We start from the raw sequence: 228137 nt of genomic DNA on the forward strand, positions 1-228137 counted from the left end.
CAACTGGGCCACTCGCAGTGCCTTGGAAGCCAGGTCAATACCCAACACGTCCGCGCCTTTGCGGGCCATGGAGTCGGCCAAAATACCGCCGCCACAGCCAACATCCAGTACGCGCTTGCCTGACAGGCTGCACTGCGTATTGATCCAGTCGAGCCGCAAAGGATTAATCTGGTGCAAGGGGCGAAATTCACTTTCAGGATCCCACCAGCGATGGGCTAATTCCGAAAACTTGGCCAGTTCGGCCGGATCTGCATTGACGATTTCACTCATGCACTGATTCTCCACGACGAAAGGCAATGGGCAAAAAACCCCAGACGCAAAAAAGCCCCGATAACGGGGCTTTTTTGGGAAGCAATCCGAGGATTACTTGGAAGCGCGGGTACCGACCACTTCGATTTCCACGCGACGGTTCTTCGCACGGCCTTCGGCAGTCTTGTTGTCAGCCACGGGTTGCTTTTCGCCCTTGCCTTCGGTGTAGACGCGGTTCTTTTCGATGCCCTTGGACACCAAGTAAGCCTTCACGGCTTCGGAACGACGCACCGACAGCTTCTGGTTGTAAGCATCGGAGCCCACGGAGTCGGTATGACCCACGGCAATGATCACTTCCAGGTTGATGCCCTTGACCTTGGAGACCAGGTCATCCAGCTTGGCCTTGCCTTCTGGCTTCAGCACCGACTTGTCGAAGTCGAAGAATGCGTCAGCAGCGTAGGTCACCTTGGTAGCCACAGCAGGCGCTGGAGCCGGTGCGGGTGCTGGCTTGGCAGCAGGAGCTGGGGTAGCAGCAGGAGCGGCAGCAGCAGGAGCTGGAGCGGCGATAGCGCCATCGCAGCCAGGAGCAGCCGTTGCAGGCGTCCAGTTGGCATCGCGCCAGCAGTATTCGTTGGTGCCGTTCTTCCAGACGATGCCAGAAGCGTTTCTCCAGTTGTCAACGGTTTGTGCGCCAGCGGCGGTTGCGAGCGCTGCAGAGGCAAACAACATCGCCACTTTGTTCAGTTTCTTCATGGTTCTCCTCTTGGGGAAAAAGCCGCAGCCGCGCTGCGAATCAGGACGCTTGGAGTGACCATCACCCAAAGCGTTCAAACGATTGTGCCATACGTAACAGGGCAAAAGCGGGGGCACCCGCCTGGGGCCCGTAGGACAAAACCGGAATTGCTTCGATATGTTGCGTGGTCGCTACACGGTCTTACCTCTAAAATGGTTCTCCTTCGCCGCCACCGCAGTCCCCAATGACCCAGTTTGCCAAAGAAACCCTGCCGATCAGCCTCGAAGAAGAGATGCGGCGCAGTTACCTTGATTACGCGATGAGCGTGATCGTGGGCCGGGCCCTGCCCGACGCGCGCGACGGCTTGAAGCCAGTGCACCGCCGCGTGCTTTTTGCGATGCACGAGCTCAACAACGATTGGAACCGGCCTTATAAAAAGTCGGCCCGTATCGTAGGCGACGTGATTGGTAAATACCACCCGCACGGTGATTCCGCTGTATACGACACCATCGTGCGGATGGCACAGGATTTTTCGCTGCGCCATATGCTGGTGGACGGCCAAGGAAATTTCGGATCGGTGGATGGCGATAACGCCGCAGCGATGCGGTATACCGAAATCCGCCTGGCCAAAATCGCGCATGAAATGCTGGGCGATATCGATAAGGAAACCGTCGATTTCGGCCCCAACTACGACGGCAGCGAAAAGGAACCGCTGGTATTGCCCAGCAAGCTCCCGAATCTGCTGGTCAACGGTTCGGCCGGTATTGCCGTGGGCATGGCCACCAATATCCCGCCCCACAACCTCAATGAAGTGGTCGATGGCTGCCTGCACATGCTGCGCAACCCCGATGCCACAGTTGATGAGCTGATGGAGATCATTCCCGCGCCCGACTTCCCCACGGCCGGCATCATCTATGGCATCAACGGCGTCAAAGACGGTTACCGCACGGGGCGCGGGCGTGTGATCATGCGCGCCAAGTGCCATTTTGAGGACATCGACCGGGGCCAGCGCCAGGCCATCATCGTCGATGAGCTGCCCTACCAGGTCAACAAAAAGACGCTGCAGGAGCGCATGGCCGAGCTGGTGCACGAGAAGAAGATCGAAGGCATCAGCCACATCCAGGACGAGTCTGACAAGTCCGGCATGCGCCTGGTGATCGAGCTCAAGCGCGGCGAAGTGCCCGAGGTAGTGCTCAACAACCTGTACAAACAGACGCAGCTGCAGGACACGTTCGGCATGAACATGGTGGCGTTGATCGACGGCCAGCCCCGCCTGTGCAACCTGCGCGACCTGATCAGCGTCTTTTTGCAGCACCGCCGTGAAGTGGTCACCCGCCGCACAGTGTTCGAGCTGCGCAAGGCGCGCGACCGTGGCCACGTGCTCGAAGGCCTGGCCGTGGCGCTGGCCAACATCGACGACTTCATCGCCATCATCCGCAACGCCCCCACCCCGCCGGTGGCCAAGGCCGAGCTGATGGCCCGCCCCTGGGACAGCAAGCTGGTGCGCGAGATGCTCACCCGCACGCGTGCCGACGGTGGCGTGATCAATGCTGACGACTATCGCCCCGACGGCCTCGAAAAAGAATTCGGCATGGGCCAGGACGGCCTGTACCGCCTGTCGGAAACGCAGGCCCAGGAAATCCTGCAGATGCGACTGCAGCGCCTGACTGGCCTGGAGCAGGACAAGATCGTCGCCGAGTACAAGGAGGTCATGGCGGTCATCGAAGACCTGCTGGACATCCTGGCCAAGCCCGAGCGCGTCTCCACCATCATTGGCGACGAACTCACCTCCATCAAGACCGAGTTCGGCCAGCACAAGCTGGGAGCTCGCCGCAGCATCGTCGAGTACAGCGCGCAGGACCTCTCCACCGAGGACCTGATCACCCCCACCGACATGGTGGTCACACTCAGCCACACCGGCTACATCAAGAGCCAGCCCCTGTCCGAATACCGCGCCCAGAAGCGCGGCGGACGCGGCAAGCAGGCCACGGCGACCAAGGAAGACGACTGGATCGACCAGCTCTTCATCGCCAACACGCACGACTACATCCTGTGCTTCTCCAACCGCGGCCGCCTGTACTGGCTCAAGGTCTGGGAAGTGCCCGCCGGCTCGCGCGGATCGCGTGGCCGCCCCATCGTGAACATGTTCCCGCTGCAAGACGGCGAAAAAATCAACGTCGTGCTGCCACTGACCGGCGACATGCGCACTTTCCCGGCCGACCGCTATGTGTTCATGGGCACCAGCATGGGTACCGTGAAGAAAACGGCGCTGGATGAATTCAGCAACCCGCGCAAGGGCGGCATCATCGCCGTCAACCTGGATGACGGCGACTACCTGATCGGCGCAGCCCTCACCGATGGCAAACACGACGTGATGCTGTTCAGTGATGGCGGCAAGGCCGTGCGTTTCGACGAAAACGACGTGCGCCCACTGGGCCGTGCGGCACGTGGCGTGCGCGGCATGATGCTGGAAGACGGCCAGAGCGTGATCGCCATGCTGGTCGCCGAAGACGAAACGCAGAGTGTGCTCACCGCCACCGAAAACGGCTATGGCAAGCGCACCAGCATCACTGAATACACCCGCCACGGCCGGGGCACCAAGGGCATGATCGCCATCCAGCAAAGCGAGCGCAATGGCAAGGTGGTGGCCGCCACGCTGGTGCATGCTGACGACGAGATCATGCTGATCACCGACAAGGGCGTGCTGGTGCGCACCCGCGTCTCCGAGATCCGCGAACTGGGCCGCGCCACGCAGGGTGTCACGCTGATCGCATTGGACGAAGGCTCCAAGCTCAGCGGGCTGCAACGTATTGTTGAAAACGATGCCAATGTGGCTGAGGGCGAAATCGAAGGCAACGCCAACGACGGAAACCCGCCAGCCGCCGAAACCCCGGAACCACCAGACGCTTGAGTCAGACCAGCGGGTGCAGCCCCGACGGCGCAGCACCCACTGCGCTATTAAAACTGAAGCTGCTAGCGCTTATCTGATAAGCGCTAGCAGCCTTTTTGACCTAAAAAATGAAACGCCCATATAACTTCTCGGCCGGCCCGGCCGCCATACCCACCGAAGTCCTGGAGCAGGCCGCCGCCGAGATGCTGGACTGGCATGGCAGCGGCATGGGCGTGATGGAAATGAGCCATCGGGGCAAAGAGTTCCTGTCGATCTACGAACAGGCGGAAGCCGATCTGCGCGAGCTTCTGGCCGTGCCAGCCAACTTCAAGATCTTGTTCATGCAAGGCGGTGGCCTGGCCGAGAACGCGATCGTCCCGCTCAATCTCTCACGGGCCGGTGTGGTTGATTTTGTGGTGACTGGCAGTTGGAGCCAAAAGTCGCAGAAGGAAGCGCGCAAATACGCATCCGAAGTGAACATCGTGGCCTCCTCCGAAGACACCGGCTTCACCACCGTGCCCGACCCGGCCTCCTGGACGGTGAGCCGGGGTGCGAGCTATTTGCACATCTGCAGCAACGAAACCATCAATGGCACCGAGTTCCACGAGCTGCCCGACCTGAAGGCCCTGGGCAGCGATGCACCACTGATCATTGACTTCTCTTCCCATGTCGCATCGCGGCCGGTAGACTGGTCACGCGTCGGACTGGCCTTTGGCGGTGCGCAGAAGAACCTCGGGCCTGCAGGCCTCACGCTGGTGATCGTGCGCGAGGACCTGCTGGGCCACGCCCTGCCCGCCTGCCCCAGCGCGTTTGACTACCGCGTGGTGGCAGAAAACCAATCCATGTTCAACACCCCCCCACCTGGGGCATCTACGTTGCAGGCCTCACCTTCCAGTGGCTCAAGCGCCAGACCGAAGGGGCCTTGAGCGGTGTGGCAGCCATGGAGCAGCGCAACATGGCCAAGGCGGATCTTCTCTACAAAGCCATCGACAGCTCGCAGTTGTATGTAAACAAGGTGGCGGCCAACTGCCGCTCGCGCATGAACGTTCCGTTCTTCCTGCGCGACGAAAGCCGCAACGAAGCCTTCCTGGTCGGCGCCAAGGAGCGCGGCCTGCTGCAGCTCAAGGGCCACAAGTCCGTGGGCGGCATGCGCGCCAGTATCTACAACGCCATGCCCCTGGCGGGCGTGCAAGCGCTGGTGGACTACATGCGAGAATTTGAACAAAAACACGCCTGAGCGGACTACGGCCCACCCACGTTTTCGCGACAGCGCACCGAAATTTCCCCATCCATGAACACTCCGCAAGCCTCACCCGACCTCGCCAGCCTGCGCGTGCAGATCGACAGCATCGACCAGCAACTGCTCACGCTGCTGAACCAACGGGCGCTCGTGGCCGAACAGGTGGGTGAAGTCAAGAAGCGCGAAGGCACGCCCTTTTTCCGACCCGACCGTGTAGCCCAGGTCATCGACAAGATCACCAACGCCAACCCTGGGCCGCTCAAGGGTGCGCACGTCGCTGCCATCTGGCGCGAGATCATGTCCGCCTGCCTTGCGCTCGAATCGCCCCAGCGTGTGGCCGTGCTCGGCCCCGAGGGCACGTTCTGCGAGCAGGCAGCGATCGAGTTCTTTGGCGGCGCGGCCGACCTGATGTACTGCGCCAACTTCGACGAAGTGTTCCACGCCACAGCCGCTGGCAGCGCGCAGTACGGCGTGGTGGGCGTGGAGAACTCTACCGAAGGCGTGGTCACCCGCTCGCTCGACCTCTTCCTGCACACCCCCACCCACGTGGTGGGCGAAGTCAGCCTGCTCGTGCGCCACAACCTGCTGCGCACCAGCAACTCACTGGATGGCATTGAGGTGGTGCTGGCCCATCCGCAAGCGCTGGCCCAATGCCAGGCTTGGCTGTCCAAGCACCTGCCGCATGCCGAGCGCCGCCCGGTGTCCAGCAATGCCGAAGGCGCGCGCCTGGCCACCACCAACCCTGCCTGGGCGGCCCTCTCCAGCGAACGCGCAGCCACTCAGTTCGGCTTGCACATCGTCTCCCACGCCATTCAGGACGACGCCTACAACCGCACCCGCTTCGCCATCATCTGCCTGCCGCACACGCTGCAGACGCCACCGCCCTCGGGCAAGGACTGCACCAGCCTTGTGGTGTCGGTGCCCAACCGCCCTGGCGCCGTGCACGACCTGCTGGTGCCACTCAAGACGCACGGTGTGTCCATGACGCGCTTCGAATCGCGCCCCGCCCGCACCGGCCAGTGGGAGTATTACTTCTACATCGATCTCGACGGCCATCCTGCCCAGCCCCATGTGGCCAGGGCGCTGGAAGAACTGCGCAGCCTGTGCGCGTTCTACAAGGTCCTGGGCACCTACCCTGTCTCGTCATAAGGAGCCGTCGCCATGTTCGAACAACTGGGACTGATCGGCTGCGGGCTCATGGGAGGCTCATTCGCCCTGGCCATGAAGAAGGCCGGCCTGGTCAAACGCGTGGTGGGTTACAGCAAATCACCCTCCACCACCGACCGCGCCCGCCAGCTGGGTGTGATCGATGTCGAGGCGCCGTCCGCCTTGCTGGCCGTTGCTGGCGCTGACATTGTGCTGGTGGCCGTGCCTGTGGCCGCCACCGAAGCCACGCTCAAGGCCATCAAGCACCTGGTCACCCCCCAGATGCTGATCATGGACGTGGGCTCCACCAAGGCCGATGTGGTGCAGGCCGCACGCCGCGCCTTGCGCGACCAAGTGGGCTCGTTTGTGCCTGCACATCCCATCACCGGGCGAGAAGTGTCCGGCGTGGAACACGCCGAGGCCGATCTCTACAGCGGGCGCCAGGTGATCCTCACGCCCACCGAACGCACCTTCACCGCGCAGCTGCAAAAAGCCCAGGACATCTGGACGGCGCTGGGCAGCCGTGTGACCAGCATGTCGCCCGAGTCGCACGATGCGGCGTTTGCAGCTGTCAGTCACCTGCCCCATGTGCTCGCCTTTGCGATGATGAACAGCATCACGGGCCAGGACACCGGAGACGATTTTCTGTCGCTGGCGGGCCCGGGGTTCCGGGACTTCACGCGCATCGCGGCCAGCGACCCCAAAGTGTGGCGCGACATCCTGCTGTCCAACCGCGACGAGCTGATCGCCCAGTCCAAACTGTTCCAGCAGGCACTGCACACCATCGAGCAGGCCATGCAAAAGGGCGATGCCCAGGCGCTGGAAGACATGCTGACGCTGGCCAGCGAGACCCGGGCGCATTGGCGCATGGGTGCGAAGAGAAAATAACCCCCTGAGTCGCCTGTGGCGCCTTCCCCCAAGGGGGACGCACCCAGTGGCCTGGCAAAGCCAGTTCCACGGGTGCACTGGGATGGGCCTGCGCCAGTAATGACGGGCGCTTGGACCAATGGACGAAAGATACCGATGTACAGCACCGCATTTATTGACCTGCCCCCCTTGCAAGCCGCTGCAGGTGAAGTCCACCTGCCGGGCTCCAAGAGCATCTCCAACCGGGTGCTGCTGCTGGCGGCGCTGAGCAATGGCACCACCACCGTGCACGACCTGCTGGCGTCCGACGACACCCGCGTCATGCTCGATGGGCTGCGCCAGATTGGCTGCACCGTGGACGAGGCGGGCAGCACCGTGCACATCACGGGCCTGGGTGGCCGCGCCCCCCAATCACCCGCCAAGCTCTTCATGGGCAATGCTGGCACCGCCATGCGCCCGCTGACGGCCGCACTGGCTTTGCTGGGCGGTGAATTCGAGCTGTCGGGCGTCCCGCGCATGCACGAGCGCCCTATTGGCGACCTGGTGGATGCACTGCGCCAGCTGGGCTGCCAGATCGACTACCTGGGGAACGACGGCTACCCGCCGCTGCGCATCGCCCACGCCAATGGCGTCCCTGCGCTGGCACTGGCTGCGCCCATCCGCGTGCGCGGCGATGTGTCCAGCCAGTTCCTGACCGCTCTGCTCATGGCATTGCCACTGGCGGCTGGCACCCAAAACATCGTGATCGATGTGGTGGGGGAATTGATCTCCAAGCCCTACATCGCCATCACCCTCCAGCTTCTGGCGCGCTTCGGCATCGTGGTCGAGCACCAGAACTGGCAGCGGTTCACGATTGCGGCGGGCAGTCGCTACCAGTCGCCCGGCACCATCCACGTCGAGGCCGACGCATCATCTGCTAGCTATTTCATAGCACTTGGCGCAATCACATCCAGCGCCAGCGGCCAAAAAGGCATCAAGATTCAAGGCGTGGGCCTCGATTCGATCCAGGGCGACATCCGCTTTGTCGATGCCGCCCGCGCCATGGGGGCCGTGGTCACCGGTGGCCCCAACTGGCTGCACATCCAGCGGGGGGAACCGGGCCAGGGCTGGCCGCTCAAGGGCATCGACCTCGACTGCAACCACATCCCCGACGCAGCCATGACGCTGGCCGTGATGGCGCTGTATGCCGAGGGCACCACCACGCTGCGCAACATCGCCAGCTGGCGCGTGAAGGAAACCGACCGTATCGCCGCCATGGCCAACGAACTGCGCAAGCTCGGAGCCACGGTGGAAGAAGGGGCGGACTTCATCCGCGTCACGCCACCTGCCCAAGTCCAAGACTGGAAAGCAGCCAGCATTCACACCTACGACGACCACCGCGTGGCCATGTGTTTCTCGCTGGCGGCGTTCAACCCGGCGGGCCTGCCCGTGCGCATTGAAGACCCCAAATGCGTGGCGAAGACCTTCCCGGATTACTTTGAAGCCCTGTTCTCGGTGGCAAGCACTGCCACTGGCCAAATCCCGGTGATCTGCATCGACGGCCCCACCGCCTCAGGCAAGGGCACCGTGGCGGCGGCGGTCGCGCAGCGCCTGGGCTACCGGTTCCTGGACTCGGGGGCGATGTACCGCATCACCGCCCTCGCCGCCCTGCGCGCTGGCCTGGCCATCAACCCCGAGCACGAAGCCCGCATTGCCGCCTTGGCGCAGACGCTGCCCGTGCGTTTCGAAGGGGGCCGGGTGTGGCTGGGCAGCGACGATGTAACGGAAGCCATCCGCACCGAGGAGGCCGGCATGAACGCATCCCGCGTCTCTGCCCTGCCCGCCGTGCGGGGGGCGCTCGTGGATCTGCAACACAGTTTCCAGCGTCTGCCGGGGCTGGTGGCCGACGGCCGGGACATGGGCACGGTGATCTTCCCGGACGCCCCTTTGAAGGTCTATTTGACGGCCAGCGCCGCCTGCCGCGCCGAGCGCCGTTATAAACAGTTGATTTCAAAGGGTTTTTCGGCTAGTATCGCAGACCTCCGCGCAGATCTGGAAGCGCGCGACGCCCGGGACAGCACCCGCAGCGTTGCACCTCTCAAGCCCGCGCAGGACGCTCTGGTCCTGGACAACTCCGATTTGACGATTGAACAAGCCGTTGAAAAGGTGCTGGCCTGGTGGCAAGAGCGTCAACCTTTCGCAGGGTCTGCGCAGGGTTGAAACGTGTGGCGCCTTTTTTAGAACGGGCTCCACAGGCAATGCTGAAAGGCCTTGCCACAGGCCCACGCAACTCCTCTCGCGCGCCAGCGCACAGGTTGTGTGGATCGATAACCTAACCCGCGGTTCTACCGCAAAAAACCACCGCAAGCAGCTATAAAAACAGTAGCAATGGTGCTACTGGAATCCTGTTTGTGGCAAGGAAACACATGTCCGAATCTTTTGCCGCCCTTTTTGAAGAATCTTTGCAGCGCACGGAAATGCGCCCAGGCGAAGTCATCACCGCTGAAGTCGTGCGCGTTGAGCACAACTTCGTGGTCGTGAACGCTGGCCTCAAGTCCGAAGCCTACGTACCGCTGGAAGAGTTCAAGAACGACAAGGGCGAAGTCGAAGTCCAAGTGGGTGACTTCGTGTCGGTGGCCATTGGCTCCATCGAAAACGGCTACGGCGACACCATCCTGTCGCGCGACACGGCCAAGCGCCTGGCTTCGTGGATGAGCCTGGAAAAGGCCCTCGAATCCGGCGAATTCGTCACTGGCACGACCAGCGGCAAGGTCAAGGGCGGTCTGACCGTTCTGGTCAACGGCATCCGCGCATTCCTGCCCGGTTCGCTGATCGATACCCGTCCGATCAAGGATCTGACGCCGTACGAAAACAAGACCATGGAATTCAAGGTCATCAAGCTGGACCGCAAGCGCAACAACGTGGTGCTGAGCCGCCGCGCTGTGGTGGAAGCCTCCATGGGCGAAGAGCGCGCCAAGCTGATGGAAACCCTGAAGGAAGGCTCCATCGTTCAAGGCGTGGTCAAGAACATCACCGAATACGGTGCGTTCGTGGACCTGGGCGGCATCGACGGCCTGCTGCACATCACCGACATGGCATGGCGCCGCGTGCGTCACCCCTCCGAAGTGGTGACCGCTGGCCAGGAAATCACGGCCAAGATCCTGAAGTTCGACACCGAAAAGAACCGTGTCTCGCTGGGTCTGAAGCAAATGGGCGACGACCCATGGATGGGCGTGAACCGCCGCTACCCCCAAGGCACCCGCCTGTTCGGCAAGATCACGAACATTGCCGACTACGGCGCGTTCGTCGAACTCGAACCCGGCATCGAAGGCCTGGTGCACGTGTCTGAAATGGACTGGACCAACAAGAACATCGCTCCCGCCAAGCTGGTTTCGCTGGGCGACGAAGTCGAAGTCATGGTCCTCGAAATCGACGAAGACAAGCGCCGCATCAGCCTGGGCATGAAGCAGTGCAAGGCCAACCCATGGCAAGAATTCGCACAGGACACGAAGCGCGGCGACCGCGTGAAGGGTCCTATCAAGTCGATCACCGACTTCGGCGTGTTCGTGGGCCTGGCTGCCGGCATCGACGGCCTGGTTCACCTGTCTGACCTGTCGTGGAACGAAGCTGGCGAAGCCGCAGTTCGTAACTACAAGAAGGGCCAGGAAGTGGAAGCCATCGTGCTGGCCGTGGACGTGGACCGCGAACGCATCTCGCTGGGCATCAAGCAGCTCGACGGCGACCCATTCACGACCTTCGTGACGGTGAACGACAAGGGCCAGACGGTGACCGGCAAGGTCAAGACCGTGGACGCCCGTGGCGCTGAAATCGACCTCGGCGAAGACATCGTGGGTTACCTGCGCGCTTCGGAAATCTCCCGCGACCGCGTGGAAGATGCCCGCAACGTGCTCAAGGAAGGCGACGAAGTCACGGCCGTGGTGGTCAATGTGGATCGCAAGACCCGCAACATTCAGCTGTCGATCAAGCAAAAGGACATGGCTGACGAACAAGGCGCCATGGCCAACCTGAGCCAGCAATCGAGCCGCGAAAGCGCCGGTACGACCAGCCTGGGCGCCCTGCTGCGCGCCAAGCTGGACAACTCGGAAAAGTAAAGCGCTGACCCGTTGAGGAGCCTCAGCGCACATTGCGCGGTAAGCTCCTTGTACGGTCAGACAGCGGGCGCCTCGGCGCCCGCTCTTTTTTCAGCAAAGACCTGCCCACCCGCAGCCTGCCCATGCCCCAAGATTCCATGACCCGCTCAGACCTCGTTGAAGAACTGGCCGCGCGCTTTGGTCAGCTCACCCATCGCGATGCCGAATACGCCGTCAAGACCATCCTGGACGCCGTGGGCGAGGCCCTGGTGCGTGGGCACCGCATCGAGATCCGGGGCTTTGGCAGCTTCTCGGTCAACCACCGCCCACCCCGCATGGGACGTAATCCGCGCAGCGGCGAGGCCGTGGCCATCCCCGAAAAACGGGTGCCCCATTTCAAGCCTGGCAAGGCCCTGCGTGAAGCCGTGGACAAGCGCACCGCCGAGATGGAAGAAAACTCCGGGGCCGCCAGCAGCACAACCATTCAAAAATAATAGCTGCTCGCGCTTTACAGATAAGCGCTAGAGGCCTATTTGACTTGAATTCTTATCCTGCAAGGGCCATGCGGCCCAGCAGGCACAAGCTCTTAGAATCGCCCCACCACTGGGGAGACCGATGAAATACCTCCTGTGGCTGCTCAAGGCAGCCATTTTTTTTACGCTGTTTGCCTTCGCGCTGAACAACCAGCAGGACGCCACCGTGCACTTCTTCTTTGGCACGCAATGGCGCGCGCCGTTGGTGCTGGTGGTGTTGACCGCATTTTCAGCGGGCCTGGCCGTGGGAGTGCTGGGCATGGTGCCGCGCTGGTGGAGGCACCGCACCGCAGCGCGACGCGCCCATGCAGCGGTGGCAGCGCCAACGCCCGTGGCATCCTCCGCAGCAGCGGGCTCCATGCCCCCCGCCCCGCCACCACCGCCCGACCTGCCTTCCGCCCATGGAATTTGACCTGACCTGGATCCTGCTGGGTCTGCCCGTGGCCTTTGTGCTGGGCTGGCTGGCTTCGCGTTTTGACCTGCGCCAACTGCGTGCAGAAAACCGCCGCGCGCCCAAGGCCTACTTCAAGGGCCTGAACTTCCTGCTCAACGAACAGCAGGACCAGGCCATCGACGCCTTCATCGAGGCCGTGCAGAACGACCCCGACACCTCCGAGCTGCACTTCGCCCTTGGCAATCTGTTTCGCCGCCGGGGCGAATACGACCGCGCCGTGCGTGTGCATGAGCATCTGCTCTCTCGCGGCGACCTCTCCCGCACCGACCGCGAACGTGCCCAGCATGCGCTGGCCCTCGACTTCCTGAAGGCCGGGCTGCTCGACCGCGCCGAAGACGCGCTGCAGCGGCTGGAAGGCACCCCGTTCGAGGCCCAGGCGCGCCTGGCGCTGCTCGCCATTTACGAACGCTCGCGCGACTGGCCCCACGCCGCCAGCATTGCCCGCAAGATGCACGCCGCCGACCAGGGCGACTTCAGCACGCGGCAGGCGCACTACCTGTGCGAGCAGGCCTTGGCGCTGATCGCGCAGGGCGACCTGCCCGGCGCCCAGGCCCTGCTGGACCAAGCCGTGGCTGCCGCCCCCGAGGCAGCGCGCGCACGCATCGAACTGGCGCGCCTGCAACGCCTGATGGGCCAGCCGGCCGCCGTGCTGTCCACCCTCAAGACGCTGGGCGAGCGCAACCCCGCTGCTCTGCCCCTGGCCGCCCCGCTGATGGTCGAAGCCGCTACAGCCACTGGCCGCACGCCCGAAGTCCACGCCCTGCTGCACGCCCACTATGCGCAAGCGCCTTCGCTCGACGTGCTGGAAAGCATCGTGGCGATGGAAGCTGCCGACGAAGCCACCCGCTCGTCTGCCCGCCAGCGCTATGTGGAGCACCTGGACAAGGAACGCTCTCTGGTCGCCGCCGCCAAATGGCTGGCCACCGAAAAGCTGGAACACGAAGAATTCCACCCCCAGGTTCAACGTGCGCTGGACCATGCCGTCAAACCCCTCACCCGCTATCGCTGCGCGGCCTGCGGTTTTGAAGCGCGCCAGCATTTCTGGCAATGCCCCGGCTGCCAGACCTGGGACAGCTACCCGGCGCGCCGGGTCGAAGAACTCTAAGAGCCTTCATCCTCAACACCCTAAGCTCCTCGCCATGCTGAAAAAACTGCTAACCCTGCTGGTTGCCACCCTGCTCGCTACCGCCGCCTGGGCCGCCGTGGACGTGAACACCGCTACCGAGGCTGAACTCGACGGCATCAAGGGCATCGGCCCCGGCTTGTCGGGGCGCATCCTGCAAGAGCGGCGGAACGCTGCCTTCAAAGACTGGGCCGACTTCATCGGCCGTGTGGGCGGCGTGGGTAACAAGAGTGCCGTCAACTTCTCCAAAGAGGGCCTGACCGTCAACGGCAAGAAGTACAGCGCGGCGGCAGCCGCCAAGGCAGAAGCCAAAAACAACAAGAAGCACAGCAGCCCCCACGCAGCAGATCGCAAAGCCCGTGGCGGCGCTGACAAGGACGCCGCAACGGCAACCACGCCAGCCACAACACCTGCAACAGTAACTGCGGCACCGACGGCGGCAGCGCCCGCCCCCGCAACAGGCGCTAGCAAAAACTAAGCACGCTTCACAAGCAGCAAGCCCGCTCCAGCGGGCTTGTTTTTTTGCGGAGTCGCGTGCGCAACGGCAAGGGCTGGACAGGGTTTTTAGGAGCTACCCCTAAAATCATCTGCGCATGCCCCTGATCACGCTCATCCTTCTCCCCTTCATCGGCAGCCTGCTGGCAGCGGTTCTGCCGTCCAACGCCCGCAATACCGAGTCCACCCTGGCGGGCCTTATCGCCGTGTTCTGCTCAGCCCAGGCGGCGCTGTACTTCCCCGAGATTGCAGACGGCGGCGTGATCCGGCAAGAGCTGACCTGGCTGCCCGCGCTGGGTCTGAACCTCGTCATCCGCATGGATGGCTTTGCGTGGATGTTCTGCATGCTGGTGTTGGGTGTAGGCAGTCTGGTGGTGCTGTACGCGCGCTACTACATGTCCCCCGCCGACCCGGTGCCGCGCTTCTTCTCATTCTTCCTGGCTTTCATGGGCGCGATGGCGGGCGTAGTGCTGTCGGGCAACATCATCCAGATCGCGTTCTTCTGGGAGCTGACCAGCCTGTTTTCCTTCCTGCTGATCGGCTACTGGCACCACCGCAAGGATGCCCGGCGTGGCGCACGCATGGCGCTGACGGTGACCGGCACGGGGGGGCTGGCCATGCTGGCGGGCATGCTGGTGCTGGGCCACATCGTGGGCAGCTACGACCTGGACCATGTGCTGGTTGCGGCCCAGCTCATCCAGAACCATCCGCTCTACACCACTGCACTTGTCCTGATTCTGCTGGGCGCGCTCACCAAGAGCGCGCAGTTCCCGTTCCACTTCTGGCTGCCCAACGCCATGGCTGCGCCCACGCCCGTGTCGGCGTACCTGCACTCGGCCACCATGGTCAAGGCCGGTGTGTTTTTGCTGGCACGCCTGTGGCCGGCGCTGGCGGGCACCGAGCAGTGGTTCTGGCTGGTGGGCGGCGCGGGCCTGGCCACGCTGCTGGTGGGTGGCTATGCGGCCATGTTTCAGAACGACCTCAAGGGGCTGCTGGCGTACTCGACCATCTCGCACCTGGGTCTCATCACCCTGCTGCTGGGCCTGAACAGCCCGCTGGCCGCCGTGGCGGCCGTGTTCCACATCATGAACCACGCCACCTTCAAGGCCTCGCTGTTCATGGCAGTGGGCATCGTGGACCATGAAAGCGGCACGCGCGACATACGGCGCCTGTCGGGCCTGCGCAGGATGATGCCCATCACCGCCACCCTGGCCATGGTGGCCAGCGCTGCGATGGCGGGCGTGCCGCTGCTCAACGGCTTCCTGTCCAAGGAAATGTTCTTTGCCGAGACGGTGTACGTGAACACCACGCCGATGCTCGAATGGCTGCTGCCCGTCGCCGCCACAGTGGCCGGCATGTTCAGCGTGGCGTACTCGCTGCGCTTCACGGTGGATGTGTTCTTTGGCCCGCCCGCTACCGACCTGCCGCGCCCGCCCCATGAGCCGCCGCACTGGATGCGCGTTCCTGTCGAACTGCTGGTGCTGGCCTGCCTGGTGGTGGGCACGTTGCCCGCCTGGTCTGTGGGGGCCTACCTGGCCGCCGCCGCACGGCCCGTGGTGGGCGGCGAGCTGCCCACGTACAGCCTGGCGGTGTGGCATGGCTTTAATACCCCGTTTGTAATGAGCCTGGTGGCATTGGGCGGTGGCATTGCGCTGTATGCGCTGCTGCGGCGTCAGCGCGCGCGCGGCATGCTGGATGCACCGCCCCTCATGCACCACCTGAGCGGCCAGCGCATGTTTGAGCACCTGCTGGCCGCCCTCACGCTGGCGGGCCGCAACGGCCGCCGCCTGCTGGGCACCAGCCGCCTGCAGTGGCAGATGCTGTGGCTGGCCGCAGCGGCCCTGGTGGCGGGTACCCTGCCCCTGTGGGCGCGGGGACTGCCAATTGGCGACCGCGTGCAGTTGCCGCTATCGCCCACGTTTGCGCTGCTGTGGCTGCTGGGCGCCGTGTGCGCCGTGGCGGCGGCGTGGCAGGCCAAGTACCACCGGCTGGCCGCCCTCACGCTGCTGGGCGGCTCGGGCCTGTGTGTGTGCCTGACCTTTTTGTGGTTCTCGGCGCCCGACCTCGCGCTCACACAGATCGTGGTGGAGATCGTGACCACCATCCTCATCCTGCTGGGCCTGCGCTGGCTGCCCCGCCGCGACGAAAGCCTGCGCGTGCCCACCCTGGCCGAAGAGCGCCGGACCCAGCTGCGCCGCTACCGGGACCTGGCACTGGCGTTGAGCGCGGGCGCAGGCATGGCGCTGTTGTCGTTCGCGATGATGAGCCGCCCTTTCCCCGACAGCACCTCCACCTTCTTCCTGGAGCGCGCCCTTACCGACGGGGGCGGCACCAACGTGGTCAACGTCATGCTGGTGGACTTCCGGGGCTTTGACACCTTTGGCGAGATCGTGGTACTGGGCATTGTGGCGCTCACGGTGTATGCGCTGCTGCGGCGCTTCCGCCCTGCGCGCGAGGTGATGGACCTGCCGCCCCAGCAGCGCGCACTGCCCGCCGATGTGGACACCGACCTCTCCAACCCGCGCCAGACTGCCGACACCGCCGTGGGCTACCTCATGGTGCCCGCCGTGCTGGTACGCTTGCTGCTGCCGTTTGCCACGCTGGTGTCCATGTACCTTTTCATGCGTGGGCACAACGAGCCCGGCGGCGGCTTTGTGGCCGGGCTGGTGTTCTCGGTGGCGCTGCTGCTGCAGTACATCGTCTCGGGCACCTCGTGGGTCGAGGCCCACCTGCCGCTGTACCCGCGCCGCTGGATCGGCGTGGGCCTGCTGGTGGCATTAGCCACGGGCCTGGGCGCCTGGGCCTGGGGCTACCCCTTCCTCACCAGCCACACAGCGCACTTTGCGCTGCCGGTGGTGGGCGAGATCCATGTGGCCAGCGCGCTGTTCTTCGACATTGGCGTGTTCACCCTGGTGGTGGGCTCCACCATGCTCATCCTCACCGGCATTGCCCACCAGTCGGTGCGCAGCCACCGCTACAACAATGCGCGCGCCGACGACGAGGCGGCAGAACAAGCCGCTGCTGCCACAGCGCCCACCACCCGGGGAGAAACTGCATGGAACTGATACTGGCCCTGGCCATTGGCGTGCTCACCGGCTCGGGCGTATGGCTGCTGCTGCGGCCCCGCACCTTCCAGGTCATCATGGGCCTGTCGCTGCTGTCGTATGCCGTCAACCTCTTCATCTTCAGCATGGGCCGCCTGGGCCTGGCGATTGACAAGGAGCCCGTGCTGCAACCCGGCCTGCCGCAGGACCTGGCCCACTATGCCGACCCCATGCCCCAGGCGCTCACACTCACGGCCATCGTGATCGGCTTTGCCATGACGGCGCTGTTCCTGGTGGTGCTGCTGGCATCGCGTGGCATGGCGGGCACCGACCATGTGGACGGCACCAAGGGTAAAGACGTGCAGGAAATGCCATGACTAGAGAACACCCCCCTGAGCGGCTTCGCCGCTTCCCCCCGCTCTCGCAGCGCTGCGCACTGCGGGCAGGGGGACGCAGCCCTCGATGCGGGGCGGCCCTTTCTCGGCTGCCCTGGCCTGGGGCGTGCCAGTTTCATGCGCAGCGTCTTGGACCAATCACATGACACTCATGCACATGCTGCTTGAGCGGCTGATGCCACACCTGATCCTTGCGCCCATTGCACTGCCCCTGCTCACGGCCGGGCTCATGCTGCTGCTGCGCGAGGAACGACAGCGCACCAAGGTCACACTCAACATCACATCGACCCTGGTCGGCCTGGTGGTGGCTGTGTTGCTGCTGGTGCAGGCCAAGGAGCCCAGCGTGCAAACCAGCCTGGGCGTGTACCTGCCGGGCAACTGGCCGGCGCCGTTCGGCATCGTGCTGGTCATCGACCGCCTGTCGGCCATGATGCTGGTGCTGACCAGCACAGTGGCGCTCGCCACGGTGCTGTTCTCGGCCGCGCGCTGGCACCGGGCGGGTGTGCACTTTCACCCGCTGTTCCAGTTCCAGCTCATGGGGCTGGCAGGCGCGTTCCTCACGGCCGACCTGTTCAACCTGTTTGTGTTCTTCGAGATCATGCTGGCGGCATCCTACGGGCTGCTGCTGCACGGCTCGGGCCGCCCGCGCGTGTCGGCGGGGCTGCACTACATCGCCATCAACCTCGCCGCATCTTCGCTGTTCCTCATCGGGGTGTCGATGCTGTACGGCATCACCGGCACGCTCAACATGGCCGACCTGGCCCGGAGCATTGCGGGTGTGGCCGTGGCAGACCGGGGGCTGCTGCATGCGGCCGCTGCGATTCTGGCGGTCGCGTTCCTCATCAAGGCCGCCGTGTGGCCGCTCAACTTCTGGCTGGTGCCTGCCTACAGCGCGGCCACTGCGCCCGTGGGTGCGCTTTTCGCGCTCATGACCAAGGTGGGCGTGTACAGCGTACTGCGGCTGTGGACGCTGCTCTTTGGCGCCGAGGCCGGTGAATCCGCCCAGTTTGGCAGCCAGTGGCTGATTGGCGGCGGCCTGCTCACCATGGCCTTTGGCGCCATCGGCATGCTGGGCTCGCAGCGCCTGGGGCACCTGGCAGGCTTCAGCGCCGTCCTGTCGTCGGGCACGCTGCTGGCTGCCGTAGGCTTCGGCCAGAACCTGCTCACAGGCGGGCTGCTGTACTACCTGCTCAGCTCCACACTGGCGGTGAGCGCCCTCTTCCTGCTGACCGACCTGATCGACCGCTGGCGCAACGACGGCTCCAACCTCGCCCCCTACGAGCAGACGGACGATGCGCCGTTTCTGTCGGCCGACCTGGTGCCCACCGAAGGCATGAACCTCGACGACAAGGAGGAGGCGCTCATCGGCGAGGTGATCCCTGCGGCCGCTGCCTTCCTGGGCCTGGCCTTCATCGCCTGCACGCTGGTCATTGCGGGCCTGCCACCGCTGCCAGGGTTTGTGGGCAAGTTCGCCATGGTGCATGCGCTGCTCAACCCGCTGGGGCTGGGCGCATCCAGCGGGTTCCCGCTGGGCGCGGCGGGCTGGACGCTGGTGGCCCTGCTGGTGACCTCGGGCCTGCTGGCGCTGGTGGCCTTGACCCGTGCAGGCATCCGCCATTTCTGGGCCGCACATGATCGGTCGGCCCCCAAGCTGCTGGTACTGGAAGGCTTGCCGATTGCCCTGCTGCTGGGTGCCTGCGCGGCGCTGGCCTGGCAGGCCGGCGCCGTGATGCGCTACACCCAGGCAACTGCCGACGCATTGCACGCGCCCGCTGGCTACATGCGCGCGGTGATGACCGCTGAGCCCGTGCCCAACCCGCCCCAGCCTGCCACCACACCGGGGGGCAACCTGCCATGAAGCCAGAGCCCCTTCCCACATCCACATCGCCCCGGCCCTTCAAGCGGCTGGTGCCCGCGCCCCTGCTGTCGCTGGCGCTGCTGGGCCTGTGGCTGCTGCTCAACCGCAGCCTGAGTGCTGGGCATTTTGTGCTGGGCAGCGTGCTGGCGCTGGCGATTCCGCTGCTCACGGCCGGGCTGCGCCCGCTGCCGGTGCGCGTGCGCAAACCGGGCGCCGTGCTGCGCCTGGCCTTCACGGTGGTGGCTGACACCACCCGCTCTAACCTGGCCGTGGCGCGCCTGCTGCTGGCGCCGGGCCGCAGGCGCCACCCTGCCGGGTTTGTGCACATCCCGCTCGACGTGCGCGACCCCAACGCGCTGGCCGTGCTGGCGATGATCGTCTGCATCACCCCCGGTACTGCCTGGGCCGAGCTGTCGCTGGACCGCAGCGTGCTGCTGCTGCATGTGCTGGAGTTGGACGACGCGGCCACCGTGATCGCCGACGTGAAGCGGCGCTACGAGGCCCCTTTGATGGAGATTTTTGAATGACCCCGATACTGGATTGGGCCCTCCCCATCGCCCTGTTCATGCTGGCCCTGGCTATGGGCTGCGCGCTGATCCGCCTGCTCAAGGGCCCCTCCGCACAAGACCGGGTGCTGGCGCTCGACTGCATGTACCTGAGCGGCATGCTGGTGATGCTGGTGCTGGGCCTGCTGTATGGCAGCAAGAACTACTTCGAAGCTGCGCTGCTGCTGGCGCTGTTCAGCTTTGTGGGCAGCATGGCCATGGCCAAGTTTCTGCTGCGTGGCGAGGTGATCGAATGACCGAAGCCGCTACCACTGCCGCCGCCGTGCTGCCGCTCTGGCTTGAAATCATCGTGGCCTTGCTGGTGCTGGCGGGCGCGGGGCTGGCGCTGCTGGGCTCCACCGGCCTGCTGCGCCTGCCCACGTTCTTCGAGCGTGTGCACGCCCCTGCCATCATCGCCACGCTGGGCTGCTGGCTGATCATGCATGGCACGGTGCTGTACTTCTCGGTGGCCGACCGCAGCCTGGCGCTGCATGCGCTGTTGATCGCCGTGTTCGTGGCGATCACGGTGCCGATCATGTCGATCTTCTTGATGCGCGCGGCGCTGTTCCGCGCGCGGCAGATGGGGCTGAATGTGCCGCCGAGCCTGAGCCAGCCCAAGGCGCCATCCGAAACCGAAGACTCCTGAATTAATAGCTGCCAGCGATTTATGGATAAGCGCTAGCGGCCATTTTCATCCCTATTTTCGACCTGAAGACCCGAATCCGCCGCCGCCCGGTGTGTGGATTTCGAACACATCGCCCGGCTGCATCTCGGCCTGGCCAATGTGGTCCAGCAACTCCACGCGGCCATCGCTGCGCACCACCTTGTTGATGCCCACGGCACCCGGGTGGCCGCCTGCCATACCAAACGCGCCATGGTGGCGGCCGTTGGACAAGATGCTGGCCGTCATCGGCTCCAGAAAACGCACACGGCGCACGCCGCCGTCGCCACCTTTCCACTGCCCGGCGCCGCCCGATCCCCTGCGGATCTCGTAGCCCTCCAGCCGCACCGGAAAGCGGAACTCCAGCACCTCAGGGTCCGTCAGGCGCGAGTTGGTCATGTGGCACTGCACGACGCTGGTGCCGGCAAAGCCGCCAGTGAGCTGCCCGTTGGCATCCCACACGCCGCCCGCGCCGCTGCCCCCCGAGATGGTCTCGTAGTACTGGTAGCGCGTGCTGCCAAACGTGAAGTTGTTCATCGTGCACTGTCCCGCCGCCATCAGGCCCAAGGCGCCATACAGCGCGTTGGTGATGCAGGTGGAGGTCTCCACATTGCCCGCCACCACCGAGGCTGGGGGGTTGGGGTTGAGCATGCTGCCCGGCGGAATGATCACGTTGAGCGGCTTGAGGCACCCAGCATTCAGCGGAATGTCGTCATCCACCAGCGTGCGGAACACATACAGCACCGCCGCCATGCACACCGCCGTAGGCGCGTTGAAGTTGTTCGTCTGCTGCGCGCTGGTGCCGGTGAAATCGATGGTGGCGCTGCGGCTCGCTGCATCCACTTTCACCGCCACGCTGATCTGTGCGCCGTTGTCCAGCGGCAGCGTGAACGCACCGTCCTTGAGCCGTGTGATGACGCGGCGCACGGACTCTTCGGCGTTGTCCTGCACATGGCGCATGTAGGCTAACACCACGTCCAGGCCAAACTCGGCCACCATGCGGCGCAGCTCCTGCTGGCCTTTTTCGTTGGCGGCGATCTGCGCGCGCAGGTCGGCCATGTTCTGCTGCGGGTTGCGGGATGGATATTCGCCGCTTTCCAGCAGCGCAATCATCTCCGCCTCGCGCAGCACGCCGCGCTCCACCAGCTTCACGTTGTTGATCTGCACGCCCTCTTCTTCAATGCGCGTGGAGAACGGCGGCATGGAGCCCGGCGTAGTACCGCCCACATCGGCGTGGTGGCCCCGGCTGCCCACGTAGAACGTGGGCTCGGCCTCGTTGGCGATGTAGACCGGCGTGATGACCGTGATGTCCGGCAGGTGCGTGCCACCGTGGTACGGGTCGTTGAGCACGAACACATCGCCAGGCTGCATGCGGCCCGCGTTCTCGCGGATCACGGTCTTGATGCTCTCGCCCATGCTGCCCAGGTGCACGGGCATGTGGGGCGCGTTGGCGATCAGGTTGCCTGCGGTGTCAAACAGCGCGCAGCTGAAGTCCAGGCGCTCCTTGATGTTCACCGAGTACGCCGTGTTCTGCAGCTGCAGCCCCATCTGCTCGGCAATGTTCATGAACAGGTTGTTGAACACCTCCAGCAGCACCGGGTCCACCGTGGTGCCCACGGCATGCTGCACGGCGCGCGCCACGCGGCGGTTGAGCAGCAGGTGGTCCAGGTCGGTCAGCGCGGCCTCCCAGCCGGGCTCCACTATTGTTGTAGCGTTCTTCTCGGCAATGATGGCCGGGCCAGGAATCACATCGCCGGGGCGCAGGTCTTCGCGCACCACCAGGGCGGCGTCGTGCCATGCTGCAACGCCATCCACCCCGCCGGTGTACATGCGCACGGTGCTGCGGCGCGGCACCTCGCGCGCGGGCTGCAGCGTGTGGCGTGGCTCCACGGGCGCGTCGCCGGGCACCACGGCCTCGACGGACACGGCCTCCACCACCAGACCCTTGCCCTGCATGAGGAACGCAAAACGCTGGCGGTAGGCGTTCTCGAACGCGGCGGTGATTTCGGCCAGCGAGCCAAACGGCACGATGAGTGCGGAGTCGCTGCCCTCGTAGCGCACATGCACGCGGCGGTGCACCACCGCAGTGCCCGCGCCCACCTGCTGGCGCTCCAGCTCGGTGCGCGCGGTGGTGGCGAGTTGGTCCAGCGTGGCTTCGATGCCTGCGAACGCTTCGGGCGCAAGCTTGGTTTCCACCGCCTGTTCGCGAATCACATTCTGGTCGGCGAGGCCCATGCCATACGCGCTGAGCACCCCCGCCAACGGGTGCACAAACACGCGCGTCATGCCCAAAGCATCGGCCACCAAACACGCATGCTGCCCGCCCGCGCCGCCAAAGCACTGCAGCGTGTAGCGCGTCACGTCGTAGCCGCGCGCCACGCTGATCTTCTTGATGGCATTGGCCATCTGCTGCACGGCGATCTGAATGAAGCCATGGGCCACATCCTCGGCCTTGCGTCCGGTCTGTGTGGCGAGGCCTTCAAACTTCTGCGCCACCGCATCGCCATCCAGCGCCTCATTGGCCGCATGGCCAAACACCTTGGGGAAATGTGCGGGCTGGATCTTGCCCACCATCACGTTCGCATCCGTCACAGCCAGCGGGCCGCCGCGGCGGTAGCTGGCGGGGCCAGGGTTGGCACCCGCGCTTTCGGGGCCGACGCGGAAACGTGCGCCATCAAAACCGAGGATGGAACCGCCACCGGCCGCCACGGTGTGGATGCTCATCATGGGCGCGCGCATGCGCACGCCCGCCACCTGGGTCTCGAACTCGCGCTCGAACTCGCCCGCGTAGTGGCTCACATCGGTGCTGGTGCCGCCCATGTCAAAGCCGATGACCTTGTCGTGGCCTGCCAAACCGGCGGTCCGGGCCATGCCGACGATGCCGCCTGCGGGGCCCGACAGGATCGCGTCCTTACCCTGGAACACCTGCGCATCCGTCAGGCCGCCCGACGACTGCATGAAGAACAGCTTCACGCCTGGCATTTCGCTGGCCACCTGGTCCACATAGCGGCGCAGGATGGGCGACAGGTAGGCATCCACCACCGTGGTGTCGCCCCGGCTCACCAGCTTCATCATGGGGCTGGTGGCGTGCGATGCACTCACCTGCGTGAAGCCCGCTTCGCGCGCAATGCGGGCGGCGGCCTCTTCGTGTGCGGTGTAGCGATAACCGTGCATGAACACGATGGCCGCGCTGCGCAGGCCTGCGTCGTAGGCCGCCCACAGGCGTTCTTTCAGGTGGGCTTCGTCCAGCGGCTCAATCACCTCGCCCCGCGCGCCCACACGCTCCTGCGCTTCGATCACGCGCTCGTATAGCAGCTCGGGCAGCACGATGTGGCGGTCAAACAGACGCGGGCGGTTCTGGTAGGCGATGCGCAGCGCGTCCTTGAAGCCCTTGGTGGTGATGAGCAGCGTGGGCTCGCCCTTGCGCTCCAAGAGCGCGTTGGTGGCCACGGTGGTGCCCATCTTCACGCACTCCACCAGTGCGGGCGTTACGGGTTCGCCGGGCTTCAAACCGAGCAGGTGGCGGATGCCTGCGACAGCCGCGTCCTTGTACTGCTCGGGGTTCTCGGACAGCAGCTTGTGCGTGACCAGGGTGCCGTCCGGGCGCTTGCCCACCACGTCGGTGAAGGTGCCGCCCCGGTCGATCCAGAACTGCCAGCGGGACATGGGAGAAACTTGGTGGGACATGAATAACTATCTTTTTGATAGCTACCAGCGCTTATCAGATAAGCGCTAGAGCACGGTTTTATTCAAAATTCTGCGCCGATCAAAGGGATGCCGCCGAGCGCGCCGCCTGGTCGTACATGCCTGAGAGCACACGCAGCAACCGGGCCAGCTCGCCGATGTCGCGGTTCAGCGCGTCGTCGGCTTTCAGGGCGTCGATCAGGCAGCTCTCGCGGATCTCGCGGTAGCGCTGCACGTAGGCGCGGCCCACATCGGTGGCAGCGTAGGTCACTTCCTTGCCGTTCTTTTGCGAGGCCACGACGCCCAGGTTCTGCAGCTTTTTCAGCGCATAGTTCACCAAGTGCGTGTCCTCCACATTCATGATGAAGCAGATGTCGGCCAGGCGTTTGTCGCGCGCGCGGTGCGTGACATGGTGCAGAACCACCACGTCGAGCGGCGTCAGGTCCTTGAGCCCCGCCGCCGCCATGCAGTGCACCACCCAGCGGTGGAACGCATTGCCCGCCACGATGAGGCCGAACTCGAACTCGCTCATTTCTGCGCTCTGGGCCGACACCAGGTGTGCTGATGAAACGATGGGGCCGGAGTCGGTTTTGGCCTTGGGCTTGGCGTCAGATTTCATGGCGGGTTCGGGCCTGTGGGTTCTGTCATTGGCACGGGATATGCATGGGGCATTGTAGGCAAGTCGATGGTAATTTGTTGGCAATTTGTCAGCGTTTAGGCAAAACACCTATCGCAATCGGATCGGCTTCCGATACAGTGATTTGTTACATCCAATCTTGTACATACAACTCTGCGGAGCAATATCCATGAAGCGTCGAATCTTCCCCGTGACCGCACTTGCCCTGACCCTGGCGGCGGGCCTGTCTGCCACCTCGGCATTCGCCCAGACCAAGTGGGATCTGGCGGCCGCCTACCCAGCCACCAACTTCCACACCGAGAACATGGTGCAGTTGGCCGGCGATGTAGACAAGGCCACGGGCGGCAAGCTCAAGATCACGGTGCATGCCAACGCCGCGCTGTTCAAGGCCCCCGAAATCAAGCGCGCCGTGCAAGGTGGTCAGGCGCAGATGGGCGAGATCCTGCTGGCCAACTTCCAGAACGAATGGCAGCTGTTTGGTGTGGACGGCCTGCCCTTCCTGGCCGACAGCTACGACGCCTCCAAGAAGCTCTACGCTGCGCAAAAGCCCTTCCTCGAGAAGAAGCTGGCCGAACAAGGCATGGTGCTGCTGTATGCCGTGGCCTGGCCTCCGCAAGGCATCTACACCAAGAAGCCCCTGGCCTCGGCCGCCGACCTCAAGGGCATCAAGTGGCGCGCCTACAGCCCCGCCACCGCCCGCATTGCCGAGCTGGTGGGTGCACAGCCGGTGACAGTGCAGGCCGCAGAGTTCTCGCAGGCCCTCGCCACGGGCGTGGTCGAATCGACGATGACCTCGGGCGCCACCGGTGTGGACAGCAAGCTGTACGAGCACCTCAAGTTCTACTACGACACCCAGGCCTGGCTGCCCAAGAACGCCGTGCTGGTGAACAAGAAGGCCTTTGAAGCGCTGGACAAGCCCAGCCAGGACGCCCTGCTCAAGGCCGGTGCCGACGCCGAAGCACGCGGCTGGGCTGCCAGCGCCAAGGTCAACACCGACACCATCGCCAAGCTCAAGGCCAATGGCATGGCGGTAGAAGCGCCGCCCGCCGCACTGAAGGCCGACATGGCCAAGGTCGGCGACACCATGCTCAAGGAATGGCTGGACAAGGCCGGCCCCGAAGGCAAGGCGCTGATTGACGCCTACCGCAAGTAAGCTCGGGCATCCACGCAAATGCGTCGTCTGCTGGACTTTCTGTACGACAGCGCCGCCGCCCTGGCGGCGCTTTTCATGGTCGGCCTGCTGGGCATGGTGCTGCTGTCCATCGCCAGCCGGCAGTTCCACTTCCACGTGCCGGGCACGGATGCCTACGCAGGCTATCTGATGGCGGCTGCGGGTTTTCTGGCACTGGCCCACACCTTGAAGCGCGGCGAACACATCCGCGTCACGCTGCTGCTCAACTTTTTGAAGGGCGGCGCAAAGAAGGCCTTTGAGATCTGGGCCCTGGCCATTGCCACGCTTCTGGCCGTGCTGTTTGCGGTGTACAGCTGCAAGCTGGCCTGGCAGTCGCACGAGTTCCACGACATCTCCACAGGCAGCGATGCCACCCCCCTGTGGATTCCCCAGATCGCCATGGCCGTGGGCACGGTGATTCTGGCCATCGCCTTCATCGACGAGCTGGTGCTGGAGGTGATGAACAAACGCGCCGACGCCCATCCCGGCGAAGCCTTGCGCAATGAATAAGACAACCAGGCCCATCTACCATGAGTGATCTCGCCATTACCGGCCTGCTGGTCCTGTCGCTGTTCCTGATTCTGGGCAGCGGTGTCTGGATCGGGCTGACCCTCTCGGGCGTCGCCTGGATCGGCATGCAACTGTTCTCGTCGCGCCCAGCTGGCGATGCGATGGCGGTGACGATCTGGGGCAGCGCCTCCAGCTGGACCTTGACCGCCCTGCCCCTGTTCATCTGGATGGGGGAAATCCTGTTTCGAACGCGGCTGTCGCAAGACATGTTCAAGGGCCTCGCCCCCTGGGTACAGGCCCTGCCGGGCCGCCTGCTGCACACCAACGTGGTGGGCTGCACGATTTTTGCGGCCGTGTCGGGGTCGAGTGCAGCCACCTGCGCCACCATCGGCAAGATGACACTGCCCGAACTGACACGCCGGGGCTACCCTGAGCACATGGTGGTGGGCACCCTGGCCGGTGCCAGCACGCTGGGCCTCTTGATCCCGCCGTCGATCATCATGATCGTCTACGGCGTATCGGCCGAAGTGTCCATCTCGCAGCTGTTCATTGCGGGCGTGCTGCCGGGCATTCTGCTGGCCGCCCTGTTCTCAGGCTACATCATGGTCTGGGCGCTGCGGCACCCCGACCAGATTCCCGCCGCCGACGTGCGCCTGACCTTTGCGCAAAAGCTGGCCGAGTCGCGCAGCCTGATCCCGGTGGTGCTGCTGATTGCGGCGGTGCTGGGCAGCATCTACACCGGCTTTGCCACAGCCACCGAAGCCGCAGCCGTGGGTGTGGTCGGCTCACTGGTTCTCTCGGCCGTGCAGGGCTCGATGAGCTGGAGCACCTTCAAGGAATCGCTGATGGGCGCCACGCGCCTGTACTGCATGATTGCGCTGATCCTGGCCGGTGCCGCGTTTCTCACGCTATCGATGGGCTATATCGGTCTGCCGCGCCACCTGGCTGAATGGATTGCTTCGCTGGGGCTGAATCAGGGGCAGCTCCTCGTCGCGTTGGCCGTGTTCTTCATCATTCTGGGCTGCTTCCTGGACGGCATCTCCATGGTGGTGCTCACCATGGGCGTGCTCATGCCCACGGTGCAGGCTGCGGGCATCGACCCCATCTGGTTCGGCATCTTCATCGTGCTGGTGGTCGAGATGGCGCAGATCACACCGCCCGTGGGCTTCAACCTGTTCGTGCTACAAGGAATGACGGGCCGCCAGCTGCCCTGGATCGCCAAGGTGGCCCTGCCCATGTTCCTGCTGATGTGCGCGGCCGTGGCGCTGCTCTACATCTTCCCCGGCATCGTCACCTGGCTGCCGCAGCAGATGGCGGCACGCTGAGCCGCCGGCATGCGAAACGGGTGTGGTCCAGACCAGGGCCGCTCCGTTTTGCGCTTTGGGAGAAGGCGCGAAGCGACCCAGGGGGACTTCATTTGCTGTGACAATCCCCCCCATGCTCAATGTTCTGGCCATCTGCATCGGCGCCTGTGTGGGCGCACTGGCGCGCTGGCGCCTGGGCCTGTGGCTCAGCCCGGGCGGCTTGATTCCCTGGGGAACCCTGGCAGCCAACCTGGTGGGCGGTTATCTCATCGGCGTGTGTGTGGCTGTTTTTCACGCCCTGCCCCAGATCGATCCTGTCTGGCGGCTGGCCTTGGTCACGGGTTTTCTGGGCGCACTCACCACGTTCTCCAGCTTCTCGGCCGAGGTGGTTGAAATGTTGATGGTGCAACGCTACGCCATGGCCCTGGGCACTACAGCACTGCACCTGTTCGGGTCGCTATGCCTGACGGCGCTTGGCATACAAAGTGCTTCATATTTCATAGCAGCCCGCGCATTGTAGACTTGCCCACGGGCCCATTTTCTCTACACCTCATCCTCCATTGCATTACGCTGCCCAAGCCGGTGGCCGCAGCATTCGCCCCACCCCTTTTCCCCTACAGACCGACACGAAGAGTCTCTTATGGACGCCAACACCCAACTCAACGAACGCCGCCTGGCCGATGCCTGGGCGGAACTGCAGAACCACGCAGTCAACGGCAACCCCTTGCACGCAGACGCATATCGCCTCGCGTTTGCCGACCCGGAATTCCTGTTCCGCCGCGAGACACGCGGCATCCGCTTTCAGCTGGAAATGCTCAAGCCCGACCTGGGCCAGGCCGAGCAAGGCATCGAGAACACCGTGGTGGTCTACGGCAGCGCCCGGTTTGTGGCACCCGACGAGGCCGCAGCCCAGTTGGCCGAGGCCGAGGCCAGTGGCGACGAGGTGCGCCTGCAGCGTGCCCAGCAGGCTGTGCGCAACGCCCGCTACTACGACCTCGCCCGCCAGTTCGCCAAGGTGGTGGCGGAATACAGCGAGCACCAGCGCCCCGCAGACCGCATCTACATCTGCACGGGCGGCGGCCCCGGCATCATGGAGGCCGCCAACCGGGGTGCCCACGAAGCCGGTGCACTGAACGTGGGCCTGAATATCGCCCTGCCCCACGAGCAAAGCGGCAATCGCTTCATCTCGCCCTCGCTCTCCTTCAAGTTCCACTACTTCGCGCTGCGCAAGATGCACTTCATGATGCGCGCCAAGGCATTGGTGGCCTTCCCGGGGGGTTTTGGTACGCTGGACGAACTGTTTGAGGTGCTCACGCTGGTGCAGACCAAGAAGGCCAAGCCGGTGCCCATCGTGCTGTTTGGCACCGACTACTGGAGGCGGCTGATCAACTTCGAAGTGCTGGTGGAAGAAGGCACGATCTCCGCCCAAGACCTCAAGCTCTTTCACTACACCGACGACCCGCAAGAGGCGTGGGAGCTGATCAAGTCGTTCTACCAGCTGTAGGCATTTCTTCGCCTACTGGCTCGGCACGGCAAGCGGCACTCAGCCCGGCCCCTGCCCCGGCTGTTTTTTCTCGCCCCCGATGCGCCACGCCAGCCGGGCGCCGCCCAGGCCTGCGGCGCCCACCCCCCAGAACAGGCCGCTCACGCCAATCACCGCCCCGGCCGATCCGAACATCAACGGCATCAGCACGCTGGATGCGTTGATGGCCATGAGGCGCAGCCCCAGCGCTTCGCCCTGGCGATGTGAGGGCGTGATCTGGTGCAGCAGGCTCATCACCATGGGCTGCCCCGTGCCCAGCACCAGGCCCAGCAACACCGAGCACAGCCCCATGGCCCAGGCGCTTTGCAGCATGGGGTACACCGCAAACAACACGGCCGTCACCAGCATGGCGCCGGCCATTACGCCCCGCTCGCGCAAGTGCTTGGCCACAAAGGGCATAAGCAGGCGGATCACGGTGGCCGCAATCGCAAACGCCCCGAAGATGGTGCCAATGACCGCCGCCGACAAGCCGCGCTCATGCCCCAGCAGCGGCACCGCAAAGGCATGCACATCCCAGCACGACGAGATGAGCCAGTTCACGATGAGCAGGCGACGAAACGGCGGGTCGTTCAGCAGATCCCACGCGCGCTGTGGCGGGCCATCTTTGGCGGAGGCTGCGGCCGCAGCGGGCAGATCCTGCGTGCTGCGCACACACCACCAACTGACCAGGGGCAGCAACGCCAGCAACGCAAAGGCCGCGCGGTAGCCTTCCAGGCTGCCCGGGGTGGTACCCGCATGGTCGATGGCCAGCCCCGCCGCAAATGGGCCGATGAAGTTGGACACCGCCGGGCCTATCGACAGCCAGCTGAACACCTGCTTGAGTTCGGTGGCGTCATGCACGGCGCGGCCCGCGTGGCGCTGCACGGCAATGGTGGCGCCCCCTGCGCCCGCCCCTGTCATCAAGGCCGCAACGCACAAGACCGCATAGGTCGGAAACACCACCGCCAGCCCTGCGCCCATGCACGCCACAGCCACCGAATAAGCCATCGGGCGCTTGAGGCCGTGGCGGTCTGCAAACCGGCCCGCAGGAAGGGCCAGAAACACCTGGGTGAGCGCGAACAGCGCCACCAGAAACCCCACCGCCGCCACGCTGTAGCCCTCGCGCAGCGCGAGCAGGGGCGCGGCCAGCCGCATGCCAGCCATGCTGCCGTGCACACAGATCTGCGCGGCAATCAGCCGGGCCAGTGCCCAGTTCACAGCGGATCGTCCTCGGGGTCCAGCCCCGGCAACGGCACGGTGGTAGCCGCTGGCGCGGGCAGGTCCTGCACATCCCGCAGGCGCTTCTGGATGGCGCGGGTGCGCACGCCCACCTCGTCAAACTTCTTGGCGGCGGCGTCGATGGATTTTTTGGTGGCCTCCACCACATCGCCAAACTTGGCGAACTCGGTCTTGACCATGCCCAGAAGGCTCCACACTTCTGACGAGCGTTTTTCAATCGCCAGCGTCTTGAAACCCATCTGCAGGCTGTTGAGCATGGCGGCCAGATTGGCCGGGCCGGTGATCATCACGCGGCAGTCGTTCTGCACCGCTTCCACCAGACCGGGGCGGCGCATGACCTCGGCAAACAGGCCTTCGGTGGGCAGGTACAGCACGGCAAAGTCGGTGGTGTGCGGGGGCGAGACGTACTTCGCGAAGATCTTCTTGGCTTCGAGCTTGATCGAGGTCTCGAACGCATTGCCCGCAGACAAGATGGCCGCCTTGTCGGCCGCGTCCTGCGCATCCATCAGGCGCTGGTATTGCTCCACCGGGTATTTGGAGTCGATGGGCAGCCACACGGGGTGCTCGTCGCTCTTGCCCGGCAGGCGGATGGCAAACTCCACCAACTCATCGCTGCCTGGCACGGTCTTGACGTTGCGCGCGAACTGCTCGGGGGTAAGCACGTTGTCGATGATGGCGCCGAGCTGCATTTCGCCCCAGGTACCGCGCGACTTCACGTTGGTCATCACACGCTTCAAGTCGCCCACGCTGCCGGCCAAGGTCTGCATCTCGCCCAGGCCCTTGTGCACTTGTTCGAGCCGGTCGCTCACCAGCTTGAAGGATTCGCCCAGGCGCTGCTCCAGCGTGGCGTGCAGCTTTTCGTCCACCGTGCGGCGCATTTCCTCGAGCTTGGTGGCGTTGTCGGCCTGGATGGCGGCCAGGCGCTCGTTGAGCGCGGTGCGCAGTTGTTCGGCATTGTGCTGGCTGCCCTGCACCAGCCCGGTGAGCTGCTGCGACACCGCGTCTTGCAGCACCGCAAACTGGTTCTTGATCTGAAAGCTGTTGGCTTCGAGCTGGTCTTTGAGCGCTTGCGACATCACCACCAGCTGCGACTGGGTGTCGCTCTTGAGCGAATCGAGCGTGAGGCGCGTGGCTGCGTCCAGGGCCGTGAGGCGCTGCTCCAGCCGCGCCTCGAACACGCCAAAGGCGGCCAACAGCTCGGCACGGCCGTTGCGCGATTCGGCCACCGCCTGCGTCAAACGCTCATCGACCGCGTGGCGCAGCCCCTCCAGCGTGGTCTGCGTGGTTTGGGTGAAGCCGCGCAGTTGCTGGCCCATGCCATCCAGCGCGCCATCGTTCTTGGCCACGGCCAGCTGGGTGGCCTGGGTGGTGCGCTCCAGTGCCTGCAGGCGGGCCAGCCATTCGGGCGGCAAATCCACGCGGGGGCGACGCAGCGCCAGCAGCGCGAGCGCGATGAACACCAGGACCAGTGCGGCCAGCAGAACGAGGGTATCGGTAGTCAAGGAAGGATTACTATGGTTTCGATAGCTGCTAGCGCTTATCTATCAAGCGCTAGCGGCCAATTTCTCTTGATAAATCCGGCGTTACTGCGCCCGCAGGCCAGGCACGGGCTGGTTCACCGGAGTGAGGGGGGCACGCCCGCCCAAAAAGGCAATCAGGTTGTCCGCCGCCAGGTTGGCCATGGCGCGGCGCGTGGGCACCGTGGCGCTTGCGATGTGAGGCGTGAGCACCACGTTGGGCACGGTGAGCAGGTCGGGGTGCACGCTGGGCTCGCCTTCAAACACATCCAGACCCGCCGCGGCAATGCGGCCTTCGCGCAGCGCCACGGCCAGCGCCGCGTCGTCCACAATGCCGCCACGCGCAATGTTGATGAGGGTGGCCGTGGGCTTCATCAGCGCCAGTTCGGCCGCGCCAATGGTGTGGTGCGAGGCTGCGCTGTACGGCACCACCAGCACCACATGGTCGGCCGTGCGCAGCAAGTCTTCCTTGCCCACGTAGGTGGCCTTGCATTCGGCTTCCAGGTCAGCCGACAGGCGCGAGCGGTTGTGATAAACCACCTTCATGCCAAAGCCATGCGCGCCGCGCTTGGCAATGCCCTGCCCGATGCGACCCATGCCGATGATGCCCAGCGTGCTGCCGTGGATGTCGCTGCCCGCGAACATGTCGTAGCTCCACTTCGTCCACTTGCCAGCGCGCAGGTAATGCTCGCTCTCGGTCATGCGGCGCGCCGTGGCCATCAAGAGCGCAAAGCCGAAGTCGGCCGTGGTCTCGGTCAGCACGTCGGGGGTGTTGGTGCCCAACACGCCCGCCGCCGTCATCGCGTCCACATCAAAGTTGTTGTAGCCCACGGCCATGTTGGCGCAGATTTTGAGACGCGGCGCCGCAGCCAGTAACGCGGCATCCACGCGCTGGCTGCCAGTGGTCAGCACTCCGTCCTTGTCCGCCAAGCGCGCGGCCAACTCGGCCGGGGTCCAGATCACGTCGTCGGGGTTGTCCTCCACGTCGAAGTGCGCGCGCAGGCGGTCCACGATGTCGGGGAAGATCGCTCGCGCGACCAGGATGCGGGGTTTGCTCATGAATCTTCAGTCTCCAATGTATCGATACGGCTGCCGTACCTTGCAACTTGCGCGGCCCGCACCAGCGGCCACCGTGCAAGGGCAGCCCCGCCGCACTGGTGGCGTCCCCCTTCCCATCGCGCAGCGATGAGAGAAGGGGGAAGCGGCGCAGCCGCTCAGGGGGATGGTCACTACCTAAACCAGATGAAAGTCATCACGATGAACAGCGGCACCAGGATGCCCCCCGACCACAGCATGTAGCCAAAGAAGCTGGGCATCTTCACGCCCCGGTCTTCGGCGATGGCCTTGACCATGAGGTTGGGCGCGTTGCCGATGTAGGTGTTGGCCCCCATGAACACCGCCCCGGCCGAGATGGCAGCCAGCGTGGGGGCCAGTGTGGTCATGAGCGTGGCCGGGTCACCCCCCGCCGTGTTGAAGAACACGAGGTAGGTGGGGGCGTTGTCCAAGAAGGAGCTCAGGGCGCCCGTGGCCCAGAAATACATGGCGGGGTCGGGCGAACCATCTGCGCGGGTCACGGCCGACACAACGGCGCCAAACGGACCGTTGACGCCCGCCTTGAGCATGGCGATAACCGGGATGATGGTGAGAAAGATGCCCGCAAACAGCTTGGCCACCTCTTGCATCGGCCCCCAGCCGAACTGGTTGTCTTCATGCACCTTCTTGGGCGTGAGCCACAGGGATACAAAGGTGACGATGACCAAACCGACGTCGCGCACGATGCCAGGCAGGCCAACGTCGGTGCCCGCGATGTTGAACACCACCGACGACTTCCAGAAGCCGCTGACCAGCACCAGCGCCACCACCACGCCCAGCAGGGCAAAGTTGACCTTGCCATCAAAGCCGATGGCCCGGCTGTCGGGTGTGGGGTCGGCCGTGATCACTTCTTCGCTACGGCGGTAGTACCAGGAATCGAGCACAAAGAAGATGACCAGCAGCGCACCCACGAGGAAAAGCGTTTCCTGGAATATGTGGCTCACCGTCCAGAAGAAGTCCACGCCCTTCAGGAAGCCCAGGAACAGCGGCGGATCGCCCAGCGGCGTGAGCGAGCCCCCGGCGTTGGACACGATGAAGATGAAGAACACCACCACATGCGCCACATGCTTGCGGTTGTCGTTGGCGCGGATCAGGGGGCGGATCAGCAGCATGGACGCCCCGGTGGTGCCCATGAAGCTGGCCAGCACGGCGCCAATGGCCAGGATGGTGGTGTTGAGCCCCGGGCTGCCATGCAGGTTGCCGCGAATGAAAATCCCGCCCGCCACCGTGAACAGCGCAGTCAGCAGGATCACAAACGGGATGTACTCCGCCACCAGCGCATGCACCAGGCTCACGCCCGCCATGCCGGGGCCGAATGTGATGGCAAACGGCACCAGAAACGCCAGCCCCCAGGCTGCCGCCACCTTGCCAAAGTGGTGGTGCCAGAAGATCGGCGCCAGGAGCGGCATGAGGGCAATCGACAGCAGAATGCCCGCGAATGGAACGCCCCAGAGGACGGACAGCGTGCTGCCATCGATGTCGGCGGCCAGGGCCCAGCCGGGCAGTGCCGCCAAAAGACCGGCCACTGCCAGCCCGCGCGAGAGTTTCATGGGTTGTGTCTCCATCCAGTTATAAAAATCGGGTCGCCTCACGGCGGTTTGACGTACTTCACAGCACATCGCGGCACTTCACGGAACATCACGGAACCTGTGGGCGCTTCCGAGCGCCAGCGCGGCTACGCTGTCACAGGGATATCAAACACCTGCCGCAGGTAGGCGAGGTATTTCTCGTCATCACACATGCCCTTGCCCGGCGTGTCCGACAGCTTGGCCACAGGCTGGTCGTTGCAGCGCGTCATCTTGATGACCACCTGCAGCGGCTCGTGCGCTGGCGGGCTGCCCAGGTCATTGGTGAGATTGGTGCCAATTCCAAACGCCAGCTGGCAGCGGCCCCGGAACTGCTGGTACAGCTCGATGGTGCGCGGCACCGTGAGCGCATCGCTGAAGATCAGCGTCTTGGTCAGCGGGTCCACGCGGTTCTTGCGGTAGTGGTCCAAAAGGCGCTCGCCCCAGGCGAACGGGTCGCCGCTGTCATGCCGCGCGCCGTCAAACAGCTTGCAAAAGTAAAGGTCAAAGTCGCGCAGGAAGGCGCTCATACCGTAGACGTCCGACAGCGCAATGCCCAGGTCCCCCCGGTACTCCTTGGCCCACATTTCAAAGCCAAAGACCTGGCTGTCGCGCAGGCGCGGGCCCAGCGCCTGGCAGGCCTGCAGATATTCATGCGCCATGGTGCCCAAGGGCGTCACGCCCAGCTTCATGGCGTAAAGCACATTGCTGGTGCCCGCAAACTGGCCGGGGCCTGCCGGTGCGCCGGGACGGCGGTCGCCCGTGCCCAGGCGGGCCACCAGCACGCGCAGCACTTCTTCGTGCCAGGCGCGGCTAAAACGCCGGCGCGTGCCGTAGTCGGCAATCTTGAGGTCCGACAGGCCGTCACCCTGCAGCAGCGCAATCTTGGCATCCAGGCGGCGGCGGCCTTCCAGGAAGTCGGGCACTTTCTGCGTGTTGCGAAAGTAGACCTCATTGACAATGGCCAGCACCGGGATCTCGAACAGGATGGTGTGCAGCCACGGCCCCCGGATGGATATTTCGATCTCGCCGTTGTGCTGGGGCGTGACGGTGATGTATTTCTCGTTGAGCTTGAACAGCCCGAGAAAATCCACGAAGTCGCTCTTGATGAAACGCAGGGATCGCAGGTAGGCCAGTTCGGCATCCTGGAACTGCAGGCAACACAGCGACCGGATCTCGTCGCGGATTTCGTTGGCAAACGGTGCCAGTTGCACGCCGGGGTTGCGGCACTTGAATTTGTATTCGACCTGCGCCCCCGGAAACTGGTGCAGCACGACCTGCATCATGGTGAACTTGTACAGGTCGGTGTCGAGCAGGCTGGTGATGATCATGGACAGGGCAAGCCTCAGAAATCGCGAACACGTTCCCAAGGCCTCAGACCGGGCAACGAAGCCACAAAGTGTAGGCCATCGGGGACCCTGGTACCGCGCAAGGCCAGCGGCGTCAGCCAGGTTTCAGCCGCCGCACAGCGCCTGGCCTGGTTAAGTGCCCTGTGGTGCGCCAGCGCCTATCTGTGTTGCGTTACGCGCTATCAAAACCATACCAGGCAATTTGCACGCGGTCAGCCGGGCACCACCAGAGCCTGCAGCACGGTGCGCAGCGCCTCGGGCACGGGCACCGGCCGGCGGGTTTCGCGGTCCACATACACATGGATGAAATGGCCAGCGGCAGCGGTCAGCGGCTCGCCTTGGGCAAACAGGCCCACCTCATACCTGACGCTGGAGCCGCCCAGCCGTGCCACGCGGATGCCCGCCTCCACCGTTTGCGGAAACGCCAGCGGGGCAAAGTAGTTGCACTGGGTTTCGATCACCAGGCCAATGGTGCCGCCCGCATGGATATCGAGCACGCCTTGGTCGATCAGATGGGCATTGACCGCAGTGTCAAACCAGCTGTAGTACACGACGTTGTTCACATGGCCATACACGTCGTTGTCGGCCCAGCGTGTGGTGATGGAGCGAAAGGCCTGGTAGGCGCTGCGCGGCTGCGGGGACGGGCGGGCGGCCGGTGCGGACGCAGCGGCAGGGGTGGTGCTGGCGGCAGAAGTCATGGCCGCACATTCTGCCAGCGCTGGTGGTACTGCCAGGCCACGCGCCAGGTGTTGAGCTGGGCCAACACCGTGTCGTCCAGGTTGCGGCCGTAACCCCCGGCCATGGCAAAAACCAGGGGGATGCGCCGCTGCCACGCCCAGTCGAACACACGCCGGTCGCGCGCCTCCAGCCCGTCGTGCGTCACCGCCAGCCGCCCCAGGCGGTCACCTTCATGGGGGTCGGCACCTGCCAGATAGAAGATGAGCTGGGGCGCAAACCGCTGCTCCAGGGTATCGAGCGCCTGCTCCAGGGCCTGTAGATAGTCAGGGTCCGTGCAGCCATCGGGCAGCTCGACATCGAGGTCGCTGGGCTCCTTGCGAAACGGAAAGTTGCGAGCCCCGTGCAGCGACAGCGTGAACACGCTGTGGTCTCCCCGGAAGATGTGCGCCGTGCCGTTGCCCTGGTGCACATCCAGGTCAATAACCGCCACCTGGAGCGGCCGGGCGGTGCGCCCGCCGCCTCCCCGCGCCCATTCCACCTGCATCAACCGGGCGGCCACCGCCACGTCGTTGAACACACAAAACCCGCTGCCCTTGTCGGCATAGGCGTGGTGGGTGCCCCCCGCGAGGTTGCCCGCCACCCCTTCGTGCAGCGCCACGCGGCTTGCGGCCACGGTAGCGCCCACAGAGCGCCGCGCGCGCTCGGCCATGGCCTCGCTCCAGGGAAACCCAATCTCGCGCTGGGCCAGGGGCGGCAGCGTGCCGTCGGCAATCGCATCGATGTAGTCGGGCGCATGGGCCAGCGCCAATTCGCGGTCGGATGCGGGCAAGGCCACCTGGAGCGACACACCCGGCAGGTGTTGGGCAATCCGGTCGCGCAGCAGTCTGTACTTGGCCATGGGAAACCGATGGCCTTCGGGCAAGGGCAGCACAAAATGGTCTGCGTAATAGGCGTGCATGACGCGATTGTGGCGAAGGGCGGATTTCTGGGTGGCCGTCCCTAATTTGCTGCACCGCAACAAAAAACCCTTGCAATCGCGAACGAAGCCCCTAAAATTCAACCCATGCTGCACTGCAACATGACTTACCGAGTCAGGGCCAGCGCAGATGTCTGTGAACCACCAGGCCTTCAAGGCCCTCATTTTTAGGAGATATGACATGACGCTGACCGCTGAACAAATCCTGGCCTCGCACAAAGCCAACATCGAAACCCTGTTTGGTCTGACCACCAAGGCCTTCGAAGGCGTGGAAAAGCTGGTTGAACTGAACGTGACCGCTTCGCGCGCTGCCCTGTCGGAAGCCGCTACCCACACCCAGGCTGTCCTGGGCGTGAAGGACGCTCAAGAACTGCTGGCCCTGCAAGCCGGCCTGTTCCAGCCCCTGGCTGAAAAGACCGCCGCCTACAGCCGTCACCTGTATGACATCGCTTCGGGCACCGGCGCAGAATTCGGCAAGGCTTTTGAATCGCAAGCTGCTGATGCTCAGAAGAGCTTCACCAACCTGGTCGACAGCGCCGCCAAGAACGCACCTGCCGGCTCCGAAACCGCTGTGGCCGTGATGAAGAGCGCCGTCTCTGCCGCCAACAACGCTTTTGAATCCGTTCAAAAGGCCGTCAAGCAAGCGTCTGACGTGGCCGAAGCCAACTTCAACGCCGTGGCCAACACCGCTGCCAACGCCGCCAAGACTGCAGCTCCCCGCAAGCGCTAAGTCCAGTACTTGCGGTCTGGAGTGCAACCTCTAGGCCGCATTCAGGGAATACCCTGATAATTCAACCACGCGCTGCGGACACCCTCCGCAGTGCACCAGTTGTCTCCTTGGATCCTCTCGAAACCCCCGTTTCAGGGATCCTTTTAAAGCCCGGTTCATGACCGGGCTTTTTTTTGCCTGGACCTTCGCGCAGAGCACCGGAACTGGCTTTGCGCGGCTTCAGCGGCCGGTTCGGCGGGCGGCGGGGCCCCGTTGTGGCGGCCTTGTCGGAAATACCCGCCCCGTCCTCCCCGGCGGGCAGCCTCGCCTTTGCGCTGCATCAGACGCTCGCACCAAATTCCGGTCTCTCTTGGGCGTTTATTAAGAATAATTCGTGTTTGCTTTATCATTGGCGGAGTTACAACCCCGAAAGATGCATCCATGTCGAAGACTGTGAAAGCCTTGCTGAGTGCTTGTGCCCTGACCGCCGCTGCAGGCGTTGTCCATGCCCAGGAACAAGTCGTCAACCTCTACTCGGCCCGCCACTACTCCACCGACGAAGCGCTGTACAGCGGCTTCACCAAGGCCACTGGCATCAAGATCAACCGCGTGGATGCCGATGACGCCGGCATCCTGGCGCGCCTGAAGGCCGAGGGCGCTGCCTCGCCAGCGGACGTGATCCTGCTGGTGGACGCCGCACGTCTTTACAAGGGCGAAGTGGACGGTCTCTTCCAGCCCATCCAGTCCAAGGTGCTGAACGACGCCATCCCCGCCAACCTGCGCAGCAAGCCAGCCGCTGACGGCGGCATCGCCTGGTTCGGTCTTTCCACCCGCGCCCGCGTGATCGTCTACAACAAGGTCAAGATGCAAAAGGCGGACGTCGATACGTACGAAGAGCTGGGCGACCCCAAAAACAAGGGCAAGCTGTGCATCCGCTCCGGCTCGCACCCCTACAACCTGAGCCTTTTTGGCGCCGTGACAGAGCACATGGGCGAGCAGAAGGCCGAGGCCTGGCTCAAGGGCCTGGTGGCCAACCTGGCGCGCCCTCCCAAAGGTGGGGACACGGACCAGATCAAGGCAGTGGCTGCTGGCGAATGCGATATCGCCGTGACCAACAGCTACTACCTGGCCCGCATGATGCGTTCTACCAAGCCTGAAGATGTGGCTGTGGTGAACAAGGTGGGCGTGGTGTTCCCCAACCAGGAATCCTGGGGCACCCACCTGAACATCGCGGGCGGCGCTGTGGCCAAGCACTCCAAGAACCAGGCCAACGCGGTCAAGTTTCTGGAATATCTGGCCAGCCCGGAAGCACAGAACTACTTTGCCAATGGCAACAACGAGTGGCCCGCCGCAAAGGGTGTGACCCTGGACAACCCTGCCCTCAAGGCCATGACGGGTGGACAGCCTTTCAAGAGCGAGACCATTCCTATCAGCGCAGTGGGTGCCAACACCACGAAGGTGCAGCAGATGCTGGACCGCGTCGGCTTCCAGTAAGCCCGCCCGGCTCCTGACAAGCCCGGCCTGGCCGGGCTTTTTTTCGCCTGCAGAAAGTCGGCCTCGATGCGCCATAATTGACGTTTACGTTAACGTCACTTACAGGAGACAGCACATGGACATCAAGGGCAAGGTATTCATCGTCACCGGCGGCGCATCGGGCCTGGGTGAAGGTACGGCACGCATGCTGGCGGCCCAGGGCGGCACCGTGGTCATTGCCGACATGCAGGCCGAAAAAGGCGAAGCCGTGGCCAAGGAGATCGGCGGCGCCTTTGTGAAATGTGATGTCAGCAACGAGGCCGATGGCCAGGCGGTAGTGGCCAAGGCGGTTTCGCTGGGCAAGCTCATGGGCCTGGTCAACTGTGCTGGCATTGCCCCCGCAGAAAAAACAGTGGGCAAGAACGGCGCCCATGCCCTCGCGCTGTTCAGCAAGACCATCACGGTCAATCTGATCGGCAGCTTCAATATGATCCGCCTGGCCGCTGAAGCCATGAGCAAGAACGAACCCGAATCCACCGGCGAGCGCGGTGCGCTGATCTCGACGGCCAGCGTCGCGGCCTATGACGGCCAAATTGGCCAGGCAGCCTATGCCGCATCCAAGGGCGGCGTGGTCGGCATGACACTGCCGATCGCCCGCGACTTGGCGCGCAACGGCATCCGCAATATGACAATTGCCCCCGGCATCTTCGGCACACCGATGCTGTTTGGCATGCCGCAAGAAGTTCAGGACGCGCTGGCCGCTGGTGTGCCCTTCCCCAGCCGCCTGGGCACGCCGCAGGACTATGCCAAGCTGGTGCAGCACATCTTTGAGAACGACATGCTCAATGGCGAAGTGATTCGCCTCGACGGTGCCATCCGCTTGGCACCACGCTGAAACAATGGCCTGTGGCGCTGACAGCGTCACACCTTATTTGCTATTAAATATATAGCATACAAGACTTTCATATAAAGCGCTACGGGCCATTTTCTTCAAACTTCTACCTTTCGCACCTCCTGAGAAGGAGGTTGTCATTGCCAGGAAGGTAGACGGCTGTCATCAGCAGCCTGTTCACGGTTTCGCATGGTCATAAGCAGGCTCTCAGACCAGGGTGACGCGACGCTCTGTCATCCAGGCATCCAGTTGCGCCGCCGGAACCGGACGACTGAAGTAATACCCCTGGCCGGTATTGCAACCCAAAGAAAGCAAAGCTTCACACTGCGTGGCCGTCTCGACCCCTTCGGCGATGGACTCCAGGTCCAGGCTCTGTGCCAAGCCGATGATGGCGCGCACGATGTGTTGGGCGCTGCCCTCCTCGCCAAGATGGCGCACGAAGGACTGGTCAATCTTGAGCTTGTGAACCCGCAGGCGCTGGATGTAGCTGAACGACGAGTAGCCTGTGCCAAAGTCGTCAATGGACAGCTGCACCCCCAGGTCGAACAGCTGCTGGACAATGGCGATCACCTTTTCGGGGGCGTCCATGGCAATGCTCTCGGTCAGCTCCAGCTCCAACATCTGAGGCGACACCCCGCTGTCAGCCAGTGCCTGCTGCACCATCTCGACCAAACCGGGGTGGCGAAACTGAACCATCGACAGATTGACCGCCACCGTGAACCCGGTATGGCCCGCTTCGCACCACGCGCGTGCCTGTGCCAATGCCGTGCGCAATACCCATTCCCCAATGCCCAGAATCTGCCCACTGCTTTCCGCCACGGGGATGAACTCTGCGGGGCTGATCAAGCCGAGCTCCGGATGGGTCCAGCGCAGCAATGCCTCAACCCCGGTGAGCCTGCGGTCGCGCAAACGGATCTGGGGCTGGTAGTGCAACGCCAACTGGTTTTGCACCACCGCACTGCGCAACGCATTTTCTATCTGCAACACCCGCAATGAATGGGCTTGCATATCGGCAGAGAAAAACCGGTAGGTGTCACGCCCCGTCTCCTTGGCACGGAACATCGCCGCATCAGCACGCTGTGCCAGGGTTTCAAACTCACGGCCATCCTCTGGATACAAAGCAATGCCGATGGACGACGTCACCACCAGCTCATGGTGGCCCAACCTGCAGACCCGGCGCACCTCGGACTGCAGGCTCTCGGCCACATGGGCTGCATGTTGCGCATCCGCCAATGGCAGCACGATGATGAACTCGTCTCCCCCAGGGCGCGACACGGTATCTTCCTCGCGCAGCACCAACTGCAGCCGGTGTGCAATCTCCACCAGCAACTCATCGCCCACCTGGTGGCCCAGGGAGTCATTGACATTCTTAAAATGGTCCAGATCCAGGTACAGCAATGCAAGATGCCGTCCGCTGCGCTGGGTCAGCGCAAGCGCCTGGCTGAACCGCGACGCAAACATCGTACGGTTGGGCAAGCCCGTCAGCGCATCAAAGTTGACCAGCTTGCGGATACGCTCTTCATCGCGCTTGCGTTCGGTCACATCTTCTTGCACGGCCAGGTAGTGCGTGATCCGCCCTTGCTCATCGTGCAGCGGCGAAATGATGGCCGACTCATAGTACTCACGACCGTCCTTGCGGCGGTTGAGAAACTCGCCGCGCCAGGCACGTCCCGATGACAGATGCGCCCAAAGGTCGGCATAAACAGACAGCGGGGTTCCCCCCGCGCTGAGCAGGCGCGGGTTGCGCCCGACAACTTCGGCAAGGCTGTATCCGGTGGTGACGGAAAAAGCCGGGTTCACATATTCGATGTTGCCATCGGCTCCAGCGATGAAGATCGAATTGGGAGCCTGTTCTACGGCATGGCGCAGTTTGCGCAAGGTATCGAGCGTCTGCACCCGCTGCGTGATGTCACGGGACAACACCACAAAATGCGCCTCTGACGCCTCATCCATCACTTTGCGGGCCACGGAGAGTTCGAACCAGTGCTTGCCATCTGGCAGATCGAGTGTGTACTGGAAATCACGGGCAACCCCGTGCTCGGCAGCCGCGTCAATGGCACGCTGTGCCACCGCAGCAGCCTGCGGTGGAAGAATGTCGTGAATGGTGCGACCCAGAACCTTTTCGGCCGGCAACAGCAGCAACTCGGGCTGGCGCGTATGGATCTCGACATAACGACCACCGCGCGTCACCTCGAACATGAGATCGGGAACCGCGTCCAGCACCGCACGCAAGGCCTTGTCGGACTGCTTCAATGCGCGGTATGGCGCCTCAATAGTGCCCACAAAAATGGCCCGGTACAGATAGTAGTAACCCACCACCTTGTAGACATGGCCCAGCAGGTTGAAAGGGTCCGTGGCGGTAACGTAGAAAGTGAAAAAGAACTCGCTCAGGGCCATCACCCAGACCGCAGCGAAGAGGCGAGCCACATCAAACGATGTACGCTCTCTCGCCAGACGCAACAAGAGAGCCAGCGACGCGGCATACAAGGCAATCACGCCATATTCAGCCGCAATCTTGAACGGGGTAAGACCTGTTGATCCGTAGGTTTCGGGATACCAGTGCGGGTACCAGAAAACCAGCACGTGAACCGCTGCGACAACGCCCAGGACCAGCGCCAGCACGGCAAATCGCCCCGGCCCCGCAGGTGCCGAATCCCCAGGAGCATGCCAGTGCAGCCCCAGCGCCCACAGCAGGCTTACAGCCACCAGGTAACGCGCAGGCAGCCAGAAATTGATGCCCTTGGCCACCGAATTGGCCGTGACGTAATCGGGCATGCCGGCATACGACAGCATGTGCGAAAAATCCAGCAGGGCGACACCCAAAAAACCGCAGGCAAGAATGAAGACGTTCCGCTGAGGATTGATGCTGTGCGCCTTCCAGCCCACCGCAAAAACCAGTGCCGACACCACAATCGAGAGCGTTTCCAGCCCCTGGTGAAGTACCAGGAAATGCCGCACTCGTTCGGGAGTCGCCATCGAGAAATATGCCCAGGCGGCAACCGCAGCCCCGGTCAGCAGCCACAACACTGGCGCCACGCTTCTGAAGCTGGCGGTATGTTGGGAATGGATCTGCCACCGGGTTGGAGTCATGGGCGCCTTGTCTCTTTGATGTGCCCCACCCTCAGTGCGGCCATGCCGTTACACATTCTTGCACACCCCGTCTTCAGCCACAAACCAGGAACACAGGCGCAAAAAAAAACCGCTGCAGCCTTTCGACTGCAGCGGTTGATGACTGGCGGAGTGGACGGGACTCGAACCCGCGACCCCCGGCGTGACAGGCCGGTATTCTAACCAACTGAACTACCACTCCTGGCAGGCAGCTTTTGCTTGCATCTTTTCAACACAAGCCAAGCGCTACAACTTGGCGACCCCACGGGGATTCGAACCCCGGTACTCACCGTGAAAGGGTGATGTCCTAGGCCTCTAGACGATGGGGTCAAAACCTTGGAACTAACCGTTAACAAACTTTGGTGGAGGTAAACGGGATCGAACCGATGACCTCTTGCATGCCATGCAAGCGCTCTCCCAGCTGAGCTATACCCCCAAAATTTCTCTGGCCCAAGCCAAAGAAAAACCCTTGCATATCAAAGACCTGCAAGGGTTTTGACTGGCGGAGTGGACGGGACTCGAACCCGCGACCCCCGGCGTGACAGGCCGGTATTCTAACCAACTGAACTACCACTCCTGGCAGGCAGCTTTTGCTTGCATCTTTTCAACACAAGCCAAGCGCTACAACTTGGCGACCCTACGGGGATTCGAACCCCGGTACTCACCGTGAAAGGGTGATGTCCTAGGCCTCTAGACGATAGGGTCAAAACCTTGGAACTAACCGTTAACAAACTTTGGTGGAGGTAAACGGGATCGAACCGATGACCTCTTGCATGCCATGCAAGCGCTCTCCCAGCTGAGCTATACCCCCACTTAATGACTCGAAACACACCGTGTTTGTTGTCATCATCTGAGCCTTGAATTATAGACAGATTTTCAGCGGTTTCGCAAACGCGCTACAACTTTTTCACGACCGACCAATTCCAGCACGGCATCCACCGAGGGCGTGTGGGCCGTACCCACGGTCAGCACCCGTGCGGGCATGGCCAGCTGGGGCATCTTCAGGCCCTGGCTAGCCAGCACCTGCTTAAACGCAGCGCTGATGGAAGCCTTGTCCCATGCACAGGCCGACAGCGCATCGGCCAATGCATCCAGCGCGGGTGCAATGGCTTCGGTAACGTGCTGGCTGCGCTCCGCATCCACGGGCGTTACCTCACCGTAGAAGACATGCGCCCAATCGGCGAGCGCCACTGTGGTGTCGCAGCGATCCTTGAACAAGGCACAGATCCGCGCAAGCCGCCCATCTGCCAACGCTTCGGCAGATACCCCCCGCTGCTGCAGCTGAGGCGCCACCAGCGCGGCCAGTGCGTCATCGGCCATGGCCTTGAGGTGCTGGGCGTTCACCCAACGCAGCTTGGCTTCGTCGAACTGGGCCGCACTGCGACCCAGGTGGTCGAGGTTGAACCACTGCAGGAATTGCTCGCGGCTGAAGATCTCATCGTCGCCGTGGCTCCAGCCCAAGCGCGCCAGGTAGTTCACCATGGCATCTGGCAGATAGCCCTCATCGCGGTACTGCGTGACGGGCTTGGCACCGTTGCGCTTGCTCATCTTCTCGCCTTGCTCGTTGAGCACGGTGGGCAGGTGGGCATACACCGGCGGCTCCTTGCCCAGAGCGCGGAAGATATTGATCTGGCGCGGCGTGTTGTTCACGTGGTCGTCACCCCGGATCACGTGGGTGATGGCCATGTCGATATCGTCCACCACCACACAGAAGTTGTAGGTGGGTGTTCCGTCCGGGCGCGCAATCACAAGATCGTCGAGCTCGTCATTGCTGATCTCGATGCGGCCTTTGACCTTGTCGTCCCACGCCACCACACCGCCTTGCGGGTTCTTGAAACGCAGCACGGGCAATACCCCCTCGGGCACGGGCGGCAGGGTTTTTCCAGCCTCGGGGCGCCAGGTGCCGTCATAGCGGGGCTTTTCCTTGGCGGCCATCTGCTTCTCTCGCAAGGCATCCAGTTCGGCCACGCTCATGTAGCAGGGATACACATGGCCTGCGGCCTGCAGCTCTGCCAACACAGTCTTGTAGCGGTCCATGCGCTGCATTTGGTAGAACGGGCCTTCGTCGTGGTCCAGCCCGAGCCATGCCATGCCTTCGATGATCACGTCTACCGCCGCCTGGCTGGAACGCTCCAGGTCCGTGTCTTCAATGCGCAGGATGAAATCGCCGCCCGTAGCACGGGCAAACGCCCAGGGGTACAGCGCAGAGCGGATGTTGCCCAGGTGGATAAATCCCGTGGGAGACGGGGCAAAACGGGTGCGCACGCGGCCCGCGCCGGAAGCAGTGGTATCAGTCATGTCAATAAGTTCTGGCCCTCGCGGGGCCAGTTTCAAGATTCAATCAATCCAGAGAGCGGGGGCAAAGCTTGCTGCCAGGTCGCCATCCAGGACAAGGCGACCTGCAACGATCCTATGCCTAAACCTCTTGGGCATTCGGCAGCGCCAGGCGGGAGGTGTCTTCCTCTCCCTCCTCCACCCCCACCCGCCCCTCGTTCAGGCTGGCGATGCCCTCGGCGGTAATGTCTCCGGTCACATATACACCATCAAAGCAGGACGCATCAAACCCTACGATGGCGCTATTGAGGGCGCCCACCGCCTTTTTCATGCCGTCCACATCCTGATAAATCAGTGCGTCGCAGCCAATCGCCTGGCGAATCTCTTCCACGGTGCGGCCATGGGCCACCAGTTCGCTGCTGGTGGGCATGTCAATACCGTACACGTTGGGGTAACGCACAGGCGGTGCAGCGCTGGCAAGGTACACCTTGCGCGCGCCGGCGTCACGTGCCATCTGCACGATCTCGCGGCTGGTGGTGCCACGCACGATGGAATCGTCCACCAACAACACGTTGCGGCCCTTGAACTCGCTGCCGATCACATTGAGCTTCTGGCGCACCGACTTCTTGCGCACACCCTGCCCCGGCATGATGAAGGTCCGGCCCACATAGCGGTTCTTGACGAAGCCTTCGCGGTATGGGATGCCCAGCAGGTGAGCCAATTGCGTGGCACTGGGGCGGCTGGACTCGGGGATCGGGATGATCACGTCGATTTCGTTGGGTGGCACGGTAGACACCACGCGCTTGGCAAGGGCCTCGCCCAGGTTCAGACGCGCCTGGTACACCGAAATGCCGTCGAGCACCGAGTCCGGGCGCGCCAGGTACACGAATTCGAAGATGCAGGGGTTGAGCTGCGGGTTTTCGGCGCATTGGCGGGCATGCACCTGTCCGTCGAGCGTGATGAAGATCGCCTCGCCGGGGTCGATGTTGCGCTCGAACACATGCGATGTGCCCTCCAGGGCGACCGATTCGCTGCCCACCATCACAGTTCCATCCTGGCTGCGCCCCATGGCCAGCGGGCGAATGCCGTGCGGATCGCGGAAGGCCAGCAGGCCGTGGCCTGCAATCAGCGCGATCACAGCATAAGAGCCCTTGATGCGTTTGTGTACCGCACGTACCGCAGTGAAGACGTCTTCAGGCTGCAGCGGCACACCCCGGGTGGCGCGCTCCAGCTCGTGCGCGAACACATTCAGCAGAACTTCAGAATCGCTTTCCGTGTTCGTATGGCGGTGGTCCGTCAGGAACAGCTCGGTGCGAAGTTCGCGCGCATTGGTCAGGTTGCCGTTGTGCACCAGCACGATGCCGAACGGTGCATTGACATAAAACGGCTGCGCCTCTTCTTCGCTGTAGGCGTTGCCTGCGGTGGGGTAGCGCACCTGGCCCAGACCCACATTGCCAGGCAACGCGCGCATGTTGCGCGTGCGGAACACATCGCGCACCATGCCCTTGGCCTTGTGCATGAAAAACTTGCGGCCCTGCTGGGTCACGATGCCCGCTGCGTCCTGACCACGGTGCTGCAAGAGCAGCAAGGCGTCATAGATCAGCTGATTGACGGGCGCTGGACTGACGACGCCGACGATTCCACACATAGTTGTATTCCATCCGTTTGCGGGAACAGCCCCGCGGCAACCCAGCGGCAACGGCTTCTGGCCGCAACCGCATCGCTATCAGGAAGGCAGATGCCTTCCAAATTCTTCCGGCAGCGCCGGTTTCAAGCCCCGAAGCACTTCAGCCAGCACCGGGGCCCCTTGGGACTCCTGCCACCACAAGGCTTCGTGCAGGGGCGTGAGGCCCGCCACCACGGCCACCGCCAGCAGCAAAACCACCCCGCGCAACACCCCGAAGGCCGCCCCCAAAGTACGATCTGCAGGCCGCAGGCCGATGGCATCCACCAGCTTTTTTGCCAGCCATGTCAAAAAACCGCAGGCAAACACCGACGCAACAAACACCACCACAAACCCTGCGGCATAGCGCAATGCTTCGGCCGACTCGCCCATAGGCAACAACGCCGCCATGTCCTCGGCAAACCATTGCGCCACAAAAAAAGACACCACCCAGCCCACCAGAGACAGCACCTCGAACACCAGCCCGCGCCATGCCCCTATGAGCATCGATGCCAGCAGCACCGCCGCAAAAATCCAGTCCAGCGCAGCCATGGATGCAGAAACCCCTTGGCACTGGCCTACAGAGTCAGCACAGAGGCCGACAGATCCAGCGCCTTGATGCGCGCCGCAGCCTTGTCCGCCTCAGCCCGGTTGGTGAAAGGCCCCACACGAACCCGCGTGCGCTTGCCATCCTTGGTGTCCACCACCTGGGTATAGGTTTTCATGCCCGCACGCTCCACTTTGGTACGCGCTTCACGGGCTTTGTCTGCGTCCGCGAAAGCACCCACCTGCACAATGAACCGGGCTTCCTCGGCGGTGGCAGCTGCAGTCGCGGGCTCTGCCGACCGGCCTTCCAGCAGCGCACGCGCGCGGGCAGCCTCGTCCGGGCGCTGCACAGGCTTGGGCTCGCTGGGCACCGGCGGCTTGGGCTCTGGCTTCGGTTCGGGTTTTGCTTCCGGTTTGGCTGGCGCTGCAGGGGCGGGTTTGGAAGCCGCGGAACGCGATCCTTGCACCAGTTCCTCGCCATCCGCGAGGCCATTGCCCACCGCACTGTTGTTGCGCTGGGGCGTGGGGCGCGGTGCGGTGGCCACGTCCTGCGAAGACGGGGTCGAAGGCTTGGCAGCCGCCGGCGCCTCAGCAACCGGAGCGGGCACCACCAAAGGGGCCACCTTGTTGCGGTCGGGGATCTCGATGGGAATATCCACCGGAATCGGCCGGGGTTGGGTGTCAAACAGCATGGGGAAACCGATCACCCCAACCAGCACCAGCACTGCGGCGCCGATCAACCGATGGCGAGCACGCCGCCGCATCACCTCGATGCTCTCGGCCTGCGGGGTGCGCGGGCGCTTGGACGGCTTTTCGGCCTGAGCTTGTTCACCCTGACCGGGCCACCGAAACTTGAAAAATGCCATGGAGTAACGACTCGTTCGGACCTCAGAACCTGTCTATTGGCCCAGATGTTTGGCGTGCAGGCGAGGTGTTCCGTTGAACAGAACACCACCCACCGTGTAAAACGAGCCAAAGACCACGATTCTATCAGCGGGGTCTGCCGCAGCGACCGCCGCCTCCAGGGCCTCCATGGGGTCTGCGTGCAGACTGGAGGTCACATCGCGGCGCCCGCCCGCCACCATCTGCACGGCGTTCCACTTCTGCTGCAGGACGGCGGCAGTCTCGGCGCGTGGGGTCGGCAGGTTGGTGAAATACCAGCGATCCACCAGCGGGCCGACCTTGGCCAGCATAGGCCCCAGGTCCTTGTCGGCCATGGCGCCGAACACCGCATGCGTCGTGGGGAAAAACCCCATGGCATCCAGATTGGCAGTGAGTGCAGCCACTGAATGCGGGTTGTGCGCCACGTCGAGCACCAGCGTAGGCTGGCCTGGCACGATCTGGAACCGCCCCGGCAGCTCCACCAATGCCAGCCCGTTGCGCACCGCCTGGGCCGTGACGGGAATGCGCTCGCGCAGGGCCTCCAGCGCGGCCAGCACGCCCGAGGCATTGATCAGCTGGTTGGCGCCGCGCAGCGATGGATAGGCCAGCCCCGCATAACGGCGGCCCCGCCCTGCCCAGCTCCACTGCTGTTTGTCGCCCGAGAAATTGAAATCCTTGCCGAAGCGCCACAGGTCGGCACCGATTTCCAGCGCATGGTCGATGACACTCTGGGGAGCCATCGGATCGCCCACGATCACGGGGCGGCCCGTGCGCATGATGCCGGCCTTCTCCCGGCCGATGCTCTCGCGGTCTGGTCCCAGGAATTCAGTGTGGTCGATGTCGATGCTGGTGATGATGGCGCAGTCGGCATCAATGACGTTGGTGGCATCCAGGCGCCCGCCGAGCCCCACTTCGAGGATGGCCAAGTCCAGCCGCGCATGGCTCATGAGGCGCAGGATGGCCAGCGTCGTGAATTCGAAGTAGGTGAGGGAGATTTCATTGCCATTTTGGAACCTGGCGCTTTCCACAGCTTCGAAGTGTGCTATCAAATCAGAAGCATTGACAATTTCACCATGAACGCGGCAGCGCTCCTCGAAGTGCACCAGGTGGGGCGATGTGTACACGCCTGTGCGGTAGCCCGCCTGCTGCGCCACCGCCTCCAGCATGGCGCAGGTAGAGCCTTTTCCATTGGTGCCGGCCACGGTGATCACGGGGCAGTCAAACCGCAGCACCATGCGGCGTGCCACTTCACGGACACGGTCCAGGCCCATTTCGATGTTGCGGGGATGAAGCTGCTCGCAGTGGCGGAGCCAGCCTTCCAGAGTGTGGATTTTGGTATGCATACAGGGCGGGATTGTCGCCCAGCCACAAGTTCGAGGATGATGCGCGGCATGACAACCTCACTCATCACCGTTTACGGCATACCCAACTGCGACACCGTCAAGAAATCCCGCACCTGGTTGACTGAACACGGCGTGGACTACCAGTTTCACGACTTCAAGAAACAAGGGGTGCCCGCCCACCGCCTGCCCGACTGGATGGCGGCAGCAGGCTGGCAAAAACTGGTCAATCGGCAGGGGACCACATGGCGAAAGCTGGACGAGCAAACCCAGGCAGCCGTCACCAACGACGATACCGCCAGCGCCCTGATGCAGGCCCAACCTAGCGTCATCAAACGCCCGGTGGTGGAGTGGCAGCACGGTGGCCAGGTGCACATTTCCGTGGGTTTTGCTCCCGACCAATGGCAGATGTGGTTGGGACGGGCTGCAGGCACCTGAATCGGCACGTGAATCAATCGCCAGGACCGGAGAAATTGCACAAATCTTTACGCAGATTTACGGCGGGCAGGCCCTGAATTGACCGTGCGGGCCTAAACTTTTCTGCAGTCTGGTGCGTTATGTACCGACCCGAAAGGAGTTTCTCCATGAAAAAGATCGTCATTTTTTCCGCCATGGCAGCCATCGCCACCATGGCCAGTGCCCAGGAACAGGGCCGCGTGCTCTCGGCCACCCCCATCGTCCAGCAGGTCGCGACGCCGCAGCAGGTGTGTGGCAACGAGACCGTCTATAGCGGTAACCGCACCACCGGAGCAGGCGCCGTGATGGGCGCGATTGCGGGTGGCGCAGCCGGCAACGCCATTGGCAAAGGCAGTGGCCGCGCCGCCGCCACAGCCATTGGCCTGATCGGTGGCGCCGTGATCGGCAACCAGATCGAAGGTGGCCAGCCGCAGTACCAGAACGTACAGCGCTGCACGACCGAGACGTATTACGAGAATCGCACAGTGGGCTACGACGTGGTGTATGAATATGCAGGGCGCCAGTACACCACCCGCACCCAGAACGATCCAGGCCGCTGGATCCCGCTGAGCGTGCAGCCTGCAGGCCAGACCTATTCCACCCAGCCTGATCCTTACGCCTCACAAGGTGTGTACAGCCAGCCGGGCGTGGTGACCTCGACCTACCCTGCGCAACCGGTGTACCAGCAGCAGCCCACTTATGTGACGCCGCCCGTCACGGTGATCGAGTACGGCTACGACAGCCGTCCTTATTACCCGCACCACCGCAACCCCTACTGGCGCTAAGCCCGGGCATGCCAGCATCACCAAGAGCCCTTCGGGGCTCTTTTTTTGGCGCCCAACGGCTGATGGGAATTATTCAGAGGCCCGCTGCGGCTGCGCTCCCCGCACCCTGCCCTAAAATCCTGGGTTTCCCTCTACCTTATCCAGCGCACCCATGACCACCGAAAAAATTGACGGCGTGTCCGTCACCACCCAGGCCAATGTGTACTTTGACGGCAAGTGCGTGAGCCACGGCATCACCTTTGCCGACGGCACAAAGAAGTCGGTGGGCGTGGTGCTGCCCGCTACCCTCACCTTCAACACCGGCGCGCCCGAGATCATGGAATGCGTGGCGGGCTCCTGCGAATACAAGCTGGACGGCACCGACGCGTGGGTGAAGTCTGCGGCGGGCGACAAATTCAGCGTGCCCGGCAACTCGAAATTCGACATCCGCGTGACCGAGGCCTACCACTACATCTGCCATTTCGGCTGAGATGTTTCGGCTGAAATTTGATTGATTTTGGCCTCTAGCGCTTATCCATCAAGCGCAAGCAGCTATCATTTTTGAAGAAGCATTCCATGGCAACCATCCTCCAGAACCTCCCCCTCGGCCAAAAGGTCGGCATCGCATTTTCCGGCGGCCTGGACACCAGCGCAGCCCTGCACTGGATGAAGCTCAAGGGCGCCGTGCCCTACGCCTACACCGCCAACCTCGGCCAGCCCGACGAGCCCGACTACGAAGCCATTCCGCGCAAGGCCATGGAATACGGCGCAGAAAAAGCCCGCCTGGTGGACTGCCGCACGCAGCTCGCGCACGAAGGCATTGCCGCCCTGCAGGCCGGCGCCTTCCACATCAGCACCGGCGGCCTGACCTACTTCAACACCACGCCCCTGGGCCGCGCCGTGACCGGCACCATGCTGGTGGCGGCGATGAAGGAAGACGACGTCAACATCTGGGGCGACGGATCGACCTTCAAGGGCAACGACATCGAGCGCTTCTACCGCTACGGTCTGCTGACCAACCCATCCCTCAAGATCTACAAGCCCTGGCTGGACCAGCTGTTCATCGACGAACTGGGCGGCCGCGCCGAGATGTCCGCGTTCATGACGCAAGCCGGCTTTGGCTACAAGATGAGCGCCGAGAAGGCCTACAGCACCGACAGCAATATGCTGGGCGCAACGCACGAGGCCAAGGATCTGGAGTTTTTGAGCAGCGGCATCCGCATCGTGAACCCCATCATGGGCGTGGCGTTCTGGAAGGAAGAAGTCGCCGTCAAGGCCGAGGAAGTGTCGGTGCGCTTTGAAGAAGGCCAGCCTGTGGCGCTGAATGGCGTGGAATTCAATGACCCCGTGGAACTGATCCTGGAAGCCAACCGCATCGGCGGCCGCCATGGACTGGGCATGAGCGACCAGATCGAAAACCGCATCATCGAAGCCAAGAGCCGCGGCATCTACGAAGCCCCCGGCCTGGCATTGCTGCACATCGCCTACGAGCGCCTGGTGACGGGCATCCACAACGAAGACACGATCGAGCAGTACCGCATGAATGGCCTCAAGCTCGGCCGCCTGCTGTACCAGGGCCGCTGGTTTGACCCGCAGGCCATCATGCTGCGCGAAACCGCCCAGCGCTGGGTGGCCCGCGCCGTGACCGGCACCGTGACGCTGGAACTGCGCCGTGGCAACGACTATTCGCTGCTGAACACCGAATCGCCCAATCTCACGTACCACCCCGAGCGCCTGTCGATGGAGAAGGTTGAAGACGCACCGTTCTCGCCGCTGGACCGCATTGGCCAACTGACCATGCGCAACCTGGACATCGTGGACACCCGCGACAAGCTGGGTGTGTATTCGCGTGCCGGCCTGCTGTCGCTGGGTGGCAATGCGGCACTGGCGCAGCTGGAAAACGACCGCAAGTAAGCCTTTGACGCCAAAATACGGGTCAAAAGTGGCTCTAGCGCTTATCCCTCAAGCGCTAGCAGCTATACAAAAATGAGCAAAGCCACCGGAAACGGTGGCTTTTTCTTTGCGGGGAAGGTTGGCTGCTGGTCTAAACCACCACCGGCTCGGGCTCCAGCCGGATGCCAAAGCGCTCGTACACGCTGGTCTGGATGGCCTTGGCCAGGGTCATCACCTCGCCGCCCGTCACGCTGTCGGCGCCGTGCCCCCGGTTGACCAGCACCAGGGCCTGCTTTTCGTACACCCCCGCCTTGCCGATGGACTTGCCCTTCCAGCCGCAGGCATCAATCAGCCAGCCCGCCGCCAGCTTGATGCTGCCGTCGGGCATGGGGTAATGCACGATCTTGGGCTCGCGCGCGATGATGTCGGCGCACTGGTCGGGCGACACCGTGGGGTTCTTGAAGAAGCTGCCTGCGTTGCCCACCACGGCAGGGTCGGGCAGCTTGACGCGGCGAATGTCGCAGATCCAGTCAAAAATCTGCTGGGCACTGGGGTGCTCCACGCCCGCCTCGGCGCGGCGGCGCTCCAGATCGAGGTAGCCCAGCACGGGCTTCCAGGGCTTGGGCAGCCGAAACCGCACATGGGTGATGACCGCCCTGCCCGCCAGCCCCATGCCGCGGGGCAATCCGCAGCCGTCCAACGATTCAGAGGGCGCATGCTTGAAGACGGAATCGCGGTAGCCAAAGCCGCACTGCGCGGCATCCAGGCTGAACGACTGGCCGGTGGCCAGGTCGATGGCATCGAGCGACTCAAAACGGTCCTGGAGCTCCACGCCATAGGCGCCAATGTTCTGCACGGGCGAGGCGCCCACGGTGCCAGGGATCAGCGCCAGGTTCTCCAGCCCGGGGAACCCGCGCGCCAGCGTCCAGGCCACAGCATCGTGCCAGACCTCACCCGCACCCGCCTCCACGATCCAGGCCTTGGGGGTTTCCTCCACCAAGCGCAGCCCCTTGATTTCCATCTTGAGCACGATAGATTTCACATCACCGGTCAGGATGATGTTGCTGCCACCGCCCAACACAAACTTGGGTGCAGGGGCCAGGTCCGTATCGGCCAGAACTGCCTTCAGATCCGACACGGAGCGCACACGCACCAGGGTTTGGGCACGCGCAGCAATGCCAAAGGTGTTCCAGGGCTGCAAAGGGGCGTTTTTCTCGACTACCATTGGCCCGATTGTCGCACCCGCCCTTTCGGGCCCCTGCGATCTGTAGCTGTTTTCCCTGAGATTGAGAGCCATCCATGCCATCTTTTGACACCGTCTGTGAAGCCAACCTGGTTGAAGTGAAAAACGCCGTCGAGAACACCGCCAAGGAAATCGCCACCCGTTTCGACTTCAAGGGCACATCGGCCAGCATCGAGATCAAAGACAAGGACATCACGCTGATCGGTGACGCCGACTTTCAGCTCACCCAGATCGAGGATGTACTGCGCAACAAACTCACCAAGCGCAACGTGGACGTGCGTTTTCTGGACATGGGCGATGTGCAGAAGATAGGCGGCGACAAGGTCAAGCAGGTCATCAAGGTGCGCAACGGCATCGAGAGCGAGCTGGCCAAGAAGATCCAGAAGCTCATGAAGGAAAGCAAGCTCAAGGTGCAGGCAGCCATCCAGGAGGACAAGGTGCGCGTGACGGGTGCCAAGCGCGACGACCTGCAGGCGGCCATGGCGCTGATCCGCAAGGATGTAACGGACGTTCCCCTGTCGTTCGACAACTTCCGCGACTGAGATGGCGCACCCCCTGAGTCGCTTCGCGCCTTCCCCCTCCAGGGGGACGACGCCCTCGCTGCGGGGCGGCCCTTGCTTGGCTTCCCTCGCCTGGGCCGCGCCAGTTCCGAAGTACGGGGGAGGCGCACAGCGCCATCAACGAATGACGATCCACTCCTTTGCCCTGGCCGCGCTGGTTGCTCTGTGCTTGGCTCCGTCCTGGGCTCATGCGCAGGCGGTGGCGCTGGCGGGCATGCTGGGCAGCAAGGCCTTGCTGGTGGTGGATGCCAACCCACCCAAGGCGGTGGGTGCTGGGGATGAGTACCAGGGCGTCAAGGTCATTACCGTCACCAAAGAAGAAGCCACCATCGAAGTCAATGGCACGCGACGCGTGCTGCGGCTGGGCGAGGCCCCGGTGAGCGTTGGCGCCCGTGGCGGAAGCGGCAAGCGCGTCGTATTGATGGCCGACAGCCGTGGGCATTTCATCAACAGCGGCACCATCAACGGGCGTGTGATGCAGTACATGGTGGACACCGGTGCTTCCACCGTGGCCATCGGGCGGCAGGATGCTGAGCGCATGGGGCTCAACTACCAGAACGGCCAGCCCGTGCGCATGAACACGGCCAATGGTGTGGCGCAAGGGTGGCGCATGAAGCTGGACTCAGTGCGCATCGGCGATGTCGAGGTGTTCGGGGTCGAGGCCATCATCACCCCGCAGCCCATGCCCTATGTGCTGCTGGGCAACAGCTTTCTGACCGAGTTCCAGATGACACGCATCAACGACCAGATGGTGCTGGAAAAGCGCAACTGAGCCTGACCGCTGCACACACCACCATGTCTGCCCACCACTCCACCGGCACCCCACACCACGCCGAAGGCGAGTACGAGGACTTGCTGGGCCTGTGGTCAGACCTGGAATCAGCGCTGTCGGTGCTCCTGTCGCGACCTCTGCAGGTACAGGATTTTGCCGCCAAGGTGCGCCAGTTCGATAGCTGGATGCAGGACCTGGTGGCGCACGACATCGACGCAGCGCTGTACCTGATGTTCCAGCTGGCGTCCACATCCACCGTGGGCTATAGCGCCTCCCATGCGCTGGTGTGCGGCACCTTGTGCCACATCATGGCGCACGAACTGCAGCTGGCACCACGCGAGCGCGACAGCCTGGTGCGCGCGGCCCTCACCATGAACATTGGCATGACGGCTCTGCAGGATGAGCTGGCCGAACAGCGTGAACGCCCGACACCGGTCCAACAAGAGGCCATCAAGAGCCACCCGGAAGAAAGCATGATGCTGCTGGAGCGCCTGTTCATCAACGATGCGCTCTGGCTGGACGTGGTGGGACAACACCATGCCACCGTGGCGGACCGTGTGCCGCTGGCCAACCAGGACCCGGTGGACCGGCTCACACGTGTCCTGGGCACCATCGACCGCTATGCAGCCATGATCAGCCCACGCAAGTCCCGTGCAGGCCGCAGTGCCACCGACTCGGTACGCGCCATCGTCGGGCAGGAGATCGACCAGCGCGACGAGGTGAGCTACACCCTGGTGCGCTCCATCGGCCTGTGCCCGCCAGGGACTTTTGTGAAGCTCGACAACGGCGAGACCGCCATCGTGCTGCGCCGCAGCGAAAAAGCCAATCATCCGCTGGTCGCCAGCCTTCTGGACCGCACCGGCACCCACCACGCGCAGCCCAGCCTGTACCAGACGGCCACGGGAAAACCCCGCATCCAGTCCGCCCTGGCCCGATCGGCCGTGAGCCTGGAGCTCAACCACCGCACCATGGTGCGCCTGGGCCTCTATGCCGCCCAGCACAGCGCCGGGCTCCGGGGGCTGATTTCAGGGCCAGGTTCGCTGTAGAACCTGTCCGTACAAGAAGCTGAGCAGACGGCACGTGCACCGCAGTCAGCGCGGCGTGCCTTCCCCCTGCGTTTACTTTGGCGACTTGCCTGCACCCTCGGCGTTCGGCTTGGCCTTTTTGCTGCCCAGTCGCGACTCCTTGCCTTCGATCAGGCGCTGGATGTTCTCCTTGTGGCGCCAGGCCAGCAGCATGGCCATCACGATGATGGAGCCCGCAATCGTTCCCTCGGCATACCACACCACCCCATCCACCAGCAGGTAATACACCGGCGCAAAGGCGGCAGCCACCAGCGAGGCCAGGGACGAGTAGCGGAAGAAAAACGCGATGATGAGCCAGGTCGCAGCCGTGGCCAGCCCCAGCCAGACGCTGATGCCCAACAGCACGCCCAGCGCAGTGGCAACGCCCTTGCCACCTTCAAATCGGAAGAACACAGGCCACAGGTGGCCCAGAAAAGCCGCCAGCCCCACCATGGCGACCGTGCCGTCGTCCAGCCCATAGGGCTGACCAAACCACATCACCAACGCCACAGGCAGCCAGCCTTTCATGGCGTCCAACAGCAGTGTGACGATGGCTGCGGCCTTGGAGCCCGAGCGCAGCACGTTGGTGGCACCGGGGTTCTTGCTGCCATAGGTGCGCGGGTCGCTCAGCCCCATCACACGCGTCACGATGACGGCGAACGACAGCGAGCCCAGCAAGTAGGCGGCCACAGCGGCAAGGATGGGATACACGGCGGTCAAGGCAACTCCTCAAAAATCGGGGGACGGCGGACGGTCTGCCGTGGCGGCCTATTCTGCCAGCGCGCAGTGCACCGGTTTAGCACCCAGCAACTGCACACACACCTGCGGATCGATCTGCACCAGAAAGCCCCGGCGCCCGCCATTAATGGCAATGCGCGGCAGCGCGAGGATGGTTTCTTCGATGTACACCGGCATGGCCCGCCGCGTGCCAAAGGGCGACGTGCCACCCACCAGGTAGCCGCTGTGGCGGTTGGCGACCTCCGGCGCGCACGGCTCGACCGACTTGGCGCCGATCTGGCGCGCGAGGTTTTTGGTGGAGACCTTGCGATTGCCATGCATCAGCACCAGCAAGGGCTTGGCATCCTGGTCCTGCATGACCAGGGTCTTGACCACCGTGAAGGGGTCGAGGCCTAGCACCTCGGCGCTGTGCATGGCGCCGCCGTGCTCCAGGTATTCGTAGGGGTGCTCAGTGAATGCCACCTTGTTCGCCTTGAGCAACTGGGTGGCTTGGGTCTCGGAGACGTGTTCTTTCTTGGCCATGGTGCGATCCGGGTAGGGAACGAATGGTATCCAGTTGCGCGCCCCCACTGCGAACGGCAGGCAGCCCGAATCAAGGCACCTCGATCACCCGCGCTGCTGTCGTCTTGCGCCGCCCCACCTTGCGCTTGCCGTACTGCTCAATGGCAGCCACCAGCGCCTGCGTGAACTGCTGCACCAGCGCCGACGGCACTCGCCCCTCCACAGCCAGCACCTGCAGACGCCGCTGCTGCAGTTGCACCTCGTCAAACGGCCGGGCGGCCAGCAGGCCCGCCTCCACCCATCGCGCCGCCGTGAGGTAGCTGGCCAGCACCACGTCCTGCCCGCTCAGCAGCGGCAGCAGCGCCGATGAAAAATTGCTCTCCACCGCTGGCACATACCGCAGGCCCTGCACTGCACAGCTCAGGTCAAACAGCTGCCGCCCGGTCGTGTTGCCCGCACCCAGCAGCAGCGGATAGCGCACCACATCGGCCACGCTCACGCTGCGCTGGCGGGCCAGCGGGTGCTGCGCGGGCATGATGGCGTAGATCGGGGCAATGGCCGAATGCAGCACCTGCAAACCTTTCTCGGGCGCCACGCTGTACTTCAGCGCCAGATCAACGTCTCCGCGCTGCACCAGGGCCGACACTTCCTGCGGCACGTCCACCAGCAACTGCAGCTGCACCTGTGGGTGCGTCTGCCGGAACACCGACATCACCAGCGGCATGAAGCTCGCGGCAAAGCCTTCGGTGCAGGCCACCCGCACACGCAAAGCCTGCTGGGCCGACAGCCCTTGCAGTTGCTCGACCAATTCTGTGGCCTGCGCATCGTGTGCGGTGGCATGAGCCAGCAGCCGGGTGCCCGCTTCAGTCAGCGCCATGCCACGTGCTTGGCGTTCGAACAGCGTCACGCCCAGGCTGTCTTCCAGCTTGCCCAACTGGCGGCTCACCGCCGATGCGGCCACGTACAGGCGCTGCGCCGCCTGATTGACAGAGCCGGTGCGCGCCACCTCCAGAAAGTAACGCAAGGGCAGGCTGAGCAGTGAAATGGGCATCGTGTACCTACTAACCAAAAGGCAACGCTCAGTTGCCAAATCTCTATCCAGAGCAATGGTAAACCGGCTCCCATCTTGCATGGTTTAAGGCTCCAATTCACCCATGGCTGTGGGTATCAGCGCGATCGCCTTTGCGGCAGTGCTACCAACACCCCACGCATCAACCTCTGGAGCCTGCATGAATAGCCTTGTCCGAGTCTCTTTGCTGTCCGCCGTCCTGGCCACCTTCGCCAGCACCCTGTCCCTTGCCCAGACGGCTGCGCCCTCGGAGGCGTGGCCCCAGCGCACTGTGCGCCTGGTCGCGCCCTTCCCACCCGGGGGCGGCACCGATGCCGTAGCCCGTGCGCTGGGCCAAAAGCTGTCCACACGCCTGGGCAAGCCCGTGGTCATCGACAACAAGCCCGGCGCCTCCACCATCATTGGCACCGACAGCGTGGTCAAGGCCGAGCCCGACGGCTATACCCTGCTGGTGTCGGGCTCCACCAGCTACACCGTGAACGCTGCGCTGCGGCCCAAGCTGCCGTACGACCCGCTCAAGGACCTGGCGCCTGTGGCCATCGTTGCCCGCGCACCGCTGGTGATCGTGGTCAGCGCCAGTTCGCCCCACAAGGACTTCGCCGCCCTGCTGGCCGCCGCAAAGGCCGCGCCCAAAACTATCAACTACGCCACTTTCGGCTCCGGTTCGGCCCCCCACCTCGTCGGCGCACTGTTGGAGCAGGCCGCTGGCGTGCGCCTGCAGGACGTGCCCTACCGGGGCAGCGCGCAGGCCATGATGGGGTTGATCGGCGGTGAGATCCAGATGGCCATCGACACCGTGGCCAGTGCCGCACCGCATGTGCGCTCAGGCAAGCTGCGCGCACTGGCCATTGCAGGCAACGAGCGCGCCCGCGCCCTGCCCTCGATTCCTACTGTGCGGGAACTGAAGCTGCCAGACGCAGCCTTTGACGGCTGGTACGCCGTGGCAGCCCCGGCGCGCACGCCCGCGCCCATCGTGGACAAACTGGTGAAAGAAGTCGAGGCCGCCATGCGCGACGTCCAGCTGCAAGACCAGATTCGCGCCCAAGGCATGGAGCCCGTGTTCGTGGGCCCCAAGGCCATGCACGCCGCCATGGAAGACGAGATCGGGCGCTACCGCGCGCTGGCCCACCGTGCACAGATCGTGGTGGAGTGACCCCAGCAAGGAGAAAACGATGAACCGAGAGCAACTGATCAACAACGTCCACCACTACTTCGATGACGGCCGCTTTGCCGATGACCTGCGCCGACGCGTGGCCTGGCGCACCGAAAGCGATACCGGGCAAGTCCCCCCCACGCTGCGCACCTACCTGACCGACGAAATCGTGCCTTGGCTGGAGCCGCTGGGCTTTGACTGCCAGGTGCTCGACAACCCCGATCCCAAGGGTGGCCCGCTGTTGCTGGCCCGCAGGGTAGAAGACCCCGCCTTGCCCACCGTGATGACCTATGGCCACGGCGACGTGGTCAACGGCCAGGACAGCCAATGGCGCGAAGGTCTTTCGCCCTGGGAGCTGACCATTGAAGGTGACCGCTGGTATGGCCGTGGCACCGCCGACAACAAGGGCCAACACACCGTCAGCCTTGCCGCGCTGGCGCACACGCTGGAGGCACGCCAAGGCCGTCTGGGCTACAACGTGACACTGCTCATGGAGATGGGCGAAGAAGCCGGTTCACCCGGCCTGGCCGCATTCTGCGAACAGCACAGGGATGCGCTGAAAGCCGACCTCTTCGTGGCCAGCGACGGCCCCCGGGTGAACGCGGCGCGCCCCACGCTCTTTCTGGGTTCGCGCGGTGCCATCAACTTTTCGCTCGCGGTGCGCAGCCGCGACAAGGCCTACCACTCGGGCAACTGGGGCGGCGTGTTGGCCAACCCGGCCACCGTGCTCACGCACGCGCTGGCCACGTTGGTGGACGCCCAGGGCCGCATTCTGGTCGAGGGCTTGCTACCGCCTGCCGTGCCCGACAAGCTGCGCACGGCACTGAAAGACGTGGTGATCGGCGCAGGTGCCGATGACCCTGCGCTCACGCCCGGATGGGGCGAACCCGGCCTCACGCCCGCCGAACAACTGGTGGGCTGGAACACTCTGGAAGTGCTGGCTCTGGGTGCGGGCAACGCCCAGCGCCCGATCAATGCCATCCCTTCCCAAGCGGTGGCCCATTGCCAGCTGCGCTTTGTAGTGGGCACCGACTGGAAGAACGTGCAAGCCACGCTGCGCGCGCATTTGGACGCGCATGGTTTCAGCCAGGTGGAAATCACCATGGGCATGGTGTGCGGCGCCACCCGGCTCGACCTGCACAACCCCTGGGTGGACTGGACGCTGGCGTCGCTGCAAGCCAGCGCGGGGCAGCCTGCCACCTTGCTGCCCAACCTGGCGGGCTCTCTACCCAACGATATCTTTGCGGACCAGCTGGGCCTGCCCACCCTTTGGGTGCCCCACTCGTACCCGGCCTGCGCGCAACATGCGCCCAACGAGCATCTGCTGGCACCTGTGGCCCGCGAAGGGCTGGCCGTCATGGCTGGGCTGTTTTGGGACCTGGGCGAGGCGCCGGGCACACCCTGGAAGGAAGGACGTATCACCGCCGTTGCATAGACACCAGCCGTTCTGACCGACGTAAAAAAAGGGGCGATTCAGCCCCTTTTTGCTATCTGTGTACAGTGATCACAATGCCGGGTCGCGCAGCTCCCAGCGGATGGCGTCAATCTCCTTCAACACCTCTGGCGACAGCGTGGTTCCCCACGCATTCAGGTCTTCATCCAACTGCGCCACCGACGTCACGCCGATGATGGTGCTGGCCACCTGCCACTTGGTGTAGCAGAACGCCAGCGCCATTTGCGTAGGCGTCATGCCATTGGCACGGGCCAGGGCGTTGTAGCGGCGCGATGCCGTGAGCGCCTCGGTGCGGCCCCAGCGCTGCTTGCGCACGGATTCATACGTGGCAATGCGTGCGCCCTGGGGTGCGGATGGGCCGGTGATGCCGCTTTCGTCGTACTTGCCCGTCAGCAGGCCAAAACCCAGCGGTGAGTAGGCGAGCAGCGACACGTTCAGCCGGTGGCAGGTTTCGTCCAGGCCGTTTTCCCAGGTGCGGTTGATCAGGCAATACGGGTTTTGCACCGTAGCCACGCGCGGCAGGCCGTGCTGCTCGGCCAGGCGCACGAATTCATGCACGCCATAGGGCGTCTCGTTCGACAGGCCGATGTACCGCACCTTGCCCGCCTTCACCAGCCCCGACAAAGCTTCGAGCTGCTCGCGAATGGGGGTGGTGGAGGTTTCTTTGGAAGGGTCGTAGTAAAGGTTGCCAAAGGCGGGCACATGGCGCTCGGGCCAGTGGATCTGGTAGAGGTCGATCACATCGGTCTGCAGGCGGCGCAGGCTGCCCTCGCACGAAGCAACGATATCGGCCGCAGCCATGCCCTTGCCCTCGCGCACCCAGGGCATGCCGCGCGAAGGGCCCGCCACCTTGGTGGCCACCACCAGTTTCTGGCGCGCACCGGGGTTCTTGGCGAACCAGTTGCCGATGATGGTTTCGGTAGCGCCAAAGGTCTCAGCCTTGGCTGGCACCGAATACATCTCGGCCGTGTCGATGAAGTTCACCCCCCTTGCCAGCGAGCGGCTGAGGATGTCGTGGGAATCAGATTCGTTGACCTGTTCACCAAAGGTCATGGTGCCCAGGCAGATGGGGGTGACGTGCAGATCGCTCTGACCGAGTTGGATATTGTTCATGCGGACTCCGTTGGCAAGCCGCGCAGTTTACGGGTTGCCAGCAAAGTCTGCAGGCCTGGGCTTGCACACCCGCCTCACAGGGTTTGCTGCACGCGACATGCGGCAAACCCTGCGGTGTTTTTCTACCGTTCCATCAGCCCGTTCGACGGCAGCGTTTCATCCAGCAGTTTGCGCGCTGTCTCCACCCCTGCCACGGGCAGGCCGTTGGGATCGAGCAACCCCACCTGCACAAGCACACTGGCCTGGTCCCAGTAGATATGCTCGTGGTAGAGCTTGTCGCCGCGAAACTTGACCACCGCCAGCAGCGGTATTTCTACACGCCGCCCCGTGGGCGCGACGCCGGGCAGCATCCAGGGGATCTCGGTGGTATGGGTGAAACAAAACAGCATTTCATCCACCACCTGCGTGGCGCCCACCGTGCGCGAGATGGGGGTCAGACTGGTATCCGGTGGGTTGCTGTTGACAAAGTGACGGGTGTAGAAGTCGTGCAGATGCCGGTAGCCCACACCGCCCGTCATGGTGGGGATGTGGTTCACATAGGGCTCCGCCACCATGGTGGACATGGTGGCGTCCACATCGCGCGTGGCGAACTCATATTCGCAGTGTTTGTCCCACAGGGCCGAGAGGTCGTAGTGTGGCCCCATTGCGCGTCGCAAGGCAGCCACGCTGCGCTGGTGTGCCATCAGGGCCGACGGCTTGTGGAAGTGGTCGCCACCCACGCGTGCAAACGCATGGTCGGTGCCGGGGTAGATGTACAGCTCCACATTCTCGCGGCCAGAAAGGGCCTGCACGATGGCCTCGCGCGCGGGCGGAGGGCAAAAACCGTCAAGCTCAGCGATGTGCAGCACCAGGCGGCACTGGATATCAGCGGCTTCAGCCAGCGCAGCTTCTATGCCGACGCCGTAGTAGCCCACCGCCACGTCGGCATCGGTACGGCAGGCCGCCAGGTAGGCCAGCTTGCCGCCCAGGCAGAAGCCCAGCACACCCACCTTGCCGCCCTGCGTGCGGACCTCGGGGCGCGCACGCAGCGCCGAGATGGCTGTCTGCAGGTCCTGCAGGCCCTTGGCTTCGTCAAAGCCCTGGTAGAGCGCAAATGCGCGCGGCATATCCTTCGCTGCATCGAGTTCCACCGCCGGCTCCTGGCGCCAGAAAAGATCGGGTACCAGCACCACATACCCTTCCTCTGCGTAGTAGTCGGCGACGTCACGCATGGTGCCGTTCACTCCAAAAATTTCCTGTGCAAGCACCAGCCCTGGTCCGCCGCCACTGGCGGGTGTGGCGAGGTAAGCGCGAAAGCTGCCGCTGCCGTCTGCGGCTTCGAGGGTGATCCATTGTCCTGGCATGTTCGGGATCCTTGTAGAGGGTATTAGTGGTTTCAGGAGGGTTCAGGAAGCCGCAGCCCCCGAGGTGGCTTGGGGCGCTGCCACAGCCACGGTGGCATTCGCATGCCGCGCCAGCAGTTGCCGGGTGACCACCGCATAGTCCGACGGATCCACTGGCCCCAGCCACTGCTTGAAGCGGGTGAGCACACCAAGCGGCAGCCCCATGTCCTGCAGCAGTTCGTCAATGTTGTGCACCGAGAACGGGATGATGTTGGTGCCTTTGGAATGCTTGCCGTCGGTGCGCTCCTCCATCCACGCCAGGCGCCGGTCGATCTGCGCGTTCATCTGGTCCGGCCGCGGCAGCTGCAGCCCACCGCGCAGGTGGTTGGCCAGCCACAACGCACCGATCTCGCAGTTGAGCTGGCTGAAGAACGAGGAGTTGTAGCCGTTGAACGCAAGGCGCGGCATGCCCACAGGCAGGATGGACCGGTACAGCCGGAAGTTGCCGCGCGCATCGGTCACACGCTGCAGCACACTGATGTCGAAGAACGGCACCTGCTGGTGCCAGCCCGTGCCGCAGACCACGATGTCGGCAGGCACCGTTTCACCGTTGCTCAGCACGGCCTGTCCGGGCTTCAGGGTCTGGATGCTCACGCCTTTGCGCACGCCCAATTCGCCAGCGGCCACCTTCTCGTAGAAACCGTCGGTCACCAGGCTCACGGTGCTGCGGGCGATGGTTTCGAGAGGCGTGCCCGGGTGCAGGCCGATCTCGCGGAGCTTGAGTTGGCGCGTGACCACCGATTCCACGCTGCCCAGCATGGAGTTGCGCACCGGCAGGCCCGGGCCGTGCAGGAATTTCTCGAAACCCTTGGGCTCGATGTACTTGAACAGCGCCTCGCCCATGCGCGTGAGCAGCAGGAACTTGAAGTTCAGCACGTTCATGAACTTCTTCGGAATCTTCCAGATGAGGTGGCGCGCAAGTACCGTGGTGCTGGCACTGTCGGCCGCGATGGCATTGGCCACGTCGCACGACGACTTGCCGTAGCCCACCACCAGCACATGCTTGCCGCGCGCCTCGCCCGCATCGTTGAACTGGCTGGTATGGCACACACGCCCGCCTGCGGCCACGAAGGCATCCGCCCCCGGGTACTGCGGCACTGCAGGCTCGCTGAAGATGCCGTTGCACACCACCAGGTAATCAAAGCGATACACCTCGGCCGGCAAGGCGCCGCCCTGCCCCGTAGCTGCGCGGCGCGCCTGCACGGTCCACACACCGGCTTCTTCATCGAGCACCGCGCTCTCCACCGTGGTGGACATGCGCAGAAATGGCACCAGTCCGAAATGCTCGGCATATGACTGCAGGTAGGCCTGCACCTGCTGGCCCGAGGGCCACTCGGGGTAGCTGGCTGGCATCGGAAAGTCCGACAGCGCATAGGTGGTGCGCGGGTTCTGCGTGGTCAGGCCCGGGTAGCGGCGCGAGGCGGCCCACACGCCGCCTACGTCAGGCTCCTTCTCGAACACCGTCACCTCAAAGCCAAAGGCGCGCAGCACCTTGGCGGTGGAAAGGCCGGCGAAACCGGCACCGATGATGCCTACAGATCGGATGGTCATGGCTGCTCCTTCACGACATGAGTTTGGGGATGGCCGGCTCGTACGACTCGGGCCCCATGGCCGAGTAGCCGCCGTCGCAGGCATAGTCGGCGCCGGTCACGAAGCTGGCCAGGTCCGAGCACAGGAAGAGCACCACGTTGGCCACCTCGGCCGGGTCGCCCACGCGGCGCAGCAGGTGGAAGGGCGCGGCCACGCGGTCGGTTTTGGCGCGGTCACCACCGGTGAGCTGGTCCATGATGGCTGACCAGGTCCAGCCGGGTGAGACGCTGTTCACGCGCACACCCTCGCCCGCCAGGTCCATGGCCATGCTGCGCGTGAGCTGCACCATGGCCGCCTTGCCCACCGGGTACAGCCAGCGCCCGGTCTGCGCCACACCCGAGGAGATGCTGGTGAAGTTGACCACCGCCCCGCCGCCCGCGCGCTGGAAATGCGGGCGCACGGCCTTGAGCACCATCACCGCGCTGACCAGGTTGACGTTGAGCGAGGCCAGCCAGTCCGCGCGCGGCGAGGCGATGCCGTCGTCCAGATAGGAACATGCCAGGTTCACCAGGTAGTTCACCCCGCCATGGCGCGCAGCGGCCAGAGCCACGCAGGCGGCCACCTGGGTGTCATCGGTGATGTCGGTGCGGCTGAACAGCACCCCATCGCCCAACTCGTCCGCCAGATCCTGTCCGGCCTCGGCATTGATGTCGGCCACCACCACCCGCACCCCAGCCTGGTGCAGTGCACGCACCACCCCGGCACCGATGAGGGTGGCGCCCCCGGTCACGATCGCGCTCTTGCCGCGCATGCCTTCAAATCCCTGGACCATGCTGACTCCTGTGGCTAGTGCAATGACTGTTGCGGTGCAGCAGCGGTAACACGCCGTCACATCCGCCCCCATGCACCCGGTGCTAACGCTCTTGCGCAGCACCCGGGGCATGCACAAGAATAGAAAAGCAGCCCGCACATCCACATCCCGAAAGCGCAGGGCGTATCCCACAAACGCATGTTTTCGCGCCCCTGCCGTGGCGTGTTTCGTGCTTGCCCAAGAACCAACACCCCGTCGTCCAAACCGCATGTACACCGCCCAGCAGAACAGCACCGCGCACCCGCTACCGCTGGAGCGCTATCGCCTGTTCGACAGCCACGACCTGGACGAGGCGCGCGAGTTCGTGGGCCGCGTGTTCTGCCCGCATGACCTGGCCACACTGCGCCCGGGCGCGCAGCTTGACGCCTGCCACCACAGCGTGCCCCTGCACCGCGACGCAAGCCTGAACTACGTGCAGTACGGGCCGGCGGTGCACATTGAGCCTGGCCATTTGGGCGGCTTTTACCTGCTGCAGATTCCGCTGCGCGGTGGCGCCATGGTGCGGTGCGGCAGCCAGGCCGTGGAATCGCATGCGCTCATGGCCTCGCTGCCATCGCCCACTGAAGCGCTGTCGATGCGCTGGCATGACGACAGCCCACAATTCATCGTCAAGATAGACCGAGCGGCTATGCAATCACGCTTGTCTGCCCTGCTGCAGGCGCCCTTGCACCAGCCGCTGGTGTTTGACCTGGGGGTGGACCTGACCAACCCGGCGCTCTTGGGCATGACGAGTTTCATTGCCTACCTGCGCTCTGCGGTAGAAACCAATGCCATCCTGCTGGGACACCCGGTGCTGGCCGAGCAGGCCGAGAACCACCTGCTGACCAGCCTTCTGCTCAGCACGGCGCACAACTACTCAGCGGCACTGGCCTCGAGTGCATTCAGTCCTGGCGCAGCGCCCACGGTGCTGCCGCGCGTGGTCAAGCGTGCGCAGGAGTACATGCACAGCCAGTTGGAACAACCCATCACCCTGGCCGATGTGTGCGCGCATGTGGGCGTCAGCGCCCGCTCGCTGCAGCAGACCTTTGCGCAATGCACGGGTAAAAGCCCCATGGCATTCCTTCGGGATTTGCGGCTTGATGCCGCCCGCACGGCACTGCAAAGCAAGTTTGCAGAACGTGCACCGCAGGTGTCGGATATCGCCGCGCGCTATGGCTTCTTCCACCTCGGCCACTTTGCAGAAGGCTACCGCCGGCGCTTCGGCGAGACGCCCTCAGAGACACGCCAGCGCCTGGGCCCACCGCACTGATCCCCGCTCACCCCGGCTGTGCCACGAAGGCATCTGCAAAGAACAGGGTGGACTGCATACCGGCCAGGGCCATAAAGTCGCGCCGCGCGGCATTCACCATGGCGGGCGCACCGCAGGCATACACCTCATGCTGCGACAAATCTGGATGGTCCTGCAACACGGCCTGATGTACCCAGCCCCTCCGTCCCGTCCAACCATCGGCTTCGGGGGAGTCTGACAGCACCGGCACATAGGTCAGGCGTCCCTTCCAGGCCTGTTCCCATTCCTTGCAGAGGTCATGCAGATACAGGTCCTGCCGCGCGCGGCCGCCCCAGTACAGGGTGATTCGGCGTCCACTCCCCGCAGCAAGGAGCTGCTCCACCAATGCCTTGATAGGCGCAAAGCCTGTTCCGCTCGCCAGAAGAATGGCCGGGGCATCGGTGGCGGTGTGCATGCCGAAGGTACCAAACGGCCCCTCAATGCGCAGCACATCGCGCACCTTGAGTTTGCCGAACACCTGGTCCGTGAAAAGGCCGCCCGGCAGGTGGCGGATGTGCAGCTCCAGCAGGTCAACGCCCTCACGCGCCGGGGTGGCCAGCGAATAACTGCGACGCCGGTTGCCAGGCAGCAGCACATCCACATACTGGCCCGCCGCGTAGTGCAGGCGCTGGCCTGCGGGCGGTTGCAACTGCACGCGCACCACATCAGGTGCAAGACGCTCCATGGCCGCCACCCGCACCGGTAGCTTGCGCACATCGATACCCGGAATGTGGGGGATCTCGGCACACTCCAGCTGCAGGTCACCCGCTGCAGCCGAGCAGCACAAAAGGCGTTGGCCCTGGGCCAGGTCTTCAGCCGTCAGCGCGGAGGGTAAGGCCCCAGCAATATCCTGGACCGGCCCATGCAGCACCTGCGCCCTGCAGGCGCCGCAGCTGCCCGTTTTGCACTGGTGGGGCAAGCGGATGCCTGCGCGCGCTGCGGCGTCCAGCAGACTCTCGCCAACCTGCGCCACAAACACCTTGCCAGCCGGCAGCAGCGTGACGCGGTGCTCCTGCGCAGGTAGTTCAGCGCATGCCTGCTCAGATGGCGATTTCTGTTGATCCAAGTCCACATCAAAATCCTGCATGGTCACCCCTTCAACCCTTACACCGTGAGGTAACGCGCCCACAGGCTGCGGTCTGCATTGAGCGCGGCAGAGTCGCCCTGCCAAACGACCCGCCCACGCTCCAGGATCACATGGCGGTCTGCCAGGTCCACCAGCCGGTGTACGTATTTGTCCACCACCAAAATGGTTTGCCCTGCCGCCTTGAGCGTGGCCAGACAGCGCCAGATCTCCTCGCGGATCACCGGCGCCAAACCCTCGGTGGCTTCATCCAGGATGAGCAGACGCGGGTTGGTGGACAGCGCTCGGCCAATGGCCAGCATCTGCTGCTCGCCCCCCGACAGCTGGTTGCCCAGGTTGTTCTGCCGTTCCTTCAGACGAGGGAACAGGCCATAGATGCGGTCGATGTCCCAGGCGTCGCGCAGGCCATTGCGGTTGTCGGCAAACGCCACCAGGTGCTCGCGCACCGTGAGGTTGGGGAACACGCGGCGCCCCTCGGGCACGATGGCCAGGCCCAGACGGGCGATGGCATCGGTCTTGAGCCTGCTGGTCGCCTCCCCTGCAAAACGGATGCCACCGGCTGTAGGGCGCAGCGCACCGACCAGGGCCTTGATGGTGGTGCTTTTTCCCATGCCGTTGCGGCCGAGCAGCGAAACCACTTCGCCTGCCGCGATCTGAAGGTCAATACCAAACAACACCTGGCTCACGCCATAGCCGGCCTCCAGGGCCTGGCAACTCAACAGGGGCTCTGGCGCGCTCATGCGATGGTCTCCAGCGTTTCGGTGCCCAGGTACACAGCCTGCACCTCGGGATGGTTGCGGATCTCGTCGGGCTTGCCAGCGGTGAGCACACGGCCATACACCAGCACGGAGATGCGGTCGGCGAGGCGAAACACGGCCTCCATGTCATGCTCGATGAGCAGCACCGCCATGTCCTTGCGCAGAGCCTCGATGAGCTGCACCATCTGTTGCGACTCATCTGGCCCCATGCCCGCCATGGGCTCATCCAGCAGCAGCAGCTTGGGGCTCGCAGCCAGTGCCAGCGCCACATCCAGCGTGCGCTGTGCGCCATGCGGCAAGGCACCCGCCGTCTCGGCAAGGCTGTGCTGCAGCCCTACGCGCTCCGCCAGTTGGTCTGCCTTGGCGTACAGCTCAGCGGCTTGCGAACGTGGCTGCAGAAAACGAAAGCTGGAGCCACTGTGCGCCTGCACCGCCAGCAGCAGGTTGTCACGCACGGTCTGCGCAGGGAAGATGCGCGTCACCTGGAAGCAACGCGACAGCCCGTGGGCCACACGGCCGTGCATGGGCAGCGGAGTGATGTCCACGCCGTCGAGCAGCACACGCCCTGCATCGGGCTGCAGCAGGCCCGATATCTGGTTGACCAGCGTGGTCTTACCAGCGCCGTTGGGGCCAATCAGCGCATGGATCTCTCCCCGCTCCACCGACAGGCTCACATGGTCGGTGGCCAGCAGGCCGCCAAAGCGCTTGACCAGGCCTTCGACTTGAAACAGGCTCATCGGGCACTCCTTGCACGCCGGTCTGCCAGCGCCGCCAGGCCCTGGGGCGCATACAGAGCGGTGACGATCAACAGCGCCCCCAACGGCATGTGCCAGTAGTCGGTATTGAGCTTGAGCACCTCTTCGAGCGTGAGCCACCCCGCAGCTCCCACTGGCCCGCCCCAACGTCGGCCCAGGCCACCAATCACCACCATCACAATGAGCGTGGCCGATTGCGTCCAGTGCATCATCGACGGGCTCACAAAGCTGTTGCCAGTGGCCAGCAATGCACCAGCCAGTCCCGCCACCGCCCCCGCCTGCACAAATGCAACAAGCTGCAGCAGGTACACCGGGTAACCCAACGCCCGCATGCGCGTTTCGTTGTCGCGAATCCCCGTGAGCGCTGCACCAAAACGCGAGGCCGTAGCCCGGTCAAGCCACCACAGCACCAAAGCCACCAGCGCCAGCACCACCCAATACAGCGTGGACTCATCAGCGCTATTCAAGCCCCAGCCCAGCGCAGGCCGCGCCATCAGCGAGTAGCCGTCATCCCCTCCATAGCTGCGCAGCGACACGAATACGTAGTACAGCATTTGCGCGAACGCCAGCGTGATCATGATGAAGTAGACGCCCTTGGTGCGCAGCGATACCGCGCCGATCAACAGGGCTGTGAGCGCAGCAAAACCCACGGCCGCAGCCCACATCCCCCAGGCCGAGCCCCAGCCCGCATCGCTCAGCACTACCACCGCATAGGCCCCCACGCCCACGAAGCCTGCATGTCCCAACGCCACCATGCCGCCAAAGCCCATGATGAAATTGAGACTCGCGGCAGCCAGCGCCACCACCAGCACGCGGCGCACAAAGCCGATGTAAAAATCCAGCCCCAGCGCCACAGCGACCAAGGGGAACAGTGCCAGCGCACCCAGCAGAAAAAGAGGCACGATCGCACCGCGCCAACGCGGCGCCGCTCCGGGCTGCTGTACGGCAGGTGAAGAAGTCAGAGAAGCGGACATCTCAGCCCTTGGCAGAAAACAGCCCCGCAGGGCGAAAAGACAACACTGCGGCCATCAGCGCGTACATGGCCACTTCGGCGCACAGCGGCCCCAGGTCGGCAGCCACGGCGGGCGGCAAGGTGGCGCGCAGCAGCAGCGGCAGGAAGGCTCGGCCAATGGTGTCCACCAGGCCCACCAGCAGCGCGGCCACAAAGGCGCCCCGCACCGAGCCAATGCCGCCGATGACAATGACCACCAGCGCAGGAATCAAAATGGACTCACCCATGCCCACCTGCACGGCCATGATGGGTCCCATCAGCGCACCAGCCAGTGCGGCCAGTGCAGCACCCAGCAGAAAGATGCCACTGAACACGCGCTTGACGCGCACGCCCATCAGCTCGGCCATCCACCGGTCGGATGCCCCCGCCCGCACCAGCATGCCCACGCGGCTGTGGTTGACCAGCAGGTACAAAAGCCCTGCCACCAACACCCCTGCGCCCAGCACCACCAGGCGGTACGAGGGGTAAGGCAGCCCGGCAAACAGCTCCACCGGCCCCGCCAGGGCTGCGGGCGTGGGGGCCATGATGGGGGACGGGCCCCACACCATCTTTACGGCATCGTCGGCCACCAAAATCACACCGAACGTGGCCAGCACCTGGGCCAGGTGGTCACGCCCATACAGGCGGCGCATCAGCGTCACCTCCAGCAGCACCGCCACCAGCATCGTGGCCGCTATGGCCACCAGCACGGCGCCTGCCAGCGAGCCGCTTTGCACATGCACGGTGGCCGCCACATAGGCCCCCACCATGAACAGCGAGCCATGCGACAGGTTCATCACGTCCATGATGCCGAAGACCAGCGTGAGGCCCGCAGCGATGAGGAACAGCATGAGCCCATAGCCCGCGCCGTTGAGCAACTGCTCGAAGACAAGTATCGGATTCATGGTGCGCAAGGGCCTGTTCAAATGGGCTGCCAACGATCACTTCAGCGGGCACTGGCTGGCATAGGCATCGCCGTAGTTCTCCAGCACCGTCTTGATGGTCTTGTTGGTCACACGGCCTTCAGCGTTCTTGCCGATGGTGCGCAGGTAGAAGTTCTGAACCGGGAAGTGGTTGTTGGCGTATCGGAACGTGCCACGCACCGAGGGAAACTGCGCCTTGGCAAAGACCTTGATAAGAGCCTCCTTGTCGCTCACCTTGCCGCCCACGGCCTTCACAGCGGCGTCCATGGCGGCAATCACGTCATAAGCCTGGGCTGCGTAGATGGACGGATAGCGGCCGCCGTACTCCTTGCGGAAAGCCGACACAAAGGCCTTGTTGGGCGCGTTGTCCATGTCATGCGCCCAGTGTGTGGTGTTGAACAGGCCCAACATCGGTTCGCCCACCGCACCGATGATGTCTTCGTCGGCCGAAAAACCGCTGGTGACCAGCGTGATGTCCTTGGACAGGCCTGCGCCCACAAACTGCTTGATGAAGTTGATGCCCATGGCACCTGGCAAAAAGAAATACACCGCATCAGGCTTGGCCGCGCGCAGCTGGGCAAGCTCGGTGGCGTAGTCGATCTGCCCGACCTTGGTGTAGATCTCGTCGGCCACCTGGCCCTTGTACTTGCGCTTGAAGCCGGTGATGCCGTCCTTGCCCGCCGGGTAGTTGGGCGCCATCACCACCATGCGGCCAAATTTCTGATCGGCAGCAAACTGCCCAGCTGCCTCGTGGAACTGGTCATTCTGGTAGGCCGTGCCGAAGAAATACGCGTTGCACTGGGCGCCTGCGAGCTGGCTGGGACCGGCGTTGTTCGAGAGGTAAGGCACCTTGGCCGCGAACAGCGAAGGCGCCACCGCCAGCGCCACGTTCGACGCGATGGGGCCGGTGAAAAGGTCGATCTTCTCGCGCTGCACAAAGCGGTCCACCAGCTGCTTGGCCTGGTCGGGGCTGCCGGCCATGTCGGTTTGCACAAACTCGACCGGTTGGCCGCCCAGCTTGCCCCCGAGCTGCTTGATCGCCAGGGCAAAGCCGTCACGCGCCTCGGCACCGGGGCCTGCAAATGGGCCCGAGATATCAAGCGCCATGCCGACCTTGATGGGGCCGGACTGCGCAATCGCAGATACGCAGCTGCAGGCCGCCAGGGCCACCAGAGCCGTCAGGCGTGCCACAACGTGCACGCGAGAGGATGAGCGAAATGTGAGAGCCATCTTCAGTCCTTGTCTAACAACGTTCAAAAGAAAATCGGTGTGCACTACACGCCCACCTCGACCCGCCCCGCCACCACGCGCACCGGGAACGTGCGCACCGCTTCGGTGACCGGTGCCTTGCAGGGAGCGCCCGTGCGGATGTCAAAGGTGCCCTGATGCAAGGGGCATTCCACACAGCCGTCTTCCACGTAGCCATCGGACAACTTGGCGGCACCGTGGGTGCACAGGTCGTACAGGGCGTACAAGCCCTCTCCTTCGCGGAACACCGCCACGGGCAGTCCGCCCACCACCACGGGCCAGACGGCGCCGTCCGGGAAGTCATCGGGTTCGCCCACGTCGTGCCAGGCGGCGCAGGTGTGCCCGGTGGTTTCAATGTCTGTGGTTGTTTGCATGGTGGATCTCAGATGGGGGTGGCCAACAAGGTGGGTACGCGCAAGGTGTCGTACACCACCCGCTTGCTGCGGTAGCGCCACTCGCCTTCGTGTTGCACCACCTCGTCGAGGTAGGTGCCCGCCTGGTACACGCTGGAATCCCCGGCCTGGCCGGTGATCACCACGATGTAGCTCGACTGCGTGCGCACCACGCCGTCCTCCACACTGGTGATGACCAGGCCCGACGTGGCGTGGCGATAGGCATGGTCTTCAAAGATGTTGGCGTGGCGCAGGGAGAGCACACGGTCGCGCAACATGCCGGCGTTGCGGCAGTACACGATGGGTGCAGGAAAACCCGCATCGAAGTTCTCCTTGGGGATGATTTCGTAGCGGCAGTCCTCCACAAAAAAGCCAGGCCAGTCCTCCAGCCGGTTGGCGTCCAGCGCGCTCACATAGCGGTGCTGCAGCTCCAGCAGCTCGGTCCACAGTTGCAGTCGTTGTTGTTGTGTTGTCATCTCGGTGGTTCCTCAATAGCCCATCAGCTTCTGGTAGCCCACCCAAAAGCGGCGGATCAGGTTTTCGGTGATGACGGTGTCTTGCTGGTCTGGCGCCTCGCGCGCCATGGCGATGTAGGAGTGCTTGTCGCCATCGCGCACCGTGCCGCGCTGCACCAGCTCGGTGGCCTCGGTGTCTTCCATCGAGATGTAGCCCGCAGGCCCCACCAGGTTGGCCTGCAGCATGCGCAGCTCGCGCAGCTCGGGCGTGTCGTCCGCATAGCCGAAGAAATGGAACACCAGCTCGAAGTTGCCCGGCCCCTTGGGCAGCAGCTGGCGCGCCACCAGCGTGTTGTGAATCTGCTGCACCACCAGCTGCGGAAAGATCGGCTGGATGTGGTTGGTGGTCATCTCGTCAAACTCTTTGATCTGCCCAAGCAGGGCTGGCTCTTCGAGCGAAAAGCCTTCATCCATGGAGCGGATGTTCTGCGCGCTGTAGGCCGCAGCGGTGTCCGTCTCCACCTCGGGCTTGGTCACGGTGATGATGCTGTGCAGGCCGTGGTTCGCATCCGGGATGGAGCGCGCCTTCATTCCCACGCGGAAGATGTTGAAGGTGGTGTGAAACAGGTGCAGCAGGCTGGCGTGGTACGGGTCCTTCACGTTCTCGAAGTACAGCTTCCAGTTCGACTTGGAGTACTGGCGCGTGCAGCCCAGGTACTCGATGGGCTTATGGAAGATGCGGTCGATCCACGGGCGCATCTGCTCGCCCAGGTAATCGGGCAGCGGCGGCGTGTCGTCGCTGAAGGTGGCGAACAGCAGGCCCTTGTAGCTGTCCACGCGCAGCTTTTGCAGGCCGTGCTCTTCGGGCTTGAAGTCCTTGGGCATGCCCACCATGCCCTTTTGGCCCCGGCGAAACGGCACACCCTGCAGGTCGCCATTGGCCGCAAAGCTCCACTGGTGGTACACGCAGGTGTGGCTGGCGGCATTGCCGCGCTTTTCGCGGCATACCATGGCGCCACGGTGCGCGCAGCGGTTGACCCAGCACGAAAGGCCTTCAGGGGTGCGGGTGACCACCACGGGCGTATCGCCAATGAACGTGGATTTGAAGTCACCCACATTGGGGATCTCGGCCTCCAGGCCCAGAAAGCTCCACACGGGGCCACGGAAGATGCGCTCCTGCTCGCGGTCATAGACCTCTTGCGCGCTGAACACCCGGTACGGCACGTTGGAGCCATCAGGCTGCGGGAAAAACACCTGGCGCTGGGCCTTCAGCGAGGCGGGTGGTGCGACTTCAACAACCGGGATTTCAGACATGGGCAACACCTCTTGGATGGGGATACCTCCATGCTAAAAATCGAAGCACACTCGCGCTATCCAGTATCGGCACAGTGCGCGCAACGCCTGTCCGGTTCTTGCAAATCTGATGCGAGTTGTGCAACGCCGGAGCATGCGGCAGCCCCTGCGCCACGCAGGCGACTGCAGCAGTCGTGGTGGCCAGTGAAACTACGCGCCAGCCGTCTGGCTCGGCAGCTCGCCGAAGCGCTCGCGGTAGTAGCTCGAAAAGCGGCCCAAGTGGCCAAAGCCAAATTCCAGCGCGGTATCTGTCACGCAGTGGCCCGGCTGCTCCAGCAGCCGCGCACGCACGGCGTCCAGTCGGCGGTTGCGCAACAGCACCATGGGGGACTCGCCATGGTGGCGCTGGCACAGCATGTTCAGCCCGCGCACGCTCACGCCAGCGGCACGCGCCAGGTCTTCCAGCGCCACGGGGGCGCTGAGGCGGCTGCGCATGTAGTCATCCAGCCGCTCCAGGCGGCGCAGGTCGCCTGCGGCAGCGGCACTGGAAGGCAGTTCGATCTGTGGCACCGTAGGCTGCATAGGTACCGGCATGCCCTGCGCACACGATGCAAGGAACAGCGCCACGTTGCTCTCCATGTGATCCACCCAGCGCACCTGGGCGGCGCTCTCCACCGTCTGCTGGCTCACGTGCAGCAGGGACTGCATCAGAAAATGCCACTGCTGCCCCTGCACCGAGGACAGCGCAACGATGGGGTGCACAAAACGGGTGTCGTTCTGCAAAGATTCGGGTGCCCAGGCCCGCAACAACTGGCACGGCACCTTGAGGATGAGCTGGCGCGCGCCCTGCTGCCAGCGCATGTGCAGGTCGCGGCGCGGCGCGATGAGCGCAGCGGCCCCCGCAGGCAGGCGGATCGGTACACCATCCGACACCATCTCGGCCACGCCCGACAGCGACAGATGCACCAGGACGAAGTCATCGAAAGGGCGCGGGCGGATTTCCACCTCTGCACCGTATTGCAGCATGAACATCTGCAACTGGCGGATGCGCACCTTGGACAACGCAGTGTCCACCGCACCACTGCACCATTTCAGGCCGTGGTCCGAAAACTCGCGGGCCACCAGATCATGGGAATCCACCCGCGCGTCCGAGGTGAACACCGGCCGCCGCTGCAGGGCGGACAGGTCCAGAGACAAGGCAGACGGGGACGCCATCGGATAAGACCTCTTCGTGGGAATAGGCGCAGCACATTCGACGATGCGCTGCTTGATATGCGTCAAAACAGCAATTTCCATACCCAAGGGGTCTTATCCGTCTTTTGTCCGTTGCAGGCCCTTTGCCTGGAGGGGCACATCCCATCGCGCTCCCTGGCTTTCGCTGCCTGCGCAGCCCTCACTACCTTGAGCCACCTAGGCGACAGGCCCCGCCCCACGGCTGGCTGGCACCCGACGTAACATTGCCGCCACACCGGATGCGTGCTTTGCAACCACCTGCGCAGCCCCACCCCACACTGACCGCCCTGCCCCTCTCTCCATGTACCAAGCCCTCAAGCCCTCCCGCAGCAGCACGCTGCCATTGCGCCACCTTGATTACCACGTCCGCCACTGGGGCCCTGAGCAGAGCGATCTGCCCACGCTGGTGCTGGTGCACGGCTGGATGGACGTGAGCGCCTCCTACCAGTTCACGGTGGACGCGCTGCAGCAAGAGCGGCGCATCATCGCGCCCGACTGGCGCGGCTTCGGGCTCACGTCCAGCGCGCAGGCCGACCATTACTTTTTTGCCGACTACCTGGCCGACCTGGACCTGCTGCTGGACCACTACGCGCCCGGCGAGGCCATCGACCTCGTTGGCCACAGCATGGGCGGCAACGTGGCCATGATGTACGCCGGTGTGCGGCCCGAACGCGTGCGCAAGCTGGTCAACCTCGAAGGCTTCGGCTTGCCCGCCACGCGGCCCGCGCAGGCGCCCACGCGCTATGCGCAATGGATCGACGAAATCAAGCAGCTGCACCAGGGCAACAAGGACCTCAAGACCTACGACAGCGCCGATGGCGTGGCACGCCGCCTCATGAAGACCAACCCGCGACTGTCGGAAGACAAGGCGCAATGGCTGACCCAGCACTGGGCGCGACCCAACGCGCAGGGCCTGTGGGAGATCCTGGGCGACCCTGCGCACAAGATCACCAGCGCCCAGCTGTATCGCGTGGACGAAGCCCTGGCCATCTACGAGCGCATTACCGCCCCCGTGCTAGCCATAGAGGCCAGCGGCGACAGCCTGGGCCAGTGGTGGAACGGCCGGTACACGCTGGACGAATACCACCAGCGCCTGACCCATGTGCGCAACTGCCGCACCGCTGTCGTCGCAGACGCGGGCCACATGCTGCACCACGACCAGCCCGAGCAGGTGGCGCAGCTCATGGAGCAGTTCCTGAACGAAGCGTAGCCAGAATTTGAGCCCAATTGGCCACCAGCGCTTATCCAACAAGCGCTAGCAGCTATCATTTTTGAAATTTTGTCCCCACAGACTCTCCGTTTGGCAAGCCCTCTGTCAGTCCAGTTGCCCAGCCAGGGGGCATTGGGGGGGCCGTGGCCCATCCCATGAGAAAATCGCGGGTTATTCCACCGAACACTCAGGACAAGAATCATGGACGCAGAACGTATCAACCTTATCGGCACCACCCTCAGCGACCTGGCTCTGCGCACGCAAGAGTTACGGAGGTATCTTTGACTTCGATGCCAAATTTGAACGCCTGCGCACGGTAAACGCATCGCTGGAAGACCCTGCGGTCTGGAACGACCCCAAGAAGGCCCAGGAGCTGGGCAAGGAACAAAAGTCTCTCTCCAGTGTGGTCGTCACGCTCGACAAGCTCACGCGCGAGCTGGCCGACAACGCCGAGCTGTATGAGATGAGCAAGGAGGAAGGCGACGAGCCGGGCCTCATGACCATCGAGGCCGAAACCGCCAAGCTGCGCCCGCTGATCGAAGAGCTGGAGTTCCGCCGCATGTTCAGCAACGAGGCCGACCCGCTCAACTGCTTTGTGGACATCCAGGCCGGCGCCGGCGGCACCGAGGCATGCGACTGGGCGAGCATGCTGCTGCGCCAGTACCTCAAGTACGCCGAACGCAAGGGCTTCAAGACCACGGTCGAGGAAGAAACCCCGGGCGACGTGGCCGGCATCAAGAGCGCCACGATCAAAGTTGAGGGCGAATACGCCTATGGCCTGCTGCGCACCGAAACCGGCGTGCACCGCCTGGTGCGCAAGAGCCCCTTCGACTCGTCGGGCGGCCGCCACACCAGCTTTGCCAGTTTGTTCGTCTACCCCGAGATTGATGACTCGATCCAGATCGACATCAACCCGGCCGATGTGCGCACTGACACCTACCGCGCATCGGGCGCGGGCGGCCAGCACATCAACAAGACCGACTCGGCCGTGCGCCTGACGCACATTCCCACGGGGATCGTGGTGCAGTGCCAGGACGGCCGCAGCCAGCACGGCAACCGCGACATCGCCTGGCAACGCCTGCGTTCGCGCCTGTACGACCACGAGATGCGCAAGCGCCAGGAAGAGCAGCAAAAGCTGGAAGACACCAAGACCGATGTGGGCTGGGGCCACCAGATCCGCTCGTACGTGCTGGACAACAGCCGCATCAAGGACCTGCGCACCAACGTCGAAATCTCGGCCACGCAGAAGGTGCTCGATGGCGACCTGGACGCCTTCATCGAAGCTTCGTTGAAGCAAGGCGTCTAAGCGATGCGGATGCGCACCGACGCCATCATCTTCGACATGGACGGCACCATGATCGACTCCATGCCCTGGCACGCCCAGGCGTGGGTCGAGTTTGCACGCCGCCGTGGCATGGACATTGACGTGCCCGATCTCATGGCACGCACCACGGGCCGCAACGGCACCGAGTGCATCGTGGAGCTGCTGGGGCGCCCCGTATCGCAAGACGAGGCCGACGCGCTCACGCACGAAAAGGAAACCATCTACCGCGAACTGTTCGCCCCCCGCTTTTCCGAAGTGGCGGGTTTTCGCCAGTTCGCAACCCAGGTGCGCGCGCGCGGGCTCAAGGTGGCCGTGGGTACTGCGGGCGACATCGGCAATGTGGAATTCGCCCTGGGCCACCTGGGCCTGGAACCGGCCCCACAGGCCATCGTGCGCGGCGACGAGGGCCTGCCTGGCAAGCCCCAGCCCGCCATCTTTCTGGAGGCGGCACGCCGCATTGCGGCAGCCCCCGAGCACTGCATCGTTTTTGAAGACGCGCCTTTTGGCATTGAGGCCGCACGCCGCGCCGGCATGCGCGCCGTGGCCATCTGCAGCACCCACACGCCCGAACAACTGGCCGGGCCCCATGTGCTGGCTGCCGTGCGCGACTACACCGAACTCATGAACACCGACTTTCTGGAGAGCATCCATGTTGCAACTGCATAGCGCAGACGGAAGCGGAGACGGCGCAGGCCCGGCCGCCGCCATCCGCCGCGAGGACTACACGGCCCCCGCCTACTGGATCGACAGCGTCGAGCTGACCTTCGACCTGGACCCCAACAAGACCCGCGTGCTCAACCGCATGACGCTGCGCCGCAACCCCGATGTGGCTGCGCAGCCACTCAAGCTCGACGGCGATGACCTGAACCTGGCACGCGTGCTGGTCAACGGCCAGGGCACCTCGTTCAAGATGGAAGGCGCCCGCCTGGTGCTGGAGAATTTGCCTGAGGGCAGCGAGCCTTTTGCGCTGGAGATCTTCACTACCTGCTGCCCTGCCAAGAACACGCAGCTCATGGGCCTGTACGTGAGCCAGGGCACCTTCTTCACGCAGTGCGAGGCCGAGGGCTTTCGCCGCATCACCTACTTCCTGGACCGCCCGGACGTGATGGCCAGCTACACCGTCACGCTGCGCGCCGACAAGGCCCAGTACCCGGTGCTGCTGAGTAACGGCAATCTGGTGGACAGCGGCGAGCTGGAAGACGGCCGCCACTTTGCCAAGTGGGTGGACCCGCACAAGAAGCCCTGCTACCTGTTCGCCCTGGTGGCGGGCAAGCTGGTGGCGCGCGAGCAGAAGATCAAGAGCCGCTCGGGCGCCGACCACCTGCTGCAGGTCTACGTGCGCCCCGGCGATCTGGGCAAGACCGAACACGCCATGAACTCGCTGATGTACAGCGTGGCCTGGGACGAAGCCCGCTTCGGCCTGCCGCTGGACCTGGAACGCTTCATGATCGTTGCCACCAGCGACTTCAACATGGGCGCGATGGAGAACAAGGGCCTGAACATCTTCAACACGAAGTACGTTCTGGCGAGCGAATCAACTGCCACCGACACCGACTTCGCCAACATCGAAAGCGTGGTGGGCCACGAGTACTTCCACAACTGGACGGGCAACCGCGTCACCTGCCGCGACTGGTTCCAGCTGAGCCTGAAGGAAGGCCTCACGGTCTTCCGCGACCAGGAATTCAGCATGGACCTGGCGGGCAGCCCCTCTGCCCGTGCCGTCAAGCGCATCGAAGACGTGCGCGTGCTGCGCACCGCCCAGTTCCCCGAAGACGCGGGCCCCATGGCCCACCCGGTGCGGCCCGACAGCTACGTCGAGATCAACAACTTCTACACCGTCACCATCTACGAAAAGGGTGCGGAAGTGGTGCGCATGCAGCACAACCTGGTAGGCCGCGAAGGCTTTGCCAAGGGTATGAAGCTGTACTTCGAGCGCCACGACGGCCAGGCCGTGACCTGCGACGATTTTGTGCAGGCCATCGCCGATGCCAACCCAGGCAGCCCGCTCACGCAGCATCTGGCCCAGTTCAAGCGCTGGTACAGCCAGGCCGGCACGCCCCGCGTGCGCGCCACGGGCCGCTACGACGCGGCCACGCGCTGCTATGCGCTCACCCTGTCGCAAAGCTGTGCCCCTACGCCCGGCCAAAGCGAGAAGCAGCCTTTCGTCATCCCGGTCGAGCTGGGCCTGATCGATGCCACCACCGGTGCCGCCCTGCCCTTGCACCTCGCGGGTGACGGCGCTGCAGAAGGCGCAGCCCCCGCCACCTCGCGCGTGGTGGTGCTCACCGAGGCATCGCAGACCCTGACCTTCACCAACCTGGACGCCGAGCCGGTGCCGTCGCTGCTGCGCGGTTTCAGCGCCCCGGTGGTGCTGGACATCGACTACACCGATGCACAGTTGCTCACCCTGCTGGCGCACGACGCCGACGCCTTCAACCGCTGGGAAGCAGGGCAACGCCTTGCGCTTCGCACCGCTATCAATGCAATAGCTGATAGCGCAATGGGGACAAGCGCTAGCGGCCAATTTGACCATCAAATTCTTGCTGCGGAATTTGTGGATGCCATGCGCAGCGTGCTGCGCAACCCAGCGCTCGACGCGGCCTTCAAGGAGCTGGTGCTCACGCTGCCATCCGAAACCTACATTGCAGAGCAGCTTGCGGTGGTGGACCCACAGCGCGTCCATGCCGTGCGCGAAGCCATGCGCGAGCAGTTGGCCCTGTCGCTGCAGGCCGACTGGGAAGCGGCCTGGGAGCAGAACCAGGACACCGGTGGCTACAGCCCCGATCCTGTGTCCTCGGGCCGCCGCGCACTCAGCGGGCTGGCGCTGCACATGCTGTGCATCGCCGCGCAGAAGACGGGCGATGTGGTCTGGCCCGGCAAGGCGTACCAACGCTTCAAGGTGGCCACCAACATGACGGACCGCTTCAACGCCCTGACTGCCCTGGTGGCCAGCGGTAGCGAACTGGCCACACCCGCCCTCGCCCGCTTCCATACGCTGTTCAAGGACGAGCCCCTGGTCATCGACAAGTGGTTTGCGCTGCAGGCCGGTGCGCCCGACCGTGGCGGCAACGTGCTGCCCGCAGTGCGCCAGCTCATGGCGCATCCAGACTTCAGCCTGAAGAACCCCAACCGCGCACGCAGCGTGATCTTCAGCTACTGCAGTGCAAACCCCGGCGCCTTCCACCGGTCGGATGCCGCAGGCTACGTATTCTGGAGCGACCGTGTGATCGAGCTGGACGCCATCAACCCGCAGGTCGCTGCCCGCCTCGCGCGCGCGCTCGACCGCTGGAAGAAGCTGGCAGACCCCTGGCGCAGCGCCGCCCGCGAAGCCATTGCCCGCGTAGCCGCCAAGCCGGATCTGTCCAACGACGTGCGCGAGGTGGTGACCCGCGCACTCGCCGAATAAACCACGACCGAGAAGAGACCGACATGGCAAAAAGCATCAGCCTGACCCGCTACCTTGTTGAACAGCAACGGGTGGACGGACTCATCCCCTCGCAACTGCGCCTACTCCTGGAAGTGGTGGCACGCGCCTGTAAGAGCATCAGCCACGCCGTGAACAAAGGCGCGCTGGGCGGCGTGCTGGGCACGGCCAGCAGCGAAAACGTGCAGGGCGAGATCCAGAAAAAGCTCGACATCATCGCCAACGAGGTGCTGATCGAAGCCAACGAATGGGGCGGCCACCTGGCGGCCATGGCCTCGGAAGAAATGGACGGCATCTACCTGGTGCCCAACCGCTATCCGCAAGGTGAATACCTGCTGCTGTTCGATCCTCTCGATGGTTCGAGCAACATCGACGTGAACGTGAGCATCGGCACCATCTTCAGCGTGCTGAAAAAGCCCGACGACGACCGCGGCGTGGAGGCCGGCGACTTCCTGCAGCCCGGCACCGCGCAAGTGGCTGCGGGCTACTGCATCTACGGCCCGCAGACCACGCTGGTGCTCACCGTGGGCGACGGCGTGGCCATGTTCACGCTGGACCGCGAACAGGGCTCCTTCGTGCTAACCGAAGAGAACGTGCGCATTCCCGAAGACACCAAGGAATTCGCCATCAATATGAGCAACATGCGCCACTGGGACGAACCCGTGAAGCGCTACATCGACGAATGCCTGCAGGGCAAGGACGGCCCGCGCGGCAAGGACTTCAACATGCGCTGGATTGCCAGCATGGTGGCCGATGTGCACCGCATCCTGACCCGGGGTGGCGTCTTCATGTACCCCTGGGACAAGCGCGAGCCGAACAAGCCCGGCAAGCTGCGCCTGATGTATGAAGCCAACCCCATGGGCTGGCTGGTCGAGCAAGCTGGCGGCGCCGCTACCAATGGCAAGCAACGCATCCTCGACATCCAGCCCACCCAGCTCCATGAGCGTGTCAGCGTGATCCTCGGCTCAAAAAATGAGGTCGAGCGCGTGACCAGCTACCATTCCACGCTATAATTCGAGGCTAAGCCGGTGTAGCTCAGTCGGTAGAGCAGCTCATTCGTAATGAGAAGGTCGGGTGTTCGATTCATCTCTCCGGCACCAAATGAAAGCCCCTGATTCGCAAGAGTCAGGGGCTTTTTGCATGCGATTGCTGCGCAAATCCTTGTTGCACTCCATCCTGGCGTAAACGTTGTGACACCGGCCAACAACGCCACCGACAAGACCAGGCAGGCCTTACGACCATCCTGCGCCCAGCCAAGGTCAGGGCTTGGGATCCCTCTGCCCCTGTTGCGCGAATGCGAGGTCCGGCAGCGACAACGTGGCCTCGGCTACCTCCAGCAGGCGGCGGTTCTGGTCCATCGAGGTTTTTTGCAACACCCTGAAGGCGACCTCCTCGTTCATGCCAAGTCGGGCCATCAACACTCCTTTGGCGCGCTCTATGACCTTGCGCTCGTTGAGCGTGCGGCGCGCAGCATCCAGCGCCGCTTCCATGCTGGCCATGCGGGCCGTCTGGGTCTGCAGCAGCTCCATGAGAGATGCGGGTTCCCCCGCTTGGGCGCCACCCGGAGGTGCTGGCACCACAGTGGGCGCCAGTGCCATGTCAAAAAACCGATCCACGGCATGCGTACGCTGCGGCGGGTTGTCGCGCAGTCCGCGCAGCAGGCCTTTGGAGTCCTGAAGGTCTTGCTGAGCTTCGAGGATGCGCGCCTCGCAGTCCGCCCGCAAGCGTTTGACCAGATCGACCTGGAGGTGCCACAGCGCATTGATGCGCTCGGAACAAACATCGAACCAGATGTCACTGAGATCGCCGTCCAGCGCAGCGTCTGGCCGAGCCACACACAGCGTTCGGCGCAAGCGCTCCAACTTAGCCACACCGGGAGATAGCTGTTGTTGCTCCCATCGCACGCGCAGTTCTGGCTCGGCGAACTCGGCGAAGACACGCAGGCTACGCTCCTGCGCATCGATGAGGTGAATCACACGCTGCTGGTGCGCCTCGTTGCTACGGCCGGAGGCATACAGCAAGGCCCCTAAAGCCCGCTCCTGGCCCGCCTCCTCCTCCGCTTGCACGAGGTGCAGCAACGCCACCAGCAGGCGAGACACGCTGGGCAAACCCGCCGCATCGGCTACATGGAAAACCAACTCGATCAGCCCTGCAATGAGGTGGCTGTAAGCGGCGACAGAATCGTTGGCACTCATTGCCTGGCGTTCGATCTGGGTGCGCAGCGCTGGCAACGACTCCATTCCGAGCAGCGCCCATGCCATCAGCGACAGCGCCTTGGCAGTGGCGCCCTGTGCAGGCTCGATGTGCTGAGCAAACACTTCACGCAGCCGGGCCTCCAAGGGGCCCACCTCTTCGACGACCCGCAGGCGCATGTCGGCAAAACGCTGTGCCTTGGAGGCCAGGAAGGCCCCCGACGCGCCCCGCTCGCGCTGCAGGCCCTGGATCAGTTGCCCGATCACATCCACCAGTTCAGCCCGACTGGCCAGATGGCGCACAGCATCAATCTCCAGTTGCTTGGAACGCAGGACAAGGTTCGATACGGACAAGGGCGCCGCGAGGTCGGGCATGCAGGTTTCCTGGGTTGTTTAGGGCGCAGCCGGAGTGCCGCGACGTGGATGCGATTGTCTCAGGCTGCTGGCGCGCCGGCCACGCTGACACGACCAAGTACGGCACGCACGCTGTAGGTGCGAACCGAATGCTCCGGCATTTCCAGGCATTCGCCGGTCTGCAGGTCAAAGTGGTTCTTGTACAGCGGTGAAGCCACCACCACGCGGCCGCTCAGGCTGCCGATCAGCCCGCGCGACAGCACGCTGGCGCCCGACTTGGGATCCACGTTGTCAATGGCGAAGAACTGGTCGCTGCCAGTGCGAAAAACCGCCACGTGGAGATCGGCGACCAGGGCGCAGACGCCGGTGTTGGGGAGGATGTCATCCACCGCACAGATGTCGGTCCAGTCGAGGGAATCGGTGCTGTTCATGGGGAGTGCACTCATGGTCTATTCCTTTCAGGCCGCCTGGCGGATGGGGATCACTCTGGCCGACGCGGGGCCACGCTCATCGGCGCGCGCCGGGCGGATCTGGCCGCGCTCTTCGACGAAGAGCACGTTCTCATCGGCCTGGTCGCTGTTCACGAACGAGCGGAAGCGCTTGCGCGTCTCGGGGTCGGTCACGGCCGCCTTCCACTCGCACCGGTAGGTGTTCACCACGTTTTGCATCTGCGATTCAAGCTCGGCGCACAGGCCCAGGCTGTCTTTTTGCAGCACGTCCTTGAGGTAGTCGAGGCCCCCTTCGAGGTTTTCGCGCCAGGTGCTTGTGCGCTGCAACCGGTCTGCCGTGCGCACGTAGAACATCAGCACGCGGTCGATCATGCGCACCAGTTCTTCCTTCGTCAGGTCGGAGTCAAACAGCTCGGCGTGGCGTGGCTTCATGCCACCGTTGCCGCAGATGTAGAGATTCCAGCCCTTTTCAGTGGCAATGACGCCAATGTCCTTGCCCTGCGCCTCGGCGCATTCGCGCGTGCAGCCCGAGACGCCGAACTTGATCTTGTGCGGGGCACGCAGGCCCTTGTAGCGGTTCTCCAGCTCCACGGCCAGGCCCACGCTGTCCTGCACTCCGTAGCGGCACCACGTGGAGCCCACACAGCTCTTCACGGTGCGCAGCGACTTGCCGTAGGCGTGGCCGGATTCAAAACCGGCGGCGATCAGCTCTTCCCAGATCAACGGCAACTGTTCCACCCGCGCACCAAACATGTCCACGCGCGCACCGCCCGTGACCTTGGTGTACAGCCCATACTTCTTGGCCACCTGGCCCACGGCGATCAGGCCGTCGGGTGTGACTTCGCCACCGGGCATGCGTGGCACCACCGAGTAGGTGCCGTCCTTCTGGATGTTGCCCAGGAAATAGTCGTTGCTGTCCTGCAGGCCGGCCAGCTCCTTCTTGAGCACAAATTCGTTCCAGCACGAGGCGAACACACTGGCCGCCACGGGCTTGCAGATATCGCAGCCCATGCCTTTGCCATGCTTTGCCAGCAGGTCCTCGAAACTCTTGATCTGGCCCACACGCACCAGGTGGTAGATCTCCTGGCGCGAGTAAGCGAAGTGCTCGCAGATGTGGTTGTTCACGGCCATGCCACGGCGCGCCATTTCCGCCTTCATGACCTGGGTGACCAGGGGCACGCAGCCGCCGCAGGTGGCACCCGCCTTGGTGCAGGCCTTCATCTCGGCAATGCTGCACGCCCCATTGCCCACGGCCTCGCAAATGCCGCCCTTGGTGACGTTATTGCACGAGCAGATCTGCGCCGTGTCGGGCAGGGCCTCCACGCCCAGTCCGTGCTTGGCCTTGCCGTCGCTGGACGGAAAAATCAGGAACTCGGGGTCATCGGGGAGCGTGATGCCGTTCAGGGCCATCTGCAGCAACGTGCCGTATTCGGAGGCATCGCCGATCAGCACGGCGCCCAGCAGCTGCTTGCCATCCTCGCTGATGACGATCTTTTTGTAGACCTGGCGACGCTCGTCCACGTACTGGCAGGTGCGGCTGTGCGGCGTTTTCCCATGCGCGTCGCCAATGCTGGCTACGTCCACGCCCATGAGCTTGAGCTTGGTGCTCATGTCCGCACCGACGAAAGCCGCGTCGGTCTCACCCGCGATGTGGCGGGCGGCCACACGCGCCATGTCGTAGCCGGGCGCGACCAGGCCGAAGGTCTGCTCGTTCCACGAGGCGCATTCGCCGATGGCGTAGACATCGTGGTCGCTGGTACGGCAGGCACTGTCAATGGCCACGCCGCCGCGCGGGCCAATGGCCAGCAGGCTCTGGCGCGCCAGTTCGTCTCGTGGGCGGATGCCAGCGGAGAACACGATCATGTCGGTCTCCAGCCAGGTGCCGTCGGCAAACACCATGCGGTGCCGCGCGCGGGCGCCATCGGTGATCTCCTGCGTATTGCGGCCGGTGTGCACCTGCACGCCCAGTTCTTCGATCTTGGCGCGCAGCACGCGGCCACCGCCCTCATCCACCTGAACAGCCATGAGCCTGGGAGCGAACTCGACCACATGGGTTTCGAGGCCCATGTCGCGCAGCGCCTTGGCGCATTCCAGGCCCAGCAGCCCCCCGCCCACGACCACGCCGGTCTTCGATTTGGCACCCGAGGCCTGCATGGCCTCCAGGTCTTCGATGGTGCGGTAGACAAAGCAGTGATCGCGGTCGCGTCCGGACACCTGGGGCACGAAGGGATTGGAGCCGGTGGCCAACACCAGCTTGTCGTAGGTGAGCACTTCGCCATCCGCCGTGGTCACGGTGCGGATGCGACGGTCCACCGATGCAGCGCGCGCGGCCAGGCGCAACGTGAAGCCGGTGCGCTCGAAGAAGCCGGGTTCGACCAGCGAAAGTTCATCGGCCGAGGTGCCACTGAAGAAGGCCGACAGATGCACCCGGTCGTAGGCAGGGCGCGGCTCCTCGCACAGCACGGTGACTTCGACACCAGTCATGCCGGTTTCGGCCAGACTTTCGAGGAACTTGTGGCCGACCATGCCGTGGCCAATGAGAACGATTTTCATGCTTGCTCATCCTGCAAGAACCCGGGGAACCGTTTCGAGGGGTGCAGGCATGTGCCATGCCAGCGGCACAGCACACCCTCCGCGGAACCACGGGCGTGGGTTGGAACTACCAAGCGGGCGACTGCAAAAAAAGCCGCAACTCACTCGGGTGTTCCGCCATCATTAGCGGAGGGTATCGATCAGTCCGCAGGCAGCTTCACCAGCAGACACGGAAGGGGATAGCAATATTCATGCCGCACCATCCGAGGCCATGCCAAGCCCCTGTGGGCGGACCAGGTAGGGCTGACCGGATCGTTCTCTGGAGTACCGCCCGGTGGCGGAATGCATCAATGCAGTGCAGCACCTCACCAAATCAGGGCAATCACCCATACCGGTAGCGAGCTGCAAGGACTGGAGTCGCCAGGCTTTGGCAAAGGCTTGGGCGGTGGACACTTTGGAATCTTCCGATTCACCAAAGCATCTGCAGTGTCACCCTTGCAACCCACCTTGCCTTGCGGTCATCTTTTCATTTCCAAACAAAGCGAGCTCCGGCAGACTGGCACGGCAGGACGGAGGCGACTGGCAACCACCGAGCATCACGTTCATGAAGCACCGACAGCCCCAGCCCCCATCAATACCCATGACCCCACCAGCATGAGCACCAGTATGAACACCGACCGGAGAGTCAACACCGACAGACGCAACGGGCAGGACCGCCGACAAACAGAAAAAGGCCCTCCCAGCAACTACGAACGCAGGCGTGCCGTGGAGGCACGGCAACCGGAATTGACGGAGCTGCATCTGGACGAAGAAGAACTCAAAGCGCTGGGATTTATAAAAACCACATCCATGCCACAAAGCCCGACTTGATATCTGTGGTGCCCCACAAGCGCCTGAAGCCGGTTGCCCAAACCCACAGGGATACACCGTTGCCCCGCTTCAGGTCCGCCACTCAGCAGCGTCCTGTTTCAATCTCCGTGGAGCGCAAGCAGACGGTGCGCCACCATATCCAATGCAGGCCGGGTGTTGCCCTGCTTGTCCGTCCAGACTCTCGGTGTGATGCTGCCCGAAAGCGCGAGTGAATCCCCATCGCGCAGGTGATGAATGGCAGCGCAAACACCCGCCTCAAACGCAATCACATTCACAAAAAGCAACTCGCCATCCGCCGTGTTTGCACGCACCTTGGCCACAGTGAAAGGCTTTCCAGCCTTGTCGGTACGCTGCTCGGAATCACCGTAAAGCCTTCCGGCCACGAGTCCATCGATCATGAAAGTCCTCCGCCCCGGCGGGCCATCACCTGTTTTCGATCAGCACACAGCGCGCTCCCTGGCGGCAAGCCCGCGCAACAAGCCCTAAGAGTGCAGCGGTCAGGAGGCATGGTACAAATCATTCAGGGATACCTCTGAGCGCCCTCTCAAGCAAAAAAGCCCAGAACCTTTCGGTTCTGGGCTTTTGCTATCAATGGTCGGCGTGGCGGGATTCGAACTCGCGACCCCTTGCACCCCATGCAAGTGCGCTACCAGGCTGCGCTACACGCCGACAAGACTTAGATTATATGCACAAAAACCTCAGTTCAGAGAAAGCAGCGCACGAATCTCAAATAATTCTTTGCGCACCGCATTGGAGTCCAGGGTGAACCCCATCGCCTCGATGGAAAGGTCACGCGCGCTATCCACCAGCATGCTGGGCATCTGGGAATCCAGGCCATCACCATTCAATGCAGCGTCGGTTCCGGAATCATCGCGGGCCGGATGCGCAAGCTCCTGCAGACGATTGCGTGCACCACTGATCGTGAACCCCTGGTCGTACAGCAGATCGCGGATGCGGCGGATCATCAACACCTCATGGTGCTGGTAATAGCGCCGATTGCCGCGCCGCTTCATGGGACGCAACTGCGTGAACTCCTGCTCCCAATAGCGCAAAACATGGGGCTTGACGCCACACAACTCCGCGACCTCACCAATCGTGAAGTAGCGCTTGGCAGGGATGGAAGGAAGCGGGGTGCCCATGGGTTGTGGATTCAAACCGAACAGCCGACTAGCGTACTGCAGACGCGCACAGACCGCCAGCCATCGGCAACATTCTGGTCACAAAAAGCGCACAAATTCACGAGGCAGCGGCCGTCTGGATCTGCTCCTTGAGCTTGCTGCTGGCATGAAACGTCACGACCCGGCGTGCTTTGATCGGAATGGCCTCGCCCGTGCGTGGATTACGACCAGGTCGTGGAGCCTTGGTCCGAATCTGAAAGTTGCCGAAGCCCGACAACTTGACATCCTTGCCCTCCACAAGGCTCTGGGAGATCAGGTCAAAGAACGCATCGATCATGTCCTTGGACTCGCGCTTGTTCAGGCCAATTTGGTCGAACAGCAGATCGGCCAGCTGCGCCTTGGTCAGCGCTGGGGTCTCCAGGCTTTCGACTGCGAATTCGATCATGATTTATCACTCCCTTTGGACATCGTCACATCCGCAGCCGTGCGCCCGCACGCTGCGCCAGCTGTACGACCACGGCTTGCACCGCCGCCTCGATCTCGGCCTCTGTGAGCGTGGCCTCGTCACGCCCCAGAGTGAGACGCACAGCCAGGCTCTTCTCGCCGGGAGCCAGGCCACCTGCGGGGGTCTCTTCACCGGCACGCAGTGCCTTGGGCCGGTACACGTCAAACAGCACGGCAGACCGCAGCATGCCATCGGGAACGGCCTGCTCCACCGCACCCATGATGTCGGCGTGCGTCACGCGCTCGGCCACCACTACGGCCAGATCACGCTCAACAGCCTGATGCTTGGCCACTGGCTTGAACTGGGGCACTACGCGTTGCAGCAAGGCGTCGAGCTCCAGCTCGAACATCACAGGCGCCTGTGGCAAATCCCACGACTGGCGCCACTGAGGGTGCAACTCGCCCACAAAACCTATGGCACGCCCATTCACCAGCACGCGCGCACACCGGCCGGGGTGCATGGCAGGATGGGTCGCAGGTTCAAACATGGCCTCCACAGGCGCCAGGAGCGCCTCCACATCGCCCTTCACGTCAAAGAAGTCGATAGCCTGCTCTTTGCGGCCCCATTGCAAGGTGTCGTTCGGGCCATACGCCAGGCCTGACACTCGCATAGGCTGATGAAAGCCCTCCACGGTGGTGTCCGTGTTGCGCACACTCGCGTCGCGCAGGAACACGCGGCCCAGTTCGAATACCCGCACACGCTGTGCTTTGCGGTCCAGGTTGAACTTCAAAACTTGTAGCAGAGAACCCAGCAAGGTAGAGCGCATCACGCTCATCTGGCTTGCAATGGGGTTCAGCAGCTTGATGGGTTGTGTGTTGGCGGCCAGTTCGTGCTCCCAACGCTCTTCCACAAAACTGAAGTTGATCGTCTCCTGGTACCCCAGGCCTGCCAATGAACGGCGCACCGCAAACGGGCTGCGCGTGGCCTCGGCCGGCAACTTGGGCGTAATGGGCGCCAGCGGTGGGGTGGTAGGGAGGTTGTTGTAACCCACCATGCGCGCCACTTCTTCGATCAGGTCTTCCTCGATCGTGATGTCGAACCGGAACGACGGTGGCGTGACGGTGAGCGTACCCTCGCCCTGCACCACGGGCAGCCCCAGACGCTGCAATGCATCAGCGCATTGCGCCTGGGTGAGGGGCATACCGATGACCTTGGCCGCACGTGCGACACGCAGTGCGACCGGCCGGGGTACCGGCAGATTCACCGCCTGATCATCCATGGGGCCACATACCGTGTCAGGCGTACCGCAGATATCAATCACAAGCTGTGTGATGCGCTCGATGTGCTCCACCGTCAGGCTCGGGTCCACACCCCGCTCAAAGCGATGGCCTGCGTCGGTCGAGAAGTTGAAGCGGCGCGAGCGCCCTGCCACCGCCTTGGGCCACCAGAAGGCGGCCTCGATGTAAATGTGCTGGGTATCGTCGGACACTGCCGTGGCGTCGCCGCCCATGATGCCCGCCAGCGACTCGACTTGGCTGTCGTCGGCGATCACACCCACCTTGTCGTCCACGGTGATGGTGTTGCCGTTGAGCAGCTTGAGCTGTTCACCGGGCTTGCCCCAGCGCACATCCAGGCCGCCGTGGATCTTGTCCAGATCAAAAATGTGAGATGGGCGCCCCAGCTCAAACATCACATAGTTGGAGATATCCACCAACGGCGACACACCACGCTGGCCGCAACGGGCCAGGCGATCCAGCATCCATTGGGGCGTGGCAGCCCGCGTGTTCACGTTGCGCACGACGCGGCCGGAGAAGCGGCCGCACAGGTCAGGAGCGCTCACCTTGACCGGCAACCGGTCGGCAAGCTTGGTAGCAACGGCGGGGAACGAGGGTTGCTGCAGCGGCACCCCGGTCAGTGCGGACACTTCGCGCGCAATCCCATAGACGCTGAGGCAATGCGCCAGGTTGGGCGTGAGCTTGAGGGTGAACAGCGTGTCATCCAAGTTCAAGTGTTCACGGATGTCCTGGCCCACCGGCGCAGAAGCATCGAGTTCGAGCAAACCGCCATGGTCCTCGGACAGCTTGAGTTCGCGCGCCGAGCACAACATGCCCTGGCTTTCCACACCGCGCAGCTTGCCCACCTTGATGAGGAACGGCTTGCCGTCATCACCCGGCGGCAGTTCGGCCCCCACCAGCGCACAAGGCACCTTGATGCCCACACGGGCGTTGGGAGCACCACACACGATATTCAGCAAGGCCCCCTGCCCCACGTCCACTTGGCACACGCGCAAGCGGTCGGCGTCCGGGTGCTGAACGGCTTCCTTGATTTCGCCGACCACAATTTTCGTGAAAGGCGGCGCCACGGGCTGCAATTCTTCAACTTCCAGACCCGCCATGGTCAGCGTGTCGGCCAGTTCTTGGGTGGTCAGCGGTGGGTTGCAAAATTCGCGCAACCAGGACTCAGGGAATTGCATAGTGAAGAGATTCTTTGGCGTTTGCTCTGAAAAAAATAGCTGCTTGCGCTTGTCTGTTCTTTATTTCAATGTCAAAAGGCGATGAAACCCATTGAAATCAAGCGCTAGCAGCTCACTTTTTTGCTTTATTGGAACTGCGACAGGAAACGAATGTCGCCGTCGAAGAACAGGCGCAGGTCGTTCACGCCATAGCGCAACATGGTCAGGCGGTCCGGTCCCATGCCAAAGGCAAAGCCGATGTACTTTTCGGGGTCGAGGCCCATGTTGCGCACCACGTTGGGGTGCACCTGGCCCGAGCCTGCCACCTCCAGCCAACGGCCGGCCAATGGGCCCGTCTGGAACTGGATGTCGATCTCGGCGCTGGGCTCCGTGAAGGGGAAGAAGCTGGGACGGAAGCGCAGCACGAGGTCGTTACTCTCGAAGAACGTGCGGCAAAAATCCGTGAAGATGACCTTCAGATCCTTGAAACTCACGTTTTCGCCAACCCACAGGCCTTCGCACTGGTGGAACATGGGCGAGTGCGTGGCGTCACTGTCCACCCGGTAGGTGCGGCCCGGCGCAATGACGCGGATCTCGGGCATCGCCTGGCCGGCATCCAGCGCGGCACGGTGCTTTTTGACATGCTGCACCGCGTGGCGGATCTGCATGGGGCTGGTGTGCGTGCGCAGCAGGTTGGGGGCAGTGGCAGTGCCGCCCTCGACATAAAACGTGTCATGCATGGACCGCGCAGGGTGGTCTTCCGGCGTATTCAATGCGGTGAAGTTGAACCAGTCGGTTTCGATCTCGGGGCCTTCGGCGACGTCAAAACCCATGGAGCCAAAGATGCCCTGGATGCGTTCAAGCGTGAGGGACACCGGGTGAAGACCACCCTGCCCGCGCTGGCGGCCTGGCAGGCTCACATCCAATGCCTCGGCCTTGAGCTGAAGCTGCAATTCTGCGTCGGCCAGCGCCTGGCGCCGTGCGGTCAGTGCGGCTTCAATGGCTTGCTTGGCCACATTGATGGCTGCGCCACGGGATTTTTTTTCCTCGACGGACAGCTGCGCCATGCCCTTCATCAGCTCGGTCACGCGGCCCGACTTGCCCAGAAACTGCGCCTTGGCGTTTTCCAGATCAGCGGGGGTGGCGCTTTGGGCAAACAGTTGCGTCGCGCTCTCGACCAGGGAATCCAACTCGTTCATACGACTCTTTATCGCTCGTGAAAAATAAACAAGGGCTAGCGCCTTTTCAAGCTCTAGCCCTTGCTGTTATTGCGCAAGCAGCTATCAGAACGATAGCCGCTCATCGTGATCTCAAGCAGCCAGCTTGGCCTTGACTTGGTTCACGATGCTGCCAAAGGCAGCCTTGTCGTGCACGGCGAGGTCGGCCAGCATCTTGCGGTCGATCTCGATGGATGCCTTCTTCAGGCCGTTGGCGAACTGGCTGTAGGTCAGGCCCAGTTCACGGGCAGCGGCGTTGATACGGGCGATCCACAACTGGCGGAACACGCGCTTCTTGGTGCGGCGGTCACGGTAGGCATATTGCCCAGCCTTCATTACCGCCTGTTTGGCGATACGGTAGACATTACCGCGGCGACCACGGAAGCCCTTGGCAAGGGCGAGAACTTTCTTGTGACGGGCACGGGCCGTTACACCACGTTTGACGCGAGGCATGTATGTACTCCTTGTTCGTCGTTATTAAAGGCCAGCACTGGGCAGCATTTGTGCGATCGAGCCCATGTTGGTCTCATGCACAGCAACTGCACCACGCAGGTGGCGCTTGTTCTTGGTGGTCTTCTTGGTCAAGATGTGACGTTTGAAGGCTTGACCGCGCTTGACGGTGCCACCGGGACGAACGCGGAAACGTTTTTTCGCGCTGCTCTTGGTCTTCATTTTGGGCATGTGAATGCTCCTTTTGTTTGTGCTCGTGAGGCGTTTGCAAACCGATCTGCAAACTTGTTGGCCCCGAGCCACTTTTATCGAAGGGTTCGCACCCTTCGCTCAGCAGTGCCGAAACACTGCCTTTTTGAACCCTGCCCCGATGACGGAGCAGCATTCAAAATCTCATACCAACCCGCACAACTTCAGGCCGCGGTGCCCGTTGCCGGAGCAACCTCTGCTGCTGGCTTGGCGCCAGCAGGCTTTTTCTTGCCCGGGGCAATCATCATGATCATCTGGCGGCCTTCCAGCTTGGGAAACTGCTCGATGATGATGCTGTCTGCCAACTCGTCACGAATCCGGTTCAGCAAAGCCAAGCCCAGTTCCTGGTGCGTGATTTCGCGCCCCCGGAATCGCAGCGTGATCTTGCATTTGTCGCCATCCGCCAGAAAACGGCGGATGTTGCGCATCTTGATGTTGTAGTCGCCATCGTCCGTGCCCGGACGGAACTTGACTTCCTTGATCTCAATGACCGTTTGCTTGGCTTTGGCTTCCGCCGCACGCTTTTGCTCTTGGTACTTGAACTTGCCGTAGTCCATGAGGCGGCACACTGGAGGGTTCGCCGTAGCGGCGATTTCCACCAGATCCACATCCAACTCGCCCGCCATGCGCAGGGCTTCCATCAGACTGACAACCCCCAAAGGCTCGTTATCAGGACCCGAAAGACGGACCTCCGGAGCCATGATTTCACGGTTCAGGCGGTGCTTGCGCTCTTCACGGTGGCGACGATCACGAAATTCAGTAGCGATGGCTATCTTCCTTCAATCAAAATACTACAAACTTTGTAGCTACAACCGTACACATGGCAGGCGCCGAAGCGTGTTTTCACTAAAAATCAGGCTTTGGTGGCAATGTCTTGGGCGATCAGCTCAGCGAACGCTTCAACAGACATCACGCCGAGGTCACGATTGCCCCGGCCGCGCACTGCGACGGCTCCTGCGGCCTTTTCCTTGTCGCCCGCGACAAGGATGTACGGCAGCTTTTGCAACGAATGCTCGCGTATTTTATACGTAATCTTTTCGTTGCGCAGATCGACCGCCACCCTAAGGTCTTGATTCGGAAGTGATTTTTGCAGTTTTGCGGCAATTTCGCGACAGTAATCGGCCTGTGCGTCGGTGATGTTGAGCACCGCAACCTGCACCGGAGCGAGCCAGACCGGGAACGCCCCGGCATAGTGTTCGATCAGCATGCCAATGAACCGTTCCATGCTGCCCACGGTTGCACGGTGCAGCATCAGTGGGCGCTTGCGGCTGCCGTCTTCGGCCACGTATTCGGCGTCCAGACGCTCGGGAAGGTTGGGGTCGATCTGCATCGTGCCGCACTGCCATTGACGGCCCAGCGCGTCCTTGAGCGTGTACTCGATCTTCGGACCATAGAACGCACCTTCGCCTTCGGCAATCTCGAACTCGCAACCCGAATGGCGCAGGCCATCCATCAGCGCCTTCTCCGCGCGGTCCCACGACTCGTCCGTGCCAATGCGTGCCTCGGGCCGTGTGGCCACCTTGTAGATGATGTCGGTAAAGCCAAAGTCCTTGTAGACCTTCTGCACCAGCGCCGTGTAGTTGGCGCACTCTTCCAGCACCTGCTCTTCCGTACAGAAAATGTGCCCGTCATCCTGCGTGAAGCCGCGCACGCGCATGATGCCGTGCAGGCCGCCCGTAGGCTCATTGCGGTGGCAGGCACCGAACTCGCCGTAGCGCAATGGCAGGTCGCGGTAGCTCTTGATCCCCTGCTTGTAGATCAGGATGTGGCCGGGGCAGTTCATCGGCTTGAGCGCGTACTCGCGCTTTTCCGACTCGGTCGTGAACATGTTGTCGCGGTACTTATCCCAGTGGCCCGTTTTCTCCCACAGGCTCTTGTCCAGGATCTGCGGACCCTTCACCTCCTGGTAGCCGTTATTGCGATAGACGCGGCGCATGTACTGTTCCACCTCCTGCCACAAAGCCCAGCCCTTGGGGTGCCAGAACACGGTGCCGGGCGAATGCTCATCCATGTGGAACAGGTCCAGTTCACGACCCAGCTTGCGGTGGTCGCGCTTTTCGGCCTCTTCCAGCATGGTGAGGTACTGCTGCAGTTCTTCTTTGGAAGTCCAGGCCGTGCCATAAATACGCTGCAGCATCTCGTTGCGGTGGTCGCCACGCCAGTAGGCGCCCGCTACCTTCATGAGCTTGAAGAACTTCAGCTTGCCCGTGCTGGGCACGTGGGGGCCACGGCATAGGTCTTCGAAATTGCCTTCGCGGTACAGGCTCACGTCTTCATTGCTGGGGATGCTCGCAATGATCTCAGCCTTGTAGTGCTCGCCCAGGCCCTTGAAATAGGCCACGGCCTCGTCGCGCGGCAGAACGCGGCGTACCACGGGCTCGTCCTTGGCGGCGAGTTCGGCCATGCGCTTTTCGATGGCCACCAGGTCCTCAGGCGTGAAGGGGCGCTTGTACGAGAAATCGTAGAAGAAACCGTTCTCGATCACCGGGCCGATGGTCACCTGGGCTTCCGGGAACAGCTCCTTGACGGCATAGGCCAGCAAGTGGGCTGTGGAGTGGCGAATGACCTCCAGGCCATCGGCATCCTTGGCCGTGATGATGGACAGCGGGCTGTCGGCCGTGATCTGGTAACTGGTGTCCACCACCTTGCCGTCAATCTTGCCGGCCAGAGCCGCCTTGGCCAGACCGGTGCCGATAGAGGCCGCCACTTCGGCCACCGTGACAGGACCCTGGAATTCGCGCTGCGAGCCATCAGGAAGCGTGATGTGAATCATGGGAGTAACTCTTTCTTTTCAATCAGTGCAATGGATGCGGGCACGCGCCAGGCCCAGAAACAAAAAAGCGCGGAACGGGTCCGCGCTTTCTGGATGAGGAGTGCAATCTCGTGCAGGCGCGAACAGCCAGCCTTAACGGCCAGTCAACATCTCCGATGTAGTTCGCGGTGTCATAACCAGATTGCCTTTCTCGCTCTTGTAAGTGGAATTTTTGGCATTTTACCCCCGCCCCGGGATCGATTGCCCAGACAACGCGCTTGCGCACATCATCAAAGACGTTTCGCTTACACAACTGGAGCACCCATGAACACGCCCGCCCCATGAGCAAAACTGTGCGATGATTTTCGGCGGTAGTCAATCTGGCAACTACAGTCGGTGCGTCGAAATGTGAGAAAGTCCTGCACTGGGGCGTCACCAAGCCAGGCGCCCCGGTAACACGGGCGTCAAGCAACAGCACCCCGCTAGCACCGATTGCGCAGCCACACCCCAGGGCAGCACTTCGGTACATCCCACCACTCTGGCTCGTAGCTGATCTTCGGCCAGGATCGGCTTTATGAGAATGTTTATGCACCCTGAGATTTCCGTTGTCATCCCTGTCTATTGTGAAGAAGCCGGCATCCGGTTCACCCTGCGGGAGGTCGAGAAATTTCTGGCTGTATCAGCCTCCACCTGGGAAATCGTGGTGGTGGATGATGGGTCCAAAGACAACACATGGAATGAAATTACCGCCATCTCTCAAACTATGGCCCGGTTGCGGGGTCTGCGCCTGAGTCGCAATTTTGGCAAGGAAGCGGCGGTGTCGGCAGGCCTGGAGGCGGCACGAGGCAAGGCGGTGATCATCATGGACGGCGACATGCAGCACCCTCCTTCCCTGCTCCCGACCATGATCGAAACCTGGCGCACTGGCGAGTTCGACATCGTGGAAGCGGTCAAATCCAGCCGGGGCGACGAATCCAGCCTCTCTGCTGCACGGGCAAAACTGTTTTATCTTATTTTGCGGGCGTTCTCCGGCCACGACTTGAACGGCGCGTCCGACTACAAACTGCTTGATCAACGGGTCATCGAGGCGTATCGCACGATGAAAGAACGCAACGTTTTCTTTCGCGGCATGATCAGCTGGATGGGGTTCCGGTCTACGCAGATCCCCTTCGAGGTGGAGCCCCGCATCGCTGGAGATTCGGGATGGTCTGTCTTTGGCCTGATTCGCCTTGCGGCCGTTGCCGTCACAAGTTTCAGCACTTTTCCACTGCACCTGATCACAATCTTTGGTGTGCTCTTCTTCGCATTTTCCGTCATGCTGGGGATGCACACGGTTTACATGAAGTTGTCGGGAGCGGCGATCAACGGCTTTACCACCGTCATCTTGCTGCTACTGATCATCGGCAGCTCACTGATGATTGGCCTCGGAATCATCGGGGAGTATCTCGCGCGCATCTATGACGAGGTCAAACAACGACCCCGCTACATCGTCTCCCAGAAGCTGCCTCTGAACCAACCCGACAACCCCGCCAGCCCTTGATCCGGCAACGCAGGCCGCACGCCTGAGCGCTCCATGTCGCACTGACCCTTCTTTCTCCACCACGCGGGGGTCACGGCACCGCTATTTCACATTCACCATTGCCCTCATGCCCTCCTTTTCCAAACTGCTTCGCTATGGCGTTGTGGGTGTTATCGGTGCCGTAGTGCACATGTCCACCCTGTTCCTGCTGGTGGAGCTTGGCTTAACAGGGCCGGTCGTTGCCACCACCACAGGGTTTGTATTTGCACTGCTGATCTCCTACGGAATGAACAGGATCTGGACCTTTGGATACGTTGGCAGCTACTGGGCTTCGCTGATCAGGTACTGCATCGTGTCGCTGATCGGCCTGGGGCTGAACATCCTCATCATCAAGCTGTTCACGGATTTTCTGGGCCTGTGGTACGGCTGGGGGGCGTTTGTAGCTGTGGGCGCCGTGGCACTGAACAATTTCCTTCTCAACAACGCCTGGACCTTCACGCACAAGACCTCGGACATGCCCTAAACAAGCTCTGGCAACGGCCCATCACACCCCGCGCAACAGGGGTCTTGGGCTCTCTTGCCCTTCGAGGAACAGGGCGCAGCCCCCAGCAACAAGACGATCAAAAAGGTAGACATGCAGACAGCCGCTTTGATGACCCGCCAGCGAACATCAAGCTACTGGATAGCGCTGATCTTTGTCGCCATCCTGGGGGCCATACAGGTCTACTTCTTTGACATTACATTCCACGGCCCTGACCAGATCCGCGACGTGGAAATAGCACGCAGACTGATCCATCACCAGGAATGGCCGCTCAACGGTCCTCCGCTGTTCGGGGAACGTTTCAACCTGCCGCCAGGTTTTTACTACCTGCTCGCCCTGCCCCTTCTGGTCAGGGACACCGAGGCTGCGATCTTCATCACATTCGGCGCTCTGTTTGCGCTGTCGGTCTGGTATCTGCTCCGCGTCATCCACGCACAGTTGGGTTCCAGATGTGCACTTGCCTATGCAGTGCTGGCATTCCCCGTCTTTGCGTCTTTCTACACCCACAGCGCCTGGAATCCTGCTCTGGTGATGACATTGAGCAATGTGGTCCTGGGGTTGTTCATCAGCCTTGCGCAACAGCACCGTCACGATGGGCTGTTGCTTCCGCTGGCGGCATTCCTGCTTGTACAAATCCACCCCTCTGCAGCGCCATTGTTGCTGGGCCTGGGAATCTACGCACTGCTGAACTACCAGGTTCTCCTGAACCGTAGAACGCTGGCTTCCCTGCTCCTCATTGCAGGGCTGACAGCCGTGTGGGGAAGTCAATCAGGGGCCGTCTCGAAGCTGTTGTCGCCCGCGCCTGCGTCGGCCGCCACAGCCTCCGGCCATGGCTGGCTCAGCAATCTGTTGGACATGGACAAATGGCGTGACGTTTTCCTGATGCCCTACAGCGCCATTGAGAGCATCCAGCCGGCCATCAGTGGACTGGGCGCACTGACGGCCTTTCACCTGACTCTGATGCTGGGAGGGGTGTTGCTGGGCATCGTCTTTGCAGCAAAAGAGCGGGCCCTCCGCTGGATATTGCTCACCACGGTGCTGTGGTTCATCGTTTCCATGGCTTTTCTAAGCCAGGGCGCTTTTTGGCACCTGGACGTGGTGCACCCGTGGCTTGCAGTATTGGCGGCCCATGGTTTGGCGCGCGCCAGCGAAAAAGCGTCACTTTCGACCGGGCACTTCAATGCCATAGCCGCAACATCCTTGGTCCTCGTTGTCGTCGCCCATCTGAACCTTTACCTTCAGTTCGAGAAAAGGGGCAAATACGATCTCCTGCTCGCATCGCTGTTTTTCCCCAAACTGGAACCCCTGGAATACAAGATTCCGGGGTACACATTCAAGTACCTGCATGCGATGCGCGACGGCCTGTCGAGCCGAGGGATTTGCCAGGACCAAGTCATCGGCCTGGACCCCATGGTGATGAGCAACGCCGTCAACCGGACGCTCGACGCGCCTTGCCCCTCTCCGGCTACGACGGGGCAGGTTTCGCAAACCCTTTATTTCATCGCCAACGATCAGGATGCACTCCGGTTCGACTTCACCAAAGGCTTGCAGGCCATGACCACAGTGGGCGCCAGCGCGATTTATGCAGTCCGCAACACTGGTGCGCTGGTCAATGGCAAGGCAGAAAACAATGTCCTGTCCAACAAAAAGATGGACTACATGACCTTCCTGCCAGCACGACTCGCAGAAGGCCTGACCCTCACCCTCCCGCCTGCGCCAGAAACCATCGTGCGTGTTGCCTTGCGGTGCGGCAGGGACTACCCCATCGAACAACAGGCCCATTGGAAGGTCCAGGGCGCCGAGTACAAAAAGCCCCTGACCACCGCGCACGCCCGGTACCTTGGTTCCAACTACTACGATCTGGAATGGACACTGACCATGCCCGCAAGCCGAGCCTACGGCGCCACCATTTCGTCGACGCTGGGCCCACTGGATTGCGACGTTTCGGCAATTACCCGTCCCATCACTGTGCACTGACGGGGCGAACTCCCCGGAAAGACCACGCAAAGCCCATGTGCGCGTACCGCCCGGCCCCGATGCGTCCCACACCAAACGAAAGAGAGAGATGAAAAAAGCCACCCCGCAGGGTGGCTTCTTGTCTTGCCGTAACTCCATCCCCTGTGCGGGGGATTTCAGATCAGTGGAACTGCTCTTCTTCGGTCGAACCCGTCAGGGCCTTCACGGAGGACGAGCCGCCCTGGATCACCGTGGTCACATCGTCAAAGTAGCCTGCGCCCACTTCCTGCTGGTGCGACACGAAGGTGTAGCCCTTCTCGCGTGCTGCGAATTCTGGCTCTTGCACCATTTCGGTGTAGTGCTTCATGCCTTCGCCTTGAGCGTATGCATGGGCGAACTGGAACGTGTTGAACCAATTGATGTGGATGCCGGCCAACGTGATGAACTGGTACTTGTAGCCCAGAGCCGACAGGTCTTCCTGGAACGAAGCGATCTGCTTGTCGTTGAGGTTCTTCTTCCAGTTGAACGATGGCGAGCAGTTGTACGACAGCAGCTTGCCGGGGCAGGCGGCGTGCACAGCTTGCGCAAATTCACGGGCGAAGCCGATGTCTGGCACGCCGGTTTCGCACCACACCAGATCGGCGTAGGGGGCGTAGGCCACGCCACGGCTGATGGCTTGCTCCAGGCCGTTCTTGACGCGGTAGAAGCCTTCTTGCGTGCGCTCGCCGGTCAGGAAGGGCTTGTCGTTGGCGTCGTGGTCGGACGTGATCAGGTTGGCGGCTTCAGCGTCGGTACGGGCCAGAACGATGGTGGACACGCCCATCACGTCGGCCGCGAAACGTGCGGAGATCAGCTTTTCGCAGGCTTCTTGCGTAGGCACCAGCACCTTGCCACCCATGTGGCCGCACTTCTTCACGGCGGCCAGTTGATCTTCAAAGTGAACGCCAGCAGCGCCCGACTGGATCATGTTCTTCATCAGTTCGAACGCGTTCAGCACGCCGCCGAAACCGGCTTCAGCATCGGCCACGATAGGCAGGAAGTAGTCGATGAATTCCTTGTCGCCGGGGTTGATGCCACGGCCCCACTGGATTTCGTCAGCGCGCTTGAAGGTGTTGTTGATGCGGCGAACCATGGTGGGCACCGAGTCGTAGGCATACAGCGACTGGTCGGGATACATGGTTTCGCTGGTGTTGCCATCAGCGGCCACTTGCCAGCCCGACAGGTACACGGCTTCGAGGCCTGCCTTGGCTTGCTGCATGGCCTGGCCGGCGGAGATGGCGCCGAACGCGTTGACGTAGCCCTTCTTGGCGCCGCCGTTGATCTTGTCCCACAACTTTTCAGCGCCGCGCTTGGCCAGCGTGTGCTCAATGGGCAACGAGCCGCGCAGACGCACCACGTCGGCAGCGCTGTAACCGCGCTTCACGCCCTTCCAGCGGGGGTTGGTCGCCCAGTCTTTTTCCAGGGCGGCAATTTGCTGTTCGCGGCTCAGTTGTTCGTTGAGGGATTGGGGCATGAGATCACTCCAGAGGTTGGTTGAAAACGCCGGGCTGCTTGTGCTGCCCTTGGAGACAACTTTAAGTCTTCTATAAGACTTGTGCAAGCTCTTATGTCTTATAGAAGAGATAAATTTTCTCCTTGAAAAACAACAACTTAACCACAGCATTTCTCAATACAGAAATTGATTTCTCATATCGAGAAAAAATGTGGCAATGCAACATCTATCGTATTCCACATTGAGGAATCGAAATTCCGCATTGCAAAAAAATCAGCATTCACAACGCGGCCGAAGGCGGCGCTTGCAGCCAGTCCCCCCCGGCAATCCGGGGTGCAGAGACTACATACCGGGGATTGATCTCATAGACCAGGCAAGGCACGCCCTGCCCGCCCACATCAACCACGATCTCGCGCTTCACATACTCGTCACTGGGGGTCGCCCCCAGGTCCTCGATCTCGTCCAGTACGGCTTCCAGCGCTGGCTCGATGGCATACACCTCCCCGTGCACCACCCCCAGGGGCCCGCCCAACGCCATGCCGGGATAGGCCCCCAGGTGGTAGAGCACCCCAGGCACCTGGGCGGCCCCCATGAATCTTGGCGCCGGGCGAAGGCGGGTGATGTCATTGGATCCGCCGCGCCGCAAGGTGCCATAGACAAAGACATGGCGTGCAGGGCTGGCGGGCGGGGTTTCGTCGGGCATGATGCGCACCTCCTTTTCGTTGAGCGATCACCAGTCTAGTGAACACCACTCCCAGCCGCCCCTTTGCCTACCTGTGCCTGGCCCTCAGCATGGCGCTGGTGGGCAGCTACGTGGCGCTGTCCAAACCGCTGGCCGCCGTGCTGCCGGTTTTTCTGCTCGCATGGATGCGTTTTGGCATTGGTGGCGTAGCCATGCTGCATTGGCTCCGCAAACCTGTGGATGAGCCGCCCCTCGCCCCACAAACCCGGCGGCTGCTGTTTCTGCAGTCGTTTCTGGGCAATTTCCTGTTCACCATCTGCATGATCTATGGCGTGAGCCTCACCGATGCGGTCACGGCCGGAGTGACCCTGGCCGCGATTCCCGCCGCGGTGGCGGTGATGGGCTGGCTCTTTTTGCACGAACGCGTGGCGCCACGCACCTGGGCCGCCGTGGTTTGTGCCGTGGTGGGGATTGCCTTGTTTTCGCTATCAAAACAAGAGCATTCAGCGCATATTGGACAAGCGCTAGGCACCCAAAATACTCAAAACCTTGCATGGTTGGGGCCCTTGCTGCTGCTGGGCGCGGTGGTGTGCGAAGCTGCTTACACGGTGATCGGCAAGATGCTCACCAGCAGTCTGGGCCCCAAGCGCATCACCTCGCTCATCAACCTGTGGGGCTTTGTGCTGTCCACGCCGTTCGGGCTGTACGCCGCCTGGCATTTTGACTTTGCCGCCGTAGGCTGGGGCACCTGGACGCTGCTGGTGTTCTACGCGCTGGCCGCCTGCGTGTGGACGGTGTGGCTCTGGATGACCGGGCTCAAGGCCGTGCCGGCTGCTCAGGGCGGCGTCTTCTCGGTCATGTTGCCAGTGAGCGCGGCCCTGGTCGGCGTGCTCGTGCTGGGCGAATCACTGACCGTCTGGCAATGGGCGGCGTTTGCCATCGCGCTGGCCAGCATGCTGCTGGCCACCCTGCCCTCACGCACAGCGCTGCGTGTGGGCCGACGCGACAATCAAGCAGGGTGACGATAGCCCGACCGCGATCGCTACGCAGCCAAGGGCTGTGTGCTGACCACGATGCCATCCGCATCGGCATACAGCCAGTCGCCCGGCCGCACCCAGACCCCCTGGATCTGCACGGCCACATCGCGCTGCCCCTCGCCACGGCGGTCGGTGGGCAATGGCATCAACCCCAGCGCACGAAGGCCGACGGCTGCGGCGTTCAGTTCGGCCACGTCACGCACGCAGCCATCCACCACCAGGCCGGCCCAGCCATTGCGCGCAGCGGCAGCCGCCAGATTGCCACCCACCAGCGCGCGGCGCAGCGATCCACCCCCATCCACCACCAGCACGCGGCCCTCACCCGGTGACTCCACAGCAGCCTTGACCTGCGTGTTGTCCTCATGGCACTTGACGGTGCTTACGGGGCCCGCAAACGCGGCCACACCGCCAAAACTCTGGAAAACGGGGGGCAAAACGCGGAAAGACCCGCTCATATCACCCTTGTGCTCGTCGCAAAAATCACAGGTGCTGAAGGGGGTGGAGGAAGGTGCAGCAGTCATGTTTCGTAAGCCTTTCAGGCGGAATGAACAACAGGGAAAGCGGCTAGACATCATGGTCGCCGCCCCTCGACTAGGCGGCCGGTCTCCCACATCGTAGGTTGCGTCCAAGGACGTAGAGCTACATGCTGTGACTTGCGTCGTCAGCAACAAGGAGACCGACCATGCAAGAGAGTAGCAAGATTCACGTGGGATTGGACGTCCACAAAGACAGCATCAGCATCGCAGCGGCCGAGCCCGGGCGCATGCCTGGGCGCCTGATAGGCAAGGTCACGCACGATGTGAACAAGCTGTTCAAGGTGTTGACCAAGGTCGGCAACGCCGATCAGCTGCACATCGTGTACGAGGCCGGGCCTACCGGCTTTGGCCTTCAGCGCGCCTTGCAAAGCAAGGGTTACCTGTGCGAGATCATTGCCCCCTCGCAGATCCCGCGCCGCCCGGGAGACAGGATCAAGACCGACGGGCGCGACTGCGTTCAATTGGCCGAGTGCTCTCGCGCTGGCCAGTTGAGCGCCGTGTGGATCCCCGACCCAGAGGACGAAGCGATCCGCGACCTGTCGCGGGCGCGCGAAGACGCGGTCAACACTCGCGTGCAGGCCCGCCACCAACTCAAGGGGTTCTTGCTGCGCCACGACGTGCGCTACACCGGCAAAACTTCGTGGTGCGGCGCCTACTACCGCTGGCTGGGAACACTGAACTTCGGTGCTGGCGCCACGCAGACGGCATTTACCGAATACTGGCAAGCCGTGACGGCAGCAGATGACCGTGTGGACCGGCTGACGAAGGCGCTACAGGCCTCGATCACTGGCTGGCGCTTTGAGCCCGTGGTGGCTGCGCTGCAGGCGCTGCGTGGTATTGCCGCGATCACGGCGATTGGTCTGGTGGCAGAGATTGGAGATCTGGGGCGCTTTGCGCATCCCCGCAAGCTCATGGGGTATCTCGGCCTGGTTCCCGCGGAGCACTCCAGTGGTCAGCGCACGAGCCGGGGCAGCATCACCAAGACAGGCAACGCACACGCCCGGCGGCTGCTGACCGAAGCTGCCTGGAACTACCGCTTCAAGGCGCGCATCGGCAAACAAGCGCAGATCAGGCAACAAGATCTGTCCGAGCCGATACGAAGGATGGCATGGACAGCGCAGTTGCGACTGACACAGCGCTTCGCGGCGTTGAGTGCACGTGGCTTGCAGGCCAACAAAGCCTGCATCGCCGTCGCAAGAGAGTTGGCAGGCTTCATCTGGGCCATCGGCATGCAGGCGCAGCGCGAGCAAGGCCAAACCATCTGAAAGAAAAGAGGCAGGACAAGCAAGCAGCAGGATCGATCTGGCGATGCGATACGGGCCACGATAGGGCAACCCTCGAGACTCCTACCAGGGCACCGCAAGGCAGATCCCCGACGCTAGAGCGAGGCAGGCCCACGACGAATCGATGAAGTGCTGGTAACCAATCCGCGGATATGAGTCTGATTCATCGTCGCTGCTAACGCTCGTGTCGCATCACCCGATTGATCCTGAGAGCACACCAAATGAGGCACTGACAGTATTGACAATGGCGACCATATGAGGAGGCTGCGCGGCAGAAGGAACATCGGCTGCAACGTGCGATAAACCGGGGATCGCGCGTTTCGCTTCGACACCTTCTGCCGCGCAGCCTCCTAGCGCCGGGCCACGCAGGTTGCCCCGCATTGTCATACAGCCCCAGGGGCAGGCCCTCAAACGCGGCCCGCGCAGGCCGCTTTGTCAAGGCAGGAGCGCTGCGTGGGCAACTTATTGGCCTGCACGCGGCACCACGGCTACAAATCGAGGCAAAAAAAGCCGTTTCTCCCTTGGAAACGCGTTTTTTTCCCAGTAGCATCAGCCTGCCAGTGGGAAAGCCTAGTTTTCGCTGGTGAAAATTTACTTCCAACAAGGAAAACCCAACATGGCAACTGCAAAAAAAGCTCCGGCAAAAACAGCCCCCGCAGCCAAGACGGCTGCTGCCCCCGCCAAGAAGCGCACCCCCAACGCTGCTTTCATGAAAGCGCTCACGCCCAGCCCCGCGCTGGCCGCCGTGGTGGGCTCGGCACCGCTGCCACGCACGGAGATCATCAGCAAGCTGTGGGTCTACATCAAGGCCAACAACCTGCAGGACGCCACCAACAAGCGCAACATCAACGCCGATGCCAAGCTCAAGGAGCTGTTCGGCAAGCCCCAGGTCTCTATGTTTGAGCTGGCTGGCCTGATTGGCAAGCACGTCAAATAATCCCCGCACCTGGTGCACCAAAGAAGCCGGCTCAGCCGGCTTTTTTTCGCCTGTACTCCAGCAGACTGTGGCGCATTAACATCAATGCAAATGAGAATGACCCGCATTTGATGTAACATAATGAAGCAAGTCGAAGCACAGCCATGTTGATCTAGCCACTGCCTCTCGCCTGCGCCTGGCGCCCCGCGCGCCATCAGCACACCCCCACCGACGGAGGCCATCTTGGCAAAACCACGCGCTCAGCGCCGCAGCTCCGTGCTGCGCCCACAACAATCCTCTTCTTCCTTCGTGTCCACCACACCGCGCGGCCTGTCGTCCGACAAGGCCCTGCTCCCGCTGGGCGCACTCATGTTGGCTGCCTCTGTGGGCGCCATGGCACAGACCGGCACCCCCGAGAAAACGCTGGCCCCCGTGGTCGTCAAAGAACGTGCCGAAGCCCCCGAGGGCAAAGACAGCGTGCGCGCCACCGAGACCACCATTGGCAAGGGCAAGCAGCAGCTGCGTGACATTCCACAGTCCGTCACCGTGGTCACCGAACGCCTGATCGACGACCGCAACCTCGACACCGTCAAGGAAGCCCTGAAGAACACCGCCGGTATCACCTTCCTGGCGGCCGAAGGCGGCGAGGAAGACATCCGCCTGCGCGGCTTTGCGCTGCAAAGCACGGGCGACATGTTCATCGACGGCATGCGCGACCCCGCGTTTTATGACCGCGACACCTTCAACCTGGACCGCGTCGAACTGCTGCGTGGCTCGGCATCGATGCTGTTCGGTCGCGGCTCCACCGGCGGCGCGGTCAACCAGGTGAGCAAGGCCCCGCGCCTTATCGATTCACACCAAGTCGACCTGACCCTGGGCAGCCACCAATACCGCCGCATCACGGGCGACTTCAACATCCTCACCGGCGAAAACGCTGCCCTGCGCCTGAACGCGATGAGCACCACGGCCGACAACAACGGCTCGGGCAGCAGCATCGAGAAGAAGGGCATTGCCGGCACCTACGCCTTTGGCATCGGAACGCGCGACGAGTTCTCCGTGAGCCTGTACCACCTGGACAACAAGAACGGCATGAACTACGGCATGCCCTGGATCCGCCGCAGCGCAGGCTCGCCCGCCAGCGACACCACGCTGCTGCCGCTGGACCCCAAGGCCTACTACGGCGCCGCCAGCGACTACAACGCCGGCAGTGCAAGCTTTGCCACGCTGGGCCACATCCACCGCTTTGACGGCGATGCCGAGCTCAAGACGCAACTGCGCGTGGGCCGCTTCGAGCGTGACCAGCGCGCCGGCGCCATCCGCCTGGCAGCGGCCGCCCAGCAACCCGGCGGCGTGGCTGCCACGCTGGAGAACTTCGGCCCGGCCACGCGCCTGACGCGCGGCACGCACCTGAAGATCCAGGACATGGACACGGTGCACCTGCAAAGCGACTTCAGCAAGAAATTTGAAGCCCTGGGCTACAAGCACGAATTGCTGGCAGGTGCAGACTTTTCCCACGAAAAGAAGACCGTGTACGGCGCACGCACTGCAGCGCAAGGGGGCGTCAATATCACGAAACCGCCAACCACCGTGGGCACACCGAACGACGGCGTCGGCGTGGACGAGTCCCTGCGCGTGCTGCGCGACACCAGCAACTTTGAAGCCAAGGGCTTTGGCATCTATGCCCAAGACCTGATCCAGATCGCTCCGCACTGGAAGCTGCTGGCCGGCCTGCGCTACGACAACATGGACGGCCGCTACAACACGTTCGGCATTCCTGCCGATGCGCCAGGCCCCGTCACCACCACCAGCTACCGCCAGAAGATTTCCGAGTGGAGCAAGCGTGCAGGCGTGCTGTACCAGCCCAACGACCTGCAGTCGTACCACTTCTCGTACGGCACGTCGTTCAACACCTCGGGCGACACGTATTCGTACAGCGCCCAGACGGTGAACACACCGCCCGAAGCCAGCCGCAACATCGAAATCGGCGCCAAGCTGGACTCGGCCGACAAGCGCTTCACCACACGACTGGCCGTGTTCCACTCCACCAAGTACCGTGAGCGCAACACCGACCCCGACCTGAACATCGCCGTACTGTCGGGCAAGCGCCACGCCGCGGGTGCCGAGATCGACATCACCGGCCGCTTGACGTCCAAGTGGGAGATCTATGGCTCGTACATGTGGATGCCCAGCGCAAAGATCGACATCGGTGCTGAAGGCGCCGAAGGCCAGGGCACACGCCCCTCGCTCACGCCCCGCCACAGCGGCACGGTGTGGACCACCTACCAGATCACACCCGAACTGCGCGTGGGTGGCGGCCTGAACTTCCGCAGCTCGCAAACCCCCAACCGCAACCCCGGCTGGGAAGTGCCAGGCTACGTGACCGCCGACCTGATGGCCGAATACGCCATCAACGAGCGCTACACGATCAAGGCCAATCTGAGCAACGTGACGAACAAGCTCTACGCCGACTCGATCTACAGCGGCCACTACATTCCGGGCGCGGGCCGCGTCTTCCAGGTCACGGCCAGCATGAAGTTCTGATCGGCCTCACACGTTACTTCAAGGTATTTGCCGCCCCCTCATCGGGGCGGCTTTTTGCTTTACGACCCTGCCATGTTGCTCACGCTCCCCGATCTCCTCTCGCCACAAGATTTGCATACTGCGCGCCAGTTGCTGCGCAACGCGCCCTGGGCCGACGGCAAGGACAGCGCTGGCTCTCAGGCCCGCCAGGCCAAGAATAATGAACAGCTGCCCCGCGACTGCGAGGCTGCGCAGCGCATCGCCGCTCTGGTGATGGCGTCGCTGGACCGCAGCGCGCTGTTCCTCACCGCCACCCTGCCCAAGCGCGTCTTTCCCCCGCGCATCAACCGCTACGGCGGCGGCGCCAACCACTACGGCGACCATGTGGACAGCGCCGTGCGCCAGATGGCGGACCGGCGCGAACGCCTGCGCACCGACATCTCGTGCACCGTGTTTCTGTCCGAGCCCGACGAATACGACGGCGGCGAGCTCTGCATCGACGACACCTTTGGTGAGCAACGCGTCAAGCTGCCTGCAGGCCACGCGGTGATCTACCCCGGCACCAGCGTGCACCAGGTGCGCCCTGTGACCCGGGGGCACCGTATGGCCTGTTTCTTCTGGGTTGAAAGCATGGTGCGTAGCGACGAGCAGCGGCGCCTGCTCTACAACATGGACATGGCACTGCTGCGCCTGCGGCAGGAGCACGGCGAATCGCCGGAGACCGTGGCCCTGACGGGGACGTACCACAACCTGCTGCGCATGTGGGCGGATACGTGAGCCTGCCCACCTCCGATCCCCGCACCGTCCTGCCGCCTAGTATCGTGAACCTGGCGGACCACGAAACCCATGCCGCCACCCACGTGGAGCCTGGAGCCTGGGCCTATTTCAACGGGGCTGCGGCCGACGAGATCACGCTGGCTGCCAACCGCCATGCCTGGGACCGGATGGGTCTGCTGCCCCGCGTGCTGCGCCCGCTGGCGGGCGGGCACACGCGGGTGGAACTGCTCGGCCGCACGCTGGCCCACCCCATCCTGCTGGCCCCCGTGGCCTACCAGCGCATGGCCCACCCCGATGGCGAACTGGGCGCCGCCTATGCCGCAGCCGCCCTGGGCGCAGGCATGGTGCTGAGCACCCAGGCAAGCACCCGGCTGGAGGCCGTGGCCAATGCCATCCGGGACGACGCGGGGCGAGGGCCATTGTGGTTTCAGCTGTACCTGCAGCACGACCGAGACTTCACCCGCGAACTGGTCGAACGGGCCGAGCGCGCGGGCTACGAAGCCCTGGTACTGACGGTAGACGCCCCCTGCCATGGCGCACGCGACCGCGAGCGCCGTGCCGGGTTCCGCCTTCCGACCGGCATCACCGCCGTCAACCTGCTGGGCATGCTGCCGGCGCCGGAAGTCCCGCTCGCCCCCGGCCAAAGCGCACTGTTCGACGGCCTTCTGCACCACGCCCCCACCTGGGCCGATGTGCAGTGGCTGCAGTCCATCACCCGGCTGCCCGTGCTGCTGAAAGGCTTGCTGCACCCCGACGACGCCCGCGAGGCCACCAACCTGGGCGTGGCGGGGATCATCGTCTCCAACCATGGTGGGCGCACGCTGGACACCACGCCCGCCACCGCCACCCAGCTGCCGCACGTGGTCGAGGCAGTCCGCGCGGTGAGCCCAGCGATGCCTGTGCTGGTGGACGGAGGCATCCGGCGCGGCACCGACGTGCTCAAGGCCATGGCCTTGGGAGCCAGCGCCGTGCTGGTGGGGCGCCCCGCCGTCCACGGCCTGGCCAATGCCGGCGCAGCTGGCGTGGCCCACGTGCTGCGTCTGCTGCGCGATGAACTGGAGATCGCCATGGCGCTCACCGGCTGTGCCACCCTGGCCGACGCGTCCCCGGCGCTACTGGTGCCGCGTTGAGGACCTGCTCGCTCCGTGGGCCTTGTCCCCGTTGCGGGAAATGATTTATTGCAAATGCGATAGATTCGTATTTATAATCAGATCACCTTCAACAGCCAGCCACACTGCCTGCCGCCATGATCGTCTGTGTTTGCCGCCGGATTTCCGACCGTGAGATTGCCCGCCACGCACGTGCAGGCATGAGCTTTGACGAAATCCAGTTCGAACTGGGCGTGGCCACTCAATGCGGGTGCTGCGAAAGCTGCGCCCGGGATGTGGTGGCGCAGTGCAGTGCATCGAGTCCGGTGGCCGCCCTGCACAATGAGGCAGCGCCGAAAACGATCCAGCTTGCCAGCTCCATCCTGGAAAGCAAGTCATGGAACTCCTCTCTACACTCGCAGGCAGCCTGATCCTCGTCGCAGGCTCGGCCTGGTGGATCTTTCGCAAATAATCGAGGTCTTTTAGGGCGCTAGCGCTTGATTTACAAGCGCTAGCTGCTATCATTTTTATGTCTCACCCAGATCGATTTGCCACCCCCGGGGGGCTCAGCCGCAATACCGTGATCGTGGGCTCCGTCGTCGCACTGCATGTTGCGGGCCTCTGGGCCCTGCAATCGGGCCTGCTGCGCAAGGCCGCCGAAGTCATCGTGCCAGCAGAACTGCTGACCGAGTTCATCGCGCCCCCCGCTCCGCCCAAGGTCACCCCCCCGCCGCCAGCGCCACCCCCACCGCCCAAGCCCGCCCCCAAGGTGGCTCCGCGGCCTGCACCCATGCCGGTGGCCATTGCCGACCCCACCCCGGCGCCCAACGCCCCCACGGGCATCACCACACCCCAGCCACCTGCGCCGCCCATTGAGGCGCCCGTGGCCCCGCCAGCGCCTGCGCCAGCCCCCCCGGCTCCGCCCGCACCGCCCAAGATCGAGCTGCCGTCGAGCGACGCCGCTTACCTGAACAACCCCAAGCCCAGCTACCCCGCCATCAGCAAACGCATGGGCGAACAGGGCAAGGTGGTGCTGCGCGTACTGATCGGCATCGACGGCACCCCGCAGAAGGTGGAAATCAACAAGTCCAGCGGCTTCGACCGCCTGGACCGGCAGGCCCAGGAGGCCGTCATGCGCTGGCGCTTCGTGCCCGGCAAACGCAACGGCGTGCCCGAGACCATGTGGAACCTGGTCCCTGTCAATTTCGTTCTCGAATAACCGCATTCACCACCAATCATCGCTTTAGGGAGTTTTCTCATGGAATCGCAATTCGGCATCGCCAACGTCTGGATCCAGGGTGACTTTGTCACCCGCGCCGTCGCCATCCTGCTGCTGGCCATGTCGCTGGCCTCGTGGATCGTCATCCTCATCAAGGCGCTGGACATCATCAAGTTCAAGAAACACGCCCGCGCCGCACAGGATTTCTGGCACAGCGAAGACTTTGCCGCCGGCCTGACCAAGCTGGGCGCCGACCCCACCAACCCCTTCCGCCACCTGGCGCTGGAAGGCCGCGAAGCCACCGCCCACCACCGCAACACCAAGGCCCACCTGCACGACAGCCTGGACGTGAGCGACTGGGTCACCCGCTGCCTGCGCAACTGCATTGACGAGTTCACTGCACGCCTGCAATCGGGCCTGGCCATCCTGGCCTCGGTGGGTTCCACCGCCCCGTTCATCGGCCTGTTCGGCACCGTCTGGGGCATCTACCACGCGCTGCTGGCCATTGGCACCTCGGGCCAGTCCACCATCGACAAGGTGGCCGGCCCCATCGGCGAGGCGCTGATCATGACCGCCCTGGGCCTGGCCGTGGCCATCCCCGCCGTGCTGGGCTATAACGCGCTGGTGCGTGGCAACAAGTCCATCCTGGGCGGCCTCAACAGCTTTGCGCACGACCTGCATGCCTACTTTGTGACCGGCGCCCGCGTGAATGCGCCCGGCGAGCAAGGCAAGGTCCTGCCCATGAAGAAAGGTGGCTAAGCCATGGCCTTCGGAACCCAAGACGATGCCGATGACGTGATGAACGAGATCAACATGACGCCCCTCGTGGACGTCATGCTGGTGCTGCTCATCATCTTCATCATCACCGTGCCGGTGATGAAACACTCGGTGAACGTGGACCTGCCCCGCGCTACCAACCAGCCCGAGAACATCAAGCCCGAGACCGTGCGCCTGTCGGTGTCGGCCGATGGCAAGTACTTCTGGAACGAGTTCGAGGTCACGGAGGAAGAACTCTTCCCCCGCCTGCAGACCGAGGCCGCCAAGGAACCCCAGCCCGACCTGCACATCCGGGGCGACAAGAACGTGCGCTACGAGTTCGTGGCCCAGGCAATGGCCGCAGCGCAGCGGGCCGGCGTGCGCAAGATTGGGTTCGTGACCGAGCCCCAGTCCTGAGTGGGTCGGGCTTTACAGGCGCAGTGAATCCATTTCGCCCGAATCAGCACCGCCTGCAGGTCACCTTCAAGAACGTTTTTACGCCTGTGCCCGGTGCAGCAACGCTGCCCGGGCACAGGCGTTGAAGGCCCTCAGAACCTGTTCAAAGTCTTTTCAGGGTCGCACAGGCCATAAAAAACAACAAAAAGAAACACCAAACCCGCTTGACTCGTAATTGCGAATCGTTATCATTAACAAAACGCACTGCAACGCAACAGGAATACTCTTCATGCAAGCCACACTGACCGCCGCCTCGCTCTTGCGTACTGCCCCTTCAGACCTGCCCGTGCCACGCACGGATCGGGACACGCCCCACCCTGCCGACACAGTGGCAGGCGCCGTGGACAGCAATGCCCTGCTTCAGGGTCAGAAAGCGGTAGCGATCAGCCACAACGGCTCGGTGTATCGCCTGCAGGCCACCAAGCTGGGCAAACTCATCCTCACCAAGTAATTGCACCAGGAACCAAGTTTCATCGTGGGGCGACTCCCGGGCTTGCAACAAGCTCGAAAGGGTCGTTTTTGCCAGCCAACGGGTTCGCCCGCGTAGCCAGGCTTTTTTTCTCCCCAGCTCTCCTCGCCCCAGGATTCATCGAACCCCATAAAAAAACCGGCCAGTGGCCGGTTTTTTTATGGGAGATGCTGGTTTGCAATGAAAGCTTAAAGCTTTTTTGGTTGCTAGCGCTTGATGGAAAAGCGCTAGCAGCTATTAAGTCTATAGCAATCTCCAGCAACCCGCGGGTATCAAAGCCCCAGCGCTGCAATCCCGGCGCGGGCAATCTGCGCATCTTCCGTGGACTTCACACCGCTCACGCCCACGGCGCCCAGGCACTGGCCGTCCTTGAGGATCGGCACGCCGCCTTCGAGCAGGCCGTCGATCGTGGGGGCGCTCAGGAAGGATGTGCGGCCACCGTTGATCACGTCCTCGTACACCTTGCTCTCACGGCGCCCCAAAGCGGCCGTGCGCGCTTTGGACGGGGCGATGTGGGACGACACCGCTGCGGCGCCATCCAGGCGCTGCAGCCACAGCAGATGGCCGCCGTCATCGACGATGGCGATGGTCACTGCCCAGTTGTTCTTGAGGGCTTCGGCTTCGGCCGCTGCGGCGACGGCCTTGACGTCGGCCAGTTCGAGTTCGTGTTTGGTTTTCATGGTGCGATCCGAGAAATGGAAAAGTAGAGAAATAGAGAGATGAAATGGAGGCTGTGCGGGCTGCCAACGGGCCAGCCCGGCACAAGAAGCGGCAAGCATAGCGGCATCCCAACCGCCCTTCACCCCCAACCAGGGTGAAAGAACCCTTACCAAAAGTAGGTGACCGGATGCGGGTATTGCAGGGCCAAAAACCATCACCACCTAAAATTTGTCATGTCTGCGTTGTGCAGGCCAACAAGGAGAGACACAAGATGAATGACCAAGTCACCACCCTGGGCCACTCTGCGGGCTATGGCATCTCGCAGGAAGAGCGCCACAAGGTGCTTCGCAATACTTACTGGCTGCTCGCACTGAGCATGATCCCCACGGTGCTCGGCGCCTGGGTGGGCGTTGCCACAGGCATCACCCAGTCGCTGCGCGGCGGCGTGGGCCTGATCGTGTTCCTGGGCGGCGCGTTCGCTTTCATGTTCGCGATCGAAAAGACCAAGCGCTCGGCCGCTGGCGTGCCTGTGCTGCTCGCCTTCACGTTCTTCATGGGCCTCATGCTCTCGCGCCTGATCGGCATGGTGCTGGGCTTCAAGAACGGTACCGACCTCATCATGACGGCGTTTGCCGGCACCGCAGGCGTGTTCTTCGTGATGGCCAGCCTGGCCAGCGTGATCAAGCGCGATCTGTCGGGCATGGGCAAGTGGCTGATGGTGGGCGCTCTGGTGCTCATGGTCGGCGCTGTCATCAACGTGTTCGTGGGCTCCTCGGTCGGCATGATGGCGATCTCGGTGGCGGCCATCGGCATCTTCAGCGCCTACATGCTGTATGACTTGAAGCAGATCCTGGACGGCGGCGAAACCAACTACATCAGCGCTACTCTGGCTCTGTATCTGGATATTTTCAATGTGTTCCAGAGCCTGCTGGCTCTGCTGGGCATCATGGGCGGGGAGCGCGAGTAACCCGCGCACCTGCAAGCAGGTGATTTGCCTCAAAGGCTCCTTCGGGAGCCTTTTTTCTTGCGGCTTTGCACAGCCCGGGGCTCAATAGCGCGCACGGCGTGCCGATAATGCAAGTACATGTATCGCAAACCTTCCTCCACCGCACTACGGCTGCTGGCTCTTTCCAGCATCCTGCTGCTGACTGCCTGCGACAAGATTCCCGGCCTGGGCCCCGATCCGCGCGTCGCCCAGCGTGAGGAGGAAGCCAAGGCCATCGGCGGCGCCTGCCGCCACGCGCTGCGGGGCCTGGAAGACTGCTACACCTTGAACCCCAAGGCCCCCAAGGCCTCGGTGTTTGCCGGGTGGAAGGACATGGACGCCTACATGCGCGAAAACAAGATCGAAGGCGCACCGTCAGTGCTCGGCAAGGTCGAGAAACCCGAGCGCACCGAACGATCCAGCGACATCGAAACCGAGCCACGCGACCCGGCTGCCAGCCGCAATCGCAGCTAGCCCGTCCGTCAATCGACACCTGAGGAGGCAGGCAGCGCCGTCATCGGCCTCCCCCCTTCGCTCAGTCGCGCTCGAACACCGCCATGCTCTCAACGTGTGCCGTGTGCGGGAACATGTTCACCATGCCCGCCGCCGTGCACCGGTAGCCCGCCAGGTGCACCAGCAGCCCGGCGTCGCGCGCCAGTGTGGCGGGGTTGCAGCTCACGTAGACGATGCGCTTCGGCGGGGCCCAGCCCTCCGCCCCCGTTGGCAGCGGGCCCGCGCCTTCGGCGCCGATGCGCGCCTGCTCGATGTCGGCAAGGGCCTTGGCCAGGGCAAACGCCCCTTCGCGGGGTGGGTCCACCAGCCATTTGTCGGCAGATCCGTCGGCCACCAGCATTTCCGGGGTCATCTCGAACAGGTTGCGCGCTACAAAATCAGTAGCTGCTAGCGCTTTATGGTCAGGCGCCACGGCCTGATTCAATGCATAGTTTTCGCGCGAACGGGCCACCAGGGCCTCGCTGCCTTCGATGCCCAGCACCTCGCGCGCCTGTGTGGCCAGTGGGAGCGTGAAATTGCCCAAACCGCAAAACCAGTCGATCACGCGTTCGTGCGGCTGCACATCCAGCAGGCGCAGCGCACGCGACACCAGCACGCGGTTGATGTGCGGGTTCACCTGGGTGAAGTCGGTGGGCTTGAACGGCATGGTGATGCCAAAGTCCGGCAGCGCATATGACAGCAGCTCGCCCCCTTCGTCCAGCAGCTTCACCGTGTCGGGCCCCTTGGGCTGCAGCCACCATTGCACGTGGTGTTCGGCCGCAAAGGCGCGCAACCGGGCAAGGTCATCCGCACTCAGCGGCTCCAGGTGCCGCAGCACCAACGCGGTTACGGTGTCGCCGCAGGCCAGTTCGATCTGCGGGCAGGTGTCGCGCGCATCCATGCCGGCAATCAGCGCGCGCAAGGGCATCAGCATGGCGTCCACATGGGGGGGCAGCACGGGGCACTGCTGCATGTCGGCCACATAGCGGCTCTTGCGTTCGTGAAAGCCGATCAGCACCTGGCCCTTCTTGATCACATGGCGCACCGACAAACGGGCGCGGTAGCGATAACCCCAGGACGGGCCTTCGATGGGCCGCAGCATGGTCTGGGCCTTGACCTTGCCCAGGTGCCAGAGGTTGTCTTCGAGCACGCGCTGCTTGACGGCAACCTGGGCGCCCACGTGCAGGTGCTGCATCTTGCAGCCACCGCAGGCACCGGCGTGCAGGCCAAAGTGCTGGCAGCCGGGGCGCACACGCTGCGACGATTCGCGGTGAATCGCCACCAGGCTGGCCTGCTCCCAGTTGTTCTTCTTACGGTGGGTGTTGGCGGTGACCAGCTCGAACGGCAGGGCACCGTCGATGAAGATCACCTTGCCGTCGGGCTTGCGGGCAACGCCCTGGGCATCCAGGTCCATGGACTGCACTTGCAGCCAGCCTTCGGGCAAGTCGCTCTGGGAATCCTGCGCGGTGGGTTCAAACGAGGGGGATAGTTCTTTCGGTTCGCTCATCCCCCGATTGTCTCAGGCCCGGGACAGCCCCCGCACGGGCCCCTGAACCGGGCGCTCAGCTGCGGTCTGCGCGGGCGGGACGACCGCCCATGCCCATGGAGCCCGTAGCCCCTTGAGCAGACGCCAGGGGAAGCTTGTTGATGGGGAGGTCGCAGTTGTGGTTGTCAGGCGAGAACACCAGTGTGGAGCCCGGGGCAACCTGTGGCAGGGTCTGGTGGATCTGGTAGGACAGGTCCACCGGGGGCTGGGGGGCGCGGTACACGATGTCCTTGTCGGGGCCGTAAACCACGTAGCACGAGGCTGCAGCCGACTGGCTGAAAAAGGCCGCCGCCAGCAGGGCAGCAGCAGCGTATGGAAAGCGGATCATGGTTCTTCTCCTCAATCTGACAGGTCTGCCGGGCATTATGCGGGCTTTGGCAGGCAACGCCAATGTGGCCGCTGGAGGCTGCGGCGCGGCAGCACGAATCCCGTGGCTTTCAACGCAGATGCAAATGGTTGGTGTGCTTGACCTCCTCCATTACCGCATAGGTGCGCGTCTCGCGCACGCCCGGCAGTTGCCACAGCACATTGCCCGCGAACACGCGGTAGGCGTTCATATCGGCGGATCGCGTCTTGAGCAGGTAGTCGAACCCGCCCGCCACCATGTGGCATTCCATGATTTCGGGGTGCACCTGCACGGCGGCCTTGAACTGGTCGAACACATTGGGCGTGGTGCGGTCCAGCAGCACCTCCACAAACACCAGCATGCCCGCGCCCAGCTTCAGGGGGTTCAGGCGCGCCTCGTAGCCCAGGATGAAGCCATCGCGCGTGAGGCGCTGCACCCGCGCCAGCACGGCCGTGGGCGACAGGGCCACCGCCTCGGCCAGCTTGAGGTTTGCAATGCGGCCGTCCTCCTGCAGGATTGACAGGATCTTGCGGTCAATCCGGTCGAGATCGGGTTCTTCTTGCATCTTGATTAGCGATTAATTCGGTGTAGAAGCCAATTTTCGACCATTTATTCACCACCAACCCAAGGATCATCGCCAATAACGCGCCAAACCCTCGTTTGGCCCTCCAAATCACCGAAAGACACCGCCATGACGCAGCCCAACGCCCAGACCTCCGGTCCGTTTGCAGACTTCGCGCCCCGCACGCCGCTCTCCAACCCGCTGAGGGCCGCCATCACCGCCGCCACCCGCCGCCCCGAGCCCGAGGCCCTGGCCCCGCTGCTGGCCCAGGCCCGACTTCCTGCCGATCAAGCGGCGTCCGCCGAGCAACTGGCCCTGCGCATTGCCAAGGCGCTGCGCGAACGCAAGGCCAGCGCCGGGCGCGCGGGCATCGTGCAAGGGCTGTTGCAGGAGTTTTCGCTGTCGTCGCAAGAAGGCGTGGCGCTGATGTGCCTGGCCGAGGCGCTGCTGCGCATCCCCGACAAGGCCACACGCGACGCGCTCATCCGCGACAAGATCAGCCACGGCCAGTGGGATGCCCACCTGGGCAAGAGCCCTTCGTTGTTCGTCAACGCCGCCACCTGGGGCCTGCTCATCACCGGCAAGCTGGTGGCCACGCACAGCGAAGGCAGCCTGGGCAACTCGCTCAGCCGCCTGATCGGCAAGGGCGGCGAGCCGCTGATCCGCAAAGGCGTGGACATGGCGATGCGCATGATGGGCGAACAGTTTGTGACCGGCGAGACCATCGACGAAGCGCTGCGCAACGCCCGCACGATGGAGGCCGAGGGCTTTCGCTATTCGTACGACATGCTGGGTGAGGCCGCGCTGACCAGCGAAGACGCCCAGCGCTATTACGCGTCGTATGAGCAAGCCATCCATGCGATTGGCAAGGCCTCTGCTGGGCGCGGCATCTATGAAGGGCCGGGCATCTCCATCAAGCTCTCGGCCCTGCACCCGCGCTACAGCCGCGCCCAGTTTGGCAGGGTCATGGACGAGCTGTATCCGCTGGTGTTGCGCCTCACGGCCCTTGCCAAGCAGTACGACATTGGCCTGAACATCGACGCCGAAGAAACCGACCGGCTGGAGCTGTCGCTGGACCTGCTGGAACGCCTGTGCCACGAGCCCACGCTGGCGGGCTGGAACGGCATTGGCTTTGTCATCCAGGCCTACCAAAAGCGCTGCCCGTTCGTCATCGACTATGTGGTGGACTTGGCGCGCCGCACCCAGCGCCGACTGATGGTGCGCCTGGTCAAGGGCGCGTACTGGGACAGCGAAATCAAGCGCGCCCAGGTTGATGGGCTGGAGGACTACCCCGTCTACACCCGCAAGGTACACACCGACATTTCTTACATCGCCTGCGCACGCAAGCTGCTGGCCGCGCCCGAAGCCGTGTACCCCCAGTTCGCCACCCACAACGCCGAGACGGTGGCCACCATCTACCAACTGGCGGGCAGCAACTACTACGCCGGGCAGTACGAGTTCCAGTGCCTGCACGGCATGGGCGAGCCGCTGTATGAGCAGGTGGTGGGGGCCATCACCGCCGGTAAATTGGGCCGCCCGTGCCGCATCTACGCCCCAGTGGGCACGCACGAAACCCTGCTGGCCTACCTGGTTCGCCGCCTGCTGGAAAACGGCGCCAACACCTCGTTTGTGAACCGCATTGCTGACGAAACGATTGCACTGAATGAGTTGGTACGCAGCCCCGTGCAGGTCGTAGACCAGCAAGCTGCGGCAGAAGGCACTGCGGGCTTGCCCCACCCCCGCATTGCCACGCCCCAGGGCCTGTATGGCGCGCATCGCACCAACTCGCGCGGGCTGGATCTGTCGAACGAAAACACGCTGACCGAGCTGGCCACCACCCTGCAAGCCACTGCCACCCATGCCTGGACCTCCGCACCCCTGCTGGGCGCCGATGCCCCCGCAGGCCCCATGCAGCCCGTGCGCAACCCCGCCGACCACAGCGATGTGGTGGGCACCGTGCAGGAGGCCACTACCGCCGATGTGGACCAGGCACTGGCCCACGCCCGGGCCGCCGCAGCCCCCTGGGCCGCCACCCCGCCCGCCGAGCGCGCAGCGGCCCTGCTGCGTACCGCCGACTTGCTGGAGGCCCGCATGCAGCCCCTGCTGGGCCTGCTGATGCGCGAAGCAGGCAAGAGCGCCAGCAACGCCATCGCCGAAGTACGCGAAGCCGTGGACTTCCTGCGCTACTACGCCGCCCAGGTGCAAAACACGTTCGACAACGCCACCCACGTCCCTCTGGGCCCGGTGGCCTGCATCAGCCCCTGGAACTTCCCCCTCGCCATCTTCATGGGCCAGGTGGCGGCTGCACTGGCCGCAGGCAACCCCGTGCTGGCCAAGCCGGCAGAGCAAACCCCGCTGATCGCCGCCGAGGCCGTGCGCCTGCTGTGGCAGGCCGGTGTGCCCCGCGCCGCCGTGCAGCTGCTGCCCGGCCAGGGCGAAACCGTGGGTGCGCGCCTCATTGGCGACGCCCGCGTGATGGGCGTGATGTTCACCGGCTCCACCGAGGTCGCCCGCATCCTGCAGCGCACAGTGGCCGGGCGCCTGGATGCCGCAGGCCGCCCTATTCCGCTGATCGCAGAAACCGGTGGCCAGAACGCGATGATCGTGGACTCCTCCGCGCTGGTGGAACAGGTGGTGGGCGATGCCGTGTCGTCGGCCTTTGACAGCGCAGGCCAGCGCTGCTCCGCCCTGCGCGTGATGTGCGTTCAGGAAGAAGCCGCCGACCGCGTGGTGGAGATGCTGCAGGGCGCCATGGGCGAACTGCGCGTGGGCAACCCCGGAGCGCTGCGTGTGGACGTGGGCCCCGTCATCGATGCCGAAGCACAAGCGGGCATCGTCCGACACATTGAGAACTTCAAGGCCAAGGGCCATCGGGTGTTCCAGCACCCGAACCATGTGTCGGCCGCCGGCGTACAAGGCACCTTCGTTCCCCCCACATTGATCGAACTGAACCACATCGGCGAGCTGCAACGCGAAGTCTTCGGCCCCGTGCTGCACCTGGTGCGCTACGCCCGCAACGACCTGGACCAGTTGCTCGACCAGATCAACGCCACCGGCTACGGCCTGACGCAAGGCGTGCACACCCGCATCGACGAAACCATCGCCCGCGTGGTCAACCGCGCCCATGCTGGCAACGTGTACGTCAACCGCAACATGGTGGGCGCCGTGGTGGGCGTGCAGCCCTTTGGCGGCGAAGGCCTGTCGGGCACGGGGCCCAAGGCAGGTGGGCCGCTGTACCTGCTGCGCCTGCTGTCGCAGCGCCCGGCCGATGCGCTGGCGCGCACCTTTGCCGACGCCGACCGCACTACGCCGCCCGAGGAGGCAGTGCGCGAGCGCCTGCTGGCGCCTCTGGCCACCTTGCAGCAATGGGCGCAGCTCCAGGGCAATGCAGCCCTGGCCAACACCTGCCAACAGTTTGCCCTGCAAACCCAAAGCGGCACAGCCCGCACCCTGCCCGGCCCCACCGGAGAGCGCAATGTCTACACCCTGGCCCCCCGTGGCCGCGTGCTGTGCCTGGCGCAAAGTGTTAACGACCTGCTGGTGCAGACGGCCGCCGTGCTCGCCACCGGTGGCACCGCCCTGTGGCCCAACGCCCAGGCCCACCTGCGCACGCCATTGCCCACGCTGGTGCAGGCGCAGATCCAGTTGCAGGACAACACGCTGAACGACGGCACGCTGGAGCTGGATGCTGTGCTGCACCACGGCGACGCCCCCTCGCTGCAGGCCGTGTGCACCGCCCTCGCCCGCCGCGCGGGGCCTATCGTGGGCGTGACGGCACTGCAGCCCGGTACCACGGACATCCCGCTGGAGCGCCTGGTGATCGAGCGCGCGCTGAGCGTGAACACAGCCGCAGCTGGCGGCAACGCGAGCCTGATGACAATTGGATGAGGGCCCAGCATCGGGCCATCATCCAACCTGGAGAAATTTGAATAAAATTGGCTACTAGCGCTTATTCATCAAGCGCTAGTAGCTATTAATTTAATAGCACTCAAGATACCGATGCCAGCGGCAGATTGAGCAACAGGTTCTGCGGCTTGATGCGCACCACGCCCTCGGCGTTGGTCGCCAGCCCCAGGTACACCGGCTTGCCCGCCACGTCGGCACGCATCTCGGCCGGGTTGGCAAAGGTCAGCGTGAACAGGCTCACCAGTCGCGCCATGCGCTCGCCATCCACCGGCCGATCCTGGTACAGGTCGTTAAGGATGGCGGTGGACTCCACATCCAGCCCCACATGCCAGCGCCACGCGCTGTCGGTGACCTGGTGCACAGGCTCGATCTGCACTTGCACGCCCAGCAAGTGGCCGACCCAGCGCTCCAGCACCCGCGCCAGCGCCTTCAGGCCAGAACGGGCGCGGGTCATCTTGAAGGTCAGGCCATGGCTCAGGTCCTGCGTCAGCTCATGGGTCAGGTCGAGCAGAAAGTGGTGGCGGTCGCTCTCCTGCCAATATTGCGCCGCATGGTCGGCCGACAGCACCTTGACCTGCGCCGTGGGCTGCAGTGCACCGCTTTGCAGCAGCAAGCGGCCCACCTCGCCCAGGCCCGCGGTCTCGTTGAGCATGTCGAGCGTCGCCCGGTCGCCTGCCAGCATTTGCCCGTCTTGCAAGGTGATGCGCTGCGAGCGAAACAGCATCTCGGCGGCGCGGGCTTCAAAGGCGTCGTTGCAGTTGTCGAGCAGGTTGCGCAGCAGGGCCTGCACCACGGCGTCGATGAACACGGCGGGCACGTTCACCACCCCACTGCGCATGAGCTGCAAGTAGTACGCCTCCAGCGTGCCGGCGGCCAGCAGGCCATCGCGAAAACGCAGGAACACGGTGTAGTTTTCACGGGCGTCGTCGTCCTGCACCGCTGCCAGTTCGGCCGACAAAACCACCCGTGAAGGCGATAACGCCAGAGATTCGTGCAGGGCGATCTCGGCGGCGCAGGACTCTGGCACCAGCGCCAGTTCAGGCCGGGCAAGCAGCCACTGCAAGTATTCATCGGAAGGCACCAGCCAGCCGCGCGCATCCCGGGCCAGCGCCTGAAAGCCACATCCGGGCCAGAAATCAGCAGCTGGCGTCATGCGAAGGACCTCTGCCCCAGGAAGAAGAACGTTGTGGCGGCGCGGTGGGAAGCGTCAAGGGTCGGACCATGGAAGACGGGAGGTGAATGCTGGGGTGAATGTGGGTGGGCAACAAGTGGCTTCACGGGAAGTTGCGACGCGGCGTTGACACAGTCCGTGAGTGTAGTTGTCGCACTCCTCACGCCTTACGCTGTGTGCGAACGCCTCTCGCTACCCATACCGCCCCATGGACGCAAAGGGGGCCACCTCCTCTCGAAAAGCACCGTTTTTCCGCTGCTTACCCCGGGATTGGCCTGATCGAATTCAGGGACTATCAAGGCAACGTCCACAGAACACCCATCGGCCCGGTGATCACCCGATGCCGCACCATGGACTGCCAGATCACCCGAGGAGTCGCAACATGCTCGATATTTCACAAGCCACCAACATGCTGACGTCCCTGGGCGTCTCCAGTTCCATGGCGGCCAAGGCGGCAGAGCGCACGGCCCAGAACCACGCGGGCGCGGACCCTGTCACCTTTCTCAAAGAACTGCAGACCACGCTGGAACAACTGTCTGCCGAGGCTGCACAGGGAAAAGCGACTGGCACCAGCACCGCAGGGGCCACCACGGTGGCCGCACAAACCAAACCCTACCAATCCACCGCCGCCCTCTACAGCACCAAAGATGCGGTGGACACCGGGACCACCGAGGCCGCAGTCAAGGCGCCCTTCAGCAACCTGGAAGAATTCCGCGCCTGGGAGCGCGGCCTGGGCGATACGTTTGCCGAAGACTACGAAGTGCCGGACTATGTGCGGATGACAGCGATGTCTTTGAGCGGAGGCGACCAGGAGGTGGTTGGCCGCTACATGTTCTTCAAGAACCACCCCGAGTTTGCGGCGGACTACGAAGCCATTCGCAGCGGCAAACTATCGCAATTCCCAACGGATGGCTCGACGCTCGTCAAAAGCGACCTGACCGCAATGCCGTCGGAGACCGCCTCGTTCTACAAGAAGAACCCCGAAATGCTGCTGGCAGCCGAAGGGTTCAACATGGACCCGACACTCGCCAAAATGCGCACGGACGGGACCGTCGCAACGCCTGAGGGCGTGAACCCCTCTGAATGGCTGATGAGCAATAAATGGACGGCTGATGGGGTAGTTCCCCAAGACAACCGCTTGGCTCTGGCCCAAGCGCCCTACATCGGTCTGGACGGCAAAGGTGCCGACACCTACCGGCTGACCACTTACGACTCGGCCACAAACAGCATCATCAATTTCGACGGAACCGCCTACGACCCGGTCACCGGTGAAGCCAGGGCCTGACCGCAGCCTGGCCTGGGGTTTGCCGTCTTCCCAGGGCGGGGAAGACGTGGTCCGGCATGGTCTTCCTAAATGAGCCGTTTCAACCAGGGGGTACGGTGGAACACCAGCGCCACCACCAGCGCACCACCAAACACCAGAGCGGCCACAAGCGGCACCGTGAGCAGCGGCGCGTGGTCCTCAGGCTTGAAACCGTATTCCCTGAACGATTCCAGCAAAATCGGGTGCACCAGATAGACGCCCAGCGTTAACGGAGCAACCCTCTGAACGCACTGCGCCCATCCCCCCGCCAAGGTGCATTGTTTGAGCATCAGCATCAAGCTGATCGACATGGGGATGACGGAAAAGCTCAGGTAGCCATAGAAATACAGTCCCCTGTCCAGCCCCTGCGCGCGGCCCAGCCAGTAGCAGCCCACGGCGGTGACCGCCACAGCCAACCCAAAGACCGCCATCAACACAGCCAGGGGGATTTTCCTGTCACTGGTCTGGATCAGGTAGCCACAGAGGAAATACGGCAGGTACGGCAGAAACCAGTTGATGAAAAGGCCTGCCCCATCGCCAGAAAAGACGCGGGAAAACTCGTTCACGCCAGACAGCACAAACATCAAGGCCACAAGCCACCACAGATCGCGCCGGCTTGTGTTGCGCACCAGCGTCCTCAGGAAGGGAACGAACAGGTACAGGCACAGGATCATGTACAGGAACCACAGGTGGTAGTGAGGCCACCCTCTGGCAACGCTGTGCAAGACATCCATCGCGCGCAGCTCGGCCAGGGCACCCCGGTGGTTCCAAAGAATGTAGACAGCACTCCAGAAGGCAATTGGCAGCAGGACCCGTGTCGCCCGCTTGCGGTAGAACTCGGCCACACCCTCGGTCTTGCGCGGGTCGAGCAACAACGCGCCGCTCACCATCACGAACACCGGCACACACCAGCGCACGAGGGCGTCGTACAGATTGCCGTACCACCAACCAGGGGAACCCAACGCCGCCAGAGTGACCACGCTGCCGACCACGTGCAGGACCACCACGGCCATGATGGAGACGACCCTCGCTACATCAAGCCAGATCATTGTTTCTAGGTCTTTGGCGTGACAGTGCTTTTTTATTCCCACTCGATCGTCGCTGGCGGCTTGCTGCTCACGTCGTACGTTACGCGGTTGATGCCGCGGACTTCGTTAATGATGCGGCCTGACACCTTCTTGAGCAGCGCATAGGGCAGTTCAGCCCAGTCGGCGGTCATGAAGTCGCTGGTCTGCACGGCGCGCAGGGCCACCACGTAATCGTAGGTGCGGCCATCGCCCATCACGCCCACGCTCTTGACGGGCAGGAAGACGGTGAAGGCCTGGCTGGTGAGGTCGTACCAGGTCTTGCCACTGGCTTCGTCACGGAAGTTGCGCAGCTCTTCGATAAAGATCGCGTCGGCACGGCGCAGCAGGTCGGCGTATTCCTTCTTCACCTCGCCCAGAATGCGCACGCCCAGGCCGGGGCCAGGGAAGGGGTGTCGGTAGACCATTTCGGGCGGCAGGCCCAGGGCAACGCCGAGTTCGCGCACTTCGTCCTTGAACAAATCGCGCAGGGGCTCCAGCAGCTTGAGGCCCAGTTGCTCGGGCAGACCGCCCACGTTGTGGTGGCTCTTGATGGTGACGGCCTTCTTGCTCTTGGCCCCGCCGCTCTCGATCACGTCGGGGTAAATCGTGCCCTGCGCCAGGAAGGTGGCACCCTTGTGGCCCCCGTCGCCCGCCTTCAGTTTCGCGGCTTCCGCCTTGAACACGTCCACGAACAGGCCGCCGATGATCTTGCGCTTGGCTTCGGGGTCGCTCACGCCCGCCAGCTTGCCCAGGAACAGGTCGCTCGCATCCACGCGGATCACTTTGGCGTGCAGCTTGCCGACGAACATGTCCATGACCATGTCGCCTTCGTTCAGGCGCAGCAGGCCGTGATCGACGAAGACGCAGGTCAGCTGGTCGCCAATGGCGCGGTGGATGAGCGCGGCGGCCACGGACGAATCCACACCGCCCGAGAGACCCAGGATCACTTCTTCATCACCCACCTGCTGGCGGATCTGCTCCACAGCTTCGGCAATGTGGTCACGCATCACCCAGTCGGGACGGGTGCCGCAAATGCCGAGCACGAAACGGTCAAGCAGCGCCCTGCCCTGCACGGTGTGCGTGACTTCGGGGTGGAACTGCACGGCGTAGAAGCGGCGATCTTCGTCGGCCATGCCGGCGATGGGGCAGCTGTCGGTGCTGGCCATGAGCTTGAAGCCCGGGGGCAGCTCGGTGACCTTGTCGCCGTGGCTCATCCACACGTTGAGCATGCCGTGGCCTTCAGGCGTGGTGAAGTCGGCGATGTCCTTGAGCAGTGCGGTGTGGCCGCGCGCGCGCACGGCAGCAAAGCCGAACTCGCGCTTGTGGCCCATTTCGACCTTGCCGCCCAGCTGCTGCGCCATGGTCTGCATGCCGTAGCAGATGCCCAAAACGGGCAAACCCAGATCGAACACCGCTTGCGGCGCGCGGTCGGTGGTGTCTTCGGTCACGCTGGCGTGGCTGCCCGACAGGATGATGCCCTTGAGCGAACCGTCCTTGGCATAGTCGCGCACCCATTCGTCAGTCACATCGCAAGGGTGCACTTCGCAGTACACGTTGGCCTCGCGCACGCGGCGGGCGATGAGCTGGGTGACTTGCGAGCCGAAATCGAGGATGAGGATTTTCTGGTGTTGCATGGTGGTGGTCCGTCAGAGACGGGAGAGGTCGAGAAGTGGGACACCGCTGCGCCGTGCGGCAGCGGCCTGTTGGGGATCAAAGGTGGCCAGGGGCAAGCGCAGCGAGCGGGCGAGCCACAGATAGGCCGCATCAAAGGTGGGCAGGCCGGTCTCCAGTGCCACGTCGAGCACGGCCTTGTGCTGGGCAGGGGCCAATTCATGGAGCTCTACCCGGTGACGGATGGCTTCGAGTACGCCCCATAGGCCTTCGACGGATGTGGCGGGGATGCGCCCGCTGTTCACGCCACTGGCCAGGATGTTGTGGCACTCCCAGTGCCAGAGGTTGGGCGCCTGGGGCTCCACCTCATCGCGGCGGATCAGGGTGTAAAGACGGCGGGTATGTTCGCTAGCACTGTCAGGCAGCAGCCAGGCGGCGGTGACCGAGGCATCCAGCACGAAGGCGGTCATGCGTTACTCCGACCTGTGCGACGCAGGCAATCCACCGTCGATGAACCTGCGGGTTGAATGCTGGCATGAAGCGCATCCATCTGGCCCAGCTCGCGCGCAATCTGCTCGTCAGAAATCACTGGGCGCCGACGCACGGGAAGCATGCGCACCACCTCTTTGCCATGGCGGGTGATGCGCACTTCCTCGCCCTGCTCGACCAGTTCGATCAAGGCAGAGAACCTGCTTTTCGCTTCGTAGATGCCAACGGACTGCATAAAGTAAAAAGTCTGGCCTGAATGATGAATTCAGACCAGACTATATCAGTCTGACCAGATTTTTTCAATCAGGCCAGACTCGGCATCTCCCAAGGTGGATCAGACCCAGACCCTGCTAACGCCCGCGATCCAGGCTAGGGCAGCCGCGCAAGGGCCGCCTAGCTGCGCAGCGGCGCTTCGCTTGCGTGCACTGGCTGCGTCTCCCTTCCCGAATGGCGCAGCCATTCGAGAGAAGGGGGAAGGCGCGAAGCGACTCAGGGGGTTGTCCCTTAATCAGCGCGGTAGTTCGGCGCTTCCTTGGTGATCTGCACATCGTGCACATGGCTTTCGCGGATACCAGCCGTGGTGATCTCGACGAACTCCGCTTTGTTGTTCATCTCTTCGATCGTGGCGCAACCGCAGTAGCCCATGGAGGCACGCACGCCGCCCGCCATCTGGTAGACGATGGAAACCATGGAGCCCTTGTAGGGCACGCGGCCTTCGATGCCTTCAGGCACGAGCTTGTCAGCGTTGGGGTTGCCGGTGCTCGATTCCTGGAAGTAGCGGTCCGCACTGCCCTGCTGCATGGCGCCAATGGAGCCCATGCCGCGGTAGCTCTTGTAGCTGCGGCCCTGGAACAGGATGACTTCGCCGGGCGCTTCTTCGGTGCCTGCAAACATGCCGCCCATCATCACCGTGCCTGCGCCAGCGGCCAGGGCCTTGGCGATGTCGCCGCTGTAGCGGATACCGCCGTCGGCAATCAGTGGCACGCCTGTGCCCTTGAGGGCCGTGGCGACGTTGTCGATGGCCATGATCTGGGGCACGCCCACACCGGCCACGATGCGGGTGGTGCAGATGGAGCCAGGGCCGATACCGACCTTGACGGCATCCGCGCCCGCCTCGACCAGCGCCAGGGCCGCCGCGCCGGTGGCGATGTTGCCGCCGATCACGTCGATCTGCGGGTAGTTCTGCTTGACCCAGCGCACGCGGTCGATCACGCCCTTGCTGTGGCCGTGGGCCGTGTCCACCACGATGGCGTCCACACCGGCCTTGACCAGCGCTTCGACGCGTTCTTCGGTGCCCTCACCCACACCCACCGCTGCACCTACGCGCAGACGGCCAGCGGCATCGCGGGCCGCATTGGGGAAACTGGTCTGCTTGGTGATGTCCTTCACCGTGATCAGGCCCTTGAGCTCAAAGGCGTCGTTCACGACCAGGATGCGTTCGAGCTTGTGCTTGTTGAGCAGCGCCTTGGCTTCGGCCGGCGTGGTGCCCTCTTTTTCATTGACCGTGATGAGCTTCTCGCGCGGGGTCATGATCTGGTGGACCTTGACGTCGTAACGGGTCTCGAAGCGCAGGTCGCGGCCGGTGACGATACCCACCACCTTGCCGCCGTCGCACACGGGAAAGCCCGAAATGCCGAGCTGTTCGGACAACTGCAGCACCTGCAGCACCGTGTGCTCGGGCGTGATGACCACGGGATCACGCAACACGCCAGACTCGTAGCGCTTGACCTTGGCCACATGAGCAGCCTGCTCCTGCGCCGTGAGGTTCTTGTGCACGATGCCGATGCCGCCCTCCTGGGCAATGGCAATGGCCAGACGCGCCTCGGTCACGGTGTCCATGGCGGCGGACACGAGCGGCAGGTTCAGTTGGATATTGCGGGAGAGTTTCGTCGCGAGGGACGTGTCCTTGGGCAGGACCTGGGAGTACGCTGGCACCAGCAACACATCGTCGAAGGTGAGCGCTTTTCCAAGAAGGCGCATGAGAAAGCTCCAAAAGACGGATTGTACCCGCGCCGCGTGTGGTGAAAACGCGCCCGCCCGTCTTCAACGCACTGGCGGGGGGTGAGTCACATGGATAAACTTGTCCGCATGAAAATGCACAAGCTTCTCCTGCTGGCCGTGGCCTGCACCTGGGCCATGGGCGCGGCGGCGCAATGGCAGTGGATCGACAAGGACGGCCGCAAGGTCTTCAGCGACCGCCCTCCACCCCAAGATACCCCGGAAAAGAACATCCTGAAGCAGCCCGGTGGCGGGATTCCGCGTTCAGCACCCGCTCCAGTGGCAGCCGCGCCAGCGGAAGGAACCCCTGCGGCCACAACCACCGCTGCCGCCTCGGCCACCAAGCCTGCCGCCAGCGCGCCGGGTACCGGCAAAGACAAAGCCCTGGAAGAGAAAAAAGCCCAGGCAGAAGCGGCCGAAGCGGCCAAGAAAAAAGCAGACGAAGAAAAGCTGGCCAAGGCCAAGGCAGACAACTGCACGCGCGCGCGCCAGGCCAAGGCAGCGTTTGACTCGGGCAAACCCATCACCCAGTCCAACGCGCAGGGCGAGCGCATCTTCCTCGACGAAGCTGGCCGGGCGGCGGAATCCAAACGCATCGACGGCATCATTGCCGCCGACTGCAAGCGCTAACCCGAGCCACCCAAGGCGACCTCAGTAGCCCGACTTACCCCCAGGCCGCTGGCGTGCAAACAGCCCCGTGGTCCGCGCGCCCTGCCGTGCAAAACGTTCACGGCGGGCCACCTTGGGGTCCACTTTCAGTGGGCGGTAGACCTCCACACGGTCCAGATGCCTGACTGCGGCGTCAGGCAACACTGCACGCCCCCAGATGCCCAGGGTCGGCCGGTCTGCACTGCCCTGCGGCCCCAGTGCGCCATCCGCCCCACACGCCCGCAACGCATCAGCCACGGTGGCACCTTCGGGCAGCTGAAGTACCCATTCCTGCGTTTTGCGAGGAGCAATACAGACCACCACCGTGACCTGCACAGTGCTCCCCGGCACCCGCTCAGCCATACACCTGCTCCGCACGCTTCACAAAGGCATCGACCATGCTGCCAGCGATGCGGTCAAACACCGGGCCTACGAGCGCCGCGAGCGTGGCACTGTCAAAACCGTAGTTCAGCAGCAATTCCACCTTGCATGCGCGCTGCGAACCGTCGCCCACCGGGTGGAAGTGCCAGTCGCCATCCAGGCGCGAGAACGGCCCTTTGATGAGATGCATCTGCACGCGCCGACCTGCCTCGTGGGTATTGCGCGTCACAAAGGTCTGGCGGATGCCGCTGAACGCGATGCCCACTTCGGCGGTCATGCCGTCCTCGGTCTGCTCCAGCACGCCCGCGTGATCGCACCACGGCAGAAACTGGGGGTAGTGTTCCACCCCGGTGACCAGGGCAAACATTTCTTCGGGGCTGTACCAAATGAGGACGGACTTGTGAACGGTTTTCATGCAGACTGTGCCTGGCATCGGTGTGCGCCAAGCGGAGGAAATTAGAATCGCTGCCAGCGACACCCACACATTGTAGGGAGGCCTTTTAACTCCCGGTTTGTGCCGCATCTACCTCTTCATGGCCAAAAAACCCGATCCTACGTCCCGCATTGCCGACAACAAGAAAGCGGCCTACAACTATTTCTTCGAGGAACGCCACGAGGCGGGCATGGTGCTGCACGGCTGGGAGGTCAAGGCCCTGCGCGAAGGCAAGGTGCAGCTGACCGATGGCTACGTGCTGATCCGCGATGGCGAGCTGTATCTGCTCGGCTGCCTGATCCATGCGCTCAAGACCGCCTCCACCCACGTCAACCCCGAATCGGCGCGCACCAAGAAACTGCTGCTCAAGAAAGACGATATCAAGCGCCTGATCGGCAAGGTCGAGCAAAAGGGCTACACGCTGGTGCCGCTCAATCTGCACTGGAAAAACGGCTTTGTGAAATGCGAAATTGCCCTGGCCAAGGGCAAGGCTGAGCATGACAAGCGCGACACCATCAAGGACCGCGAAGGCAAGCGCGAGGTGGAGCGCGCCATGAAAAGTCGCAGCCGCTGAGGCATGCGTCCGATGCGGTCTGGGCTCACCCCGCCCAGCCCTTGAGATTTTTTTTGCGACGCCGTGGAATAAACCGCTGCGCCCATGTGTTTGTCCCGGTGCAAGGCAGCATTCGCCTCCGCCTGCACCACACCCTGGAGAAACCCATGAAAAAACTGATCTCGATGGCCGCCTTCGTCGCAGCAGCCGGATTGGCCGGCTGCGCCACCATGAACGACTCGCCCGTGAAGACCATGGACGGCGTACTGGTCGGAGCGGGCGGCATGACGCTGTACACGTTCGACCGCGACGCGGCAGGCAGTGGCAAGTCGGTGTGCAACGGCCCCTGCGCCACCAACTGGCCACCACTCATGGCCAGCAAGGCACCCGGTGGCGACTACAGCGTCATCACCCGTGACGATGGCAAGACCCAACTGGCCTACAAGGGCAAGCCGCTCTACTACTGGATCAAGGACACCAAGCCCGGCGACAAAACCGGCGACGGGGTGAACCAGGTCTGGCGCACCGCACGGCCCTGAGAACCCTTCAACGCCGCACAGGCCCCACACGGCATGAACCGCACCCAGGTCATCGAACAACTGCCCGGCCTGCGCCGGTACGCGCGGGTGCTCACAGGCGATGCCTGGGCGGCCGATGATCTGGTGCAGGACACGCTGGAACGTGCCTGCAGCAAGTGGTTGCTGTGGCGCACGGGCAGCGACCTGCGCGCGTGGTTGTTCACTCTGATGCACAACCTGTACCTCAACCAACGCCGTGCGCTGCCCGCGCTGGCGCAGGTGGACATCGACGACATTCACGACCAGTTGCCGGGTGCCCGCGCTCCCTCGGATGACGCCCTGGATCTGGAGCGCTGTCTGCAGCGCCTGCCCGCCGACCAGCGGGCCGTGCTGCTGCTGGTGGCCATGGAGGACATGAGCTACGAGGACACCGCGCGCATTCTGGGCATTCCGGCAGGCACTGTGATGTCACGCCTGTCCCGCGCCCGCACGCGCCTGCGCGCGCTGATGGACCGAGAGCCCGCGCCCAGCCCTATACCGGCTGCCCACGCAGACGCACCCGCAGCAGGCGCTGTGCCTGTGCTGCGTCGCCTCAAATAAAAAAGAGCCATGACCCGCCCCCCCACCATGGACCCGATCCACCCTGCCCCCCACCCACGCGCTGGCGAAAGCAGCACCTGGCACGCCCTCGTGGACGGCCAATTGCCGCCCGCACGGGCGCAGGCGCTGCGCGAGCAATTGCAGGATGATCAGGAAGCGCAGGCCACACTGGCGCACTGGCAGGCACAGCGAGAGCAGCTACACGCCCTGCACCAGGACCTGCTCCACGCCCCCGTGCCCGATACGTTGATGGCCGCAGCATTGCGGGCCACGGACCGCCGGGAGCAGCAGGCGCAGTGGTGGCGTTGGAGTGGCATGGCCGCCTCCGTGTTGCTGGCCTTTGTGCTGGGGTGGACGGGACGCGGCCAGTGGCCCGCCGTGGCGCCCGGCAAAACGCTGGCGACGGGCAACGGCACCACGCTGCTAGCTGCCGAACCGGCACAACGCTTCGCCCAGCAAGCCGCAGTCGCCCACGCGGTGTACCAGCCCGAAGTCCGCCACCCCGTGGAAGTTACAGCCGCCCAGCAGGACCACCTGGTGCAATGGCTGTCCAAGCGGCTGGACCGCCCGCTCAAGGTTCCCGCGCTGGGCGCGCAGGGTTATGAACTGGTGGGCGGTCGCTTGTTGCCTGGCGACACCGGGGTGCGCGCGCAGTTCATGTACCAGAACAGCGCAGGCCAGCGCATCACGCTGTACCTGGGCGCCTTGGCTGCGGCATCCACCAGCCCTGGCCCCGCCAGCGACAACACGCCCCGTCCACAGCCACCGACCACCGCAAGCGCGACCGCATTCCAGTTCACGCAAGAAGGCCCGGTGCCAGGCTTTTACTGGACGGACGCGGGCTTTGGCTACGCCTTGAGCGGACAGCTGTCGCGCACCGAGCTGCTGAGCTTGGCGACAGCGGCGTACCAACAGCTGAACCCCTGACGCGCCGCCAGGGACTCTCCGGGTGGACTGCCCGGCTACAACCTTTGCCGATCAGGACAAATGGGCCAGCGGGTGGGCGTGTGCAGGCCAGGGACTGGTGAAGAACTGCGCCACCATATCGGGCGTCACGTCTTCGATGCGGCCAGGGTTCCATTGGGGCGCATGGTCTTTGTCCACGGCCAGGGCTCGGATGCCCTCCACCGTTTCGCTCTGGCCGGGGCGCAGAAAGAAGCAGTGGCGCACCATGTCGCGCTCCATGCGCAGGTCGTCGGCCAAGCCCATGTCCCGTGCGCGGCGGATTTGTTCCAGCACCACGTGCAGCATGAGGGGCGAGCGCTTGCGCAGCGTGGCCGCCGTGGCGCGTGCCCAGTCACTGTCGGCCGCTTCAAGCGCCGCCACGATCTCGCCCACGCTGCCCAACGAAAAATATTGGTCAATTTGGCCCCTAGCGCTTTTCTGCAAAGCGCTAGCAGCTACAAATTTGGAAGCAACATAGTCTTTGACGGCAGCACCGCTGGCAAAGCTCTGGGTGCCCAGCGCCTCCCACACGGCCGCTTGCTGGTCAACAGGCAGACAACCGTCCGCCAACCGGTTTTCGATGGCATCACCGGCGCCAATGGTGTCGCCGGTGAGCGCCAGCCATTCGCCCACACGACCGGGACACCGGCTCAGAAAATAGCCGCCCCCCACATCCGGGAACAGGCCAATGGCCGTCTCCGGCATGGCCATCTTCGTGCGCTCGGTCACCACGCGCAGGGCGGCGCCCTGGCTGATGCCCATGCCGCCGCCCATCACGATGCCGTCCATGAAGGCGATGTAGGGCTTGGCGTAGTTGTGGATCAGGTGGTTGAGCGCGTACTCCTCGGTGAAGAAGTCCTCGATCAGCGGGTTGCCCTGGCTGCCCGCCTGGTGCAAAAAGCGGATGTCTCCACCGGCGCAGAAGGCACCAAACGGGCCTTCCTTGTTGCTGCCACGGATGGCCACGGCCAGCACCCGCGCATCGTTTTTCCATGCCAGCAAGATGCCCATCAGGTCACGCACCATGCCCAGCGAGAGGGCATTGAGCGCACGCGGGCGGTTCAACGTGATGAAGCCCACCTGGCCTCGCACTTCACTCAACACATCAGGCAATACCGTCTCCGTCATTTTTGTTCCTTCCAACCCAACAGTTCATTAAAAACCAGCGCGCCGATCACGAGCACGCCTCCCGTCAGCACCGCCGGAGCAGGCTTTTCGCCTGCGCCCAGCCAGGCCAGCAAAATTCCAAAGATGACTTCGAGCAAGCCGAGCAACGCCATCTCTGGTGCCTTGAGCACCCGGCCGCAGCGCACGGCCAGCACACAAGGGATGGCCAATTGCACCACGCCCAACAGCGCCAGCAGGGCCAGGTCATGCCCTGAAGCCTGAAAAGGCAGCGCCAGCGGCAACGTAGCCACCACCGAGATCACCGCGCCGACCAGCACCGCAGGCACCAGGTCCACCGCATGGCCGTGGCGCTGCGAATGCTGCACCACCGTCCAGTTGATGGCGGCTGCCACCGGCACACACAGCGCCACCAGCGTACCTGCCAGGGGCAGGCCCGCCATCTGCGAACCATACATCCACCCAATGCCCAGCCCCGCCACGGCAATCGCGGCCCAGGTGCGCGGGGCGATGTGGTGGCCAATGAAAACCCTTGCAAACAGCGCGGTGAGCAGCGGCCCCACAGCCATCGTGACCAGCACATTGGCCACCGGCATGAGCACCAGCGCCACCATGAATGCCGTGAACATCACGCTCCAGCACACGCCAGAGATCCACAGCGCACGGCCGCTGTGGCGCATGGAGGCGAACACCGCCCTGCCCTGCAGCGCAGGCAGGATGACCAGCAGCGACAGCAGCGTGAAGAAGCTGCGCCAGAAGGTCACCTCAAAGCTCGCCGCATGCTCCAGGTGGCGCGTGACCACACCGGCAATGGACCACATGAGGGTCACGGCCACCATCAGCGCCACGGCACGGGAATGTGTCAATTTCAACAGAGGCTCCAGGATTCAGACGGCAAAAAGGCCACTGCGTCGCAGTGGCCCCTTTTTGAACGTGCTCTGAGCGCTTCTCTGAACGCTCCGCCGATCAGGACCGTGCAGCGCGCTTGCGCTCGTTCTCGGTCAGGTGGCGCTTGCGCAAGCGCACAGACTTGGGCGTGATCTCGACCAGTTCATCGTCCTCGATGAATTCCACGCCGTATTCCAGCGTCAGGTCGATCGGGGGCGTGATCTTGATCGCGTCTTCCTTGCCAGAGACACGGAAGTTGGTCAGCTGCTTGGTGCGCGTGGCGTTCACGATCAGGTCGTTGTCGCGGCTGTGGATGCCCACGATCATGCCTTCGTACACGGGGTCGTTCGCCTTCACGAACATGCGGCCACGGTCGTCCAGCTTGCCCAGGGCGTAGGTGAAGATTTCACCATCGTCCATGGAGATCAGCACACCGTTCTTGCGGCCGCCGATGTCGCCCTTGTGCGGCTCGTAGCTGTCGAAGATGTTGGAGATCAGGCCGGAACCACGTGTCAGGTTCAGGAATTCGTTGGTGAAACCGATCAGGCCACGTGCGGGGATGCGGTATTCGAGGCGTACGCGGCCACGGCCGTCGGACTCCATGTTCACCAGCTCGCCCTTGCGCTCGCCCAGGGCCTGCATCACGCCGCCCTGGTGGCCTTCTTCGATGTCCACCGTCACCAGCTCGATAGGCTCGTGCTTCACGCCGTCGATGTCCTTGAACACCACGCGGGGCTTGGACACCGCCAGCTCGTAGCCTTCACGGCGCATGTTTTCCAAGAGGATGGTCAGGTGCAGTTCACCCCGGCCCATCACTTCGAAGATACCTTCTTCATCGGTCTCAGACACGCGCAGGGCCACGTTGTGCTGCAGCTCCTTTTGCAGACGGTCCCAGATCTGGCGGCTGGTAACGAACTTGCCTTCGCGGCCGGCCAGGGGCGAGGTGTTCACGCAGAAGTTCATGGTCAGCGTGGGCTCGTCCACCTTCAGCATGGGCAGCGGCGACGGGTTGGCGGGGTCGGTCACGGTCACGCCGATGCCGATGTCTTCGATGCCGTTGATCAGCACGATGTCGCCAGGGCCCGCCAGCGGCGTCTGCATGCGATCAAGGCCCTGGAAGGTCAGCACCTGGTTGACACGGCCCTTGACGGACTTGCCATCGGGGCCTTCCATGACGAGCACATCCTGGCCCGGCTTGATGGTGCCCTGGCTGATGCGGCCCACGCCGATGCGGCCCACAAAGGTGGAGAAGTCCAGCGCCGAAATCTGCAGTTGCAGCGGAGCGGCTGGGTCACCCGTGTTCGGTGGAACGTGCGAGAGGATCGTGTCGAACAGGGCCGACATGTCGGGACCCCACTGCTCGCCCGGCGCGCCTTCTTCCAGCGACGACCAGCCGTTGATGCCCGAGGCGTACACCACGGGGAAGTCGAGTTGTTCGTCGGTGGCACCGAGCTTGTCGAACAGGTCGAAAGCGGCATTCACCACCTTGTCGGGGTTGGCACCGGGCTTGTCCACCTTGTTCACCACCAGGATGGGGCGCAGGCCCAGAGCCAGGGCCTTCTTGGTCACGAAACGCGTCTGGGGCATGGGGCCTTCTTGCGCGTCGATCAGCAGCACCACGCTGTCCACCATGGACAGCGCACGCTCCACTTCACCGCCGAAGTCCGCGTGGCCGGGGGTGTCCACGATGTTGATGTGCGTGCCCTTCCAGCTCACGGCGCAGTTCTTGGCCAGGATGGTAATGCCACGCTCTTTTTCAATCGCGTTGTTGTCCATCACGGTGTCAACGACCTTTTCGTGGTCGGCGAAGGTGCCGGACTGGCGCAGCAGCTGGTCGACCATGGTGGTTTTGCCGTGGTCAACGTGGGCAATGATCGCGATATTGCGGATTTGTTTCGTCGTCATAGTTTTTCCAATGTGCCGCTGGCTTGAGGGTGCGGCATGCCTTCCAAAATTTGTTGAATTTCCAGCGGACTCAGGAGCCTGTCCGGCACCAGCTCCCCGCCCACGATGTGGCCCACCCCCAGCAGTGCCGGAGGATTCTCGCCGAACACCGCCACGGCACTGGCATCGGGCCAGGTGCCACGGCGACGCACGCCCGACAGGAATCGGGCTGCATTCTCGCCGTCCAGCGTGACACGCACGTGTTGTGCCAGCAGCGACTCGGGCGCCTCCAGGCTGGCCAGGCGCTCCGCCTCCGGCATGGCTTCCAGCTGGGCCAGCGTGACGCAGCGCTCCACACCGATTCCACCCGTGTCGATGCGGCGCAAGAAGGTCAGGTGCGCGCCGCAACCCAGCGCCGCCCCGATGTCTTCGCCCAGCGTGCGGATGTAGGTGCCCTTGCTGCAAGTTACTATTATTTTGATAGCTGCTTGCGCTTTATCTGTCTGCGTCAGGGTCAGTTTTAATGCATGAATGACGACATCGCGCGCCTCGCGCTCCACCGTGACACCTGCTCGCGCGTACTCGTACAGCGCCTTGCCGTCTTTCTTGAGCGCACTGTGCATCGGCGGCACCTGGCGAATAGGGCCTGTGAACTGCTCTTGCACGGCCGCAAGACGCTCAGGGGTCAGCTGTGCCAAGTCCACATCACAGCGTTGCACCACATCGCCTTCGGCGTCGCCGGTGGTGGTGGTGGTGCCCAGCAGTGCAACGGCTTCGTAGGTCTTGGGCGCATCCAGCTGCAGCTGGCTGAACTTGGTGGCCGCGCCAAAACACAGCGGCAACACGCCGGTGGCCAATGGGTCCAGCGTGCCGGTATGGCCCGCCTTTTCGGCGCGCAAGAGCCATTTCGCCTTTTGCAAGGCGTCGTTGCTCGAAAGGCCGAGCGGTTTGTCGAGCAGCAACACCCCATGCACAGGGCGCCGCTGCACCCTGGTGCGAGGCGCGTGCATGGACTACTCCTCTTTTGCGCGGGAAGAAACTGCCTTGGCGATCAAGGCATTCATGTCGGCCGCACGCTCGGAGGTGCGGTCGAACACGAAGTGCAGCGTGGGCACAGTGTGGATGTGCAGGCGCTTGAACAAGCCGTTGCGCAGGAAACCCGCAGCCTGGTTGAGCGCCGCCTGTGTCTCCACAGGGTCGCCCGTCAACAGGCTGAAGAACACCTTGGCGTGTGCGTAGTCTGGAGTGACCTCCACACCCTGCAGCGTCACCATGCCCACACGCGGATCTTTCAACTCGCGCGCGATCAACTCCGTCAGATCGCGCTGGATCTGATCGGCGACCTTGAAGGCGCGGTTGGGGGTGGAAGATTTCTTCGCAGCCATGTCGTCGTCACCGATGCCTTACAGCGTCCGCGCGATTTCCTTGATGTCAAAGAATTCGAGGTGATCGCCTTCCTTGATGTCGTTGTAGTTCTTGAGCTTGATACCGCACTCAAAGCCTTCCTTGACATCCTTGACATCGTCCTTGAGGCGCTTGATCGAATCGACTTCGCCGGTGTAGACCACCACGTTGTCGCGCAGCAGGCGGAAACGTGCGTTGCGATGGACCATGCCCGAAGTGATGTACGAACCGGCAATCGTGCCGATCTTGGTCGCAACGAACACCGTGCGGATCTCGGCGGTACCGATGATCTCTTCGCGCTGCTCGGGGGCCAGCATGCCGGACATCGCCACACGCAGCTCGTCCACAGCGTCGTAAATGATGCTGTAGTAGTGCAGATCGACGCCATTGCCTTCGGCCAGCTTGCGCGCACCGGCATCGGCCCGCACGTTGAAGCCGATCACGATGGCCTTGGAGGCGATCGCCAGGTTGATGTCGGACTCGCTGATGGCGCCCACGGCGGCGTACACCAGCTGCACCTTGACTTCGTCGGTCGAGAGCTTGAGCAGCGACTGCGCCAGCGCTTCCTGCGAACCCTGTACATCGGCCTTGACGATGATGGGCAACATCTTCACTTCGCCCGCCGTCATGTCGGCAAACATGTTTTCCAGCTTGGCGGCCTGTTGCTTGGCCAGCTTGGTGTTGCGGAACTTGCCGGCACGGTAGGTCGCGATTTCGCGGGCACGGCGTTCGTCCGTGAGCACCATGAATTCGTCGCCGGCCTGCGGCACTTCCGTCAGACCCTGGATTTCCACCGGGATCGACGGGCCTGCCGTCTTGGCGACCTTGCCGTTTTCGTCCAGCATGGCGCGCACGCGGCCATAGGTCTGGCCAGCCAGCACAATATCGCCCACCTTGAGCGTGCCGGACTGCACCAGCACCGTGGCCACAGGGCCGCGGCCCTTGTCGAGCTGGGCTTCGATCACCAGACCCTTGGCCAGTGAATCGACCGGTGCCTTGAGTTCCAGCACTTCGGCCTGCAGCAGCACTTGCTCCAGCAGGGTGTCGATGCCCATGCCGGTCTTGGAAGACACCGGCACGAAAGGCGAATCGCCACCGTACTCTTCAGGCACCACCTCTTCGACCACCAGCTCCTGCTTGACGCGGTCGGGGTTGGCATCGGGCTTGTCGGCCTTGGTGATCGCCACCACGATAGGAACACCAGCCGCCTTGGCGTGCTTGATGGCTTCCTTGGTCTGGGGCATGACACCGTCGTCGGCCGCCACCACCAGGATCACGATGTCCGTGGCCTGGGCACCACGGGCACGCATGGCCGTGAAGGCCTCGTGGCCCGGGGTGTCAAGGAACGACACCATGCCGCGTGGTGTTTCCACGTGGTAGGCACCGATGTGCTGCGTGATGCCACCGGCTTCACCCGCAGCCACCTTGGCGCGGCGAATGTAATCGAGCAGCGAGGTCTTGCCATGGTCCACGTGGCCCATGACGGTCACCACAGGAGCACGTGGCAACAATTCCACGTTCTGCTGGGTCGTATCGTCGTCGGTAAAGGCTTCTGGATCGTCCAGCGCTGCCACCACCGCCTTGTGGCCCAGTTCTTCCACCACGATCATGGCGGTGTCCTGGTCCAGCGGCTGGTTGATGGTGACCATCTGTCCCATCTTCATCAGTGCCTTGATCACTTCAGACGCCTTGATCGACATCTTGTGTGCCAGCTCTGCCACCGTGATGGTTTCGGGCACATGCACTTCAATGATGCGCGCCTCGACCGGTGCGGACTGCTGGTGATCGTCGCGATGGTCGCGGCTGTCGCCACGGCGGCCACGCGGGCCACCACGCCAGTTGTTGCGACCGACACCGCCGCTGCTGTCGCCACGGGTCTTGATTTCTTTCTTCTTGGCGGTGTCGTTGGCCCAGCTGGAGGACAGCTTGGCCGACTTCACTTCCTTGCCAGCGCCTGGCGCACCTGCGCCTGCCCCGGCAGTGGCGGGAGCGCCTGCGCGCGCCACACCGGTACCAACAGCCGGCTTGTGGAGGGTGCCCTTCTTGGCATCCCCCACGGCAGCGGGCTTGGCCACTGGCTTGGGTTCTTCTGGCTTCTTGGCCACCATGACCGCCTTCTTGGGCGTGGCCATCATGGACCGGATCGCAGCAGCTTCCGCTTCGGCCTTGCGGCGACGGGCGTCCAGGTCAGCAGCGCGCGCTGTTTCCTCGTCGGCGCGTGCCTTGGATTCAGCGGCAGCCTTTTCGCGGGCTTCGGTTTGGGCTGCATTGCGTGCAGCGGCTTCGGCCGCCTGCTCGCGGGTGGCCTCCTGCTTGACAGCAGAGGCTTGTGCCTTCTTCTCGGCTTCCTGGGCGGCATAGGCGGCAGCGCGCTCCTCAGCTTCACGCTCGCGCTTCTCACGCGCTTCACGCTCAGCACGCTTTTCGGCCAGCTCCGTCTCCTGGCGACGGATCAGCTCGGCCTGGCGGCGAGCTTCTTCCTCGCGGCGGGACAGTTCCAGGTCTTCGCTGGAAACAGAGGCCTCTTCCGCAGCGGCGGGCGCGTGGGATTCGGCAGATGCCTCGGCACCTTCGTCGCGCTGGATGAACGTGCGCTTCTTGCGCACTTCCACCTGGATCGTGCGGGCCTTGCCCGTGGCATCCGCCTGCTTGATCTCGCTGGTGGACTTCTTCACCAGCGTGATCTTCTTGCGGTCGGCCGAAGCCGTGCCGTGGCTGGCCTGCAAATAAGCAAGCAGCTTTTGCTTGTCCGACTCGGTCAACGCGTCGGAAGGGGCAGCCTTGCCCACGCCCGCAGCTTTGAGCTGGTCGAGCAGGGTTTCAGGCGATTTTTTGAGTTCGGTTGCAAACTCGGCGACAGTATTACTGGACATATGTGGTTCGTGCCTCCCTGACCTTTACTCTTGCCCCGCGAACCAGTGTTCGCGCGCCTTCATGATCAAGGCTTTGGCATCTTCTTCAGACTGTCCGGTCAGGTCGGTCAGTTCATCAATGGCCAGATCGGCCAGGTCGTCACGTGTGTGCACACCGCCTTCAGCCAACTTGGCAATCAGCTCGGGGGTGAGGCCTTCGAGGTCGCGCAGGTCCTGGGAGACCTCTTCCACGCTTTCCTCACGGGCGATTTCCATCGTGAGCAGCGCATCCTTGGCACGGGCACGCAACTCGTTGACGGTGTCTTCGTCGAAGCTTTCGATCTCCAACATTTCCTGCAGCGGCACATAGGCCACTTCTTCGAGGCTGTTGAAGCCTTCGGAGATCAAGATGTCGGCGATTTCCTCGTCCACATCGAGCTTTTCCATGAACAGCTTGCGGGCCGTGTCGGTCTCGTTGGCCTGCTTTTGCGCGCTTTCGGCGGCGTCCATGATGTTGATCTTCCAGCCAGTCAGATCGGACGCCAGACGCACGTTCTGACCACCACGGCCAATGGCGATGGCGAGATTTTCCTCGTCCACGACCACGTCCATGGCGTGTTTTTCTTCATCGACCACGATGGAGGACACATTGGCCGGGGCCAGGGCGCCGATCACAAACTGTGCAGGGTCTTCGGACCACAGCACGATGTCCACGCGTTCGCCAGCGAGTTCGTTGGTCACCGCATTGACGCGGGTGCCACGCACACCGACGCAGGTGCCAATGGGGTCCACGCGCTTGTCGTGGCTCAGCACGGCGATCTTGGCGCGCGAGCCGGGGTCACGGGCGCAGGACTTGATTTCCAGCAGGCCTTGTTCGATCTCAGGCACTTCGTTGCGGAAGAGTTCGATCATGAACTCGGGCGCTGAGCGCGACAGGATGATGGGAGCGCCGCGCAGCGTCAGGTCCACTTCCATGATCATGGCACGCACACGGTCGCCACTGCGCAGGTTTTCCTTCGGGATCATCTCGCCACGGCGCAGACGTCCTTCCACACGGCCGGATTCGACAATGATGTCGCCCTTGTCCATGCGCTTGACGGTGCCGGTAAAGATTTTCTCGCCGCGCGACATGAAGTCGTTGAGCAGCATTTCACGCTCGGCGTCGCGGATCTTCTGCAGGATGACCTGCTTGGCAGCCATGGCGCCGATGCGGCCGATCGGCACGGACTCGACACCTTCTTCGATGTACTCGCCCACTTCGATGTCCGGAATGCGGTCCTTCGCATCCATCAGCAGCTCTTCGGCCTCGGGGTTTTGCAGGCCGGCATCATCGGGCACCACCAGCCAGCGACGGAAAGTCTCATAGTTGCCGCTGTCGCGATCCACGGACACGCGAATGTCCACCTCGCCCTGGTACAGCTTCTTGGTAGCCTGGGCCAGGGCCGACTCCACGGCGCCCAAGACCACATCACGCTCCACGTTCTTTTCGCGCGAAATGGCCTCAACCAACATCAACAATTCGCGATTCATGCGACGACTCTCCTGTTTCAATCACCCGAAGGCGGAGGCTGCGCGCGGCTGCCACCCACCCCAATTTTTCAGCAGCCACTCAGGCGGGTGCCGCCCCAGCCTTGCCTGCACGCCCCTTGAAATCCACGATGGGCGCCAGGCGCACATCCCGAACCTCGTCCAAGGTAAAGCCCAGCGCCTGCAATGGGGCGGGCACACGTTTCTTGCTGACCCTTTGACCTGGCTTGACCGGCGGCTCGTCACTCCAGACGATCTGCCACCCCCCAGCCTCGGCGCGCTCCAGCGTGCCGCGAAATTTCTTGCGGGTGGCATTGACCTGCCCCGCCGCCGCCGCAACGCCGATGGGCGCCTTCAGGGTGACGTCAATGACCGAACCCTCGAAGCGAACAAAGTCTTGCTCATGGCGCAGAGGGCGATCGATGCCGGGGGACGACACTTCGAGGCGCTTGTACTCGACGCCATCGACCTCCAGCGCAAACTGCAGCTGGCGCGTGACCTTCTCGCAATCCTCGACGGTCACGAACTGATCAATCACGGGCTGGGGCGCATCAGCGGCCGGCTGCACCCAGGACAAGTCGATGGTGACGCGCAGCAAACCGCCAGCGGAGCGTTCGATCTCCACCAGGTCATACCCCAGGCCCGTCACAATTTGTTCAACGACTTGCTGCAATGCCACGTGTTCAGTTCAATCCCGGAAAAACAAAAAACCCGATAACCCCCGGAGACTCTTCCCCGACAGCTTCGAGCTCCAAAAGCGTTCGACCAAAAAAAACGGGCGGTTGGTACCCGCCCGTTTGGTCGTGAGAGTCGTATTGTAGCGCGCAAAGTGTTGATTTGCAAAGGCGCGGACGGGCAAAACTGTTGTCAACGCGCCCAGGCCAGTGTGCATGCGGCCTGCCGGACGATGTGGTGCCAAAACGGCACCTGGCGCTTATCCAATCGGCGCGAGCAGCTATGACAGTGATAGCGGCTGCAGCAGCTCAGCCAGATCGCCCTCGGTGAACAGCGGCTCCTTGCGTGCAGCGGAGTCGCTGTACAGACTGCCCGCCAGCTGCGCCTTGCGCTCCTGCAGCGCCAAAATTCGCTCTTCAATCGTGCCCTGCGCCACCAGTTTGATCACCCATACGCTCTGTGTCTGTCCAATGCGGTGGGCGCGGTCGGTGGCCTGGTTTTCCACCGCCGGGTTCCACCAGGGGTCGTAGTGAATCACCGTGTCGGCCTGCGGCAGGTTCAGCCCCACCCCGCCCGCCTTCAGGCTGATCAAAAACAGCGGCACCTGCCCGCTGGTGAACTGTTCGATGATCGCGTCGCGCTTCTGGCTCTGCCCCGTGAGCTTGACCCAGGGCAGGTTGCGTTTTTTCAGCTCGGCCTCGATCAGCGTGAGCATGCTGGTGAACTGCGAGAACAGCAAAATGCGCCGCCCCTCGGCCAGCATCTCGGGCAGCAGCGCCATCAGCTGGTCCAGCTTGGCCGATGTCTTGACCTTTTTGGCGGCATCTAGCGGCACAAGTTGCGGGTGGCAGCACACCTGGCGCAGCTTGAGCAGCGCATCGAGGATGGTGATCTGCGACTTGGCCAGCCCCTTGGTCTGCAAGGCTTCGCGCACGGTTTTTTCCATACCCAGGCGGATGGTTTCGTACAGATCGGCCTGCGTGCCGGTCAGTTCCACGGGCATCACCGACTCGACCTTGGGCGGCAGCTCGCCCGCCACCAGGGCCTTGGTCCTGCGCAGCATAAAAGGCGTGATGCGCGAGCGCAGCTGCGCCATGCGCGCGCCGTCGCCCTGCTTTTCGATGGGCGTGCGAAACACCTCCTTGAAGCGTGTCTGACTGCCCAGAAAACCTGGCATCAAAAAGTGAAACAGGCTCCAGATCTCGCCCAGGTGGTTTTCCATGGGCGTGCCCGACAGGCACAGCCGGTGGCGCGCCTGCAGCTGGCTGACCACCTGCGCGGCATGCGTGCTGGCGTTCTTGATGTTCTGCGCTTCATCCAGCACCACCAGGTGCCACTGGTGCGCCAACCAGCGCTCGCGGTCGCGCTGCAGCAGCGAATACGGGGCAATGACCAGGTCATGCTCGGTGACTGTATCTGCCATGCCGTGTCGGCCGGCGCCATGCAGCACCAGACAACGCAGCCCAGGGCAAAAGCGGGCCGCCTCGCGCTGCCAGTTGCCCATGAGGCTCACGGGTGCAATGACCAGCGCAGGTGCGGTCAGCCGCCCCGCGTCTTTTTCGACCTGGATGTGTGCCAGGGTCTGCAGCGTCTTGCCCAGGCCCATGTCGTCGGCCAGCACCCCGGCCAGTCCGTGGGCACTCAGAAACTGCAGCCAGTTCAGCCCCTGCTGCTGGTACGGCCGCAAGGTGGCCCGCACGCTGGCGGGCAAAGGCACCTCCGGCAAGGCGCCAACGCCCTGCAACTGAGCCACCATGGCGCGCAAGGCATCGGCGCCCTGCCACACCGCGCCCTCGCCCAATGCGGCGCTGGTGCGCAGCGCGTCCATGCGCGAGAGCTTGAGGCTCTCGCCCCTGAAATCGTGCGCGCGGTCGCCCACCAGGTCCAGCAAGGCGGCCATCCAGGGGCGCAGCGCGTCGGTCGGCACCCGCACAAAACCCGATGTACCCACACCCCGCAGGTAAGCAAACGGCGGCAGCTGCGGCTGTCCAGTGACGGGGTCGGGCGGCTGCTGGGCGGCAGCGGCGATCAGCAGGGGCAGCAACGGCAGGATGTTGTGGCGCACGCCGTTGATTTCCATGCCCAGCGACAGCGCAAACCAGGGCGATGTGGCCTCATCTTCGCCACTGGGTTGCAGTGACACGTCCAGCGTGTCGGCATGGGTGATCCAGCCGTCCAGCGCCGCGTCCTGCCTAAGCACAAAACCGGCCTCGCGCAACACAGAAAACCCGTTGTCAAACCAGTGCATCCAGTCGTCCTGCGATTCCTCGCCGGGGATGCCGAACAGGCCATCGTCGGTGGCCAGCAGGCCCAGGTCCATCAGGCGTTCAATGGCATCCAGCTCGGCCGCCGCGTCGCGCTGCAGCAGCACCTGACTGCCGTCGGCGCCAGTCACCAGCACACTCAGGTCCTGCCCGGCCCACCAGCCCACATGGCCCTGGTAGTCAAAGCGCAACTGGGCGGTGATGAGGCCCAGGCCCGGCACATCGGCTTCGGGCACGGGCGCCAGGTGCAGGCGCGCCACGGGCCTGACGCCCTGCACGCGTGTGAGAGGGCTGAGCACCGGCGGCAGCGGCAGCATGCCCCCAAGGCGGCTCGCCACCTCGGCATGGTGTTTTTGCAGCGCGGCGGCGGCGAGCGGAGGCGCCTGCAGCAACAGTTCCAGTTGTTCGGGGCTCAACCCCTCGGCCGACACGGGGCCGCAGAGGCCCTGATCGACATCGAGGTACAGCGGCGGGTGGTTGGCGCACAGCGTGGCGCTGGGGCTAGGCAGGCGGGCCTGCAGGGTCCAGGCACTGTCGCCACCATCGCCGCCATTACCACCACCAGATATGGCTGTTTCTTTCCAGGCCCAGGTTATGGGCAGCGGATCGCCCCAGCGCAATGGCGCGCCCACCGTGGAGCCTCCCGCGTCGGCAAACAGGCGGCCCGTGGCGGCCGCCTGCTGCAGCGCCAGCAGGCCTACAGCTCCCTCCAGCACACCCGTCGGCGCGCCGCTGTAGGCCGAGTAGTAGCCCACGCTGCGCGGCATGGCACGCAGCAATTGCAGCAGCTGGCGGTCTGCATCCGTGGCGCGGTCATACACCGCCTGGCCAGAGCCAGGTTGGATCCGGACGGCCTTGGGCTTGGCCCAGCCGCCGGTGAGCTTGGGGTAGGACACCACGGCCTCGATCTGCAGCTGTGGCGCGCCGTTGCGCAGGCGCCCGATGGTGGAGAGCAGGTAGAGGTAACACTCCGGCCGGTCTGCCCGTGCGCCAGCCAGTCGCGGCGCGGCGTTGTCTGCCGCCAGATCCCAGTCGTTCAGCCAACGCACCAGGCGGGCCTCGGCCTCCGCGCGGGCCTGGGCGGCCACGCGCTCCTGCATGGCCTGCTTCGACCGGGGAGGTAGGGGCGCAGGCTTAGCCTGAGGGCCGGGGCGCACCTGCTGGGCCTTCAAGGTCAGGGCGACGGCATGTTTGCAGCCCTCACCCACCGGGCAGGAGCATTCGCCCGACCACGAGCGGACCTGGCCGTTGGGAGCCAGCACCAGTTCGACCGACAACACATAAGGCTCGTACTGCGTACCCTGCACTTCACCGCCGATGTGCCAGACGCCGGGGTCGCCCTCGGCCACATCGATGCGGACGACGGCGGACTGCCGAAACAGGCCTGCGCCGCGCGACCAAGCGCCTTGATCGCAGTGGGCCTGTAGCGAACTGAGGGAGAAGTACGGAGCGGTAGAGAGGGGCACAAAAATGGCAAAAAAAATGCCTCTAGCGCTTTTCCATCAAGCGCTAAAAGCTATTAAAAAGAGAGCATCAAAAACAAAAAACCGCAGCGTTGCGCTCACCGGCTGCGCGCAGCGCGCACACGCTCGAAGACGCTTTGTGCCTCCGACCCTGCGCTGGCACCACTGCCGGGGGTGGCCGCCTGCAGGCTGGTCAGCAGCCGCGCCAGCACGGGCGCCTGGGGCAGCAGCGGCCCCAGGAACAGCGCGCGCTGGCCGTCGGCAATCAGCAGGGTGGGAAAGGTTTCCACGTCCAGGTCGCCAGCCAGATCGGACTCGTCTTCGATGTCCACCCATTCAAAACGCACCTCCGGATGCGCGCGGGCCAATTCGTTGAACAGGGGGCGATAGATGCCACAGGTGCCGCACCACGCTGCGCACAGGCACACGGCCCACCAGCCACCGGGCGCGGCGGCCGCCGGGCTTGGCGGGGAGGACGGGGGCAGTGCGGCGGGGCTGGACATCAAACGGGCTCCTGGGGCTGGCGTGGCGGGAGCCCTGTGAAGACAGCAGGCCCCGCGCTACAAACCGCGCCGTTCGCGGGCGCGGTAAACCTCGATGGTACCCACACCCGGCGCCTGGTTGCCCCAGCTGTTGCGCACAAAGGTGGCCACCGCCGCCACGTCCTCGTCGGACAGAAACTGCTGGAACGGTGGCATGCCATGCGGGCGCGGGTTGCCCGCCGTGGCAGGCAGGTAGCCACCCTGCAGCACCACACGCACCAGGTTGGTCGGGTCGCTCAGCGTGATGGCGCGGTTGCCCGCCAGCGCCGGGAAGGCGCCGGGCTCGCCCTGGCCTTCGTCGCCATGGCATTGGGCGCAGTGTTGTTCGTAAACCTTGCCGCCACGCGCCATCGCGCTGGCCGGGGGCGCGGCTGCCGTGACTGGCGCCTTGCGCTCTTGCTGCGGCAAGGCCTGCAGGTACACGGCCATGGCGCGCACATCGGCATCGGTAAGGTACTGGGTGCTGCGGAACACCACTTCGGCCATGGGGCCCAGCGCCGAGCCGTGCGGGGCCACGCCGGTTTTCAGCAAGGCCACCACGTCTTCGGTTTTCCATTCTTTGACACCCGCCTCATGCGCAGCATTGAGCGCAGGGGCATACCAGTTCTGCACCGGGATCAGCCCGCCGGTAAAGGCCTTGGCGTCGGTGGTGGCGCCCAATGCGTTGCGCGGCGTATGGCAGGCGGTGCAATGGCCCAGGCCGTTGACCAGGTAGGCGCCCCGGTTGTATTCAGCCGACTGCGTGGGTTCGGGTTGAGGCGCCCCGGGCGTGAAGAACAGCGCCCTCCAAACACCCAGCGCCGCCTGCGTGTTGTACGGAAAACGCAGCGCGTGGTCGCGGTTGGCTTCAGCGGCGGCGGGCAGGCTGTGCAGGTAGGCAAAGATGGCGTCCGAATCCTCGCGCGTCACCTGCGTGTAGTTGGGGTATGGAAAGGCCGGATACAACAGCCGCCCGTCCTTGCTGCGGCCGTGGTGCATGGCGCGCCAGAACTCGGCAGAGGTCCAGCTGCCAATGCCATGCGCCTTGTCGGGCGTAAGGTTGGAGCTGTGCACCACACCAAACGGCGTCTCGATGCCGCGGCCGCCCGCAAACGGCGCACCGCCCTGCGTGGTGTGGCAGGCCATGCAGTTGCCCACGCGGGCCAGGTACTCGCCACGCTGAATCAATTCAGGTGTGCTCTGCAGTGTTTCGCCAGCGGGCAGAGGCTCTTCGCCGTGCAAGTTCAGGCTGATCAGCAGTGCTGCCGCAATGCCCAACGCGGCCAGAACGGAAGATATTGTCCAGAGGATGCGTTTCATCGGTGCATCCCTTCTCAACGTGCAGCCGCAGCGGCCACGGGTACTTCGGCCACACCACCGCAGCGCGCGGGCATCGCAGCAGGCAAGGTGCGGGCGGGCTTGCCCCCCGCCGCCACGGGCTGGGCGGCCAACCAGGCCGAGACAGCACTCACATCGTCGGGCGTGAGCTGGCGGGCAACGTCGGCCATGCAGTCGGGCAGATGCGCACGGCGCTGGCCGGTCTTCCAGGCGCCCAGTTGGCTGTTGAGGTAGTCGCGCGGCAGGCCTAGCAGTCCGGGTATGGACGGGGTCACACCCGTCATGGCTGCGCCATGGCAGCCCACGCAGGCGGGGATGTTGCGGGCCCCATCGCCCCCTTGCACCAGCTTGCGGCCTTGCTCCAGCACAGCGGCGGGCGCTTGTGGTGCGGGCGGCGGCGGGTAAGGCAAGTCCAGCGCTGCAAAGTGCTCGGCCATCTCGCGCAGGTAGTCGTCGGTCAGGTGTTCAATCAGGTAAGTCATCTGCGGGTAGCTGCGCCGCCCGTCCCGAAAGTTGAGCAGTTGGTTGGCCAGGTAGCCCGCCGGTTTGCCCGCAATGCGCGGAAAGTACCCATCTGGCGTGGCCCGGCCCTCTTTGCCGTGGCACGCGGTACAGGCCAGCACGCGCGAGGACATGGACGACACGGGCACCGTGGCCGCAGGGGTGGCAGGAGGCGTGCTGGCGGGCACCGTCTGGGCCGCAGCGCCAGCCGTCAACGCCAGCGCCACCAGGGCAGCCGCGCCGGGTGCGGAAAAAACAGGGCGCAGCAAGCCGCGCAGGCAATCGATCATGGGGATTTTTCCGTGGGGAAACGGTCGGCGGGCACCCACAAGCCGTGCGCTCGGGGCATGCACCAACACAAGCAGACACTCTACGCCCAGCGGCAAAAACAGTACAGATTCAGTTTCCTGTTAAAAATACAGATCAGTTTGACAAGCATCCAGCCCCACCACCCCAATGAAACGCTACGAACGCCACGCTGACACCATCGCGCAGCTCATCCACAGCGGCGCGCTGCGGCCTGGCGACCGCGTGCCTTCGGTGCGCGAGGCCAGCCGCACGCGGGGCATCAGCCCGTCCACTGTGTTCGAGGCGTATTACCTGCTGGAGGCACAGGGCCTCATCCACGCCCGCCCGCGCTCGGGCTACTACGTGAGCGCCCGGCTGCCCAGCACGGCCGAGGCCCGCCCCGCCGAGCCCCTGCCCTCGCAGCCCGCCGCCACCTCCACCGGCGTGGCGATCAGCGACCTGGTGTTCGAGGTCCTGGGCCTGGCCCGTGACCGCGATCTGGTACCGCTGGGCTCGGCCTTCCCGGGGCTGGAGCTGTTTCCGCTGGACCGCTTGGCGCGGTGCCTGGCCAGCGGCATGCGCAAGCTCGACCCGTGGAACATCGTGCAAAGCCTGCCACCGGGTGACGAACGCCTGCGCCAGCAGATCGCACTGCGCTACGGCCTGCACGGCATGGCGGTGGATGTGGAAGAAATCATCATCACCAACGGCGCGATGGAGGCGCTCAACCTCTGCCTGGAGGCCGTCACCCAGCCGGGCGACGTGGTGGTGGTCGAATCGCCCACCTTTTACGCCGCGCTGCAGGCCCTGGAGCGGCTGAACCTGCAGGCGCTGGAAATCGCCACCCACCCGCGCGACGGCATTGACCTGGCCGCGCTGGCCGAGGCGCTGGAGCGCCAGCCCCCCCACCAGCCCATCAAGGCCTGCTGGCTCATGCCCAGCTTTCAAAACCCTCTGGGTAGCCTGATGCCGGAGGACAAAAAACGCGAACTCGTGGCACTGCTCGCCCGCCACCAGATCCCGCTGATCGAGGACGACGTGTATGGCGAACTGCACTTCGGCCCCCAGCGCCCGCCGCCTGCCAAGGCGTTTGATGGCACGGGACTGGTCATGCACTGCAGCTCGTTCAGCAAAAGCCTGGCGCCCGGCTACCGCGTGGGCTGGGTGGCGGCGGGCCGCTTTGCCACGGCGGTGCAGCGGCTCAAGCTGATGACCACCCTATCAGCCGCCACACCATCGCAGCAGGCGCTTTCCGAATACCTGGCCCAGGGCGGCTACGACCGGCACCTGCGCGCGCTGCGCCGCAGCCTGGAACAGCAGCAGGCGATTGCGCTGGCGGCGGTGGCCCAGCACTTCCCGCGGGGCACGCGCGTGTCGCGGCCCGAGGGGGGTTACTTTTTGTGGGCAGAGCTTCCGCAGGAGGTCGATGCACTGGCGCTGCATCGTCAGGCACTCGCGCAGGGCATCAGCCTGGCGCCCGGGCAGATTTTTTCGGCCGACCGGCGTTTTGCGCACTGCGTGCGCATCAACTACGGGCACCCGGCACACGACCGCCTGCAACCCGCCCTGGAATGCGTGGGCCGTCTGGCAACTGTGCTGGCGGCCGAGGGTGCGCGCACACCCCCTGGTGAGCGCACCAACAACTCAAATCTATAGAGCGGCGACTGCAGCACAACCTGTCCGGCACCGAGACTGAGCTAAGCCGGGGCGAAAACAAAAAAGCACGCTGAGGATGCCCCTCAGCGTGCTTTACTTTGATAGCTACCCGCGCTTTATGGGCAAGCGCCAGGGCCTGTTTTTATCCATATCCCTCGTCGCTATCCCTCAGGCGGGGGCATGCCCGCTCAGAAGCTCTCCCATTCGTCGTCGTTGCCGCCCTTGGCTGCGGCTGCAGGCGCTGGCGCGCTGGCAACCGGGGGCCTGGTGCTGGCTGCAGGGGCGGCTGCGCTGGCCTTGGGCGCTGCCAGGCTGGCCTGGGGTTTGGCGGGCTTTGCGCTGCCGATCTTGCTGGCGCCTTTGGTCGCGCCTGCACTGCGTTGGGCGGTGAATGCAGGGGCAGCGATGGGCGCTCGGGGTGCCGGTGCTGGCGCGCTGCGCATGGCGTTGGCGTCGAGCTTGAAGACCGCCACGGCGTTGACCAGTTCGCCCGCCTGGGCGTTCAGGGCGCTGGCGGCGGCCGCCATTTCTTCCACCAACGCTGCGTTTTGCTGCGTGGCCTGGTCCATCTGCGTGACCGCTTCTCCCACCTGGCCCACTCCTGCGCTTTGTTCGCTGCTGGCGGCGCTGATCTCTCCCATGATGTCCGTCACTCTGCGGATGGAGGCCACCACTTCGGTCATGGTGGCCCCTGCCTTGTCCACGAGGGCCGTGCCTTGTTCCACGCGCTCTACGCTGGCGGTGATGAGGGCTTTGATTTCCTTGGCGGCTTCTGCGCTGCGCCCTGCCAGGCTGCGCACTTCACCGGCCACCACCGCAAAGCCCCGGCCTTGTTCTCCGGCCCGGGCGGCTTCCACGGCGGCGTTCAGGGCCAGGATGTTGGTCTGAAAGGCGATGCCGTCGATCACGCTGATGATGTCGGCGATCTTTCTGCTGCTGTCGTTGATGCCTTTCATGGTCTCGACCACTTCGGCCACCACCTCGCCGCCTTGCACGGCCACGGTGCTGGCGCTCACCGCCAGCTGGTTGGCGGCCCGGGCGTTGTCGGCGTTCTGGCGCACGGTGGAACCCAGCTCTTCCATCGAGGCTGCCGTTTCTTCCAGCGCGCTGGCCTGCTGTTCCGTGCGTGCCGACAGGTCGTTGTTGCCCGAGGCAATCTGTGAGCTCGCCGATGCAACCCCTTCCGCGTTCTGGCGCACAGAGCCCACGGTGTTCACCAGGCTTTGCTGCATGCGCTGCAAGGCGCCCAGCAGGTGGCCGGTTTCGTCCTTGGAACTCACGGTGATCTGGCCACTGAGATCGCCGCTGGCCACACGGTCGGCAGCCTCCACGGCCTGCGCCAGGGGGCGGGTGATGGAGCGGATGATGGTGATGGCGAGAAAGACGGCAATCGCAATGGCGAGCACGCCAGCGATCAACACATCCCGTTGCAGCGCAGCGGCGGCAGCTTCGGCCCGCTCACCTGCTTTGACCGTGGTCTGGGCCTGAAACTCAACCTGTTCGTCGATCGCAGCCTGGTAGGCCCGCTGTGCCGGGCGGTATTGCTCTTCCAGGAACTTGGTGGCTTCGTCCCTTTGACCTTGTTGGATCATCGTCAGATATTGATCCCTCAACTTCACGAAATCGGCACGCCGCTGCTGCATGCGCGCGAGGAGTTCCTTGCCTTTTTCAGAGGTGATCAGCGCATTCAAGGTTTTGTATTGCGCCTCCACGTCCACTGCGGCGGCAGATATCTGGCTTGTTGCCGACTTCACGACGGACTCCGTGGTGAAAATCGCCAGATTACGCACCTGGATGGCTTGCTCATTCACGCCATCAGTGAGTGCGCCCAAAGCCTTGGTAATGGGTATACGAACGTCAATCACGTCCTTCAGCTCTGCGCGCTGGCTCGCAGACTGGATCAGGCTGACCGCCCCCAGCGCGATGAGCAACAACACCATGACGGCAAACGCTACGGTAAGTCGGGTTGATATCTTCAGCTGATTCATCCTGCTTCTCCTCTGAACTGGTGGTGGTTTGAAGGTGGTTTTTTTGGCTGTCACCACCTTATCCGTGAGCGATCTTTGTCACCAGTGCTATTTCGCCGCAGCGCAGCAACTCCGGCCTGGGCGCCACAGATCACCCTGCACTCGCCCGGGCATTTATTGACAAAACGCCGCATCCGGTCGGTTCAGTGCGCTCCCCCCTGTCGCAGCCCCGGCCTGCCCGGTTGGGATTGGAGAGCTAGCTCCAGTCCCAGCCCCGGTGCGCAGGCAAAAAAATGCTACCTTCCACAGCGGCCCTACCGCCGGTGCGCCCCCGCTTTTGACTGACGATCCGATGCCCCTTTTCAGCAACAAAGAAACCGATCCCAACCACATCCCCGCCCCGGGCCTACCCCTGCTGGCGCTGGAGCTGCGGGCGCCCTGGGAGTTTGGCGCGGTGCTGCCCGCCTGGCCGGTGCTGCAGCGCGCCCCGCTGGGCGACGGCCACACGGTGATCGTGTTCCCGGGCCTCACGGCAGGTGACGCCACCACCGTGCCGCTGCGCCGCTACCTGGATTCGCGCAACTACGACACCCTGGGCTGGGGCCAGGGCCTGAACCTGGGCCCCCGCGATGGCGTGCTGGAAACCGCCAAGCGCCAGCTGCAGGAGGCAGCCCAAGCCAGTGGCGGCAAGGTGAGCCTGGTGGGCTGGAGCCTGGGCGGCGTCTATGCCCGCGAGCTGGCCAAGGAGATGCCCGACCTGGTGCGCTGTGTGATCACACTGGGCACGCCATTCGCAGGGCACCACACCTCGACCAATGCCTGGCGCATCTACCAGTTCGCCAGCGGCCGCAACATCGAGCGCGAAACCGAGAGCTACAACCTGCCCGAAGCGCCCCCCGTGCCCACCACCAGCATCTACTCGCGCACAGATGGCGTGGTGGCCTGGCGCGGCAGCATCCAGGCCCCGGCGGCGCACAACCCGCACACCGAAAACATCGAAGTGGTGGCCAGCCACTTTGGCATCGGCCTGAACCCCAGCGCCTGGTGGGCCGTGGCCGACCGCCTCGGACAACCGCATGGGCCGCAAGTGGTGTGGCAGCCTTTTCAGCGCCCCCGGGTTCCGGGCTTGCACCTGGTGTATCCAGATCCCCACCGCTAAGCGACTTGCGCGGGGCTATGCAGCCAATCAGCCCACAGAAATAGAAAACATAAAACAAAAAAGCACGCTGAGGATGCCCCTCAGCGTGCTTTACTTTGATAGCTACCCGCGCTTGATGGGCAAGCGCCAGGGCCTGTTTTTATCCATATCCCTCGTCGTTATCCCTCAGGCGGGGGCATACCCGCTCAGAAGCTCTCCCATTCGTCGTCGTTGCCGCCCTTGGCTGCGGCTGCAGGCGCTGGCGCGCTGGCAACCGGGGGCCTGGTGCTGGCTGCAGGGGCGGCTGCGCTGGCCTTGGGCGCTGCCAGGCTGGCCTGGGGTTTGGCGGGCTTTGCGCTGCCGATCTTGCTGGCGCCTTTGGTCGCGCCTGCACTGCGTTGGGCGGTGAATGCAGGGGCAGCGATGGGCGCTCGGGGTGCCGGTGCTGGCGCGCTGCGCATGGCGTTGGCGTCGAGCTTGAAGACCGCCACGGCGTTGACCAGTTCGCCCGCCTGGGCGTTCAGGGCGCTGGCGGCGGCCGCCATTTCTTCCACCAACGCTGCGTTTTGCTGCGTGGCCTGGTCCATCTGCGTGACCGCTTCTCCCACCTGGCCCACTCCTGCGCTTTGTTCGCTGCTGGCGGCGCTGATCTCTCCCATGATGTCCGTCACTCTGCGGATGGAGGCCACCACTTCGGTCATGGTGGCCCCTGCCTTGTCCACGAGGGCCGTGCCTTGTTCCACGCGCTCTACGCTGGCGGTGATGAGGGCTTTGATTTCCTTGGCGGCTTCTGCGCTGCGCCCTGCCAGGCTGCGCACTTCACCGGCCACCACCGCAAAGCCCCGGCCTTGTTCTCCGGCCCGGGCGGCTTCCACGGCGGCGTTCAGGGCCAGGATGTTGGTCTGAAAGGCGATGCCGTCGATCACGCTGATGATGTCGGCGATCTTTCTGCTGCTGTCGTTGATGCCTTTCATGGTCTCGACCACTTCGGCCACCACCTCGCCGCCTTGCACGGCCACGGTGCTGGCGCTCACCGCCAGCTGGTTGGCGGCCCGGGCGTTGTCGGCGTTCTGGCGCACGGTGGAACCCAGCTCTTCCATCGAGGCTGCCGTTTCTTCCAGCGCGCTGGCCTGCTGTTCCGTGCGTGCCGACAGGTCGTTGTTGCCCGAGGCAATCTGTGAGCTCGCCGATGCAACCCCTTCCGCGTTGCTGCGCACGCCGGACACCACGTGCGCCAGGTTGGCACGCATGTCACCGAGCGCGGTGAGCAACTGGCCCATTTCGTCCTTGCCGCCAGGCGGCACCTCGGTGGTGAGGTCGCCCTCGGCAATTGCGCGGGCCGCCCGCACAGCATGGTGGGCCGGCCGGGAGACGGTGCGCGTAATGCCCACACCCAGCAACGCCGCCAGCACCACACACACCGCCAGGGTGCCCAGCAGCCACAGGCGCGCCGTGGCGAATACTTCACGCCCTTCGGCACTGGCTTGCAACGCGGCCTCGGAATTGATCTTCTGCAGTTCGCCCAGCGTTTCTGCCGCGGCGACAAAAGCGGCTTCCGACTCGCCCGCATAGAGCATGCCCAGGGCGTCGCCGGTGAGTTCCAGCGTCTCGGCGTTGGTGAAGTCCACGCCCGAGGCGATCTCCAGCAATTTGGCCTGGAGCTTGATGTACTCGGCTTTGCGCTGCTTGTAGGCGGTATAGACCTCGCGCTCCTTGTCCATGTCGATGAGGGCCTCGTACGCAACCTCGACCTTGTCCAGATCCTTGTGGCGCAGGGTTACCTGCTCGGAAAACGCCTTGACTTCCGCCACGCTGCGCGAGGTGACCACCCCCGCCTCGGAGCGCCGCATGCGGTTGAGCAACACGCGCAGCTCCCCCGTTTGCGCCACGCTGGGCAGCAAGTTGGTGGCGATCTGGTCCGCCCCCTGGTGGATGCGGGACATCTGCACCAGCGCCATCACACCCAGCAAGGTGGTGAACAGCACCACCGCCAAAAATCCCGCTCCCAGCTTGACACCGATGCGCAGATCGGAAACTCTCATGGATCACCCTTCACATTGCGTTTGCCCAAAAGGCACTTCGACGCATGCCAATCTGTATTGCTCAGCACCGCATACTTGTAACCAAATGCAGTCTAGCAGTGCCTGCCGCGCTGCAAAGTGGGCTTTCCCCTTACAGAACAACACCGCGCGGCCAAAAAAAAGCATGCGGGCTTGTGGCGCGCATGCTTTGTCGGGGACGCTGGAAGGCTATTGTATTTGTAGCTAATCCCGCTTTATCAAAAAGCCCTGGAGGCTATTTGATGCCCAATTTTCTTCAGGCGTTCGACTTCTTGAAAGCCTCGATGCCGTCCGTGATTTCCTTCTTGGCGGCGTCAATGCCTTCCCAGCCCAGCACCTTGACCCACTTGCCCTTTTCCAGGTCCTTGTAGTGCTCGAAGAAGTGGGCGATGGCGTTGCGGCGCATGGCATTCACGTCGTCGATGTTCTGCCAGTGGTCGTACATGGGCAACACTTTGGAGGTGGGCACGGCAATGACCTTGCCATCCACACCGGCCTCGTCTTCCATCATCAGGATGCCCAGCGGGCGGCACGGCACGACCACACCGGGGTGCAGCGCGTAGGGGGTGATCACCAGCACGTCCACCGGGTCGCCGTCGCCCGACAGCGTCTGTGGCACGTAGCCGTAGTTGGTGGGGTAGTGCATGGCCGTGGTCATGAAACGGTCCACGAAGATCGCGCCCGATTCCTTGTCCACTTCGTACTTGATCGGGTCAGAGTTCATCGGGATCTCGATGACCACGTTGAAGGCTTCGGGGACGTTCTTACCTGGGGGGACGTTGTTGAGGGACATGTCTTTGGAGAGTGGTTTGTTGACGGTAACCCGCGAAGCGGCCGACGCTGACACAGCGCAACGAACCGTCGGGATTAACCCTGATTTTAGGCGCACGCCCCTTTCTGCCCGCTTGCAAACCGGCGTTTGCCTGTAAATTGGGTCTGTTGGCCAATCGACTCCTACCGTACAACGCACGGGGAGCACGAGGAAGCAACGCAGCGGGGATGCCACCGATGCGTTGGTCCCCCTCCGTGCAACACAACCCTAGGAGAATTGAATGGCTGCAAGTTCAGCACTGACATCCCCTCTCATCCTCGCCCTCGTTTGCGGGCTCATCGCGGTGGCCTACGGCATCTGGGCCCGGGGCTGGATTCTTTCCAAAGACCCGGGCAACGCCCGCATGCAGGAGATCGCCGCCGCCATCCAGGCCGGCGCGGCGGCCTACCTCGCCCGCCAGTACAAGACCATCGCCATCGTGGGCGTGGTGCTGGCCATCCTGATTGGCATCTTTCTGGACATGACGACGGCCGTTGGCTTCGTGCTGGGCGCCTTTCTGTCGGGGGCCTGTGGCTTCATCGGCATGAACGTGTCGGTGCGCGCCAACGTGCGCACCGCGCAGGCGGCCACCCACGGCATTGGACCGGCACTGGACGTGGCGTTTCGCGGCGGGGCCATCACCGGCATGCTGGTGGTGGGGCTGGGCCTCTTGGGCGTCACGGGCTTTTACTGGTTCCTGGCCGGCAATGGCAACCTCACACCCACGGCCAACCTGGCCACGCTGCTCAACCCGCTGATCGGCTTTGCGTTCGGCTCGTCGCTGATTTCGATCTTTGCGCGCCTGGGCGGCGGCATCTTCACCAAGGGCGCCGACGTGGGCGCCGACCTGGTGGGCAAGGTGGAGGCCGGCATTCCTGAAGACGACCCGCGCAACCCCGCCGTGATCGCCGACAACGTGGGCGACAACGTGGGTGACTGCGCCGGCATGGCGGCCGACCTGTTCGAGACCTATGCGGTGACGCTGATCGCCACCATGGTGCTGGGCGCGCTGCTGGTGGCCACCGCGCCCGTCAACGCCGTGGTGTACCCCCTGGCGCTGGGGGCTGTGTCCATCATTGCATCCATCATTGGCTGCTTCTTCGTCAAGGCCTCGCCCGGCATGAAGAATGTGATGCCCGCGCTGTACAAGGGCCTGGCGATTGCGGGTGCGCTCTCGCTCGTCGCCTTCTACTTTGTCACCGTCTGGATCATGCCGGACAACTCCATCACCGCCACCGGCAGCCAGATGAAGCTGTTCGGTGCCTGCGCCACCGGGCTGGTGCTGACGGCCGCGCTGGTGTGGATCACCGAGTTCTACACCGGTACGCAGTATTCGCCGGTGCAGCACATCGCGCAGGCGTCCACCACCGGGCACGGCACCAACATCATCGCGGGCCTGGGCGTGTCGATGCGCTCCACCGCCTGGCCGGTGATCTTCGTGTGCCTGGCCATCCTGTCGGCCTACCAGCTCGCGGGCCTGTACGGCATTGCGGTGGCGGCCATGTCGATGCTGTCCATGGCGGGCATCGTGGTGGCGCTGGATGCGTATGGCCCCATCACCGACAACGCCGGCGGCATTGCAGAAATGGCCGAGCTGCCCAGCAGCGTGCGCGACATCACCGACCCACTGGACGCCGTGGGCAACACCACCAAGGCCGTGACCAAGGGCTATGCGATTGGCTCGGCGGGCCTGGCCGCGCTGGTGCTGTTTGCCGACTACACACACAAGCTGGAGAGCTACGGCAAGGCCATCACGTTTGATCTTTCTGACCCGCTGGTCATCATCGGCCTGTTCATCGGCGGGCTGATCCCCTACCTGTTCGGCGCCATGGCGATGGAGGCTGTGGGCCGCGCGGCCGGGGCCGTGGTGGTGGAGGTGCGCCGCCAGTTCCGCGATATTCCCGGGATCATGGAGGGCACCGCCAAGCCTGAATACGGCAAGGCTGTGGACATGCTGACCACTGCCGCCATCAAGGAGATGGTGATCCCGAGCCTGCTGCCTGTGGTGGTGCCCATCGTGGTGGGCCTGCTGCTGGGGCCCAAGGCGCTGGGCGGTTTGCTCATGGGCACCATCGTCACCGGGCTGTTTGTGGCCATCAGCATGTGCACCGGCGGCGGCGCCTGGGACAACGCCAAGAAGTACATCGAGGACGGCCACCACGGCGGCAAAGGCAGCGAGGCCCACAAGGCCGCAGTGACCGGTGACACCGTGGGCGACCCCTACAAGGACACGGCCGGCCCGGCCATCAACCCGCTGATCAAGATCATCAACATCGTGGCGCTGCTCATCGTGCCGCTGGTGGTCAAGTTTCATGGTGGGTGAAGCCACAGCCCCGGTCTGACAAGCCGGGAATCCAGGTAAACAAGGGGCCGCGGGCCCCTTTTTGCCGCGTACCATGGCGGGCACCGGTTCCCGTCCTCCCAGAAGATGGCCTTGAAACACACCACACCGTCGGCCCCTGCCCCCTCCGCCAGCGACACCACGCCCTACCAGCACATCGTGCACGACGTGCTGGCACAGGCCCGGCCCCTGATGGAGCGCGTCGCCGAGGCCACGCGCATGTCCCTGCTCACGCGCCAGGACCAGGCCCGCACACCGGGCGAACACAACGCCATGCACGAAGCGCGGCAGCAGCTGTCGCGGCTCACGTCCGTGATGGGCGAGCGTTACCCCGACGCGCTGCGCAAGGCACTCGACCAGGAGGCGGCACAGAACCAGGAAAAACCCACACGCTCCCTGTTCACCGTCCATTTCGACGACCTTGAACTGATGGACGAGGCGCAGATCAACGACAGCGTGGAGCGCGCCCGCGCCCGGCAGGTGCTGATCTCGGCCGTGGAAGGGCCGCTGGCCGACCTCGACGCCCTGGTGTGCGCGGCCCTGGGCCTGGCCCGCGTTCAGCCGGAGCACAACCCCCTGCGCCCCGAAGTCTTTCTACAGGCGCTGCAGACCGTGGTGTCGCAGATGCAGGTCACGCCGCAGGTGCGGCACGACTGGATGGGCCCCATGGCCCAGGCGCTGGGCACGGAGCTGCGGGGGCTCTATCTGGCGCAGATTGATCGGCTCAAGCTCAGCGGCGTGCAGCCCGTGGGCTATGCGATGCGCCAGGCCGATGGCCAGGTGGTCTACGTGGCGCCCACCGAAGGCGGTGCATCCCCCGGCTTTGCAGCCGACAACGACCTGTCCGCAGCGGAAGGCCACGCCGACTCCCTGCTCACACTCGACCGCCTGCGCCGCCTGCTGCTGGGCGAGTTCAGCGAGAACCCGGCCCCCACGTCGGCGCCAACACACACGCCCTCCCCCCATTCAGACGAGAGCTTCGCGGACCAATTCGCACGCGAGTTCGATAACCCCAACCAGCTTCCCCCCATCGACCCACCCGCCACGGACTTCGCAGCCACCGTGCCCGCCGCCTTCGAAGCGCTGCAGGCCATGAACCAGGTCGGCCACATGATGGAGCGACTGGGGGGCCAGCGCCCGCAGCAGGTCGGCAGCAGCACAGAGGGCAGCCCTGCAGCCCCGCCGCGCAAACATTCCGGCGGACTGGGAGAGGCCTTGAGCATGGAGGTGGTGGCGCTGATGGTGGACAACATCGCGCGCGATGGTCGGCTGCTGTGGCCAGTGCAACAGTTCATCCGCGCGCTGGAGCCGGCCTTGATACAGCTGGCCGTAGCCGACCCCCGTTTCTTCAGCCACAAGGAGCACGCCGCGCGCCGACTGCTGCAAGACATCACCGACCGCAGCCTGGCCTTCAACAGCCCCGAAGCCCCCGGCTTCCAGAGCTTCATGCGCTCGCTCATGAACATCGCGGGCCCGCTGGCCACCGCCACCATCGACGGGCCCGACGATTTCGAGCACGTGCTCCAGCAATTGCACGCCAAATGGGCAGAAAAGGACCAGCAGCGCAAACAGGAACGCCAGCGCGCCATCGAGGCCTTGCAGCACGCTGAACAGCGCCACCTGCTGGCCGCACGGATTTCGCGCGACCTCTCGCTGCGGCCTGATTTCGGCAAGGTGCCCGACGAAATTTCCCGTTTTCTGCTCGGCCCCTGGTCCCAGGTCATGGCCCAGGCGCGCCTGACCGACACCACCCGCAGCGCCGACCCCGGCCGCTACGAGGAGCTGGTGGACGCCCTGATCTGGAGCACGCAGCCCGCCTTGACCCGCGCGAACACCGGCCAGCTGGCGCGCCTGCTGCCCAAACTGCTGGCCAAGCTGCGCGAGGGCCTGGCGTCCATCGACTACCCGGCTGCACGAACCGAGGCCGTCTTCGAACTGCTGATGGAACTGCACCAGCAGGCCTTCAAGCCCGGCCCCCGGGTGGCCACCAAGCCCCCCGCCCCGCCGCCCCAACCACCGGCTGTGGCGCAGCCCGCCCCGCTGGAGGATGACGATCCGTGGGTCGCCCCGTCCGAGGCCAGGGAGTCGGGCTATGTGGATATCTCTCAGTCCCCCGTATCGGAGAGCGCCGAGCTTGTGCCCGAATCCACCAGCACCACCAGCGGCCCGGCCACTTTGCCCCACCTGGCCTCAAGCGCGCCCTTGGCCCCATTGGCTGTTGGGACCTGGGTCAACCTGCAAGTGGCAGGCCAGTGGGAACGCACCCAGCTGTCCTGGATCGGCTCGCAAGGCCAGCTTTTCCTCTTCACCAGTGCCTCGGGCCGGACCCAATCGATGACCCTGCGGCTGCTGGAGCGGCTCTTCCACCAGGGCGCCGTGCAGGTGTTGACCGAGCAGACCGTGGTGGACGGCGCCCTGGATGCCGTGGCCCAGGCGGCCATGCGCAACAGCGTGGAGAGCAGGCTATGAATTTACTCCTAAAAACATAGCTTATAACGCTTGATGGATAAGCGCTAGAGCCCATTTTCAATCAAAACTAATATCCCATCTCCTTGGCCATCCGGCCAAGGCCCGCCACCTTCGCGGCACACCCTGGTGTTCCCCGGGTAGTCAAACTCCAACGGGGGTGCTACGCTGGGGGCGTCCAGTCCAAGGCTTTGCGACATTCGAGAGATTGAAGGGATTTGTCAGGGCCTTAGCCCGCTTCGGCGGGCTTTTTTACGCCGTCTCGAGCGCCGCGGGTAACACAAGCACCACCCGCAGGCCGCCCAGGTCGGCAGGCTCCAGCTCCAGCCGCCCGCCGTACAGGGCCGCCAGATCCTGCACGATGGCCAGGCCCAGCCCCGTGCCCGGCACCGTTTCGTCCAGCCGCACGCCACGCTCCACCGCCTGCGCACGCTGCGCCGCACCGATGCCGGGGCCGTCGTCCTCGACACTGACGACCATCTGGGGCGGCTGCCCAGCAAGGACCTGCGCCTGCAAGCGCACGGTGGACTGCGCCCATTTGCAGGCGTTGTCCAGCAGGTTGCCCAGCATTTCCTGTAGGTCCTGCGCCTCGCCCGCAAAGAACAGCGGGGCATCGGGCAGCGCCACCGTGATGTCCACCCCGCGCCCGGCATGCACCTTGTTCATCACGCGCACCAGTCCGCCCACCACCGGCTCCAGCGCCGTGCGCTGGCCGGGCAGGTGTGCCGATGCAGCCACGCGGGATCGCGCCAGGTGCCAGTCGATGTGGCGCCGCGCCACCTGCACCTGCTCCCGCACCAGTGCAGCCAGTGCAGCCAGCGCTGCGCCATCACTGGGTGCTGGCGCGCAGGCCGCGTTCTCCAGCACCGCAAGCGGGGTTTTCAGGGCATGCGCCAGATTGCCTGCCTGGGTGCGCGCGCGCTCCACCACTTCTGCATTGCGTTCCAGCACGGCGTTGAAGTCATCCACCAGCGGCTGCATCTCGGCAGGGAATGCGCCCTGCAACCGTGTGGTGCGTGCCTGCTGCACATCCTGCAAGCCCCGCTGCAACGCCTGCAGAGGCCGCAGGCCCACGGCCACCTGGGCCCACGCGGCCGCTGACAGCAGCACCAGCAAGGCCGCCAGCGACAGCGCCAGCACGCGCGTGAACTGCGCGGTGGCCGCTTGGGTGGCTTGCAGATCGGCCGCCACGATCAGCCGCCAGCGTGCTGCATCCACGCCCTCGGCACGCACGGTGCGCTCCAGCACCAGCAAGGGCGCGCCCTGCGGGCCTGCCACTTCGTGCACATGCACGGCACCGTCAGCCAGCGCATCCACCTGCAGGGCCAGGCTGGTGTCCCACAAGGAGCGCGAACGCAGCACCCCAGCCCGGCCGCGCCCATCGGGCGCCATGGCGTCCACCTGCCAGTACAGGCCCGAATAGGGTTTGAGCCAGCGCGGGTCTGACAAAGCCTGCGCGGCAATCGCCGGCTGGCCCTGGGCATCAAACTCCAGCCGCGCCGTGACCTGGTCCAGCTGCTGCACAAGGGCCGCCTCGAATTGGCGCTGCACATGCTCGCGGAACAGCCCACTCAGCACCAGGCCCGCCAGCACCACCGCCACCGTCAGCCCCGCCACGGTCACGGCCAGTAGCCGAAACCGCAGGGAACGTGACCAGCGCAAACCGCCGCGGTTCGCGCCCCGTTTCATGGCGGCACCAGGCGGTAGCCCATGCCACGCACCGTCTCGATACGGGCCGCGCTGGCCGACGGCGACTGCAGTTTTTTGCGCAGGCGCCCCACAAAGACTTCGATGGTGTTGGAGTCCCGGTCAAAGTCCTGCGCGTAGATGTGTTCGGTCAGTTCTGCACGTGACACCAACACGCCAGGGCGGTGCATGAGGTAGTCGAGTACCTTGTACTCGTGCGCCGTGAGTGCCACGGGTTGGTCCGCGCAGGTGACGCGGCCGCTGCGGGTGTCCAGCGACCAGTCGCCACACTGCAGCACCGCAGACGCCAGCCCGCTGGCGCGGCGGATCAGCGCACGCAGGCGTGCCAGCAGCTCTTCGAGGTGAAAGGGCTTGGTCAGATAGTCATCGGCACCCGCATCAATGCCCGCCACCTTCTCGTGCCAGTTGTCGCGCGCGGTGAGGATCAGCACCGGCATGTTGCGCCCCTCGGCCCGCCAGCGCTTGAGCACCGTGAGCCCATCCACCACCGGCAGGCCCAGGTCCAGCACCACGGCATCCACCGCTTCGGTCTCGCCCAGAAACTGCGCGTCGCGCCCGTTGTCGGCCTCGTCCACGGTGTAGCCCGCACCTTGCAGCGCGGTGCGCAACTGGGTGCGCAGCTGCGTGTCGTCTTCTACGAGGAGGATGCGCATGGGCTTTAGAACCTGTTCAGTGTTTTTTTAGGGTCGCACAAGTACCTTGCCCGAAGGGTTGGAGCGAAATCGGGCGATTGGAAGCATCGTCTGCTTGCATGGGCACGAGCCCACGCGGGGCAGTCTTAGCGGTGTTCTCGGCCGGTACGTTGATCGTCGCGCGATTTGACGCGCAGCACCTCGGCCGTGCGTGCATCGAGCTTGACCTTGGTCAACTGCCCCGCAGGTGTGAGCAGCTTGATCTCGTAAATCCAGCGATCCCGCTCCTGCTCCAACTCCACTTCGAGCACCTGGCCAGGCACTTCGCGCTGCAGGCGCTCCAGCACTGCAGGCAGCGGCAGCACCTGGCCCGCCTGCACGGCCTGCCGGGCGCGGTCGTGGTCGTCCTTGCCGCTGGCCAAGGCGTTTGGTGCGATTACCGCTGCCGCCCACAGCAGACAAGCTGCCGCGCCCCAGCGCATGGCGTGGCAGCGCTCTGAAGCACGGTGGGGGGAAAAAAACATGGGTGCATTGTCCCGCGCAGTGTCTGAACGGCCGATGAACAGCCCTTTCACGCGCCGTTCAGGCTGGGGTTTCAACAATGGCGGTATAGGACAACAAACACCTACAAGGACACCACGATGACAACCGTTCGCACTCTGGCCCTGGCTGCACTGTGCCTCTGGGCCGCAGCCAGCCCCAGCCACGCCGCCGACACCACCGCCGCCCAGCAGCTCGCGCACTGGAGCGCACAGGCAGGCAGCCCCGGCAATGCCGATAAAGGCAAGGTGTTCTTTAATGCCCGCCACGGTGGCGAGTGGTCTTGCGCATCCTGCCACGGCACGCCGCCCACCACGCAGGGCAAACACGCCAGCACCGGCAAGTCGATAGCGCCCCTGGCCCCTGCCTTCAACCCCAAGGCATTCACCGACACCGCCAAGGTGGACAAGTGGTTTCGCCGCAACTGCAACGACGTGCTGAGCCGCGAATGCACCGCCGTCGAGAAGGCCGATGTGCTGGCCTACCTCAACGCTCTCAAGCCTTGAATCGCAACACCATGAAAAAACCCGCCCCCCTTCACCCCGCCGCCCTGGCCGCCGCTGTCTGCATGGTGATGTTCTCTAGCGCCCACGCCGACAGCGGGCGCGCCATGCCCCGCAACGTGCCCAGCGCCTACACGCAGGAATGCGCAGCCTGCCACACCGCCTACCCACCCGGGCTGCTGCCCGCCGCGTCGTGGAGCCGCGTGATGACGGGGCTCGACAAGCACTATGGCACCGACGCATCGCTGGACGCGGCCACCGTGCGCCAGCTCAACCAGTGGCTGCAGGCCCACGCCGGCACCTACAAGCGCGTGAGCGAAGAGCCGCCCGAGGACCGCATCACCCGCTCGGCATGGTTTGAGCGCAAACACCGAAAGATCGAGCCCTCCGCCTGGAAACTTGCCAGCGTGAAAAGCGCCGCCAACTGCGCGGCCTGCCACACGGGTGCCGACCAAGGGCAATTTGACGACCACGACCTGCGCATGCCCGCGGGGCTGGATGCCCGCTCACGCCGCGCCTGGAACGACTGAACCCAAGGAAAACACCATGCAAACCACCCCCTCCTTCGACCCGGTCAGCGCCACAGCGCAGCCAGCGACTGCCAAAACGCCCAGCCGCCGGGTCACCGACGCGCCCACGCGCATGTTCCACTGGCTGTTTGCGCTGTGTTTTGTGGGCGCCTACGCCACTGCGGACGGCGAACACTGGCGGCTGCTGCACGTCACGCTGGGCTACGCGATGGCGGGCCTGCTGGGCTTTCGCGTGCTGTACGGAATCTTTGGCCCGCGCACTTCGGCCCTCGGCCTGCTGTGGCGCAAGCTGGCCGGGGCTCCCGCATGGCTGCGCACCCTGTCCCAAGCACGCTCTGCCAGCCAGGTGAGCCAGGTGAACTGGCGCCAGGGGCAAAACCTGCTGATGACACTCGCGGTGGTGCTGCTGCTGATCCTGGTCGTTCCTATCACCTTGAGCGGCTATGCCACCTACAACGATTGGGGCGACGTGTTGGGTGGCGACTGGATCGAAGAAGTGCACGAGTTCTTCGGAGAAACCATGCTGTTTGTCGTGCTGGCCCACCTCGCATTGATTGCCGGCCTGAGCATGCTGCGGCGCAAGAATCAGGCGCTTCCCATGCTGACCGGGCGCGTGGAAGGCCCCGGGCCCAACCTGGTGCAGAAAAACCGCACCTGGCTGGCGGCAGCACTGCTGCTGGCAGTGCTGGCCTTTGGCGCCTGGGAGTGGCAACAATCGCCCCATGGTTTGATGGCCAGCGGCACGACGAGCGAGCGCAGCAGACACCACGATGATGACTGAAGCCCGTCAAAACAACTTTCAGGATCAACCCATGAAAATCTATATGTGTGTGGTCTGCGGCTGGATCTATGACGAAGCTGCGGGTTTGCCCGATGAGGGCATTGCGCCAGGCACCCTGTGGGCCGATGTGCCAGACGATTGGCGGTGCCCTGAGTGCAATGTGGGCAAGGCAGACTTTGCGCTGTGCGAGGTGTGAGGTGCAAGGTGTGATCTGGGAAACAGCTGCACCAGCACACTGACACTTTCACCGATCAAAGGTATAAGAAAGATCGCCTCAAGACTCCCCACGCCCCCAGATGCCCGCACAACCCCCACAGACTGGCCTTGACCCGGCCGTTGCCGTCCAGCGCCTGCGTGAAGAAGGCCCCAACGAACTGGGCATCAGCCAGCGCCGCACGCTGCGCGACATGGCCTGGGACGTGGTGCGCGAGCCCATGTTCTTGCTGCTGCTGGGCGCAGGCGGCATCTACCTGGCAATGGGCGACGCGCACGAGGCCCTGATCCTGCTGGGCTTTGTGGTGATCATCATGACCATCACGGTGCTGCAGGAGCGCCGCACCGACAACGCGCTGAACGCCCTGCGCGACCTCTCCAGCCCCCGCGCGCTGGCGCTGCGAGGCGGCACCATGGTGCGCATCGCAGGCCGCGATGTGGTGCGCGAGGACCTGCTGATGATTGCCGAGGGCGACCGCATCCCGGCTGACGGCACCCTGCTGCAGGCGCACGAGCTGGCCACCAACGAATCGATGCTGACCGGTGAGTCCGAGCCCGTGGCCAAGCAGATTGCCGACAAGGTATTTGCAGGCACGCTGGTGGTCAGCGGCCAGGGCCTGTTGCGGGTGACTGGCGTGGGACGCCACACCGAACTGGGCCGCATTGGCCAGTCGCTCGACACCATTGCGCTGCAGGCCTCGCCCTTGCGTGAAGAAATGGCACGGCTCACCCACAAGCTCGTGCTGATCGGCCTGTCGCTGTGTGTGCTGCTGGTGGCCCTGTTCTGGGCACTGCGCGGCGACGCGTTGCAAGCCGTGCTGGCAGGCATCACGCTGGCCATGGGCATCCTGCCGCAAGAGCTGCCGGTGATCATGATCGTCTTCCTGGCCCTGGCTGCACGCCGGCTGGCGGCGCAGCAGGTATTGACACGGCGGCTCAACGCCATCGAAACGCTGGGGCAGACCACCGTGCTGTGCGTGGACAAGACCGGCACCCTCACGCAAAACCGCATGGCCGTGGCCGCACTGTGCATTGCGGGCGAGGAGCTGGATGTGCAGAACCTGCCCGAAAAAGCAGCCGAAGCAGGTGGCACGGCGCTGCCAGAGGCCTTTCACGAACTGCTCGAATACGCCGTGCTGGCCAGCGAGATCGAACCGCACGACCCCATGGAGCAGGCCTTTCACCGCATGGCGGGGAATCATCTGGCAGGCACCGAGCACCTGCACCCCGCCTGGTCGCTGGCGCGCGAATATGAGCTCTCGCCCCAGCTGCTGGCCATGAGCCACTTGTGGCGCGACGGCACATCCGCGCACGACACCGTGGCCACCAAGGGTGCGCCCGAAGCCGTTGCCGACCTGTGCCACCTGCCTGACGCTGAGCGGGCCACCGTCAGCGCCGAGGCCGCCCGTCTGGCCGACCGGGGCCTGCGGGTGCTAGGCGTGGCCAAGGCCCGGCACCGCGTGCAAGACGACTGGCCCGACATTCAGCACGACTTTGACTTTGAATGGCTGGGCCTCGTGGCACTGGCCGACCCCCTGCGACCCGAGGTGCCCCAGGCGATTGCAGAGTGTCACCAGGCGGGTATCCGCGTGGTGATGATCACGGGCGACCACCCCCGCACCGCACGCGCGATTGCAGCCCAGGCGGGCATCGCCCACAACCAGGTCGTCACCGGCGATGAAATGGCCTTGATGTCCCCCGACATGCTCACCGGCAAAGTCCGGCAGGTCAGCGTGTTTGCGCGCATCAAGCCGCACCAGAAGCTGGCGCTGGTCGAAGCCCTCAAGGCCCAGGGTGAGGTGGTGGCCATGACGGGCGATGGCGTGAACGACGCCCCCGCCCTCAAGGCCGCCCACATCGGCATCGCCATGGGCCAGCGCGGCACCGACGTGGCGCGCGAGGCTGCAGCGCTGGTGCTGCTGCACGACGACTTCGCAGCCATTGTTCAGGCTATCCACCGGGGGCGGCAGACCTTTGCCAACCTGCGTCAGGCCATGGTCTACACGCTCGCCGTGCATGTGCCCATCATCGGGCTGGCGCTGCTGCCGGTGCTGTTTGGGCTGCCGCTGGTGCTGGCACCGCTGCACATTGCGTTTCTGGAACTGGTCATCGACCCGGCCTGCTCCATCGTCTTTGAGGCCGAGGAAGGTGCGGCTGACCTTATCCAGCAGCCGCCGCGCCGCGCCGATGAACCCTTGCTCTCAGCCCGCCACATCCTGCTGAGCCTGGTGCAGGGCGGCGTGGTGACGGCTGCCGTGGTGGGCCTCTATGCCTGGCTGCTGGGCCAGGCCGCGCATGCCGCCACGGCCAGCACGGTTGCCTTCGTGGTGCTGGTGGCTGCCAACGCAGCGCTCATCCTGCCCAGCCGCAGCAACCAGACCAGCTGGCGCAGCCTGTGGGCGGGCCTCACACCCGTCAGCCTGTGGGTGCTGGGCGGCACACTGGCGGCGCTGACTGCCATCACCACAGTACCTTGGCTGGCGTCAGCCTTCAAGTTTGCGCCGTTGCCGCCCCTGCATTGGCTCATGGCGATGGTGGCCGGATTGACATTGACAGGGCTCTTTGCAGCCAACAAACGATGGCTCCGCCCCACAACGCAGGCGCACAATCATCCAACCGTCTGACCATCCCGCCACACGCCATGCCCATTGTTCTGGAATCGCTCGACCACGTTGTACTCACCGTTGCCAGCATTGAAAAAACCATCGCGTTCTATGAGCGTGTGCTTGGCATGACTGCGCGGGAGTTCAAGCCCCGGCGGTATGCGCTGCACTTCGGCGATCAAAAGATCAATCTGCACGAGGTAGGCACGGTGGTGGACCCGAACGTGCGACATGCCACCGCGGGTTCTGCCGACCTGTGTTTTCTCACGCAAACCCCGTTGGAAGAAGTGGTGACACATCTGCAAGCCGAAGGCGTCTCCATCGTGCAAGGCCCGGTGGGAGCTACGGGAGCGTGCCACAAGTTGCTGTCGGTTTATATCTATGACCCGGACGAAAACCTGATCGAGATCGCCAACGAAGTGTGAACGGTCAAAGATCCGTCGAGGTGGCCGCGCGCAGCAGCAATGCAGCGGGCGCCACCAGCTCCTGCAGCTGTCCGGCGCGCCCCTGTTCGATGGACTGGAGCACCATCTCGTTGATACCCCCCACCACCGCCATGGCCATCATGGGCTGCAACGGGGCCTTGCGCAGGGGCGCCCCCGGGCGGTTGTTCACCACCTCCAGCATCAGGTCCACCAACTGCTGGTTGACGCGCCGCCGCGCGGCCAGGCCGGGCATGCCCAGGCCCAGGATTTCAATGAACAGAGTGCGCAGCAGGACCGGATTGCAGGCCAGCGCACCAAAGTACGCCGACAGCGCCTGCTCCACCTGAGCCTGCCAATCGCTTTGGGGGTTGATGGCGCCACGCAGCACTGCCAGTGCGTTGCCGCTGGCCGATTCGTACAGCGCTGTCAGGCATTCGGCCTTGTCGGCAAAGTTCTCGTAGAAAGTACGGCGCGACACGCCAGCCTCGCGCACGATGTCTGCAATCGTGGTATCGGCATAGCCTTTGGTCGCCACGGCGCGGGCCATGCCCTGCAGCAGGCGATCCCGATGTTCCCTACCCTCGGTGGCGCCAGGTCGGGGGGCGGCTTGCAGTGCGGTCATGCTGGCAGATTCCCTTGGGGTTAACAGGTACTTGACAGTACCACATGCGCACTCCATGATTTCTCACCGCTGGTACTGCAACGTACCAAACCACAAAGACGCTCTCTTTTTACCGAGCTCCCGGAGATCCATCCCCATGACCGAACTCGTCGTGCGACGCCTGCTCATTGACCTGGAAACGCCTTTTGACCGCCACTGGTGCGGCGGCGATGCGTTTCGCACGGCGTTCTTCAATGCGCTGTCGATGAGCTTCCCGGTGGGCGAGCAGTTCTTCATCGACGCTTTGAAGGGCGGGCACAAAGCCATGCCGCCCGAGCAACACGCGCAATTTGCCGACGAGGTGCGCGGCTTCATCGGACAAGAGGCCACTCACCGCCGCATCCATGCGCTGTTCAATGGGCACCTCGAAAAGCAAGGCCTGGTCAACGAATGGGCGTCCCGCGCGCAGGAGCGCATGAAGCTTTTTGCCGGAGCCGACCCACGCCACCCCCTGGCCGTGACGGCTGCCAACGAGCACTTCACCGCGCTGCTGGCCGAATGGCTGCTGGCCCACCCGGAAACACTGGCGGGCGCCGAACCCCGCCTGGCCACGATGTGGCAATGGCACTGCGCCGAAGAGGCCGAGCACAAGAACACGGCGTTCGACATCTACCAGGCGCTGGGCGGCAACCACGAGTGGCGCATCACCTGGTTTCGCCGCATCACCCTCGTCTTCTTGGGCGACGCCCTGCGCCAGACGGTGCTGAACCTGCGCCGCGACGGGACGCTGTGGAAATGGACCACCTGGGCCAGTGCGGCGCGCACGCTGTTTGGCAAGGGCGGCCTGGTGCGCGAAACGTGGCGCCCATGGCGCGAATACCTGCGCCACGACTTTCACCCCAGCCAGCACGGCACGGACCTGTCACAGCAATGGCTGGCCCAGCACAGCGACGCCTACGTGCCCGTGGACGCACGCTGAGCCACAACACCAGAATGCGGTTTCAGGCGCTGACGGCGGCCGCTGGCTGGGCACCACGCCGCAGCACCAGCCCACCAAACAGCGTCGCCAGTATGTACATGCTGACCGAGTAGATGGCCGCAGGCAGCGCCAGCTGAAAGTTGCCCAGCACCGACAGCGCGATGAAGATGGCCAGCGTGGAGTTGTGGATGCCGATCTCGAAACTGATGGCCGTGGCCATGGACTTGTCGAGCCCCGCCGCCCGCGACAGGTAGTACCCCGACGCAAGACTGATCGCATTGAACAACAACACGGCCGGACCGATGCCCGCGAAGGACTCGACCAGCGCCGTCCACTCCTTGGCAATCGCAATCAGCGCAAAAGCGGCCAGCACCACGGCGCTAAAAATCTTCATGGGCTTTTCCATGCGGGCGCTGAAGGCCGGCGCGCGCCGGTGCACCGCCATGCCCAGCACCACCGGCACGAGCACGATGATGATCACCTCGACCACCTTGCCAAATTGCAGCGGCACCACCTGGCCCGTGTGCGCAAAGGTGTTGATCGCCCAGTTAGTGATGAGCGGCAGGCTCACGATGGACAACACGGTGTTGATGGCGGTAAGCGAGATGTTCATCGCCACATTGCCACCAAAAAGGTGGCTGAACAGGTTGGCCGACACCCCACCCGGTGAAGCCGCCAGCAGCATCAGCCCCACCGCGTAGAGCGGCGCCACGCCCAGCAGCACGATGAGGGCGTAGCACGCCGCTGGCAGCACCAGCACCTGCAGCACCAGGGCCAGCACCACGGCACGCGGATGCTGCAGCAGGCGCTTGAAGTCGCCCACCGTGAGCGAAAGGCCCAGGCCGAACATGACCAGCCCCAGGGCGATGAACAACAAGGTGGGAAGTATGGAAACAAAGCTCATGGGTCACGCGCGGGGCTTATGCAGGTGCCTGGCCGGTGCGCAGTCGCACCGGGCCGCTGCGCTGCTCGATCGCCGCCTGCACTTCCTTGCGCAAACCCAGCGCAAAGGCCCACTCGGCCACCACAAACAGCGGGCCGACGATCAGGCCCACCAAGTCGTCCACAAACGCGGGCTTGCGACCTTCGTAGTAGTGGCCCACGAACTGAATCACCCAGCCGACGGCAAACAGGCCGATGCCCGTGGCCAGCCACACCGCCATGCTCTGCAAAGCTACCCACTGCCCCCCCACCAGCATGGCCGCCAGCAGGGTCGCCATGGCCAGGCCGAAACGCATATCCAGCCGGAAGTAGAAAACGCTGGCCGCCAGCGCAGCGAACAGCGCAGGGCTCAGCGGCAACGCGCCCGCCATCCAGGTCGGGCGCGACAGCAGGATGACCACCGCAAACATGATCATCGGGACGCCCACAAAATGGGTGTGGATGTTGCGCGGGTCGCGGTGGTAGTCGGCGTACTGCGCCAGATGATCGATCAGGGTTTTCATGGGTGTCTCCGGCTGTTGTTTTGAGCAGCATCAATACTCGCCCCGGGGCATTGCCAGCGTCTGTCGTGCAGACGACAAAAAGGCACACTCCCACGGCACCGCCCCACCCTGCCTCGCGCCCAATCTGCACTGCATGACCGACCCCGCCACCTATCTGCCCGTCCTCCAGTCCGGCCGCTGGTTTGCCCACCTGCCGACCGACTTTGCCCAGCCGCTGCTGGCCATGGCACAGGTGCGCCATTTGCAGACGGGCGAAGTGCTGTTTCTCCGTGGCGATGCGCCCTGCGGGCTGTATGCGGTGGTGCGCGGCGCGGTCAGCATCTCGGGCACGGGCGGCCGGGCCGACGAGGCGCGGGCCGCGCTGCTGATCCGCCTGGAGCCGCCGCACTGGTTTGGCGAAATCTCGGTGTTCGACAACTCCGCACGCACGCACGACGCGCAGGCCACCGAGCCCACCACGCTGCTGCACATTCCGCACGAGCGGCTGCAGGCGTGGCTGCAGGCCCACCCGCAGCACTGGCATGCGCTCGCGCTGCTGCTCACCGACAAGCTGCGCTCGGCCTTTGTGGCGGTGGAAGACCTGGCACTGCTGCCCGCGCCGCAGCGCCTGGCGCGCCGCCTGGTGATGATGGCCGAGGGCTACGGCCAGTGGAACGCCGAGGGCCAGTCGCGCCGAGTGATCGGTATCTCGCAGGAGCAGCTGTCGCTGATGCTGGCCATCTCGCGCCAGACCACGAACCAGATCCTCAAGGACCTGGAATCGCGCCACCTGGTGCGCGTGCAACGCGGCGAGCTGGAGATTCTGGACCTGGCGGCGCTGCGCGCCACCTGCTATTGAATTGCTATTAAATATATAGCTACCAGCGATTTACCCATAAGCGTCACAGGCACTTTTCACTTAAATAGTAAGAACACATTCCATTTCCGGGCAAAATGACGGCCATGCAACTGAACTACATCGCCAATGCCTCGGTGCCGTCCGCCTCGGGCCGCACGATTCCCGTGATGGATCCGTCCGACGGTCAGCCCTTCGACGAGATCCAGCGCAGCAACGCCGACGACATCGACGCGGCGGTGCATGCAGCCCGCCAGTGCTACAACGCGGTGTGGCAGAAGTTGGCCCCGGTGGAGCGCGGCCGCCTGCTGCAAAAGCTCTCGGCCAAGATCCTGGAGCATGCGGACGAGCTGACGGCGCTGGAGCAGCGCGACTGCGGCAAGCCCACCAAGCAGGCACGCGCCGATGCGATCGCGCTGGCGCGCTACTTCGAGTTCTACGCCGGTGCGTGCGACAAGTTCCACGGCGAGACCATCCCCTACCCCGATGGCTACAGTGTGCTGACCTGGCGCGAGCCCCACGGCGTGACGGGCCATGTGATCCCCTGGAACTACCCCATGCAGATCTTTGGCCGCAGCGTGGGCGGCGCCTTGGCGGCGGGCAATGTGTGCGTTGTGAAGCCAGCCGAAGACGCCTGCCTGTCGCTGATCCGCGTGGCGCAGCTGGCGGCCGAAGTGGGCTTCCCCGCCGGTGCGCTCAACATCGTCACCGGCTACGGCCATGAGGTGGGCGACGCACTGGCGCGCCACCCCGGCATTGACCACATCAGCTTCACCGGCAGCCCCAAGATCGGCACGCTGATCCAGCAGGTGGCCGCCGAGCGCCACTGCCCCGTGACGCTGGAGCTGGGCGGCAAGAGCCCGCAGATCATCTTTGCGGATGCGGACCTGGACGCCGCCATCCCCGTGGTCATCAATGCCATCGTGCAGAACGCCGGGCAGACCTGCTCGGCCGGCTCGCGCGTGCTGATCGATTCGCTGATTTACGAACCGCTGCTGGAGCGCCTGGGCAAGGCGTTTGAAAAGCTGCGCGTCGGCCCCGCCGCCATGGATCTGGACGTGGGCCCGCTGATTCGCCAGACGCAGCAGCAGCGCGTGTGGGACTTTCTGTCGGACGCACAAGTCGCTGGCATTCCCATGGTGGGCCAGGGCGTGGTGGTGGATGAAGCCCCCGAAACCGGCTACTACCAGGCCCCAACCTTGCTGCGCGATGTGCCGGTAAACCACCGTCTGGCGCAGGAAGAAGTCTTTGGCCCCGTGCTGTGCGCCATGGCATTTCAGGATGAGGACCATGCGGTGGAACTGGCCAATGCCACGCAGTTCGGCCTGGTGGCGGGCATCTGGACGCGCGACGGCGCCCGCCAGTTCCGCATGGCCAAGCGCGTGCACAGCGGCCAGGTGTTCATCAACAACTACGGCGCTGCGGGCGGTGTGGAGCTGCCGTTCGGCGGCGTCAAGTCCAGCGGCTACGGGCGCGAAAAGGGCTTTGAGGCGCTGTACGGCTTCACCACCTTGAAGACCGTGGCCATCAAGTACGGTTGAAGAGGCATTGCAGGGTGTCTCGCCTGCGCACGACAGCGCAGGCAGGCCCCAGTAACCTTGGCCGCTTCTGCACGACGATTTTTCTTTTTCCATGCCCCTGAGTCCCCCCGCCCCCCGCACCCTGAAGCATGTCCGCCGGGTCAACTACCAGGGCTTTGAACGCGACGATGGCCTGTGGGACATTGAAGGCGAGCTGCACGACAGCAAGGCCTACGACGCCACCTCCTTTCGCGATCCCACCAAGCAGCGCCTGGCGGGTGAGGCCATCCACCACATGTGGCTGCGCGTGACCGTGAACCGCCAGCTGGTGGTGCAGGCGATGGACGTGTCCATGGACTCGCACCCGCTCAAGGGCTGCACCGAGGCCCAGGCCGCGCTGCAGCGCATGGTGGGCTGCAGCATGGCGCGCGGCTGGCGCCAAGCCATCCAGAAGCATCTGGGCGGCGTGGAAAGCTGCACGCACCTGCGCGAGCTGCTGTTCAATCTGGCCACGGCGGCGTTCCAGTCAGTGCCTGCGGTGTTTTCGTCCAGCGATCCCGCCGAGCCTCCGCGCCACCTGGGCCAGTGCACGGGATGGGACTTCAACGGTCAGGGCGTGAAAGAGTTTTTCCCCCAGTTCTACAGCCGTGCGCCACAGGCCGCCAAGCTGGCGGAGCAAGCCACAGCCACAGATTCCACTGCAGAAATATCAGCCAAATAAGCCTCTACCGCTTGACAGTCAAGCGTCATTAGCTATCAATTTTGAATAATTCAAGGAGCCATCCCATGCGCGTTTCGAACAAATCCATCATCGTCACCGGCGCTGGCAACGGCATCGGCGAAGGCATCGCCAAACGCCTGGCCGCAGAGGGCGGCAAGGTCATCGTCAACGACATCAATGAAGCCGGTGGCCAGCGCGTGGTGGCTGAGATCACGGCCGCCGGCGGCACCGCCGCGTTCTTCAAGGCCGACGTGACGAAGTCCGCCGAAGTGAAGGCGATGGTCGACGAGGCCGTGCGCCTGTACGGCCGCCTGGACGTGGTGGTGAACAACGCAGGCTGGACACACCGCAACCGCCCCATGCTCGAAGTAAGCGAGGACGAGTTCGACAAGGTCTATGCCATCAACATGAAGAGCATCTACCTGTCGGCCATCCACGCCGTGCCCGCACTGCGCCAGGCCGGTGGCGGCAGCATCATCAACATCGCCTCCACCGCCGGACTGCGCCCGCGCCCAGGTCTGACCTGGTACAACGGCTCCAAGGGTGCCGTCATCATCACCAGCAAGTCCATGGCGGCCGAGCTCGGCCCGGACAACATCCGCGTGAACTGCATCAACCCCGTGTTCAACCCCGACACCGGACTGGCCGCCGAGTTTGCGGGCGGCCCGGTGGACGATGCGCGCCGTGCCAAGTTTCTGGCCACCATTCCGCTGGGGCGCTTCTCCACCGCGCTGGACGTGGCGAATGCGGCGCTGTACCTGGCCAGCGACGAGGCGTCGTTCATCAGCGGCGTGTGCATCGAGGTGGATGGCGGACGCTGCGTGTAAAGGCCCCGAGCGCGCTCGCAAGCCACCATCATTTGCGTTTGCGCGCGCGCCCAATCCGCACCAAGGCAGTGCGGATTGATTTGACGGTCTTGAAACCGCTGCCTATAGTGCCGCCGATGTTTGCGAGCCACTCCACCGCCACGACCGCCAGCGCCACAGCGCCGCTGCGCCGTGCCGCGCGCTCGCAGGCCACGCTCCAGGCCGGTGACCGCCAAGTCTGCACCCTCGCTGCAGATTCCTGAGCCCGGCGACACCCCCTCCCCTCCGCATTCTTTTCGCGCACCTCCTGTCGCCGGGCCCCACGCCCAGCGCCAGCTTGCGCCTTGGCCACGGCCGGGGCGCGGACGTCAGGAGTGTCCATGCCCCCGTTCCCTTCGGGCGAGATTTCGCTCGCCCCGCGCGCACCCGCGCACCCACTTGCTACCGCTGCGCTCGCGCGCGACGGTTCTGCCGACCAGGCCGTGGCCCACGCAGCCGCCGCCACTGCCGACATCACCCGCCACTTCATCCGTGCCAAGCAGCCCTGCGCCGACGGCTACCGCTGGTACCTGCGCCGCCAGGAGGGCGCCAGCAACTACCAGGCGCTGCTGGACGACCTGGTGCGTGAAGGCCGCGTGGAAGACGCCTGCTGGATGCTGGACCAGTTCGGCCCCACCAACGATGTGCTGGAGGTGGACCACCTGGAGGCCGACGCGCTGGTGTTTGCGGGCAGTGTGCGCTGCCGGGGCCATGCCGACGTGGAGGGTGTGCTGCGCACGGGCCGCAGCCTGAGCGTGCTGGGCGGCCTGCGGGTGGGCGGCGCGCTGCGCGTGGGCGAAGACCTGCGCGTGGCGGGCGCGGTGCGCTGCGAGGGCAGCGCGCGGCTGCACGGCGATGCGCGCGTGGGCTGGTCGCTGACAGTGGCGCAGCGACTGCAGTGCACAGGCAGCCTGCGTGTGGGCGGCGAGCTGGACTGCGGGGCTGCCGCCCACGTCGGTGGCCACTGCCGGGTGACCCAGGATCTGCGGGTGGTAGGCGACCTGGGTTGCGACGGCGGCATCAAGGTGGGTGGCCACTTGCAAACCGATGCTGCCGTGCAGGCTGCCCGGGGCGTGTGGGTAACGGGCGACGTGGACTGCAAGGGCCACCTGCAAGCGGGCTGGGGTGTGCGGGCCGGTGGGCACATTCACGCCGGAGGGGCCATCCGTGCGGGCGAGAGCCTGTGGGCGGGCGAAACCATTGCGGCGGGTGAGGCCTACGGCGTATACGCAGGCCTGGTGGTGCCGCTGCCCGACTGGCCCCACAGCGCCCAGGTGTGCGCCCGCGAACAGCCTGCACGCCTGCTGAGCGGCTGCTGGACCGATGGCCAGGGGAACACGCCATGATGGCCATCGCCTGCAGCCTGTGCGACCCACGCGACGCCACCTTCATCGCCAATACGTGGCCCGGCCAGGGCTTGCTGGGCCGGTGGGCCCAGCGGCTGACCGAACTGCGCATCGACGTGGATCTGTCGGGCCGCGACATCCAGCGCGAGTTCGAGGCGCTGTACGACCGCATCCGCACCAACCACCGCACGCGCGATGCGATGCAGCCGTTGCCCTTGCATCTGCATGGGCTGGTGTTTCGCCTGCGCGAGGCCGACGGCGAATACTTTGTGTATGCCATCGACCCGCAGCGCAACCGCATCGTGGCCTACACCGTGTTCAACCGGCTGGTCGAGGTGGACCGCCGCACCGACCGCCACCTGCGTGCGCCCCACACCAAGGTGGTGGACGGCTACCGCCGCGTGGGCATTGCATCAGCCATCTACAGGTGGTGGCTGGACTCGGGCCGCAGCCTCATGACGGGCGCACGCCAATCTGCAGGTGCCCATGGCCTGTGGATGGCCCTGGCACGCGACTACGAACTGGCAGCGGCGCGCATCGACACCCACAAACGCGTCCAGCAGCTGCCGCTTCCACCACCCCCCGGGTTTTTCAACGCGCTGGACACCCGGCTGGTGCTGGTGGGGCGCGATTGCCGCCTGGCGGACTTCATGCAGCATGCGGCCTGGGACGGCTGATCGGGTGACCCCGGCCGTTCCCGGCCTCTCAGCCCAGCACCTCGCGCAGGGCAGCGTCGTACAGGCCGGTGAGCTTGTCCATCACCCCCAGCAGGCGTTCGCTGGTGGTGGCCACGGCGTTCAGCCCTGCGTCATCGGCCGGGCGGCGCAGCGCGGATTCAAAAAACAGCCACTGTGAGTCGGCCAACTCCAGCTCGTTGCGGATGGACGATGTGGACACGGGCGCCGCCTTCAATGTCTGCAAGGCCTGGCGGAAGTCCGCCGCATCGGACGCCAGCTGCGCCTGCACCACCTTGGAATCCACCTTGGCAGCACTCAAAAAGTAGTTCTTGGCCAGGCGCTGCGACAGCATGCGCTGGCGGCCCGCCAGGTTCACCAGGCGGGCACTGGGGGCCTGTGCCATTTTTTCGATGGCCTCGGTCACGGCCTGCGCAATGAGCAGCGTTCGATCGGCCTGTTCCGATGCCGCCGCTACCAGGGCCGTGGTGGTGGCGGGCGCCGAAGTCATCTGGTTGAGCAGGGCAAACTGCTTTTGCACTTCTGCCAGCTGCCGCCCGACTTCTGCAGGCCACTGGCCCGACTGCATGCCTCGGGCCAGTTCGCCGCTGCCCGTCTGCACCATCTTGCGCGCCAAACCCATCACATCCACCGCCGCAGCAGGCAGCACCTGCAGGTACTGCTGGCAATAGGCCTTGGCCATGCGCTGCGACAGTGCGCGAAACCAGCCCGCATAGTTGATGGCCCCCGACAACCCCATCTGCGCCTGGGCTCCTGTCGCCCAAGTTGCCCAGGTGGGCAGCAGAACACCCGCCGCCACCCACTGAAGGGCCACACGGCGCTGGCATGGCGTGGCATCGGCAGAAAATTCGCGCGTCAACATGGGAATCCCCTTGAAATCGAATGGGCAGATTGTTGCAACGCAGCAACCAGAACGCCCTGCGCCATGTCAAAGGCGGGCCATACCAGCGCCTGGGCAAAACTTGACCGCGATCAACTCCGCGCGCAGGGGCTTGCCCCCTCTGCAGGCCCCCTTGCGGCAAAATCACGCCATGGCCGAACGTGTGATTCCTCTGGTGGACCAACGCATCGCCGCTCTGGCGGCGCGGGTGCCCACACACCCCGTGGCCCCCACCGGCCTGCTCACTGACACCCGGGGCCGCCCGCTGCGTGACCTGCGCATCAGCGTGACGGACCGCTGCAACTTCCGCTGCAACTACTGCATGCCCAAGGAAGTGTTCGACAAGGACTACCCCTACCTGCCCCACGGCGCCTTGCTGAGCTTTGAAGAGATCACACGGCTGGCGCGCCTATTCCTCGCGCATGGTGTGCGCAAGATCCGCCTGACCGGTGGCGAGCCCCTGCTGCGCAAGAACCTGGAAGCGCTGGTGGCGCAACTGGCCCAGCTGCGCACGGTGGACGGGCTGGCGCCCGACCTCACGCTGACCACCAACGGATCGCTGCTGGCGCGCAAGGCCAAAGCGCTGAAAGACGCGGGCCTGAACCGCGTGACCGTGAGCCTCGACGGCCTGGACGACGCCGTGTTTCGCCGCATGAACGATGTGGACTTTCCGGTGAGCGACGTGCTGGCGGGCATCGAAGCGGCGCACGCCGCCGGGCTGTCGCACATCAAGGTCAACATGGTGGTCAAGCGCGGCACCAACGACCACGAAATTTTGCCCATGGCCCGCCACTTCAGGGGCACGGGCACCACGCTGCGTTTCATCGAATACATGGACGTGGGCGCCACCAACGGCTGGCGCATGGACGAAGTGCTGCCCTCGGCCGAGCTGATCAACCGCCTGCGCGCCGAGCTGCCGCTGGTCCAGCTTGACCCGAGCAGCCCCGGCGAAACCGCCGAGCGCTGGGGCTATGCCAATGCCGCAGGCCAATATGACCCCGCCCTGGGCGAAGTGGGCGTGATCAGCAGCGTGACCCAGGCGTTTTGCCACGACTGCAACCGCGCGCGCCTGTCTACCGAAGGCAAGCTCTACCTGTGCCTGTTTGCCTCCGAGGGCTACGACCTGCGAACCCTGCTGCGCGGCGGCGCCAGCGACGAGGCGATTGCCTCGGCCATCGCGCCCATCTGGCAGCAGCGCGCTGACCGCTACTCCGAGCTGCGCAGCAGCCTGCCGGCGGATACCACACCGGGCGGCGCGCGGCGGGTGGAGATGAGCTACATCGGAGGGTAGCCTGCGCATCTAGCCCCACACCGTGGGGCGATGGCATAGCAATCTCGCCATCCAACGCAACGCTATTCAGACCCTCTCAAAAAACCATATGACCCAAACCCAAGACATCACCGGCCTGGTCCTCGCCGGTGGCCGTGGCTCCCGCATGGGCGGCGTCGACAAAGGCCTGCAGAACTTTCGGGGCCTGCCCCTGGCCCTGCACACCCTGATGCGACTGCAGATGCAGACCGGCGCCACCATGGTCAACGCCAATCGCAATCTGGCCGCCTACGAAGCCTTCGGCGCACCGGTGTGGCCCGACGTGCTGAGCGACTATGCCGGGCCGCTAGCGGGTTTTTTGACAGGACTGGAGCGTTGCGAAACGCCCTGGCTGCTGACAGTGCCCTGCGACACCCCGCTGTTCCCCCTGGACCTGGCCCAGCGCCTGGCGGCTGCGGCTGACGCCCAGGACGCCGACATCGCCATGGCCGCAGCGCCCGAGGAGGATGGCACGGGCCGCACCACCGTGCGCACCCAGCCGGTGTTCTGCCTGCTGCGCGTGGACCTGCTCGAAAGCCTGGTCGCCTTCACCCAGGCCGGTGGCCGCAAGATTGATGCATGGACGGCACAGCACCGCTGCGCCATCGTGCCGTTTGACCAGCCCGGCGACGACCCCAAGGCCTTTTTCAACGCCAACACGCTGGCTGAGCTGCACGCGCTGGAAAGCGCGAGCGCACCGCAGGCCTGATCACACACCGCTGCGATGAACGCGCACACGCCTGCGGTCGCCCGTGCAGTGTTAATCCGCCCGTTGGTCGCATCGGACGCTGTGGCCTACAAAGCCCTTCGCGACGAGGCTTTGCGCACCGCGCCGGATGCGTTCACGTCCGACTACGAATCCTCGGTGGGCCGCGATGCCAGCGAGTACGTGGCGCGTTTTGGCGCGCCGGAGTCGGGTCAGTTCTTCCTCGGCGCCTTCGATGCCGCAGGCCAGCTGGTCGGCTGCCTGGGCTGTGAGCGCGAGCAGCGCACCAAGCAGCGGCACCTCGCCACGCTGGTAGGCATGATGGTTGCGCCACAAGCCCAGCGCCAGGGCATCGGCCAGCAGCTGGTAGCCGCCTGCGTAGAGGTCGCCAGCCGCGTGCCCGGGCTGACCCAGCTGGTGCTGACGGTCACGGCCTCCAACACGCATGTCGTGCGCCTGTACGAGCAGGCCGGGTTCCACGCCTGGGGCCTGCTGCCCCACGCCATCGTGGTGGACGGCGTGGGCTTTGACAAGCTGCACATGGTGCGCGTGCTGCACGACTGATTGAAAGTTACTGAGACCCATGAAAACCATTGCCCAGATTGCCGCCGAACTGCAAGGCTATGACCCGCAGGCCCTGAGCGCCGCTGACGTGAACACGTTTCTGGAACGGCTGGTCGAGCCCGTGAGCGCCACCGAAGACTTGCCCCTCTTCAGCGCCCTGGGACGCGTGCTGGCGCAGGACGTGATTTCACCCATCAGCGTGCCACCACACGACAACTCGGCCATGGACGGCTATGCGTTTGCGGGCGACCAACTGGTCGCAGGCCAGCCTCTCACGCTGCGCGTGGTGGGCACGGCGCTGGCGGGCAAGGCCTGGGTGGGCACCGTGGCGGCGGGCGAGTGCGTCAAGATCATGACCGGCGCCATCATGCCCACGGGCCTCGATACCGTGGTGCCGCAGGAGTTCACCACAGCCGCCGCAGCTGAAGGCCATATCACCATCGCGGCCGATGTGCTCAAGACCGGCGACAACCGCCGCTTCAAGGGCGAAGACCTGATGGAGGGTAGCGTGGCGCTGGCCAAGGGCACGCTGCTGGCGCCTGCTGCGCTGGGCCTGGTCGCCAGCCTGGGCCTGCCCACCGTCACGGTGTACCGCCGCCTGCGCGTGGCGTATTTCTCGACCGGCGACGAGATCCTGAGCCTCGGCGAGCCACCCCGCGAAGGCGCCGTGTACGACAGCAACCGCTACACCGTGTTCGGCCTGCTCACGCGGCTGGGCGTGGAGGTGATCGACCTGGGCGTGGTGCGCGACGAACCCGCACTGCTGGAGGCGGCCTTTCGCGACGCAGCGCAGCGCGCGGACGCCATCATCACCAGCGGCGGCGTGAGCGTGGGCGAGGCCGACCGCACGCGCACCATGATGAAAAAGCTGGGCGACGTGGCCTTCTGGCGCATTGCCATGCGCCCGGGCCGCCCCATGGCGGTGGGGAGCATTTCCGCCCCAGAAAATCAAGCCAAATTGGCCTCTAGCGCTTATCCATCAAGCGCCAGAAGCTATCAAAATGATAACAAACCACCCCACAGCGGCGCGGTACTGTTCGGCCTGCCCGGCAACCCCGTGGCCGTGATGGTGACCTTTCTCGCCTTTGTGCGTCCCGCCCTGCTGCGCATGATGGGCAGCACACAATCCGCCCCGCCGCTGCTGCGCGCCATCAGCACCGAAGCCATGCGCAAAAAGCCGGGCCGCACCGAATACCAGCGCGGCACCGTGACCACCGCAGCCGACGGCACGCTGCAGGTGCGCACTACGGGCAACCAGGGCTCGGGTGTGCTCCGCTCGATGGTGCAGGCCAACGGACTCATCGTGCTGCATCACGGCCAGGGCAACGTGGCCGTGGGCGACACGGTGGATGTGATGGTGTTTGACGGCGTTATTTGACCCCCTGAGTCGCTTTGCACCTTCCCCCCAGGGGGACGGCCTTCACTGCGGGGCGGCCCTTGCTAAGCATCTCTCACAGGAGCCGCGCCCGTGGCACCCCGCGCGGGCGAAGCACAGCACAATGGCTCTTTTCATTTGCACCCGTTTGGAAATCTTGCGCCTATGCCCTACACCGCCCAGCACCTTGCGCAACCCCCATCCCGTGACGAGGTGGACCGCCTGACAGGCGCCGCCGTTGTGGAATTTGGCACCCCCTGGTGCGGCCACTGCCACCGCGCGCAGCCACTGATCGAACAAGCGCTGAAGGACCGCGCAGACGTAGCGCACATCAAGGTGGAAGATGGCCCCGGCCAGCGCCTGGGTCGCACCTTCGGCGTCAAGCTGTGGCCCACGCTGGTGTTCTTGAAGGACGGCAAGGAGGTCGCTCGCCTGGTGCGGCCTCAGGGGCAGCAAGACGTTCTGGACGCCGTAAACACCGTCTCGGCACCTGCATGAGGCACGCGTCCGACTCCGAATAGGAAGAAGCCCCATCGGGGCTTCTTATTGGGTCGCAACGCTCCGCCGTTGGGGCTCCGCATGGCTACTTGGCCACGTAATCGTGCGGCGGGTGCAGCGGATGCTCAGGCTCCTCGGCAGCCACGGCCGTGTTCGCCCCCGGCACTGCCTTGCGTGCAAACAGGGTGTACATGGTGGGCACCACAAAGATCGTGAGCAGCGTGCCCAGCGACATGCCTCCCACAATCACCCAGCCGATCTGCGTGCGCGTCTCGGCGCCAGCGCCTGAAGCCAGCGCGAGCGGGATGGCTCCCAGCACCATGGCGCCGGTGGTCATCAGGATGGGGCGCAGGCGCTGGGCCGAGGCCTTGACGAGCGCATCCACCATCTCCATGCCCTGCTCACGCAGCTGGTTGGTGAACTCCACGATCAAGATACCGTGTTTGGTGATGAGCCCCACCAGCGTGATCAGCCCGATCTGCGAATACACGTTGAGCGAGCCGCCGCTCCACTTGAGCGCCAGCAGCGCACCAATCATCGACAGCGGCACCGAGACCATGATGACCAGCGGGTCGATGAAACTCTCGAACTGCGCGGCCAGCACCAGGAAGATAAAGACCAAAGCCAGTACGAAGACGATGCCCAGCGCCCCCTGCGAGCTCTTGAACTCGCGCGAGGTGCCGTTGAGTTCGGTGGTGTAGCCGGGCTTGAGCACTTTCGCCGCCGTGGCGTCCATGAAGCTCAGCGCCTCGCCCAGCGAGTAGTCAGGCGACAGGTTGGCCGTGATGGTGGCCGAGCGGCGCTGACCAAAGTGGTTCAGCTCGCGCGGGCTCACGCTTTCGCGCACGTTGACCAGGCTGGACAGCGGGATCATGGCTTCGTTGCGGCCACGCACGTAGATGGTGTCGATGTTCTCGGGCGTGGTGCGGCCCCTGGCCTCGGTCTGCACGATCACGTCGTACTGCTCGGCATCGCGCTTGTAGCGCGTCACTGTGCGCCCTCCCAACATGGTCTCGATGGCCTTGGCCACCACATCCACGCTCACGCCCAGGTCGGCGGCGCGTTCGCGGTTGACTTCGATGCGCAGCTCGGGCTTGTTCAGCCGCAGGTCCACGTCAGGGCCGACGATGCCGGGGTTCTGTGCGATCTCGGCCATGAAGGCGTTGGTGACGGCGTTGAGGTTTTCGTAGCTGTCCGAGGTCTGGATCACGTAGGTGAGCGGACGCGAGCGAAAGCCCTGACCCAGCGACGGCGGCGTGATGAGAAAGGCGTTGACGCCAGGCAAGCCCGACACCTTGGGCTGCAGTTCGCGCGCCAGCTCCAGCGTGGTGCGGTCACGCTTCTCCCAATCCACAGTGCGGTAAATCACGCTGCCCTGGGCCACGGTGGGGTTGCCGATGTTGGCGAAGATGCGGTCGAACTCGGGGTAGTCCTGGCCGATCTTTTCCAGCTCCAGTGCGTAGCGGTTGGTGTAGTCCAGCGTGGCGCCGTCGGGGGCAGTGACGCTGGCCAGGATGGTGCCCCGGTCTTCCAGCGGCGAAAGCTCTTGCCGCATGCTGGGGTACACCACCACCAGCGCCGCACCACTCACCGCCATCACCGCCAGCACGATCCAGCGGGCCTGGAAGATGGCGCCGCGCACGCCCCCGCGCTCGCTGCCCTTGGACGACCAGCGGGCCGTCACCAGCCATCGCAAAAGGCGGCCATAAGCGTCTGACAGAGACGTGAGCCAGCGCTCCATCGAGCGGTCGAACCAGTTGGGCTTCGGGTTGTGCTTGAGCAGTAGCGAACACATCATGGGTGACAGCGTCAGCGCCACGAAGCCGGACACCACCACCGCGCCCGCCAAGGCCAATGCGAATTCCACAAACAACCGGCCCGTGCGGCCCGGGGTAAAGGCCAGCGGGGCATACACCGCCACCAGCGTGAGCGTCATGGCCACGATGGCAAAGCCGATTTCGCGCGCGCCCTTGATGGCGGCTGAGAACGGGTCCAGCCCTTCCTCGATGTGGCGGTAGATGTTCTCCAGCATCACGATGGCATCGTCCACCACCAGGCCGATGGCCAGCACCAGCGCCAGCAACGTGAGGGTGTTGATCGAAAAACCCGCCAGCGACATCAGCGCAAAACTGCCCACCAGGCTCACCGGGATGGTGATGATGGGAATGATGGACGCGCGGAAGGTACGCAAGAAGACAAAGATCACCAGGGCCACCAGCACCACGGCCTCGGCAATGGTGGTGTAGACGCTTTTGATGGACCGGTCGATGAACAGCGAGTTGTCGTTGGCAATGTCGATGCCGATGTCCGGTGGCAGGTCGGCCTTGAGCGTGGGCAGCATGGCGCGCACGCCCTGCGACAGCTCCAGCGGGTTCGCGGTGGCCTGGCGGATCACGCCCACGGAAATGGCTTCGCGCCCGTTCAGGCGCACGCGGCTGCGGTCGCTGGCGGCGCCCTCTTCCACCCGCGCGACGTCGCGGATACGGACCGGGAAGCCGTTCACGGTGCGGATCACCACCTCGGAAAACTGCGACGGCGTGGCCAGGTCGGTCTGCGAGGTGACGCTGAACTCGCGCTGCTGCGACTCGATGCGACCTGCGGGCAGCTCCAGGTTGTTGCGGCGGATGGCGTCTTCCACGTCCTGCGTGGTCAGGCGGTAGCCCGCCAAACGCTCGGGGTCCAGCCACACGCGCATGGCGTATTTCCGCTCGCCGTAGATGGGCACATCGGCCACACCGGTCACCGTCTGCAGCCGCGGCTTGACGATGCGGTTGATGAGGTCGTTGATCTCCAGCGGTGTGCGTGTCTCGCTGCTGAAAGCCAGCCACATCACGGGCGAGGCATCGGCCTCCACCTTGGCGATCACGGGCTCATCCACAGCATCGGGCAGGCGGTTGCGCACCCGCGCGGTGCGGTCGCGCACCTCGGCGGCGGCGTTGTCGGCGTCTTTTTCGAGGCGAAAGCGCACGCTGATCTGGCTTTGCTCGGCCCGGCTGATGGAGGTGATGACGTCCACCGCGTCAATGCCCGCAATGGAGTCTTCGAGCGGCTTGGTGACCTGGGATTCGATCACCTCGGCCGACGCGCCCGCATAACGCACGCTGACGGTGACCACGGGTTCGTCGATCTTGGGGTATTCGCGCACCGACAGGCGCGTGAAGCTCACGGCGCCGATCAGCAGCACCAGCAGCGAGAGCACGGTCGCAAAGACCGGTCGGCGTATCGATATTTCAGCGAGTTGCATGGCAGTCCTGGAACTTCATCGATCACGCAGGATGGCGTGGGCTGCCTTGTGGTGCGCGGCCGGGCCTGCCCGCAAGCTGGCAAGGGTTGGGGCCGGGCAACGGCGCCACTACGGCATTGGCCGATGCTGCAGTGGCAGCGGCGGCGGTAGCAGCATTGGCAACGGGTGCGGTTGCCATCGGCTGCGCCGCTGCCCGGGGGCTGCTGGCGCTGCCAGCCCCGGTGGGCGCTGGTGCATCGGTTGGTGCCACGGCACCTGCAGCACGGTCTGCACCTGCCGCCCCGGCCGAGGCGGCTGCGCGCGCTGGTGATGGCGCACCGCCATTGCTCTGCTTGCCTGGCTTGCCCAGTTCCACCACACGCACTGGGGTGCCATCCTTTTGGATGCGCTGCTGGCCTGCGGTCACCACCACATCTCCCATGGCCAGACCATCCACCACTTCCACAAACCCGGGGGTGCGCGCACCCAGCTTGACGGGTGTGCGCCGCGCCACGCGGCTGCCAGGCTCCTTGCCATCCACAATCTTGAACACATACGGGCTGCTGCCGTCGGGCACGATGGCTTCCTCGGGGATCACCCGGGCATCGCTGCGCTCTGAAAACACGGCCGTCACGCGCGCAAACATGCCGGGGCGCAGCTGCAGACGCCGGTTGTCAATGCAGCCGCGCACCACCACCGAGCGGCCATCGGCGTCAATCTGGGGGTTGATGGCCTGCACCACGGCGCTGTAGCGCACGCCGGGCAAGGCGTCGAACGCCACCTGGGCGGTCTGGCCCGTGCGGACCTTGCTCTGCAAACGCTCGGGCAAGCGGAAGTCCACATACACCACATCCAGGTCTTCGACATTGACGATGTCTGCACCGTCCTTGAGGTAGTCGCCCACGTTCACCCCGCGAATACCGGCGATGCCGTCAAACGGCGCCACGATCTTCAGGCGCGAGGCCGTGGCCTGCGCCAAGGACAATTTGGCCCGCGCCACTTCGAGGTTGGCGGCACTTTCATCGACCGAACGCTGGCTGATGAAGCCCTGGGCCACCAGTTCCTGATTGCGCTTGTGGTTGGCCTGGGCGATGGACAGCTCGGCCTGGCTCTGCTGGACCTGAGCGCGGGGCAACTGGTCGTCAAACTGCACCAGCACCTGCCCGCGCCGCACGCGCTCGCCGTCGCGAAAGTTGAGCGCCGTGATGCGACCGCTCACCTCGGGGCGCAGCACCACGCTCTGGCGCGACCGCAGACTGCCCACGGCCTCGGCATCGTCGCGCAAGGCCATCTGCCGCACAGCCACGGCCTCTACCGCCACGGGGCGGCCTGCGCCCCCACCCTTGGCCGCCGCACCAGCCGGCGCGGCGCTACCCCTGCCCTCGGCAGGCGCCTCGCTGCGCACGGACTGGGCCGGTTTCTGAAGCCACCAGGCTGCGCCCGACGCGGCAGCGATGCCGATGACAGCGAAAACGATGTATTTGTTCTTGGACGCCATGGATCAATGAAGCGGGTGATGTGGGGAAGGCAGCCAAACAATGTATCAGTGCGTGTCTTGCGCTGCAGCAAACCTTGGCATACCCACAAGGGCAATTGCGGCAGATTTACGCAGGCTTTACATGCTGCAGAGACAAAAAAAGCGCCGGAGGGGGCTTCTGATGCCGTGGTGCACAGACGCTGCGCACCGATATACGCCCACCGTCACCCACGCCCCAGGGCTTTTTCGACACCCCGGTTGGCCAGTGCATCGGCCCGCTCGTTGCCTGGATCGCCCGAGTGCCCTTTCACCCAGCGCCATTCGATACGGTGGCCAGCCGTGCTCACCAGCGCGTCCAGCCGCTGCCACAGCTCCACGTTCTTGACCGGCTGCTTGGAGGCCGTGCGCCATCCCTTCGCCTTCCAGCCGTGAATCCACTCGGTGATGCCCTTGCGTACATATTCGCTGTCGAGGTACAGCGTCACGGCGCAGGGGCGCTTCAAGGCCGACAGCGCCTCGATCACGGCCATCAGCTCCATGCGGTTGTTGGTGGTGCCCAGCTCACCCCCAAAAAGCTCTTTTTCTGTCGATCCCGAACGCAACCATGCACCCCATCCCCCAGGGCCGGGGTTGCCTTTGCAGGCGCCATCTGTGTATATCTCTACCTGGTTCAAACTGTGTTCCTGTCTCGGTCGTCGCTGTCTGTGAATATGCGCGAGGTGCTGCCCGTTGCACCCGCCGGGCCTGCCCGGTTGGCAATGGGCACTGTGGAGGCGGCACGCTGTCGGCTGGACCGCCAGGCGGGCTCCAGCAAACGCATGCCGTGAACCCGCTTGACCGCCACCAGAAAATAGGCCGCGCCAAAAATAGGCCACCACCGCTCGCCCAACGGGTCCATGAAGCCAAAACGCTCCAGCCACTGGGTGCTGCGCACCGCCGGACGATAACAGCCAAACTGGGCCGACTCGACCTCAAAACTCAAAAGCCTGAGCCAGTCGCGCAAGCGCCGGTAGCCAATGAACTCGCCCACATCCGGCAGGTATAGAGTGCCCCCGCCCAGACGCTGGATCATGCGGGCACGCCACTGGCGCAGCCCCCACAGGCTGGTCGGGTTCAGCCCGCTGATGACCACCCGGCCCTCGGGCACGAGCACGCGCTCCACTTCACGCAGGGCGGCGTGGGGGTCAATGCTCAACTCCAGGGTATGGGGCAGCACCAGCAGATCGAGGCTCGCCGCCGCAAACGGCAAGGCCACGGGCTCTGTCAGCAGATCCACCGCGCGGCGCTGCAGGGGGGCATCGCCATTACCGGTCTCCAGAAAGGCGATGGAACCCCGCACAGCCTCCTGCCCCAGCGCCAGCCATTGGTGCGGCATGCGGTTGGTGCGAAGGCCATCCAGCAAGGGCATTCCAAGCTGCAGGCTGTGGTAGCCAAAGATATCGGCCACCGCCTCATCGAAGCGCGCCTGCTCCCACGCCAGCAGGTACCGGCCCGGCGGGGAATCGAACCAGTGGTGCAAACCTATAATTTGATCGCTCATGAACTTGCTGCCGCTGCCCGCCTTTACCGACAACTACATCTGGATGCTGCACGACGGCCGCCAGGCGATCGTTGTGGACCCGGGAGATTCCGCGCCTGTGCTGCAGGCCCTGCAGCACCTTGGCGTGCAGTTGAAGGCCATTCTAGTCACGCACCACCATGCCGATCATGTCGGCGGTGTGGATGCCGTGCGCAGCGCCACCGGCGCCGTGGTCTACGGCCCCGCACGCGAGAAAATCCCCGAGCCGCTGCACCGCCTGGCGCACGGTGATGCCGTGGAAACCATGGGACTTCGGTTCGAAGTCATGGATGTGCCTGGCCATACCGCTGGCCACATTGCCTACTACTGCCCCGACATCGACGGGGAGCCCCTGCTGTTCTGCGGCGACACGCTTTTTTCGGGCGGCTGTGGCCGGCTGTTTGAAGGCACGCCCGCCCAAATGCTGAACTCCCTGGACCAGCTGGCGGCGTTGCCCGGCAACACCCGCGTATGCTGCACCCATGAGTACACCCTCTCCAACCTGAAATTTGCGCGGGCCGTGGAACCCGGCAATGCGGCCTTGCTCCACTACAGCAGCCAATGTGAAGCACTGCGGGCCCGCCACCTGCCCACACTGCCGTCGCGCATGGCCCTGGAGCAAGACATCAACCCCTTCCTGCGCGTGCGACAGCCTGCAGTGGCCCAGGCGGCCCATGGCTACGACGCAAAGGTGAATCAAGACGATGCCGTGGCGGTACTGGCCGCACTGCGTCAATGGAAAAACGAGTTTCGATGAAAATTTTGCACATCGCCTGCCTGGCGTGCGCGCTCTGGCTCACGGGCTGCGCCACCACCGGGCCTTCGCAGGACAGCGCGGCTGACAGCGCACCCTCCACACCCACCGGTGCACCACCCCGGACCGCCCACACCCCCGTCATCCCCAACGGCCCGCTCAGGCCCATCACTGCCGCGCAGGCCTCCAGCGGCGAGGTCGCATCGCTCTCGGCCCCCGCCGACCTGTGGGACCGCATCCGCCGAGGCTTTGCCATGCCCGACCTGCAGCACGAACTGGTGCAGGACCGCGAGCAGTGGTACGCCACGCGGCCCGACTACATGCAGCGCATGACCGAGCGCTCCAGCAAGTACCTTTTCCATATCGTTGAAGAGCTGGAGCGACGCGGCATGCCCACCGAGCTGGCGCTGCTGCCCTACATCGAAAGCGCGTTCAACCCGCAGGCTGTGTCCAGCGCCAAGGCGGCCGGCATGTGGCAGTTCATGCCCGCCACCGGCAACTATTTCGACCTCAAGCAGAACGCCTTCCGCGACGACCGCCGCGATGTGCTCGCCTCCACGCGCGCTGCACTCGACTACCTGCAAAAGCTCTACGGCATGTTTGGCGACTGGCACCTGGCCCTGGCCGCCTACAACTGGGGCGAAGGCAGCGTAGGCCGGGCCATTGCCCGCAACCAGAAGCAGGGGCTGGGCACCAGCTACACCGACCTGAACATGCCGGCAGAAACCCGCATGTATGTGCCCAAACTGCAGGCCGTGAAGAACATCGTAGCCAACCCCGAGGCCTTCCGCACCGAGCTGCCCCTCATCGAAAACCACCCCTATTTCCAGACGGTGGACATCACCCACGACATCGACGTTGCGCTGGTGGCCACGCTGGCAGGCATTCGCGAGGAAGATTTCCGCGCGCTGAACCCGTCGTTCAACAAGCCTGTCATTCTCGCTGCCGGTACGCCACAAATCCTGCTGCCCTGGGACAACGCCAAGGTGTTCCAGCGCAACCTTGAAGCGCGCCGCGAGGGTCAGTATGCAAGCTGGACCGTGTGGTCCGTGCCCTCCACCATGACGGTCTCGGAAGCCGCGCAGCGGGCAGGCATGAGCGAGAACGACCTGCGCAGCATCAACAACATTCCTCCCCGCATGCTGATCAAGGCAGGCTCGGCGTTGATGGTCCCGCGTTCATCCGCCATCCGGCAGGACGTCTCCTCGCACCTGGCAGACAACGGCCAGGTCGCTTTCTCGCCAGAGATCGTGACCCGCCGCACCACGGTGCGAGCCCGCAAGGGTGAAACCGTGGCCAGCATTGCCCGGCGCTACAAGCTCAGCGCTGCCAGCGTGGCCGACTGGAACGACGTGCGCGCCAGTGCGGCCTTCAAGCTCGGCGAGCAGGTGGTCGTATACCTGCCCGTGCGACAGGCCACGCAGGCGCGTGGAACGGTGGCCCGCTCCGGTTCTGGCAAGCGCTCGGCTGCTGCGCCTGTACGCCGAGGGGGAACCCCCTCCAAGGTCAAGCGCCGCTAAAACGCCATTGAAACGCCGCGGGCAGCGCGCAAGAAGGCGTCACCAGGCGCCTCAGAACTTCAGCGAGTGCATGCCCAGCAGCCCCAGAATGCCCATGATGATGAGGTACAGCGCCACGATGGTGCTGAGCAGACGGGGCATGACGAGGATGAGAATGCCCGCGATCAAAGAGACAAGCGGGCCGATGCTGAGGGTAAAAGACATGGAGCAATCCTGGTGAGGTAGATGACTGGTAGGCCGAGGCTACGGCAAACCGAACGCCGACGAATGTAAGCCATCTTCCCGACCCGGATGCCGACGCATTGCGACAGCGCGCGGCATCCACTGATCAATCTGGGTCCTGCACTGCCACCGCTCCCATGCGGTTACCCCTAAAGTGGCCCAGCGGGTATCCGGCGCGCAAGCTCAGACGTTGAATTTCTGCCGCGCCTTGCGCACGAAATCGTTGGTGTAGGTGCGTGCCAGCTCCACCTTGAAATCCGCCAACTCGGGGTGCACGCGCGAGAGCACGCGCAAGGCCGTCGCTGCGCCATCGTCGGGCATCATCCCGTGGGTCGAATAGGTCTCGCGCACCCGGCTGAAGGCCGCCAGGTACAGCCCCCGGTCTCCCATCAGGTAGCCCGGAGGCACCGCCTTGACAAGGTCGGCCGGGGCAGCGGTCTGCAGCCATTTGAGGGCATGCACGATACCGTTGGCCAGTGCCTGGGCCTGGGCGGCATGTTTTTGCAGGAAGGGCTGCGGCGCATAAAGGCAGCTGGCTGGCAGGACGCCGCCAAACATCTCCTGCGCGGCCTTGAGTGAGCGCATGTCGCCCACAATGCGTGTGTCTGCCTTTTGCTCCAGCAGCGTCATGATCGGGTCGGCATGGCACAGCGCATGCACCTGTCCGGAACGCAGCGCATTCATCGCGGCCAAGCCAGATCCCACGCCCACAAACGCCACGTCACGCGGCCCTATGCCCGCTCGGGCCAGCACCAGGCTGGCCGCCAGGTGCGTAGACGACCCCACCGATGACACGCCAATGCGCCGTCCATGCAGATCCGCATGATCCTTGTACGCAGGCAGCGAGCGTTGCGAAACCCCCAGCGCCAGTTGAGGCGCACGCCCCATCACCACCAGCGAGCGGAAGGACTGGCCACGCACCTGCTGCCGAATGGTGTGCTCGAAGGCTCCGGCACAGACATCGGCTCCCCCCTCCTGCACCGCCTGCAGGGCCAGGGCGCCGGCCGAAAAATCGCGCACCGTCACGTCCAGACCTTCCGCCTTGAAGTAGCCCAGCTGGTCGGCCAGCGCCAGCGGCAGGTGGTAGAGCACGCCCTGTCCGCCCACGGCAATTGTGACGTTGCCCAGCGCTGCTGCACCCTCTGCCTGCGCCCGCACAATGGCAGGCGCAAACACCCCCGCCGCCGACAGGGCGGAGACGGCGCCAAAGGCGCGGCGGGTGAGCAAGGGGCGGGTCATGAAAATTCGTGAATATCAGTGGAAACAGCAATGCTGCATTGCAACAATCGTGCCCCAGAGCCCACAAACCCGCATCAGGGTGAATCCCTGCGGGTTTCTACGTACCGGGGTTAAAAGAAACTGGAGCCCGATCAGCAGACCCCGAATGAGTGGCGCCAGCCCTTCTTCAAAGGCCGGGCTGGCAAAGATCAGCGATAGCCGACGAACAGGATGCCGATATTGACCAAAAACGCTGCGGCCCAGACCACGCTGCGCACGGTGGGCATGTCGGACACGTACATCATGATGTAGAAGATGCGCAGCATGACGTACAGCAGCGCCAACATGTCCAGCAACGTCTGCCCCGCCCCGAGCAGGTGCGCGATGATCACGGCACCGATGAAGAACGGCAAGCCTTCGAAACTGTTGGCCTGCGCCGCATTGGCGCGGGCACGCCAGTCGGTCTGCCGAGCCATCCAGGCGCGGGGGTCACGGTTGTCAAAGCCACCGTCCTTGCGCGACTTGCCGAAGCTGCCACTCTTGGCCAGCCAGGCGCAGCCCATGGGAAGCAGGGCTGCGATCAGCACGCACCAGTAGGCCACTGTGAACCGTGCGACATGCATGGTGGTATTCATTTTTAAGCCTTTTTTGGCTCCAGCGCTTGATACACAAGCGCTAGCAGCTATTAAATTGTGAGTATTCTAGCCGCCGCAGGCACAAGTTTCGCGAACAAACACCTAGCGGCGATCCACCAGTGCATGCGCAATCGTGCCCAGGTCCACGTACTCCAGCTCGCTGCCCACGGGCACGCCACGCGCGAGCCGTGTCACGTGCAGCCCCCGGCTCTTGAGCGCCTCGCTGATCACATGGGCCGTGGCCTCGCCTTCGGCATTGAAGTTGGTCGCCAAAATGACCTCCTGCACGGTGCCATCGGTGGCCCGGTCCATGAGCTTTTGCAGGCCAATTTCCTTGGGGCCAATGCCATCGAGGGGGCTCAGCCGCCCCATCAGCACAAAGTAAAGCCCCTTGAACGCCCCCGTGCGCTCCAGCGCCGACTGATCGGCCGGTGTCTCGACCACGCACAGCCGCGTCGCATCGCGCTCAGGGTCCAGGCAGGTACTGCACACTTCGGCCTCGGTGAACGTGTGGCAGCGCGCGCAATGGTGCACGGTGCCCACCGCATCGCCGAGCGCCCGCGACAAGGCCAGCGCCCCCTCCCGATCATGCTGCAGCAAATGAAACGCCATGCGCTGCGCAGACTTCACCCCCACCCCCGGCAAGCGGCGCAGCGCCTGGATCAGAACGTCGAGGGAGTTGGTGGTGGACATGGAAACGAGCGATGCAGGAAAGAGGTGAGGAGCGAGCTGGGCAAGGCTTCGACAAGCTCAGCCCGAACGGATGCAGGCAAAACAACAGGCATGTGGTCCTTGCCTTCACACCCCGCCCCCAAGGGCGTAGCGAGCGGGATGAGCTGCTAGGCGGACGGAGCACAGCCACCGGAACGTACTTGAAGTACCTGAGGATGGCGAGCACCGCCCAACGACGCAGATGGCCCGCTCGGTAGCCAACCCTCAGAAAGGGAATTTCATGCCGCCGGGGAGGCCTGGCATGCCTTGGGTGAGCTTGCCCATCTTCTCCGAAGAAGTCTCTTCCGCCTTGCGCACCGCAGCATTGAACGCCGCAGCAACGAGGTCTTCCAGCATGTCCTTGTCTTCGGCCAGCAGGCTCGGGTCGATGGTGATGCGCTTGACGTCGTGCTTGCACGTCATCACCACTTTCACCAGGCCCGCGCCCGATTCACCTTCCACCTCGATGAAGGCCAGCTCGTCCTGCGCCTTCTTGAGGTTGTCCTGCATCGCCTGGGCTTGCTTCATGAGGCCTGCAAGTTGTCCTTTGTTGAACATGGTGTGGTTTCCTTTGCTTTCTTTCTGGTTGATCGATTCCCACGAAGGGACAGAGATTCGGTCTCCGAGATGCACGGTATTGTGCTGTGCAATGTCAGCGGCCGTCGAAACTGGCGCGCGCCAATCCAGTGCACTCGTGGAGCTGGCTTTGCCAGGCCACCGAGTGCGCCCCCTCCCGCGAAGCAAGAGAGGGGGAACGCGCCGAAGGCGACTCAGGGGGCGCTTCATCTCACGCAGGCTTGATGCTACCCGGCACGATTCTCGCGCCATAGTCGCGCACCAGCGACTGCACATAGGGGTCGTTGTTCACAATCTCCTCAGCACGGCGCTGGCGCTCGGCAGCGGCAGCGGCATTGCGGCGGGCGGGGCTGTCGATGACGTGGCCCACCTCCACACTGATCTGGGTGGCGTGGCCCGCAGCCTCCAGCGCGGCGCGCAGGCGCTCGCGTGCAGTAGGCTGGTTCAGCGACTCACGCTCCACACGCAGCAACCAGTGCCCCCCATCGCGCGCCACCAGTTGCGACTGCAGAGCCAGTTCGCGCACCAGGGCGGTAATCGATTCTGCCGCCACCATCTGCTGCACGGTGGCATGCCAGACATCGCCCTCCTCGGTGGGCGTGTAGCGCGCAGAGACGGGCGTTGGCGCAGAAAGCGGCAACGGTTGCAGACGCTCCCCTGGTTCGGGCGATTCACGCACCGGGATTGCTACATATTCAGGAGCACATTGCGCTTGCTGAGGTTGCGTTGGACGCTGATTTTGTCCAAATCTCTCGGGCATACGCACCGGCAGTGCCGTGGCGGCGGAGTTTGCAGGTGATGTAGCACCCGGCTCTTCCGAGCCTGGCCAGGGTGGTGGCTCCGCAGAGTCCACGGATTCGCCGGGTTCTGCAGAAATCTCCGGTGGCAATGCTGGCGAGGCATCTGCTGCAGGCACTGCGGGAGGCACCGCTGGTGGCACCTGAGGAGCAGGCGCGGGCGTCGGCGCCGTTCGCGCCACGGGGGCTGGCACCACCACGGCTGCCGCTGCGGGAGCGGCAGAAACCGCAGCTGGTGGGCTGGAAGACGCCGCTTCAGCCCGCGTCAGAGTTTTTTTTTCAGCCGATTCGCCAACGCCGCCAACGCCGCCAACACCGCCAACACCGCTGACAGGCTTGAACGCCAGCAAGCGCAGCAGCACCATGGTCAGTGCCGCGTACTCATCGGGCGCCAGACCCAGTTCACCGCGCCCGTGCAGGCACAGGCTGTAGAGCAGCTGGGTTTCGTCAGCAGGCATCAGCGCGGCCAAGCGGGCTGTTTCTGCGGCCTCGGGGTCGTCGGCATCCACGGCGCCTGCCATCTGGGGCACGGCCTGGAACACCGCCATCCGCTGCAGCACGGCGCTCATTTCTTCGAGCGTAGAGGCGGCCGACAGGCCATTGAGACGCAGCGTGTCCGAGGTTTCCACCACGGTCTTGCCGTCGCCCTCGGCCAACGCGCCGATGAGGCGGAACACGTAGGAGCGGTCCACCGCGCCCAGCATTTGGCGCACGGCGGCTTCCTGCAACTGGCCGCTGCCAAAAGCGATGGCCTGGTCGGTGAGCGACAGTGCATCGCGCATGGAGCCCCGCGCGGCGCGCGACAGCAGCCGTAGAGCCTGGGGCTCGGACGATACGTTTTCCGACGCCAGCACCTGCGTGAGGTGGCTCAGGACCGTCTCGGGCGCCATGGGCCGCAGGTTGAACTGCAGACAGCGGCTCAGCACCGTCACCGGCACCTTCTGCGGGTCGGTCGTGGCCAGCACGAACTTGAGGTATTCAGGAGGCTCTTCCAGCGTCTTGAGCATGGCGTTGAACGCCGTGTTCGTGAGCATGTGCACTTCGTCGATCATGAAGACCTTGAAGCGGCCCTGCACTGGCTTGTAGACCGCCTGCTCCAGCAGGCTCTGCACCTCATCCACACCCCGGTTCGATGCAGCATCCAACTCGGTGTAATCCGGGAAGCGACCACTGTCGATATCCGTACAGGCCGAGCACACGCCGCAGGGTGTGGCGGTGATGCCGCCCTGGCCGTCGGGCCCCTGGCAGTTGAGCGATTTGGCCAGAATGCGCGACACCGTCGTCTTGCCCACACCCCGCGTGCCTGTGAACAGGTAGGCATGGTGCAGGCGCTGTGTGTTGAGCGCATTGGTGAGGGCCTGCACCACATGCTCCTGCCCCACCATTTCGGTGAAATTGCGGGGGCGGTACTTGCGGGCGAGCACGAGGTAGGACATCCGGCAGATTCTACGGGCTGTGCCGAGTGTCCTTCCAGCGCCCACGTCAGCGGGGCTGTTCAGAAAAGTGCACCCGCATCCGTCGTACAATCGCCAGTGACGGGCCTCCTCGCATGGTGAAGCGGCCAACCGGGTCAGGTGGGGAACCAAGCAGCCCTAACTGTGGAGTCAGTGCCGGGGGTAAGGCTCGTCAACTTCTTTTTTTGCGCTGTCGCGCAGCCCCCTCCCAGCGGCGACATCCTTTGCGATGTGCTCTTGGCTGGCGAGGCCGGGCCCTTCGCCCCAGGCGCAAGCCCCCTTTCGTTCAGCGTTCTCAAGCTCCGGCAGCTTGGCGCAGCCAGTGCAGCGCGCCCAACCCCGCCACGCGGCCACTGGCCAAGCTGGCCGTGAGCAGATAGCCCCCGGTGGGCGCCTCCCAATCGAGCATTTCGCCCGCGCAGAACACGCCCGGTAAGGCATGGGCCATGAGGTGCGTGTCCAGCGCCTCAAAAGCCACACCACCGGCGGTGCTGATGGCTTCGTCGATGGGCCGTGTGGCCACGACCGTGATGGGCAGTGCCTTTATGGCGTGTGCCAGAGCCACCGGGTCGTTCATGCCGTCCTTGCCCAAGTGTTCATACAGGATGCCCGCCTTGATGCCATCGAGCCCCAGACGGCTCTTGAGGTGGCTGGACAATGAACGTGATCCGCGTGGATGGCGCACTTCCACCAGCACGCGTTCCGGCGTGTGGTCGGGCAGCAAATCCAGATGAAAAGTGGCATGGCCGTGGGCCTCGATCTCATCGCGCAGCAGGTGCGACGCGGCGTAGACCAGGCTGCCCTCGACGCCTGTCGCTGTGGCCACGAATTCACCTCTGCGGCTGAACGTGCGGCCCTGGCTGTCGGTGAAAGCCAGCGCCACCGTCTTGAAGGGCTGGCCGGCAAAACGCTCGACAAAATGGGGCGTCCAGCCCACAGCGGGAACGGGGGTGCGGCCGATCAGCTCCTGCAAGAACGCGCGGCGCGTCTCACCCGCCGGCGCATCGGCGCGCAGCACGTCAAAACCACAGTTGGAGGGCCGCAGCGGCGCCACAGCCACACCGCGCTGCGCCAGCAGCGGCACCCAGGCACCATCCGACCCCAGGCGTGCCCAGCTGCCGCCGCCCAGCGCCAACACCACCGACCTGGCGGCCACAGGCACCTCGCCCGCAGGGGCTGCAAAACGCAGGACACCATCGTCCGACCAGCCCAGCCAGCGGTGTCGCATGTGGAACACCACGCCCTGCCCGCGCAGGCGCTGCAACCAGGCGCGCAGCAAGGGCGCGGCCTTCATGTCAGCGGGGAACACGCGGCCGGAGGTGCCCACGAAGGTCTCCACACCCAGGCCTTGCGCCCAGGCCCGGACCTCGGGCCCGCCAAATTCCTGCAGCAAAGGTTCGAGCTGAGGCTGGCGCTCTGCATAGCGGCTGACAAACGGAGCATGGGGCTCGGAATGTGTGAGGTTGAGCCCGCCCTTGCCCGCCAGCAGAAACTTGCGCCCCACCGAAGGCATGGCGTCGAACAGATGAACGGCCACCCCCGCCTGGGCCAGCACCTCGGCCGCCATCAGGCCCGCCGGGCCACCGCCGACGATGGCCACATCGCACCGCAAAGTCCCCATAGGCAGGGCTGGTGCGACGGGTGAATCGGAAGGAGAAAGGGTGTGAGACACAGGAGAACCTTGCTAAAAATGGGGGCGTTGCGCGGGTTGGAAGCCCTGGGTGCGGGTCAAAACAAAGAGCCTTGCGCAGAATCTGCAGGCCCCGGCGCGGTGCGTGGACGCTCGGGCTTTGCCGGGGCAGCCGGGGCAGCGGGGGCAGCGGGGGCAGCGGGGGCAGCGGGGGCAGCGGGGGCAGCGGGGGCGAGAGTATGCCCGACGGCGGCAGGGGTGGGCCCGCCGCCTGCCCGCACCAAACGCCCATCGCCTGTGAGGAAGGCCGCGTGCACGGCCTCGCCCGGCATCAGGGCCTGTACGGCTTCTTGGTAGCGCTGCAGTTGCGCCACCAGCGCTTGCTGGCGCTGAGGCTGGGCGGCACTTTTGTAATCGAGCACCCACCAGCCTGCCACGGCGTCATCTGCAGACAGGGCACGGCGCAGCACCAGCCGGTCGATGCGCAGGCTTTGGCCCTGGTAATGCAGCGGGGCTTCGTTGATGGCGGTCTGCACCTGCTCCGGGTCCCACGCCCAGGCGCCCTCCCCGGCCAGGATGCCCTGTGCCATGCGGGCCGCCAACTCGGCCGCTGCAGGGGCAATGTCGTGGTCGCTGGCCAGCCTTGCAATGCGCGCAGCAGGCCAGCCGTGGGTGCGCAGGTCGGCCAGCGGGGCACCGGCCACACCGGCCTGCTCCAACAGCTGGTGCATGGCGTCGCCCTGGCGTGACAGGGGGGTGGACTCGGCGTCGCCAGGCATGGCCACGGGCGTAGCACTGGTGGGGTCGGCAGCTGCAGCACCCGGTTTGGTGCGGGCGCTTTGCAGGGCTTCGGGCAGGGGGTGCAGCGCGGCGATGGTGAAGGTGTCGGGGGTCGCACCGGCTTCAGCGGAAAGCGCAGGGGCCGTGCCCGTGTCCACCTCGGTCACCAGTGGTGCCAGTCGGTTCCACCAACTGCCCGGCGCCGAATTGCTGGGCAACACGGACGACAGCGCCAGGCAATGTTTGGCGCGCGTCATGGCCACGTAGAGCATGTTCAGCTCCTCGCGGCTGCGGGCCTGCTGCTCGGCGGCCAGCGCGGCTTCTGCGCTGGGCGGCGGGTTCGATTCGCTGGCCAGAAAGACAAAGGCCGACGGCACGGCCTGCTCGCCAGGCCAGTCCACCAGCACACCCATGGTCTCGGCTTTTTGCGGGCGGGTGTCGGTGTCCAGCAGCAGCACGCAGTCGGCCTCCAGCCCCTTGGCGCCGTGCACCGTCAGCAGGCGAACGGCCTGCGCATCGGCCCGGCCGGGGGCGCGCACGCCGCCCTTCTTCATGGCCCGCACAAACGCATAGGGCGTGAGGTAGCGGCCGCCGTCGTGCTGCAGCGATGCCGCCAGCAGCGCGCGCAGGTTGGCCTGCACTGCCTGGCGCTGGGTGACCGGGGCAGCAGCGGCGAAGCGGGCCAGCACGTCGCCGTGCTCGTAGATGGCATGCAGCGCATCGTGCGGAGGCAGGCCACTCACCCAGCCTTGGTATTGAGTCAAAACAGGTCCCAGCGCTTTCAAATCAAGCGCAAGCAGCTCACTTTTTAATAGCAAATCAAACCAGCTGCAGCCCGCATGTTCCGGCTGGCGGCGCAGCACGGCCAAGGCCACCAGCGCATCATCGCCCACGCCAAACAACGGCGACTTGAGCGCGCGGGCCAGTGACAGGTCGTGCGTCGGCGAGACCAGTGCATCCAGCAGCGCCACCATGTCCTGCACCTCGGGTGCGTCGAACAGGTCGGCCTTTTCAGGCTGCACACAGGGCAGGTGCAGGGCGCGCAGGGCGTCTTGCATGCTGGCCAGGCGATCACGCTTGCGGGCCAGCACCAGCACCTCTTTGGGCGGGGTGCCGCTGGCAATCTGCGCGGCCACCCAGGCAGCGGCCTGCGTGCACTCGCGCATGCGCTGGGTTTCTTCGGCCTCGTGGCGGGGTTCGGTCAGGCTATCGCGCCAGGCCAGGGGGTCGCGGCCTGCGCCTTGGCTGTCGTCGTCCGCGTCGGTGATGGCGGGCAGGCGCAGCAACTGGCCGGGGTGCTTGGATTCGGTGGTGTGATCGCGGAAACCGCTGGTCTCTTGCTGCGCCTGGGCCTGGCCCATGACGGCGTTGACCGCGGCAATCACGCCCTGTGCGTTGCGGCGCGTGTGATCGCAGCTGAGCAGGTCGCCGCGCAGCCCATCGCGCACAAACGCCTGCGCAGCGATGAACACCTGTGGTTCGGCGCGGCGAAAGCGGTAGATGCTCTGCTTGGGGTCGCCCACGATGAACACGCTGGGCGCGGCGGAACCACCGCCCGAGCCCGCATAGCCGGACAGCCACGCATGCAGCGCCTGCCACTGCAGCGGGTTGGTGTCCTGGAACTCATCGACCAGCAAGTGGCGGATGCGCGCGTCCAGCCGCTCCTGCACCCAGCCACTGAGCACCGGGTCGGCCAGCATGACCAGGGCCGTGCGCTCCACATCGTTCATGTCCACCCAGCCGTGCTGCTGCTTGACGGCCACAAACTGCGCAATCAGGCAACGCGCCAGCCGGGCCATGCGCTGCTGGTGCTGCCAAGCGTCGTGCTGGCGGCGGGCGGAGAGCAGGCGCTGCAACTCGGGCTCGGCCTCCTGCGCGGCGGGGAACTTCTCCAGGTTCTTGGAGAGGCGGTCTTCCTTGGCCACAAACATCGCTTTGCGCAGCATGTCCAGGCGCTGGTTCAGGTCGGTGCAACCCAGCGCGTCGATGATGGCGTCCGCCGCCTTCTGCGGGGTCTTGTTGGCCTCTGCGCCCAGGGCGCCGGCGCGACTGCGCCAGCGTTGCAGGGCGGCGTCGGTCTGCAGGGCCTCGGCGGGCTCGACCAACGCGGCCAGCTCGGGGTATGCCTGCTGGAAGGGCGGCAAGGATGCATCCACCACGCCTGCCGCGTCGGCCAGATCAAACTCCACCCGCTTGGCCAGTGCCGCCGCCAGCGCCTTGTGGGTTTGCGAGCGGCCGTGGCGAGCCACCACGGCTTCGTAGTCAGCGCGCAGGCTGGCGCTTTCGACCACGGTCTGCAAGAACGGGGGCCAGACCTCGCGCACGGCCTCGGCATCGTCTTCGAGCAGCTCAAAGTGCGCGGGCAGGCCCTGTTGCTGCAGCAGCGCCAGCGGGGCTGTGCCCAGCAGCGCGGCAAACCAGCTGTGGAAAGTGCGGATTTGCACCGGGCGGCCCGCTTCGAGCAGCTGGTGGTATAGATTTTGTAGCGCCTCGCGCTTTTCCAGCGAGCCTTGGGGGCTGATTCCGCGTGCAATCAGCTCGGCCGTAAGCTCCTCCAGCGGCTTGTGGCTGAACTCTTCCAGCCATTCCTGCAAACGCTGGCGCATTTCTCCCGCGGCCTTTTTGGTGAAGGTGATGGCCAGGATCTCGTGCGGCGCGCAGCCGTCGAGCAGCGCCCGCAGCATGCGCGAGACCAGCATCCAGGTCTTGCCCGCACCGGCGCAGGCCTCCACCGCCACGCTGCGTGCGGGGTCGCAGGCGATGGCGTAGAAGGCCTCGCGCGAGACGGGGCGGCCGTTGTGTTCGTAGGCTGCCTGGCTGGGTTGTGGAATGCTGACGGTCATGGCGTCTCTTGCGCGGGCAACGCCTGTTCAGCGTCCGCCCAGTAGTCTTTGCGGCACAGGCCGCGCACGGCGCAGAACTCGCACACCGAGCCCTCGCCCAGCGCGGGCAGCGGCGCACCGGCGGCGATGCGGACCATGTCGTGCTGAATGCCTTCAACCAGCACATCGCGCAGGTGCACCACCTCGTCCTGTTCGTGCAGTTGTGTCTCGCCGCGCTCACCCACGTTGACGTAGGCGGCGCGCAGGGTGTCGTGGCTCAGCAAGGCGGCGTAGAAGGCCAGTTGCGTGTCCTCGGCCCCGCTCTTGATGCGCTGGCGGGTGACGCTGTCGCTTTCGGTTTTGTAGTCGATGACCAGCACCGTGGGCTCGCCGGTGGATGAGACGCCATCGATGCGGTCAAGGGTGCCGACCAGCTCCAGGTCGCCCAGCGGCTGGCGGGCCTTGACCTCAGCCTGGCGGAAGGTGGCTCCCTGCTGCTCGTGCCCGGCCAGCCACTGCAGATAGCCATCGCGCAATTGCGCCCAGCCTGCGGCAAAGGGCAGAAAGTCGCCGTCTTGCAACCGCTGCTCGCGGGTGACAGCCTCGGCGGCGGCGTCCATGCGGGTGCGGCGCTCGTCCAGGTGGTCGGTGGGCACAGCCAGCAACGCCTCGTGAAAGTGCTGCAGCACGGCGTGCAGCCAGTTGCCAAAGTCGCGCTTGTCCACTTCGGCGTCCAGCTCGTCGGCCTCGCGCAGACCCAGCTGGCGCTGTGCAAAGAAGCGGTACGGACAATGGCGCAGGTCGGAATACGCGGTGGAGGACAGGTGCCCCACGGGCAGCGCCTGGCCCACGGGCTGGGGGCGCAGCGTGGGGATGGCGGCCACTGCACGGGCCGCACGGTCGTCGGTGCCGGGTGTAGCGGCGCCATCCAGTTGCAGGGCCAGCACCAGGGCGCTGGCCAGCAGGGGCTCGCCGCCCTCATCGCCGGTGCGCCACAGCACATCCACCACGGGCGTGCGCAGGGCGTGGGCCCAGGCGGCCCGCTGGGCGGCCTCCAGCGACTGGCGCGTGGGCAGGCCCCAGGCCTCGCGCTGGGCCTGCGACCAGTCGCCTGATGGTTCAGGTGCGGCTTGCAAACGCTTTTCATCGCAGCCCGGCAGCACGGCGGCGGCAAAGGGACGGGCCAGCAGTTGCGGCAGGGGCACCACCACCACGGGTGCATCGGCGGCCTGCGCGGCCACGTAGCGCCCGGCTTCGAGCACGTCCTTGGCCCAGCGGGTGAATTCGGCCAGCGTCATGCGCCGGCCCGCGCTGTCGCCCCAGCCGTCCAGCTCGGCCTGCTGGCCGTCTTGCAGGCGCAAGGCGGCCAGCACGCGCATGCCAGCGGGGTCGGCCTGCAGGCCTTGCCACTGGCCGGCCTGCTCCAACACGACGCGCAGGGCGGGCAACCACTGCGCCAATGGGCGCGCGGCGCGCAGGGTGTCGCGCCAGGCCTCCACGGTGGCCACGGTGCGGGCCAGGTGGGGCTGTGCGCTCAGATCCCGCGCGGTGGCGGCACTCCAGTGCTGCACCACGCCCTTGCGCAGCCATTGCTCCAGGCGGTTGACCTCGCCTGGCATCAGCGCAGGGGTGTGTTTGACCCAGTCCAGCACCGCGTTGGATGAGGCGTTCCACGCTGCGGCCTGCAGCGCCGCCATGACCCGTGAGGCGGCGCGCGTGGTGGAAAGAATCCAACCGCTTTCATCGCGCACCAGCACCCCGCTGCTGTCCAGATGGGCCAGCACGCGGCGGATCAAGGCCCGGTCAGTCGCAGCCAGCGCCACGGGCACCCGGCCATCTCGCACGTGGGCCAGCACGCAGGCGGCGGCGCGGTGGGCTTCGTCTTCGGCATCGGTGGCGGCATGCAGAGCGCGTTTTGGCGGCGCGGGAGCTTCATCGACCAATGCAGGCAGCGCAACACAAGCCCCATGCTCGCCCCAATGGGCCAGCAGGGCCTGGGGCAGTGCGTCAGACTGAAAGCCTTCGAGCACCACCAGCGCATCCACCGCCGCGCGCACGCCGGGCTCGAACAACACATCGGTGGCGTGGCGCGAGGCCAGCACCCATTCCAGCGCCAGGCGCGCCACCAGGGCCTCGTAATGCAGGCTGCTGCCTTCATCGGCGGTGGCCAGCAGTTTGCGGGCCTCGTCGCCCCAGGCGGCGCGCTGCGCGGGGGGCACAGCGGCCACGGCGGGTGCCAGTTGGGCGGCGGCTTCTTGCAGTGGCGTGGCCAGCATCTCGCGCTGGGCGCCCTGCCCCACACGATCGAGCAAGGCGCGGGCCGTAAGGGTGTCGCGCGCCACGTCGCCCGCATAGTCGTCGGCCGAAGGCTCAAACACCTGCAACTGGCGGGCCCAGTTGCGGGTGGTTTCAAAGCGCGGCGCAAAGCCTTGCGGAAACTGCAGCGCCCAGTGGCGCTGGGCCCAGGGCATGAGCTGGGCGTAGGGCACCAACACCACTGTGCGCGCCAAATGGGCGCCATGGGCCTGGGCATGTGCGGCCACCTGGGCCAGAGCACGTTGCCACAAGGCGGTGCTGGCGGCAGCAAACCCACTGGTTTGATCGCTTTTCGCTATGACTGTCATAGCGTCGCAAGGCCCGGCCACACCGGTGAACGTGGGATTGGTTTCTGTCACAATGCCCAGACTTTAAACGTACACCGGTCACAACCCGCTCAAAATCAAGGAATCCGCCATGGCCAGCGAACTCATCAAACATGTCTCTGACGCCAGCTTTGAAGCCGACGTGCTGCAACCCGGCTCCGCCGTGCTGGTGGACTACTGGGCCGAATGGTGCGGCCCCTGCAAAATGATTGCCCCCATCCTGGACGAAGTGGCAGGCACCTACCAGGGCAAGCTGCAGATCGCCAAGATGAATGTGGACGAAAACCGCGAGATCCCCGCCAAGTTCGGCATTCGCGGCATTCCCACACTGATGCTGTTCAAGGACGGCCAGCTGGCCGCCACCAAGGTCGGCGCCATGAGCAAGGCGCAACTGACCGCCTTCATCGATCAGCAACTGGCCTGATCCGCACCCACAACCCCGCGCCCGCCCATGCACGCGGGGTTGTCTGTTTTCACGACACCTATTGCAGCGCCAGACACAGACCGAATTCGGATCCCGTGAATCTCCCGCTTTTTTTCCTGTCATAATTCCTCCAGATCACCGGCCTGCACGCATTGGCAGCCGGACCGAGATCCCCGGCGAGCCAGACCTGCAAACAGCAGCCCATCTGGCACCAGCCCTCCTCCCCCAAGATTCATACCAGCTCCGCCAAGGAGTCATTCCATGCACTTAAACGAACTCAAGGCACTGCACGTGTCTGAAGTCCTGAAGCAAGCCGAAGAACTCGAAATCGAAAATACCGGCCGCATGCGCAAGCAGGAGCTGATGTTTGCGATCATCAAGAAGCGGGCCAAGACCGGGGAACAAATCATTGCCGATGGCGTGCTGGAAATTTTGCCCGACGGTTTCGGCTTCCTGCGCAGCCCGGACACGAGCTTTACCGCCAGCACGGACGACATCTACATCAGCCCGAGCCAGGTGCGCCGTTTCAATCTGCACACCGGCGACATGATCGAAGGTGAAGTCCGCACACCCAAAGACGGTGAGCGCTACTTCGCCCTGAACAAGCTCGACTCCGTCAACGGCGGCCCGCCGGAGCAGAACAAGCACAAGGTGATGTTCGAGAACCTGACGCCCCTGTTCCCCAAGGAACAGATGAAGCTGGAGCGCGACTTCAAGGGCGAAGAAAACATCACAGGCCGCATCATCGACATCATTGCGCCCATCGGCCGTGGCCAGCGCGCGCTGATCGTCGCCCCGCCCAAGAGCGGCAAGACGGTGATGATGCAGCACATCGCCCACGCCATCACGGCCAACAACCCCGACGTGCACCTGATGGTGCTGCTGGTGGACGAGCGCCCTGAAGAAGTGACCGAAATGCAGCGCACGGTGAAGGGCGAGATCATCGCCTCCACCTTCGACGAGCCCGCCGCACGCCACGTGCATGTGGCCGAAATGGTGATCGAGCGTGCCAAGCGCCTGGTCGAGCTGAAGAAGGACGTGGTCATCCTGCTGGACTCCATCACCCGCCTGGCCCGTGCCTACAACAACGTCGTGCCCTCCAGCGGCAAGGTGCTTTCCGGTGGTGTGGACGCCGCCGCACTGCAGCGCCCCAAGCGCTTCTTCGGCGCCGCGCGCAAGGTCGAAGAAGGTGGCTCGCTCACCATCATCGCCACCGCGTTGGTCGACACCGGCAGCCGCATGGACGAAGTGATCTTTGAAGAGTTCAAGGGCACGGGCAACTGCGAAATCCACCTGAACCGCCGCCTGTACGAAAAGCGCGTGTTCCCCGCCATCGAGCTCAACAAGAGCGGCACGCGCCGCGAAGAGCTGCTGCTGGCGCCCGAGATCCTGCAAAAGACCCGCATCCTGCGCCAGTTCATGTACAACATGGACGAGATCGAGTCGATGGAGCTGATGATCAAGAACATGAAGGCCACCAAGACCAATGTGGACTTCTTTGACATGATGCGAAGAGGAGGGTGACAACCCCCTGAGGCGCTTTCGCGCCTTCCCCCTTTCCGAATTGCTACGCAATTCGGAAAGGGGGACACCGCCAGCGCGGCGGGGCGGTCCTTGCGCGGCGGTTCTGGCCAAGGCCTTGCCGGTTTCAGCCGTTACGGGCCGTCGCGAAAATGCCATCAGACCGCCTGTGCAATAATAGAGGGCTTTTTCTGCGGAAAGTACGTTGGATGTTCCACGGCGCAAAGGTTGCTCCGGGTTCAGCGCGGCTCCCGCACTTGACAAGGATTGATCATGAAAGAAGGCATTCACCCCAACTACCGCGAAGTCCTGTTCTCGGACCTGTCCAACGGCTTCAAGTTCGTGACCCGTTCCTGCGTGAACACGAAGGAAATGGAAACCTTCGAAGGCAAGGAATACCCGCTGTTCAAGCTGGATACGTCTTCTGAATCGCACCCCTTCTACACCGGTACGCAAAAGTCGGTGGACAACATGGGTGGCCGCGTGGAGCGCTTCCGCAACCGTTTCGGCAAGACCGCAGCGAAGTAATTCGCCCTTGCGTTCCCGCCAAAAAGGCAGCCCGGGCAACCGGGCTGCCTTTTTCCGTTGGTTTTGCCCTTATTCTCGGTAGCTTCGCTTTGCCGCCCTCTGACGCGTGAATCCACCGACCCCCGCCATCGTTACCCAGAACGCTGTCAGCCCCCTGCCACGCTGGGCACTGGTACTGCTGTGTATTGCCTATGTCGTGCCCGGCTTCGTCGGGCGCGACCCGTGGAAAAGTGCGGATGTCACGGCGTTTGGCTACATGCTGGAGCTGGCCCACGGGCACACGCCCTGGCTGAGCCCCCTGCTGGGCGGCATGCCCCCGGAAACCGAGGGACTGCTGCCGTACTGGCTGGGCGCTTGGGCAATTCAGCTGGCGCCCCAGTGGGTTTCTGCCGAGATGGCGGTGCGCCTACCCTTCGCACTCCTGCTGGTCATCACCCTCATTGCCACGTGGTACGCCGTCTACTACCTCGCACGCAGCCCCGGCGCCCAGCCTGTGGCCTTTGCCTTTGGGGGCGAAGCCAATCCACCCGACTACGCCCGCGCCATTGCCGATGGCGGGTTGCTGGCCCTGATTGCCTGCCTGGGCCTCGCGCAGCTCTCGCATGAGGTCACCAGCTATCTGGTGCAGCTCAGTTGCACGGCGCTGATCTTTTTTGCGGTTGCAGCCATGCCCCACCGCACCGTAGCCCCTGCCGTGGCGCTGGCCGCAGGCATGGTGGGGCTCACGCTGGCAGGCGCGCCGGCGCTTGCAGCATTGCTGGGACTGGGCAGCATGGTGGTGGTGGTGTATGCGCCAGGCAGCCAGACAGACCATCGCCTGCGCTGGGCCCTGGCCCTCGGGGCAATCACGTTGGCAGCGGCGCTGATCGCCTGGGGGCTCGATCTCTGGCGCTGGCGAATTGTGGATTCCGGCTCAGGCGGCAAAGAGTGGCAGAGCCTGGCGCGGCTGCTGCTGTGGTTTGGATGGCCCGCCTGGCCCCTGGCCCTGTGGACGCTATGGCGCTGGCGCAAGCAGATCATCAGCCGCCAGGGGCACAGGCACCTGCTGCTCCCGCTGTGGTTCTCGGCAGTCTCCATTGCCGCCACCATCACCACCCAACCTGCAGACAGGGCCCTCCTGCTCGGTCTGCCGGCCCTGGCGGCACTGGCAGCGTTTGCACTGCCCACGCTGCGGCGCAGTGTGGGGGCGCTGATCGACTGGTTCACGCTGCTGTTCTTCACCGTTTCAGCGCTGGGGATCTGGGTGATCTGGATTGCCATGCAAACGGGCGTTCCCGCCAAGCCTGCAGCCAATGTGGCCAAGCTGGCCCCTGGTTTTGTGCCGCAGTTTTCCGCACTGGCGCTTGTCGTGGCCCTGGCGGCCACCGTGGGCTGGTGCAGCCTGGTGTGGTGGCGCGCCGCGCGCAACCGGGCGCCCATCTGGAAGAGCCTGGTGCTGCCAGCCAGCGGCGCTGCGCTGGGCTGGCTGCTGCTGATGACTTTGTGGTTGCCGCTACTGGACTACGCCCGCAGCTATCGCCCCCAGGTTCGCAGTGTGATGGCCGCACTGGGCCCATCCCCGGGCTGTGTGCAGACGGTAGGGTTGAACCGTGCCCAGGTGGCGGCTCTGCAGTACCACGGTGGCCTATCGCTGCAGAGGGCGGGCCTGCAGGACGAGTGCGACTGGCTGGTGGCTGACATCGCCTCCTGGCCTCCGTCCGAGCGCATGGTGAATGTGGCGCGCTGGGAAGCCCGGGCCACCATTCCACGCCCCACTGACAAGAACGATCACCTCCTGGTGTTTCACCGTGCGGGGCCTGCACGCTGATGCCCGAATGATGCCGGAGTAATGTCGGAGCTTTCGACCATCTCGCGCCACGCCATCACGGTGCTGGCCGGGCAACTGGCGGTGATGGCGTTTGGCGTGACAGACACCATCGTCGCCGGGCGCCATGGAGAAGCCTCGCTGGCGGCACTCTCGGTGGGCAGCGCCATCTTCATCAGCGTGTATGTGGCGCTGATTGGCGTGCTGCAGGCGCTGCTTCCGGTGTGGGCCGAGTTGCGCGGCGCCCGGCAGACCGACAGCCTGGGCCGGTCTCTGCGGCAGTCGCTGTACCTGTGCGGCGCGGCCTCACTGGTGGGCATGGCCATCCTGCTGTCCCCCGCCCCCCTGCTGCGCTGGACCGAGGTGCCGCCAGCCCTGCGCACCGAGGTGGAGAGTTACCTGGCCGTGCTGGCCCTGGCACTGCCGCCTGCCCTGCTTTTTCGCATCTACAGCACCTTGAACCAGGCCCTGGGCCGCCCCAAGCTGGTGACCTGGCTGCAGGTGGGCTCGCTGTTCATCAAGCTGCCACTGTCGATCTGGTTCACCTTTGGCGGCGCAGGGCTGCCTGCGCAAGGCGTGGTGGGATGCGCGTGGGCCACCCTGGTGGTCAACGGCAGCATGCTTGCGCTGGCCATCTGGCTGCTGCGCACGCAGGACATCTATGAACCCCTGCGCATCTGGCGCCGTATGGAGCCCCCGCACTGGCCCACCATTGCGGGCTTTGCCCGCCTGGGCATCCCGGCCGGGCTGGCTGTGATGGTGGAGGTGACGTCGTTCACGCTGATGGCGTTGTTCATTGCACGCCAGGGCACCACCGCATCGGCGGCGCACCAGATCGCGGCCAATGTGGCGGCTGTGCTCTACATGGTGCCGCTGTCGCTGGCCATCGCCACCAGCGCCCGCGTCAGCTACTGGCTGGGCACTGGCGATCCAGCACGCGCGCGCAAGGTGGTTTTTATAGGTTTTAGGCTTTCAGCGCTTATTGGTATTGCGCTAGCAGCTATATTATTAATAGCAAAAAATCAGATTGGCGGTTTGTATTCCACCAACACCGGCGTGGTGGCCCTGACGGGCGGGGTCATCGTGTGGGTGGCTGCGTACCACGCAGCCGATGCACTGCAGACGCTGTGCGTGTTTGTCTTGCGCTGCTACCGCATCACCGTGGCGCCGCTGGTGGTGTATTGCGTGTTGCTGTGGGGTGCGGGTTTGGGGGGCGGCTACCTGCTGGCCTACCGGGGCCTGGGGCCTTGGGCAGCGGAGCCATCGCCCACACCTTTCTGGGCCGCAAGCGCTGCGGCGCTGTGGTTCACTGCCGCGCTGTTCCTGGCCATGCTGTGGCGTGCGGTCAGACCGGCAGCGAAAACCCGCGCAACCGGTTCGCGGGGAAGGTGACCGAGAACACCGAGCCCTTGCCCAGCGTGCTGGCAATGTCCAGCGTGGCCCCGTGCCGCTGCAGCACATGCTTGACGATGGCCAGCCCCAGGCCGGTGCCACCGGTCTCGCGGGAGCGGCTGCGGTCCACGCGGTAAAAACGCTCTGTCAAACGCGGAATGTGTTCGGGTGCGATTCCCGGGCCTGTGTCCTGCACCGAGAAAACTGCGCAGCCATCTTCCATGCGGTGCCACGCCACCGTGATCACCCCACCCGCAGGCGTGTAGCGCACAGCATTGCTGATGAGGTTCGACAATGCGCTTTGCAACTCGGTGGGCACGCCTGCAATGTCGCCCTCGGCATGCAACGCGTCCTTCGACGGAAACACCATGACATGCTGGCGCGGCTGGTTTTGCGAGAGCACGGCCGACAGCGCACGCCCCTCCTCCTCGCACCGCTGCATGAGCGCCTGCACGGGCGTCCACTCCGCCATGCCCGGTGGCGGACTGCCCTCCAGGCGCGACAGGGTCAAAAGGTCTTGCACCACACTTTGCATGCGCAGCGCCTGCTGGGCCATCATGCCCAGGTAGCGCGAGCGCTCGTCGGCACTCAGGGGCAAGGTCTGCAGCGTTTCGACAAAACCGGTCAGCACCGTCAGGGGCGTGCGGATCTCATGGGACACGTTCGCCACGAAGTCGCGCCGCATGGCCTCGGCCTGCTCCAGCGCCGTGACATCGCGCGACAGCAGCAGGGTGCGCCCGTCGCCATAGGGGTGCAGATGCACCGAGATGCGCACCGGCCGCGATGGCGTGCTGAAGCGCCCCTCCAGTACCACATCGTGGCTGAAATCCTGGGCGGCATAGTAGGCCGTGAACTCGGGATCGCGCACCAGGTTGCCGATCGACTGCATCACATCGCGCTGGGCGTCAAAGCCGAACTGGCTGGCGGCCATCTGGTTGCACCACTCGATGCGGCCTTGCGCATCCAGCAGCACCACCCCATTGGGCGTGGCCTGCAGCGCGGCCAGGATCTCCTGCAGCCGGTCCTGGCTGTCGCGGATCTGGGTCTCCTGTCTGCGCAAAAGGCGCCTCGCACGGTCTGCCGCCTCACCCCAGATGCCGCGCATGGCCGGGACTTCGGACAGGTCACCCGTGCGCAGCCAGCGCAGCACACGCGCGCCACGCAGCAGATCCCAGACAAACCAGGCCCACGCCGCCAGGGCGGCGCCCAGGGCTGCGCCCCAGGGACCACCCTGCCACCACCCCAGCCCACCACCCGCTATCTGCCAGAGCAGGAAATACGAAATACGCCACAGCATGCGGTCAGCAACGCCTTCTCAGAAAAACAGGGGCGCACCCTGTGCGCCCATCGACAACATCAGGCCCGCGCCCTCAGCACCTGTTCACACTCTCGCTGGAGATCATGACCAGACTCTCAGCCTCTCAGGCCTGCAACTGCACCTGGGGCTGGGCGGTGAGCCGGTAGCCCGCGCCACGCACGGTTTCCACCATCACGGAGGCGGTGCCCAGGGCTTCGCGCAGGCGCTTGACGTGCACATCCACCGTCCGCTCCTCGATGAAAACATGGTCACCCCACACCTTGTCGAGCAATTGTGAGCGGCTGTGCACACGTTCGGCGTGTTTCATGAGAAAGTGCAACAGCTTGAACTCGGTGGGGCCCACCTTGAGCGGCTGCCCCTGGAAGGTCACGCGGTAGGTGCCGGCGTCGAGCACCAGCTCGCCAATGGTCACGCTGTCGCTGACCTGCTCGGGAGCACGACGGCGCAGCACGGCGCGGATCCGCGCCAGCAGCTCCTGCGTGGAGAACGGCTTGGTGATGTAGTCGTCGGCACCCGCATCGAGCCCGGCGATCTTGTCGGGTTCATCGCCCCGGGCCGTCAACATCAGGATCGGGATCGGCTTGGTGCGGCTGTCCGCACGCCACTTGCGTGCCAGCGACAAGCCGCTTTGCCCTGGCAGCATCCAGTCGAGCAGGATGACATCCGGCAGCACGGCATCCAGCTCGCGCTGGGCCGAGTCACCGTCTTCCGCCCAAAAGGGCTGGAATCCGTTGTGGCGTAGATTGACTGCAATCAACTCGGCAATCGCAGGTTCGTCCTCAACGATGAGGACGCGTGGGAGCTTTCTCATAGTTTTGCCAAAGCTCTTTTTACAGAACGGCTGACTCGATCTCATCGAGGGCAGTGTGGCGCACATCCTTGCCCTTGACCAGATAGATGATCAACTCAGCCACGTTCTTGGAATGGTCGCCGATGCGCTCAATCGCCTTGGCCAGGAACAGCAGGTCCAGACTGGGGGAGATGGTGCGCGGGTCTTCCATCATGTAGGTGATGAGCTTGCGCACGAATCCATCGAATTCCTTGTCGATCAGGTCGTCTTCCTTGAGGATGGCCACCGCCGCCTTGACGTCCAGGCGCGCAAAAGCATCCAGCGTCTTGCGCAGCAGGCCCGACGCCAGCTCGGCTGCCGTGCGCAGGTCGCTCGACGGCAGCGAGCGCGGTGCACCACTCTCGATGATGGAGCGCACCATACGGGCCATCTTGTTGGCCTCATCACCCATGCGTTCGAGGTTGGCTGTGGCCTTGGAGAAGGCCAGCAGCAGGCGCAGGTCGCGCGCCGTCGGCTGACGGCGGGCGATGATGGACGACAGCTCCTGGTCGATCTCGACTTCCATCGCATTGATACGGGTTTCCATCGAGGCAACGGTCTCCACGGCCTCCAGGCTGAACTGCGACAGGGCGTATACCGCCTGGCGAATCTGCGATTCCACCAGGCCACCCATCTCCATCACACGGGCGGAGACGCTGTTGAGTTCGCTGTCGAACTGGGACGAAAGGTGTTTATCGGGCATCTGCTGTCTCCTTAGCCGAAACGGCCGGTGATGTAGTCTTCGGTTTCCTTGCGCTCGGGCTTGAAGAAGATCTGCTCGGTGGCACCGAACTCGATCATTTCGCCCAGGTACATGTAGGCCGTGTAGTCGCTGCAGCGGGCAGCCTGCTGCATGTTGTGCGTCACGATGGCAATCGTGTAGTCGTGCTTGAGTTCGTCGATCAGCTCTTCGATCTTGGCAGTGGACAGCGGGTCCAGCGCCGAGGTGGGTTCGTCAAGCAGCAGCACAGAAGGCTTGACCGCCACGCTGCGTGCAATGCACAGGCGCTGCTGCTGCCCGCCGGAGAGCGACAAACCGCTTTGGTGCAGCTTGTCCTTCACCTCGGTCCACAAGGCGGCCTTGGAGAGCGCCCATTCCACGCGGTCGTCCATCTCGCTTTTGCTCAGGCTTTCGTAGAGCTTCACACCGAAGGCGATGTTGTCGTAGATGGACATGGGAAACGGCGTGGGTTTCTGGAACACCATGCCGATGCGGGCGCGCAGCAGGTTGATGTCCTGCTTGGGGTCCAGGATGTCCTGGCCGTAGAAGTTGATGGTGCCTTCGGCACGCTGGCCCGGGTACAGGCTGTACATGCGATTCAAAGTCCGCAGCAGGGTGGACTTGCCACAGCCCGAGGGGCCAATGAAAGCAGTCACCTTGTGCTCGGCAATGTTGAGGCTGACGTTGCGCAGCCCCTGAAACTTGCCATAGAAGAAGCTGAGGTTGCGAAGTTCCAGCGCATTCTTGCTGGGGGTGACGGTAGCGGTGGCGTTCATTGTCAAATCCTGAAAATGGAGGCTGTCTGGGTGGTGTCTGCGTAATGGGCCGACAGGTCAGGCTCGGCTCTTCTCGCGCAGGAAAACCCGCGCCACGATGTTGAGGATCAGCACCGACAACGTGATGAGCAAAGCCCCACCCCAGGCCAGGCGCACCCAGTTTTCGTAAGGGCTCAGGGCAAACTGGAAGATCACCACCGGCAGGTTGGCCATGGGGGCATTCATGTTGGTGCTGAAGAACTGGTTGTTGAGCGCCGTGAACAACAGCGGCGCAGTCTCGCCACTGATGCGGGCCACAGCCAGCAGCAAGCCCGTCATCACGCCACTGCGCGCAGCACGCAGGGTGACCATGGTGGACACTTTCCAGCGTGGAGCACCCAGTGCAAAAGCAGCCTCGCGCAGACTGCCGGGAACTAGGCGCAGCATGTTCTCGGTGGTACGGACCACCACCGGTACGGCGATCAGCGACAAGGCCAGGCTACCGGCCCAACCTGAGAAGTTGCCGACCGTCGCCACGGCAATGGCATAGACGAACAGGCCCAGCACGATGGAGGGCGCGGACAACATGATGTCGGTCACAAAGCGGGTGAGTTCAGCCGTCTTGCTCTGGTCGCCGTATTCCGCAAGGTACACGCCAGCCAGTACACCAATCGGTGTGGATACCAGCACGGTAAAACCCACCATCATGAGGCTACCGACGATGGCATTGGCCAGCCCGCCGCCTTCCGATCCGGGTGCCGGCGTGGACTGGGTGAACATGTTCCAGTCCAGCGCAGCAAAGCCGTTGGACAGCAGCACGCTCAGGATCCAGAGCAGCACGAACAGACCCAGCACCATCGCCCCCAGGGAAAGGGTTAGCCCGATGGCGTTGGAGCGCTGGCGCTTTTTGTAGAGTTGTTGGTTGAATTCCATGGAGCTTGTCTCAAAAGAGGTTCATGGTCAGGGCGTGAGGACTCAAAGGCCCTTGGCCTTTTCAGCACGCAGCATCAGGATCTTGGCGGCCGAAAGCACCACGAAGGTGATCACGAACAGCAGGAAACCCAGCGCGAACAACGTGGAAAGATGGAAGTCAGCCGCCTCGCCGAACTCGTTGGCCAGCGTAGAGGCAATCGAGGTTCCCGGCGAAAAGAGGGATGTCGGCATGCGGTTGGCGTTGCCGATCACAAAGGTCACGGCCATGGTCTCCCCCAGAGCGCGGCCCAGGCCCAGCATGATTCCGCCTATAACGCCCTTTTGGGTGTAAGGCAGCACCACGCGGCGCACCACTTCCCAGGTCGTGCAGCCCAGGCCATAGGCAGACTCGCGCAGGATGGGCGGAACAATCTCGAACACGTCGCGCATCACTGCCGCCACAAACGGCAGCACCATGAACGCGAGCACGATACCGGCCGCCAGGATGCCAAAGCCGTTGGTGCTGCCGCCAAACAGAAAGCCCACCAGCGGCATGGAGCCCAGCAGCTTTTGCACCGGCATCTGGAAGTAATCAGCAAACAGCGGGGCAAATACGAACAGACCGAACATGCCGTAGATGATCGAGGGGACGGCCGCCAACAGCTCCACTGCGGTGCCCAGGGGGCGCCGCAGCCAGACCGGGCAAGTTTCCGTCAGAAAAAGGGCAATGCCAAAAGCCAGAGGCACCGCAATCAGCAGCGCAATGCCAGCACTGGCCAGGGTGCCGACGATGGCAATCGCAGCACCGAATTCTTCATTGATGATGTCCCATTCCACGCGCCAGATGAACTGGACACCGAACTTATGGAACGTCGGCCAAGCGTAGATAAACAGAGAGACGATGATCCCCAGCAGCGCCGCCAGCACCAGCAGCGAAAGACTTTGGGTCAACCGATGAAAAAAGATGTCCTGAAGACGCTGCCGCCTGGCAATCGATACCATCGACTCCGTAGGGGCGTCCGTCTTTTTGGCGGACCCGGGTTGCGAACTCATGGTGGTTCCCACGCTCATGTTGACTCCCATCTGGCTTCTGGAGATCCCCACAAACCAGCACCCATCGGCCAGCCAAGGCGGCCGATGGGGGGTATTCTGGGGCAGACTGACTTACTTCTTGATCTGCGACCAGACTTTGGAACGGATCTCGGCGGTCAGGCTGTCAGGCAGCGGCACATAGTCCAGCTCCGTGGCCATGCCTTTGCCATTCTTGAACGCCCAATCAAAGAACTTCAGAACTTCAGCCGACTGCGCCTTGTCCGCAGGGTCCTTGTACATCAGGATGAACGAGGCTGTGCTGACAGGCCAGCTTTCTGCACCCTTGGCATTGACCATCGAGATGCCCATGCCAGGAACGCTGAACCAATCAGCGCTGGCTGCGGCTGCGGCAAAGGTCTTGTCATCAGGGCTCACATACTTGCCGTCAGCGTTTTGGAGCTGCAGGAAGTTCATGTTGTTCTTCTTGACGTAGGCGTATTCCACATAACCTACAGCGCCCTTCACGCGGGTCACGTTGGCGGCCACGCCTTCATTGCCCTTGCCACCCACCGACGACGCAGCAGGCCACTTCACGGCAGCGCCCTTGCCCACGGAGTCTGCCCATTCCTTGCTGACAGCAGACAGGTAGTCGGTCCAGTTGAACGTGGTGCCCGAACCATCAGCGCGGTGAACCACGGTGATGTTTTGGTCCGGCAAGGTCTTGCCCGGGTTCAGTGCGGCCAGCTTGGCGTCATTCCACTTAGCGATCTTGCCCAGGAAGATTTCTGCCAGCACAGGGCCCGTCACGCGCAGCTCGCCGGGCTTGAAGCCTTCGAGGTTCACCACCGGCACCGTGCCACCAATGATTGCAGGGAACTGCACCATGCCGTCCTTCTCCAGATCAGCACCGGAAACTGGCGCATCGGATGCACCAAAGGCCACGGTCTTGGCGCGAATCTGGCGGATGCCGCCGGAAGAGCCGATGGACTGATAGTTCAGCCCCGTGCCCGTTTCCTTTTTGTAGGCTTCAGCCCACTTGGCGTACATGGGGAACGGGAAGGTTGCGCCAGCGCCGGTGATGTCCGCCGCAAAAGCACTGCCTACAGCCATGGAGGCCAGTGCTACAGCGACGGTTTTGAGAAATGTGCGTTTCATTATTCAGTACCTTTTGGCTAGGGTTGACAGGAACAGGCTGAACTCTAGGGCTCCAAGATGACAATTCAGTGACACAACCCTCCCCCATCCCAGCAACTGCAACACAGGCATTCCATCCCCGTCCAACATCAGTACCGTTGTCATTGATTTGTCATACAAGCCACAGACACTGGCGAAGATCACAGTCTCACGACCAGCTCTCCCGCCGTCCTGGTGGTGATGCGCTTTGCGCGGGCGCACCCAACGCTCGCGGTACCATGCCGAACGAAGCTCCAACCAGAAAAACATGCAGAACGGCACACGCCTCGCCGCAGTCGACCTCGGCTCCAACAGTTTTCGCCTTGAAATCGGGCGTTATGAGTTCGGTCATATCCAGAGGGTGGAATACCTCAAGGAGACCGTGCGCCAGGGCAATGGCCTGGACGAAGACCGCAATCTGACCCGCGACGCCATGGAGCGCGGCTGGGCCTGCCTGGCGCGATTTGGAGAGCGCTTGGCGGGTTTTCCGCGCTCGCAGGTTCGCGCCGTGGCCACCCAGACCCTGCGCGAAGCACGCAACCGGGAAGAGTTTCTGTCACGCGGGAGCGAAGTGCTTGGCTATCCCATCGACGTCGTCTCCGGCCCCGAAGAAGCGAGACTGATCTACCAGGGCGTCGCCCGCCTGCTCCCGCAGTCCGACGAGCGCCGCCTGGTGGTGGACATCGGGGGGCGCTCCACCGAACTCATTTTGGGCCAGCAATTCACGCCCCATGCCGTGGCCTCGTACCGCGTGGGCAGCGTAGCGTGGTCGCAGCGCTACTTTGCCAGTGGCGAGTTCACCACGCAGGCGTTCCTGGCGGCCGAAATTGCAGCCAAGGCCGTGCTGGACGAAGCGCTGGAAACCTTCCAGCCAGATGCCTGGGAGGTGGCCTACGGATCATCCGGCACAGCTGGCGCCGTTGGCGACGTGCTTGCAGCTGCGGGCGGCCCCCAAGGACTCATCACCCGCGAAGGCCTCGACTGGCTGCAAGAACGCCTGCTGCGCGCCCAATCTGCGGATCGCATCCGGCTGGAAGGCCTCAAGGAAGAGCGGCGCGCCGTCATTGGCGGAGGGATCAGCGTACTGCGCGCCGTGTTTGATCTGCTGGACATCGAGCAGATGCAGGTGGCCCAGGGCGCCTTGCGCCAAGGCGCACTCTACGATCTGCTGGACCGCGAACAACCCGGAACCGACCTGCGCACCGCCACCGTGAACGGCCTGATGCAGCGGTTTGGGGTGGACATGGAGCACGCGGAACGGGTTGCGCGCACGGCCTGTACGCTGTTTGACCAGGCTACGCCTTTTGGAAGTGAGCGAGCATCGCGCAAGCTCGACTGGGCGGCCCGGCTTCACGAAATTGGTTGCCTAATATCCCATAGCGATTCCCACCGCCATGGCGCCTACATCCTCGACAACACCGATGCAGCCGGATTTGCAGTCCCTGAACTGCACCGCTTGGGCATCTTGGTTCAAGGCCAGCGCGGCAAGGTCCGCAAGCTGGAAGCGGACCTGCAAGACCCCGTCTTCGTGCTTCAACTGCTGAGCATGCGGCTGGCTGTGGCACTGTGCCACGCCCGCCGCGACCCCGACACCCAAGGCTTGTCATTGCAGACTCAAGGCCACCGTTTCATTCTGAAAGCCCGCGCTGGCTGGGCTACAGCGTTTCCACAATCTGCACACCTGCTGCGCGAAGAAATCCAGGCATGGCAGAAGACCCCTTGGGAACTGGTGGTTGACCTTCCCTGAGCATTGGCAATAAACTATATAAACTGTTTATACCGTTTATTGAAAGCGTTTGTTTGCCATGACCACTTCAAGCCCCGTCCTGCCCGCAGCCCCCTCGCCCAGCCCCGCCCCCACCACTGCGGCAAAGTCGGTCAAGCCGGCTGCGGCGGCCACCAAGGCTCCCGCCAAAACGACTGCTGTCGCCAAGCAGCCCCAAAAAGCAGCCACAAAGCCTGCCTCGGCTTCCAAGAAAAAGGCGTCCACCGCCACGCAAGTGACACCGAAATTGGCCAAGGCCCCCGCCGCGCCAGCCGCCGCCCGGGATACCAAGGCCAAGAAGCCCAAGCTGGTGCGCGACAGTTTCACTATTCCCAAAGATGAATACGCGGTCATAGAAACCCTGAAGCAGCGCTCGGCTGCTCTCGCCCAGCCCGTGAAGAAAAGCGAGCTGTTGCGCGCGGGCTTGAAGGTCCTGGCCGCCATGTCTGACGCCGCCCTGCGCAGCGCGGTACAGGCAGTACCTTCCATCAAGACAGGTCGCCCCAAGGCGGAAGCCGCGCCTGCGGTTCCGGCGCCCACCACCAAGACGTCGACCAAAGCCTCGCGCAAGTAGCCCCAGCTGTACCGAGGCATACCCTCGGCACAACAGGTCTCAAAGAAACTCGGGGGACTGGACGGTGATCAACAAGGTCTGGCTCTGGTCCAGCCGCTGCCGCTGCCTCAACCACCAGACAGCTCCCTTGCGCACAGCGCATTCCGAAGCCTGCAGCCCCATCAGCTGCGCAATCGTCTGGCCCAGCATGGGTTGATGGCCCACGACCAGCACCGTCCCCTTGGCGCGCGGCCACTGCACAAGGTCCAGCAGATCTTGAGGCGTTCCACCAGGTAACAGCTCGGCGCGCATCTTGAACTTGCGCCCCAGGGCGTTGGCCGTTTGCTCGGTGCGCCGGGCCGGACTGGCAAGCACGCGCAAGCCCTCGGGCAATTGCCGGTCCAGCCAGGCCGCCATGCGCGCTGCCTGCTTTTCCCCGCGCGACGTCAAGGCCCTCGCCAGATCATCGCCCGCCTCTGCAAGTTCCTCTGCCTCCGCATGGCGCCACAGGATGAGGTCCATCATGCCGCCCCCTGGTCCATGCGCGTCCCCGACGGGGCTGGACCGTAGCGAACCATTAAAGCGTTCTGGGCGCCCAACCCATCCTGCGGACGGGGGGCTCGGCTGTAGGAGCCGTCAGCGTTCAGCGTCCATGCATCCCGGTCGTCATGCAAATAGGCGACCAGGCACTCGTCCACAATCTGCTGCCGCAGGCGCGGGTCTGTCACAGGCCAGGCCAACTCCACACGCCGCATCATGTTGCGGTTCATCCAGTCGGCGCTGGAAAGGTACAGATCTTCCTCCCCCCCGCTGCGGAAGTAGAAGACACGTGTGTGCTCCAGGAAGCGGCCGATCACCGACCGTACACGGATGTTGTCGGTCACCCCGGGCACCTGGGCTGCCAGCATGCAAGCTCCCCGCACGATGAGATCAATGCGCGCACCGCGCTGGCCTGCCACGATCAGAGCACGCATCAGGGCCTCGTCGGTCAGGGCATTCATCTTGGCCACGATCCGCGCATCCTCTCCCCGGCTGGCCGCCAGACCCACTTGTTCGATTTTCTCCAGCATTCGCCGGTGCAGATGGAACGGCGCCAGCATCAGCTTGCGCAGCTTGGGCGGGCGGTTCTGGCTCGCAAGGTGATTGAACACCCCGTCCATGTCGGCCGTGGTTTCTTCATCGGCCGTAAGGTAGCTCAGATCGGTATACAGCCGTGCAGTACGTACGTTGTAGTTGCCCGTCGATAGGTGCCCGTAGCGCCGCAGTTTTCGCCCTTCCCTGCGCGTAACCAGCAGCATCTTCGCGTGCGTCTTGAGACCCACTACGCCATAGACCACCTGGGCGCCAATCGACTCCAGGGCCTCGGCCCAGTTGATATTGGCCTCTTCATCAAAGCGCGCCTTGAGTTCCACAACCGCCATGACCTCTTTGCCGCGGCGTACAGCTTCGGTGAGCAGGTCCATAAGTTCGGAGTCCGCGCCGGTGCGGTAGATGGTCTGTTTGATGACAAGCACATCAGGGTCATTGACGGCTTCACGCAAAAAGGCAAGGAGCCCGTCAAAACTCTCGAACGGCTGGTGGATCAGCACATCGTGCTTGCGCAGTTGTTCCAGGATGGACACGCCGGATTGCAGCTGCCGGGGCCACGCGGAATTCCAGGGTGGAAAGAGCAGTTCCGGCGCATCCACCAGATCCACCAGTTGCGTCAAACGCACCAGGTTCACCGGGCCATGCACCCGGTACAAGGCAGCGGCCGGCAAAGCAAACTGCGCCAACAGAAAATCCGACAAAAACTGCGAACACCCGGAGGACACCTCCAGCCGTACCGCCTGCCCATAGTGCCGGTGTTGCAAGCCCTGGCGAAGGGCAGTCCGCAGATTGCGCACATCCTCTTCGTCCAGTGCCAAATCGGAATGGCGTGTCACGCGGAACTGCGAGAATTCCGTGACCTCCCGCCCCGGGAAAAGATCCTCCAGATGCGCGCGAACAATGCTGGAGAGGCTCACGAAAAGAGCCTCCCCAGGCGCCACGCGGGCAGGCATGCGGATCAGCCTTGGCAGCGCACGCGGCACCTTGACGATGGCAATCTCGTTCTCCCTGCCGAAAGCGTCGTGGCCCTTCAGGCGAACAATGAAGTTCAGCGATTTGTTGGCCACCTGTGGAAACGGATGGGCCGGATCCAGCCCCACTGGAATCAGCAGTGGCCGGACCTCGTTCACAAAATAGTCGTGGACCCAGCGCTTTTGGGCGGGTGATCGCTCGCCATACCCCACGATGCGAATCCCGTGCGCGGCAAAAGCAGGCACCAGGGACTCGTTGTACAGCGCGTATTGCCGCTCCACCAGGCTGTGTATTTTGGCGGCCATGGCTTCGAACGATGCCGTCGAGTAGAGCCCTTTGGTCTCACCTTTTTGCGCAGCGGTAATGTGCGGCGCAGCACGGACCTCAAAAAATTCGTCGAGATTGGACGACACGATGCACAGATATCGCAATCGTTCCAGTAGCGGCACATCCGGCCTCACAGCCCAGTCGAAAACACGCTCGTTGAAAGCCAGGATGCTGTGGTCCCTGTCCAGAAACATGTGAGGGGGCGCGCTGGCGGACTGTGAGGATCCTCCGCTCGTGCCACTGTCCGGCGACGGGGAGGCGTTGGCATGCACGAGAGCATCATCGGAAGGCAAAGGCAACATGGGTACGCAAACGCGGCTAGTGCAGGATGGCAGCAGTATTTAACGCCCAGATGACAAAGATGTGACAGATTTTGTGACAGTCACACGAGGCGAGCCCTGCGCTTGGGCGGGAACCAGATACTGATCGAACAGCCGGGCGGCATGCGCCCAGGTGAAGTCGAGTGCCCGTGCGCGCGCTTCGGACCGGGGTATCGCCAGTGCCTGCTGGCTTGCCATGAGCAAATCGTTGTGCAGCACGCCCCCTTTGGGCGGCTGACCAGAATGCGCCCCCAGCACCTCCATCGGGCCGTCCTCAGGGTAGGCGGCCACCGGCGTCCCGCAGGCCATTGCCTCCAGCATGACCAAGCCGAAGGTTTCTGACCTGCTGGGAAACACAAACACATCCGCAGCCGCATACACCTGCGCCAGCGCGGCACGGTCCAGGATGCCCAGCCAACGGACCTGCGGGTACTTGGCCTTGAGGCGAGCTTCCAGTGGACCGACCCCGCACACCACCTTGGAGCCTGGTATGTCCAGCTGGAGGAAAGCTTCGATGTTTTTCTCGTACGAAATCCGCCCGACATACAAGGAGACGGGGTGCGCCAAAGCACCCGTGAGCGGGCTCTGGATGGTTGCACCGTGGAACGGAAAAGCCCGTGTGTCCACCCCATGGGTCCATGGGCGCAGATTGCGAAAGCCCCGTCGCTCCAGCATCTGCAAAACGCCTTGCGTAGGCACCATCACCCCCGAAGATGGCCGGTGAAAGTGCCTGAACAGCGCATACCCCCATCGCAGTGGCACGCGCAGCGCTGCATGCAGTATTTCCGGAAATCGCGTGTGGAAAGCGGTAGTGAATGCCAACCCCTTGCGCAGGCAATAGCGGCGCCCTGCCCAGCCCAACGGCCCTTCCGTGGCAAGGTGAATGGCATCGGGTTTCATCGCGTCCAGCATCGTCGTCACCCGCTTCGCCGGGCGCACTGCCAAGTCGATGCCAGGATAGCCAGGGCATGAGCGGGTTGCGAACTGGCCAGGGTGCAGCACCTGCACCTCGTGCCCGGCCGCTTCAAGCTCCTGCACCAGTTCCAGCAAGGTGGTGACCACCCCATTGACCTGGGGCAGCCAGGCGTCTGTCAACAAGGCAATTTTCATACAACGGCAGCCGACTCGGCCCGGGAAATATTGGCGACAGGAGAAGCCGGCCACTGCAACAGTTCCAGCCTGCCGTCCATGTGCTCGACCAAGGCGGTGTGGCTTTCCACCCAGTCGCCGTCATTGCAGTAAAGCGTCCCACCGATCTCGCGCATCTCGGCACGGTGGATATGGCCGCACACGACGCCGTCATGCCCCCTGCGGCGTGCTTCAGCCGCAACAGCCACTTCAAAGTCGGTGACGTAGTTCAGGGCCTT

Annotated in this window: 201 protein-coding genes, 8 tRNA genes, 1 other RNA gene and 2 pseudogenes (2 of these 212 only partly in view); 97 read left to right on the forward strand and 115 right to left on the reverse strand. The window is 64.1% G+C overall.

Annotated elements, in window-relative coordinates; all coding sequences use genetic code 11:
• A protein-coding gene (ubiG, locus tag C8C94_RS08355) for a bifunctional 2-polyprenyl-6-hydroxyphenol methylase/3-demethylubiquinol 3-O-methyltransferase UbiG (protein WP_121420407.1) crosses the window boundary here: on the reverse strand, positions 1–270 show its start. The gene continues 441 nt to the left of window position 1, outside the view; the window shows 270 of its 711 coding nt (coding positions 1–270); its start codon is at positions 268–270; the stop codon falls past the left edge of the window.
• A 93-nt stretch (positions 271–363) separates the two neighbouring features.
• A complete protein-coding gene (gene ompA / locus C8C94_RS08360) occupies positions 364–1002 on the reverse strand; it encodes an outer membrane protein OmpA (protein WP_121420408.1) in 639 nt (212 codons plus the stop codon).
• Between the two features lie 224 nt (positions 1003–1226).
• Here ompA and gyrA point away from each other — a divergent pair, with 224 nt between their 5' ends.
• From gyrA to mnhG, 16 genes and pseudogenes are all read left to right on the forward strand, one after another.
• Positions 1227–3893, forward strand: a complete 2667-nt coding sequence (gyrA, locus tag C8C94_RS08365; protein WP_121420409.1) for a DNA gyrase subunit A — start codon at positions 1227–1229, stop codon at positions 3891–3893.
• Positions 3894–4000: 107 nt separating this feature from the next.
• Positions 4001–5109, forward strand: a pseudogene (gene serC / locus C8C94_RS08370) (3-phosphoserine/phosphohydroxythreonine transaminase).
• Between the two features lie 54 nt (positions 5110–5163).
• Positions 5164–6261 (forward strand): prephenate dehydratase, encoded by a 1098-nt coding sequence (gene pheA / locus C8C94_RS08375; protein ID WP_121420410.1) that lies wholly within the window; start codon positions 5164–5166, stop codon positions 6259–6261.
• 12 nt (positions 6262–6273) lie between these two features.
• Positions 6274–7146: a prephenate dehydrogenase gene (locus tag C8C94_RS08380; protein ID WP_055402512.1), complete on the forward strand. Its 873-nt coding sequence runs from the start codon at positions 6274–6276 to the stop codon at positions 7144–7146.
• A 135-nt stretch (positions 7147–7281) separates the two neighbouring features.
• Positions 7282–9324, forward strand: a complete 2043-nt coding sequence (locus C8C94_RS08385) for a bifunctional 3-phosphoshikimate 1-carboxyvinyltransferase/cytidylate kinase (RefSeq protein ID WP_121420411.1) — start codon at positions 7282–7284, stop codon at positions 9322–9324.
• A gap of 191 nt (positions 9325–9515) precedes the next feature.
• A complete protein-coding gene (gene rpsA / locus C8C94_RS08390; protein WP_304439398.1) occupies positions 9516–11216 on the forward strand; it encodes a 30S ribosomal protein S1 in 1701 nt (566 codons plus the stop codon).
• 122 nt (positions 11217–11338) lie between these two features.
• Complete coding sequence (locus tag C8C94_RS08395) at positions 11339–11689, forward strand: integration host factor subunit beta (RefSeq protein ID WP_055402517.1); 351 nt, start codon at positions 11339–11341, stop codon at positions 11687–11689.
• Positions 11690–11810: 121 nt separating this feature from the next.
• Positions 11811–12140 (forward strand): lipopolysaccharide assembly LapA domain-containing protein, encoded by a 330-nt coding sequence (locus C8C94_RS08400; RefSeq protein WP_055402518.1) that lies wholly within the window; start codon positions 11811–11813, stop codon positions 12138–12140.
• Complete coding sequence (gene lapB, locus C8C94_RS08405) at positions 12130–13287, forward strand: lipopolysaccharide assembly protein LapB (RefSeq protein WP_121420412.1); 1158 nt, start codon at positions 12130–12132, stop codon at positions 13285–13287. The genes C8C94_RS08400 and lapB overlap by 11 nt, the downstream gene beginning before the upstream one ends.
• Before the next feature lie 34 nt (positions 13288–13321).
• A complete protein-coding gene (locus C8C94_RS08410) occupies positions 13322–13783 on the forward strand; it encodes a helix-hairpin-helix domain-containing protein (RefSeq protein WP_121420413.1) in 462 nt (153 codons plus the stop codon).
• 115 nt (positions 13784–13898) lie between these two features.
• Positions 13899–16865, forward strand: a complete 2967-nt coding sequence (locus C8C94_RS08415; protein ID WP_121420414.1) for a monovalent cation/H+ antiporter subunit A — start codon at positions 13899–13901, stop codon at positions 16863–16865.
• On the forward strand, positions 16856–17221 hold the full coding sequence (locus C8C94_RS08420; protein ID WP_063460563.1) for a Na+/H+ antiporter subunit C: 366 nt from the start codon (positions 16856–16858) through the stop codon (positions 17219–17221). The genes C8C94_RS08415 and C8C94_RS08420 overlap by 10 nt, the downstream gene beginning before the upstream one ends.
• 160 nt (positions 17222–17381) lie before the next feature.
• On the forward strand, positions 17382–19097 hold the full coding sequence (locus C8C94_RS08425; RefSeq protein WP_121420415.1) for a monovalent cation/H+ antiporter subunit D: 1716 nt from the start codon (positions 17382–17384) through the stop codon (positions 19095–19097).
• Positions 19094–19624 (forward strand): Na+/H+ antiporter subunit E, encoded by a 531-nt coding sequence (locus C8C94_RS08430; RefSeq protein WP_121420416.1) that lies wholly within the window; start codon positions 19094–19096, stop codon positions 19622–19624. The genes C8C94_RS08425 and C8C94_RS08430 overlap by 4 nt, the downstream gene beginning before the upstream one ends.
• Positions 19621–19899: a K+/H+ antiporter subunit F gene (locus C8C94_RS08435; RefSeq protein WP_055402533.1), complete on the forward strand. Its 279-nt coding sequence runs from the start codon at positions 19621–19623 to the stop codon at positions 19897–19899. Before C8C94_RS08430 ends, C8C94_RS08435 begins: the two co-directional genes overlap by 4 nt.
• A complete protein-coding gene (gene mnhG, locus C8C94_RS08440; protein ID WP_121420417.1) occupies positions 19896–20288 on the forward strand; it encodes a monovalent cation/H(+) antiporter subunit G in 393 nt (130 codons plus the stop codon). The genes C8C94_RS08435 and mnhG overlap by 4 nt, the downstream gene beginning before the upstream one ends.
• A 51-nt stretch (positions 20289–20339) precedes the next feature.
• Here mnhG and C8C94_RS08445 read toward each other — a convergent pair whose 3' ends face one another.
• Together C8C94_RS08445 and C8C94_RS08450 are read right to left on the reverse strand one after the other, a co-directional pair.
• Positions 20340–23990, reverse strand: coding sequence for a hydantoinase B/oxoprolinase family protein (locus C8C94_RS08445; RefSeq protein ID WP_121420418.1), 3651 nt, complete (start codon positions 23988–23990; stop codon positions 20340–20342).
• Between the two features lie 79 nt (positions 23991–24069).
• Positions 24070–24606 (reverse strand): winged helix DNA-binding protein, encoded by a 537-nt coding sequence (locus C8C94_RS08450; protein WP_055402539.1) that lies wholly within the window; start codon positions 24604–24606, stop codon positions 24070–24072.
• A gap of 187 nt (positions 24607–24793) precedes the next feature.
• Here C8C94_RS08450 and C8C94_RS08455 point away from each other — a divergent pair, with 187 nt between their 5' ends.
• The 5 genes from C8C94_RS08455 (at position 24794) to C8C94_RS08475 (ending at position 29113) form a co-directional block, all read left to right on the forward strand.
• Entirely contained in the window at positions 24794–25777 is a 984-nt protein-coding gene (locus C8C94_RS08455) for a TRAP transporter substrate-binding protein (protein WP_121420419.1), read from the forward strand.
• Positions 25778–25795: 18 nt separating this feature from the next.
• Positions 25796–26305 carry a TRAP transporter small permease gene (locus C8C94_RS08460; RefSeq protein WP_121420420.1) on the forward strand — a complete coding sequence of 170 codons (510 nt, stop codon included), beginning with the start codon at positions 25796–25798 and terminating at the stop codon, positions 26303–26305.
• Positions 26306–26325: 20 nt separating this feature from the next.
• Positions 26326–27630, forward strand: a complete 1305-nt coding sequence (locus tag C8C94_RS08465; RefSeq protein ID WP_121420421.1) for a TRAP transporter large permease — start codon at positions 26326–26328, stop codon at positions 27628–27630.
• A gap of 112 nt (positions 27631–27742) precedes the next feature.
• Positions 27743–28129 (forward strand): fluoride efflux transporter CrcB, encoded by a 387-nt coding sequence (crcB, locus tag C8C94_RS08470; RefSeq protein ID WP_055402547.1) that lies wholly within the window; start codon positions 27743–27745, stop codon positions 28127–28129.
• A gap of 120 nt (positions 28130–28249) precedes the next feature.
• On the forward strand, positions 28250–29113 hold the full coding sequence (locus tag C8C94_RS08475) for a TIGR00730 family Rossman fold protein (RefSeq protein ID WP_055402549.1): 864 nt from the start codon (positions 28250–28252) through the stop codon (positions 29111–29113).
• A 39-nt stretch (positions 29114–29152) separates the two neighbouring features.
• Here the strand turns inward: C8C94_RS08475 and C8C94_RS08480 are convergent, their stop codons facing one another.
• The 7 genes from C8C94_RS08480 to C8C94_RS08510 all read right to left on the reverse strand — a co-directional run bounded on the left by C8C94_RS08480 (position 29153) and on the right by C8C94_RS08510 (position 37529).
• Positions 29153–30349 (reverse strand): MFS transporter, encoded by a 1197-nt coding sequence (locus tag C8C94_RS08480; protein WP_121420422.1) that lies wholly within the window; start codon positions 30347–30349, stop codon positions 29153–29155.
• Positions 30346–31872, reverse strand: a complete 1527-nt coding sequence (gene rmuC, locus C8C94_RS08485) for a DNA recombination protein RmuC (RefSeq protein ID WP_121420423.1) — start codon at positions 31870–31872, stop codon at positions 30346–30348. Before rmuC ends, C8C94_RS08480 begins: the two co-directional genes overlap by 4 nt.
• Before the next feature lie 81 nt (positions 31873–31953).
• Entirely contained in the window at positions 31954–32946 is a 993-nt protein-coding gene (locus C8C94_RS08490; protein ID WP_055402555.1) for a D-glycerate dehydrogenase, read from the reverse strand.
• Positions 32947–33116: 170 nt separating this feature from the next.
• On the reverse strand, positions 33117–34529 hold the full coding sequence (locus C8C94_RS08495; RefSeq protein ID WP_121420424.1) for a sodium:proton antiporter: 1413 nt from the start codon (positions 34527–34529) through the stop codon (positions 33117–33119).
• A gap of 125 nt (positions 34530–34654) precedes the next feature.
• On the reverse strand, positions 34655–35875 hold the full coding sequence (gene pncB, locus C8C94_RS08500) for a nicotinate phosphoribosyltransferase (protein WP_055402558.1): 1221 nt from the start codon (positions 35873–35875) through the stop codon (positions 34655–34657).
• Between the two features lie 230 nt (positions 35876–36105).
• Positions 36106–36591, reverse strand: a complete 486-nt coding sequence (locus C8C94_RS08505) for a thioesterase family protein (protein ID WP_121420425.1) — start codon at positions 36589–36591, stop codon at positions 36106–36108.
• Entirely contained in the window at positions 36588–37529 is a 942-nt protein-coding gene (locus C8C94_RS08510; protein WP_121420426.1) for a histone deacetylase, read from the reverse strand. Before C8C94_RS08510 ends, C8C94_RS08505 begins: the two co-directional genes overlap by 4 nt.
• Positions 37530–37728: 199 nt before the next feature.
• Here C8C94_RS08510 and C8C94_RS08515 point away from each other — a divergent pair, with 199 nt between their 5' ends.
• The 3 genes from C8C94_RS08515 to C8C94_RS08525 all read left to right on the forward strand — a co-directional run bounded on the left by C8C94_RS08515 (position 37729) and on the right by C8C94_RS08525 (position 40624).
• Positions 37729–38277 (forward strand): phasin family protein, encoded by a 549-nt coding sequence (locus tag C8C94_RS08515; protein WP_055402564.1) that lies wholly within the window; start codon positions 37729–37731, stop codon positions 38275–38277.
• Between the two features lie 420 nt (positions 38278–38697).
• Positions 38698–39750 carry an extracellular solute-binding protein gene (locus C8C94_RS08520; protein WP_121420427.1) on the forward strand — a complete coding sequence of 351 codons (1053 nt, stop codon included), beginning with the start codon at positions 38698–38700 and terminating at the stop codon, positions 39748–39750.
• Between the two features lie 115 nt (positions 39751–39865).
• Positions 39866–40624 (forward strand): 3-hydroxyacyl-CoA dehydrogenase, encoded by a 759-nt coding sequence (locus tag C8C94_RS08525; RefSeq protein WP_055402569.1) that lies wholly within the window; start codon positions 39866–39868, stop codon positions 40622–40624.
• Between the two features lie 204 nt (positions 40625–40828).
• On the opposite strand, the gene C8C94_RS08530 is transcribed toward C8C94_RS08525, so the two are convergent.
• The 12 genes from C8C94_RS08530 to folC all read right to left on the reverse strand — a co-directional run bounded on the left by C8C94_RS08530 (position 40829) and on the right by folC (position 50437).
• Positions 40829–43711: an EAL domain-containing protein gene (locus C8C94_RS08530; protein WP_121420428.1), complete on the reverse strand. Its 2883-nt coding sequence runs from the start codon at positions 43709–43711 to the stop codon at positions 40829–40831.
• A 143-nt stretch (positions 43712–43854) separates the two neighbouring features.
• Positions 43855–43931, reverse strand: a tRNA-Asp gene (locus tag C8C94_RS08535).
• A 52-nt stretch (positions 43932–43983) separates the two neighbouring features.
• A tRNA-Glu gene (locus C8C94_RS08540) sits at positions 43984–44059 on the reverse strand.
• 30 nt (positions 44060–44089) lie between these two features.
• Positions 44090–44165 (reverse strand) — tRNA-Ala (locus C8C94_RS08545).
• Positions 44166–44229: 64 nt separating this feature from the next.
• A tRNA-Asp gene (locus C8C94_RS08550) sits at positions 44230–44306 on the reverse strand.
• A gap of 52 nt (positions 44307–44358) precedes the next feature.
• Positions 44359–44434, reverse strand: a tRNA-Glu gene (locus tag C8C94_RS08555).
• Between the two features lie 30 nt (positions 44435–44464).
• Positions 44465–44540, reverse strand: a tRNA-Ala gene (locus tag C8C94_RS08560).
• Positions 44541–44605: 65 nt separating this feature from the next.
• Positions 44606–46027 (reverse strand): glutamate--tRNA ligase, encoded by a 1422-nt coding sequence (gene gltX / locus C8C94_RS08565; protein ID WP_121420429.1) that lies wholly within the window; start codon positions 46025–46027, stop codon positions 44606–44608.
• Positions 46028–46145: 118 nt separating this feature from the next.
• On the reverse strand, positions 46146–47651 hold the full coding sequence (gene purF / locus C8C94_RS08570; RefSeq protein ID WP_055402574.1) for an amidophosphoribosyltransferase: 1506 nt from the start codon (positions 47649–47651) through the stop codon (positions 46146–46148).
• Between the two features lie 78 nt (positions 47652–47729).
• A complete protein-coding gene (locus C8C94_RS08575; protein WP_121420430.1) occupies positions 47730–48218 on the reverse strand; it encodes a CvpA family protein in 489 nt (162 codons plus the stop codon).
• Positions 48219–48244: 26 nt separating this feature from the next.
• A complete protein-coding gene (locus tag C8C94_RS08580) occupies positions 48245–49078 on the reverse strand; it encodes an SPOR domain-containing protein (protein ID WP_121420431.1) in 834 nt (277 codons plus the stop codon).
• 33 nt (positions 49079–49111) lie between these two features.
• Complete coding sequence (folC, locus tag C8C94_RS08585; RefSeq protein ID WP_121420432.1) at positions 49112–50437, reverse strand: bifunctional tetrahydrofolate synthase/dihydrofolate synthase; 1326 nt, start codon at positions 50435–50437, stop codon at positions 49112–49114.
• Positions 50438–50485: 48 nt separating this feature from the next.
• Between folC and C8C94_RS08590 the strand changes: the two genes are divergently transcribed.
• The 4 genes from C8C94_RS08590 to argG all read left to right on the forward strand — a co-directional run bounded on the left by C8C94_RS08590 (position 50486) and on the right by argG (position 53568).
• Complete coding sequence (locus C8C94_RS08590) at positions 50486–50872, forward strand: ArsC family reductase (RefSeq protein ID WP_121422773.1); 387 nt, start codon at positions 50486–50488, stop codon at positions 50870–50872.
• Positions 50873–51018: 146 nt separating this feature from the next.
• The gene (locus C8C94_RS08595; RefSeq protein ID WP_121420433.1) at positions 51019–51675 is read left to right on the forward strand and encodes a glycine zipper 2TM domain-containing protein; all 657 of its coding nucleotides are present in this window, start codon (positions 51019–51021) and stop codon (positions 51673–51675) included.
• Between the two features lie 151 nt (positions 51676–51826).
• A complete protein-coding gene (locus C8C94_RS08600) occupies positions 51827–52144 on the forward strand; it encodes a pyrimidine/purine nucleoside phosphorylase (protein ID WP_055402584.1) in 318 nt (105 codons plus the stop codon).
• Positions 52145–52230: 86 nt separating this feature from the next.
• A complete protein-coding gene (gene argG, locus C8C94_RS08605) occupies positions 52231–53568 on the forward strand; it encodes an argininosuccinate synthase (RefSeq protein WP_121420434.1) in 1338 nt (445 codons plus the stop codon).
• Positions 53569–53698: 130 nt separating this feature from the next.
• Here argG and murB read toward each other — a convergent pair whose 3' ends face one another.
• Positions 53699–54772: a UDP-N-acetylmuramate dehydrogenase gene (murB, locus tag C8C94_RS08610; protein WP_121420435.1), complete on the reverse strand. Its 1074-nt coding sequence runs from the start codon at positions 54770–54772 to the stop codon at positions 53699–53701.
• 74 nt (positions 54773–54846) lie between these two features.
• Between murB and C8C94_RS08615 the strand changes: the two genes are divergently transcribed.
• The 3 genes from C8C94_RS08615 (at position 54847) to C8C94_RS08625 (ending at position 57168) form a co-directional block, all read left to right on the forward strand.
• A complete protein-coding gene (locus C8C94_RS08615) occupies positions 54847–55332 on the forward strand; it encodes a YajQ family cyclic di-GMP-binding protein (RefSeq protein WP_055402590.1) in 486 nt (161 codons plus the stop codon).
• 142 nt (positions 55333–55474) lie between these two features.
• The gene (locus tag C8C94_RS08620) at positions 55475–56122 is read left to right on the forward strand and encodes a TIGR02281 family clan AA aspartic protease (RefSeq protein WP_121420436.1); all 648 of its coding nucleotides are present in this window, start codon (positions 55475–55477) and stop codon (positions 56120–56122) included.
• A 23-nt stretch (positions 56123–56145) separates the two neighbouring features.
• On the forward strand, positions 56146–57168 hold the full coding sequence (locus tag C8C94_RS08625; RefSeq protein WP_055402593.1) for an HD-GYP domain-containing protein: 1023 nt from the start codon (positions 56146–56148) through the stop codon (positions 57166–57168).
• 72 nt (positions 57169–57240) lie between these two features.
• Here the strand turns inward: C8C94_RS08625 and plsY are convergent, their stop codons facing one another.
• The 3 genes from plsY to C8C94_RS08640 all read right to left on the reverse strand — a co-directional run bounded on the left by plsY (position 57241) and on the right by C8C94_RS08640 (position 59476).
• Positions 57241–57906, reverse strand: a complete 666-nt coding sequence (plsY, locus tag C8C94_RS08630; protein ID WP_121420437.1) for a glycerol-3-phosphate 1-O-acyltransferase PlsY — start codon at positions 57904–57906, stop codon at positions 57241–57243.
• A gap of 48 nt (positions 57907–57954) precedes the next feature.
• Positions 57955–58446, reverse strand: coding sequence for an aminoacyl-tRNA deacylase (locus C8C94_RS08635; RefSeq protein ID WP_055402597.1), 492 nt, complete (start codon positions 58444–58446; stop codon positions 57955–57957).
• Between the two features lie 70 nt (positions 58447–58516).
• Complete coding sequence (locus C8C94_RS08640) at positions 58517–59476, reverse strand: LysR family transcriptional regulator (RefSeq protein ID WP_121420438.1); 960 nt, start codon at positions 59474–59476, stop codon at positions 58517–58519.
• A 178-nt stretch (positions 59477–59654) separates the two neighbouring features.
• Between C8C94_RS08640 and C8C94_RS08645 the strand changes: the two genes are divergently transcribed.
• On the forward strand, positions 59655–60647 hold the full coding sequence (locus tag C8C94_RS08645; protein ID WP_121420439.1) for a tripartite tricarboxylate transporter substrate binding protein: 993 nt from the start codon (positions 59655–59657) through the stop codon (positions 60645–60647).
• Between the two features lie 19 nt (positions 60648–60666).
• A complete protein-coding gene (locus C8C94_RS08650; protein ID WP_121420440.1) occupies positions 60667–62082 on the forward strand; it encodes a M20 family metallopeptidase in 1416 nt (471 codons plus the stop codon).
• A 69-nt stretch (positions 62083–62151) separates the two neighbouring features.
• Here the strand turns inward: C8C94_RS08650 and C8C94_RS08655 are convergent, their stop codons facing one another.
• From C8C94_RS08655 to C8C94_RS08670, 4 genes are all read right to left on the reverse strand, one after another.
• Positions 62152–63213 carry an aldo/keto reductase gene (locus C8C94_RS08655; protein ID WP_121420441.1) on the reverse strand — a complete coding sequence of 354 codons (1062 nt, stop codon included), beginning with the start codon at positions 63211–63213 and terminating at the stop codon, positions 62152–62154.
• A gap of 122 nt (positions 63214–63335) precedes the next feature.
• Positions 63336–64556 carry a dienelactone hydrolase family protein gene (locus C8C94_RS08660; protein ID WP_121420442.1) on the reverse strand — a complete coding sequence of 407 codons (1221 nt, stop codon included), beginning with the start codon at positions 64554–64556 and terminating at the stop codon, positions 63336–63338.
• Between the two features lie 42 nt (positions 64557–64598).
• The gene (locus tag C8C94_RS08665; RefSeq protein ID WP_121420443.1) at positions 64599–66146 is read right to left on the reverse strand and encodes an NAD(P)/FAD-dependent oxidoreductase; all 1548 of its coding nucleotides are present in this window, start codon (positions 66144–66146) and stop codon (positions 64599–64601) included.
• A gap of 10 nt (positions 66147–66156) precedes the next feature.
• On the reverse strand, positions 66157–66957 hold the full coding sequence (locus C8C94_RS08670; protein WP_121420444.1) for an SDR family oxidoreductase: 801 nt from the start codon (positions 66955–66957) through the stop codon (positions 66157–66159).
• 247 nt (positions 66958–67204) lie between these two features.
• Here C8C94_RS08670 and C8C94_RS08675 point away from each other — a divergent pair, with 247 nt between their 5' ends.
• Positions 67205–68245 (forward strand): AraC family transcriptional regulator, encoded by a 1041-nt coding sequence (locus C8C94_RS08675; RefSeq protein WP_121420445.1) that lies wholly within the window; start codon positions 67205–67207, stop codon positions 68243–68245.
• Between the two features lie 7 nt (positions 68246–68252).
• Here the strand turns inward: C8C94_RS08675 and C8C94_RS08680 are convergent, their stop codons facing one another.
• The 10 genes from C8C94_RS08680 to C8C94_RS08725 all read right to left on the reverse strand — a co-directional run bounded on the left by C8C94_RS08680 (position 68253) and on the right by C8C94_RS08725 (position 77377).
• Positions 68253–69329, reverse strand: a complete 1077-nt coding sequence (locus C8C94_RS08680) for a CDP-6-deoxy-delta-3,4-glucoseen reductase (RefSeq protein WP_233573584.1) — start codon at positions 69327–69329, stop codon at positions 68253–68255.
• A 38-nt stretch (positions 69330–69367) separates the two neighbouring features.
• Positions 69368–70087, reverse strand: a complete 720-nt coding sequence (locus C8C94_RS08685) for an ABC transporter ATP-binding protein (RefSeq protein WP_121420447.1) — start codon at positions 70085–70087, stop codon at positions 69368–69370.
• A complete protein-coding gene (locus tag C8C94_RS08690) occupies positions 70084–70842 on the reverse strand; it encodes an ABC transporter ATP-binding protein (RefSeq protein ID WP_121420448.1) in 759 nt (252 codons plus the stop codon). Before C8C94_RS08690 ends, C8C94_RS08685 begins: the two co-directional genes overlap by 4 nt.
• Positions 70839–71834 carry a branched-chain amino acid ABC transporter permease gene (locus C8C94_RS08695; protein WP_121420449.1) on the reverse strand — a complete coding sequence of 332 codons (996 nt, stop codon included), beginning with the start codon at positions 71832–71834 and terminating at the stop codon, positions 70839–70841. Before C8C94_RS08695 ends, C8C94_RS08690 begins: the two co-directional genes overlap by 4 nt.
• A 1-nt stretch (position 71835) precedes the next feature.
• Positions 71836–72756, reverse strand: coding sequence for a branched-chain amino acid ABC transporter permease (locus C8C94_RS08700; RefSeq protein ID WP_121420450.1), 921 nt, complete (start codon positions 72754–72756; stop codon positions 71836–71838).
• A 36-nt stretch (positions 72757–72792) separates the two neighbouring features.
• Positions 72793–74004, reverse strand: a complete 1212-nt coding sequence (locus C8C94_RS08705) for an ABC transporter substrate-binding protein (protein WP_199731222.1) — start codon at positions 74002–74004, stop codon at positions 72793–72795.
• Between the two features lie 44 nt (positions 74005–74048).
• Positions 74049–74396, reverse strand: coding sequence for an anthranilate 1,2-dioxygenase ferredoxin subunit AndAb (andAb, locus tag C8C94_RS08710; RefSeq protein WP_055402625.1), 348 nt, complete (start codon positions 74394–74396; stop codon positions 74049–74051).
• An 8-nt stretch (positions 74397–74404) separates the two neighbouring features.
• On the reverse strand, positions 74405–74890 hold the full coding sequence (gene andAd / locus C8C94_RS08715; protein ID WP_121420451.1) for an anthranilate 1,2-dioxygenase small subunit AndAd: 486 nt from the start codon (positions 74888–74890) through the stop codon (positions 74405–74407).
• Between the two features lie 12 nt (positions 74891–74902).
• Positions 74903–76183: an anthranilate 1,2-dioxygenase large subunit AndAc gene (gene andAc / locus C8C94_RS08720; RefSeq protein ID WP_121420452.1), complete on the reverse strand. Its 1281-nt coding sequence runs from the start codon at positions 76181–76183 to the stop codon at positions 74903–74905.
• Between the two features lie 189 nt (positions 76184–76372).
• Positions 76373–77377 carry an AraC family transcriptional regulator gene (locus C8C94_RS08725; RefSeq protein ID WP_121420453.1) on the reverse strand — a complete coding sequence of 335 codons (1005 nt, stop codon included), beginning with the start codon at positions 77375–77377 and terminating at the stop codon, positions 76373–76375.
• A gap of 319 nt (positions 77378–77696) precedes the next feature.
• On the opposite strand from C8C94_RS08725, the gene C8C94_RS08730 reads away from it, so the two are divergent.
• The 6 genes from C8C94_RS08730 (at position 77697) to C8C94_RS08755 (ending at position 84453) form a co-directional block, all read left to right on the forward strand.
• Positions 77697–78605 (forward strand): alpha/beta fold hydrolase, encoded by a 909-nt coding sequence (locus C8C94_RS08730; RefSeq protein ID WP_121420454.1) that lies wholly within the window; start codon positions 77697–77699, stop codon positions 78603–78605.
• A gap of 201 nt (positions 78606–78806) precedes the next feature.
• Positions 78807–79911 (forward strand): peptide chain release factor 2 gene (gene prfB / locus C8C94_RS08735; protein ID WP_121420455.1). Its coding sequence is split into 2 segments (ribosomal slippage): positions 78807–78887 and positions 78889–79911, totalling 1104 coding nucleotides; the frame shifts between segments, so codons are not numbered across the junction.
• 9 nt (positions 79912–79920) lie between these two features.
• Positions 79921–80595 carry an HAD family phosphatase gene (locus tag C8C94_RS08740; RefSeq protein ID WP_055402639.1) on the forward strand — a complete coding sequence of 225 codons (675 nt, stop codon included), beginning with the start codon at positions 79921–79923 and terminating at the stop codon, positions 80593–80595.
• A complete protein-coding gene (gene pepN, locus C8C94_RS08745; protein WP_121420456.1) occupies positions 80579–83335 on the forward strand; it encodes an aminopeptidase N in 2757 nt (918 codons plus the stop codon). The genes C8C94_RS08740 and pepN overlap by 17 nt, the downstream gene beginning before the upstream one ends.
• 23 nt (positions 83336–83358) lie before the next feature.
• On the forward strand, positions 83359–84366 hold the full coding sequence (locus tag C8C94_RS08750; RefSeq protein ID WP_121420457.1) for a class 1 fructose-bisphosphatase: 1008 nt from the start codon (positions 83359–83361) through the stop codon (positions 84364–84366).
• An 11-nt stretch (positions 84367–84377) separates the two neighbouring features.
• Positions 84378–84453, forward strand: a tRNA-Thr gene (locus tag C8C94_RS08755).
• A gap of 159 nt (positions 84454–84612) precedes the next feature.
• Here the strand turns inward: C8C94_RS08755 and C8C94_RS08760 are convergent.
• From C8C94_RS08760 to nirB, 3 genes are read right to left on the reverse strand one after another with little or no spacing between them, the layout of a single operon-like run.
• Positions 84613–85920 (reverse strand): nitrate- and nitrite sensing domain-containing protein, encoded by a 1308-nt coding sequence (locus C8C94_RS08760; RefSeq protein WP_121420458.1) that lies wholly within the window; start codon positions 85918–85920, stop codon positions 84613–84615.
• A 59-nt stretch (positions 85921–85979) separates the two neighbouring features.
• Positions 85980–86345 (reverse strand): nitrite reductase small subunit NirD, encoded by a 366-nt coding sequence (nirD, locus tag C8C94_RS08765; protein ID WP_233573436.1) that lies wholly within the window; start codon positions 86343–86345, stop codon positions 85980–85982.
• 12 nt (positions 86346–86357) lie between these two features.
• Positions 86358–88901, reverse strand: coding sequence for a nitrite reductase large subunit NirB (nirB, locus tag C8C94_RS08770; RefSeq protein WP_121420460.1), 2544 nt, complete (start codon positions 88899–88901; stop codon positions 86358–86360).
• Positions 88902–89534: 633 nt separating this feature from the next.
• Between nirB and C8C94_RS08775 the strand changes: the two genes are divergently transcribed.
• Positions 89535–89750 (forward strand): hypothetical protein, encoded by a 216-nt coding sequence (locus C8C94_RS08775; RefSeq protein ID WP_233573437.1) that lies wholly within the window; start codon positions 89535–89537, stop codon positions 89748–89750.
• Between the two features lie 98 nt (positions 89751–89848).
• Here C8C94_RS08775 and C8C94_RS08780 read toward each other — a convergent pair whose 3' ends face one another.
• From C8C94_RS08780 to thrS, 10 genes are all read right to left on the reverse strand, one after another.
• The gene (locus C8C94_RS08780) at positions 89849–90148 is read right to left on the reverse strand and encodes a single-stranded DNA-binding protein (RefSeq protein WP_055402674.1); all 300 of its coding nucleotides are present in this window, start codon (positions 90146–90148) and stop codon (positions 89849–89851) included.
• Positions 90149–90342: 194 nt separating this feature from the next.
• Positions 90343–90419, reverse strand: a tRNA-Pro gene (locus C8C94_RS08785).
• A gap of 29 nt (positions 90420–90448) precedes the next feature.
• Positions 90449–90889 (reverse strand): MerR family transcriptional regulator, encoded by a 441-nt coding sequence (locus C8C94_RS08790; RefSeq protein ID WP_055402676.1) that lies wholly within the window; start codon positions 90887–90889, stop codon positions 90449–90451.
• A gap of 97 nt (positions 90890–90986) precedes the next feature.
• A complete protein-coding gene (locus tag C8C94_RS08795; RefSeq protein WP_035198379.1) occupies positions 90987–91313 on the reverse strand; it encodes an integration host factor subunit alpha in 327 nt (108 codons plus the stop codon).
• Between the two features lie 25 nt (positions 91314–91338).
• On the reverse strand, positions 91339–93786 hold the full coding sequence (gene pheT, locus C8C94_RS08800) for a phenylalanine--tRNA ligase subunit beta (RefSeq protein WP_121420461.1): 2448 nt from the start codon (positions 93784–93786) through the stop codon (positions 91339–91341).
• Positions 93787–93911: 125 nt separating this feature from the next.
• Positions 93912–94964 (reverse strand): phenylalanine--tRNA ligase subunit alpha, encoded by a 1053-nt coding sequence (gene pheS / locus C8C94_RS08805; protein WP_121420462.1) that lies wholly within the window; start codon positions 94962–94964, stop codon positions 93912–93914.
• 111 nt (positions 94965–95075) lie between these two features.
• Entirely contained in the window at positions 95076–95435 is a 360-nt protein-coding gene (gene rplT / locus C8C94_RS08810) for a 50S ribosomal protein L20 (RefSeq protein ID WP_121420463.1), read from the reverse strand.
• A gap of 24 nt (positions 95436–95459) precedes the next feature.
• Positions 95460–95663 (reverse strand): 50S ribosomal protein L35, encoded by a 204-nt coding sequence (gene rpmI, locus C8C94_RS08815; RefSeq protein ID WP_055402683.1) that lies wholly within the window; start codon positions 95661–95663, stop codon positions 95460–95462.
• Positions 95664–95845: 182 nt separating this feature from the next.
• On the reverse strand, positions 95846–96454 hold the full coding sequence (gene infC / locus C8C94_RS08820; RefSeq protein ID WP_082437675.1) for a translation initiation factor IF-3: 609 nt from the start codon (positions 96452–96454) through the stop codon (positions 95846–95848).
• Between the two features lie 80 nt (positions 96455–96534).
• Positions 96535–98454 (reverse strand): threonine--tRNA ligase, encoded by a 1920-nt coding sequence (gene thrS / locus C8C94_RS08825; RefSeq protein ID WP_121420464.1) that lies wholly within the window; start codon positions 98452–98454, stop codon positions 96535–96537.
• Positions 98455–99019: 565 nt separating this feature from the next.
• Here thrS and C8C94_RS08830 point away from each other — a divergent pair.
• The 3 genes from C8C94_RS08830 (at position 99020) to C8C94_RS08840 (ending at position 102470) form a co-directional block, all read left to right on the forward strand.
• Positions 99020–99973, forward strand: coding sequence for a glycosyltransferase family 2 protein (locus C8C94_RS08830; RefSeq protein WP_082437676.1), 954 nt, complete (start codon positions 99020–99022; stop codon positions 99971–99973).
• 106 nt (positions 99974–100079) lie between these two features.
• Complete coding sequence (locus tag C8C94_RS08835; RefSeq protein WP_055402691.1) at positions 100080–100475, forward strand: GtrA family protein; 396 nt, start codon at positions 100080–100082, stop codon at positions 100473–100475.
• A 54-nt stretch (positions 100476–100529) separates the two neighbouring features.
• On the forward strand, positions 100530–102470 hold the full coding sequence (locus tag C8C94_RS08840) for a hypothetical protein (protein ID WP_121420465.1): 1941 nt from the start codon (positions 100530–100532) through the stop codon (positions 102468–102470).
• 160 nt (positions 102471–102630) lie between these two features.
• Here the strand turns inward: C8C94_RS08840 and aceA are convergent, their stop codons facing one another.
• Together aceA and C8C94_RS08850 are read right to left on the reverse strand one after the other, a co-directional pair.
• Positions 102631–103962: an isocitrate lyase gene (gene aceA, locus C8C94_RS08845; RefSeq protein ID WP_055402695.1), complete on the reverse strand. Its 1332-nt coding sequence runs from the start codon at positions 103960–103962 to the stop codon at positions 102631–102633.
• Between the two features lie 259 nt (positions 103963–104221).
• The gene (locus C8C94_RS08850; RefSeq protein ID WP_121422775.1) at positions 104222–104644 is read right to left on the reverse strand and encodes a gamma-glutamylcyclotransferase; all 423 of its coding nucleotides are present in this window, start codon (positions 104642–104644) and stop codon (positions 104222–104224) included.
• 38 nt (positions 104645–104682) lie between these two features.
• On the opposite strand from C8C94_RS08850, the gene C8C94_RS08855 reads away from it, so the two are divergent.
• Positions 104683–105645 (forward strand): DMT family transporter, encoded by a 963-nt coding sequence (locus C8C94_RS08855; protein ID WP_121420466.1) that lies wholly within the window; start codon positions 104683–104685, stop codon positions 105643–105645.
• Between the two features lie 20 nt (positions 105646–105665).
• On the opposite strand, the gene rraA is transcribed toward C8C94_RS08855, so the two are convergent.
• Positions 105666–106181: a ribonuclease E activity regulator RraA gene (gene rraA, locus C8C94_RS08860; protein ID WP_121420467.1), complete on the reverse strand. Its 516-nt coding sequence runs from the start codon at positions 106179–106181 to the stop codon at positions 105666–105668.
• 161 nt (positions 106182–106342) lie between these two features.
• Here rraA and C8C94_RS08865 point away from each other — a divergent pair, with 161 nt between their 5' ends.
• From C8C94_RS08865 to hemP, 10 genes are all read left to right on the forward strand, one after another.
• Complete coding sequence (locus tag C8C94_RS08865) at positions 106343–107461, forward strand: IS110 family transposase (protein ID WP_121419543.1); 1119 nt, start codon at positions 106343–106345, stop codon at positions 107459–107461.
• A gap of 634 nt (positions 107462–108095) precedes the next feature.
• Positions 108096–108416 carry an SWIB/MDM2 domain-containing protein gene (locus tag C8C94_RS08870; RefSeq protein WP_055402700.1) on the forward strand — a complete coding sequence of 107 codons (321 nt, stop codon included), beginning with the start codon at positions 108096–108098 and terminating at the stop codon, positions 108414–108416.
• 348 nt (positions 108417–108764) lie between these two features.
• Entirely contained in the window at positions 108765–110936 is a 2172-nt protein-coding gene (locus C8C94_RS08875; protein WP_233573586.1) for a TonB-dependent siderophore receptor, read from the forward strand.
• 72 nt (positions 110937–111008) lie between these two features.
• Positions 111009–111692, forward strand: coding sequence for a Fe2+-dependent dioxygenase (locus tag C8C94_RS08880; RefSeq protein WP_055402717.1), 684 nt, complete (start codon positions 111009–111011; stop codon positions 111690–111692).
• Positions 111689–112822 (forward strand): alpha-hydroxy acid oxidase, encoded by a 1134-nt coding sequence (locus C8C94_RS08885; RefSeq protein ID WP_121420469.1) that lies wholly within the window; start codon positions 111689–111691, stop codon positions 112820–112822. Before C8C94_RS08880 ends, C8C94_RS08885 begins: the two co-directional genes overlap by 4 nt.
• Before the next feature lie 116 nt (positions 112823–112938).
• Positions 112939–113211: a bacterioferritin-associated ferredoxin gene (locus C8C94_RS08890; RefSeq protein ID WP_055402706.1), complete on the forward strand. Its 273-nt coding sequence runs from the start codon at positions 112939–112941 to the stop codon at positions 113209–113211.
• Positions 113212–113309: 98 nt separating this feature from the next.
• Positions 113310–113999, forward strand: a complete 690-nt coding sequence (locus tag C8C94_RS08895) for an energy transducer TonB (protein WP_121420470.1) — start codon at positions 113310–113312, stop codon at positions 113997–113999.
• Between the two features lie 39 nt (positions 114000–114038).
• Positions 114039–114758: a MotA/TolQ/ExbB proton channel family protein gene (locus C8C94_RS08900; protein WP_055398135.1), complete on the forward strand. Its 720-nt coding sequence runs from the start codon at positions 114039–114041 to the stop codon at positions 114756–114758.
• 3 nt (positions 114759–114761) lie between these two features.
• Positions 114762–115172, forward strand: coding sequence for a biopolymer transporter ExbD (locus tag C8C94_RS08905; protein ID WP_055398136.1), 411 nt, complete (start codon positions 114762–114764; stop codon positions 115170–115172).
• Positions 115173–115440: 268 nt separating this feature from the next.
• Entirely contained in the window at positions 115441–115662 is a 222-nt protein-coding gene (gene hemP, locus C8C94_RS08910; RefSeq protein ID WP_121420471.1) for a hemin uptake protein HemP, read from the forward strand.
• A gap of 290 nt (positions 115663–115952) precedes the next feature.
• Here hemP and C8C94_RS08915 read toward each other — a convergent pair whose 3' ends face one another.
• Positions 115953–116360 (reverse strand): heme-binding protein, encoded by a 408-nt coding sequence (locus C8C94_RS08915; RefSeq protein WP_121420472.1) that lies wholly within the window; start codon positions 116358–116360, stop codon positions 115953–115955.
• Positions 116361–116611: 251 nt separating this feature from the next.
• Between C8C94_RS08915 and C8C94_RS08920 the strand changes: the two genes are divergently transcribed.
• Together C8C94_RS08920 and C8C94_RS08925 are read left to right on the forward strand one after the other, a co-directional pair.
• Positions 116612–117307, forward strand: coding sequence for a Bax inhibitor-1/YccA family protein (locus C8C94_RS08920; RefSeq protein WP_055398139.1), 696 nt, complete (start codon positions 116612–116614; stop codon positions 117305–117307).
• Between the two features lie 117 nt (positions 117308–117424).
• Positions 117425–117799, forward strand: coding sequence for a hypothetical protein (locus C8C94_RS08925; RefSeq protein WP_055398140.1), 375 nt, complete (start codon positions 117425–117427; stop codon positions 117797–117799).
• A gap of 61 nt (positions 117800–117860) precedes the next feature.
• Here the strand turns inward: C8C94_RS08925 and rlmD are convergent, their stop codons facing one another.
• The 3 genes from rlmD to C8C94_RS08940 form a co-directional block, all read right to left on the reverse strand.
• A complete protein-coding gene (gene rlmD, locus C8C94_RS08930; protein WP_121420473.1) occupies positions 117861–119324 on the reverse strand; it encodes a 23S rRNA (uracil(1939)-C(5))-methyltransferase RlmD in 1464 nt (487 codons plus the stop codon).
• A gap of 55 nt (positions 119325–119379) precedes the next feature.
• Positions 119380–119691 (reverse strand): hypothetical protein, encoded by a 312-nt coding sequence (locus C8C94_RS08935; RefSeq protein WP_121420474.1) that lies wholly within the window; start codon positions 119689–119691, stop codon positions 119380–119382.
• A gap of 109 nt (positions 119692–119800) precedes the next feature.
• The gene (locus tag C8C94_RS08940; RefSeq protein WP_010458081.1) at positions 119801–120274 is read right to left on the reverse strand and encodes an Lrp/AsnC ligand binding domain-containing protein; all 474 of its coding nucleotides are present in this window, start codon (positions 120272–120274) and stop codon (positions 119801–119803) included.
• A 126-nt stretch (positions 120275–120400) separates the two neighbouring features.
• Here C8C94_RS08940 and putA point away from each other — a divergent pair, with 126 nt between their 5' ends.
• Positions 120401–124159, forward strand: a complete 3759-nt coding sequence (putA, locus tag C8C94_RS08945; RefSeq protein ID WP_121420475.1) for a trifunctional transcriptional regulator/proline dehydrogenase/L-glutamate gamma-semialdehyde dehydrogenase — start codon at positions 120401–120403, stop codon at positions 124157–124159.
• Positions 124160–124259: 100 nt separating this feature from the next.
• On the opposite strand, the gene C8C94_RS08950 is transcribed toward putA, so the two are convergent.
• Positions 124260–125330: a DUF6352 family protein gene (locus tag C8C94_RS08950; protein WP_121420476.1), complete on the reverse strand. Its 1071-nt coding sequence runs from the start codon at positions 125328–125330 to the stop codon at positions 124260–124262.
• A 400-nt stretch (positions 125331–125730) separates the two neighbouring features.
• On the opposite strand from C8C94_RS08950, the gene C8C94_RS08955 reads away from it, so the two are divergent.
• Positions 125731–126633, forward strand: coding sequence for a hypothetical protein (locus C8C94_RS08955; RefSeq protein WP_121420477.1), 903 nt, complete (start codon positions 125731–125733; stop codon positions 126631–126633).
• A gap of 65 nt (positions 126634–126698) precedes the next feature.
• Here the strand turns inward: C8C94_RS08955 and C8C94_RS08960 are convergent, their stop codons facing one another.
• The 5 genes from C8C94_RS08960 to guaB form a co-directional block, all read right to left on the reverse strand.
• On the reverse strand, positions 126699–127700 hold the full coding sequence (locus C8C94_RS08960) for an acyltransferase (protein WP_121420478.1): 1002 nt from the start codon (positions 127698–127700) through the stop codon (positions 126699–126701).
• 32 nt (positions 127701–127732) lie between these two features.
• A complete protein-coding gene (gene guaA, locus C8C94_RS08965) occupies positions 127733–129352 on the reverse strand; it encodes a glutamine-hydrolyzing GMP synthase (protein ID WP_121420479.1) in 1620 nt (539 codons plus the stop codon).
• Between the two features lie 12 nt (positions 129353–129364).
• Positions 129365–129799, reverse strand: coding sequence for a type II toxin-antitoxin system VapC family toxin (locus C8C94_RS08970; RefSeq protein ID WP_055398149.1), 435 nt, complete (start codon positions 129797–129799; stop codon positions 129365–129367).
• On the reverse strand, positions 129796–130053 hold the full coding sequence (locus C8C94_RS08975; RefSeq protein WP_055398150.1) for a type II toxin-antitoxin system Phd/YefM family antitoxin: 258 nt from the start codon (positions 130051–130053) through the stop codon (positions 129796–129798). Before C8C94_RS08975 ends, C8C94_RS08970 begins: the two co-directional genes overlap by 4 nt.
• Before the next feature lie 269 nt (positions 130054–130322).
• Positions 130323–131798 (reverse strand): IMP dehydrogenase, encoded by a 1476-nt coding sequence (gene guaB / locus C8C94_RS08980; protein WP_055398151.1) that lies wholly within the window; start codon positions 131796–131798, stop codon positions 130323–130325.
• Positions 131799–131906: 108 nt separating this feature from the next.
• Between guaB and C8C94_RS08985 the strand changes: the two genes are divergently transcribed.
• Complete coding sequence (locus C8C94_RS08985; protein WP_055398251.1) at positions 131907–132446, forward strand: DUF4124 domain-containing protein; 540 nt, start codon at positions 131907–131909, stop codon at positions 132444–132446.
• A 21-nt stretch (positions 132447–132467) separates the two neighbouring features.
• Here the strand turns inward: C8C94_RS08985 and C8C94_RS08990 are convergent, their stop codons facing one another.
• Both C8C94_RS08990 and C8C94_RS08995 read right to left on the reverse strand, forming a co-directional pair.
• Positions 132468–132827: an RnfH family protein gene (locus C8C94_RS08990; RefSeq protein ID WP_121420480.1), complete on the reverse strand. Its 360-nt coding sequence runs from the start codon at positions 132825–132827 to the stop codon at positions 132468–132470.
• On the reverse strand, positions 132820–133260 hold the full coding sequence (locus tag C8C94_RS08995) for a type II toxin-antitoxin system RatA family toxin (RefSeq protein WP_121420481.1): 441 nt from the start codon (positions 133258–133260) through the stop codon (positions 132820–132822). Before C8C94_RS08995 ends, C8C94_RS08990 begins: the two co-directional genes overlap by 8 nt.
• A 118-nt stretch (positions 133261–133378) precedes the next feature.
• Here C8C94_RS08995 and smpB point away from each other — a divergent pair, with 118 nt between their 5' ends.
• The 4 genes from smpB to C8C94_RS09015 all read left to right on the forward strand — a co-directional run bounded on the left by smpB (position 133379) and on the right by C8C94_RS09015 (position 135876).
• The gene (gene smpB, locus C8C94_RS09000; protein ID WP_055398252.1) at positions 133379–133852 is read left to right on the forward strand and encodes an SsrA-binding protein SmpB; all 474 of its coding nucleotides are present in this window, start codon (positions 133379–133381) and stop codon (positions 133850–133852) included.
• Positions 133853–133998: 146 nt separating this feature from the next.
• Positions 133999–134370: a hypothetical protein gene (locus tag C8C94_RS09005; RefSeq protein ID WP_121422776.1), complete on the forward strand. Its 372-nt coding sequence runs from the start codon at positions 133999–134001 to the stop codon at positions 134368–134370.
• A gap of 33 nt (positions 134371–134403) precedes the next feature.
• Positions 134404–134949 carry an RNA polymerase sigma factor gene (locus C8C94_RS09010; RefSeq protein ID WP_055398154.1) on the forward strand — a complete coding sequence of 182 codons (546 nt, stop codon included), beginning with the start codon at positions 134404–134406 and terminating at the stop codon, positions 134947–134949.
• A gap of 9 nt (positions 134950–134958) precedes the next feature.
• Positions 134959–135876, forward strand: a complete 918-nt coding sequence (locus tag C8C94_RS09015) for an anti-sigma factor (protein ID WP_370449743.1) — start codon at positions 134959–134961, stop codon at positions 135874–135876.
• A 51-nt stretch (positions 135877–135927) separates the two neighbouring features.
• On the opposite strand, the gene C8C94_RS09020 is transcribed toward C8C94_RS09015, so the two are convergent.
• The 12 genes from C8C94_RS09020 to C8C94_RS09075 form a co-directional block, all read right to left on the reverse strand.
• Positions 135928–137022, reverse strand: coding sequence for an enoyl-CoA hydratase/isomerase family protein (locus C8C94_RS09020; protein ID WP_121420482.1), 1095 nt, complete (start codon positions 137020–137022; stop codon positions 135928–135930).
• Positions 137019–137894: a DMT family transporter gene (locus C8C94_RS09025; RefSeq protein ID WP_121420483.1), complete on the reverse strand. Its 876-nt coding sequence runs from the start codon at positions 137892–137894 to the stop codon at positions 137019–137021. Before C8C94_RS09025 ends, C8C94_RS09020 begins: the two co-directional genes overlap by 4 nt.
• Positions 137895–137985: 91 nt before the next feature.
• Positions 137986–139812, reverse strand: coding sequence for a translational GTPase TypA (gene typA / locus C8C94_RS09030; protein WP_055398157.1), 1827 nt, complete (start codon positions 139810–139812; stop codon positions 137986–137988).
• A complete protein-coding gene (truB, locus tag C8C94_RS09035) occupies positions 139809–140801 on the reverse strand; it encodes a tRNA pseudouridine(55) synthase TruB (RefSeq protein WP_121420484.1) in 993 nt (330 codons plus the stop codon). The genes typA and truB overlap by 4 nt, the downstream gene beginning before the upstream one ends.
• Positions 140802–140804: 3 nt before the next feature.
• Entirely contained in the window at positions 140805–141176 is a 372-nt protein-coding gene (rbfA, locus tag C8C94_RS09040) for a 30S ribosome-binding factor RbfA (RefSeq protein ID WP_010458038.1), read from the reverse strand.
• An 18-nt stretch (positions 141177–141194) separates the two neighbouring features.
• Positions 141195–144068, reverse strand: a complete 2874-nt coding sequence (gene infB, locus C8C94_RS09045) for a translation initiation factor IF-2 (protein WP_121420485.1) — start codon at positions 144066–144068, stop codon at positions 141195–141197.
• A 24-nt stretch (positions 144069–144092) separates the two neighbouring features.
• Positions 144093–145577, reverse strand: a complete 1485-nt coding sequence (gene nusA, locus C8C94_RS09050) for a transcription termination factor NusA (protein ID WP_121420486.1) — start codon at positions 145575–145577, stop codon at positions 144093–144095.
• 79 nt (positions 145578–145656) lie between these two features.
• Entirely contained in the window at positions 145657–146253 is a 597-nt protein-coding gene (gene rimP, locus C8C94_RS09055; RefSeq protein WP_121420487.1) for a ribosome maturation factor RimP, read from the reverse strand.
• A gap of 276 nt (positions 146254–146529) precedes the next feature.
• On the reverse strand, positions 146530–149979 hold the full coding sequence (locus C8C94_RS09060) for a DEAD/DEAH box helicase (RefSeq protein WP_199731224.1): 3450 nt from the start codon (positions 149977–149979) through the stop codon (positions 146530–146532).
• Positions 149980–150074: 95 nt separating this feature from the next.
• The gene (locus C8C94_RS09065; RefSeq protein ID WP_121422779.1) at positions 150075–150479 is read right to left on the reverse strand and encodes a thioredoxin family protein; all 405 of its coding nucleotides are present in this window, start codon (positions 150477–150479) and stop codon (positions 150075–150077) included.
• Positions 150480–150536: 57 nt separating this feature from the next.
• Positions 150537–151817, reverse strand: a complete 1281-nt coding sequence (locus C8C94_RS09070) for a c-type cytochrome (protein WP_121420488.1) — start codon at positions 151815–151817, stop codon at positions 150537–150539.
• A 14-nt stretch (positions 151818–151831) separates the two neighbouring features.
• The gene (locus C8C94_RS09075) at positions 151832–152626 is read right to left on the reverse strand and encodes a c-type cytochrome (protein ID WP_121420489.1); all 795 of its coding nucleotides are present in this window, start codon (positions 152624–152626) and stop codon (positions 151832–151834) included.
• Positions 152627–152792: 166 nt separating this feature from the next.
• Here C8C94_RS09075 and C8C94_RS09080 point away from each other — a divergent pair, with 166 nt between their 5' ends.
• A complete protein-coding gene (locus C8C94_RS09080; protein ID WP_121420490.1) occupies positions 152793–154280 on the forward strand; it encodes a PLP-dependent aminotransferase family protein in 1488 nt (495 codons plus the stop codon).
• A 188-nt stretch (positions 154281–154468) separates the two neighbouring features.
• Here the strand turns inward: C8C94_RS09080 and C8C94_RS09085 are convergent, their stop codons facing one another.
• On the reverse strand, positions 154469–156268 hold the full coding sequence (locus C8C94_RS09085) for a methyl-accepting chemotaxis protein (protein ID WP_121420491.1): 1800 nt from the start codon (positions 156266–156268) through the stop codon (positions 154469–154471).
• Positions 156269–156599: 331 nt separating this feature from the next.
• Between C8C94_RS09085 and C8C94_RS09090 the strand changes: the two genes are divergently transcribed.
• Positions 156600–157406 (forward strand): triacylglycerol lipase, encoded by an 807-nt coding sequence (locus C8C94_RS09090; RefSeq protein ID WP_055398168.1) that lies wholly within the window; start codon positions 156600–156602, stop codon positions 157404–157406.
• 185 nt (positions 157407–157591) lie between these two features.
• Here C8C94_RS09090 and C8C94_RS09095 read toward each other — a convergent pair whose 3' ends face one another.
• Positions 157592–159427 (reverse strand): methyl-accepting chemotaxis protein, encoded by a 1836-nt coding sequence (locus tag C8C94_RS09095; RefSeq protein ID WP_121420492.1) that lies wholly within the window; start codon positions 159425–159427, stop codon positions 157592–157594.
• Positions 159428–159701: 274 nt separating this feature from the next.
• Positions 159702–160238, reverse strand: coding sequence for an inorganic diphosphatase (ppa, locus tag C8C94_RS09100; RefSeq protein WP_055398170.1), 537 nt, complete (start codon positions 160236–160238; stop codon positions 159702–159704).
• A 259-nt stretch (positions 160239–160497) separates the two neighbouring features.
• Between ppa and C8C94_RS09105 the strand changes: the two genes are divergently transcribed.
• On the forward strand, positions 160498–162579 hold the full coding sequence (locus C8C94_RS09105) for a sodium-translocating pyrophosphatase (RefSeq protein ID WP_121420493.1): 2082 nt from the start codon (positions 160498–160500) through the stop codon (positions 162577–162579).
• Between the two features lie 105 nt (positions 162580–162684).
• On the forward strand, positions 162685–165066 hold the full coding sequence (locus C8C94_RS09110; protein ID WP_121420494.1) for a DUF1631 family protein: 2382 nt from the start codon (positions 162685–162687) through the stop codon (positions 165064–165066).
• 249 nt (positions 165067–165315) lie between these two features.
• Here C8C94_RS09110 and C8C94_RS09115 read toward each other — a convergent pair whose 3' ends face one another.
• The 3 genes from C8C94_RS09115 to C8C94_RS09125 form a co-directional block, all read right to left on the reverse strand.
• Positions 165316–166752 (reverse strand): sensor histidine kinase, encoded by a 1437-nt coding sequence (locus C8C94_RS09115; RefSeq protein WP_121420495.1) that lies wholly within the window; start codon positions 166750–166752, stop codon positions 165316–165318.
• Complete coding sequence (locus tag C8C94_RS09120) at positions 166749–167423, reverse strand: response regulator transcription factor (protein WP_121420496.1); 675 nt, start codon at positions 167421–167423, stop codon at positions 166749–166751. Before C8C94_RS09120 ends, C8C94_RS09115 begins: the two co-directional genes overlap by 4 nt.
• A 125-nt stretch (positions 167424–167548) precedes the next feature.
• Entirely contained in the window at positions 167549–167926 is a 378-nt protein-coding gene (locus C8C94_RS09125) for a PepSY domain-containing protein (protein WP_121422780.1), read from the reverse strand.
• Positions 167927–168043: 117 nt separating this feature from the next.
• Between C8C94_RS09125 and C8C94_RS09130 the strand changes: the two genes are divergently transcribed.
• From C8C94_RS09130 to C8C94_RS09155, 6 genes and pseudogenes are all read left to right on the forward strand, one after another.
• Positions 168044–168448, forward strand: coding sequence for a DUF1924 domain-containing protein (locus C8C94_RS09130; protein ID WP_121420497.1), 405 nt, complete (start codon positions 168044–168046; stop codon positions 168446–168448).
• Positions 168449–168459: 11 nt separating this feature from the next.
• Complete coding sequence (locus C8C94_RS09135) at positions 168460–168975, forward strand: diheme cytochrome c (protein WP_121420498.1); 516 nt, start codon at positions 168460–168462, stop codon at positions 168973–168975.
• 16 nt (positions 168976–168991) lie between these two features.
• The gene (locus C8C94_RS09140) at positions 168992–169756 is read left to right on the forward strand and encodes a cytochrome b/b6 domain-containing protein (RefSeq protein ID WP_121422781.1); all 765 of its coding nucleotides are present in this window, start codon (positions 168992–168994) and stop codon (positions 169754–169756) included.
• 40 nt (positions 169757–169796) lie between these two features.
• Positions 169797–169952: pseudogene (locus tag C8C94_RS09145) on the forward strand (rubredoxin); the annotation flags it as partial.
• Between the two features lie 100 nt (positions 169953–170052).
• Positions 170053–172593, forward strand: a complete 2541-nt coding sequence (locus tag C8C94_RS09150) for a cation-translocating P-type ATPase (RefSeq protein WP_121420500.1) — start codon at positions 170053–170055, stop codon at positions 172591–172593.
• Between the two features lie 17 nt (positions 172594–172610).
• A complete protein-coding gene (locus tag C8C94_RS09155) occupies positions 172611–172997 on the forward strand; it encodes a VOC family protein (protein WP_121420501.1) in 387 nt (128 codons plus the stop codon).
• Positions 172998–173001: 4 nt separating this feature from the next.
• Here the strand turns inward: C8C94_RS09155 and C8C94_RS09160 are convergent, their stop codons facing one another.
• Entirely contained in the window at positions 173002–173619 is a 618-nt protein-coding gene (locus tag C8C94_RS09160) for a TetR/AcrR family transcriptional regulator (protein WP_121420502.1), read from the reverse strand.
• 136 nt (positions 173620–173755) lie between these two features.
• Between C8C94_RS09160 and C8C94_RS09165 the strand changes: the two genes are divergently transcribed.
• A complete protein-coding gene (locus C8C94_RS09165; RefSeq protein ID WP_121420503.1) occupies positions 173756–174577 on the forward strand; it encodes a metal-dependent hydrolase in 822 nt (273 codons plus the stop codon).
• A gap of 22 nt (positions 174578–174599) precedes the next feature.
• On the opposite strand, the gene C8C94_RS09170 is transcribed toward C8C94_RS09165, so the two are convergent.
• Together C8C94_RS09170 and C8C94_RS09175 are read right to left on the reverse strand one after the other, a co-directional pair.
• Positions 174600–175481: a bile acid:sodium symporter family protein gene (locus tag C8C94_RS09170; RefSeq protein WP_121420504.1), complete on the reverse strand. Its 882-nt coding sequence runs from the start codon at positions 175479–175481 to the stop codon at positions 174600–174602.
• 16 nt (positions 175482–175497) lie between these two features.
• Positions 175498–176022 carry a DUF962 domain-containing protein gene (locus C8C94_RS09175; protein WP_121420505.1) on the reverse strand — a complete coding sequence of 175 codons (525 nt, stop codon included), beginning with the start codon at positions 176020–176022 and terminating at the stop codon, positions 175498–175500.
• A gap of 133 nt (positions 176023–176155) precedes the next feature.
• Here C8C94_RS09175 and C8C94_RS09180 point away from each other — a divergent pair, with 133 nt between their 5' ends.
• From C8C94_RS09180 to C8C94_RS09205, 7 genes are all read left to right on the forward strand, one after another.
• Positions 176156–176860 carry a Crp/Fnr family transcriptional regulator gene (locus tag C8C94_RS09180; RefSeq protein WP_121420506.1) on the forward strand — a complete coding sequence of 235 codons (705 nt, stop codon included), beginning with the start codon at positions 176156–176158 and terminating at the stop codon, positions 176858–176860.
• Positions 176861–176964: 104 nt separating this feature from the next.
• Positions 176965–178398 (forward strand): aldehyde dehydrogenase family protein, encoded by a 1434-nt coding sequence (locus C8C94_RS09185; RefSeq protein ID WP_121422782.1) that lies wholly within the window; start codon positions 176965–176967, stop codon positions 178396–178398.
• Between the two features lie 91 nt (positions 178399–178489).
• Positions 178490–179098, forward strand: coding sequence for a DUF2889 domain-containing protein (locus C8C94_RS09190; protein ID WP_121420507.1), 609 nt, complete (start codon positions 178490–178492; stop codon positions 179096–179098).
• Between the two features lie 65 nt (positions 179099–179163).
• A complete protein-coding gene (locus tag C8C94_RS09195; RefSeq protein ID WP_121420508.1) occupies positions 179164–179925 on the forward strand; it encodes an SDR family oxidoreductase in 762 nt (253 codons plus the stop codon).
• 116 nt (positions 179926–180041) lie between these two features.
• Entirely contained in the window at positions 180042–180167 is a 126-nt protein-coding gene (locus C8C94_RS25970) for a hypothetical protein (protein ID WP_255424236.1), read from the forward strand.
• A gap of 117 nt (positions 180168–180284) precedes the next feature.
• The gene (locus tag C8C94_RS09200) at positions 180285–181289 is read left to right on the forward strand and encodes a hypothetical protein (RefSeq protein ID WP_121420509.1); all 1005 of its coding nucleotides are present in this window, start codon (positions 180285–180287) and stop codon (positions 181287–181289) included.
• The gene (locus C8C94_RS09205; RefSeq protein WP_233573438.1) at positions 181286–181966 is read left to right on the forward strand and encodes a hypothetical protein; all 681 of its coding nucleotides are present in this window, start codon (positions 181286–181288) and stop codon (positions 181964–181966) included. The genes C8C94_RS09200 and C8C94_RS09205 overlap by 4 nt, the downstream gene beginning before the upstream one ends.
• Positions 181967–181994: 28 nt before the next feature.
• On the opposite strand, the gene C8C94_RS09210 is transcribed toward C8C94_RS09205, so the two are convergent.
• A complete protein-coding gene (locus C8C94_RS09210) occupies positions 181995–182846 on the reverse strand; it encodes a type IV pili methyl-accepting chemotaxis transducer N-terminal domain-containing protein (RefSeq protein WP_121420510.1) in 852 nt (283 codons plus the stop codon).
• Positions 182847–183015: 169 nt separating this feature from the next.
• Here C8C94_RS09210 and moaA point away from each other — a divergent pair, with 169 nt between their 5' ends.
• The 5 genes from moaA to C8C94_RS09235 all read left to right on the forward strand — a co-directional run bounded on the left by moaA (position 183016) and on the right by C8C94_RS09235 (position 187316).
• Positions 183016–184155 carry a GTP 3',8-cyclase MoaA gene (moaA, locus tag C8C94_RS09215; protein ID WP_121420511.1) on the forward strand — a complete coding sequence of 380 codons (1140 nt, stop codon included), beginning with the start codon at positions 183016–183018 and terminating at the stop codon, positions 184153–184155.
• A gap of 88 nt (positions 184156–184243) precedes the next feature.
• Positions 184244–184882, forward strand: coding sequence for a molybdenum cofactor guanylyltransferase MobA (gene mobA, locus C8C94_RS09220; RefSeq protein ID WP_121420512.1), 639 nt, complete (start codon positions 184244–184246; stop codon positions 184880–184882).
• A 15-nt stretch (positions 184883–184897) separates the two neighbouring features.
• Entirely contained in the window at positions 184898–185443 is a 546-nt protein-coding gene (locus C8C94_RS09225; protein WP_121420513.1) for a GNAT family N-acetyltransferase, read from the forward strand.
• A gap of 19 nt (positions 185444–185462) precedes the next feature.
• Positions 185463–186821, forward strand: a complete 1359-nt coding sequence (locus C8C94_RS09230) for a molybdopterin molybdotransferase MoeA (RefSeq protein ID WP_121420514.1) — start codon at positions 185463–185465, stop codon at positions 186819–186821.
• A 162-nt stretch (positions 186822–186983) separates the two neighbouring features.
• A complete protein-coding gene (locus C8C94_RS09235) occupies positions 186984–187316 on the forward strand; it encodes a thioredoxin family protein (RefSeq protein WP_121420515.1) in 333 nt (110 codons plus the stop codon).
• Positions 187317–187401: 85 nt separating this feature from the next.
• Here the strand turns inward: C8C94_RS09235 and C8C94_RS09240 are convergent, their stop codons facing one another.
• The 4 genes from C8C94_RS09240 to C8C94_RS09255 all read right to left on the reverse strand — a co-directional run bounded on the left by C8C94_RS09240 (position 187402) and on the right by C8C94_RS09255 (position 193556).
• Positions 187402–190560 (reverse strand): efflux RND transporter permease subunit, encoded by a 3159-nt coding sequence (locus C8C94_RS09240; RefSeq protein WP_121420516.1) that lies wholly within the window; start codon positions 190558–190560, stop codon positions 187402–187404.
• 22 nt (positions 190561–190582) lie between these two features.
• Positions 190583–192037: an efflux RND transporter periplasmic adaptor subunit gene (locus C8C94_RS09245; protein WP_121420517.1), complete on the reverse strand. Its 1455-nt coding sequence runs from the start codon at positions 192035–192037 to the stop codon at positions 190583–190585.
• A 203-nt stretch (positions 192038–192240) separates the two neighbouring features.
• Positions 192241–192690, reverse strand: a complete 450-nt coding sequence (gene rnhA, locus C8C94_RS09250) for a ribonuclease HI (RefSeq protein ID WP_055398194.1) — start codon at positions 192688–192690, stop codon at positions 192241–192243.
• The gene (locus tag C8C94_RS09255; protein WP_233559237.1) at positions 192687–193556 is read right to left on the reverse strand and encodes a class I SAM-dependent methyltransferase; all 870 of its coding nucleotides are present in this window, start codon (positions 193554–193556) and stop codon (positions 192687–192689) included. The genes rnhA and C8C94_RS09255 overlap by 4 nt, the downstream gene beginning before the upstream one ends.
• Here C8C94_RS09255 and gloB point away from each other — a divergent pair.
• Both gloB and C8C94_RS09265 read left to right on the forward strand, forming a co-directional pair.
• Positions 193555–194331 carry a hydroxyacylglutathione hydrolase gene (gene gloB, locus C8C94_RS09260; RefSeq protein WP_121420519.1) on the forward strand — a complete coding sequence of 259 codons (777 nt, stop codon included), beginning with the start codon at positions 193555–193557 and terminating at the stop codon, positions 194329–194331. The genes C8C94_RS09255 and gloB overlap by 2 nt on opposite strands.
• A complete protein-coding gene (locus tag C8C94_RS09265; protein WP_121420520.1) occupies positions 194328–195848 on the forward strand; it encodes a transglycosylase SLT domain-containing protein in 1521 nt (506 codons plus the stop codon). Before gloB ends, C8C94_RS09265 begins: the two co-directional genes overlap by 4 nt.
• 51 nt (positions 195849–195899) lie before the next feature.
• Here the strand turns inward: C8C94_RS09265 and C8C94_RS09270 are convergent, their stop codons facing one another.
• From C8C94_RS09270 to dnaX, 6 genes are all read right to left on the reverse strand, one after another.
• Positions 195900–196052, reverse strand: a complete 153-nt coding sequence (locus C8C94_RS09270; protein WP_082437438.1) for a DUF3096 domain-containing protein — start codon at positions 196050–196052, stop codon at positions 195900–195902.
• 201 nt (positions 196053–196253) lie between these two features.
• Entirely contained in the window at positions 196254–197309 is a 1056-nt protein-coding gene (locus C8C94_RS09275; RefSeq protein ID WP_121420521.1) for an ABC transporter substrate-binding protein, read from the reverse strand.
• 188 nt (positions 197310–197497) lie between these two features.
• Complete coding sequence (locus C8C94_RS09280) at positions 197498–197923, reverse strand: MAPEG family protein (RefSeq protein WP_121420522.1); 426 nt, start codon at positions 197921–197923, stop codon at positions 197498–197500.
• 102 nt (positions 197924–198025) lie between these two features.
• Entirely contained in the window at positions 198026–198616 is a 591-nt protein-coding gene (gene recR, locus C8C94_RS09285; protein ID WP_055398200.1) for a recombination mediator RecR, read from the reverse strand.
• A 243-nt stretch (positions 198617–198859) separates the two neighbouring features.
• Positions 198860–199192, reverse strand: a complete 333-nt coding sequence (locus C8C94_RS09290; protein WP_055398201.1) for a YbaB/EbfC family nucleoid-associated protein — start codon at positions 199190–199192, stop codon at positions 198860–198862.
• Positions 199193–199421: 229 nt separating this feature from the next.
• Positions 199422–201443: a DNA polymerase III subunit gamma/tau gene (gene dnaX, locus C8C94_RS09295; protein WP_121420523.1), complete on the reverse strand. Its 2022-nt coding sequence runs from the start codon at positions 201441–201443 to the stop codon at positions 199422–199424.
• Between the two features lie 98 nt (positions 201444–201541).
• Here dnaX and ffs point away from each other — a divergent pair.
• Positions 201542–201638: signal recognition particle sRNA small type (gene ffs, locus C8C94_RS09300), an RNA gene on the forward strand.
• Between the two features lie 118 nt (positions 201639–201756).
• Here the strand turns inward: ffs and C8C94_RS09305 are convergent.
• From C8C94_RS09305 to C8C94_RS09315, 3 genes are all read right to left on the reverse strand, one after another.
• On the reverse strand, positions 201757–203082 hold the full coding sequence (locus C8C94_RS09305; protein ID WP_121420524.1) for a TIGR03862 family flavoprotein: 1326 nt from the start codon (positions 203080–203082) through the stop codon (positions 201757–201759).
• A gap of 107 nt (positions 203083–203189) precedes the next feature.
• Complete coding sequence (locus C8C94_RS09310; RefSeq protein WP_121420525.1) at positions 203190–206714, reverse strand: exodeoxyribonuclease V subunit beta; 3525 nt, start codon at positions 206712–206714, stop codon at positions 203190–203192.
• On the reverse strand, positions 206711–209317 hold the full coding sequence (locus C8C94_RS09315) for a PD-(D/E)XK nuclease family protein (RefSeq protein WP_121420526.1): 2607 nt from the start codon (positions 209315–209317) through the stop codon (positions 206711–206713). The genes C8C94_RS09310 and C8C94_RS09315 overlap by 4 nt, the downstream gene beginning before the upstream one ends.
• Positions 209318–209426: 109 nt before the next feature.
• Here C8C94_RS09315 and trxA point away from each other — a divergent pair, with 109 nt between their 5' ends.
• From trxA to C8C94_RS09340, 5 genes are all read left to right on the forward strand, one after another.
• Positions 209427–209759, forward strand: coding sequence for a thioredoxin TrxA (trxA, locus tag C8C94_RS09320; protein WP_008906761.1), 333 nt, complete (start codon positions 209427–209429; stop codon positions 209757–209759).
• Between the two features lie 261 nt (positions 209760–210020).
• Entirely contained in the window at positions 210021–211283 is a 1263-nt protein-coding gene (gene rho, locus C8C94_RS09325) for a transcription termination factor Rho (RefSeq protein ID WP_055398205.1), read from the forward strand.
• A gap of 270 nt (positions 211284–211553) precedes the next feature.
• Positions 211554–211808 carry a type B 50S ribosomal protein L31 gene (locus tag C8C94_RS09330; RefSeq protein ID WP_008906759.1) on the forward strand — a complete coding sequence of 85 codons (255 nt, stop codon included), beginning with the start codon at positions 211554–211556 and terminating at the stop codon, positions 211806–211808.
• Between the two features lie 106 nt (positions 211809–211914).
• The gene (locus tag C8C94_RS09335) at positions 211915–213615 is read left to right on the forward strand and encodes a hypothetical protein (RefSeq protein ID WP_121420527.1); all 1701 of its coding nucleotides are present in this window, start codon (positions 211915–211917) and stop codon (positions 213613–213615) included.
• A 21-nt stretch (positions 213616–213636) separates the two neighbouring features.
• Positions 213637–215004 (forward strand): MATE family efflux transporter, encoded by a 1368-nt coding sequence (locus tag C8C94_RS09340; protein WP_121420528.1) that lies wholly within the window; start codon positions 213637–213639, stop codon positions 215002–215004.
• Here C8C94_RS09340 and phoR read toward each other — a convergent pair.
• From phoR to pstS, 7 genes are all read right to left on the reverse strand, one after another.
• Positions 214958–216301 (reverse strand): phosphate regulon sensor histidine kinase PhoR, encoded by a 1344-nt coding sequence (phoR, locus tag C8C94_RS09345; protein WP_055398208.1) that lies wholly within the window; start codon positions 216299–216301, stop codon positions 214958–214960. The two genes, C8C94_RS09340 and phoR, sit on opposite strands and share 47 nt — an antisense overlap.
• Positions 216302–216425: 124 nt before the next feature.
• The gene (gene phoB, locus C8C94_RS09350; RefSeq protein ID WP_121420529.1) at positions 216426–217133 is read right to left on the reverse strand and encodes a phosphate regulon transcriptional regulator PhoB; all 708 of its coding nucleotides are present in this window, start codon (positions 217131–217133) and stop codon (positions 216426–216428) included.
• A 19-nt stretch (positions 217134–217152) separates the two neighbouring features.
• On the reverse strand, positions 217153–217854 hold the full coding sequence (phoU, locus tag C8C94_RS09355; RefSeq protein WP_055398209.1) for a phosphate signaling complex protein PhoU: 702 nt from the start codon (positions 217852–217854) through the stop codon (positions 217153–217155).
• An 11-nt stretch (positions 217855–217865) separates the two neighbouring features.
• Positions 217866–218648 (reverse strand): phosphate ABC transporter ATP-binding protein PstB, encoded by a 783-nt coding sequence (gene pstB, locus C8C94_RS09360; RefSeq protein WP_055398210.1) that lies wholly within the window; start codon positions 218646–218648, stop codon positions 217866–217868.
• Between the two features lie 57 nt (positions 218649–218705).
• The gene (gene pstA / locus C8C94_RS09365) at positions 218706–219560 is read right to left on the reverse strand and encodes a phosphate ABC transporter permease PstA (protein WP_055398211.1); all 855 of its coding nucleotides are present in this window, start codon (positions 219558–219560) and stop codon (positions 218706–218708) included.
• A 42-nt stretch (positions 219561–219602) separates the two neighbouring features.
• Positions 219603–220592: a phosphate ABC transporter permease subunit PstC gene (gene pstC, locus C8C94_RS09370; protein WP_228897760.1), complete on the reverse strand. Its 990-nt coding sequence runs from the start codon at positions 220590–220592 to the stop codon at positions 219603–219605.
• A gap of 111 nt (positions 220593–220703) precedes the next feature.
• Positions 220704–221726, reverse strand: coding sequence for a phosphate ABC transporter substrate-binding protein PstS (gene pstS / locus C8C94_RS09375; RefSeq protein WP_121420530.1), 1023 nt, complete (start codon positions 221724–221726; stop codon positions 220704–220706).
• A gap of 286 nt (positions 221727–222012) precedes the next feature.
• Between pstS and C8C94_RS09380 the strand changes: the two genes are divergently transcribed.
• Together C8C94_RS09380 and C8C94_RS09385 are read left to right on the forward strand one after the other, a co-directional pair.
• Complete coding sequence (locus C8C94_RS09380; RefSeq protein ID WP_121422783.1) at positions 222013–223491, forward strand: Ppx/GppA phosphatase family protein; 1479 nt, start codon at positions 222013–222015, stop codon at positions 223489–223491.
• 58 nt (positions 223492–223549) lie between these two features.
• Entirely contained in the window at positions 223550–224083 is a 534-nt protein-coding gene (locus C8C94_RS09385) for a hypothetical protein (protein WP_121422784.1), read from the forward strand.
• A 39-nt stretch (positions 224084–224122) separates the two neighbouring features.
• On the opposite strand, the gene C8C94_RS09390 is transcribed toward C8C94_RS09385, so the two are convergent.
• The 4 genes in view from C8C94_RS09390 to C8C94_RS09405 are tightly spaced (at most 39 nt apart) and all read right to left on the reverse strand, a layout consistent with a single transcriptional unit that may run on beyond the window.
• Complete coding sequence (locus C8C94_RS09390) at positions 224123–224587, reverse strand: histidine phosphatase family protein (protein WP_055398215.1); 465 nt, start codon at positions 224585–224587, stop codon at positions 224123–224125.
• The gene (gene ppk1, locus C8C94_RS09395) at positions 224584–226752 is read right to left on the reverse strand and encodes a polyphosphate kinase 1 (protein ID WP_121420531.1); all 2169 of its coding nucleotides are present in this window, start codon (positions 226750–226752) and stop codon (positions 224584–224586) included. Before ppk1 ends, C8C94_RS09390 begins: the two co-directional genes overlap by 4 nt.
• Positions 226753–226791: 39 nt before the next feature.
• Positions 226792–227880, reverse strand: coding sequence for a glycosyltransferase family 1 protein (locus C8C94_RS09400; RefSeq protein ID WP_121420532.1), 1089 nt, complete (start codon positions 227878–227880; stop codon positions 226792–226794).
• On the reverse strand, positions 227877–228137 hold the final stretch of the coding sequence (locus C8C94_RS09405) for a UDP-2,3-diacylglucosamine diphosphatase (protein WP_121420533.1). It continues 609 nt past the right edge of the window; only the last 261 of its 870 coding nucleotides appear in the window; the start codon falls outside the window, past its right edge; its stop codon occupies positions 227877–227879. Before C8C94_RS09405 ends, C8C94_RS09400 begins: the two co-directional genes overlap by 4 nt.

The sequence above is a fragment of the Acidovorax sp. 94 genome (genome assembly GCF_003634645.1).
In the GTDB taxonomy this organism is placed as follows: Bacteria; Pseudomonadota; Gammaproteobacteria; order Burkholderiales; family Burkholderiaceae_C; genus Acidovorax; species Acidovorax facilis.

Excerpts from the sequence above, each read along its gene's own strand:
- ompA (WP_121420408.1), bottom strand. The coding sequence starts at position 1,002 with ATGAAGAAACTGAACAAAGTGGCGATGTTGTTTGCCTCTGCAGCGCTC.
- gyrA (WP_121420409.1), top strand. The coding sequence starts at position 1,227 with ATGACCCAGTTTGCCAAAGAAACCCTGCCGATCAGCCTCGAAGAAGAG.
- pheA (WP_121420410.1), top strand. The coding sequence starts at position 5,164 with ATGAACACTCCGCAAGCCTCACCCGACCTCGCCAGCCTGCGCGTGCAG.
- C8C94_RS08380 (WP_055402512.1), top strand. The coding sequence starts at position 6,274 with ATGTTCGAACAACTGGGACTGATCGGCTGCGGGCTCATGGGAGGCTCA.
- C8C94_RS08385 (WP_121420411.1), top strand. The coding sequence starts at position 7,282 with ATGTACAGCACCGCATTTATTGACCTGCCCCCCTTGCAAGCCGCTGCA.
- C8C94_RS08395 (WP_055402517.1), top strand. The coding sequence starts at position 11,339 with ATGCCCCAAGATTCCATGACCCGCTCAGACCTCGTTGAAGAACTGGCC.
- C8C94_RS08400 (WP_055402518.1), top strand. The coding sequence starts at position 11,811 with ATGAAATACCTCCTGTGGCTGCTCAAGGCAGCCATTTTTTTTACGCTG.
- lapB (WP_121420412.1), top strand. The coding sequence starts at position 12,130 with ATGGAATTTGACCTGACCTGGATCCTGCTGGGTCTGCCCGTGGCCTTT.
- C8C94_RS08410 (WP_121420413.1), top strand. The coding sequence starts at position 13,322 with ATGCTGAAAAAACTGCTAACCCTGCTGGTTGCCACCCTGCTCGCTACC.
- C8C94_RS08415 (WP_121420414.1), top strand. The coding sequence starts at position 13,899 with ATGCCCCTGATCACGCTCATCCTTCTCCCCTTCATCGGCAGCCTGCTG.
- C8C94_RS08420 (WP_063460563.1), top strand. The coding sequence starts at position 16,856 with ATGGAACTGATACTGGCCCTGGCCATTGGCGTGCTCACCGGCTCGGGC.
- C8C94_RS08425 (WP_121420415.1), top strand. The coding sequence starts at position 17,382 with ATGACACTCATGCACATGCTGCTTGAGCGGCTGATGCCACACCTGATC.
- C8C94_RS08430 (WP_121420416.1), top strand. The coding sequence starts at position 19,094 with ATGAAGCCAGAGCCCCTTCCCACATCCACATCGCCCCGGCCCTTCAAG.
- C8C94_RS08435 (WP_055402533.1), top strand. The coding sequence starts at position 19,621 with ATGACCCCGATACTGGATTGGGCCCTCCCCATCGCCCTGTTCATGCTG.
- mnhG (WP_121420417.1), top strand. The coding sequence starts at position 19,896 with ATGACCGAAGCCGCTACCACTGCCGCCGCCGTGCTGCCGCTCTGGCTT.
- C8C94_RS08445 (WP_121420418.1), bottom strand. The coding sequence starts at position 23,990 with ATGTCCCACCAAGTTTCTCCCATGTCCCGCTGGCAGTTCTGGATCGAC.
- C8C94_RS08450 (WP_055402539.1), bottom strand. The coding sequence starts at position 24,606 with ATGAAATCTGACGCCAAGCCCAAGGCCAAAACCGACTCCGGCCCCATC.
- C8C94_RS08455 (WP_121420419.1), top strand. The coding sequence starts at position 24,794 with ATGAAGCGTCGAATCTTCCCCGTGACCGCACTTGCCCTGACCCTGGCG.
- C8C94_RS08460 (WP_121420420.1), top strand. The coding sequence starts at position 25,796 with ATGCGTCGTCTGCTGGACTTTCTGTACGACAGCGCCGCCGCCCTGGCG.
- C8C94_RS08465 (WP_121420421.1), top strand. The coding sequence starts at position 26,326 with ATGAGTGATCTCGCCATTACCGGCCTGCTGGTCCTGTCGCTGTTCCTG.
- crcB (WP_055402547.1), top strand. The coding sequence starts at position 27,743 with ATGCTCAATGTTCTGGCCATCTGCATCGGCGCCTGTGTGGGCGCACTG.
- C8C94_RS08475 (WP_055402549.1), top strand. The coding sequence starts at position 28,250 with ATGGACGCCAACACCCAACTCAACGAACGCCGCCTGGCCGATGCCTGG.
- C8C94_RS08490 (WP_055402555.1), bottom strand. The coding sequence starts at position 32,946 with ATGAGCAAACCCCGCATCCTGGTCGCGCGAGCGATCTTCCCCGACATC.
- C8C94_RS08495 (WP_121420424.1), bottom strand. The coding sequence starts at position 34,529 with ATGAAACTCTCGCGCGGGCTGGCAGTGGCCGGTCTTTTGGCGGCACTG.
- pncB (WP_055402558.1), bottom strand. The coding sequence starts at position 35,875 with ATGATCATCACCAGCCTGCTCGACACCGACCTGTACAAGTTCACCATG.
- C8C94_RS08505 (WP_121420425.1), bottom strand. The coding sequence starts at position 36,591 with ATGACTTCTGCCGCCAGCACCACCCCTGCCGCTGCGTCCGCACCGGCC.
- C8C94_RS08510 (WP_121420426.1), bottom strand. The coding sequence starts at position 37,529 with ATGCACGCCTATTACGCAGACCATTTTGTGCTGCCCTTGCCCGAAGGC.
- C8C94_RS08515 (WP_055402564.1), top strand. The coding sequence starts at position 37,729 with ATGACGCTGACCGCTGAACAAATCCTGGCCTCGCACAAAGCCAACATC.
- C8C94_RS08520 (WP_121420427.1), top strand. The coding sequence starts at position 38,698 with ATGTCGAAGACTGTGAAAGCCTTGCTGAGTGCTTGTGCCCTGACCGCC.
- C8C94_RS08525 (WP_055402569.1), top strand. The coding sequence starts at position 39,866 with ATGGACATCAAGGGCAAGGTATTCATCGTCACCGGCGGCGCATCGGGC.
- C8C94_RS08530 (WP_121420428.1), bottom strand. The coding sequence starts at position 43,711 with ATGACTCCAACCCGGTGGCAGATCCATTCCCAACATACCGCCAGCTTC.
- gltX (WP_121420429.1), bottom strand. The coding sequence starts at position 46,027 with ATGACTGATACCACTGCTTCCGGCGCGGGCCGCGTGCGCACCCGTTTT.
- purF (WP_055402574.1), bottom strand. The coding sequence starts at position 47,651 with ATGTGTGGAATCGTCGGCGTCGTCAGTCCAGCGCCCGTCAATCAGCTG.
- C8C94_RS08575 (WP_121420430.1), bottom strand. The coding sequence starts at position 48,218 with ATGGCTGCGCTGGACTGGATTTTTGCGGCGGTGCTGCTGGCATCGATG.
- C8C94_RS08580 (WP_121420431.1), bottom strand. The coding sequence starts at position 49,078 with ATGGCATTTTTCAAGTTTCGGTGGCCCGGTCAGGGTGAACAAGCTCAG.
- folC (WP_121420432.1), bottom strand. The coding sequence starts at position 50,437 with ATGCATACCAAAATCCACACTCTGGAAGGCTGGCTCCGCCACTGCGAG.
- C8C94_RS08590 (WP_121422773.1), top strand. The coding sequence starts at position 50,486 with ATGACAACCTCACTCATCACCGTTTACGGCATACCCAACTGCGACACC.
- C8C94_RS08595 (WP_121420433.1), top strand. The coding sequence starts at position 51,019 with ATGAAAAAGATCGTCATTTTTTCCGCCATGGCAGCCATCGCCACCATG.
- C8C94_RS08600 (WP_055402584.1), top strand. The coding sequence starts at position 51,827 with ATGACCACCGAAAAAATTGACGGCGTGTCCGTCACCACCCAGGCCAAT.
- argG (WP_121420434.1), top strand. The coding sequence starts at position 52,231 with ATGGCAACCATCCTCCAGAACCTCCCCCTCGGCCAAAAGGTCGGCATC.
- murB (WP_121420435.1), bottom strand. The coding sequence starts at position 54,772 with ATGGTAGTCGAGAAAAACGCCCCTTTGCAGCCCTGGAACACCTTTGGC.
- C8C94_RS08615 (WP_055402590.1), top strand. The coding sequence starts at position 54,847 with ATGCCATCTTTTGACACCGTCTGTGAAGCCAACCTGGTTGAAGTGAAA.
- C8C94_RS08620 (WP_121420436.1), top strand. The coding sequence starts at position 55,475 with ATGACGATCCACTCCTTTGCCCTGGCCGCGCTGGTTGCTCTGTGCTTG.
- C8C94_RS08625 (WP_055402593.1), top strand. The coding sequence starts at position 56,146 with ATGTCTGCCCACCACTCCACCGGCACCCCACACCACGCCGAAGGCGAG.
- C8C94_RS08635 (WP_055402597.1), bottom strand. The coding sequence starts at position 58,446 with ATGGCCAAGAAAGAACACGTCTCCGAGACCCAAGCCACCCAGTTGCTC.
- C8C94_RS08640 (WP_121420438.1), bottom strand. The coding sequence starts at position 59,476 with ATGCCCATTTCACTGCTCAGCCTGCCCTTGCGTTACTTTCTGGAGGTG.
- C8C94_RS08645 (WP_121420439.1), top strand. The coding sequence starts at position 59,655 with ATGAATAGCCTTGTCCGAGTCTCTTTGCTGTCCGCCGTCCTGGCCACC.
- C8C94_RS08650 (WP_121420440.1), top strand. The coding sequence starts at position 60,667 with ATGAACCGAGAGCAACTGATCAACAACGTCCACCACTACTTCGATGAC.
- C8C94_RS08655 (WP_121420441.1), bottom strand. The coding sequence starts at position 63,213 with ATGAACAATATCCAACTCGGTCAGAGCGATCTGCACGTCACCCCCATC.
- C8C94_RS08660 (WP_121420442.1), bottom strand. The coding sequence starts at position 64,556 with ATGCCAGGACAATGGATCACCCTCGAAGCCGCAGACGGCAGCGGCAGC.
- C8C94_RS08665 (WP_121420443.1), bottom strand. The coding sequence starts at position 66,146 with ATGACCATCCGATCTGTAGGCATCATCGGTGCCGGTTTCGCCGGCCTT.
- C8C94_RS08670 (WP_121420444.1), bottom strand. The coding sequence starts at position 66,957 with ATGGTCCAGGGATTTGAAGGCATGCGCGGCAAGAGCGCGATCGTGACC.
- C8C94_RS08675 (WP_121420445.1), top strand. The coding sequence starts at position 67,205 with ATGTACACCGCCCAGCAGAACAGCACCGCGCACCCGCTACCGCTGGAG.
- C8C94_RS08685 (WP_121420447.1), bottom strand. The coding sequence starts at position 70,087 with ATGAGCGCGCCAGAGCCCCTGTTGAGTTGCCAGGCCCTGGAGGCCGGC.
- C8C94_RS08690 (WP_121420448.1), bottom strand. The coding sequence starts at position 70,842 with ATGAGCCTGTTTCAAGTCGAAGGCCTGGTCAAGCGCTTTGGCGGCCTG.
- C8C94_RS08695 (WP_121420449.1), bottom strand. The coding sequence starts at position 71,834 with ATGTCCGCTTCTCTGACTTCTTCACCTGCCGTACAGCAGCCCGGAGCG.
- C8C94_RS08700 (WP_121420450.1), bottom strand. The coding sequence starts at position 72,756 with ATGAATCCGATACTTGTCTTCGAGCAGTTGCTCAACGGCGCGGGCTAT.
- C8C94_RS08705 (WP_199731222.1), bottom strand. The coding sequence starts at position 74,004 with ATGGCTCTCACATTTCGCTCATCCTCTCGCGTGCACGTTGTGGCACGC.
- andAb (WP_055402625.1), bottom strand. The coding sequence starts at position 74,396 with ATGCAAACAACCACAGACATTGAAACCACCGGGCACACCTGCGCCGCC.
- andAd (WP_121420451.1), bottom strand. The coding sequence starts at position 74,890 with ATGACAACACAACAACAACGACTGCAACTGTGGACCGAGCTGCTGGAG.
- andAc (WP_121420452.1), bottom strand. The coding sequence starts at position 76,183 with ATGTCTGAAATCCCGGTTGTTGAAGTCGCACCACCCGCCTCGCTGAAG.
- C8C94_RS08725 (WP_121420453.1), bottom strand. The coding sequence starts at position 77,377 with ATGGCGTCCCCGTCTGCCTTGTCTCTGGACCTGTCCGCCCTGCAGCGG.
- C8C94_RS08730 (WP_121420454.1), top strand. The coding sequence starts at position 77,697 with ATGTACCAAGCCCTCAAGCCCTCCCGCAGCAGCACGCTGCCATTGCGC.
- C8C94_RS08740 (WP_055402639.1), top strand. The coding sequence starts at position 79,921 with ATGCGCACCGACGCCATCATCTTCGACATGGACGGCACCATGATCGAC.
- pepN (WP_121420456.1), top strand. The coding sequence starts at position 80,579 with ATGTTGCAACTGCATAGCGCAGACGGAAGCGGAGACGGCGCAGGCCCG.
- C8C94_RS08750 (WP_121420457.1), top strand. The coding sequence starts at position 83,359 with ATGGCAAAAAGCATCAGCCTGACCCGCTACCTTGTTGAACAGCAACGG.
- C8C94_RS08760 (WP_121420458.1), bottom strand. The coding sequence starts at position 85,920 with ATGCCCGACCTCGCGGCGCCCTTGTCCGTATCGAACCTTGTCCTGCGT.
- nirD (WP_233573436.1), bottom strand. The coding sequence starts at position 86,345 with ATGAGTGCACTCCCCATGAACAGCACCGATTCCCTCGACTGGACCGAC.
- nirB (WP_121420460.1), bottom strand. The coding sequence starts at position 88,901 with ATGAAAATCGTTCTCATTGGCCACGGCATGGTCGGCCACAAGTTCCTC.
- C8C94_RS08775 (WP_233573437.1), top strand. The coding sequence starts at position 89,535 with ATGAGCACCAGTATGAACACCGACCGGAGAGTCAACACCGACAGACGC.
- C8C94_RS08780 (WP_055402674.1), bottom strand. The coding sequence starts at position 90,148 with ATGATCGATGGACTCGTGGCCGGAAGGCTTTACGGTGATTCCGAGCAG.
- C8C94_RS08790 (WP_055402676.1), bottom strand. The coding sequence starts at position 90,889 with ATGGGCACCCCGCTTCCTTCCATCCCTGCCAAGCGCTACTTCACGATT.
- C8C94_RS08795 (WP_035198379.1), bottom strand. The coding sequence starts at position 91,313 with ATGATCGAATTCGCAGTCGAAAGCCTGGAGACCCCAGCGCTGACCAAG.
- pheT (WP_121420461.1), bottom strand. The coding sequence starts at position 93,786 with ATGCAATTCCCTGAGTCCTGGTTGCGCGAATTTTGCAACCCACCGCTG.
- pheS (WP_121420462.1), bottom strand. The coding sequence starts at position 94,964 with ATGAACGAGTTGGATTCCCTGGTCGAGAGCGCGACGCAACTGTTTGCC.
- rplT (WP_121420463.1), bottom strand. The coding sequence starts at position 95,435 with ATGCCTCGCGTCAAACGTGGTGTAACGGCCCGTGCCCGTCACAAGAAA.
- rpmI (WP_055402683.1), bottom strand. The coding sequence starts at position 95,663 with ATGCCCAAAATGAAGACCAAGAGCAGCGCGAAAAAACGTTTCCGCGTT.
- thrS (WP_121420464.1), bottom strand. The coding sequence starts at position 98,454 with ATGATTCACATCACGCTTCCTGATGGCTCGCAGCGCGAATTCCAGGGT.
- C8C94_RS08830 (WP_082437676.1), top strand. The coding sequence starts at position 99,020 with ATGCACCCTGAGATTTCCGTTGTCATCCCTGTCTATTGTGAAGAAGCC.
- C8C94_RS08835 (WP_055402691.1), top strand. The coding sequence starts at position 100,080 with ATGCCCTCCTTTTCCAAACTGCTTCGCTATGGCGTTGTGGGTGTTATC.
- aceA (WP_055402695.1), bottom strand. The coding sequence starts at position 103,962 with ATGCCCCAATCCCTCAACGAACAACTGAGCCGCGAACAGCAAATTGCC.
- C8C94_RS08850 (WP_121422775.1), bottom strand. The coding sequence starts at position 104,644 with ATGCCCGACGAAACCCCGCCCGCCAGCCCTGCACGCCATGTCTTTGTC.
- rraA (WP_121420467.1), bottom strand. The coding sequence starts at position 106,181 with ATGACTGCTGCACCTTCCTCCACCCCCTTCAGCACCTGTGATTTTTGC.
- C8C94_RS08865 (WP_121419543.1), top strand. The coding sequence starts at position 106,343 with ATGCAAGAGAGTAGCAAGATTCACGTGGGATTGGACGTCCACAAAGAC.
- C8C94_RS08870 (WP_055402700.1), top strand. The coding sequence starts at position 108,096 with ATGGCAACTGCAAAAAAAGCTCCGGCAAAAACAGCCCCCGCAGCCAAG.
- C8C94_RS08875 (WP_233573586.1), top strand. The coding sequence starts at position 108,765 with ATGTTGGCTGCCTCTGTGGGCGCCATGGCACAGACCGGCACCCCCGAG.
- C8C94_RS08880 (WP_055402717.1), top strand. The coding sequence starts at position 111,009 with ATGTTGCTCACGCTCCCCGATCTCCTCTCGCCACAAGATTTGCATACT.
- C8C94_RS08890 (WP_055402706.1), top strand. The coding sequence starts at position 112,939 with ATGATCGTCTGTGTTTGCCGCCGGATTTCCGACCGTGAGATTGCCCGC.
- C8C94_RS08895 (WP_121420470.1), top strand. The coding sequence starts at position 113,310 with ATGTCTCACCCAGATCGATTTGCCACCCCCGGGGGGCTCAGCCGCAAT.
- C8C94_RS08900 (WP_055398135.1), top strand. The coding sequence starts at position 114,039 with ATGGAATCGCAATTCGGCATCGCCAACGTCTGGATCCAGGGTGACTTT.
- C8C94_RS08905 (WP_055398136.1), top strand. The coding sequence starts at position 114,762 with ATGGCCTTCGGAACCCAAGACGATGCCGATGACGTGATGAACGAGATC.
- hemP (WP_121420471.1), top strand. The coding sequence starts at position 115,441 with ATGCAAGCCACACTGACCGCCGCCTCGCTCTTGCGTACTGCCCCTTCA.
- C8C94_RS08915 (WP_121420472.1), bottom strand. The coding sequence starts at position 116,360 with ATGAAAACCAAACACGAACTCGAACTGGCCGACGTCAAGGCCGTCGCC.
- C8C94_RS08920 (WP_055398139.1), top strand. The coding sequence starts at position 116,612 with ATGAATGACCAAGTCACCACCCTGGGCCACTCTGCGGGCTATGGCATC.
- C8C94_RS08925 (WP_055398140.1), top strand. The coding sequence starts at position 117,425 with ATGTATCGCAAACCTTCCTCCACCGCACTACGGCTGCTGGCTCTTTCC.
- rlmD (WP_121420473.1), bottom strand. The coding sequence starts at position 119,324 with ATGAGCGAACCGAAAGAACTATCCCCCTCGTTTGAACCCACCGCGCAG.
- C8C94_RS08935 (WP_121420474.1), bottom strand. The coding sequence starts at position 119,691 with ATGATCCGCTTTCCATACGCTGCTGCTGCCCTGCTGGCGGCGGCCTTT.
- C8C94_RS08940 (WP_010458081.1), bottom strand. The coding sequence starts at position 120,274 with ATGCAAGAAGAACCCGATCTCGACCGGATTGACCGCAAGATCCTGTCA.
- putA (WP_121420475.1), top strand. The coding sequence starts at position 120,401 with ATGACGCAGCCCAACGCCCAGACCTCCGGTCCGTTTGCAGACTTCGCG.
- C8C94_RS08950 (WP_121420476.1), bottom strand. The coding sequence starts at position 125,330 with ATGACGCCAGCTGCTGATTTCTGGCCCGGATGTGGCTTTCAGGCGCTG.
- C8C94_RS08955 (WP_121420477.1), top strand. The coding sequence starts at position 125,731 with ATGCTCGATATTTCACAAGCCACCAACATGCTGACGTCCCTGGGCGTC.
- C8C94_RS08960 (WP_121420478.1), bottom strand. The coding sequence starts at position 127,700 with ATGATCTGGCTTGATGTAGCGAGGGTCGTCTCCATCATGGCCGTGGTG.
- guaA (WP_121420479.1), bottom strand. The coding sequence starts at position 129,352 with ATGCAACACCAGAAAATCCTCATCCTCGATTTCGGCTCGCAAGTCACC.
- C8C94_RS08970 (WP_055398149.1), bottom strand. The coding sequence starts at position 129,799 with ATGACCGCCTTCGTGCTGGATGCCTCGGTCACCGCCGCCTGGCTGCTG.
- C8C94_RS08975 (WP_055398150.1), bottom strand. The coding sequence starts at position 130,053 with ATGCAGTCCGTTGGCATCTACGAAGCGAAAAGCAGGTTCTCTGCCTTG.
- guaB (WP_055398151.1), bottom strand. The coding sequence starts at position 131,798 with ATGCGCCTTCTTGGAAAAGCGCTCACCTTCGACGATGTGTTGCTGGTG.
- C8C94_RS08985 (WP_055398251.1), top strand. The coding sequence starts at position 131,907 with ATGAAAATGCACAAGCTTCTCCTGCTGGCCGTGGCCTGCACCTGGGCC.
- C8C94_RS08990 (WP_121420480.1), bottom strand. The coding sequence starts at position 132,827 with ATGGCTGAGCGGGTGCCGGGGAGCACTGTGCAGGTCACGGTGGTGGTC.
- C8C94_RS08995 (WP_121420481.1), bottom strand. The coding sequence starts at position 133,260 with ATGAAAACCGTTCACAAGTCCGTCCTCATTTGGTACAGCCCCGAAGAA.
- smpB (WP_055398252.1), top strand. The coding sequence starts at position 133,379 with ATGGCCAAAAAACCCGATCCTACGTCCCGCATTGCCGACAACAAGAAA.
- C8C94_RS09005 (WP_121422776.1), top strand. The coding sequence starts at position 133,999 with ATGAAAAAACTGATCTCGATGGCCGCCTTCGTCGCAGCAGCCGGATTG.
- C8C94_RS09010 (WP_055398154.1), top strand. The coding sequence starts at position 134,404 with ATGAACCGCACCCAGGTCATCGAACAACTGCCCGGCCTGCGCCGGTAC.
- C8C94_RS09015 (WP_370449743.1), top strand. The coding sequence starts at position 134,959 with ATGACCCGCCCCCCCACCATGGACCCGATCCACCCTGCCCCCCACCCA.
- C8C94_RS09020 (WP_121420482.1), bottom strand. The coding sequence starts at position 137,022 with ATGACGGAGACGGTATTGCCTGATGTGTTGAGTGAAGTGCGAGGCCAG.
- typA (WP_055398157.1), bottom strand. The coding sequence starts at position 139,812 with ATGACGACGAAACAAATCCGCAATATCGCGATCATTGCCCACGTTGAC.
- truB (WP_121420484.1), bottom strand. The coding sequence starts at position 140,801 with ATGCACGCGCCTCGCACCAGGGTGCAGCGGCGCCCTGTGCATGGGGTG.
- rbfA (WP_010458038.1), bottom strand. The coding sequence starts at position 141,176 with ATGGCTGCGAAGAAATCTTCCACCCCCAACCGCGCCTTCAAGGTCGCC.
- infB (WP_121420485.1), bottom strand. The coding sequence starts at position 144,068 with ATGTCCAGTAATACTGTCGCCGAGTTTGCAACCGAACTCAAAAAATCG.
- nusA (WP_121420486.1), bottom strand. The coding sequence starts at position 145,577 with ATGAATCGCGAATTGTTGATGTTGGTTGAGGCCATTTCGCGCGAAAAG.
- C8C94_RS09065 (WP_121422779.1), bottom strand. The coding sequence starts at position 150,479 with ATGTCCAGCCCCGCCGCACTGCCCCCGTCCTCCCCGCCAAGCCCGGCG.
- C8C94_RS09070 (WP_121420488.1), bottom strand. The coding sequence starts at position 151,817 with ATGAAACGCATCCTCTGGACAATATCTTCCGTTCTGGCCGCGTTGGGC.
- C8C94_RS09075 (WP_121420489.1), bottom strand. The coding sequence starts at position 152,626 with ATGATCGATTGCCTGCGCGGCTTGCTGCGCCCTGTTTTTTCCGCACCC.
- C8C94_RS09080 (WP_121420490.1), top strand. The coding sequence starts at position 152,793 with ATGAAACGCTACGAACGCCACGCTGACACCATCGCGCAGCTCATCCAC.
- C8C94_RS09085 (WP_121420491.1), bottom strand. The coding sequence starts at position 156,268 with ATGAATCAGCTGAAGATATCAACCCGACTTACCGTAGCGTTTGCCGTC.
- C8C94_RS09090 (WP_055398168.1), top strand. The coding sequence starts at position 156,600 with ATGCCCCTTTTCAGCAACAAAGAAACCGATCCCAACCACATCCCCGCC.
- C8C94_RS09095 (WP_121420492.1), bottom strand. The coding sequence starts at position 159,427 with ATGAGAGTTTCCGATCTGCGCATCGGTGTCAAGCTGGGAGCGGGATTT.
- ppa (WP_055398170.1), bottom strand. The coding sequence starts at position 160,238 with ATGTCCCTCAACAACGTCCCCCCAGGTAAGAACGTCCCCGAAGCCTTC.
- C8C94_RS09105 (WP_121420493.1), top strand. The coding sequence starts at position 160,498 with ATGGCTGCAAGTTCAGCACTGACATCCCCTCTCATCCTCGCCCTCGTT.
- C8C94_RS09110 (WP_121420494.1), top strand. The coding sequence starts at position 162,685 with ATGGCCTTGAAACACACCACACCGTCGGCCCCTGCCCCCTCCGCCAGC.
- C8C94_RS09115 (WP_121420495.1), bottom strand. The coding sequence starts at position 166,752 with ATGAAACGGGGCGCGAACCGCGGCGGTTTGCGCTGGTCACGTTCCCTG.
- C8C94_RS09120 (WP_121420496.1), bottom strand. The coding sequence starts at position 167,423 with ATGCGCATCCTCCTCGTAGAAGACGACACGCAGCTGCGCACCCAGTTG.
- C8C94_RS09125 (WP_121422780.1), bottom strand. The coding sequence starts at position 167,926 with ATGTTTTTTTCCCCCCACCGTGCTTCAGAGCGCTGCCACGCCATGCGC.
- C8C94_RS09130 (WP_121420497.1), top strand. The coding sequence starts at position 168,044 with ATGACAACCGTTCGCACTCTGGCCCTGGCTGCACTGTGCCTCTGGGCC.
- C8C94_RS09135 (WP_121420498.1), top strand. The coding sequence starts at position 168,460 with ATGAAAAAACCCGCCCCCCTTCACCCCGCCGCCCTGGCCGCCGCTGTC.
- C8C94_RS09140 (WP_121422781.1), top strand. The coding sequence starts at position 168,992 with ATGCAAACCACCCCCTCCTTCGACCCGGTCAGCGCCACAGCGCAGCCA.
- C8C94_RS09150 (WP_121420500.1), top strand. The coding sequence starts at position 170,053 with ATGCCCGCACAACCCCCACAGACTGGCCTTGACCCGGCCGTTGCCGTC.
- C8C94_RS09155 (WP_121420501.1), top strand. The coding sequence starts at position 172,611 with ATGCCCATTGTTCTGGAATCGCTCGACCACGTTGTACTCACCGTTGCC.
- C8C94_RS09160 (WP_121420502.1), bottom strand. The coding sequence starts at position 173,619 with ATGACCGCACTGCAAGCCGCCCCCCGACCTGGCGCCACCGAGGGTAGG.
- C8C94_RS09165 (WP_121420503.1), top strand. The coding sequence starts at position 173,756 with ATGACCGAACTCGTCGTGCGACGCCTGCTCATTGACCTGGAAACGCCT.
- C8C94_RS09170 (WP_121420504.1), bottom strand. The coding sequence starts at position 175,481 with ATGAGCTTTGTTTCCATACTTCCCACCTTGTTGTTCATCGCCCTGGGG.
- C8C94_RS09175 (WP_121420505.1), bottom strand. The coding sequence starts at position 176,022 with ATGAAAACCCTGATCGATCATCTGGCGCAGTACGCCGACTACCACCGC.
- C8C94_RS09180 (WP_121420506.1), top strand. The coding sequence starts at position 176,156 with ATGACCGACCCCGCCACCTATCTGCCCGTCCTCCAGTCCGGCCGCTGG.
- C8C94_RS09185 (WP_121422782.1), top strand. The coding sequence starts at position 176,965 with ATGCAACTGAACTACATCGCCAATGCCTCGGTGCCGTCCGCCTCGGGC.
- C8C94_RS09190 (WP_121420507.1), top strand. The coding sequence starts at position 178,490 with ATGCCCCTGAGTCCCCCCGCCCCCCGCACCCTGAAGCATGTCCGCCGG.
- C8C94_RS09195 (WP_121420508.1), top strand. The coding sequence starts at position 179,164 with ATGCGCGTTTCGAACAAATCCATCATCGTCACCGGCGCTGGCAACGGC.
- C8C94_RS25970 (WP_255424236.1), top strand. The coding sequence starts at position 180,042 with ATGTTTGCGAGCCACTCCACCGCCACGACCGCCAGCGCCACAGCGCCG.
- C8C94_RS09200 (WP_121420509.1), top strand. The coding sequence starts at position 180,285 with ATGCCCCCGTTCCCTTCGGGCGAGATTTCGCTCGCCCCGCGCGCACCC.
- C8C94_RS09205 (WP_233573438.1), top strand. The coding sequence starts at position 181,286 with ATGATGGCCATCGCCTGCAGCCTGTGCGACCCACGCGACGCCACCTTC.
- C8C94_RS09210 (WP_121420510.1), bottom strand. The coding sequence starts at position 182,846 with ATGTTGACGCGCGAATTTTCTGCCGATGCCACGCCATGCCAGCGCCGT.
- moaA (WP_121420511.1), top strand. The coding sequence starts at position 183,016 with ATGGCCGAACGTGTGATTCCTCTGGTGGACCAACGCATCGCCGCTCTG.
- mobA (WP_121420512.1), top strand. The coding sequence starts at position 184,244 with ATGACCCAAACCCAAGACATCACCGGCCTGGTCCTCGCCGGTGGCCGT.
- C8C94_RS09225 (WP_121420513.1), top strand. The coding sequence starts at position 184,898 with ATGAACGCGCACACGCCTGCGGTCGCCCGTGCAGTGTTAATCCGCCCG.
- C8C94_RS09230 (WP_121420514.1), top strand. The coding sequence starts at position 185,463 with ATGAAAACCATTGCCCAGATTGCCGCCGAACTGCAAGGCTATGACCCG.
- C8C94_RS09235 (WP_121420515.1), top strand. The coding sequence starts at position 186,984 with ATGCCCTACACCGCCCAGCACCTTGCGCAACCCCCATCCCGTGACGAG.
- C8C94_RS09240 (WP_121420516.1), bottom strand. The coding sequence starts at position 190,560 with ATGCAACTCGCTGAAATATCGATACGCCGACCGGTCTTTGCGACCGTG.
- C8C94_RS09245 (WP_121420517.1), bottom strand. The coding sequence starts at position 192,037 with ATGGCGTCCAAGAACAAATACATCGTTTTCGCTGTCATCGGCATCGCT.
- gloB (WP_121420519.1), top strand. The coding sequence starts at position 193,555 with ATGAACTTGCTGCCGCTGCCCGCCTTTACCGACAACTACATCTGGATG.
- C8C94_RS09255 (WP_233559237.1), bottom strand. The coding sequence starts at position 193,556 with ATGAGCGATCAAATTATAGGTTTGCACCACTGGTTCGATTCCCCGCCG.
- C8C94_RS09265 (WP_121420520.1), top strand. The coding sequence starts at position 194,328 with ATGAAAATTTTGCACATCGCCTGCCTGGCGTGCGCGCTCTGGCTCACG.
- C8C94_RS09270 (WP_082437438.1), bottom strand. The coding sequence starts at position 196,052 with ATGTCTTTTACCCTCAGCATCGGCCCGCTTGTCTCTTTGATCGCGGGC.
- C8C94_RS09275 (WP_121420521.1), bottom strand. The coding sequence starts at position 197,309 with ATGACCCGCCCCTTGCTCACCCGCCGCGCCTTTGGCGCCGTCTCCGCC.
- C8C94_RS09280 (WP_121420522.1), bottom strand. The coding sequence starts at position 197,923 with ATGAATACCACCATGCATGTCGCACGGTTCACAGTGGCCTACTGGTGC.
- recR (WP_055398200.1), bottom strand. The coding sequence starts at position 198,616 with ATGTCCACCACCAACTCCCTCGACGTTCTGATCCAGGCGCTGCGCCGC.
- C8C94_RS09290 (WP_055398201.1), bottom strand. The coding sequence starts at position 199,192 with ATGTTCAACAAAGGACAACTTGCAGGCCTCATGAAGCAAGCCCAGGCG.
- dnaX (WP_121420523.1), bottom strand. The coding sequence starts at position 201,443 with ATGTCCTACCTCGTGCTCGCCCGCAAGTACCGCCCCCGCAATTTCACC.
- C8C94_RS09305 (WP_121420524.1), bottom strand. The coding sequence starts at position 203,082 with ATGGGGACTTTGCGGTGCGATGTGGCCATCGTCGGCGGTGGCCCGGCG.
- C8C94_RS09310 (WP_121420525.1), bottom strand. The coding sequence starts at position 206,714 with ATGACCGTCAGCATTCCACAACCCAGCCAGGCAGCCTACGAACACAAC.
- C8C94_RS09315 (WP_121420526.1), bottom strand. The coding sequence starts at position 209,317 with ATGACAGTCATAGCGAAAAGCGATCAAACCAGTGGGTTTGCTGCCGCC.
- trxA (WP_008906761.1), top strand. The coding sequence starts at position 209,427 with ATGGCCAGCGAACTCATCAAACATGTCTCTGACGCCAGCTTTGAAGCC.
- rho (WP_055398205.1), top strand. The coding sequence starts at position 210,021 with ATGCACTTAAACGAACTCAAGGCACTGCACGTGTCTGAAGTCCTGAAG.
- C8C94_RS09330 (WP_008906759.1), top strand. The coding sequence starts at position 211,554 with ATGAAAGAAGGCATTCACCCCAACTACCGCGAAGTCCTGTTCTCGGAC.
- C8C94_RS09340 (WP_121420528.1), top strand. The coding sequence starts at position 213,637 with ATGTCGGAGCTTTCGACCATCTCGCGCCACGCCATCACGGTGCTGGCC.
- phoR (WP_055398208.1), bottom strand. The coding sequence starts at position 216,301 with ATGCTGTGGCGTATTTCGTATTTCCTGCTCTGGCAGATAGCGGGTGGT.
- phoB (WP_121420529.1), bottom strand. The coding sequence starts at position 217,133 with ATGAGAAAGCTCCCACGCGTCCTCATCGTTGAGGACGAACCTGCGATT.
- phoU (WP_055398209.1), bottom strand. The coding sequence starts at position 217,854 with ATGCCCGATAAACACCTTTCGTCCCAGTTCGACAGCGAACTCAACAGC.
- pstB (WP_055398210.1), bottom strand. The coding sequence starts at position 218,648 with ATGAACGCCACCGCTACCGTCACCCCCAGCAAGAATGCGCTGGAACTT.
- pstA (WP_055398211.1), bottom strand. The coding sequence starts at position 219,560 with ATGGAATTCAACCAACAACTCTACAAAAAGCGCCAGCGCTCCAACGCC.
- pstC (WP_228897760.1), bottom strand. The coding sequence starts at position 220,592 with ATGAGTTCGCAACCCGGGTCCGCCAAAAAGACGGACGCCCCTACGGAG.
- pstS (WP_121420530.1), bottom strand. The coding sequence starts at position 221,726 with ATGAAACGCACATTTCTCAAAACCGTCGCTGTAGCACTGGCCTCCATG.
- C8C94_RS09380 (WP_121422783.1), top strand. The coding sequence starts at position 222,013 with ATGCAGAACGGCACACGCCTCGCCGCAGTCGACCTCGGCTCCAACAGT.
- C8C94_RS09385 (WP_121422784.1), top strand. The coding sequence starts at position 223,550 with ATGACCACTTCAAGCCCCGTCCTGCCCGCAGCCCCCTCGCCCAGCCCC.
- C8C94_RS09390 (WP_055398215.1), bottom strand. The coding sequence starts at position 224,587 with ATGATGGACCTCATCCTGTGGCGCCATGCGGAGGCAGAGGAACTTGCA.
- ppk1 (WP_121420531.1), bottom strand. The coding sequence starts at position 226,752 with ATGTTGCCTTTGCCTTCCGATGATGCTCTCGTGCATGCCAACGCCTCC.
- C8C94_RS09400 (WP_121420532.1), bottom strand. The coding sequence starts at position 227,880 with ATGAAAATTGCCTTGTTGACAGACGCCTGGCTGCCCCAGGTCAATGGG.